Annotated in this window: 187 protein-coding genes, 10 tRNA genes, 3 rRNA genes, 2 pseudogenes and 1 riboswitch (2 of these 203 only partly in view); of the genes and pseudogenes, 70 read left to right on the top strand and 132 right to left on the bottom strand. The window is 73.1% G+C overall.

From position 1 onward, the window contains the following. On the bottom strand, window positions 1–853 hold the 5' portion of the coding sequence (gene lepA, locus EDD39_RS12965) for a translation elongation factor 4 (RefSeq protein ID WP_123555734.1). It extends 1,016 nt beyond the left edge of the window; 853 of the gene's 1,869 nt are visible here — the first part of the coding sequence; the start codon lies at window positions 851–853; the stop codon falls past the left edge of the window. A 104-nt stretch (window positions 854–957) separates the two neighbouring features. Between lepA and EDD39_RS12960 the strand changes: the two genes are divergently transcribed. After that, window positions 958–1,263: an antibiotic biosynthesis monooxygenase family protein gene (locus EDD39_RS12960; RefSeq protein ID WP_123555732.1), complete on the top strand. Its 306-nt coding sequence runs from the start codon at window positions 958–960 to the stop codon at window positions 1,261–1,263. Between the two features lie 247 nt (window positions 1,264–1,510). Next, a complete protein-coding gene (gene rpsT, locus EDD39_RS12955) occupies window positions 1,511–1,774 on the top strand; it encodes a 30S ribosomal protein S20 (protein ID WP_030458212.1) in 264 nt (87 codons plus the stop codon). A gap of 535 nt (window positions 1,775–2,309) precedes the next feature. Here the strand turns inward: rpsT and holA are convergent. Beyond that, the gene (gene holA / locus EDD39_RS12950) at window positions 2,310–3,305 is read right to left on the bottom strand and encodes a DNA polymerase III subunit delta (protein WP_123555730.1); all 996 of its coding nucleotides are present in this window, start codon (window positions 3,303–3,305) and stop codon (window positions 2,310–2,312) included. A gap of 178 nt (window positions 3,306–3,483) precedes the next feature. Between holA and EDD39_RS12945 the strand changes: the two genes are divergently transcribed. Then, window positions 3,484–3,747, top strand: a complete 264-nt coding sequence (locus tag EDD39_RS12945) for a hypothetical protein (RefSeq protein WP_123555728.1) — start codon at window positions 3,484–3,486, stop codon at window positions 3,745–3,747. A gap of 122 nt (window positions 3,748–3,869) precedes the next feature. On the opposite strand, the gene EDD39_RS12940 is transcribed toward EDD39_RS12945, so the two are convergent. The 15 genes from EDD39_RS12940 to EDD39_RS12875 form a co-directional block, all read right to left on the bottom strand. Beyond that, window positions 3,870–6,620, bottom strand: a complete 2,751-nt coding sequence (locus tag EDD39_RS12940; protein WP_123555726.1) for a ComEC/Rec2 family competence protein — start codon at window positions 6,618–6,620, stop codon at window positions 3,870–3,872. A gap of 449 nt (window positions 6,621–7,069) precedes the next feature. Next, on the bottom strand, window positions 7,070–8,320 hold the full coding sequence (locus EDD39_RS40320; RefSeq protein ID WP_208765492.1) for a ComEA family DNA-binding protein: 1,251 nt from the start codon (window positions 8,318–8,320) through the stop codon (window positions 7,070–7,072). Window positions 8,321–8,432: 112 nt separating this feature from the next. Continuing rightward, a complete protein-coding gene (locus tag EDD39_RS12930) occupies window positions 8,433–9,398 on the bottom strand; it encodes a DegV family protein (RefSeq protein ID WP_123555724.1) in 966 nt (321 codons plus the stop codon). 118 nt (window positions 9,399–9,516) lie between these two features. Further along, window positions 9,517–10,299: a hypothetical protein gene (locus tag EDD39_RS12925; protein ID WP_123555722.1), complete on the bottom strand. Its 783-nt coding sequence runs from the start codon at window positions 10,297–10,299 to the stop codon at window positions 9,517–9,519. Window positions 10,300–10,660: 361 nt separating this feature from the next. Continuing rightward, window positions 10,661–13,534, bottom strand: a complete 2,874-nt coding sequence (gene leuS / locus EDD39_RS12920) for a leucine--tRNA ligase (RefSeq protein WP_123555720.1) — start codon at window positions 13,532–13,534, stop codon at window positions 10,661–10,663. Window positions 13,535–13,816: 282 nt separating this feature from the next. Further along, complete coding sequence (locus tag EDD39_RS12915) at window positions 13,817–15,109, bottom strand: tetratricopeptide repeat protein (RefSeq protein ID WP_123555718.1); 1,293 nt, start codon at window positions 15,107–15,109, stop codon at window positions 13,817–13,819. A gap of 92 nt (window positions 15,110–15,201) precedes the next feature. Then, window positions 15,202–15,274 (bottom strand) — tRNA-Ala (locus tag EDD39_RS12910). Window positions 15,275–15,525: 251 nt separating this feature from the next. Then, window positions 15,526–15,598 (bottom strand) — tRNA-Ala (locus EDD39_RS12905). 38 nt (window positions 15,599–15,636) lie between these two features. Next, window positions 15,637–15,709, bottom strand: a tRNA-Ala gene (locus tag EDD39_RS12900). 108 nt (window positions 15,710–15,817) lie between these two features. Continuing rightward, window positions 15,818–16,465, bottom strand: a complete 648-nt coding sequence (locus EDD39_RS12895) for a histidine phosphatase family protein (protein WP_123560392.1) — start codon at window positions 16,463–16,465, stop codon at window positions 15,818–15,820. After that, window positions 16,462–16,899 (bottom strand): ribosome silencing factor, encoded by a 438-nt coding sequence (rsfS, locus tag EDD39_RS12890; protein ID WP_030458222.1) that lies wholly within the window; start codon window positions 16,897–16,899, stop codon window positions 16,462–16,464. Before rsfS ends, EDD39_RS12895 begins: the two co-directional genes overlap by 4 nt. Before the next feature lie 188 nt (window positions 16,900–17,087). Continuing rightward, window positions 17,088–19,343: a LytR C-terminal domain-containing protein gene (locus tag EDD39_RS12885; protein ID WP_123555716.1), complete on the bottom strand. Its 2,256-nt coding sequence runs from the start codon at window positions 19,341–19,343 to the stop codon at window positions 17,088–17,090. A 19-nt stretch (window positions 19,344–19,362) separates the two neighbouring features. Next, window positions 19,363–20,040 (bottom strand): nicotinate-nucleotide adenylyltransferase, encoded by a 678-nt coding sequence (gene nadD / locus EDD39_RS12880; RefSeq protein WP_030458224.1) that lies wholly within the window; start codon window positions 20,038–20,040, stop codon window positions 19,363–19,365. Window positions 20,041–20,164: 124 nt separating this feature from the next. Further along, window positions 20,165–20,314: a hypothetical protein gene (locus tag EDD39_RS39510; RefSeq protein ID WP_162870004.1), complete on the bottom strand. Its 150-nt coding sequence runs from the start codon at window positions 20,312–20,314 to the stop codon at window positions 20,165–20,167. Window positions 20,315–20,624: 310 nt separating this feature from the next. Beyond that, a complete protein-coding gene (locus EDD39_RS12875; protein WP_123555714.1) occupies window positions 20,625–20,855 on the bottom strand; it encodes a hypothetical protein in 231 nt (76 codons plus the stop codon). A gap of 237 nt (window positions 20,856–21,092) precedes the next feature. On the opposite strand from EDD39_RS12875, the gene EDD39_RS12870 reads away from it, so the two are divergent. Next, the gene (locus EDD39_RS12870) at window positions 21,093–22,172 is read left to right on the top strand and encodes a M48 family metallopeptidase (RefSeq protein WP_123555712.1); all 1,080 of its coding nucleotides are present in this window, start codon (window positions 21,093–21,095) and stop codon (window positions 22,170–22,172) included. A gap of 145 nt (window positions 22,173–22,317) precedes the next feature. Here the strand turns inward: EDD39_RS12870 and EDD39_RS12865 are convergent, their stop codons facing one another. The 11 genes from EDD39_RS12865 to EDD39_RS12815 all read right to left on the bottom strand — a co-directional run bounded on the left by EDD39_RS12865 (window position 22,318) and on the right by EDD39_RS12815 (window position 35,756). Beyond that, window positions 22,318–23,370, bottom strand: a complete 1,053-nt coding sequence (locus EDD39_RS12865; protein WP_123555710.1) for an SCO2583 family membrane protein — start codon at window positions 23,368–23,370, stop codon at window positions 22,318–22,320. 204 nt (window positions 23,371–23,574) lie between these two features. Beyond that, window positions 23,575–24,213 (bottom strand): SCO2584 family spore wall biosynthesis protein, encoded by a 639-nt coding sequence (locus EDD39_RS12860; RefSeq protein WP_123818418.1) that lies wholly within the window; start codon window positions 24,211–24,213, stop codon window positions 23,575–23,577. A gap of 216 nt (window positions 24,214–24,429) precedes the next feature. Then, the gene (locus EDD39_RS12855) at window positions 24,430–25,737 is read right to left on the bottom strand and encodes a glutamate-5-semialdehyde dehydrogenase (protein ID WP_123555706.1); all 1,308 of its coding nucleotides are present in this window, start codon (window positions 25,735–25,737) and stop codon (window positions 24,430–24,432) included. Between the two features lie 129 nt (window positions 25,738–25,866). After that, the gene (locus EDD39_RS12850) at window positions 25,867–26,337 is read right to left on the bottom strand and encodes a hypothetical protein (RefSeq protein ID WP_051816572.1); all 471 of its coding nucleotides are present in this window, start codon (window positions 26,335–26,337) and stop codon (window positions 25,867–25,869) included. An 80-nt stretch (window positions 26,338–26,417) separates the two neighbouring features. Then, complete coding sequence (gene proB, locus EDD39_RS12845; protein ID WP_030458231.1) at window positions 26,418–27,554, bottom strand: glutamate 5-kinase; 1,137 nt, start codon at window positions 27,552–27,554, stop codon at window positions 26,418–26,420. 293 nt (window positions 27,555–27,847) lie between these two features. After that, complete coding sequence (gene obgE / locus EDD39_RS12840) at window positions 27,848–29,308, bottom strand: GTPase ObgE (RefSeq protein WP_123555704.1); 1,461 nt, start codon at window positions 29,306–29,308, stop codon at window positions 27,848–27,850. Between the two features lie 102 nt (window positions 29,309–29,410). Further along, entirely contained in the window at window positions 29,411–29,668 is a 258-nt protein-coding gene (gene rpmA, locus EDD39_RS12835) for a 50S ribosomal protein L27 (RefSeq protein ID WP_014135732.1), read from the bottom strand. A 38-nt stretch (window positions 29,669–29,706) separates the two neighbouring features. Next, window positions 29,707–30,024, bottom strand: a complete 318-nt coding sequence (gene rplU / locus EDD39_RS12830) for a 50S ribosomal protein L21 (protein ID WP_014135733.1) — start codon at window positions 30,022–30,024, stop codon at window positions 29,707–29,709. 238 nt (window positions 30,025–30,262) lie between these two features. Beyond that, window positions 30,263–33,835 (bottom strand): Rne/Rng family ribonuclease, encoded by a 3,573-nt coding sequence (locus tag EDD39_RS12825; protein WP_208765491.1) that lies wholly within the window; start codon window positions 33,833–33,835, stop codon window positions 30,263–30,265. A gap of 363 nt (window positions 33,836–34,198) precedes the next feature. After that, complete coding sequence (locus tag EDD39_RS12820; protein ID WP_123555700.1) at window positions 34,199–34,972, bottom strand: TIGR03936 family radical SAM-associated protein; 774 nt, start codon at window positions 34,970–34,972, stop codon at window positions 34,199–34,201. A 133-nt stretch (window positions 34,973–35,105) separates the two neighbouring features. Then, window positions 35,106–35,756: a hypothetical protein gene (locus tag EDD39_RS12815; protein WP_208765490.1), complete on the bottom strand. Its 651-nt coding sequence runs from the start codon at window positions 35,754–35,756 to the stop codon at window positions 35,106–35,108. Window positions 35,757–35,904: 148 nt separating this feature from the next. Between EDD39_RS12815 and EDD39_RS12810 the strand changes: the two genes are divergently transcribed. Next, entirely contained in the window at window positions 35,905–37,425 is a 1,521-nt protein-coding gene (locus EDD39_RS12810) for a recombinase family protein (RefSeq protein ID WP_123560390.1), read from the top strand. Between the two features lie 52 nt (window positions 37,426–37,477). On the opposite strand, the gene EDD39_RS12805 is transcribed toward EDD39_RS12810, so the two are convergent. The 9 genes from EDD39_RS12805 to folC form a co-directional block, all read right to left on the bottom strand. Continuing rightward, window positions 37,478–39,406: a TIGR03960 family B12-binding radical SAM protein gene (locus EDD39_RS12805; protein ID WP_123555696.1), complete on the bottom strand. Its 1,929-nt coding sequence runs from the start codon at window positions 39,404–39,406 to the stop codon at window positions 37,478–37,480. Window positions 39,407–39,493: 87 nt separating this feature from the next. After that, the gene (gene rodA, locus EDD39_RS12800) at window positions 39,494–40,693 is read right to left on the bottom strand and encodes a rod shape-determining protein RodA (protein WP_123555693.1); all 1,200 of its coding nucleotides are present in this window, start codon (window positions 40,691–40,693) and stop codon (window positions 39,494–39,496) included. Beyond that, a complete protein-coding gene (gene mrdA, locus EDD39_RS12795; RefSeq protein ID WP_123555691.1) occupies window positions 40,690–42,924 on the bottom strand; it encodes a penicillin-binding protein 2 in 2,235 nt (744 codons plus the stop codon). Before mrdA ends, rodA begins: the two co-directional genes overlap by 4 nt. Window positions 42,925–42,945: 21 nt before the next feature. After that, on the bottom strand, window positions 42,946–43,590 hold the full coding sequence (gene mreD, locus EDD39_RS12790; RefSeq protein ID WP_030458239.1) for a rod shape-determining protein MreD: 645 nt from the start codon (window positions 43,588–43,590) through the stop codon (window positions 42,946–42,948). Then, window positions 43,590–44,525: a rod shape-determining protein MreC gene (gene mreC, locus EDD39_RS12785; protein ID WP_030458240.1), complete on the bottom strand. Its 936-nt coding sequence runs from the start codon at window positions 44,523–44,525 to the stop codon at window positions 43,590–43,592. Before mreC ends, mreD begins: the two co-directional genes overlap by 1 nt. 70 nt (window positions 44,526–44,595) lie before the next feature. Next, window positions 44,596–45,621: a rod shape-determining protein gene (locus EDD39_RS12780; RefSeq protein ID WP_030458241.1), complete on the bottom strand. Its 1,026-nt coding sequence runs from the start codon at window positions 45,619–45,621 to the stop codon at window positions 44,596–44,598. A gap of 364 nt (window positions 45,622–45,985) precedes the next feature. Beyond that, a complete protein-coding gene (gene ndk / locus EDD39_RS12775; RefSeq protein ID WP_030458242.1) occupies window positions 45,986–46,399 on the bottom strand; it encodes a nucleoside-diphosphate kinase in 414 nt (137 codons plus the stop codon). A gap of 87 nt (window positions 46,400–46,486) precedes the next feature. After that, window positions 46,487–46,870 (bottom strand): DUF4233 domain-containing protein, encoded by a 384-nt coding sequence (locus tag EDD39_RS12770; RefSeq protein ID WP_123555689.1) that lies wholly within the window; start codon window positions 46,868–46,870, stop codon window positions 46,487–46,489. Window positions 46,871–46,876: 6 nt separating this feature from the next. Further along, the gene (folC, locus tag EDD39_RS12765) at window positions 46,877–48,268 is read right to left on the bottom strand and encodes a bifunctional tetrahydrofolate synthase/dihydrofolate synthase (protein ID WP_123555687.1); all 1,392 of its coding nucleotides are present in this window, start codon (window positions 48,266–48,268) and stop codon (window positions 46,877–46,879) included. Window positions 48,269–48,427: 159 nt separating this feature from the next. Here folC and EDD39_RS12760 point away from each other — a divergent pair, with 159 nt between their 5' ends. Beyond that, window positions 48,428–49,978 (top strand): chitinase, encoded by a 1,551-nt coding sequence (locus EDD39_RS12760; RefSeq protein ID WP_123555685.1) that lies wholly within the window; start codon window positions 48,428–48,430, stop codon window positions 49,976–49,978. Window positions 49,979–50,042: 64 nt separating this feature from the next. Here EDD39_RS12760 and EDD39_RS12755 read toward each other — a convergent pair whose 3' ends face one another. Together EDD39_RS12755 and EDD39_RS12750 are read right to left on the bottom strand one after the other, a co-directional pair. Next, window positions 50,043–50,573: a hypothetical protein gene (locus EDD39_RS12755; protein WP_030906585.1), complete on the bottom strand. Its 531-nt coding sequence runs from the start codon at window positions 50,571–50,573 to the stop codon at window positions 50,043–50,045. Between the two features lie 273 nt (window positions 50,574–50,846). Continuing rightward, complete coding sequence (locus EDD39_RS12750) at window positions 50,847–53,486, bottom strand: valine--tRNA ligase (protein WP_123555683.1); 2,640 nt, start codon at window positions 53,484–53,486, stop codon at window positions 50,847–50,849. A gap of 158 nt (window positions 53,487–53,644) precedes the next feature. Between EDD39_RS12750 and EDD39_RS12745 the strand changes: the two genes are divergently transcribed. Both EDD39_RS12745 and EDD39_RS39505 read left to right on the top strand, forming a co-directional pair. After that, the gene (locus tag EDD39_RS12745; RefSeq protein ID WP_123555681.1) at window positions 53,645–54,574 is read left to right on the top strand and encodes a hypothetical protein; all 930 of its coding nucleotides are present in this window, start codon (window positions 53,645–53,647) and stop codon (window positions 54,572–54,574) included. A gap of 235 nt (window positions 54,575–54,809) precedes the next feature. Further along, window positions 54,810–55,619, top strand: coding sequence for a hypothetical protein (locus tag EDD39_RS39505; protein WP_162870003.1), 810 nt, complete (start codon window positions 54,810–54,812; stop codon window positions 55,617–55,619). Window positions 55,620–55,722: 103 nt separating this feature from the next. Here EDD39_RS39505 and clpX read toward each other — a convergent pair whose 3' ends face one another. The 5 genes from clpX to EDD39_RS12715 form a co-directional block, all read right to left on the bottom strand. Continuing rightward, a complete protein-coding gene (gene clpX, locus EDD39_RS12735) occupies window positions 55,723–57,009 on the bottom strand; it encodes an ATP-dependent Clp protease ATP-binding subunit ClpX (protein WP_014135752.1) in 1,287 nt (428 codons plus the stop codon). A 279-nt stretch (window positions 57,010–57,288) separates the two neighbouring features. Beyond that, on the bottom strand, window positions 57,289–57,951 hold the full coding sequence (locus EDD39_RS12730) for an ATP-dependent Clp protease proteolytic subunit (RefSeq protein ID WP_123555678.1): 663 nt from the start codon (window positions 57,949–57,951) through the stop codon (window positions 57,289–57,291). Between the two features lie 44 nt (window positions 57,952–57,995). After that, window positions 57,996–58,625: an ATP-dependent Clp protease proteolytic subunit gene (locus EDD39_RS12725; protein WP_051816579.1), complete on the bottom strand. Its 630-nt coding sequence runs from the start codon at window positions 58,623–58,625 to the stop codon at window positions 57,996–57,998. 235 nt (window positions 58,626–58,860) lie between these two features. Continuing rightward, entirely contained in the window at window positions 58,861–60,252 is a 1,392-nt protein-coding gene (gene tig / locus EDD39_RS12720; RefSeq protein ID WP_123555676.1) for a trigger factor, read from the bottom strand. A gap of 203 nt (window positions 60,253–60,455) precedes the next feature. Further along, window positions 60,456–60,529: transfer RNA gene (locus tag EDD39_RS12715), tRNA-Pro, on the bottom strand. A gap of 149 nt (window positions 60,530–60,678) precedes the next feature. Between EDD39_RS12715 and EDD39_RS12710 the strand changes: the two genes are divergently transcribed. After that, window positions 60,679–60,752, top strand: a tRNA-Gly gene (locus EDD39_RS12710). Window positions 60,753–60,896: 144 nt separating this feature from the next. Here the strand turns inward: EDD39_RS12710 and EDD39_RS12705 are convergent. From EDD39_RS12705 to EDD39_RS12695, 3 genes are all read right to left on the bottom strand, one after another. Continuing rightward, window positions 60,897–61,916, bottom strand: a complete 1,020-nt coding sequence (locus EDD39_RS12705) for a M23 family metallopeptidase (protein WP_123555674.1) — start codon at window positions 61,914–61,916, stop codon at window positions 60,897–60,899. Window positions 61,917–61,921: 5 nt separating this feature from the next. Further along, a riboswitch (cyclic di-AMP (ydaO/yuaA leader) is annotated at window positions 61,922–62,041 on the bottom strand. Window positions 62,042–62,446: 405 nt separating this feature from the next. Then, entirely contained in the window at window positions 62,447–62,641 is a 195-nt protein-coding gene (locus EDD39_RS12700) for a hypothetical protein (RefSeq protein WP_030458254.1), read from the bottom strand. Window positions 62,642–63,098: 457 nt separating this feature from the next. Further along, window positions 63,099–64,301 carry a PP2C family protein-serine/threonine phosphatase gene (locus EDD39_RS12695; RefSeq protein ID WP_425269682.1) on the bottom strand — a complete coding sequence of 401 codons (1,203 nt, stop codon included), beginning with the start codon at window positions 64,299–64,301 and terminating at the stop codon, window positions 63,099–63,101. A 162-nt stretch (window positions 64,302–64,463) separates the two neighbouring features. Between EDD39_RS12695 and EDD39_RS12690 the strand changes: the two genes are divergently transcribed. Further along, the gene (locus EDD39_RS12690) at window positions 64,464–65,717 is read left to right on the top strand and encodes a GNAT family N-acetyltransferase (protein WP_123555672.1); all 1,254 of its coding nucleotides are present in this window, start codon (window positions 64,464–64,466) and stop codon (window positions 65,715–65,717) included. A gap of 43 nt (window positions 65,718–65,760) precedes the next feature. Here EDD39_RS12690 and EDD39_RS12685 read toward each other — a convergent pair whose 3' ends face one another. Continuing rightward, a complete protein-coding gene (locus EDD39_RS12685) occupies window positions 65,761–66,246 on the bottom strand; it encodes a ribose-5-phosphate isomerase (protein WP_030458257.1) in 486 nt (161 codons plus the stop codon). A 71-nt stretch (window positions 66,247–66,317) separates the two neighbouring features. Beyond that, the gene (locus tag EDD39_RS12680; protein ID WP_123555670.1) at window positions 66,318–66,914 is read right to left on the bottom strand and encodes a biotin transporter BioY; all 597 of its coding nucleotides are present in this window, start codon (window positions 66,912–66,914) and stop codon (window positions 66,318–66,320) included. A 277-nt stretch (window positions 66,915–67,191) separates the two neighbouring features. Between EDD39_RS12680 and EDD39_RS12675 the strand changes: the two genes are divergently transcribed. Further along, window positions 67,192–68,601, top strand: a complete 1,410-nt coding sequence (locus EDD39_RS12675; protein WP_123555668.1) for an amino acid permease — start codon at window positions 67,192–67,194, stop codon at window positions 68,599–68,601. Between the two features lie 48 nt (window positions 68,602–68,649). Here the strand turns inward: EDD39_RS12675 and EDD39_RS12670 are convergent, their stop codons facing one another. Then, a complete protein-coding gene (locus EDD39_RS12670) occupies window positions 68,650–69,285 on the bottom strand; it encodes a mycothiol-dependent nitroreductase Rv2466c family protein (RefSeq protein ID WP_123555666.1) in 636 nt (211 codons plus the stop codon). 183 nt (window positions 69,286–69,468) lie between these two features. On the opposite strand from EDD39_RS12670, the gene pepN reads away from it, so the two are divergent. Continuing rightward, the gene (pepN, locus tag EDD39_RS12665) at window positions 69,469–72,054 is read left to right on the top strand and encodes an aminopeptidase N (RefSeq protein ID WP_123555664.1); all 2,586 of its coding nucleotides are present in this window, start codon (window positions 69,469–69,471) and stop codon (window positions 72,052–72,054) included. A 62-nt stretch (window positions 72,055–72,116) separates the two neighbouring features. Here pepN and EDD39_RS12660 read toward each other — a convergent pair whose 3' ends face one another. The 5 genes from EDD39_RS12660 to acnA all read right to left on the bottom strand — a co-directional run bounded on the left by EDD39_RS12660 (window position 72,117) and on the right by acnA (window position 80,067). Beyond that, entirely contained in the window at window positions 72,117–73,070 is a 954-nt protein-coding gene (locus EDD39_RS12660; protein ID WP_123555662.1) for a carbohydrate ABC transporter permease, read from the bottom strand. A 10-nt stretch (window positions 73,071–73,080) separates the two neighbouring features. After that, on the bottom strand, window positions 73,081–74,013 hold the full coding sequence (locus EDD39_RS12655) for a carbohydrate ABC transporter permease (RefSeq protein WP_123555660.1): 933 nt from the start codon (window positions 74,011–74,013) through the stop codon (window positions 73,081–73,083). Between the two features lie 127 nt (window positions 74,014–74,140). Beyond that, on the bottom strand, window positions 74,141–75,538 hold the full coding sequence (ngcE, locus tag EDD39_RS12650) for an N-acetylglucosamine/diacetylchitobiose ABC transporter substrate-binding protein (protein ID WP_123555658.1): 1,398 nt from the start codon (window positions 75,536–75,538) through the stop codon (window positions 74,141–74,143). A 368-nt stretch (window positions 75,539–75,906) separates the two neighbouring features. Continuing rightward, the gene (locus tag EDD39_RS12645; RefSeq protein ID WP_123555656.1) at window positions 75,907–77,238 is read right to left on the bottom strand and encodes a glycoside hydrolase family 18 protein; all 1,332 of its coding nucleotides are present in this window, start codon (window positions 77,236–77,238) and stop codon (window positions 75,907–75,909) included. A 168-nt stretch (window positions 77,239–77,406) separates the two neighbouring features. Then, a complete protein-coding gene (acnA, locus tag EDD39_RS12640; protein ID WP_123555654.1) occupies window positions 77,407–80,067 on the bottom strand; it encodes an aconitate hydratase AcnA in 2,661 nt (886 codons plus the stop codon). Between the two features lie 353 nt (window positions 80,068–80,420). Between acnA and EDD39_RS12635 the strand changes: the two genes are divergently transcribed. The 4 genes from EDD39_RS12635 to EDD39_RS12620 all read left to right on the top strand — a co-directional run bounded on the left by EDD39_RS12635 (window position 80,421) and on the right by EDD39_RS12620 (window position 83,238). Then, window positions 80,421–80,942 carry a SigE family RNA polymerase sigma factor gene (locus EDD39_RS12635; RefSeq protein ID WP_123555652.1) on the top strand — a complete coding sequence of 174 codons (522 nt, stop codon included), beginning with the start codon at window positions 80,421–80,423 and terminating at the stop codon, window positions 80,940–80,942. 100 nt (window positions 80,943–81,042) lie between these two features. Continuing rightward, entirely contained in the window at window positions 81,043–81,966 is a 924-nt protein-coding gene (locus EDD39_RS12630) for a hypothetical protein (RefSeq protein ID WP_123555650.1), read from the top strand. A 48-nt stretch (window positions 81,967–82,014) separates the two neighbouring features. After that, entirely contained in the window at window positions 82,015–82,419 is a 405-nt protein-coding gene (locus EDD39_RS12625) for a type II toxin-antitoxin system VapC family toxin (protein WP_123555648.1), read from the top strand. 243 nt (window positions 82,420–82,662) lie between these two features. After that, complete coding sequence (locus tag EDD39_RS12620; RefSeq protein ID WP_123555646.1) at window positions 82,663–83,238, top strand: superoxide dismutase family protein; 576 nt, start codon at window positions 82,663–82,665, stop codon at window positions 83,236–83,238. A 22-nt stretch (window positions 83,239–83,260) separates the two neighbouring features. Here the strand turns inward: EDD39_RS12620 and argF are convergent, their stop codons facing one another. The 3 genes from argF to EDD39_RS12605 all read right to left on the bottom strand — a co-directional run bounded on the left by argF (window position 83,261) and on the right by EDD39_RS12605 (window position 88,831). Next, window positions 83,261–84,262 carry an ornithine carbamoyltransferase gene (gene argF / locus EDD39_RS12615; protein ID WP_123555644.1) on the bottom strand — a complete coding sequence of 334 codons (1,002 nt, stop codon included), beginning with the start codon at window positions 84,260–84,262 and terminating at the stop codon, window positions 83,261–83,263. 178 nt (window positions 84,263–84,440) lie between these two features. Beyond that, window positions 84,441–87,044 (bottom strand): polynucleotide kinase-phosphatase, encoded by a 2,604-nt coding sequence (locus tag EDD39_RS12610; RefSeq protein WP_123555642.1) that lies wholly within the window; start codon window positions 87,042–87,044, stop codon window positions 84,441–84,443. Further along, window positions 87,041–88,831 carry a 3' terminal RNA ribose 2'-O-methyltransferase Hen1 gene (locus EDD39_RS12605; RefSeq protein WP_123555640.1) on the bottom strand — a complete coding sequence of 597 codons (1,791 nt, stop codon included), beginning with the start codon at window positions 88,829–88,831 and terminating at the stop codon, window positions 87,041–87,043. Before EDD39_RS12605 ends, EDD39_RS12610 begins: the two co-directional genes overlap by 4 nt. A gap of 101 nt (window positions 88,832–88,932) precedes the next feature. Between EDD39_RS12605 and dapD the strand changes: the two genes are divergently transcribed. After that, window positions 88,933–89,922: a 2,3,4,5-tetrahydropyridine-2,6-dicarboxylate N-succinyltransferase gene (gene dapD / locus EDD39_RS12600; protein WP_123555638.1), complete on the top strand. Its 990-nt coding sequence runs from the start codon at window positions 88,933–88,935 to the stop codon at window positions 89,920–89,922. Window positions 89,923–90,162: 240 nt separating this feature from the next. On the opposite strand, the gene EDD39_RS42525 is transcribed toward dapD, so the two are convergent. From EDD39_RS42525 to EDD39_RS12550, 9 genes are all read right to left on the bottom strand, one after another. After that, window positions 90,163–91,053, bottom strand: coding sequence for a DUF6099 family protein (locus EDD39_RS42525; protein ID WP_162870002.1), 891 nt, complete (start codon window positions 91,051–91,053; stop codon window positions 90,163–90,165). Window positions 91,054–91,236: 183 nt separating this feature from the next. Further along, window positions 91,237–91,569 (bottom strand): nucleotide pyrophosphohydrolase, encoded by a 333-nt coding sequence (locus EDD39_RS12590; RefSeq protein WP_244257176.1) that lies wholly within the window; start codon window positions 91,567–91,569, stop codon window positions 91,237–91,239. Between the two features lie 119 nt (window positions 91,570–91,688). Continuing rightward, window positions 91,689–93,017, bottom strand: coding sequence for an AAA family ATPase (locus EDD39_RS12585; RefSeq protein WP_123818391.1), 1,329 nt, complete (start codon window positions 93,015–93,017; stop codon window positions 91,689–91,691). Window positions 93,018–93,205: 188 nt separating this feature from the next. Further along, window positions 93,206–94,036, bottom strand: coding sequence for a putative RNA methyltransferase (locus tag EDD39_RS12575; RefSeq protein ID WP_123555627.1), 831 nt, complete (start codon window positions 94,034–94,036; stop codon window positions 93,206–93,208). A gap of 128 nt (window positions 94,037–94,164) precedes the next feature. Beyond that, window positions 94,165–94,578 carry a hypothetical protein gene (locus EDD39_RS12570; protein ID WP_030458279.1) on the bottom strand — a complete coding sequence of 138 codons (414 nt, stop codon included), beginning with the start codon at window positions 94,576–94,578 and terminating at the stop codon, window positions 94,165–94,167. Continuing rightward, entirely contained in the window at window positions 94,575–94,811 is a 237-nt protein-coding gene (locus EDD39_RS12565) for a toxin-antitoxin system HicB family antitoxin (RefSeq protein ID WP_030458280.1), read from the bottom strand. The genes EDD39_RS12570 and EDD39_RS12565 overlap by 4 nt, the downstream gene beginning before the upstream one ends. 180 nt (window positions 94,812–94,991) lie before the next feature. Then, window positions 94,992–96,890 carry a TerD family protein gene (locus EDD39_RS12560; RefSeq protein ID WP_123555625.1) on the bottom strand — a complete coding sequence of 633 codons (1,899 nt, stop codon included), beginning with the start codon at window positions 96,888–96,890 and terminating at the stop codon, window positions 94,992–94,994. Between the two features lie 130 nt (window positions 96,891–97,020). Further along, a complete protein-coding gene (locus tag EDD39_RS12555) occupies window positions 97,021–98,352 on the bottom strand; it encodes a class I SAM-dependent RNA methyltransferase (RefSeq protein WP_425269750.1) in 1,332 nt (443 codons plus the stop codon). Window positions 98,353–98,882: 530 nt separating this feature from the next. After that, on the bottom strand, window positions 98,883–100,964 hold the full coding sequence (locus EDD39_RS12550; RefSeq protein ID WP_123555623.1) for an APC family permease: 2,082 nt from the start codon (window positions 100,962–100,964) through the stop codon (window positions 98,883–98,885). 246 nt (window positions 100,965–101,210) lie between these two features. On the opposite strand from EDD39_RS12550, the gene EDD39_RS12545 reads away from it, so the two are divergent. Together EDD39_RS12545 and EDD39_RS12540 are read left to right on the top strand one after the other, a co-directional pair. Next, window positions 101,211–101,879, top strand: coding sequence for a potassium channel family protein (locus EDD39_RS12545; protein WP_123555621.1), 669 nt, complete (start codon window positions 101,211–101,213; stop codon window positions 101,877–101,879). Further along, the gene (locus tag EDD39_RS12540) at window positions 101,879–102,535 is read left to right on the top strand and encodes a potassium channel family protein (protein WP_030458285.1); all 657 of its coding nucleotides are present in this window, start codon (window positions 101,879–101,881) and stop codon (window positions 102,533–102,535) included. The genes EDD39_RS12545 and EDD39_RS12540 overlap by 1 nt, the downstream gene beginning before the upstream one ends. Window positions 102,536–102,604: 69 nt before the next feature. On the opposite strand, the gene EDD39_RS12535 is transcribed toward EDD39_RS12540, so the two are convergent. The 4 genes from EDD39_RS12535 to EDD39_RS12520 form a co-directional block, all read right to left on the bottom strand. Continuing rightward, window positions 102,605–103,333, bottom strand: coding sequence for a DUF3159 domain-containing protein (locus tag EDD39_RS12535; protein ID WP_244256698.1), 729 nt, complete (start codon window positions 103,331–103,333; stop codon window positions 102,605–102,607). Between the two features lie 17 nt (window positions 103,334–103,350). Continuing rightward, on the bottom strand, window positions 103,351–103,761 hold the full coding sequence (locus EDD39_RS12530; protein ID WP_033216968.1) for an OB-fold nucleic acid binding domain-containing protein: 411 nt from the start codon (window positions 103,759–103,761) through the stop codon (window positions 103,351–103,353). Between the two features lie 77 nt (window positions 103,762–103,838). After that, a complete protein-coding gene (locus EDD39_RS12525; protein ID WP_123555617.1) occupies window positions 103,839–104,519 on the bottom strand; it encodes a response regulator in 681 nt (226 codons plus the stop codon). After that, the gene (locus tag EDD39_RS12520) at window positions 104,516–107,074 is read right to left on the bottom strand and encodes a sensor histidine kinase (protein WP_123555615.1); all 2,559 of its coding nucleotides are present in this window, start codon (window positions 107,072–107,074) and stop codon (window positions 104,516–104,518) included. The genes EDD39_RS12525 and EDD39_RS12520 overlap by 4 nt, the downstream gene beginning before the upstream one ends. 138 nt (window positions 107,075–107,212) lie before the next feature. On the opposite strand from EDD39_RS12520, the gene EDD39_RS12515 reads away from it, so the two are divergent. After that, window positions 107,213–108,046, top strand: a complete 834-nt coding sequence (locus tag EDD39_RS12515; RefSeq protein ID WP_123555613.1) for a patatin-like phospholipase family protein — start codon at window positions 107,213–107,215, stop codon at window positions 108,044–108,046. A gap of 62 nt (window positions 108,047–108,108) precedes the next feature. Here the strand turns inward: EDD39_RS12515 and EDD39_RS12510 are convergent, their stop codons facing one another. The 10 genes from EDD39_RS12510 to trpS form a co-directional block, all read right to left on the bottom strand. Beyond that, window positions 108,109–108,777, bottom strand: a complete 669-nt coding sequence (locus EDD39_RS12510) for an ABC transporter ATP-binding protein (RefSeq protein ID WP_232794831.1) — start codon at window positions 108,775–108,777, stop codon at window positions 108,109–108,111. 11 nt (window positions 108,778–108,788) lie between these two features. After that, on the bottom strand, window positions 108,789–109,637 hold the full coding sequence (locus tag EDD39_RS12505) for an ABC transporter ATP-binding protein (RefSeq protein ID WP_244257175.1): 849 nt from the start codon (window positions 109,635–109,637) through the stop codon (window positions 108,789–108,791). 393 nt (window positions 109,638–110,030) lie between these two features. Beyond that, a complete protein-coding gene (locus tag EDD39_RS42035; protein WP_123555609.1) occupies window positions 110,031–111,164 on the bottom strand; it encodes a hypothetical protein in 1,134 nt (377 codons plus the stop codon). Continuing rightward, a complete protein-coding gene (locus EDD39_RS42030) occupies window positions 111,157–111,861 on the bottom strand; it encodes a SigE family RNA polymerase sigma factor (RefSeq protein WP_123555607.1) in 705 nt (234 codons plus the stop codon). The genes EDD39_RS42035 and EDD39_RS42030 overlap by 8 nt, the downstream gene beginning before the upstream one ends. Before the next feature lie 107 nt (window positions 111,862–111,968). Then, window positions 111,969–112,085 (bottom strand): 5S ribosomal RNA (gene rrf, locus EDD39_RS12490). An 82-nt stretch (window positions 112,086–112,167) separates the two neighbouring features. After that, a 23S ribosomal RNA gene (locus EDD39_RS12485) occupies window positions 112,168–115,273 on the bottom strand. A gap of 285 nt (window positions 115,274–115,558) precedes the next feature. Beyond that, window positions 115,559–117,075: ribosomal RNA gene (locus EDD39_RS12480) — 16S ribosomal RNA — on the bottom strand. Together the 16S, 23S and 5S rRNA genes form the textbook arrangement of a ribosomal RNA operon. 509 nt (window positions 117,076–117,584) lie before the next feature. Further along, complete coding sequence (locus tag EDD39_RS12475; protein ID WP_123555605.1) at window positions 117,585–118,301, bottom strand: nucleoside/nucleotide kinase family protein; 717 nt, start codon at window positions 118,299–118,301, stop codon at window positions 117,585–117,587. A gap of 10 nt (window positions 118,302–118,311) precedes the next feature. Next, window positions 118,312–119,241, bottom strand: coding sequence for a S66 peptidase family protein (locus EDD39_RS12470; RefSeq protein ID WP_123555604.1), 930 nt, complete (start codon window positions 119,239–119,241; stop codon window positions 118,312–118,314). A gap of 234 nt (window positions 119,242–119,475) precedes the next feature. After that, window positions 119,476–120,504: a tryptophan--tRNA ligase gene (gene trpS / locus EDD39_RS12465; protein ID WP_123555602.1), complete on the bottom strand. Its 1,029-nt coding sequence runs from the start codon at window positions 120,502–120,504 to the stop codon at window positions 119,476–119,478. A 310-nt stretch (window positions 120,505–120,814) separates the two neighbouring features. Between trpS and EDD39_RS38960 the strand changes: the two genes are divergently transcribed. Continuing rightward, complete coding sequence (locus EDD39_RS38960; protein ID WP_148089431.1) at window positions 120,815–121,591, top strand: hypothetical protein; 777 nt, start codon at window positions 120,815–120,817, stop codon at window positions 121,589–121,591. A gap of 23 nt (window positions 121,592–121,614) precedes the next feature. On the opposite strand, the gene EDD39_RS12455 is transcribed toward EDD39_RS38960, so the two are convergent. Both EDD39_RS12455 and EDD39_RS12450 read right to left on the bottom strand, forming a co-directional pair. After that, the gene (locus EDD39_RS12455; protein ID WP_123560381.1) at window positions 121,615–122,499 is read right to left on the bottom strand and encodes an IS5 family transposase; all 885 of its coding nucleotides are present in this window, start codon (window positions 122,497–122,499) and stop codon (window positions 121,615–121,617) included. Window positions 122,500–122,631: 132 nt separating this feature from the next. Next, complete coding sequence (locus EDD39_RS12450) at window positions 122,632–123,171, bottom strand: NUDIX hydrolase (RefSeq protein ID WP_123555597.1); 540 nt, start codon at window positions 123,169–123,171, stop codon at window positions 122,632–122,634. 116 nt (window positions 123,172–123,287) lie between these two features. Here EDD39_RS12450 and EDD39_RS12445 point away from each other — a divergent pair, with 116 nt between their 5' ends. Then, a complete protein-coding gene (locus EDD39_RS12445) occupies window positions 123,288–124,202 on the top strand; it encodes an ATP-grasp domain-containing protein (RefSeq protein WP_123555595.1) in 915 nt (304 codons plus the stop codon). On the opposite strand, the gene EDD39_RS12440 is transcribed toward EDD39_RS12445, so the two are convergent. The 3 genes from EDD39_RS12440 to EDD39_RS12430 form a co-directional block, all read right to left on the bottom strand. Further along, the gene (locus EDD39_RS12440) at window positions 124,136–125,578 is read right to left on the bottom strand and encodes an MFS transporter (RefSeq protein ID WP_208765489.1); all 1,443 of its coding nucleotides are present in this window, start codon (window positions 125,576–125,578) and stop codon (window positions 124,136–124,138) included. The two genes, EDD39_RS12445 and EDD39_RS12440, sit on opposite strands and share 67 nt — an antisense overlap. Window positions 125,579–125,896: 318 nt before the next feature. Continuing rightward, window positions 125,897–129,613: an ABC transporter ATP-binding protein gene (locus EDD39_RS12435; RefSeq protein WP_123555593.1), complete on the bottom strand. Its 3,717-nt coding sequence runs from the start codon at window positions 129,611–129,613 to the stop codon at window positions 125,897–125,899. A 273-nt stretch (window positions 129,614–129,886) separates the two neighbouring features. Then, on the bottom strand, window positions 129,887–130,567 hold the full coding sequence (locus EDD39_RS12430) for a TetR/AcrR family transcriptional regulator (protein WP_123560379.1): 681 nt from the start codon (window positions 130,565–130,567) through the stop codon (window positions 129,887–129,889). A 130-nt stretch (window positions 130,568–130,697) separates the two neighbouring features. On the opposite strand from EDD39_RS12430, the gene EDD39_RS12425 reads away from it, so the two are divergent. The 4 genes from EDD39_RS12425 (at window position 130,698) to EDD39_RS12410 (ending at window position 136,961) form a co-directional block, all read left to right on the top strand. Further along, on the top strand, window positions 130,698–132,404 hold the full coding sequence (locus EDD39_RS12425; protein WP_244256696.1) for a carboxyl transferase domain-containing protein: 1,707 nt from the start codon (window positions 130,698–130,700) through the stop codon (window positions 132,402–132,404). Window positions 132,405–132,496: 92 nt separating this feature from the next. Next, on the top strand, window positions 132,497–134,677 hold the full coding sequence (locus EDD39_RS12420) for an acetyl/propionyl/methylcrotonyl-CoA carboxylase subunit alpha (protein ID WP_123555591.1): 2,181 nt from the start codon (window positions 132,497–132,499) through the stop codon (window positions 134,675–134,677). Next, complete coding sequence (locus EDD39_RS12415) at window positions 134,674–135,702, top strand: hydroxymethylglutaryl-CoA lyase (RefSeq protein ID WP_123555589.1); 1,029 nt, start codon at window positions 134,674–134,676, stop codon at window positions 135,700–135,702. The genes EDD39_RS12420 and EDD39_RS12415 overlap by 4 nt, the downstream gene beginning before the upstream one ends. Before the next feature lie 68 nt (window positions 135,703–135,770). Further along, window positions 135,771–136,961: an acyl-CoA dehydrogenase family protein gene (locus tag EDD39_RS12410; RefSeq protein WP_030462097.1), complete on the top strand. Its 1,191-nt coding sequence runs from the start codon at window positions 135,771–135,773 to the stop codon at window positions 136,959–136,961. Window positions 136,962–136,971: 10 nt separating this feature from the next. Here EDD39_RS12410 and EDD39_RS12405 read toward each other — a convergent pair whose 3' ends face one another. The 3 genes from EDD39_RS12405 to EDD39_RS12395 all read right to left on the bottom strand — a co-directional run bounded on the left by EDD39_RS12405 (window position 136,972) and on the right by EDD39_RS12395 (window position 140,560). After that, entirely contained in the window at window positions 136,972–137,766 is a 795-nt protein-coding gene (locus tag EDD39_RS12405; RefSeq protein ID WP_123555587.1) for a bestrophin-like domain, read from the bottom strand. A gap of 139 nt (window positions 137,767–137,905) precedes the next feature. Then, the gene (locus tag EDD39_RS39495) at window positions 137,906–139,723 is read right to left on the bottom strand and encodes a hypothetical protein (protein ID WP_162870000.1); all 1,818 of its coding nucleotides are present in this window, start codon (window positions 139,721–139,723) and stop codon (window positions 137,906–137,908) included. A gap of 327 nt (window positions 139,724–140,050) precedes the next feature. Further along, on the bottom strand, window positions 140,051–140,560 hold the full coding sequence (locus tag EDD39_RS12395) for a universal stress protein (RefSeq protein ID WP_030462094.1): 510 nt from the start codon (window positions 140,558–140,560) through the stop codon (window positions 140,051–140,053). Between the two features lie 940 nt (window positions 140,561–141,500). On the opposite strand from EDD39_RS12395, the gene EDD39_RS12390 reads away from it, so the two are divergent. The 5 genes and pseudogenes from EDD39_RS12390 (at window position 141,501) to EDD39_RS12370 (ending at window position 146,803) form a co-directional block, all read left to right on the top strand. Beyond that, window positions 141,501–142,490: an HAD family hydrolase gene (locus tag EDD39_RS12390; RefSeq protein ID WP_244256695.1), complete on the top strand. Its 990-nt coding sequence runs from the start codon at window positions 141,501–141,503 to the stop codon at window positions 142,488–142,490. 1,127 nt (window positions 142,491–143,617) lie between these two features. Then, window positions 143,618–144,742, top strand: a pseudogene (locus EDD39_RS40850) (helix-turn-helix domain-containing protein); the annotation flags it as partial. 592 nt (window positions 144,743–145,334) lie between these two features. After that, window positions 145,335–145,937 carry an oligoribonuclease gene (orn, locus tag EDD39_RS12380; protein WP_081967116.1) on the top strand — a complete coding sequence of 201 codons (603 nt, stop codon included), beginning with the start codon at window positions 145,335–145,337 and terminating at the stop codon, window positions 145,935–145,937. 114 nt (window positions 145,938–146,051) lie between these two features. After that, window positions 146,052–146,127, top strand: a tRNA-His gene (locus EDD39_RS12375). A gap of 229 nt (window positions 146,128–146,356) precedes the next feature. Next, window positions 146,357–146,803, top strand: a complete 447-nt coding sequence (locus tag EDD39_RS12370) for a DUF4442 domain-containing protein (RefSeq protein WP_030462090.1) — start codon at window positions 146,357–146,359, stop codon at window positions 146,801–146,803. 256 nt (window positions 146,804–147,059) lie between these two features. Here EDD39_RS12370 and EDD39_RS12365 read toward each other — a convergent pair whose 3' ends face one another. Then, the gene (locus EDD39_RS12365) at window positions 147,060–148,124 is read right to left on the bottom strand and encodes a LacI family DNA-binding transcriptional regulator (RefSeq protein ID WP_123555582.1); all 1,065 of its coding nucleotides are present in this window, start codon (window positions 148,122–148,124) and stop codon (window positions 147,060–147,062) included. A gap of 441 nt (window positions 148,125–148,565) precedes the next feature. Between EDD39_RS12365 and EDD39_RS12360 the strand changes: the two genes are divergently transcribed. The 5 genes from EDD39_RS12360 (at window position 148,566) to EDD39_RS42025 (ending at window position 154,311) form a co-directional block, all read left to right on the top strand. Continuing rightward, the gene (locus EDD39_RS12360; RefSeq protein ID WP_123555580.1) at window positions 148,566–149,882 is read left to right on the top strand and encodes an ABC transporter substrate-binding protein; all 1,317 of its coding nucleotides are present in this window, start codon (window positions 148,566–148,568) and stop codon (window positions 149,880–149,882) included. A gap of 109 nt (window positions 149,883–149,991) precedes the next feature. Beyond that, window positions 149,992–150,951, top strand: a complete 960-nt coding sequence (locus EDD39_RS12355) for a carbohydrate ABC transporter permease (protein WP_051817309.1) — start codon at window positions 149,992–149,994, stop codon at window positions 150,949–150,951. A 1-nt stretch (window position 150,952) separates the two neighbouring features. Beyond that, complete coding sequence (locus EDD39_RS12350) at window positions 150,953–151,867, top strand: carbohydrate ABC transporter permease (protein WP_123555578.1); 915 nt, start codon at window positions 150,953–150,955, stop codon at window positions 151,865–151,867. Window positions 151,868–151,928: 61 nt separating this feature from the next. Continuing rightward, window positions 151,929–153,386: a glycoside hydrolase family 1 protein gene (locus EDD39_RS12345; RefSeq protein WP_425269681.1), complete on the top strand. Its 1,458-nt coding sequence runs from the start codon at window positions 151,929–151,931 to the stop codon at window positions 153,384–153,386. A gap of 166 nt (window positions 153,387–153,552) precedes the next feature. Beyond that, window positions 153,553–154,311, top strand: coding sequence for a hypothetical protein (locus EDD39_RS42025; protein WP_123555576.1), 759 nt, complete (start codon window positions 153,553–153,555; stop codon window positions 154,309–154,311). A 50-nt stretch (window positions 154,312–154,361) separates the two neighbouring features. Here the strand turns inward: EDD39_RS42025 and EDD39_RS12335 are convergent, their stop codons facing one another. From EDD39_RS12335 to EDD39_RS42020, 4 genes are all read right to left on the bottom strand, one after another. Next, the gene (locus EDD39_RS12335; protein WP_123555574.1) at window positions 154,362–155,240 is read right to left on the bottom strand and encodes a spermidine synthase; all 879 of its coding nucleotides are present in this window, start codon (window positions 155,238–155,240) and stop codon (window positions 154,362–154,364) included. Window positions 155,241–155,403: 163 nt separating this feature from the next. Continuing rightward, window positions 155,404–155,775, bottom strand: coding sequence for a hypothetical protein (locus EDD39_RS12330; protein ID WP_123555572.1), 372 nt, complete (start codon window positions 155,773–155,775; stop codon window positions 155,404–155,406). Further along, window positions 155,772–156,353: a DUF6232 family protein gene (locus tag EDD39_RS12325; RefSeq protein WP_123555570.1), complete on the bottom strand. Its 582-nt coding sequence runs from the start codon at window positions 156,351–156,353 to the stop codon at window positions 155,772–155,774. The genes EDD39_RS12330 and EDD39_RS12325 overlap by 4 nt, the downstream gene beginning before the upstream one ends. A gap of 299 nt (window positions 156,354–156,652) precedes the next feature. Then, a complete protein-coding gene (locus EDD39_RS42020; protein ID WP_279638382.1) occupies window positions 156,653–157,060 on the bottom strand; it encodes a hypothetical protein in 408 nt (135 codons plus the stop codon). A gap of 336 nt (window positions 157,061–157,396) precedes the next feature. Here EDD39_RS42020 and EDD39_RS12315 point away from each other — a divergent pair, with 336 nt between their 5' ends. Further along, on the top strand, window positions 157,397–158,776 hold the full coding sequence (locus EDD39_RS12315) for an NsdA family TPR-like regulatory protein (RefSeq protein WP_123555568.1): 1,380 nt from the start codon (window positions 157,397–157,399) through the stop codon (window positions 158,774–158,776). A gap of 95 nt (window positions 158,777–158,871) precedes the next feature. Here EDD39_RS12315 and EDD39_RS12310 read toward each other — a convergent pair whose 3' ends face one another. Beyond that, entirely contained in the window at window positions 158,872–159,522 is a 651-nt protein-coding gene (locus EDD39_RS12310) for a histidine phosphatase family protein (RefSeq protein ID WP_030459806.1), read from the bottom strand. Between the two features lie 240 nt (window positions 159,523–159,762). Between EDD39_RS12310 and EDD39_RS12305 the strand changes: the two genes are divergently transcribed. The 7 genes from EDD39_RS12305 to EDD39_RS12275 all read left to right on the top strand — a co-directional run bounded on the left by EDD39_RS12305 (window position 159,763) and on the right by EDD39_RS12275 (window position 165,859). Continuing rightward, complete coding sequence (locus EDD39_RS12305; RefSeq protein ID WP_123555566.1) at window positions 159,763–160,980, top strand: hypothetical protein; 1,218 nt, start codon at window positions 159,763–159,765, stop codon at window positions 160,978–160,980. Further along, window positions 160,977–162,575, top strand: coding sequence for a hypothetical protein (locus EDD39_RS12300; RefSeq protein WP_123555564.1), 1,599 nt, complete (start codon window positions 160,977–160,979; stop codon window positions 162,573–162,575). Before EDD39_RS12305 ends, EDD39_RS12300 begins: the two co-directional genes overlap by 4 nt. Window positions 162,576–162,582: 7 nt before the next feature. After that, complete coding sequence (locus EDD39_RS12295) at window positions 162,583–163,977, top strand: AAA family ATPase (RefSeq protein WP_425269680.1); 1,395 nt, start codon at window positions 162,583–162,585, stop codon at window positions 163,975–163,977. Between the two features lie 301 nt (window positions 163,978–164,278). Beyond that, window positions 164,279–164,677, top strand: a complete 399-nt coding sequence (locus EDD39_RS12290) for a hypothetical protein (protein WP_244256694.1) — start codon at window positions 164,279–164,281, stop codon at window positions 164,675–164,677. Window positions 164,678–164,823: 146 nt separating this feature from the next. After that, entirely contained in the window at window positions 164,824–165,366 is a 543-nt protein-coding gene (locus tag EDD39_RS12285; RefSeq protein ID WP_123555560.1) for a bifunctional DNA primase/polymerase, read from the top strand. A gap of 75 nt (window positions 165,367–165,441) precedes the next feature. Continuing rightward, window positions 165,442–165,515, top strand: a tRNA-Lys gene (locus EDD39_RS12280). A 101-nt stretch (window positions 165,516–165,616) separates the two neighbouring features. Then, the gene (locus EDD39_RS12275; protein WP_123555558.1) at window positions 165,617–165,859 is read left to right on the top strand and encodes a hypothetical protein; all 243 of its coding nucleotides are present in this window, start codon (window positions 165,617–165,619) and stop codon (window positions 165,857–165,859) included. A 46-nt stretch (window positions 165,860–165,905) separates the two neighbouring features. Here the strand turns inward: EDD39_RS12275 and EDD39_RS12270 are convergent, their stop codons facing one another. The 3 genes from EDD39_RS12270 to EDD39_RS12260 are packed head-to-tail and all read right to left on the bottom strand — an operon-like array spanning window position 165,906 to window position 168,744. Continuing rightward, window positions 165,906–166,544 carry a LutC/YkgG family protein gene (locus EDD39_RS12270; RefSeq protein ID WP_123555557.1) on the bottom strand — a complete coding sequence of 213 codons (639 nt, stop codon included), beginning with the start codon at window positions 166,542–166,544 and terminating at the stop codon, window positions 165,906–165,908. After that, window positions 166,541–167,959 carry a LutB/LldF family L-lactate oxidation iron-sulfur protein gene (locus EDD39_RS12265; protein WP_123555556.1) on the bottom strand — a complete coding sequence of 473 codons (1,419 nt, stop codon included), beginning with the start codon at window positions 167,957–167,959 and terminating at the stop codon, window positions 166,541–166,543. The genes EDD39_RS12270 and EDD39_RS12265 overlap by 4 nt, the downstream gene beginning before the upstream one ends. Next, window positions 167,956–168,744 carry a (Fe-S)-binding protein gene (locus EDD39_RS12260; RefSeq protein ID WP_123555555.1) on the bottom strand — a complete coding sequence of 263 codons (789 nt, stop codon included), beginning with the start codon at window positions 168,742–168,744 and terminating at the stop codon, window positions 167,956–167,958. Before EDD39_RS12260 ends, EDD39_RS12265 begins: the two co-directional genes overlap by 4 nt. Window positions 168,745–168,801: 57 nt before the next feature. On the opposite strand from EDD39_RS12260, the gene EDD39_RS12255 reads away from it, so the two are divergent. Further along, a complete protein-coding gene (locus EDD39_RS12255; protein WP_123555553.1) occupies window positions 168,802–169,419 on the top strand; it encodes a GntR family transcriptional regulator in 618 nt (205 codons plus the stop codon). Between the two features lie 174 nt (window positions 169,420–169,593). Here the strand turns inward: EDD39_RS12255 and pgi are convergent, their stop codons facing one another. Further along, a complete protein-coding gene (pgi, locus tag EDD39_RS12250; protein WP_123555550.1) occupies window positions 169,594–171,255 on the bottom strand; it encodes a glucose-6-phosphate isomerase in 1,662 nt (553 codons plus the stop codon). A 175-nt stretch (window positions 171,256–171,430) separates the two neighbouring features. Continuing rightward, window positions 171,431–173,011: a Na+/H+ antiporter gene (locus EDD39_RS12245; protein WP_123555548.1), complete on the bottom strand. Its 1,581-nt coding sequence runs from the start codon at window positions 173,009–173,011 to the stop codon at window positions 171,431–171,433. Window positions 173,012–173,124: 113 nt separating this feature from the next. Between EDD39_RS12245 and EDD39_RS12240 the strand changes: the two genes are divergently transcribed. After that, window positions 173,125–173,198 (top strand) — tRNA-Lys (locus EDD39_RS12240). 68 nt (window positions 173,199–173,266) lie between these two features. On the opposite strand, the gene EDD39_RS12235 is transcribed toward EDD39_RS12240, so the two are convergent. Further along, on the bottom strand, window positions 173,267–173,653 hold the full coding sequence (locus EDD39_RS12235) for a VOC family protein (protein ID WP_208765488.1): 387 nt from the start codon (window positions 173,651–173,653) through the stop codon (window positions 173,267–173,269). A gap of 126 nt (window positions 173,654–173,779) precedes the next feature. Continuing rightward, window positions 173,780–175,462, bottom strand: a complete 1,683-nt coding sequence (locus EDD39_RS12230; protein WP_123555546.1) for a chitinase — start codon at window positions 175,460–175,462, stop codon at window positions 173,780–173,782. A gap of 259 nt (window positions 175,463–175,721) precedes the next feature. On the opposite strand from EDD39_RS12230, the gene EDD39_RS12225 reads away from it, so the two are divergent. After that, window positions 175,722–178,940 carry a S41 family peptidase gene (locus EDD39_RS12225; RefSeq protein ID WP_162869999.1) on the top strand — a complete coding sequence of 1,073 codons (3,219 nt, stop codon included), beginning with the start codon at window positions 175,722–175,724 and terminating at the stop codon, window positions 178,938–178,940. A gap of 54 nt (window positions 178,941–178,994) precedes the next feature. On the opposite strand, the gene EDD39_RS12220 is transcribed toward EDD39_RS12225, so the two are convergent. From EDD39_RS12220 to EDD39_RS12195, 6 genes are all read right to left on the bottom strand, one after another. After that, the gene (locus EDD39_RS12220; protein ID WP_123555542.1) at window positions 178,995–179,855 is read right to left on the bottom strand and encodes an LAETG motif-containing sortase-dependent surface protein; all 861 of its coding nucleotides are present in this window, start codon (window positions 179,853–179,855) and stop codon (window positions 178,995–178,997) included. A gap of 207 nt (window positions 179,856–180,062) precedes the next feature. Beyond that, on the bottom strand, window positions 180,063–180,275 hold the full coding sequence (locus tag EDD39_RS12215) for a hypothetical protein (RefSeq protein WP_123555540.1): 213 nt from the start codon (window positions 180,273–180,275) through the stop codon (window positions 180,063–180,065). An 86-nt stretch (window positions 180,276–180,361) separates the two neighbouring features. Further along, the gene (locus EDD39_RS12210; protein WP_123555538.1) at window positions 180,362–180,547 is read right to left on the bottom strand and encodes a hypothetical protein; all 186 of its coding nucleotides are present in this window, start codon (window positions 180,545–180,547) and stop codon (window positions 180,362–180,364) included. A 109-nt stretch (window positions 180,548–180,656) separates the two neighbouring features. Then, a complete protein-coding gene (locus EDD39_RS12205; protein WP_123555536.1) occupies window positions 180,657–182,708 on the bottom strand; it encodes a phosphocholine-specific phospholipase C in 2,052 nt (683 codons plus the stop codon). Window positions 182,709–182,906: 198 nt separating this feature from the next. Then, window positions 182,907–183,542 carry a pentapeptide repeat-containing protein gene (locus EDD39_RS12200; RefSeq protein ID WP_244256693.1) on the bottom strand — a complete coding sequence of 212 codons (636 nt, stop codon included), beginning with the start codon at window positions 183,540–183,542 and terminating at the stop codon, window positions 182,907–182,909. Window positions 183,543–183,544: 2 nt separating this feature from the next. Continuing rightward, on the bottom strand, window positions 183,545–184,711 hold the full coding sequence (locus tag EDD39_RS12195; RefSeq protein ID WP_123555534.1) for a low temperature requirement protein A: 1,167 nt from the start codon (window positions 184,709–184,711) through the stop codon (window positions 183,545–183,547). Window positions 184,712–185,221: 510 nt separating this feature from the next. On the opposite strand from EDD39_RS12195, the gene EDD39_RS12190 reads away from it, so the two are divergent. The 5 genes from EDD39_RS12190 to EDD39_RS12170 all read left to right on the top strand — a co-directional run bounded on the left by EDD39_RS12190 (window position 185,222) and on the right by EDD39_RS12170 (window position 189,866). After that, window positions 185,222–185,980: a bestrophin-like domain gene (locus tag EDD39_RS12190; protein ID WP_244256692.1), complete on the top strand. Its 759-nt coding sequence runs from the start codon at window positions 185,222–185,224 to the stop codon at window positions 185,978–185,980. 72 nt (window positions 185,981–186,052) lie between these two features. Continuing rightward, window positions 186,053–186,126 (top strand) — tRNA-Lys (locus tag EDD39_RS12185). 120 nt (window positions 186,127–186,246) lie between these two features. Beyond that, window positions 186,247–186,320, top strand: a tRNA-Lys gene (locus tag EDD39_RS12180). Between the two features lie 248 nt (window positions 186,321–186,568). Next, window positions 186,569–188,833, top strand: a complete 2,265-nt coding sequence (locus tag EDD39_RS12175; protein WP_123555532.1) for a transglycosylase domain-containing protein — start codon at window positions 186,569–186,571, stop codon at window positions 188,831–188,833. Between the two features lie 40 nt (window positions 188,834–188,873). Continuing rightward, window positions 188,874–189,866 (top strand): EamA family transporter, encoded by a 993-nt coding sequence (locus EDD39_RS12170; RefSeq protein WP_123555530.1) that lies wholly within the window; start codon window positions 188,874–188,876, stop codon window positions 189,864–189,866. Window positions 189,867–189,873: 7 nt separating this feature from the next. Here EDD39_RS12170 and EDD39_RS12165 read toward each other — a convergent pair whose 3' ends face one another. The 4 genes and pseudogenes from EDD39_RS12165 to EDD39_RS12150 form a co-directional block, all read right to left on the bottom strand. Continuing rightward, window positions 189,874–190,173 (bottom strand): YciI family protein, encoded by a 300-nt coding sequence (locus tag EDD39_RS12165; RefSeq protein ID WP_030459831.1) that lies wholly within the window; start codon window positions 190,171–190,173, stop codon window positions 189,874–189,876. Window positions 190,174–190,177: 4 nt separating this feature from the next. Next, window positions 190,178–190,564 (bottom strand): annotated as a pseudogene (locus EDD39_RS12160) (response regulator transcription factor); the annotation flags it as partial. A gap of 222 nt (window positions 190,565–190,786) precedes the next feature. Continuing rightward, window positions 190,787–191,473, bottom strand: coding sequence for a signal peptidase I (lepB, locus tag EDD39_RS12155; protein ID WP_148089430.1), 687 nt, complete (start codon window positions 191,471–191,473; stop codon window positions 190,787–190,789). Window positions 191,474–191,572: 99 nt separating this feature from the next. Further along, a complete protein-coding gene (locus tag EDD39_RS12150; RefSeq protein WP_030914656.1) occupies window positions 191,573–191,899 on the bottom strand; it encodes a chorismate mutase in 327 nt (108 codons plus the stop codon). 262 nt (window positions 191,900–192,161) lie between these two features. On the opposite strand from EDD39_RS12150, the gene EDD39_RS12145 reads away from it, so the two are divergent. The 3 genes from EDD39_RS12145 (at window position 192,162) to EDD39_RS12135 (ending at window position 195,824) form a co-directional block, all read left to right on the top strand. After that, on the top strand, window positions 192,162–192,587 hold the full coding sequence (locus tag EDD39_RS12145; RefSeq protein ID WP_123555526.1) for an OsmC family protein: 426 nt from the start codon (window positions 192,162–192,164) through the stop codon (window positions 192,585–192,587). A gap of 546 nt (window positions 192,588–193,133) precedes the next feature. Continuing rightward, window positions 193,134–194,807, top strand: coding sequence for a putative bifunctional diguanylate cyclase/phosphodiesterase (locus EDD39_RS12140; RefSeq protein WP_244256690.1), 1,674 nt, complete (start codon window positions 193,134–193,136; stop codon window positions 194,805–194,807). 36 nt (window positions 194,808–194,843) lie between these two features. Next, the gene (locus tag EDD39_RS12135) at window positions 194,844–195,824 is read left to right on the top strand and encodes a phosphotransferase family protein (RefSeq protein ID WP_123555522.1); all 981 of its coding nucleotides are present in this window, start codon (window positions 194,844–194,846) and stop codon (window positions 195,822–195,824) included. On the opposite strand, the gene EDD39_RS12130 is transcribed toward EDD39_RS12135, so the two are convergent. Beyond that, window positions 195,805–196,911, bottom strand: coding sequence for an LLM class flavin-dependent oxidoreductase (locus EDD39_RS12130; RefSeq protein WP_123555520.1), 1,107 nt, complete (start codon window positions 196,909–196,911; stop codon window positions 195,805–195,807). The two genes, EDD39_RS12135 and EDD39_RS12130, sit on opposite strands and share 20 nt — an antisense overlap. A 445-nt stretch (window positions 196,912–197,356) precedes the next feature. Here EDD39_RS12130 and EDD39_RS12125 point away from each other — a divergent pair, with 445 nt between their 5' ends. After that, window positions 197,357–197,968, top strand: a complete 612-nt coding sequence (locus EDD39_RS12125) for a VTT domain-containing protein (RefSeq protein WP_162869998.1) — start codon at window positions 197,357–197,359, stop codon at window positions 197,966–197,968. A 243-nt stretch (window positions 197,969–198,211) separates the two neighbouring features. Beyond that, window positions 198,212–199,468 (top strand): polysaccharide deacetylase family protein, encoded by a 1,257-nt coding sequence (locus EDD39_RS12120; protein ID WP_123555517.1) that lies wholly within the window; start codon window positions 198,212–198,214, stop codon window positions 199,466–199,468. An 87-nt stretch (window positions 199,469–199,555) separates the two neighbouring features. Here EDD39_RS12120 and EDD39_RS12115 read toward each other — a convergent pair whose 3' ends face one another. The 6 genes from EDD39_RS12115 to EDD39_RS12090 are packed head-to-tail and all read right to left on the bottom strand — an operon-like array spanning window position 199,556 to window position 205,070. Continuing rightward, window positions 199,556–200,410, bottom strand: a complete 855-nt coding sequence (locus EDD39_RS12115; protein ID WP_123555515.1) for an alpha/beta hydrolase — start codon at window positions 200,408–200,410, stop codon at window positions 199,556–199,558. Further along, window positions 200,407–201,477: a branched-chain amino acid ABC transporter permease gene (locus EDD39_RS12110; RefSeq protein WP_123555513.1), complete on the bottom strand. Its 1,071-nt coding sequence runs from the start codon at window positions 201,475–201,477 to the stop codon at window positions 200,407–200,409. The genes EDD39_RS12115 and EDD39_RS12110 overlap by 4 nt, the downstream gene beginning before the upstream one ends. Further along, the gene (locus EDD39_RS12105; protein WP_123555511.1) at window positions 201,474–202,340 is read right to left on the bottom strand and encodes a branched-chain amino acid ABC transporter permease; all 867 of its coding nucleotides are present in this window, start codon (window positions 202,338–202,340) and stop codon (window positions 201,474–201,476) included. Before EDD39_RS12105 ends, EDD39_RS12110 begins: the two co-directional genes overlap by 4 nt. Further along, complete coding sequence (locus EDD39_RS12100; RefSeq protein ID WP_123555509.1) at window positions 202,337–203,068, bottom strand: ABC transporter ATP-binding protein; 732 nt, start codon at window positions 203,066–203,068, stop codon at window positions 202,337–202,339. Before EDD39_RS12100 ends, EDD39_RS12105 begins: the two co-directional genes overlap by 4 nt. Then, complete coding sequence (locus EDD39_RS12095) at window positions 203,065–203,823, bottom strand: ABC transporter ATP-binding protein (RefSeq protein ID WP_123555507.1); 759 nt, start codon at window positions 203,821–203,823, stop codon at window positions 203,065–203,067. The genes EDD39_RS12100 and EDD39_RS12095 overlap by 4 nt, the downstream gene beginning before the upstream one ends. A 5-nt stretch (window positions 203,824–203,828) precedes the next feature. Next, window positions 203,829–205,070, bottom strand: a complete 1,242-nt coding sequence (locus EDD39_RS12090; RefSeq protein WP_123555505.1) for a substrate-binding domain-containing protein — start codon at window positions 205,068–205,070, stop codon at window positions 203,829–203,831. A 262-nt stretch (window positions 205,071–205,332) separates the two neighbouring features. Here EDD39_RS12090 and EDD39_RS12085 point away from each other — a divergent pair, with 262 nt between their 5' ends. Continuing rightward, window positions 205,333–206,106, top strand: a complete 774-nt coding sequence (locus tag EDD39_RS12085; RefSeq protein WP_123555504.1) for a CoA transferase subunit A — start codon at window positions 205,333–205,335, stop codon at window positions 206,104–206,106. Next, window positions 206,103–206,741, top strand: a complete 639-nt coding sequence (locus EDD39_RS12080; protein ID WP_123555502.1) for a 3-oxoacid CoA-transferase subunit B — start codon at window positions 206,103–206,105, stop codon at window positions 206,739–206,741. The genes EDD39_RS12085 and EDD39_RS12080 overlap by 4 nt, the downstream gene beginning before the upstream one ends. A 76-nt stretch (window positions 206,742–206,817) precedes the next feature. Here EDD39_RS12080 and EDD39_RS12075 read toward each other — a convergent pair whose 3' ends face one another. Next, a complete protein-coding gene (locus EDD39_RS12075) occupies window positions 206,818–207,528 on the bottom strand; it encodes a uracil-DNA glycosylase (protein WP_244256689.1) in 711 nt (236 codons plus the stop codon). A 372-nt stretch (window positions 207,529–207,900) separates the two neighbouring features. On the opposite strand from EDD39_RS12075, the gene EDD39_RS12070 reads away from it, so the two are divergent. From EDD39_RS12070 to EDD39_RS12055, 4 genes are all read left to right on the top strand, one after another. Next, window positions 207,901–208,470 carry a hypothetical protein gene (locus EDD39_RS12070; RefSeq protein WP_123555500.1) on the top strand — a complete coding sequence of 190 codons (570 nt, stop codon included), beginning with the start codon at window positions 207,901–207,903 and terminating at the stop codon, window positions 208,468–208,470. 37 nt (window positions 208,471–208,507) lie between these two features. After that, window positions 208,508–210,190: a WXG100 family type VII secretion target gene (locus tag EDD39_RS12065; protein ID WP_123555498.1), complete on the top strand. Its 1,683-nt coding sequence runs from the start codon at window positions 208,508–208,510 to the stop codon at window positions 210,188–210,190. 106 nt (window positions 210,191–210,296) lie between these two features. Continuing rightward, a complete protein-coding gene (gene mycP / locus EDD39_RS12060) occupies window positions 210,297–211,820 on the top strand; it encodes a type VII secretion-associated serine protease mycosin (RefSeq protein WP_123555496.1) in 1,524 nt (507 codons plus the stop codon). Between the two features lie 277 nt (window positions 211,821–212,097). After that, window positions 212,098–212,877 carry an HAD-IIA family hydrolase gene (locus EDD39_RS12055; protein ID WP_123555494.1) on the top strand — a complete coding sequence of 260 codons (780 nt, stop codon included), beginning with the start codon at window positions 212,098–212,100 and terminating at the stop codon, window positions 212,875–212,877. Between the two features lie 67 nt (window positions 212,878–212,944). On the opposite strand, the gene EDD39_RS12050 is transcribed toward EDD39_RS12055, so the two are convergent. Next, window positions 212,945–213,886 carry a LysR family transcriptional regulator gene (locus EDD39_RS12050; RefSeq protein WP_123555493.1) on the bottom strand — a complete coding sequence of 314 codons (942 nt, stop codon included), beginning with the start codon at window positions 213,884–213,886 and terminating at the stop codon, window positions 212,945–212,947. A gap of 127 nt (window positions 213,887–214,013) precedes the next feature. Between EDD39_RS12050 and EDD39_RS12045 the strand changes: the two genes are divergently transcribed. The 6 genes from EDD39_RS12045 to yidC all read left to right on the top strand — a co-directional run bounded on the left by EDD39_RS12045 (window position 214,014) and on the right by yidC (window position 218,487). After that, window positions 214,014–214,925: a zinc-binding dehydrogenase gene (locus EDD39_RS12045; protein WP_123555491.1), complete on the top strand. Its 912-nt coding sequence runs from the start codon at window positions 214,014–214,016 to the stop codon at window positions 214,923–214,925. A 23-nt stretch (window positions 214,926–214,948) separates the two neighbouring features. Further along, window positions 214,949–215,362 carry a nuclear transport factor 2 family protein gene (locus EDD39_RS12040; RefSeq protein WP_030459858.1) on the top strand — a complete coding sequence of 138 codons (414 nt, stop codon included), beginning with the start codon at window positions 214,949–214,951 and terminating at the stop codon, window positions 215,360–215,362. A gap of 149 nt (window positions 215,363–215,511) precedes the next feature. Continuing rightward, a complete protein-coding gene (locus EDD39_RS40310) occupies window positions 215,512–215,862 on the top strand; it encodes a hypothetical protein (protein WP_208765487.1) in 351 nt (116 codons plus the stop codon). A 99-nt stretch (window positions 215,863–215,961) separates the two neighbouring features. After that, window positions 215,962–217,032, top strand: a complete 1,071-nt coding sequence (locus EDD39_RS12030) for a Gfo/Idh/MocA family protein (RefSeq protein WP_123555489.1) — start codon at window positions 215,962–215,964, stop codon at window positions 217,030–217,032. Window positions 217,033–217,279: 247 nt separating this feature from the next. Further along, a complete protein-coding gene (locus EDD39_RS12025) occupies window positions 217,280–217,561 on the top strand; it encodes a DUF6412 domain-containing protein (protein WP_244256687.1) in 282 nt (93 codons plus the stop codon). Window positions 217,562–217,800: 239 nt separating this feature from the next. Beyond that, on the top strand, window positions 217,801–218,487 hold the full coding sequence (yidC, locus tag EDD39_RS12020; protein WP_123555485.1) for a membrane protein insertase YidC: 687 nt from the start codon (window positions 217,801–217,803) through the stop codon (window positions 218,485–218,487). Here the strand turns inward: yidC and EDD39_RS12015 are convergent. The 10 genes from EDD39_RS12015 to EDD39_RS11970 all read right to left on the bottom strand — a co-directional run bounded on the left by EDD39_RS12015 (window position 218,460) and on the right by EDD39_RS11970 (window position 228,038). Beyond that, on the bottom strand, window positions 218,460–219,458 hold the full coding sequence (locus EDD39_RS12015; RefSeq protein WP_123560357.1) for an adenosine deaminase: 999 nt from the start codon (window positions 219,456–219,458) through the stop codon (window positions 218,460–218,462). The two genes, yidC and EDD39_RS12015, sit on opposite strands and share 28 nt — an antisense overlap. Window positions 219,459–219,618: 160 nt before the next feature. Next, a complete protein-coding gene (locus EDD39_RS12010) occupies window positions 219,619–220,416 on the bottom strand; it encodes a hypothetical protein (RefSeq protein WP_123555484.1) in 798 nt (265 codons plus the stop codon). A gap of 123 nt (window positions 220,417–220,539) precedes the next feature. After that, on the bottom strand, window positions 220,540–221,949 hold the full coding sequence (locus tag EDD39_RS12005) for a DUF445 domain-containing protein (protein WP_425269749.1): 1,410 nt from the start codon (window positions 221,947–221,949) through the stop codon (window positions 220,540–220,542). Next, entirely contained in the window at window positions 221,907–223,214 is a 1,308-nt protein-coding gene (locus tag EDD39_RS12000; RefSeq protein WP_123555480.1) for a nucleotide sugar dehydrogenase, read from the bottom strand. The genes EDD39_RS12005 and EDD39_RS12000 overlap by 43 nt, the downstream gene beginning before the upstream one ends. Next, window positions 223,211–224,431: a glycosyltransferase family 2 protein gene (locus tag EDD39_RS11995; RefSeq protein ID WP_123555478.1), complete on the bottom strand. Its 1,221-nt coding sequence runs from the start codon at window positions 224,429–224,431 to the stop codon at window positions 223,211–223,213. The genes EDD39_RS12000 and EDD39_RS11995 overlap by 4 nt, the downstream gene beginning before the upstream one ends. Window positions 224,432–224,493: 62 nt before the next feature. Further along, window positions 224,494–225,462, bottom strand: a complete 969-nt coding sequence (locus EDD39_RS11990) for an ABC transporter ATP-binding protein (protein ID WP_123555476.1) — start codon at window positions 225,460–225,462, stop codon at window positions 224,494–224,496. A 13-nt stretch (window positions 225,463–225,475) separates the two neighbouring features. Then, window positions 225,476–226,309 carry an ABC transporter permease gene (locus tag EDD39_RS11985; protein ID WP_244256685.1) on the bottom strand — a complete coding sequence of 278 codons (834 nt, stop codon included), beginning with the start codon at window positions 226,307–226,309 and terminating at the stop codon, window positions 225,476–225,478. Next, window positions 226,302–227,138 (bottom strand): ABC transporter permease, encoded by an 837-nt coding sequence (locus EDD39_RS11980; RefSeq protein WP_425269679.1) that lies wholly within the window; start codon window positions 227,136–227,138, stop codon window positions 226,302–226,304. Before EDD39_RS11980 ends, EDD39_RS11985 begins: the two co-directional genes overlap by 8 nt. 81 nt (window positions 227,139–227,219) lie before the next feature. After that, the gene (locus tag EDD39_RS11975) at window positions 227,220–227,522 is read right to left on the bottom strand and encodes a GroES family chaperonin (protein WP_051732111.1); all 303 of its coding nucleotides are present in this window, start codon (window positions 227,520–227,522) and stop codon (window positions 227,220–227,222) included. Between the two features lie 165 nt (window positions 227,523–227,687). Further along, entirely contained in the window at window positions 227,688–228,038 is a 351-nt protein-coding gene (locus EDD39_RS11970) for a DUF3618 domain-containing protein (protein ID WP_387851098.1), read from the bottom strand. 142 nt (window positions 228,039–228,180) lie between these two features. Between EDD39_RS11970 and bcp the strand changes: the two genes are divergently transcribed. Continuing rightward, the gene (gene bcp, locus EDD39_RS11965; protein ID WP_123555472.1) at window positions 228,181–228,654 is read left to right on the top strand and encodes a thioredoxin-dependent thiol peroxidase; all 474 of its coding nucleotides are present in this window, start codon (window positions 228,181–228,183) and stop codon (window positions 228,652–228,654) included. A gap of 84 nt (window positions 228,655–228,738) precedes the next feature. Here bcp and EDD39_RS11960 read toward each other — a convergent pair whose 3' ends face one another. Then, on the bottom strand, window positions 228,739–229,888 hold the final stretch of the coding sequence (locus EDD39_RS11960; protein ID WP_123560351.1) for a chitinase C-terminal domain-containing protein. 1,265 nt of this gene lie beyond the right edge of the window; the window shows 1,150 of its 2,415 coding nt (coding positions 1,266–2,415); the start codon falls outside the window, past its right edge — the gene reads right to left on this strand; it ends in the stop codon at window positions 228,739–228,741.

The following is a 229,888-nucleotide window of genomic DNA, read 5'->3' as shown; positions in this document are numbered from 1 at the left end:
GGACGTCCTTCACACCGGTGATGATGTAGCCGACCTCGCCCACGCCGAGGCCGTCGGCGACCTTCGGCTCCGGCGAGATGACGCCGATCTCCAGCAGCTCGTGGGTCGCGCCGGTGGACATCATGGCGATCCGCTCGCGCTTGGTGAGCTGGCCGTCCACCACTCGCACGTAGGTGACCACGCCGCGGTAGGCGTCGTACACCGAGTCGAAGATCATCGCGCGGGCCGGGGCGTCCTTGACGCCGACCGGGGCCGGGATCCGCTCGACCACGTGGTCGAGCAGGTCCTCGACGCCGAGGCCGGTCTTCGCGGAGACCTTCAGCACGTCCTCCGGGTCGCAGCCGATGATGTGCGCGATCTCGGCGGCGTACTTCTCCGGCTGGGCGGCCGGCAGGTCGATCTTGTTGAGCACCGGGATGATCGTGAGGTCGTTCTCCAGCGCCAGGTACAGGTTGGCGAGGGTCTGCGCCTCGATGCCCTGGGCGGCGTCGACCACCAGGATGGTGCCCTCGCAGGCCGCGAGGGAACGGGACACCTCGTACGTGAAGTCCACGTGGCCGGGGGTGTCGATCATGTTGAGGATGTGCGTCGTGCCCGCGCTCTCACCGGACCGGGGCGCCCAGGGGAGACGGACGGCCTGGGACTTGATGGTGATGCCGCGCTCGCGCTCGATGTCCATCCGGTCGAGGTACTGGGCGCGCATCTGCCGGGGGTCCACCACGCCGGTGATCTGCAGCATCCGGTCGGCGAGCGTCGACTTGCCGTGGTCGATGTGGGCGATGATGCAGAAGTTGCGGATCACCGCCGGGTCAGTACGGCTGGGCTCTGGCACGTTGCTGGGAGTCGCGGGCACCTTGGTCCGATTTCTGGTCCGATCAATAATGGTTCCGCCCATCCTCCCATGCCGAACGACCCCCGGGCCTTCCCGCCCGAGCGGGTGTGCGGGACGATCGCCGCATGATCTTGGAAAGCGCCCTGCTCGACGTCCGTCCCGGCCAGGAGCAGGACTTCCTCGCCGCCTTCGCCGAGGCCCGCCCGCTGATCGCCGCCCAGCGCGGCTTCCGCTCCCTCGAACTGCGCCGCTGCCTGGACGAGGGGCGCACCTCGCGCTTCCTGCTGCAGGTCGGCTGGGACGCCCTGGAGGACCACACCGAGGGCTTCCGCCGCTCCCCCGAGTACGCGCGCTGGCGCGAACTGCTGCACCGCTTCTACGACCCGTTCCCGGCCGTCGAGCACTACGGCGAGCCGCTGCTCACCGCCTGACGGCCCGTCGGCCGCCGGGCCGGCGACCGGGCTCGCCCCCCGGGCCCGCGGCAGGACTTGTCCCGGGACCGAGGCCGGGCTTGTCCCGGCCCCGGGGCAGGGCCCGGCGGTCCGGTTTGGGCGGGCCGGGACGCCCCTGGTAGCGTGGGCCGCTGCACTCCGCCCTCGGCATGCCCTCTCAGCTGCCCGAGCGGCAACCGGGGTGCGACCCGTCGTAGCAACGATTCACACAGACTGAGGCTCTTTCGTGGCGAACATCAAGTCCCAGATCAAGCGCAACAAGACCAACGAGAAGGCGCGCCTGCGCAACAAGGCCGTCAAGTCCTCGCTGAAGACCGCCCTGCGCAAGGCCCGCGAGGCCGCTGCCGCCGGTGAGTCCGAGAAGGCCACCGAGCTGGCCCGCGCCGCCTCCAAGGCCCTCGACAAGGCCGTGAGCAAGGGCGTCATCCACAAGAACCAGGCCGCCAACAAGAAGTCCGCGATCACCAAGCGCGTCAACGCCGCTGCCTGATCCGGCTTCCCCGGTACGGCCCGCCGTACCCCGGTGCCACCCCGCACCACCCCGGTCGACACGGACCTGCGGCCCTCTACCCGCCCCGCCGACCATCCGCTCCCGGCACCCCGGCCCTCTACCCGGAGTCCCGACAAGCCGCACGACCCGTACCGCACGCGGCCTGCGTTCGCCACGCGGGTGCGGTACACCCAGCTTCACAGTGCGAGCGCCCGTCCACGGGCCCGCACCCTTCCACTGCCCGCCCGGGCCTCCCGGGCGGGCAGTCGGCGTTCCAGCCCCCTCCTCCTCCGGCTCCCTCCTCCGGTTCCCGCTCCGAAGCCGGGTGAACGGGCGGCGGGCGTCAGCCCGGTACGGGCGCGGGCCCGGCCCGCCCGACGCACGAGAAGACCGCCCGCCCCCTCCCGAAACGGGCCCCCTTCCGGAACGGGAGGACCGCCCGCCTCCGCCCTCCGAGCAGATCCAGCGGCGCAGCTCCAGCGGCAGAGCCCCCGGGTGAGGCCCTGCTGCTCGCCCTGGCGCTAGTTGCTGGGTGCTAGTAGGGGCGGGACCCCGCCCGGGAGGCCCGGGCGACCGCGACGACGGCGCGTTCCAGCGCGTACGCGGGGTCGTCGGACCCGCCCTTCACCTCGGCGTCGGCCTGGGCGACCGCGGTCAGCGCGGCGGCCACGCCGTCGCCCGTCCAGCCGCGCATCTGCTGGCGCACCCGGTCGACCTTCCACGGCGGCATGCCCAGTTCGCGCGCCAGGTCGCCGGGCCGCAGGTTGCGGCCCGCGGAGGCGAGCCGGCCGATGCTGCGGACGCCGGAGGCGAGGGCGTAGGTGATGCCGGTCGGCGGCTGACCGACCGCCAGGGCCCAGCGCAGCCGCTCCAGGGCTTCGGCGGCCCGACCGGTCACCGCGAGGTCGGCCACCTCGAAGCCGGTCGCCTCGGCACGGCCGCTGTAGTACTTGGCAACCGCCGTCTCGTCGATCGGGCCCTCGATGTCGGCGGTCAACTGGCTGCACGCGGCCGACAGTTCCCGCAGGTCGCTGCCCAGGGAGTCCAGCAGCGCCTGGCAGGCCTCGGGGCTGGCCGCACGGCCCAGGGTGCGGAACTCGTTGCGGATGAAGGCCAGTTTCTCGCTCGCCTTGGTGAGCTTCGCGCAGGCGACCTCCCGGGCGCCCGACTTCTTCGCCGCGTCCAGCAGGCCCTTGCCCTTGGCACCGCCCGCGTGCACCAGCACCATGATCACTTCTTCGGCGGGCGACTCCAGGTAGGCCTTGACCTCCTTGACCGAGTCGGCCGAGAGGTCCTGCGCGGCCCTGACCACGATGACCTTCCGCTCCGCGAAGAGCGAGGGCGTGGTGAGCTCCGCCAACTGCCCCGGCTGCAACCCGCCCGGCGCGAGGTCCCGGACGTCCGTCTCCGGGTCCGCTGCCCGTGCCGCCGCCACCACCTCGGCCACCGCGCGGTCCAGCAGCAGCTCTTCCTGGCCGACCGCAACGGTCAGCGGGGCGAGCAGGTCGTCGGGTGCACTCTTCCTGGCCATCGCCTACCAGGATCGCATGCCGCGCCGACAGCCCCTCGCGCCACGCCCCCGTCCCGCACCTCGCCGGTCACCTCTCCTCCTTTCCGTCCCGCACCCTTTCCCTCAGCCCTTCGCGCACCGCCCACCGGGGAAGCCGGGGCGGTGCCGGGCGGGGTGCGGGGCCGAGGACAATGACGACGTGATCGAGAACAATGACCGTCAGTTGCTCGTCCTCCCCGACCGCGATGCGGCGGAGGAGATCGCTGAGGAGTTGAGCGCGCGCTGGCCCGAACTGGGCGACGTCGAGGTGGTCCGGGACTCCCTCGCCGGGGAGGACGACGCCGAGGACGCCCAGTGGCTGGTGGTGGTCGAGGCCCCCGAAGAGGACGGCTGGACCCCCCAACTGCTGACCGCACTCGACCGGCTCGTCACCGAACAGGACGGGTGGCGGGAGCAGGGCTGACCCTCCCCCGCCCCGCCCCGCCCAGCGAGCCTTCCCCCTCACTGCCGGCCCCGCCCGAACGAGGTTCCGGACCCGATCGGGCGGGCGTTTGCGTTCCCAGCCGCTTTCCGGCTGCGCACCGGTCAACCCCGGCTCTGGTGCAGGTGGGTCGCCACGGCCAGGGACCGCGTGTCGCCCAGCACCGCGATGTCCCCGGAACGGTCGGTCCTGACCACCGTCGCACCGAGCGCCTTCAGCCCCGCCACGGTCTGGGACGCCGGATGCCCGTACGAGTTGCCGGCGCCGCAGGAGATCAGCGCCAGCCGCGGACGGAGCGCGGCCATCAACGACCAGTCCTGGTTGGCCGATCCGTGGTGCGCCACCTTGAGGACGTCCACCCTCCCCACCCCCGGCGGCCCTGGACCGCTCCGCACCACACCCCGATCGGCACCCCCACCCGCCCTCGCAGACCCCACACCCCCACCGCCCTTCCCATCCCTGGAAGTTGACATCTCATCGCCGGATCCACGAACCGCCGACGAGGACGAGGGCGGTAGCCCGAGTGCCAGCACGGCGGCCTGGGCCGGGGGCTCCAGGTCTCCGAGCAGGGCGACGCGCAACGGGTCTGCTGGCGGGCCGAGTTCGGCGAGGACCGCGATGCTGGAGTTGTTCGGCCCCTCGGCCTCGGCGGGCAGCGGCGAAGTGGGCCACAGGACCTCCCAGGTGAGTTCGGCCCCGGCGGTGCGGCGTTCGCCCCGCTGCGCGTGCACCACCGGAATGCCGGCGGCAGCCGCCCAGCGGAACACCCGGGAGCGTTCGCCGTTCGACTCCTCCGAGGTGGTCACCTCGATCGCCCCGACCGACCGGCCGCGCAGCACGCCGGGGATGCCTTCCGCGTGGTCGGCGTGGAAGTGGGTGAGCAGCAGCAGCGGGACTCTGGTGACACCGAGCCCCCGCAGGCAGGCGTCGGCCGCCTTGGGATCGGGCCCGGCGTCCACCACCACGGCGGTGCCCGGCCCGACGGGCAGAACCGTCATGTCGCCCTGCCCGATGTCGCACATCGCCAACCGCCAGCCCGACGCGGGCCATCCGGTTGCCAGTCGGACGACGGAGGCCGGACGCAGCAGCACCACTGGCAGCAGCAGCGCGACCGCGAGCGCCACCAGCACCCTCGTCCGCCGGTGCCGGAACTGGCGGCCGGCCAGCAGCGGCGGCACCGCCCAGGCCAGCGAGACGATGACCACGATCAGCAGGATCGCGCCGAACGAACCGGCAGGCCAGGCGAGTTCGGCTCCCGGAAGTTCTGCCCCGCGCCGTGCGACCGCGGCCAGCCATCCGACTGGCAGCGCCGCGAGGTCCGCCAGGAACTCTGCGGCGCCCTTCGAGAGGGGTGCGACCACGAGGGCCCCGAACCCGAGCAGGGTGGCCGGGGCGACCGCGATCTCGGCCAGCAGGTTGCACGGCACCCCGACCAGGCTGATCCGGGGCGCGAGCAGCACGGTGACCGGCGAGCAGAACGCCTGCGCTGCGGCGGTGGCGCCGACCGCCGACGCCAGGTGGTGCGGCCAGTGGCGTGCCCGAAGTGCCGCCGTCCATCTCGGGCCGAGCAGCAGCAGCCCGGCGGTGGCCAACGTGGAGAGCAGGAAACCGTACGAGCGGGCCAGGTACGGGTCGAGCAGGATCAGGATCAGTACCGCTCCGGCCAGTGCGGGGACGCCTCTTCGCGGTCGGCCGGTGGCGAGTGCCAGCAGGCCGATCAACCCGGTGGCGGCGGCTCTGAGCACGCTCGGGTCGGGTCGGCAGACGGTGACGAACGCCAGCGTCAGCACGGTCCCCAGCAGCGCCGTGGTGCGGAACGAGAGGCCCAGCAGTCCGGCCAGACCGCCGCGGCCGGGGGTGTCGGGCTCACTGGAGGTACCGCCGACCAGGACGGCCAGGACGATCGCCAGGTTGGCGCCGCTCACCGCGACCAGGTGGCCGAGGTCGGTGGCTCGGAACGCGTCCGACAGGTCTTCGGGCAGCCGGGACACGTCGCCCACCACCAGTCCGGGGAGCAGCCCTCGGGTGTCCGGCGGCAGGTGGTCGCAGGCGTCCCGGAGCCCTTTGCGGAGGTGGGCCGCGAGCCGCTGCGGAAGGTTCGGCGGGGTGACGACGCGCGGCTGCCCCTGCGGGGCGAGCAGCGCCGCGCTGTCGATCCGGGACCGCCCTCCCGGCGCACCGGCCGCCGGTGGCCGCTCCGGCAGTACTTCTGCCCGCAGTTCCAACTCGGTGGAGGGGATCGACTGCTGCCATGGATAGTCCTCCTGGGAGCGGATCAGCAGGGTGACGGGTGTACGGGTGGCCACGGGCGTCGGCGGGGAGCCGTTGCCGGGGTAGGGGGAGGCACGGACTCGGGTGACGAGGGCGGGCACGGTGAGGGTCGGTCTGGACAGGGAACTGCCCTGGGTGTGCGAGCCGTGCTGTTTCGGGTCGCCCGTGACGATCAGCTCGACGGTGATCTCAGGGTTGGCGGGCTTCTCCTCCTTCGGTTGCACCGAACCGCTCCGTCCGTCGCCATCGGCCCGTTGTCCGGCCGCGACGGGCAGCGCGGCCGGGTGGGCCAGTGCGGGTAACGGACCACGGTGCAGGTCCGCGGTGTGCAGGACGGTGGTGGTGGCTGCCGTGGCGGCGGTCAGGAGGACTGCGGCGGTCAGGCGGTGGATCGAACGGCGGGGGCCTTTCGTAGTGAGCAGGACGAGGGAGGCAACTGCGGCTGCCAGAGCGGCCATGAGCAGCGAGGGGTGTCGCCCCGGGTCCAGGGCGAGAGCGGCGGAAGTCACTGCCCATGCGGTGCAGGCCGGGAGGAACAGTCGGTAGTCGGTGCGCTGGTGGGCGGCGGCAGGTGCGGCCGGCATCGAAGCTCCTCCCCTCGGCACTGCGGTAGTCGGCAACGGTTGGCGGGATGGTTCGCGAGGTGATGGCGACGTCTCTCCTGGTGCAATCTCCTTCACAAGAGCGGTGGTTGACGCCTGTCGGCGGACGGAGACGGTGCCGTCGGCCGCTGGGCGGCGAAGTGGTGTGCGACGGCCTCGCCCGCAGGGGGGCGGGCATGGACAGAGCGCGGGCGGGACGGGACGGGCCGCCCCACCTGCAGGGGGAGCAGAAGGCTGGCGTTACCTGGCGAATTGAGAACGGGGGCAGACCGGGCAGGGACGGCGATCCGGTTCTCACGCCTCGGCCGGGAGGCGCCGGGTTCCCCGGCCTGGCGGGCGGGCGGTTCGGTTCGGTGCAATGACGCGGCGGGTGTGCTGGGGCCTCCTTCGCGTGCTCGGGGCGGCGGCCTGGGCTTGGCGGAAGCAGCTGGTCAGAGGGTCAGGAGCGATTTGAGGTCTTCGTACTTCCGCGGGCCGATGCCGGGAACGTGGCGGAGCTGGTCGAGGGATTGGAAGGGGCCGTGGGCGAGGCGGTACTGGAGGATGCGCTGGGCCAGCGCGGGCCCCACGCCGGGGAGTGAGTCGAGCTGGTCCGCGTTGGCCCGGTTGAGGCTCACAGGACCTGCGGGGCCGGCGGTCGCCGCAACGCCGGGAGGGGGCTCGGCCCCTACGAGGATCTGCTCCCCGTCGGTCAGCGGCCGGGCGAGGTTGAGGAAGCTGGTGTCGGTGTCGGGGAGCGGTCCGCCGGCGGCGGCCAGGGCATCGGCGACCCGCGAACCCGCGGGGAGGGTTCGTAGGCCGGGGTGCTGGACTTTCCCGCCGATGTCGATGACCAGGGACGGTCCGGTCGGTTGGAGTGCTGGGGCTCCCTCCGCGGTTCGGTCGGAGACGGATTCGGCGATGGCGATGGCCGGGACGGCAACGGGGTGCGGTCGGCCGAGCCAGAAGTGCTGGACGGCGTAACCGGTGGCGAGAACGAGCAGGACGGTCAGACCGAGCACGGCCCGGCGGTCCAGGGCGAACGCGGCAGGGAGGCGGAACCGCAAGGGCAGTTTCGGCGGGGCCGGATGAGACACGGTGGCGGAGTTCGGGGTCGGTGGGGGTTCGGATGACGAAGGGACCGGGCCCGGTCGTGGGCCGGGCCCGCTGCCGCCGGGGAGGTCGGGCGCGGCCGGCTGCTCCGGCGAGGCGGCATCGTCCGGGGCGGCATGGTTCGAGGCCGACGCGCCGCCGGGCGGATCTCGTTCCGGCGGCGAACCAAGTCGACTGCCCCTCCTGGTCGGTGCGGTGTCGACGGCAAGGCCAAGGTCGACGGGTTCACGGGTGACGGCTGGTGCCGTCCGCCCGGGGTGCACGGGCGCGCCGTACAGCTCGAGGAGGCGCGGCGCCGACAGTGCCGGCGGCGGGTCGGGGTTCGACGGCACTGGCGCGTTCGCCCGTGCTGCGCCGGGTGGTTCAACAGCCCGGTCGGCGCCGTCCTCGCGCTCCGGCAGCCCGGCCGAAACGGTCTCCAGATCGTGCGCCGGTCCCGGCAGCCCGCCGTCCGCGTCGTCTGGAGGAAAGGCGAGTGCGAGAAGGCCGGGATCGGTGGACAGGTCCGCCGGGAGGATCCGGTCGAGGCGGGCTCGGGCGGTTGCGGTGGTCAGGCGACGGCGGGCTTGGGGTGTGGTGATGGTCCTCATGGCGAGGACAGTAGAACGGTGCTGACAGACCGTCGGAGAATTCGCCCACCCCTGTGGATAACTCCGGCCTGTGGATAACTCTTGTCACTCGAACGAGTGATTCAGGCCGGGTTCAGTGCGGCGACGCAACGACCGGGGACACCACGACGGCCAGCAGGCCGGGGCCGACGTGCGCGCCGATGACAGCACCGACCTCGCTGACGTAGAGCTCCCTCAGCCCGGGCACCCGCTCCCGCAGCCGTTCTGCCAGTGGCTCGGCCCGGTGCGCGGCGGCCAGGTGGTGAACGGTGATGTCCACCGGCTGTTGCGCCGCCCACTCGACCGCGATCTCCTCCAGCCGGGCGATCGCCCGGGAGGCCGTACGAACCTTCTCCAACGGCTCGATCCGCCCGCCGGAGAGGTGCAGCAGCGGTTTGACCGCCAGCGCGGAGCCGACCAGCGCCTGGGCGGTGCCGATCCGGCCCCCGCGCCGCAGGTGTTCCAAGGTGTCGACGTAGAAGAAACCGGCGGTACCGGCGGCCCGGGCCTCGGCGGAGGCGACCACCTGGTCGAGGTCCGCCACAGCAGTACCGGCGCCCACAGCCCCGTCACCGCCGCCGCCGTCCCCGCCCCCGCCCCCGTCCCCGTCCCCGTCCCCGGGCACCGAACCTGCGCGGGCCGCTTCCAGGGCCGCGACCGACTCGGCAGCGGCCAGCACGCAGCCGCCCAGGGCCATCCCGACGAGCCGGCTGTCGACCACTCGGACCGGGATCGGTGCTGCGGCAGCCGCCAGCTGGGCGGCTTCCACGGTGCCGGAGAGTTCGGCTGACAGGTGGATCGAGACGACGCCGCGCGCACCGGCTTCGGCGGCCGCCCGGTAGGCGGCCGCGAAGGTCTCGGGGCTGGGGCGGGACGTCGTCACCCGCTGCTTGGAGCGCAGGGCTTCGGCAACGTCCTTCGGGGAGATCTCGACACCTTCGGCGAAGACCTCGTCACCCACCGCGACGCTGAGCGGGACCACCTGGATTCGGTGACGGTCCACCGCCTGCTGGGGCAGATACGCGGTGGAATCCGTGACAAGTGCGAGGTGGCCGGGCATGTGCCGGAGGTTACCCGCCGCAAGGCCGCGAGGACAGCACTCGATATTCGGTGGTTTTCCCCCAAAGGCGGAGGGTAACTTCTCCGAGCACGGACAGCGACCATCCCGTGACGCGGGGTCAGGGGCGGTTGGGTCCTGCCGGGTTCGGCTTGCGGAGGCGGTCGGCGAGGCGGGAGAGCGGCTCGGCTGCCAGTCCGAGCAGTTCCTCGGCGCTGGTCGGGCGGCCGGCGCCCAGTCCCTTGCGGCGGTCGGCGGGCTCCTCCGCAGAAGCGGAGGCCGTGCCCGGGGAGCCCGTTGCGTGGGCGGCGGCCGAAGCGGATTCGGGGCCGTCGGCAGCGCCGGGGTCGGCCGGGGTCCAGTGCCGCAGGGCGCCGGCCTCGTCCTGGCACTCCTTGCCGAGGCGGGCGAGTTCGTCGTCGGCGAAGCGGCGCATCCGGTCCTGGGCGGCCCAGCGCAGGGAGTCCGCGGAGTGGGTGATCCGTTCGGTGCGCTCACGCAGTTCGGGGAGTTTGGCGGTGACCCGGCTGCTCATCGGCTCCCGCTCCAGCATGCGGAGTTCGGCGTCGAGCTCCGCGGCGTGCGAGTCGAGGCGGGCGAGGAGCTGGAGCGCGTCGCCGAGCTGGCCGTCCTGCGGCAGGCCGGATTCCAGGACCTGACGGGTGGAGTCCAGCCCGGTGCGCAGGGACAGCCGGAGCGCGGCGATCCGGCCCTGCTCACCCGGCCTGGTGAGGCTCTTCGCCTTCAGGGCCGCGTTCTCCACCGCCCGCTGGGCGTTGGTGCTGTGCCGGTCGACCTTGGCCGCCACCGCCTTCGCCGCCTTCACCGTTCCGACCACGGCCATCACCAGCAGCGTCACCCCGAACAGCGCGACCAGCGCCACCACCACACCGAGCGCTTCCATCGGGAGCCCACCTTCCGCCCGTGACCGACCCTGGACCGCCCGGTGCGGTCCGCTTGTCCGCCGGACTTCCACCGTAGCCCGGAGCGGCGTCCGACAGGAGGCCGTGGACGTTTCTCCGGCCCGAGATCAGGGACAGCTCAGGGATGTCCCCCAAGCGATCTCCCTGACTCCCCGGACGGTGCGCGCCCGCCGGTCCCCGGTCCGCGCCCGCCCACCGTGCCCACCCACGAAGAACGGAGCCGCCTTGTTCGCATTCCTCCGGCTGCCCGCCCGCCCGTACGCACGGACGACGAAGGGCCGGCCACCCCGTCACGGGGGCGACCGGCCCGGACCGGCTGACAGCACGCCAGCCCGGTTCCCGTCAGGCAGTGACGATGTTCACCAGCTTCGGCGCGCGGGCGATGACCTTGCGCACCTCCGCACCGCCGACGGCCGCGACCACGGCCGGGTCGGCCAGGGCCATCGCCTCCAGTTCGGCGTCCGAGATCGACGGCGGGACCTCCAGGCGGGCCTTGACCTTGCCCTTGATCTGCACGACGCAGGTCACGGTCTCGTCGACCACGTACGCCGGGTCCGCGACCGGGTAGTCCGCGAAGGCCAGCGACTCCTCGTGGCCCAGGCGGCGCCACAGCTCCTCGGCGATGTGCGGCGCCAGCGGGGCGACCAGCAGGACGATCTGCTCGGCCACCGAACGCGGCGTGGAGCCGCGCTTCACCAGGAAGTTGTTCAGCTCGATGGCCTTGGCCACCGCGGTGTTGAACCGCATGCCGGCCATGTCGCCGCGGATGCCGTCGATCGCCTTGTGCAGGGCGCGCAGCGTCGCCTCGTCCGGCTCCTCCTCGGTGACCACCAGCTCGCCGGTGACCTCCGAGACGACGTTGCGCCACAGCCGCTGCAGGAAGCGGTAGGAGCCGACCACGGCGCGGGTGTCCCAGGGGCGGGAGACGTCCAGCGGGCCCATCGCCATCTCGTACAGGCGCAGCGTGTCCGCGCCGTACTCGTCGGCGATCTCGTCGGGGGCGACCGCGTTCTTCAGCGACTTGCCCATCTTGCCCGCCTCGCGGCGGACCGGCTCGCCGTCCCAGTAGTACTGGCCGTCGCGCTCCTCGACCTCCGCCGCGGGCACCGGGAAGCCCCGGTCGTCGCGGTAGACGTCGGCGGTGATCATGCCCTGGTTAAACAGCTTGTGGAACGGCTCGACCGAGGAGACGTAGCCCAGGTCGTGCAGCACCTTGTGCCAGAAGCGGGCGTACAGCAGGTGCAGCACGGCGTGCTCGGCACCGCCGACGTACAGGTCGACGCCGCCGGCCGGCTTCTCGGCGGTCGGGCCCATCCAGTAGGACTCGTTGGCCGGGTCGACCACCGCGGAGGAGTTGACCGGGTCGACGTAGCGCAGCTCGTACCAGCACGAACCCGCCCAGTTGGGCATGGTGTTGGTCTCGCGGCGGTAGGTCTTGACGCCGTCGCCCAGGTCCAGCTCGACGTTGACCCAGTCCTCGTTGCGGGACAGCGGGGTCTTCGGCGAGGAGGCGGCGTCGTCGGGGTCGTAGGTGTGCGGCGAGTAGTCGTCCACCTCGGGAACCTCGACCGGCAGCATCGACTCGGGCAGCGCGTGCATCGCGCCGCTCTCGTCGTAGACGATCGGGAAGGGCTCGCCCCAGTACCGCTGGCGGCTGAACAGCCAGTCGCGCAGACGGTAGTTGACGGTGCCTTCGCCGATGCCCCGCTCGCTCAGCCAGGCGGTGACCCGGGCCTTGGCGTCGATCACGGACAGGCCGTTCAGCGACAGGCCGTCGCGCTCGGAGTTGACCAGCACCGAGTCGTAGGTGTCGAAGGCGCCGTCCCAGGTGTGCGGGTCCTCGCCGCGCCCGTCGGTCGGCTGCACCACGCAGCGCATCGGCAGGTTGAACGCCTGCGCGAAGGCGAAGTCGCGGCTGTCGTGCGCCGGGACGGCCATGATCGCGCCGGTGCCGTAGCCCATCAGCACGTAGTCGGCGATGAACACCGGGATCTGCTCGCCGCTGACCGGGTTGGCCGCGAAGGCGCCGGTGAACACACCGGTCTTGACCTTGGCGTCGGCCTGGCGCTCCACGTCGGACTTGGCGGCGGCCGCGGCCCGGTAGGCGGCGACGGCGGAGGCCGGGTCGGCGGCGCCGCCGGTCCACTCGTCGCGGGTGCCGGCCGGCCACTCGGCGGGGACGATCGTGTCGACCAGGGCGTGCTCGGGGGCCAGCACCATGTAGGTGGCGCCGAACAGGGTGTCGGGGCGGGTGGTGAAGACGGTGACGGTGTCGCCGCCGACCGGGAAGTCCACCCGGGCGCCTTCGGAGCGGCCGATCCAGTTGCGCTGCTGCAGCTTGATCGCCTCGGGCCAGTCCAGCAGGTCCAGGTCGCCGATCAGGCGGTCCGCGTAAGCGGTGATGCGCATCATCCACTGGCGCAGGTTCGACTTGAACACCGGGAAGTTGCCGCGCTCGGAGCGGCCGTCCGCGGTGACCTCCTCGTTGGCCAGCACGGTGCCCAGGCCGGGGCACCAGTTGACCGGCACCTCCTTGGAGTAGGCCAGCCGGTACTCGCCCAGCACCTCGTCGCGCTCGATGCCGGACAGCCCGGCCCAGTCGCGGCCGCCCGGCACCTCGCGCGCGCCGGACTCGAACTCGGCGATCAGCTCGGCGATCGGGCGGGCCTTGCCGGCGGCCTCGTCGTACCAGGAGTTGAAGATCTGCAGGAAGATCCACTGGGTCCAGCGGTAGTACTCGGGGTCGATCGTGGAGATCGAGCGGCGCGGGTCGTGGCCCAGGCCCAGCCGGCGCAGCTGGCGGCGCATGTTGGCGATGTTGTCCTCGGTGGACACCCGCGGGTGCACTCCGTGCTGCACCGCGTACTGCTCGGCGGGCAGGCCGAAGGCGTCGTAGCCCAGGGTGTGCAGGACGTTGTGGCCGTTCATCCGCTGGAAGCGGGCGTAGACGTCGGTGGCGATGTACCCCAGCGGGTGGCCGACGTGCAGGCCCGAACCCGACGGGTACGGGAACATGTCCATGATGAAGCTGTGGGGCTTCGTGGCGACGGGCGAGCCGTCGGCCAGCGGGCCGGTCGGGTTGGGGGCGTTGAACGTCCCCTCCTTCTCCCACAGGTCCTGCCAGCGGGACTCGATCTCGGCGGCCAGCGCGGCGCCGTAGCGGAAAGGCTCGGTGGCGGCTTCGGCCGCGCCGGAAGCGGGGGTCGTCTCGCTCATGGTCCTTCAGGCTCCATCGTCATCAGTCAGCGAACAGGCCGTAGAAAGCAGAAAACCCCTCCGCAGGAGGGGACGCCACGCCGACTCCGGCCTTCAAGCCGGTCCTGGTCAGCGCGGCCGGCTAAGAAGCAGGCGCACGGTTCGCATGGGCTCAGGGTACCGCACCCCCTCAACCCCCTTTCGCCCCGCTGCGTCAATCCCCCGCCCGCGTCCGGCCTGCCGGGCGGCCCTCGTGGGCCCCGTTCCCCGCAGCCACGGCCCGGTGCCCCGCGCGGCCTGCCGCTACGCCTCCGCGCGCATCGCGGTGTCGAAGTCCCGCAGGGCCCGGGCCACCCGCGCCGACTGCATGCCCGCCGCGAGCAGCCGGGCCCGGTCGGCGGTCCGCTCCGCCTCCGTGCGCTCGCCGGTGCGGCGGTAGGAGTCGGCGAGGCGCACCATCAGCAGCGCCTTGACCCGGGCCCGTTCCATCGAGAGCGAGTCGATCGCGGTCAGCAGCAGGCTGCGCGCCTGCTCGTGCTCGCCGAGCAGCAGGTACCCCTCGCCGATCATCCCCTCCAGGTCGGCCCGTTCCTGGGCGTGTTCCGGCACGTCCTCCAGCACCCGGAACGCCCGCTCGGCGACCGCCTCCGCGCTGATCTGCTCCCCCTTGCGGCCGTGCGCCCGGGCGATCCGCCCCAACTGCAGGGCCCGCTCGCACGGGGTCAGCACGTCGTCGGCGGCCCGCAGCGCGGTGGAGAGCATCGCCACCGGATCCAGTCCCCGCCCCCCGGAGTTGTACGTCGCCTGGACGGCGAGGCAGCCGACCACGCCGACGCCGAGCCGCGGGTCGCCGGAGACGTGCGCGGCCCGCAGCGCGGCGACGAAGGCCCGCTGCGCGGCGGCGTCGTTGCCCATGTCGTAGTTGGCCCAACCCACCAGCCGGGCCAGTCGGCTGGCCGCCCCGTACAGCTTGCGGCCGAGCGGCTCGTCGTAGCTGCCGAGCTCCAACAGCTTTCCCACCATGGCGAGTTCGGCCTTGGCGAGGTCGAGGATCAGGCCGCCGCCGTAGGTCCGCTCCAGCCGCTGCTTGGATTCGTAGGACAGCTGCAGGTCGGCCAGTTGCTCCGGGGCGATCCGCAGTGCGCCCTCCCCGCCGGTGACCTGCGGCGGCGGGGAGGCCCAGTGCCGGGCCGCCTGCTCCAGTTCGTCGCCGCGGAACAGGTCGGTCAGGCGGACCGGGGCGCCGTCGGCGCCCGCCTCGCGGAGCGCGGTCTGCGCGGTGTCGGCCGTCCACGGGTCGGTCAGCAGCCGGGGCGAGAGCATCTTGGCGCCCCGGTGGGAGCCCATCTGCCCCCAGAGCTGCTCGTAGGTGACCGCGATGCCGACGCTGCGGCCCAGCACCTCGCAGACGGTCTGGTCGTGCGGCGAGCGCGGCACCATGCCCCGGTCCCGCCACTTGTACGGGGCGGTGGAGCTGATCGCCATGCCGGCCGGGAGCACCGCGTTCACCTCACGGGCCAGCCGCTCCGGGCTCCAACCGAGCTGGTGGAGTATCCGGGCGAGCTCGTCGTTCCGTTTTCGCACCAGGTCGGCCATGGCACGACCGTAGCGGCCCCGCGCTCCGCCCGGCAGGGAAGTCCCGTGAACGGCCGAAGGCCGCCCCTTACGGGACGGCCTTCGAACTACTGTGGAGCTAAGGAGAATCGAACTCCTGACCTATTGCATGCCATGCAATCGCTCTACCAACTGAGCTATAGCCCCATGCTTTTGCTGCTGTCACCTGCGGTTTCCCTCGGCGACATCGCCAACTGTACACGGTCGGCGCCCCCGGCCCTAATCCGTTCCGACGCCCCGACAGCGGCCCCGACCTGCCCCGCACCCGCCACCCACCCCGGCCCCGGCGCGCCCGCGAACCCCGAGCCGACGCCCGCCCTCGACCGCCACTTCCGCACTCGCCCCGGAAACACCGAAGGCCGCCACCCTGATCGGGCAGCGGCCTCGCGGAACTGCTGTGGAGCTAAGGAGAATCGAACTCCTGACCTATTGCATGCCATGCAATCGCTCTACCAACTGAGCTATAGCCCCGCGACACTGACGACCACTCACGGACCACCGGTGCGGAGTGGAGCTAAGGAGAATCGAACTCCTGACCTATTGCATGCCATGCAATCGCTCTACCAACTGAGCTATAGCCCCGCAGTTCCGCGACTCCCGCCCCCGGTTTCCCGTCTGCGTTCCTCGCTGCGAACGAGGAAGACTCTAGCCGGTCGGAGCCGGAACTGTGAAATCCGAGCCGGTCGGGCCTCAGGTCTCGTCGCCGATGACCGGCTGCGGCAGGGTGCCGGCGTTGTGCTCCAGCAGCCGCCAGCCGCGCGAGTCCTCGCCGAGCACCGACCAGCAGCAGTTGGAGAGGCCGCCGAAGCGCTCCCACATCTGCGGATCCAGGCCCAGCATCCGGCCGATCATGGTGCGGATGGTGCCGCCGTGGCTGACCACCACCAGGGTGCCGCCCTCCGGCAGTTTGTCCACCGCGTCCAGCACCACCGGGACGGCCCGGTCGGCCACCTCGGTGGCCAGCTCGCCGCCGCCGCGGCGCACCTGCTCGCCGTTCGCCCACGCCTCGTACTGCTCCGGGTACCGGGCCCGGATCTCGGCGTTGGTGAGCCCCTGCCACTCCCCCGCGTAGGTCTCCCGCAGGCCCTCGTGGTGGTGCACCTCGAGGCCGGTGAGGTCGGCGAGCTCGGCGGCGGTGCGCCGGGCCCGCTGCAGGTCGGAGGAGATCAGCAGGTCGGGCCGGAGCCCGGCGAGCAGCCGGGCCGCCCGCTGGGCCTGGAAGATCCCCTGGTCGGTGAGCTCGATGTCCGTACTGCCCTGGAACCTCGATTCGAGGTTCCAGGAGGTCTGGCCGTGCCGCCAGAAGACGATGCGCGGCCAGGCCCCGGACCGGCTCAGAGGTCGCCCCCGGAGACGGCGTTGCCCGCGGCGTCGGTGACGGCGTTCTCCGGCCGGTTGCGGGTGGCCAGCGCGTCCTCGGGGAGCGGCAGCTCGGGGCAGTCCTTCCACAGGCGGTCGAGCGAGTAGAAGGAGCGCTCCTCGGAGTGCTGGACGTGCACCACGATGTCCAGGTAGTCGAGCAGGATCCAGCGGCCCTCGCGCTCGCCCTCCCGGCGCACCGGCTTCACGTCGAGCTTCTCGCGCAGCTGGTCCTCGATCTCCTCGGCAATCGCCCGCACCTGGCGGTCGTTGGCGGCGGAGGCGATCAGGAAGGCGTCGGTGATCGACAGCACCTCGCTGACGTCGAAGGCGATGATGTCGTGCGCCAGTTTGTCGGCCGCCGCCTGCGCGGCGACGGTGATCAGTTCCTGGCTTCGGTCGGTGACGGTCACGATGCTCTTCCGGATCGGCTGTGGGGATACCCTCCCAGGATCTCACGAACGCGACGGAGCCCCCGAGCGTTTTCCGCCCGGGGGCTCCGACCGCGCCTCAGCGGCGCCTTTCCGGCACCTCTCCGACCGATCCGCCCCACCGCCGAACCGGGGCCGCCCGACCGCCGGGCCGACCCGGCCACCGCCGGTTACTGCGTCTTCTGCGCCGGCGGCTGGTAGTCCTTGCCGATCACCAGCACCAGGTCCGCGTTCTGCGCCTCGGTGACCTTCTTCACCGCGCTGTCCGGCAGGCCCATGCTGGTGGCCAGGGTGAGGGCCGCAGGCTGCTTGGCGTCGTCGGTGTAGCGGATCTCGGAGCTCGCCTGGTCCGGTGCCTTGGCGCTGGAGGGCAGCGGGTCCATGCCCGAGTTGATCACCGCGACCTGCGCGGCGGCGGCCGAGGTCCCGTTTCCGGAGGCGTTCACGATGGTGACCCGGGTGGAGCCGCCGGTGCCCTTGGCGCTGCCGATGGTGCCGCCGAGGATCTCCTTCACCTGCTTGCCCGCCGTGGTGTCGTCCAGGGTGCCGTCGGCCTTGGTGGTGAGCACCGAGGTCGACAGGTGTCCGGCCTTCGCCTGCTTGGCCAGGTTGACCAGCACACCGGCCAGCGCGTTCTCGGGGAGCGACGGGTCGGCGACCATGTTCATCCGGCGCACGTCGTCGGTGGCCTCCGGCATGGTGGTCGGCATGGTGCTGATCACCGCGGCCATCACCTGCCCGAACCGGGCGAGTTGGGCGTCCGGCTTCTCGCCGGGGGCCTGCAGGGTCGCGTAGGCGACGGCGGCGTGCCCGTTCAGCAGGACGCCCTTGCCCGCCGGGGCGAGCACCTTGCCGTCCGCCTTGTTGTCCTCGCGCACCTCGGCGTTGGTGTCCACCCTGACGCCGCCGAGCTGGGAGACCAGCAGCAACAGGTAGGGGGTGTCCAGCCGCCAGGTGCCGGCCACCTTGGCACCGAGCACCGAGGAGAGGCCGTCGCGGGTCGCGGAGGCACCGAGCTCGGACGGGGCCTTGCCGATCGTCGTGGTGGCGGAGTCGCCGTTGCTGGGCAGCTGTAGGGTGTCCGGCAGCAGCAGCACGGTCGCCTTCCGGCCGCCCTCGTCGTCCACCAGCAGCGCGGTGGTGACCTTGCCCTGCGGATCGTGCAGGTGCACCACGTTGACGTACCGGCCGCCGGCCGCCGCGGCCGCGTCGTCACCGCCGCCGAGCTTCCCGGTCCACCACAGGTAGCCCACGCCGCCGGACGCCAGCACCGCCACCACCACCAGCAGCGAGACCAGCCGGTTGCGCAGCCGCCGCCGGCGCTCGGCCCGCACCTCGCTGCGCGACTCGGCGAACTTCAGCCAGTCGATCGCGTCCTCGGACTCCTCCGTCTGCTCGTCGACGAAGCTGAACTCGCCCGTGGTGTACGAGTCCCCGTTCTTGCCCTTCGCCCGGGCCGCCGCCGCTGCCGCAGCCCGCCCGCCGACCAGCTCGGACGGCTCCGCTCCCGGCGCGTCCGCCCCGCCCGCACCGCTCGCCCCACCCGGCGCGGACGCCGGAGCGCCAGGACGCGCCCGCGGCGGCACCACCCCGGCAGCGGCCGACGCCGCCCCCGGACTCGCCAGCGGCACCGACCGCCCGACCACCTGACCCAGCCCGGTCGCCGCCCCGGCCCCCGGCCCTGTCCCCTGCCCGGGCACCTGGCCGAGCACCTGCCCCGGAGCCTGCGTCCGGGTCTCGGCCGACTGCGGATGGAGCCCCTGCGCGGGCTGCTGCTGCTCGTGGTAGGGGTCGTAGGGCTGCTGCCCGTACGCGTCCCCGCCCGACTGCCCGCCGCCCTGCGGCCGACCGCCGAACTGCCCTTCGTAGCCGCGCTGTTCGAACCCCTGCGCCTCGTACCCGGGCTGCTCGTAACTCTGTCCCGGCTCGTAACCCTGTCCCGGCTCGTAGCCCGGTCCCTGCTCGTAGCCCTGCCCCTGCTGGTACCCGGACTGCTCGTACCCGCCCCGCCCGTACCCGGAGGACTCGTGCCCGGAGGGCTGGTAACCGGACGCCTCGTAGCCGGAGGAGTCGTACCCGCCCTGCCCGTAGCCCTGCGCCGGGTACCCGGGCGCGGCGGCCTGCTGCCCGCCGCCGCCGTAAGGATCCTGCGGGTACCCCCCGGACTGCTGGTACTGGGCGCCGTACTGGTCGTGCTGCCCGTACGCCGACTGCGGCGATGGCGACGACGACGGCTGCTGCCCGTGCCCCTCGTAGCCCTGCTGCTCGTACCCCTCGTACCCCTCGTGCCCCTGCTGCGCGTAGTACCCGGGCTGCGGCGGGGCGGTCGGCTGCGCCGGCGGCTGCTGGGGGTGGGGCTGCCGGGGCCGGGGCCGGGGCTGGGGCTGTTGGCCGAACCAGTTCTGGTCGTCGGGCGTTCCGGTCACGTCGTCCCTCCCGGGGGCATCAAGGCCGGGCCGACGCGTACAGCGCCCGCTTGTGGATGTATCGGACCACGCCGTCCGGCACCAGGTACCAGATGGGTTCGCCCTTGGCGACGCGCATCCGGCAGTCGGTGGAGGAGATGGCGAGGGCGGGCACCTCGACCAGCGAGACGCCGCCGACCGGCAGGCCGGTGTCGGAGAGAGTATGGCCCGGCCGGGTGCAGCCGATGAAGTGCGCGAGGTCGAAGAGTTCCTCGGAGGAGCGCCAGGAGATGATCTGGGCGAGGGCGTCGGCGCCGGTGATGAAGAAGAGTTCGGCGTCGGGGTGCAGGTCGCGCAGCTCGCGCAGGGTGTCGACGGTGTAGGTGGGGCCGTTGCGGTCGATGTCGATCCGGCTGACCGAGAACTGGGGGTTCTCGGCGGTGGCGATCACCGTCATCAGGTAGCGGTCCTCGGCCGGCGAGACCTGCCGGTCGGACTTCTGCCAGGGCTGCCCGGTGGGGACGAAGATCACCTCGTCCAGCTGGAAGGCGCTCGCCACCTCGCTCGCGGCGACCAGGTGCCCGTGGTGGATGGGGTCGAAGGTGCCACCCATCACACCCAGCCGTCGCCTGCGCGGACCACCGCTCGGTGCCGGGGTGCCCGGCGCGGAGGTGCCCGGCGCCACGTTCGTCCCGGAGGTCTCGACCTGCTCTCTCATGGCGCCACACCTTACGCGACCCGGGTGTCCCGGGGGTTCCGCCCGTGGACGGACCCCGGGCGCACCGGGCTCCGCCACCCCGGGGGCCGCGGACGCGCGGCGGGCGGGGCGGCGGCGCGGCCGGTCAGCGGTCGCGGTTGAAGCGCGTGGTGATGAAGAGCAGGAGCAGCAGGATGAACAGCGCCGCGCCGCCCGTCAGCAGGGGGTTGAGGCTGTCGTGGTTACCGCCCTCCTCGGCGAGGTGGACGATGGCGGGCAGGGCAGCAGGGCTCATGATCGGCGGGACCTTCTCGGCTCGGTGTGAGGACCAGGCGGTCACGGACCGTACGGCCCGCGCGCTCATCGTACGGGGGCCCGACACGCAACCGCGCGGCGGCCCACCGCGTCTGACCACCCGTGAACCGTCGCCCGGCCGGAGGCACGTCCACCGCGCCGGGAACCCGCACCCGGGAGCCCCGCCGACCGGGACCCGACCGGCCGGCTGACAGGCCGCCAGCAACCCGGACCGGAACCGGACCGAGCCGAAACCGGACCGGACCGGACCGACGGGCCAGAACGGAGACCGGGCCCGACAGCCCAGGTCGTCAGCCCAGGTCGTCGGCCGGGCGCCCGGCCGCCGCGCCGGTCCGCTCGGTCTCCCGGACGGCCTCGCGCTCCGCGTCGCGCTTCGCGCCGTCGCGGCTGGCCCGGGCCAGCGCCCACACCATCAGGCCGACTCCGACGAAGGAGGCGATCAGGATGAACCGCAGGAACAGACCGGGGCCGTTCTCGGTGGAGATCGGTCCGGCGAGCTGGACCAGGTCGGCAGGGGACATCACGGGCTCCTTGTTCGGTACGGCAGAGCCAGGGTAGTCCCGTTTACCGCCGCCCCGGCCCGGCACCCCCGGAGTGTCCGCGGGCTCGCCGGAAGGGGCGTCCCCGCTCTCCCCGGCCGTGGGCGGACGGCGTAGCGTGACCGCGGGGACGAGTACGGACACACCGACGTTGAAGTGGAAAGCAGCGGGGGCCGGCCACAGGTGCCGGTGCCGGCGTCGATCCAGGAGAGGTACTCAATGACCGACATGACCAAGGGTTCTGCGCCGAGCCGTCGCCGCCAGCGCTTCCCGGAGATCTCCACCCGGGCCTGGGAGCACCCGGCGGACCGCTCCGGGCTGGTGGCGCTGCGCAAGCTCACGGGTTTCGACGACGTCCTGAAGAAGCTGGCCGGCCTGGTGTCGGAGCGCAGCGTGCGCCTGATGTTCCTGGCCACGGCGGTGAAGGCGTCGGAGCGTCAGTTCCCGGAGCTGTACGACATGGTGCGGGACGCCGCGTACATCCTGGACCTGGAGAAGGTCCCGGACCTGTACGTCTCCCAGGACCCGAAGGTCAACGCGTACTGCATCGGCATGGAGACGCCGGTGATCGTGGTCACCACCGGCCTGGTCGAGCTGATGGACGAGGAGGAGCTGCGGGCGGTGATCGGCCACGAGGTCGGTCACGCGATGTCCGGGCACGCCGTCTACCGGACGATGCTGCTGATCCTCACCAACCTGGCGGCCCGGATCGCCTGGATACCGCTGGGCAACCTGGCGGTCATGGCGATGATCACCGCGCTCAAGGAGTGGTTCCGCAAGGCGGAGCTGTCCAGCGACCGGGCCGGCCTGCTGGCCGGGCAGGACCTGCAGGCGTCGATGCGCTCGCTGATGAAGCTGGCCGGCGGCGCGTCCCTGGCCGAGATGAACGTGGACGCGTTCCTGGAGCAGGCCGAGGAGTACGACAAGGCGGGCGACCTGCGCGACAGCGTGCTGAAGCTGCTCCAGGTGCTGCCGCAGTCGCACCCGTTCGCGGTGGTGCGGGTGGCCAAGCTGAAGAAGTGGGCGGAGAGCGAGGAGTACCGCTCGATCATGGCCGGGGCGTACCCGCGCCGCGGCGACGACCCGGAGGCCACGGTCAGCTCGCAGTGGAAGGCCGCCGCCGAGTCGTACTCGCAGTCGGTGAAGGACAGCAAGGACCCGCTGATGGGCCTGCTGCGCGACCTGGGCAACGGCGTCGGCACGGTCGGCGGCAAGCTCCGCGACACCTTCACGGGCGCCGGCCGCGGCAACGGCAGCAGCAACGGCGCCTCCAAGGACGGCGGCGACTCCCAGGACTGACCCCCCGAGGGCCCCCTGAGGGCCCCCTGAACGACCCGCCCGAACCCCGCCGGCCACGCCCGGCCGCGACTGGCCACGACCGACCCGACCGCGACCGACCCGACCACGAGGCCGCTCCGTCCCGCCCCGCCCCGGTCCCGCGGGCTCAGCCGGTGATCGGCCCGAGCACCCCGCAGGACTGCCAGGCCGGCCGGTCGTGGTCGGCCGGGTTCACGGCCGGCGGGGTGCTCGGGCGGACGCCCGCCGTGGTGGCCAGCATCGGCTGCAGGTAGTCGCTCTGCCCGGCCGAGCAGGAGCTGGGCCCGGCCTGCACGGCGGTGTCGACCACCCGCAGCCGGCCGGCGTCCAGGTCGGCCCGGTCGATGTCGAGGCGCACCGCCCGGCGCACCGCGTAGAGGGTGACCGCCGGGTCGCTGGTGGTGCCGGCCGGGCGCAGCGCATACACCAGGGTGTGGTCGGTGGTGACCTGCAGGGTGTTGCTGTCGAGCTCGCCGATGTGGACGCTGCCGGTGACCTTGACGGTGTCGGTGGCCAGCGCGATCTGCCCGGGGTCGAAGCGGACCATCCAGCCGGTGGCGTCATGGTGCTGGTCGTCCCGGGGCGAGTTGGTGCTCTCGTCGTACTGGACGAGTTCGCCGGCCGTGATCAGGACGCGGACCTGCCCGGTGCCGTTGGCGGTCAGGGTGGTCGGAGTCAGCGCGGAGGCCACCAGGTACTGCTGGGCGGTGTCCAGGGCCCGCTGCACCTGGGAGCCGGTGAAGTGGGCGGTGGCGGTGGCGGCGGGCAGTCCGAGTCCGGCCGAGCCGTCGGCGTACCCGCCGGGCAGCCCGGCGAACGGGTCGGTGCGGTCGGCGGCCGCGGTGACCGCCCCGGCCGGGGCGAGCGGGGTGAGGCTGACGGTCAGCTGGGTGCCGCTGGGCGGGGCGACCGACCCGCGCGGGGAGCTGATCCCGAAGTAGACGGCGGCGGCGAACGCCAGCGCGACCACCAGCAGCAGGACGACGGCCTGCCGGGGCAGCGAGAGCCAGCCGCGGGTCCGGGTGGCCCGGCCGAAGGCGCCCGACAGCCGCTCCTGCGCGGAGAGTTCCTGGATCCGGGCAGCCCGGACGAACGATTCGTCGAAGACGACGGACCGGAACTCGTCATCGTTGGAACCACCCTCGGGCGTGCCCCCAGGAGGCTCGCGCGGGTCACCCATACCACCAGGGTAGACTCGCGGGCCGCCCGCGACGAGGGTGCGCGGGTAACGAGCGCGCCACGGTGCGTCACGCCCGCCCGCAGCCCTGGCACCCGACCGCGCCGCCACCGGAGGCAGGCCCCAGCCACGCGCCGGAGACGCGCCCCGGAGACGAACCGCCGGAGCCGCCGGGTCTCAGCCCGCCGGGTCTCAGCCCACCGGGTCTCAGCCCACCGGGACGGCGGCCACCGCGGACGGCGGCCCGGGCACCGCGGACGCGGCACCCCCGGCGGGGGCCCCGCTCCCCTGGCTCCCGCCGCCGTCGCTCCGGCTGCTGTTGCCGCTGCTCGGTCGGGCCGGCGACTCCTGCGCGGCCCCGCCGACGCCCCGGTACACCGCGGCGACCGACAGCGCGACCAGGCCGACGCCCATCACCAGGGCCAGCACCCAGGCCACCGGCCGGTGCCAGCGCTGCTGGGCGACCGCCCCGCCGCGCAGCGGGTCGAAGGCGCGGACCCGGGAGCGGCGGGTGCGCCGTTCCTGCCGGTCGCAGCCGGACCACGGGTCGGGGTAGAAGCGGTCCTCGTCGAGTCCACCGGGCAGCGGGCGCAGTTCGAGCGGCAGCACCTCGTTCCCCCCGGTGAACTCGGTGGACTCGGTGAACTCGTGACTCCGGGCCGCTCCGGCCTGTTCCGGTTCGAGCCGGGCCTCGGCGGCGGCGAGTTGCCGCTCCAGGGCGCTCGGCTCGTGCACGGCGGCGGAGCGGACGAAGTTCTCGTCGAAGACCACGGTGGCGAACTCGTCGTTCGCATCACCGTGGTCGGCGCCGTCGGAGTACGGCGAGCCCCCCACATCCTCAGCCACGGATTCAATGTATTACCGGCCGGGGCGTTTGTCTGTGGGTCTCGCCGATCGGGTCCGGACGGGCTACCGCATTCGGCCGCGCGAGCCGGGGCGCACGCGATCGGGGCGCACTCCTCCGGAACCCGCGCGATCGGAACCCGCGCGACCGGGGCGCACGCGACCGCGGCCCGCGCGCCCCGGAAAGGGGACGGCCGCCCCGGGAAGGGGACGCCCGGGTCAGCCGCCGACGGTCTGCCGGGCCTCGCCGCGCACGTGCCCGTCGCCGGTGACGATGTACTTGGTGCTGGTCAGCTCCGGCAGGCCCATCGGGCCGCGGGCGTGCAGCTTCTGGGTGGAGATGCCGATCTCCGCGCCGAAGCCGAACTCGGCGCCGTCGGTGAACCGGGTGGAGGCGTTGACCGCCACCGTGGTGGAGTCGACGAGCTGGGTGAAGCGGCGGGCTGCGGGCTGCGAGCCGGTGACGATCGCCTCGGTGTGGCCCGAGGAGTAGCGGCGGATGTGCTCCACCGCGGCCTCCAGCGAGGGCACCACGGCGGCCGCCAGGTCGAGCGAGAGGTACTCGGTCTCCCAGTCCTCCTCGGTCGCCGGGACGGCCGTGACCCCGGTGCCCTCGGCGGCCTTGAGCACCGTCTCGTCGCCGTGCACGGTGACGCCGGCCTCGGCCAGCGCGGCCAGCGCGAGCGGCAGGAAGGCGTCCGCGACGTCCTGGTGGACCAGCAGCGTCTCGGCGGAGTTGCAGACGCTGACCCGCTGGGCCTTGGAGTTCAGCAGCACGCCGACGGCCATCGCCAGGTCGGCCTGCGCGTCCACGTACACGTGGCAGTTGCCGGTGCCGGTCTCGATCACCGGGACGGTCGAGCCCTCGACCACGGTGCGGATCAGCGAGGCGCCGCCGCGCGGGATCAGCACGTCGACCAGGCCGCGGGCGCGCATCAGTTCCTGCACCGACTCGCGGCTCTCGCCCGGCACCAACTGGATCACGTCGGCCGGCAGGCCCGCGCCGGCCACCGCCGCGCGCAGCACCTCGACCAGCGCGGTGTTGGAGCGGTACGCGGAGCCGGAGCCGCGCAGCAGCACCGCGTTGCCGGACTTCAGGCAGAGCGCGGCGGCGTCCACCGTGACGTTCGGCCGGGCCTCGTAGATGATGCCGACCACGCCCAGCGGGACGCGGACCTGGCGCACGTCCAGGCCGTTGGGCAGCGTGTAGCCGCGCACCACCTCGCCCACCGGGTCGGGCAGGCCGACCACGCTGCGGACGTCGGCGGCGATCGCGGCGATCCGCTCCGCGTTCAGCGTCAGCCGGTCGATCACCGACTCGGCGGTGCCGGCCGCGCGGGCCCGCTCGACGTCCTGCGCGTTGGCGGCGGTGACCTCGGCGGTCCGCTCGACCAGCGCGTCCGCGATCGCCAGCAGCGCGGCGTCCTTGACCGAGCGCGGCACTGGCGCCAGGGCGGCGGCCGCCTCCCGGGCACGGCGCGCGGCGGCGAGGACGGGGCTGTCGGCGGTGGCGGTGAGATCGCTCATGCCGCCAAGCCTAGCGAGCCGACACCGCCGCCCCGCCGCGCATTTCGCCCGCTGAGACGTCCGCGCCGATGCACTCGCGGAACCGGCGCGCCCACAGAACCGGCGCCCCGCGGAACCGGCGGGCGCACCTCAGTACGGGTGCACCCCGCCGAGCTGCGGCGGCGGATCGCCGAAGCCCTCGGCGACCCGCTTGTGGTACGTCGGGCGGTCCACCACCTCCAGGCCGACGATCTCCCAGGCCGGGAGCTTCGCGCTGGCCTTGTGCTCGCCCCACAGCCGCAGCGCGATCGCCGCCGCGTCGTGCAGGTCCCGCGCCTCCTCCCAGTAGCGGACCTCGGCGTGGTCCGCGGCGTAACGGGCCGTCAGGAAGAACGAGTGGTCGTGCGCCAGTTTCTCCAGTGCCGTCCGCAGCTCCGGCAGCGGTGTCGCCGCCCCGGCCACGCTCAGCACCACGTGCCACATCCGGGCCTGCTCGCGCGGGGCGCCCTGTCCCGGGTCCTCCTGCGCGGCCTCCTGCCCGACGCCCCGGCCGCCCTCGATGCTGGTGAGCCGCCGCTCGGGCCTCTGTCCCGGCAGCGCTTCCTCCCGCCTGCGAACCACCGGCGGCCTCCTGTTCAGCGTGTCGCGCGGGCCCCCCGGCCCGCTGCTCCCACCCCCCGTACCGGCCCCGCCGCTCGCGCTCAGCCGCGCAGCACGACCAGGTCGTCGCGGTGGACGACCTCGCGTTCGTACGCGGCGCCGAGCTCCTGAGCCAGCTCTCGGGTGGACCGGCCGAGCAGACGGGGCAACTCCCTCGCATCAAAGTTGACCAGTCCGCGGGCGACGATGTGACCGTTTTCGCCAAGAAGGTCAACCGGATCGCCCGCGGCGAACTCGCCCTCCACCCGGGTCACCCCGGCCGGCAGCAGCGACTTCCCGCCGTGCACGACGGCCGCCACCGCCCCGTCGTCCAGGGTCAGCGAGCCGCGCGGCGAGGAGGCGTGCTCCAGCCAGAGCAGCCGGTCGGCGGAGCGGCTGCCGGTGCGCCGGAACAGCGTGCCGGTGGGCCGGCCGGCCAGCGCGTCGGCGGCCTGGCTGGCCGCGGTCAGCACCACCGGGATGCCCGCGCCGGTGGCGATCCGGGCCGCCTCGACCTTGGTGACCATGCCGCCGGTGCCGACGCCCGCCTTGCCGGCGCTGCCGATCTCGACGCCCGCCAGGTCCTCCGGGCCGTTCACCACGGCGATCCGGCTGGTGCCGGGCTTGGCCGGGTCGCCGTCGTACAGGCCGTCCACGTCGGAGAGCAGCACCAGCAGGTCGGCCCGCACCAGGTGGGCGACCAGCGCGGCCAGCCGGTCGTTGTCGCCGAACTTGATCTCGGCGGTGGCCACCGTGTCGTTCTCGTTGACGACCGGCATCGCGCCCATCGTCAGCAGCTGCTCCAGCGTCCGGTACGCGTTGCGGTAGTGCGCCCGGCGGCTGGCGTCCTCGGCGGTCAGCAGCACCTGGCCGACCCGGACCCCGTAGCGGGCGAACGAGGCGGTGTACCGGGCCACCAGCAGCCCCTGGCCGACACTGGCCGCGGCCTGCTGCCGGGCCAGGTCCTTGGGGCGCTTCTCCAGCCCGAGCGGGGCCAGTCCGGCCGCGATCGCGCCGGAGGAGACCAGCACCACCTCGGGCGCGTCCGGCCGTCGGCGCAGCTTGGCCAGCGCGTCCACCAGGGCGTCCACCCGGTCCGCGTCCAGCCCGCCGGCGGCGGTGGTCAGCGAGGAGGAGCCGACCTTCACCACGACCCGCCGCGCCGAAACGACCTCCTCGCGGAGCAACTGATCCACCATCAGTCCGACCTTTCCGACGCAGCCTGTGTACGTCCGCAATCTAGCGAGCGGAATTGCAGGCACGAAATCCGAGCTGGACACTTGCGCCCGCGCGAACGGGCCCGCGGAACCGCACCCGGCCGGCGGGGCGCACAACGAGATCCGCCCGAGGCGGGGTCTCCCCACCTCGGGCGGATCGTCCGGTGCTTCCGCGGTCGCCCGCGCGGCTGTCCGCGCCCGGTACGCACCGGTCACCGTCCCGCCGGAGCCCGGAACCCGGGACCGGAAGCCCGGAACCGGAACCGGAGCCGGACCTACTGGTCGAGCTCCTCGCGGCCGGAGGAGAGCGCCTCGAAGTCCAGGTACTCCTGCTCCGCCGCGTCCCGGCCGCGCTGCCGCTCGCGGCGGCGGTCGACGGCGGGGCGCTGGGTCTCCATCCGGTGGTCCTCGCCGCGCCGGCCGAGCATCTCGGCGCCGGCTGCCATGGTGGGCTCCCAGTCGAAGACGACCGCGTTCTCGTCGGGGCCGATGATGACGGTGTCGCCCTCCTTGGCGCCGATCTTCCACAGCTCCTGCTCGACGCCGAGCCGGGCCAGCCGGTCGGCGAGGTAGCCGACCGCCTCGTCGTTGGCGAAGTCGGTCTGCCGGACCCAGCGTTCGGGCTTGCCGCCGCGGATCCGGTAGGCGCCGTCCTCCTCCTCGATGGTGAAGCCGGCGTCGTCGACCGCGGTGGGCCGCAGGACGATCCGGGTGTTCTCCTGGGCGGGCTTGGCGGCGCGCGCGGTGGCGACGATCTCGGCCAGCGCGTAGGAGAGTTCGCGCAGGCCCTTGTGGGCGAGCGCGGAGACCTCGAAGACCCGGTAGCCGCGCTCCTCGAGCGAGGCGCGGGTCAGGTCGGCGATGTCCTGGCCGTCCGGGACGTCGATCTTGTTGAGCGCGACCAGTCGCGGCCGGTCCTCCAGGCCGCCGTACTGGGCGAGTTCGTCCTCGATGGTCTCCAGGTCGGTGAGCGGGTCGCGGCCCGGCTCCAGGGTGGCGCAGTCCAGCACGTGCACCAGCACCTCGCAGCGCTCGACGTGCCGCAGGAACTCCAGGCCGAGGCCGCGGCCCTGGCTGGCGCCGGGGATCAGGCCGGGCACGTCGGCGATCGTGTAGACGGTCTCGCCGGCGGTGACCACGCCGAGGTTGGGGACGAGGGTGGTGAACGGGTAGTCGGCGATCTTCGGCTTCGCGGCGGAGAGCACCGAGATCAGCGAGGACTTGCCGGCGCTCGGGTAGCCGACCAGCGCGACGTCGGCGACGGACTTCAGTTCCATCACGATGTCGCGGGCCTCGCCGGGCTCGCCGAGCAGCGCGAAGCCGGGGGCCTTGCGGCGGGCCGAGGACAGTGCCGCGTTGCCCAGTCCGCCGCGGCCGCCCTGGGCGGCGACGAAGCTGGTGCCGTGGCCGACCAGGTCGGCCAGCACGTTGCCCTGGCGGTCGAGCACCACGGTGCCGTCCGGGACGGGCAGCACGATGTCCGGGCCGAGCGCGCCGGTGCGGTGGCCGCCCGCGCCGGGCTTGCCGTTGGTGGCCTTGCGCTTGGGCGAGTGGTGGTACTCGAGCAGGGTGGTGACCTGCGAGTCGACGACCAGGATCACCGAGCCGCCCTCGCCGCCGTTGCCCCCGTCGGGGCCTCCCAGCGGCTTGAACTTCTCCCGGTGCACGGAGGCGCAGCCGTGGCCCCCGTTACCCGCGGCGACGTGCAGTTCGACGCGGTCCACGAAGGTGGTCATGAGCGGTGCCTCCAGTGCGAAGAAACGAGGTTGTCCTGCGGTAAAGCGGAAGGGTGGGCCCGGATCATCCCGGCCCACCCTTCACAGCGAGTCTGTACGGACTCAGGCCTCGACGGCCACGATGTTGACGACCTTGCGGCCGCGACGGTTGCCGAACTGCACGGCACCGGCGGTCAGCGCGAACAGGGTGTCGTCGCCGCCACGGCCGACGTTCGCACCCGGGTGGAAGTGGGTGCCGCGCTGGCGGACGATGATCTCGCCGGCGGAGACGACCTGACCGCCGAAGCGCTTCACGCCGAGGCGCTGGGCGTTCGAGTCACGACCGTTGCGAGTGGAACTCGCACCCTTCTTGTGTGCCATCTGGCTATCCCCTTTCTAGGAAAGACCGCAGGAAGTTGTTACTTGCTGACCGAGTCGATGCTGGTGATGCGCACCGCGGTGTGCTTCTGGCGGTGGCCCTGACGACGGCGGTAGCCGGTCTTGTTCTTGTAGCGCAGGATGACGATCTTGTCGCCCTTGGTCTGGTCGACAACCTCGGCGTGGGCCTTCACGCCGCCGAGCACCCACGGGTCGGAGGTGATGGACTCACCGTCGACGACGAGGATGGTCGAGAGCTCCACCGAGTCACCCGGCTTGGCGTCGATACGGTCGATCTCCAGCACGTCGCCGACGGCGACCTTGTGCTGGCGGCCGCCGGCGCGAACGATCGCGTACATGCGGTACCTGCTTTCCTAACTCGGTCGGAACTCCGGATGCCAGCCGCCTGGGTATGGACACAAGCGGGCCTCCCCCGGAGAGCGCCGGAAGCGGCGTCCACCCGGGAGGTGAGGTGCTCTGGAGCGTGGCGTCAACACGCCGATGGTCAAGAATACGGACCAGTCCATCCGAAGACAAACCGGGACGTGCGAGGGGGCCGGGAGCGCCGCCGAAGCGGTGCTCCCGGCCCCCTCGGGCTCACTCCGCGGCGCCGTCGCCCTCGGCGGTCGCGGTCTTCTTGGCCGCCGCGCCGGTCCGCTTGGTGGCGGCCTTCTTGGCGGTGGTCTTCTTGGCGGCCGCGGCGGTGGTGGTCTTCTTCGCCGCGGTCTTCTTGGCCGCCGTGGTCTTCTTGGCGGCGGTCTTGGTCGCGGTCTTCCGGGCGGCCCGCTTCTTCGGCGCGGCCTCCTCGGCCGGGGCCCCGACGGCCTGCTCGGTGTCGACCTCGACGGCGACCTCGGCCCCGGGCTCCACCGCGGCGACGGCCTCGGCCGCCACCTCCGCGGCGGTCTCGGCGACCTCGACGGCCGACTGCTGCTCGGCGGCCGACTTCTCGGCGGCGCTCAGCGCGGCCTCCATCGCGGCCTCGGCGCGGGCCTGCAGGACCACGATCTCGGCCTCGCCGGACGCCCCGGCCGGGGCGGTGGCCTTGCGCACCGCGCGGCGCCGGGTGCGGCCACCGGCCGCGGGGGCGGCCGGCGGGATCTCCACCAGGCTGGGCTTCTCCTCGGCGACCGGCGCGGCGGCCGGCTCGACGACGACCTCGGCCTCGGCGGCCTCCGCCGGGGCGGTCTCCTCGACGACCTCGACGTCGGCGAGCTCCTCGATCGGCTCCAGCTCGTCGACCACGTCGAGGACGGCCTCGGCCGCGGCCTCGACGGCCTCGGTGCCGCTCTCGACCGCGTCCGCCTCGGCGTTCCCGGCCCCGCCGCGGCCCCGGCGGCGGCGCTTGCCGCCGCCCTCGCCCGCGGCGGCCGCGGGCGCGGTGTGCGAGCCGTGGTTGTGGCCGGGCTGGTCCATGTGGACGATCACGCCGCGGCCGTTGCAGTGCACGCAGGGCTCGGAGAAGGACTCCAGCAGGCCCTGGCCGACCCGCTTGCGGGTCATCTGGACCAGGCCGAGCGAGGTGACCTCGGCCACCTGGTGCTTGGTCCGGTCACGGCCCAGGCACTCCAGCAGGCGGCGCAGCACCAGGTCCCGGTTGGACTCCAGCACCATGTCGATGAAGTCGATCACGATGATGCCGCCGAGGTCGCGCAGCCGCAGCTGGCGGACGATCTCCTCGGCCGCCTCGATGTTGTTGCGGGTGACGGTCTCTTCCAGGTTGCCGCCCTGGCCGACGAACTTGCCGGTGTTGACGTCGACGACGATCATCGCCTCGGTCCGGTCGATCACCAGCGAGCCGCCGGAGGGCAGCCAGACCTTGCGGTCCAGCGCCTTCATCAGCTGCTCGTCGATCCGGTAGGTGGCGAACACGTCGACGTCCGAGGTCCACTTCTGCAGGCGCTCGGTGAGGTCGGGGGCGACGTTGGAGACGTAGTCGTGGATGGTGCTCCAGGCGTCGGCGCCACTGACGATGACCTTGGTGAAGTCCTCGTTGAAGATGTCGCGGACCACCCGGACCGTCATGTCGGGCTCGCCGTAGAGCAGCGCCGGGGCGTTGCCGGTGGCGGCCTTCTTCTGGATCTCCTCCCACTGCTGCTGGAGGCGCTGGACGTCGCGGGTGAGCTCCTCCTCGGAGGCGCCCTCGGCGGCGGTGCGGACGATCACGCCCGCGTCGTCCGGGACGATCTTCTTGAGGATCTGCTTGAGGCGGGCCCGCTCGTTCTCCGGCAGCTTGCGGGAGATGCCGGTCATCGAGCCCTCGGGCACGTACACCAGGTAGCGGCCGGGCAGCGAGATCTGGCTGGTCAGCCGGGCGCCCTTGTGGCCGATCGGGTCCTTGGAGACCTGCACCAGCACGGACTGGCCGGACTTCAGCACCGACTCGATCCGGCGCGAGCCGCCGTGGCCGCCGAGCGCGCCGAAGTTGACCTCGCCCGCGTACAGCACGGCGTTGCGGCCCTTGCCGATGTCGACGAACGCGGCCTCCATCGACGGCAGCACGTTCTGCACCTTGCCCAGGTACACGTTGCCGACGTACGAGGTGGCCTGCTCCTTGTTGACGTAGTGCTCGACCAGCACGCCGTCCTCGAGCACGCCGATCTGGGTGCGGGCGCCGTTCTGACGGACCACCATGACCCGCTCGACGGACTCGCGGCGGGCCAGGAACTCGGCCTCGGTGATGATCGGGACGCGGCGGCGGCCCAGCTCGCGGCCCTCGCGGCGGCGCTGCTTCTTGGCCTCCAGGCGGGTGGAGCCCTTGATCGACTGCACCTCGTCCGGGTCGAAGGCGGGCTCGGCCGAGCGGCGGCGCGGCTCGCGCACCTTCACCACGGTGCGCACGCCGTCCTCGGTGGTCTCGGCCTGCTCGGCACCGCCCTCGCCGCTGCGGCGGCGGCGGCGACGGCGGCGGCGCGAGGAGGACAGGCCGGCGGCCAGGTCGTCGTCCTGGTCGTCCTCGGCCTCGTCGTGCTCGTCGGCCTCCTCGTGGGAGGCGTCCTCGGTCTCGGCGGTCTCGGCCTCGACCGCCTCGGACGCGTCCTCGGCCTCACCGCGGCGGCGGCGACGGCCACCGCGACGGCGGCGGCGGGACGGGCGGTCGTCCTCCCACTCGGCGTCCTGCTCGGGGCCGGCGGCGGGCGCCTCGACCTCGGCGGGGGCCTCGACGGCGGGCGCGGCCGGGGCGGCGGCCTTGGCGGGCTGCGGGGCGGCCTTCGCGAGCTTGGCCGACTGCTGGACGCGCACCGCGGTGCGGACCCGGCGGCGGCCGACGCCGCTGTACTCGAACTCGTCCTCGCCGGCGGCCGGCTGCTCGGGCTCGACCGCGGCGGGGGCCGGCTCGGCGGCCTTGGCAGCCTTGGTGGCCTTGGCGGCGGCGGGCGCGGGGGCGGCGGACGCGGCGGGCGCGGTGTAGGCCGCGGGCTCCTGGAAGACCGGCGCCTGGAAGATCGCGGTGGACGGGCGGACCGCCCGGCGGCGGGCCCGCGGCGGCTCGGCCTCGACGACCGGCTCGGGCTCGGCGACGGGCTCGACCGGGGCCTCGGCCTCCGGCTCCTCCTCGACGGCCTCGGCGACCGGCTCGGGCTCGGCAGCGGGCTCCTCGGCCGCCACCGGCGACTGCACCGGCGCGGAGGCGCGCTTGCGGGTGCGGCGGGCCCGGACGGGCTTCTCCTCGGCGGCCGGCTCGGCGGCAGCGGGGGCCTCCGCGGCGGGCACGGGCTCGGCGACGGCCTCGGCCGGGGCCTCGACGGCCTCCGGCGCACCGGCGGGCGCCTCGACCCGCTTGCGGGTGCGGCGGGCCCGGACGGGCTTCTCGGCGACCGGCTCCGCCACCGGCTCGGCGGCGGCGGGCGCCTCGGGCGCGGCCTCGGCCGCAGCGGCCTCCGGCGCACCGGCCGGGGCCTCGACCCGCTTGCGGGTGCGGCGGGCCCGGACGGGCTTCTCGGCGACCGGCTCGGCGGCAGCGGGGGCCGGAGCCTCGGCGGCGGCCGGCGCGGCGGTCTCGGCCGCGACCACGGTCTCGGCGCCCTCGCTCGCGGCCCCCTGCGGGGAGCCGGCCGGGCGGGAGACCGCCCGGCGGCGGCGCCGCGGCGGGGCCGCGGAGGCGCCGTCGGCGCCGTTGTTGTCGTTGTGGTCGGCCGCAGCGGGCTGCGGTTCGGTGTTTTCGAGCATGCGGGTGTGTCTCCCGTCAGGCCCCCGGGCTCCGCATCCGGGCACGACGCTCCACCGCAATTCACCAGCCGGACGCCGCTTGGGGCGGTCCGGCTCCCACGGTGCCGTCGTGCGGACGCGAGGCCGCACAGGGGCTCGTAGTCTCGCTCGACCTCCCGCGGGGCGCGGGGGGCCGAAAAGTCTTCTGGTCTGACCAGTCTTCTCAGTTTTCAAGGGCCGGGCCGAGGGGGTGGCCGGGCCTGCGCGCGACGACGCTCGCTCCCCTGGGGAGCCGCGGGGGCCGGGGAGCCGCAGGCCCGGAGTTCTCTCCGTGCCTGCGCTCCCGCCCACTCGGCGGACGGCGGTTGCGCGCGGCGGGGCGGCCTACCGGCCGACCTCGGCCGCGGCGCGGTCGAGCGCCAGCGGGTCGGTCACCGTGCCGGTCTGCTCGTCGAGCGGCCCCTGCGCCAGCCTGGTCACCTCTGCGGGGACCGGCGGCGCGAGGTCGGCCGTCGAACGGAGACCGGACAATACGTCGTCGGGTCGTACGGCGGGTGTGGCGTGTCGTACTACCAGGCGCAGTATCGCACAGGGAGCACCCGGACGAACATCGTCCGCACCGTCCGTGGCCGTGTTGTCACCGATCCCGACCAGGGCGGAGCCCTCGGGGACGATTTCCATCGCGGCGACGGCGGAGCGCGCGTCGAAGGTGCGCAGGCCGTTCTTGGTCATCCGCTGGACCTCGACCGCCTCGGCGGCCAGGAACGCGGCGGCGGCCTTCTCGGCCTCGACCGGCTCCACGCCGGGCAGGCGCAGCAGCCACTCGGAGGCCTCCAGCCGCTCCACGAAGTTGCTCGTGGCGACCTCGACGGCGTCGGTGACGTCCAGGCCGGGCGGCAGCGACGCGTCCAGCTGGCGGCGCAGCGCCTCGGGGTCGCGGTGCTCGGCGAGGCCGATCTCCAGGTACTCGGCCTCGCTGGCGGTGCCGGTCGGGGCGGCGTTCGCGTAGGAGACCTTGGGGTGCGGGGTGAAGCCCGCGGAGTAGGCCATCGGGACGGCCGAGCGGCGGAGCGCGCGCTCGAACGCCCGCTGGAAGTCCCGGTGGCTGGTGAAGCGCAGACGGCCGCGCTTGGTGTAGCGGAGACGGATGCGCTGCACCGTCGGCGCGGGCGGCGGACCGTCGGGCGTGCGGCGTGCCAGGGGGCTCAGTCCTTCGTCAGTTGTCCCCGTCCGGCCTCGCACCGCGTGCGGCTCCGGCCGGACCTTGTCCTCACCTAGGGTACGCGGTGCGTCAGCCCAGCAGTGTCCGCCGTACCTCCCGGGCCACCCGGCGGATCTCCGCCTTGACGGGCCACCAGACGTCGCGGCGCACCCAGCGGCACGGGGCGACCACGGTGAAGCGCCAGATCCGGCCGCCGAGCCGCCAGGCCCAGAGGAACGCCAGCCCGAGCGCGCGCAGCACCGGGAAGAGCACCGGCCGCCACAGCCCGTGGTAGAACGCCTTGCCGAGCGGCACCAGCACCCACCGCCAGCAGGCTCGGAGCGGCACCGCGACCAGGTAGTACGCCAGCCGGGCGACCACCTTGCCGAACCCGACCGCGAGGTACGCCGCGCCGCGGCCGATCGGGGCCAGCACGTAGCGCCACAGCGCCTCCAGCGAGGGCAGCAGCACCCACTCCCACAGCCAGGTCAGCGGCACCACCACCAGCCAGTGCCACAGCCAACCGATCGGGACGACCACCAGCGGCCGCAGCACCCACCGCCAGAGCATCCGCAGCGGCCACAGCAGCACCTTGTCGACCAGCCAGCCGATCCCGCGGGCGATCAGCACCACGAGTTCCCACAGCAGCCGCAGCGGCACCACGACCGCCACCACCACCGGCCGCACTACCGCGACCAGGCATCCCCCGCCCTGTTGCGGCTGTCCCTGCTGCTGAGCCATCGCCACTCCCCGTAAACCGATCAGCCGATGGTAATACCCAGGCAAAGGGCCCCCGCCACGGGGTCGCGGCAGGGGCCCTGGGGTGATGGTGCGTCAGCTGTTGACGACCGTCAGGGGAAGCAGCTTCTTGCCGGTCGGACCGACCTGGATGTGGGTGTCCATCTGCAGAAAGAAAGAGACACGACCACATCCGAATGGCAGTCGTCTCGTTGACCTGGCAGTGAACACGGAACCGAAGCGGACCGCGCCCCGCGGGCACTGGCGCGAGAACGACCTCGCCCTCCTCGACGAACTGCTGGCGGACGAGCGGCGCCTCCTGCGGAACGCGCCCCGCGCGCTGCTCTCGGTGAGGCTCTCGTCCTTCACCGCGGATACCACATCGCCGGTGCGCCAGGAACTCGACCTCCGGCGGCTGGCGCGGGAGCGCGGCTTCCGCGTCGTCGGCGTGGCCGGCGACCTGAACGTCTCGGCCACCCGGGTCCCTCCGTGGAAGAGGCGACAACTGGGTCACTGGCTGGTCGACCGCGTGCCCGACTTCGACGTCCTGCTCTTCTGGAAACTGGACCGCTTCGTCCGTCGTCTGACCGATCTCAGCGTGATGATCGAGTGGTGCACGGACCACGGGAAGAACCTGGTCTCGCTGCACGAGGCCATCGACCTGTCCACGGCGGCGGGCAAGGAGTTCGCGAAGGTGATCGGGGGCGTGGCCGAAATCGAGGCCGGCGGCACCAGCACCCGCGTCACGAGTCTCTGGGCCTACGCGAAAACCCAGCCCGACTGGCTCGTGGGCAGACCCCCTTACGGATACGCGACGGACGCAGGGGGCAGGTTGGTCATCGAGCCCGGAGCCTGCCGCGTCCTGCGTTGGTGCCACGGCGCGGCGCTGCGCGGGGTCTCCGCCCGCCGGATGGTCGCCGTACTCGTCCGAGCCGGGATCTCCACCGGGGGTGGCGGTCGGTGGACCGCCACGACGCTTCTACGGCGGCTGCGGAACCCGGCGTTGTGCGGGTGGCGCGTCGAAGCGGAGACAGCGGCGGGCACTCGCCGGTCGAGGGTCGTGCTCGACCGGAAAGGCGCCCCCATCAGGGTGGCCGAGCCGATCTTCAGCGCGGAAGAATGGCAGTCGCTGCAATCGGCCCTCGGCCGCAGGGCCGTCGCCCAGCCCCGCCGGAGTCCCGACGGCGCCACCGAGTTCCTGGGAGTCCTGGTGTGCGCCGACTGCGGCACCAACATGACGGTGCAGCGGACCAGGACGGACCAGCGCGTCTACGTCTACCTCCGCTGCCGGACCTGTCCGAGCGGGGGCCTGGGAGCACCACGACCGAGCGCCGTGCACGGAAGGCTCTCCGGCGAGGTCCTGGCCGCACTCGGAGCGCTGCCGGTCCGCGTACGGGAGTACCGGGCGGGCGCGGTCGGCGCGAACGGCTCTTCGGAAGAGGCGGGTTGGACGCTGTCCGCGACCGGCGAGACCTTCGGCGACCGCTGGCAACGCGAGGGAACCGGATCGATGGCGGAGGACCTGCGGCGGGCACGGGTCACTTGCCGGGTCCGCCGGACGAAGGTCCCCGGCCGCCGGGCACCGGAGGTGGATCTGGAACTGGTGGTCCCACCCGACGTGGAGGAAGCCCTGGTCATCAAACCGGACGTGTTCGCGGTGCGGCTTCCCTGATGCCGTCGGCCCCGCACCAGGGCGGGGCCGACGACGCAGGCAGGCACTCGGGCTACTTGTTGACGACCGTCAGCGGCAGCAGCTTCTTGCCGGTCGGACCGACCTGGATGTCGAGACCCAGCTGCGGGCAGACGCCGCAGTCGAAGCACGGGGTCCAGCGGCAGTCCTCGACCTCGACCTCCTCCAGCGCGTCCTGCCAGTCCTCCCAGAGCCAGTCCTTGTCGAGGCCGCTGTCCAGGTGGTCCCAGGGCAGCACCTCCTCGTAGGAGCGCTCGCGGGTGGTGTACCAGTCGACGTCGACGCCGGTGCCGGACAGGCCCTTCTCGGCGGAGGCGATCCAGCGGTCGTAGGAGAAGTGCTCGCGCCAGCCGTCGAAGCGGCCGCCGTCCTCGTAGACGGCCCGGATGACGGCGCCGATCCGGCGGTCGCCGCGGGAGAGCAGGCCCTCGATGATGCCGGGCTTGCCGTCGTGGTAGCGGAAGCCGATGTTCTTGCCGAACTTGCGGTCGCCGCGGATCGAGTCGCGCAGCTTGGTCAGGCGCTCGTCGGTGGCCTCGGCGGACAGCTGCGGGGCCCACTGGAAGGGGGTGTGCGGCTTGGGCACGAAGCCGCCGATCGAGACGGTGCAGCGGATGTCGTTGGTGCCGGTGACCTCGCGGCCCTTGGCGATGACGTTCTTCGCCATCTCGCCGATCTGCAGCACGTCCTCGTCGGTCTCGGTGGGCAGGCCGCACATGAAGTACAGCTTCACCTGGCGCCAGCCGTTGCCGTACGCGGTGGCCACCGTGTTGATGAGGTCCTCCTCGGACACCATCTTGTTGATGACCTTGCGGATCCGCTCGGAGCCGCCCTCGGGGGCGAAGGTGAGGCCGGAGCGGCGGCCGTTGCGGGAGAGCTCGTTGGCCAGGTCGATGTTGAAGGCGTCGACCCGGGTGGAGGGCAGCGAGAGGCCGACCTTGTCCTCGGCGTAGCGGTCGGCCAGGCCCTTGGTGATGTCGGCGATCTCGGAGTGGTCGGCGGAGGAGAGCGAGAGCAGGCCGACCTCCTCGAAGCCGGTGGCCTTCAGGCCCTTCTCCACCATCTCGCCGATGCCGGTGATGCTTCGCTCCCGCACGGGGCGCGTGATCATGCCGGCCTGGCAGAAGCGGCAGCCGCGGGTGCAGCCGCGGAAGATCTCCACCGACATCCGCTCGTGCACGGTCTCGGCGAGCGGGACGAGCGGCTGCTTGGGGTAGGGCCACTCGTCGAGGTCCATCACGGTGTGCTTGGAGACCCGCCACGGCACGCCGGGACGGTTCGGGACCACGCGCGCGATCCGGCCGTCGGCCAGGTACTCGACGTCGTAGAACCGCGGGATGTACACCCCGCCGGTCTTGGCCAGGCGCAGCAGCAGCTCGTCGCGGCCGCCGGGGCGGCCCTCGGCCTTCCAGGCCCGGACGATCTCGGTGATGTCGAGCACGGCCTGCTCGCCGTCGCCGATCACGGCGGCGTCGATGAAGTCGGCGATCGGCTCGGGGTTGAACGCGGCGTGGCCGCCCGCGAGGACGACCGGGTCGTCCGTCGTGCGGTCGGCGGCGTTCAGCGGGATGCCGGCCAGGTCGAGCGCGGTCAGCATGTTGGTGTAGCCGAGCTCGGTGGAGAACGACAGGCCGAACACGTCGAACGCCTTGATCGGGCGGTGCGCGTCGACCGTGAACTGCGGGACGCCGTGCTCGCGCATCAGGGCCTCGAGGTCGGGCCAGACGCTGTAGCTGCGCTCGGCGAGGACGCCCTCGCGCTCGTTCAGCACCTCGTAGAGGATCATGGTGCCCTGGTTGGGCAGCCCGACCTCGTAGGCGTCGGGGTACATCAGCGCCCAGCGGACGTCGCAGGCGTCCCAGTCCTTGACGGTCGAGTTGAGCTCGCCACCGACGTACTGGATCGGCTTCTGGACGTGCGGGAGGAGGGCCTCCAGGCGTGGGAAGACCGATTCGACAGTCATGTGCGAGGACCTTTACGGCAGAAAAAGCAGTGACCCTTCAGGGTAGCCGAGCCCCGAGGGTCACTGTTTCCACGCCTGCGGTCGGCGCTAGATCCCTATCGGCCGCTGCGAGCGCACCGACTGCAGCAGGCCCACCGCGATCCAGACCGCGAACATCGAGGAGCCGCCGTAGGAGACGAACGGCAGCGGGATGCCCGCGACCGGCATGATGCCGAGGTTCATGCCGATGTTCTCGAACGCCTGGAAGGCGAACCAGGTGACCGCGCCGGCCGCCAGGATCGTCCCGTACAGGTCGCTGGCCTGGCGCGCTATCCGGCAGGCGCGCCACAGGATGACGCCGAGCAGGCCGATCATCACCAGGCCGCCGGCGAAGCCGAGTTCCTCGCCGGCCACGCTGAACACGAAGTCGGTCTGCTGCTCGGGGACGAACTGCCCTGTGGTCTGGGTGCCGTGGAACAGGCCCATGCCGGTCAGGCCGCCGGAGCCGATCGCGATCCGGGCCTGCGCGGTGTTGTAGCCGACGCCGGACGGGTCGAGCGCCGGGTTGGCGAAGGCCGCGAAGCGGTCGATCTGGTACTGGCTGAGGACGCCGAGCTTCCAGACCGCCAGCGCCCCGGCGGTGCCGCCGGCCAGCAGGCCGACCACCCAGCGGTTGGCGGCGCCGGAGGCCAGCAGCACGCCGAGCACGGTGACCACCATGACCATCACCGAGCCGAGGTCCGGCATCAGCATGACCACGGCCATCGGGAAGCCCGCCACCGCCAGCGCCTGCAGCACGCTGCGGGTGGGCGGGTTCTCCCGTTCTCCGGTGTCCACCCGGGAGGACAGCACCAGAGCCATCCCGAGCACGATCGCCAGCTTGGCGAACTCGGCGGGCTGGATGGAGAAGCCGCCGCCGAACTGGATCCAGGAGTGCGCGCCGTTGATGGTCGAGCCGAGCGGGCTGAGCACCGCGAACAGCATCAGGATCACGGCGAGGTAGATGAACGGCACCGCGGTGCGCAGCCGGCGGGTGCCGAGCACGATCACCGCCGTGCACAGGACCACGCCGATCAGCAGGTTGGTCAGGTGCCGGTACAGGAAGTACTGCGGGTCGCCGTGGGTCAGCGAGTCCCGGCCGCGGGTGGCCGACCAGACCAGCAGCGAGCCGATCAGGGAGAGCGCCAGCGCCGCCAGGATCATGATCCAGTCGAGCCGCCGCAGCGGGGAGTCCTTGGCCAGCGCCCGCCCCAGCAGGGACCTCGGCGGCCCGAAGCGGAAGGAGCCGTAGGAGTCGTACGGGGTCATGCCCGGCCCCTTCCGTACCCGCCGCCGCGGGTGGGTTCGACGGCGGCCAGCAGCACGCCGGCGGGCTGGGCGGCCCGGGTCGGCGGGGCCGGGTCCAGGAAGGTCGCGCCCGGCTCGTAGCCGAAGGCGGTGGGGACGATCGCGGTGCCGTCCGGGTTGAACTTGGGCAGTTCGGCCTGCGGCTTGGGCAGCAGGGCCTTGGAGTTGTCGATGTTGCCCTTGTCGTCGACGCCGTACAGCGCCTGGTAGATCCGGCGCACCGAGTCGCCGGAGCCGCCGGAGCCGGTGCCGCCCTGACTGATCGTCATGACCACCGCGTAGTCGTTGCTGTAGGTGGTCAGCCAGGAGGTGGTCTGCTTGCCGGCGACCTCGGCGGTGCCGGTCTTGGCGTGCAGCTCGATCTTGCCCTGCGGCCAGCCGGAGCCGGTGAACTTCCAGGCCGCGGTGCCGGAGGTGATGACGCCGGCGGTGGCCTGGTCGATGTACTGCAGCAGCTTGCCCTGGGCCGGGATCTTGCCGTCCTCGTGCGGGGCGATGTCGCGCACCAGGCTGCCGTCGGGGCTGACCACGGCTTTGCCGATGGTGGGCCGGTACAGCGTGCCGCCGTTGGCCAGCGCCGAGTAGATCCGGGCCATCTGCAGCGGGGTGACCAGGGTGTCTCCCTGGCCGATGGCGAAGTTGACCATGTCACCGGCGCGCATCTGGTTGCCGTCGGCGCAGTTCTCGCGGGCGATCTCGTCGGCGTACTCGTGGCCGCCCTTGGCCGCCTGGTCGCACCAGGAGGTCTTCATCGCGTCGTAGTACGACTGCTTCCACTGCCGGTCGGGGACCCGGCCGGCCACCTCGCCGGGCAGGTCGATGCCGGTCTTGGCGCCGAGGCCGAACTCGTGGGCGGTCTTGAAGAACCAGTCCTGGGCGTCCTTCTTGGGCTTGAGGCCGCCGTCCTTCATCCACTGGTCGTAGGCCAGGCCGTAGAAGACGGTGTCGCAGGAGACTTCGAGCGCCTTCTCCAGCGAGATGTCGCCGAACTGCTCGCTCTCGAAGTTCTTGAACTCGCGGCCGCCGATGGTCAGCGACTTCGGGCACGGGTAGTGCCCGTTGAGGTCGTAGCCGGCCTGCACGGCGGCGGTGGTGGAGATCACCTTGAAGGTGGAGCCGGGGGCGGACTGACCCTGTATGGCCCGGTTGATCAGCGGGTAGTTGGAGTCCTTGCTGTTCAGCGCCTCGTAGTCCTTGGCGGAGATGCCGCCGACCCACAGGTTGGGGTCGTAGGTGGGGGCGCTGGCCATCGCCACGATCCGGCCGGTGTGCACGTCCATCACGACGGCCGCGCCGGAGTCGGCGATGTAGTTGCGGCTGGTCTCCTTGTCGTACTGGGTGCGGGCCTCGACCATGGCCTGGTTCAGCTGGTCCTCGACCACCTTCTGCACCCGGGCGTCGATCGAGGTGACCAGGTTGTTGCCGGACTGCGCGGGGGTGGTGCCGGCGCTGCCGATCACCCGGCCGAGGTTGTCGACCTCCAGCCGGTCGACGCCGGTGGTGCCGCGCAGGTCGTCGTCGTACACCGACTCCAGGCCGGCCCGGCCGATCTGGTCGGAGGGCAGCCGGCGCTCCCGGCCGGTCTTGTCGGCGCTCTTGGTGACCTCGTCGTCGGTGACCGGCGAGAGGTAGCCGAGGATCTGGGCGGCGCTGGCGCCCTCCGCGTTGGTGTAGCGGCGCAGCGCGGTGGGCTGGGCGGTGACGCCGGGGAAGTCCTCGCGGCGCTCCATTATCTGCATCGCCTGCTGGGTGGTGGCCTGCTGGGTGACCGGGATCGGCTGGTACGGGGAGCCGTTCCAGCACGGCTGCGGCGTCTTGGCGTCGCACAGCCGGACCTTGTTCTTCACGTCGTCGGCCGGGACGCCCAGCACGTCGGCGAGCCGGGTCAGCACCGCCTTGCCGTGGTCCTTCTGCTGGAGCAGCGCGGTGCGGGAGACCGACACCACCAGCTTGGTCTCGTTGCCGGCCAGGATCCGGCCGGAGGCGTCCAGGATCTCGCCGCGGACGGCGGGTTCCACCACCTCGCGGATGTGGTTGCCCTGGGCCTTCTCGGTGAACTCCTTGCCGTTGCGGATCTGCAGGTACCACAGCCGCCCGCCGAGGGTGGCCAGCAGCGACAGGACCAGCACCTGCAGGACGACCAACCGGATCGTCACCCGGCGGGTCCGTCCGGTCTCGGGGATGTTGCTCACGTGCGCGGACTCCGTCCCGGCTCAGGGGCGCTTGGCGAGGCCGAGCGCGCGCTTCTTCTTGTAGGGGGTGGCGGAGGGCTCGCGGGTGGTCCGGTAGCGGGCCAGCGCGCCGAGGCCGGAGCCGCCGTCCGCGCCGCGCTCGGTCTCGTTGACCACCCGGTCGCCGTCGAAGCGGCGGGCCAGCAGCATCACCAGCGGCACCGTGAACGGGGCCAGCAGCACGTCGTACAGCAGGGCGCTGAACACCAGGCCGGTCAGGCCGACGTGCCGGGCCGCGGTGTCGCCGACCAGCGCGCCCACCGTCGCGTACAGCAGGGTGGAGAGCACCGCGGCGACCGCCACCACGCCCAGCGCGGACAGCGCCGAGCGCTGCCGGCCGCCCTCCGGCCTGAGCAGCCCGGCGCCGTAGCCGACCAGGCAGAGCACCAGCGCGTACCGGCCGACCGCGTGGTCGGACGGCGGGGCGAGGTCGGCCAGCAGGCCTGCGCAGAAGCCGACCAGGCAGCCGCCCGTCGGGCCGTAGACCAGGGCCAGGCCGACCACCACCAGCATCAGCAGGTCCGGGGTGGCGCCGGGCAGTTGGAGCCGGCCGAGGATGCTGACCTGGATCACCAGGGCCAGCACCAGCAGCACGGCGGACAGCAGGATCCGGTTCACACGCGGCATCAGTTCCCCCCGGTGGTCGGCGGTACGGCGGCGATCGGCGCCTGCGGGTTGCCCGCGGCGCCGGCGGACGCGGCGGGCACCGGCGGCAGCACCGCGTCCCGCGGGTCGGTGCGCGGCGGGACGACCACCACGCCGACCAGGTCGAGCCGGGTGAACTGCACGTACGGCTCGACCAGGATGGTCTTGGTGAGCTGCCCGGGGGTGGCCTGCACCTCCTTGACGGTGCCGACCGGCACGCCGGGCACGAACGGGCGGCCGCTCTGCGAGCCGAAGGTGACCAGCCGGTCGCCGGCCTTCACCTGGGCCCGGCCGTTGAGCAGTTCGATCCGCATCGGCGAGGCGCCCTGCCCGGCCGCGAAGCCGATCTCGCCGCTGCCCTCCAACCGGACGCCGGCGGTGAAGCCGGGGTCGGAGGCGAGCAGCACGGTGGCGGTGGTCGGGGCGACGGTGGTGATCCGGCCGACCAGGCCCTGGCCGTCGATGACGGTCATGTCGCGGGTCAGGCCGTCGTCGCTGCCGGCGTCGATGGTGATGGTCCAGGAGAAGCCCTGGGCCGCGCCGATCGCGATGACCTGGGCGGCCTTGACGGTGTAGCCGCCGGAGCCGGCCGTGCGCAGCATGTCGTCGAGCTGCTTGGTGCGGCCCGCCGCGGCGTCCGAGGAGGCCAGCTTCTGGCGCAGCTCGGTGTTCTCCCTGGTGATCTGGTCGAGCCGCTGCTGGTGGGTGCCGGCGTCGCGGATCGCCCGGATGTAGCCGGCGACCGGGTCGACCGCGCCGGCCGCGGCGTTCTCCACCGGGCCGAGCGCGGAGGCCGCGGCCCGGCGGGCGCCGCCGAGCGGTGAGTCCTGGCCGCCCTTGATGTCCACGGTGATCAGGGCGAAGGCCACCACCACCAGTAGGACCAGCAGTAGTCGACTCTCTCGGGTGTCCCTCACGGTGCCGCCGCCGCCCCTTCGTGCTGCCTGCCCATCGGCTCGGCTCGTTGTGTAGTTCGAATGGCCTTGCTCAACGACGCGGCTGGGCGTCCAGGACCTGCTGCAGCGCCTCGAACTCCTCGACGCACTTGCCCGCCCCCAGCGCCACCGAGTCCAGCGGGTTCTCCGCGATGTGCACCGGCATGCCGGTCTCCCGGCGCAGCCGCTCGTCCAGGCCGCGCAGCAGGGCGCCGCCGCCGGTGAGCACGATGCCGCGGTCCATCACGTCGCCCGCGAGCTCCGGCGGGCACTGGTCCAGCGTGGTCTTCACCGAGTCGATGATCGAGTTCACCGGCTCGTCGATGGCCTCGCGGACCTCGGCGGCCGAGATCACCACCGTCTTCGGCAGGCCGGAGACCAGGTCACGGCCGCGGATCTCGGCGTGCTCGTCCTTCTCACCCTCCAGGCCGAACGCGGAGCCGATCGACATCTTGATCTGCTCGGCGGAGCGCTCGCCCAGCAGCAGGCTGTACTCCTTCTTGATGTGCTGGACGATCGCGCTGTCCAGCTCGTCGCCCGCGACCCGCAGCGACTGCGCGGTGACGATCCCGCCGAGCGAGATCACCGCGACCTCGGTGGTGCCGCCGCCGATGTCGACCACCATGTTGCCGGTGGGCTCGTGCACGGGCAGGCCCGAGCCGATCGCCGCCGCCATCGGCTCCTCGATGATGTGCACCTGGCGGGCGCCGGCCTGCATGCTGGCCTCGACCACGGCGCGGCGCTCGACGCCGGTGATGCCGGAGGGGACGCAGACCACGACCCGCGGGCGGACCAGGTAGCGGCGGCGGTGGATCTTCATGATGAAGTACCGCAGCATCCGCTCGGTGATCTCGAAGTCGGCGATCACGCCGTCCTTGAGCGGACGGATGGCGACGATGTTGCCGGGGGTCCGGCCGATCATCTTCTTCGCCTCGGCGCCGACCGCCAGGATCCCGCCGGTGTTGGTGTTCACCGCCACCACCGAGGGCTCGTTCAGCACGATGCCCTTGCCCCGGACGTACACCAGCGTGTTCGCGGTGCCTAGGTCGATCGCCAGGTCCCGGCCGAGAAACGACAGGTTGTTCGCCATGGGATGTCGAGTGCCTTCCCGAGTTCGGATCAAGGGCGGGGAGCGGACCGACCGCGTGGGCCCGCGAGCGGGCTGACGTCGGCTGAGCAGCCGTTCCGTGCCCGTGAGTTGGGTCCATCGTAGTCACGCCGGTCAGCGCGGACGGCGGGTACGGCGTGCCGCCCATTCTCCGGGGGCGAATCGGCTTCTCCTGGCATTGGGACGCCGTGTCGGAGGGTAGGGTTCCGTGATTTGAGGATTAACGCTCGGAGGGAGCAACCGGAGCCGCCGTCCGGCCCCTGAACTGCGACTTCCCCCGGAACGGCGCCCCATGCCCGGTGCGGGCACGGGACACCGGACCGCTACCGGATCCTCACGCGTGCGCGGGGAAGAAGATCTTGATCTCGCGCTCGGCCGACTCCGCGGAGTCCGAGGCGTGGATCAGGTTCTCCCGGGTGATGGTCGCGTAGTCGCCGCGGATGGTGCCCGCGCCGGCCGCCAGCGGGTCGGTCGCGCCGGCCAGCGCGCGGATGCCGGGGATGACGTTCTCGCCCTCGACGACCAGCGCGATCGACGGGCCGGAGGTCATGAAGCCCAGCAGCGGCTCGTAGAAGTCGCGGCCGACGTGCTCGGCGTAGTGCTGCTCCAGGGTCGCGCGGTCGAAGGTGCGCAGTTCCATCGCAGCGAACCGCCAGCCGGCCTTGCGCTCGATCCGGCTGATGATCTCGCCGGCCAGGCCGCGCTGCACGGCGTCGGGCTTGAGCAGGACGAGAGTGCGCTGGGACACGGTACGGCTCCTGAGGTGTTGGGTCGTGCCTGACTGTGCCCCCGACACTACCCCGGCCGTGGCGGCGCCCCGACGCCCAGTCCCACGTCAGGCCGGTCGGACCGCGGCGGGCGCCGCTCCGGCGGCCGTCTCGGCGGCGGTCTCGGCGACGGCCCGCTGGGCCTTGAGCACGTCGATCTTGCGGCCGTAGTGCACCGAGCACCACCACAGGCCGCCGAAGACCACGCCGAAGGCGTACATGGTCGGCAGCACCAGTCCGCCGGCCAGCACGGCCAGTTGCAGCGCCCAGCCGACGTACACCGCGCCGGGGCGGGTGATCACGCCGCACAGCAGCACGCACAGCGCGATCGCCACCGCGCTGACCGCCCAGATGGTGCCGGTGCCGACGTCGGTGAGCTTCATCGCCACCAGGCCGGCGAACATGATCAGCAGGGCCTCGCCGATCAGGGTGGAGGAGCACAGGGTGCGCATCGGCGGTTACTTCCTTCCGAACAGCAGGCGCGCCTCGCCCACCGTGATGACGGAGCCGGTGACCAGGACGCCGGCGCCGCCGAGGTCCTCCTCCTCGGCCAGGGTGACGGCGGCGTCGATCGCGTCGTCCAGCCGCGGCTCGACCTGCACCCGGTCCTCGCCGAAGACCTCGACGGCGATCGCGGCCAGCCGGTCGACCGGCATCGCGCGGTGGGTGGAGTTCTGGGTGATCACGACCTCGGCGAGGATCGGCTCGAAGACCTCCAGCAGGCCGGTGACGTCCTTGTCGCCGCTGGTGGCGATCACGCCGACCAGCTTGGTGAAGCCGAACGCCTCGCCGATCGCGGCGGCGGCGGCCTGCGCGCCGTGCGGGTTGTGCGCGGCGTCCAGGATGACGGTGGGGCTGCGCCGGACCACCTCCAGCCGGCCCGGGGAGGAGACGCCGAACAGCGCCTGCCGGACCTTCTCCTCGTCCAGGTGCTCGGCGCCGCCCTGGCCGATGCCGAAGAACGCCTCGACGGCGGCCAGCGCCAGCGCGGCGTTCTGCGCCTGGTGGTCGCCGTGCAGCGGGAGGAACAGGTCCTGGTACTCGTGGCCGCCGAGGCCGCGCAGGGTGACCAGCTGGCCGCCGACCGCGACCTCGCGGCGCAGCACGCCGAACTCCATGCCCTCGCGGGCCACCGTGGCGTCCACCTCGACGGCGCGGCGCAGGATCTGCTCGGCCGCGTCCAGCTGCTGCTGGGCGACCACGGCGAGCGCGCCGGGCTTGACGATGCCGGACTTCTCGACCGCGATCTCCCCGGTGGTCTCCCCCAGCTTGTCGGTGTGGTCCAGGCCGATCGGGGTGATCACGGCGACCTGGGCGTCGATCACGTTGGTGGCGTCCCAGGAGCCGCCCATGCCGACCTCGACCACCGCGACGTCCACCGGGGCGTCGGCGAAGGCGGCGTACGCCATGCCGGTGAGCACCTCGAAGAAGGACATCGCCACCGGCTGGGCGGCGTCGACCATCCGCACGTAGGGCTCGATGTCCCGGTAGGTCTCGACGAACTTCTCGGGGGTGATCGGCGCGCCGTCCAGGCTGATCCGCTCGGTGACGGACTCCACGTGCGGGGAGGTGTAGCGGCCGGTGCGCAGTTCGAAGGCGCCCAGCAGCTGCTCGACCATCCGGGCGGTGGAGGTCTTGCCGTTGGTGCCGGTGATGTGGATCGAGGGGTAGGAGCGCTGCGGCTGGCCGAGGATGTCCATCAGCGCCTCGATCCGGTCGAGCGAGGGCTCCAGCTTGTTCTCCGGCCAGCGGGTGGCCAGTTCGGCCTCGACGGCGCGCAGTTCGGAGTCGGTGCCGCCGGCGTCGGCGGGACGGACGGTGTAGGGGTTGGGCTCGGCCTTGTCGCTCACCGGGCCAGTCTAAGGACTCCGCACGCCGGGGCCGGACGGCCACCCCGGCCCGCGGGCCCTCTTGACACCGGAATTGGTCTACTCCACCGTGTGAGTCGCTCCCACGCTCCCCGCTCCCCGCACCGCACCCCCATCGACACTCCCCCACATGGAGATGGCATGCGTGCACCACAGCCCCAACCACAGCCGGGCCGACGCACCGGACGGGCCCTGCTCGCCGGACTGGTCGCGGCCTCCACCGGCCTGGCCGGCCTGCTGATGGCCGGTTCCGGCACGGCCACCGCCGGCGTCGCGCCCAACGTGGACGTGATCGCCAACGGCGACTTCTCGGCCGGCAACCACATCGGCCCGTGGACCTGCGGCCCGACCGTCACCGCGGTGAACAACGCCGCCACCGGCTGGGACCTGCAGGGCTCCCCGGCCGGCAACGACTACGCCAACTGCAGCCAGACCGTCACCGTGCTGCCCAACTCGACGTACACCCTGAGCGCCGTGGTGCAGGGCGGCTACGTGTTCGCGGGGGTCACCGGCACCGGCGGCACCGACCCGTCCACCTGGAGCTCCAACTCCGGCTGGAACACCCTGACCTCGACCTTCACCACCGGCGCGGCCACCACCTCGGTGTCGGTCTGGTTCCACGGCTGGTACGGGCAGACGCCGTTCACCGTGGACAAGGTCTCGCTGGTCGGCCCGGGCACCGGCGCCAGCCCGTCGCCGTCCGCCACCAGCCCGTCGCCGACGGTCTCGGAGTCCAGCAGCCCGCCGGCCTCGCCGTCCCCGTCGCCGAGCACCACCACGACGACGCCTCCGCCGCCGCCCAGGAAGCACCTGCTGACCGGCTACTGGCAGGACTTCTACAACGGCGCGACGCCGCAGCGGATCAGTGACGTCCCGGCCGCCTACGACATCATCGCGGTGGCCTTCGCGGACGCCACCAGCACCCAGGGCGGGATCAGCTTCACCCTGGACCCGACGCTCTCCTCCAAGCTCGGCGGCTACACCGAGGCCGACTTCAAGGCCGACATCGCGGCCAAGCGGGCGGCCGGCAAGAAGGTGATCATCTCGGTCGGCGGGCAGAACGGCACCGTCTCGGTGGCCAACTCCACCGCGGCGGCCAACTTCGCCAACTCGGCCTACGGCCTGATCCAGCAGTACGGCTTCGACGGGATCGACATCGACCTGGAGAACGGCGTCAACTCCACCTACATGGCGCAGGCGCTGCACACCCTGGCAGCCAAGGTCGGGTCCGGGTTCGTGCTGACCATGGCGCCGGAGACCATCGGCATGCAGTCCACCGGCGGCGAGTACTTCAAGCTGGCGCTGGCCACCAAGGACATCCTGACCATCGTCAACATGCAGTACTACAACAGCGGGGCGATGCTCGGCTGCGACGGCGGCGTGTACTCGCAGGGCACCGAGAACTTCCTCACCGGCCTGGCCTGCATCCAGCTCCAGGGCGGCCTGCGGCCCGACCAGGTCGGCCTGGGCGTGCCGGCCTCCACCAGCGCGGCGGGCGGCGGCTTCACCAGCCCGTCGGTGGTCAACGCGGCGCTGGACTGCCTGGCCTCCGGCACCAACTGCGGCAGCTTCGTCCCGCCGGCCAAGTGGCCGACCATCGGCGGCGCGATGACCTGGTCCACCAACTGGGACGCCACCGCGGGCAACCAGATCGCCAACACGGTCGGCGCGCACCTGCACGCGATGCCGTGACCTGACCCGCCGGGCGCGGCCCGGGGCGGCGACCCGCCGTCCCGGGCCGCGCAGTGACGATCCGTCAGTACGTGGCGCGGGGCAGCGGCAGCCGCCCCGCGTGCCGGCGGCGCAGTTCGGCGGCGATCTCCTCGGCCTCGCCCTCCGGCAGCAGCGGCAGCATCATCGCCACCGCCTGCACCAGGCCGCCGAGCAGGTAGGTGGTGTCGGGCGTGCCGGCCACCAGGGCGCGCACCTGGGCGACGTCGCCCGCCGCGACCGCCTCCAGCAGCAGGGCGGCGCCGGCCGCCTCCTCGTCCACCGGCACCTGCGCGGTCTCGTGCGGGGCGCGCCGGGCCAGGCCGCGCAGCACCCGGTCGGCGACCTCGGGGGCGTACGCCTTGCGGACCGCCTCGGCGGCGATCCACACCAGCAGGGTGGCCACCTCGCGCTCGACGTGCTCGGCCAGCAGCCGGTCCAGCTCGGTGTCGAAGGCGATCTGGTTTCCGTGCCGGAATGCCAGCAGCAGCGTCGCCGCCCGGGCCTTTGCCGCCTCCACCTCTTCCGCCGGAAGTTCGTCCGGAAGTTCGTCGGCCAACTCCCCGGTCGCCATCATGTGCGTACCCTCCGTTCGCGCCCCGCCCGAATGGGAACTTCCGCCCACCGTACACATCCGGTGTGCAAAGGTCGCTGAACGCGCGGGGGTGGGCAACGCAATGCATTCCAAATGGCGCGGGCCGCCAATTGCCGCGTAATGACGCCGAATAGGGGGTGCTTCACCAGTACCGCGACGCGCGGGCAAGGGAATTGACAGACCGCCGGTAACAACTCGGGAAAATGCGGAGGGCCGCCGCCCCCGGGGGGAGCGACGGCCCTTCCTGACGCGCGGTCAGCCCTGCGGCAGCGCCGCGAGCTGGGCGGTGATCCGCTCGATGTCGGCCTCGGCGGCCGCCAGCCGGGTGCGGATCTTGGCGACCACCTCGTCCGGCGCCTTGGCCAGGAAGGCCTCGTTGCCGAGCTTGCCGGTGGTCTGCGCCTTCTCCTTCTCGGCGACGGCCAAGTCCTTCTGTAGGCGCTTGCGTTCGGCCGGGACGTCGATGGTGCCGGACAGGTCGAGCTCGACCGTCGTGCCGGCCACCGGCAGCGCGGCGGTGGCGTGGAAGCCCTCCTCCGGCTGCGTCAGGCGCAGCAGCGAGCGGATCGCGGCCTCGTGCGCCTCCAGCCGGTGGCCGGCCAACTCCAGCCGGGCCGGGACCTTCTGGGTGTCGCGCAGGTTCTGGTCGTTGCGGAAGCGGCGGATCTCGGTGACCACCTGCTGCAGCTGGGTGATCTCCGACTCGGCGTCGGCGTCCCGGTAGCCGGAGTCCTTCGGCCACTCGGCTACCACCACCGACTCGGCGCCGGTCAGCGCCGTCCAGAGCGCGTCGGTGACGAACGGGACGATCGGGTGCAGCAGGCGCAGCGTCACGTCCAGCACCTCGCCGAGGACCCGGCGGGCGTGGTCGGCCTGCGGGCCGCCCTTGCCCAGCGTGGTCTTGGAGAGCTCGACGTACCAGTCGAAGACCTCGTCCCAGGCGAAGTGGAACAGCGCGTCGGAGACCTTGGCGAACTCGAAGTCCTCGTACATCGCGTCGACTTCGGCGACCGTGGCGTTCAGCCGGGACAGGATCCAGCGGTCCGCGGCGGTGGTCTCCTCCGGCGCGGGCAGCGGGCCCTGGACGGTGGCGCCGTTCATCAGGGCGAACCGGGTGGCGTTCCAGATCTTGTTGCAGAAGTTGCGCGAGCCCTTGACCCAGTCCTCGCCGATCGGCACGTCCGCACCGGGGTTGGCGCCGCGGGCCAGGGTGAAGCGGACGGCGTCGGCGCCGTAGGCGTCCATCCAGTCCAGCGGGTCGACCGCGGTGCCGGAGGACTTCGACATCTTCTTGCCGAACTCGTCGCGGACCAGGCCGGTCAGCGCGACCGTCTTGAACGGGATCTCGCCGTCCATCGCGTACAGGCCGAACATCATCATCCGGGCGACCCAGAAGAAGATGATGTCGTGGCCGGTCAGCAGGACGTCGGTCGGGTAGAACTTCTCCAGGTCGGCCGTCCGCTCCGGCCAGCCGAGGGTGGAGAACGGCCACAGGCCGGAGGAGAACCAGGTGTCCAGGACGTCCGGGTCCTGGGTCCAGCCCTCGCCGGCGGGCGGCTGCTCGTCCGGTCCGACGCAGACGACCTCGCCGTCCGGGCCGTACCAGACCGGGATCCGGTGGCCCCACCAGAGCTGGCGCGAGATGCACCAGTCGTGCATGTTGTCGACCCAGTCGAAGTAGCGGCGCTCCAGCTCCTTCGGGTGGACCTGCACCCGGCCGTCCCGGACGGCGTCGCCGGCGGCCTTCGCCAGCGGCTCGACCTTGACCCACCACTGCAGCGACAGCCGCGGCTCGACCACGGTCTTGCAGCGCGAGCAGTGGCCGACGGCGTGGTCGTAGGGGCGCTTCTCGGCGACGATGCGCCCCTGCTCGCGCAGCGCGCCGACCACGGCGGCCCGCGCGTCGTGCCGGTCCAGGCCGAGGAACGGGCCGTGCACCGTGATGGCGCCGCGCTCGTCCATCACCGTCAGGTTCGGCAGGTTGTGGCGCTGGCCGATGGCGAAGTCGTTCGGGTCGTGCGCGGGCGTCACCTTGACGGCGCCGGTGCCGAACTCCGGGTCGACGTGCTCGTCGGCGACGACCGGGATCTCACGGTCCGTCAGCGGCAGCTTGACCGTCCGGCCGACCAGGTGCGCGTAGCGCTCGTCGGACGGGTGGACGGCGATCGCGGTGTCGCCCAGCAGGGTCTCGGCCCGGGTGGTGGCGACCACGATCGAGTCCTCGCCGTCCCCGTAGCGGATCGAGACCAGCTCGCCGGGGACGTCCTCGTGGTCGACCTCGACGTCGGAGAGCGCGGTCAGGCAGCGCGGGCACCAGTTGATGATGCGCTCGGCGCGGTAGATCAGGCCGTCGTCGAAGAGCTTCTTGAAGATGGTCTGGACGGCCTGCGAGAGGCCCTCGTCCATGGTGAAGCGCTCGCGCGACCAGTCGACGCCGTCGCCGAGGCGGCGCATCTGGCCGAGAATCCGGCCGCCGTAGTTCTCCTTCCACTCCCAGACCTTGTCGACGAAGGCCTCCCGGCCCAGGTCGTGCCGGGACAGGCCGGCCTCGGCGAGCTGCTGCTCCACCCTGTTCTGGGTGGCGATGCCCGCGTGGTCCATGCCCGGGAGCCAGAGCGCCTCGAAGCCGAGCATCCGCTTGCGGCGGGTCAGCGCGTCCATCAGCGTGTGCTGGAAGGCGTGGCCCAGGTGCAGCGCGCCGGTGACGTTCGGGGGCGGGATGACGATGGTGTACGCCGGCTTCTCGCTCTTCGCGTCGGCCGTGAAGTAACCGCGCTCCACCCAGCGCTCGTACAGCTCGCCCTCTACCTCGGCCGGGGCGTAGGTCGTCGGGAGGGTGGCTGCGTCGTCCCCGGCGTGGGAGCTCGCGGGGCGCTGGTTCGTCGTGTCGGTCACGACGAACAGTTTACGGAAGGCGGGACCGCGGTTACGAACCGATTGTGTCCGGACCACTCGGGCACGGTGGGGGGGCCGTACGATAGCGTGCCGCATACTCGAGCACTCAACAGACCACAGGGCCGCGCGACTCGTGAGCGGCGGGGGAGACGACGACGATGTACGGCCAGGGGCAGGGACCGCAGCAGTATCCGCAGGGGCAGCCGCAGCAGCCTTACGGCGCTCCCCCGCCGCAGCCCGGCTACGGCCAGCCGCCGGCCTACGGCGCCCCCCAGCCGCCCGCGTACGGTGCCCCGCAGCAGCAGCCCCCCGGCTACGGCTACCCGCAGCAGCCCCCGGCCCCGCAGCCCGGCTACGGCCAGCCGCCGCAGGCCCCCCAGCAGTGGGGCGCGCCCCAGCAGCCCGGCTACGGCGGCTACCCGCCGCCGCCCGCGCCGTCCAAGGGGAAGGGCGGGATCATCGCGCTGGTGGTCGTGCTGGGCGTGGTCGCGGTCGGCGGCGGTCTGTGGTGGGGGCTGAAGGGCGGCAGCGGCGGCGGTTCGGACACCGCCGGCAAGTACAAGCTCGCGGTGCAGGACAGCGTGGCCGGCTACACCAAGAAGTCGTCCAACGAGAAGGGCGAGCTGAAGGGCCTGGAGGCCATCGGCACCTTCGAGGGCTCGCTGAGCGTCACCTACCAGAAGAACACCACCGACCTGGCCAGCTTCGGCGGCAGTTGGGGCACCGTGAAGGACCCCGGCAAGGCGATGGACGCCCTGGTCGCCAAGATGGACGACGCGATGAACAGCTCGGACGAGTCCGGCGGCTCCGGCAGCGGCGGCAAGGCGGTCTGGAAGCAGAAGCTGACCGACGTCGACGCCAAGGACCCCAAGGACTCCGGCAGCCAGCTGCGCTGCGGCTCCCTCGGCGCCGAGGGCGGCAGCTCCTCCGCCGCCGCGCAGAGCGTGCCGGTGTGCGTGTTCGCCACGCACTCCACCATCGGCACCGTGACGACCAGCAGCCTCGACCCCAAGGGCAAGCAGCTCTCCGTCGACCAGGTGGCCGCGCTGGCCCGCCAGCTCCGGGACGCCTCCACCGTCGCCAAGTAGGACCGACCGGCGCACGGAGGGCGGGAGAAGGAGCGGGTCGAGGGCCGAGTCCGGGCGGTGCCGACGAGGGAGCCGTGGCGGAGCCACGGCGACCGAGGAGAAGCCGTCCGGGCGACAGCCACCGGCCCGCGACGCCGCCCTCCGTGCGCCGGTCGGTCCAAGACCGCCCTCCATCTGCCGGTCGGTCCAAGTCCCCCCACCAGCACCACCTTCACGCGTGAACGGAGCACCAGCCGTGTCCGACAACCAGTTCGGTCCGCCGCAGCCCGGTTTCGGGCCGCCGCAGACCCCCGGCGCCCCGATACCCCCGCAGGGCGCGCCCGCCCCGCAGGCCGGATACGGCTACCCCGGCCCGCAGCAGCAGCCGCAGCAGTCCTGGGGCGGCGCCGCGCTGCCGCAGCAGGGCTACCCGGCCGGTGCGCCCGGCGGCTTCCCGCCCGGGTACCCGGCTCCGCAGAAGAAGTCCCGCAAGGGCCTGTGGATCACGCTGTCCGTGGTCTCCGCGGTGATCCTGGCCGGCGCCGGCGTGGTCGGCTACTTCGCCTACGACACCGTCTCGAAGACCGGCAAGTACAAGGTCGTCATGCCCCCGACCTTCCAGGGCATGAGCAGCGAGGCCGGCGCGGACACCGCGCAGCAGATGGCCGAGCAGATGAAGCAGGACACCGCCGCCGACCCGGACTCGCTCCAGCCGGAGCAGACCGTCGCCGCGCTCTACGCCACGGAGGACGGCAGCCGGATGGTGATCGCGGCCGGCGCCTACGGCAAGGTCTCCCGGCCGTCCGCCCAGGTCGACCAGCAGTTCAAGGACATGGAGAAGGAGGGTGACACCGTCACCCAGAAGAAGTCGGTGGACGCCGGTCCGCTCGGCGGCTCGATGTCCTGCGCCATGGTCAAGAGCAGCGACACCCCGGACCTCGCGGTCTGCGTCTGGGCCGACTACTCCTCCGTGGTGCTGGTGATGGAGAAGTCCGACAGCGTCGACCTCGACAAGGCCGCCGCCGACACCCGCGAGCTGCGCCAGGCCGCCGAGGTGCTCAAGTAGCCTTCGCCGCAAGGCGGTCGGGCGGCCCGGAGGCCGCACGCGGAAGGGGCCCCGCACCGGTCGACCGGTGCGGGGCCCCTTTCCGTCCGGGCCGGGCGGCGCCTCAGGCGCTCTTCTCCCGGCGCTCGCGCTTGATCATGTCGCGCGGGACCAGGGTCGGGATGGCGTGCTTGGAGACGACGTCCCCGGTGACCACCACGCGGGCGACGTCCTGCCGGGACGGCACCTCGTACATCACGGACATCAGCACCTCCTCCATGATGGCCCGCAGACCGCGCGCGCCGGTGCCGCGCAGGATCGCCTGGTCGGCGATCGCCTCCAGTGCGTCCCGGGTGAACTCCAGCTCCACGCCGTCGAGTTCGAACAGCTTGCGGTACTGCTTCACCAGCGCGTTCTTCGGCTCGGTGAGGATCTGCAGCAGCGCCTCGCGGTCCAGGTTGTGCACGCTGGTGATGACGGGGAGGCGGCCGATGAACTCCGGGATCATCCCGAACTTCACCAGGTCCTCCGGCATCACCTGGCGGAAGTGGTCCGCCGAGTCCACCTCGCGCTTGGAGCGGATGGTGGCGCCGAAGCCGATGCCCTTGGCGCCGGCCCGGCCCTCGATGATCCGCTCCAGGCCCGCGAACGCACCGCCCACGATGAACAGCACGTTGGTGGTGTCGATCTGGATGAACTCCTGGTGCGGGTGCTTGCGGCCGCCCTGCGGCGGCACCGAGGCGGTGGTGCCCTCCAGGATCTTCAGCAGCGCCTGCTGCACGCCCTCGCCGGAGACGTCCCGGGTGATCGACGGGTTCTCGCTCTTGCGGGCGACCTTGTCGATCTCGTCGATGTAGATGATCCCGGTCTCGGCCTTCTTGACGTCGTAGTCGGCCGCCTGGATCAGCTTCAGCAGGATGTTCTCGACGTCCTCGCCGACGTAGCCGGCCTCGGTCAGCGCGGTGGCGTCCGCGATGGCGAACGGCACGTTCAGCATCCGGGCCAGGGTCTGCGCGAGCAGCGTCTTGCCGGAGCCGGTCGGGCCAAGCAGCAGGATGTTGGACTTGGCCAGCTCGATCGCGTCGTCCCGGCCGCTGCCGGAACGGCCGGCCTCGCCGGCCTGGACGCGCTTGTAGTGGTTGTAGACCGCGACCGACAGCGCCTTCTTGGCGAGGTCCTGGCCGACCACGTACTGGTCCAGGAACTCGTAGATCTCGCGGGGCTTCGGGAGTTCCTCGAAGCGCACCTCGGAGCTCTCGGCGAGCTCCTCCTCGATGATCTCGTTGCACAGGTCGATGCACTCGTCGCAGATGTACACGCCTGGCCCGGCGATCAGCTTCTTCACCTGCTTCTGCGACTTGCCGCAGAACGAGCACTTGAGCAGGTCGCCACCGTCTCCGATGCGTGCCACGAGGTGCTTCCCCTTCGCCAGGGGCCCCGCGGGGGTCGGGGCCTGGTGCTGTGAGACCGGCTTCGCCGTCGGCGGTCGGTCTGGTATCCGACGGTACTCTGCCGAGCCGCTGTTTCCGCCGACTTCGACCGCTCTGCCCTACGCCCTGGGCGAATTGATACCGAACAGATGCCGTCGCGGGCGCATGGACCCGACTGCCCATTGTGCGGGACGGAAGCCCGGACCGGAACGCCCCGGGGCGGGGCGTACGTCACGTACGCACCGCCCCGGGGCGGGGGTTCAGTCGGTGTAGGAGTTCTTCCGGGTCGAGACGATCTGGTCGATCAGCCCGTACTCCAGCGACTCCTCGGCGGTGAGGATCTTGTCGCGCTCGATGTCCTCGCGGACCTGGTCGACCGACTTGGTCGAGTGCTTGGCCAGCATGGTCTCCAGCTGCTCGCGCATCCGGAAGATCTCCTTGGCCTGGATCTCCAGGTCCGACACCTGGCCGCGGCCGGTCTCGGTGTACGGCTGGTGGATCAGGATGCGGGCGTTCGGCAGCGCGAGGCGCTTGCCGGGGGTGCCCGCGGCCAGGATCACCGCGGCGGCCGAGGCGGCCTGGCCCATGCAGACCGTCTGGATGTCCGGCTTCACGAACTGCATGGTGTCGTAGATCGCGGTCAGCGCGGTGAACGAGCCGCCGGGCGAGTTGATGTAGAGCGAGATGTCCCGGTCCGGGTCCATCGACTCGAGGCAGATCAGCTGCGCCATGATGTCGTTCGCCGAGACGTCGTCCACCTGCGAGCCGAGGAAGATGATGCGCTCCTCGAACAGCTTGGCGTACGGGTCGTACTCGCGGATGCCCTGCGAGGTGCGCTCGACGAAGCGCGGGACGATGTAGCGGCCCTCGGCGCGCATGTCCTCCAGGCGGGCCTGGGCACCGGACAGGCTGGGGATGTTCATGGTTTCTGGTCCTCCGAAGCGTGCGGTCAGGGTTGCGATGCCGGTCAGCCGGCCAGGCCCGCGCCGGTGCCGCCGCCACCGGGGACGTCCGCGGCGCTGTGCATGATCTCGTCGATCAGGCCGTACGCCTTGGCCTCCTCCGGGGTGAACCAGCGGTCGCGGTCGGAGTCCGCGGTGATCTGCTCGAAGGACTGGCCGCTGTGGTGCGCGATGAGCTCGGACATCCGCTTCTTGGTGCGCAGCAGCTGCTCGGCCTGGATCCGGATGTCGGTGGCGGAGCCGCCGAGGCCCGCGGAGGGCTGGTGCATCAGGATGTTGGCGTTCGGCAGCGAGAAGCGCTTGCCCTTGGCGCCCGCGGTCAGCAGGAACTGGCCCATCGACGCCGCCATGCCCATCGCGATGGTGACCACGTCGTTCTTGATGTACTGCATGGTGTCGTAGATCGCCATGCCGGCCGAGATGGATCCACCCGGGGAGTTGATGTAGAGGTAGATGTCCTTCTCGGGGTCCGCCGCGAGCAGCAGCAGCTGGGCGGTGATCTTGTTGGCGATGTCGTCGTCGACCTGCTGGCCGAGGAAGATGATGCGCTCGTTGAGCAGCCGGTTGTAGACCTGGTCGCCCAGGCCGCCACCCACGTCGCCGCCGGCGGCGTGCGGTGCCATCGGGCCAGGCATCTGCATCTGCGGGAACGTCACTTAGCCACCTGCTCAGTCGATCTGCGTGTGTGTCGCTGTCCACCGACCCTAACGCGCAGGCCCCGCCCCTGAATCCCCCACGCAGAACTGTTCGCTGTGAGCGCAGGGTGAGCGGGCCGGGGCCGTCCGGAGCGCGCGAACGGGCCCGGACACCGTGCGGTGTCCGGGCCCGTTCCCGGTCAGACGTCCCGTCGGTGGCCGACGGTCACGAGGCTCAGGCCTCGGCGGACTTCTCGGAGGTCTCCTCCGCGGCGGCCTCGGCAGCCTCGGTGGTCTCCTCCTCGTCGTCCTCGAAGGAGACGGTCTCGCCGTTGGTGTCGGTCACCTTGGCGGCCTCGACCACCAGGGCCAGCGCCTTGCCGCGGGCGACCTCGCCGACCAGCAGCTGCACCTGGCCGCCCTGGACGACCTGCTGGGCGAACTGGTCCGGGGTCAGGCCGGAGCCGGCGGCGCGGCGGATGAGGTGCTCGGTGAGCTCCTCCTGGTTGACGCCCAGCTCCTCGTTCTTGACGATCTGGTCCAGCACGAACTGGGTCTTGATGCCCTTCTTCGCCTGCTCCTCGGTCTCCTTCTCGTAGTCCTCGCGGGACTTGTCCTGGGAGGCGAGGTAGGTGTCGAGGGTCAGGCCCATCGGCTCCAGCTGGTGGTGCTCCAGGTTGTGCTTGCGGGTGCCGATCTCGTCCGCGAGCAGCTTCTCCGGGTAGTCCATCTCGACCCGCGCGAGCAGCTCGTCGAGGACCTTCTCCTGGGCCTGGGTGGCCTGGTCGAACTCCTTCATGCGCTCGAGGCGCTTGACGGAGTCGGCGCGGAGCTCCTCGAGGGTGTCGAACTCGCTCGCCAGCTGCGCGAACTCGTCGTCCAGCTCGGGGAGTTCCTTCTCCTGGACGGTGGTCACGGTGACGGTGACCTCGGAGTCCTTGCCGACCTGGGTGCCGCCCTTGAGGGTGGTGGTGAAGGTCTTGGACTCGCCGGCGGACAGGCCGACCACGGCCTCGTCGATGCCGTCCAGCAGGCGGCCGGAGCCGATCTCGTAGCTCACGCCGGTGGCGGTGCCGTCCTCCGGCACCTCGCCGTCGACCTTGGCCTCCAGGTCGATCACCACGATGTCGTTCTCGCCCGCGGCGCGCTCGACGTCCTTGACGGAGGCGAAGCGCTCGCGCAGCTGCTCGAGGGACTTCTCGACGTCCTCGTCGCCGACCACGACCGGGTCGACCACGACCGCGATCTCGGCGAACTCGGGGAGGGTGACCTCGGGGCGCACGTCGACCTCGGCGGTGAACTTGAGGTCCCCGCCGTCGGCCAGGTTCTCGACACCCTCGATGTCGGTGATGTCGGGCTGGCCCAGCACGTCGATCTGGCCCTCGTCGACGGCCTGCGTGTAGAAGCGCGGAAGCGCGTCGTTGACGGCCTCCTCCAGCACCGCGCCACGACCGAAGCGCTGGTCGATCACCTTGTTCGGGATCTTGCCCTTGCGGAAGCCCGGAACGGTGACCTGCTGGTTGATCTTCTTGTACGCCGCGTCGAGGCTGGGCTTGAGCTCCTCGAAGGGCACCTCGACGGTGAGTCGAACCCGGGTCGGGTTCAGAGTCTCGACGGCGCTCTTCACGGTTGGGTCTCCTAGGGGGCTTGCGGTCAGGGCGATAGGCGGTTGGGGCTGCAATGCTGTCCGTACTACCGCCAGCGGTCCATCCTACCGGTACCACGAAAGCGACTGTGCCCGGCACCTGGGTGCGGACGGGAGCGGGGACGGCGGCGCCGGGCCGCAACGACAACAGGGCCCCGCCACCGACGAGACCCTGCCGCACACGGTCGGGGTGACCGGATTCGAACCGACGGCCTTCCGCTCCCAAAGCGGACGCGCTACCAAACTGCGCCACACCCCGTGGTGCCGAGCAGAAGAGTACACGTCGACCCGCCCCCGACCGGGGCGATATCGGCGAGCCGACAACGGGGAAGGAGTGTGCAATCCACCGACCCGACCAGGTACGCTGGGGCCGTCCTCACCACCGCTGCGGTGGCGGGGCGCTTTCCTGCGGGTGTAGCTCAATGGTAGAGCCCCAGTCTTCCAAACTGGTCACGCGAGTTCGATTCTCGTCACCCGCTCCACGACAGGGCCCCGACCGCGACGCGGTCGGGGCCCTCGCCGTTCCCCGCCCCGCGGGCGGCCTCTCCCCTCCGTCCCGGACCCGGGAACAGCCCGAAGGCCCCGCGCAGCGGAGCGCGGGGCCTTCGGGGGTGTGGTGCCGGGGGTCAGACGTTGACGCCGTGGGCGGCCAGGTAGGCGACCGGGTCGATGTCGGAGCCGTAGTCCGGGGTGGTGCGGATCTCGAAGTGCAGGTGCGGGCCGGTGACGTTGCCGGTGGCGCCGGACAGGCCGATCTGCTGCCCCGCCGTCACGGACTGGCCGGCCGAGACGGAGATCGAGGAGAGGTGCGCGTACTGGGCGTACTTGCCGTCGGCGAGCTTGATGACGACCTGGTTGCCGTAGGCGCCGCCGTTGCCGGCCGAGACCACGGTGCCGTTGGCGACGGCCTTGAGGCTGGTGCCGGTGGAGACCGGGAAGTCGATGCCGGTGTGGTAGCCGCTGGACCAGCTGGAGCCCGCCACCTTGTAACCGGTGGTGACGCTGCCCGGTGCGGGGGCGACGTAGCCGGAGGAGGAGCTCGCGGCGGAGCTGCCGGAGGTGGTGGCGGTCGACGACTTCGCGGCGGACGAGGAGGAGGACGAGGACGTCGACTTCTGGGTCGGAGCCGGGGCCTGGGTCTGGGTCTGGGTCTGCGCCTTGGCCTTCGCGGTGCCGGTGCTGCTCGACTTGGTCGAGGTCTTCGGGGCGGCGGCGGGGGCCGCGGCGTCCGAGGAGGCGGCCGGGGCGGACGAAGTCGCCGCGGCGGCCTGGCCGTTGACGGTCAGCTGCTGGCCCGGGTAGATCAGGTTCGGGTTGCCGCCGATGACCGAGCGGTTGTCCTGGTAGAGCTTCTCCCAGCCGCCGTCCACGTTCTTCGCGGCGGCGATCTTGGAGAGGGTGTCGCCGGAGGCGACCTTGTAGGTCTCGGCCGCGGCCTGCTGGGCGGCGGAGCCGGTGGTGTCGGCGACGGGGGTGGCGTCGACCGAGACGTTGGCCCACTGGCGGCCGCCGTCGTGCTGGTCGGCGGTGTGCGCGGAGGCGGCGGTGACCGGGAGGCCGACCGCGGCGCCGGCGACGCCGGCGGCGATGGCGATGCGGACGACGGTGGCCAGGCGCGGCTTGCGGTGCTTGCCCTGAGCGGACATGAAGCTGTTCCTCTCCGACGCCTGCGAGGTGAGCTGTCGGGTTCGGGCGAGAGTTGCCCGGCCGCGGTCTCCGCGGCTTCACCCCGAGCCGTCCCCGTGCGTTCCGGGTCCGGCGTACTACCTGTGGTTCCCCCGCTCCTGCCGTGGCGTGGTCTCTGGTCGGCACCGGGCGGCGGCAGGACTAGGCGTTCCGCTCGGCGGCCAGCCCGGCCGATGTCCGGGCTGCGGAGGAAGCAAAACCCACGGTTCGCGGAGCTGGCAAGCGCCGGTAGGCCCCGGTCCCGGGCTCGGGAGGGGGCTGACGGTCCGCCAGGTCACGCTCCGCCGACGGCGGGCTGCGGTGCGCGTACGGGATCATGACGATGCGCCCACGAACCACATACGGTGGGCGACTTCGGCCACCGTATGCGCCCGGGCGCTGACCTGGCGTGACGGAGCGGGTGACCCTGGTCACCCGCGGGCGGGACTTTGGTCCGGAACGGGGGTGCCCCCGCCCCTCGGAACGCGCTCCCCCCGGTGCCGGCGGGGTGTCAGCCCGCGATGCCGGCGATGGCCTTGGAGACCGAGTTGAGGAACTGCTGGATCGGACCGGCCATGGTCGACTGGCTGAGCATGAAGCCGAACAGCGCGGCGACGATGGCGTGCCCGCCCTTCATCTGCTTGTTGCGGATGAAGATGGCGACGATGACGCCGAACAGGACAAGGGCGGAGACGGAGAAGGCCACCGGGACTCACTTCCTCGATTCGTGGCGGGGATTCAGGTCGGAACCGCCGACGGCTCCAGGCGGAAACCGGCCCCTGCCCCCCGTGTCCCCACCACTCCATCCGGACTCAGTGTGGTCGCTCGTGCGGACTGCGTAAAGGACTTGCCCCGTCGCCGGGGGCTCCAACCCGGGTGGTGGGACTGATTTCCGCCGACCGTGACGATAGCGGACGGGTTCTGACGGAGCGTCGGCGGGAGGCGGTCCGCGGCGGCCCGGGCGGCAAACCGGCAGGCAGGCCGGTCGGCGGCCCACCGGCCGGGCCGGGCACCGGAATTGGCCGAAGATCAACGCCCGGGTTTGACACTCCGTGGGCACTCCGTGCACACCGCTCCCCCGCACCCGGCAGCGCTTCCGGGCCACCGCACCGCCGTCGCACCGCCACCGCCCCGACGCCGCTCGACCGCGGCCCCGGCGGGGCTCAGCGGCGCCAGACCAGCAGCACCGCCCGGTCGTCGTTGACGTGTTTGGCCACGCTGTCGATCAGCCGGACCGCGGCCCCGGGGCGGCCGGCCGCCGGGATGGTGGCGACCAGCCGGTCGGCCTCGCCCATCAGCCGGTCCATGCCCTCGCCCAGGTCCCGGCCGGGGACCTCCACCATGCCGTCGGTGCACAGCATCAGCACGTCGCCGGGTCCCAAAGTACCGCGCACGCCTTCGAACTTGGCGCCGTCGTAGACGCCGAGCAGCGGGCCCTCGGCCTCCTTGACCTCCCAGTGGCCCGCCCCGGCCAGGCGGTGCATGCCGGGCAGGTGGCCGGCCGAGAGGAGTTCGTACTCGCCGGTGTCCAGGTCGACCACCAGGTGGACGGCGGTGGCGAAGCCCTCGGCCCAGTCCTGGCGCAGCAGGTAGCCGTTGGCGGCGGGCAGGAAGTCGTGGGCGGGCAGCGAGCCGAGCAGGCCGCCGAAGGCGCCGGAGAGCAGCAGGGCGCGGCTGCCGGCGTCCATGCCCTTGCCGGAGACGTCGGCGAGCACCACTTCGAGCACCGGGCCGGTGCGGGCGGCGACCATGAAGTCGCCGGAGAAGGACTGGCCGCCGGCCGGGCGGAGCGCGGTGTCGGTGTGCCAGCCGTCGGGCAGGTGCGGGACGCGGCCCTGCACCCGGATCCGTTCGCGCAGGTCGAAGAGCATGGTGGAGCCGCCGCGCCAGGGCACGCCGATCCGGCGGCGGAACTGGGCGACCAGCAGGCCGGCGACGCCGACCGCGCCGACCACCAGGGCGGCGCCGGGGGTGACGCCGTGGGTGTACGCCTCGGGGCGTTCGCTGGCCACCTGTTCGCCGGTGTGCACCAGCGACTCGGTGATCAGCCCGGCGGCGGCGACGGCGTACAGCAGCACCAGGGTGCCGGGGCGCAGCAGCAGCGCGCCGGCCAGCACCGGCAGCACCAGGGCGGTGGGCGGGGCCCAGTCCGGGACGAGGACGTTGAGCAGCACCAGCAGCGGGACGAGCAGGGCGAGCGCGGCGAACGCCCACCAGTCGGCGCCGTCGCCGCGGAAGTAGTCGACCCCGGTGCGGCGCAGCCTGCGCCGGGCCCGGTACAGCGCCGCGCGCAGCCGGGCCGTCACGGGTTCGCGGGACGGTCCGCCGTCCCGGCCCGTCGCACTGGGACGCGCGCTGCCGGCCATGGGGACCGACCTTATCCACCGCGGGTGCCCGCGTCGACGGGGCGGGTGGCACCGGGTGCAGCGGGCGGTGCCGGGCCCGGCGGGTTTCGGCCGCCGGGACACGTCGGCGGCGGGGCGGTTATTCGCTCGCCGGGGGTCGGGGGCGGTGATAGGGAGGGCGGCATGACGATTCGACACCCCGAGCTGACCGTACGTCCGTTGCGCGCCGAGGAGTGGGAGAGCTGGTACCGGACGATCGACGTGGCCTTCGGCGGTGTCGAGGAGGCGCCGGAGGCCCGGGCGCTGTGGCGGGAGTTGACCGAGGTGGGGCGCTCGCTGGCGGTCTGCGAGGGCGGGCGGACGGTGGGCGGGGCGGGGGCGTTCAGCTTCCGGCTGGCGGTGCCGGGCGGGGCGGTGGTGCCGGCCGCGGGGGTGACGATGGTGGGCGTGCTGCCGACCCATCGGCGGCGCGGCGCGCTGACCGCGCTGATGCGCCGGCAGTTGGACGACGTGCGGGCGGCCGGGGAGCCGGTGGCGGTGCTGACGGCGTCCGAGCCGGTGATCTACGGCCGGTTCGGGTACGGGCCGGGCAGCCGGAAGGCGGTGGTGTCGGTGCTGCGCGGCAAGGTCCGGGTGCACACCCCGGAGCGGCGCGGCGGCCTGGTGCTGCGGCTGGCCGACCCGGTGGCGGAGCTGGCGCGCTGCGAGGAGCTGTACGACCGGCTGGCCGCCGGGCGGCCGGGCACCCTGGTGCGGCGGCCGGGCTGGGAGAAGCTGCCGGTGCTGGACCCGCCGGCCGACCGGAACGGCTACTCGCCGCTGCAGTGCGTGCTGGCCGAGGACCCGGACGGCGGCGAACTGCTGGGCTACGCCCGGTACGCGGTGAAGCCGGAGTGGAACGAGCGCGGCGCGGCCGGGGTGGTGCGGGTGCGGGCGGTGCAGGCGGAGCAGCCCTGGGTGTACGCCCGGCTGTGGGAGTTCCTGCTGGACCTGGACCTGACCGAGCGGGTGGAGGCGTACAACCTGCCGGTGGACGACGCGCTGCTGCACCTGGTGTCGGACGTCCGGCACCTGGCGCCGCGGATCGTGGACGGCCTGTTCGTGCGGCTGGTGGACCTGCCGGCGGCGCTGGAGGCGCGCGGCTACCCGGTGGCGGTGGACGTGGTGCTGGAGGTGACCGACGCGTTCTGCCCGTGGAACGCGGGGCGGTGGCGGCTGACGGCCGTGCCGGGCGGTCCGGTCAGCTGCGTGCGGACCGGTGAGGCCGCCGAACTGGAGCTGGACGTCCGCGAGTTGGGCGCGGTGTACCTGGGTGGCGGTTCGCTGGCGGCGCTGGCCGCGGCAGGCCTGGTGCGGGAGCTGCGGCCGGGGGCGCTGGAGCCGGCCGCGGCGGCGTTCCGCTCGGGGCTGGAGCCCTGGCTGCCGCACGGGTTCTGACGGCGCCCCGGGCGGGGGGACGCGCGGGCGTCCCCCCGTCCGCTCAGCCCTGCGGGTGGTGGGCCGGGATCGGCGGGAGCTCGCCGGTGGTCTCGTACTCGGACAGCATCTCGATCCGGCGGGTGTGCCGCGGCTCGCCGCTGTACGGGGTGTTGAGGAAGATCTCGACGAACTTGGTGGCCTCGTCGACGGTGTGCATCCGGCCGCCGACCGAGATCACGTTGGCGTTGTTGTGCTCGCGGCCGAGGGCGGCGGTCTGCTCGCTCCAGGCGAGGGCGGCCCGGACGCCCTTGACCTTGTTGGCGGCGATCGCCTCGCCGTTGCCGGAGCCGCCGATCACCACGCCCAGCGCCTCGGGGTCGGCGGCGGTGCGCTCGGCCGCCCGGAGGCAGAACGGCGGGTAGTCGTCCTCGGCGTCGTAGATGTGCGGGCCGCAGTCGACCGGCTCGTGCCCGGCCCCCTTCAGCCACTCGACGAGGTGGTTCTTCAGTTCGTATCCGGCGTGGTCGGAGCCCAGGTAGACGCGCATGCCCACGAGTGTGACATGCCGCCGGGCCCGCTCCCCGACAGGGGCGCGGGCCCGGCGGTGGTGACGGTGCGTCAGCGGCGGCCGAGCAGCTTCCAGGTGAGCGGCAGGGCGCCCATGGCGAGCACCAGCTTGAGCGCGTCGCCGACCAGGTAGGGGTACAGGCCGAGGTGGGCGGCCTTCGCCAGCGGGACGTCCAGGGCGAGGGCCAGGTAGGGCACGCCGACGGCGTAGATGGTCAGGCTGCCGAGCGCCATCGCGCCGGCGGTGGCCAGCGGGCTGCGGTCGGCGCCGCGGCGGGCCAGCGCGCCGGTCAGCGCGGCGGCCAGCACGAAGCCGATCACGTAGCCGAAGGTGGCCAGGCCGGCGCCCGAGGTGCCCTCGGCGAACCAGGGCAGGCCGGCCGCGCCGGCCGCCAGGTAGAGGCCGAGCGCGGCGGCGCCGCGGCGGGCGCCGAGCGCGGTGCCGACCAGCAGGGCGGCGAAGGTCTGGCCGGTCACCGGCACCGGGGAGCCGGGGACGGGCACCGACAGCTGTGCGGCCAGGCCGGTCAGCGCGGCGCCGCCGGCCACCAGGGCCAGGTCGCGGGTGCGCGCACCGAGCCGGGTGGACGCCTGCGGCAGCAGGTCGGCGAGGACGGCGGTGGAGGGTGTCGGCGCGGCGATGGCCATGGCTGCTCCCGGGGGTCCGATGCGGGTGATCACCTGTGAACCTACGCGGGGACAGGTGCTTCCCGCCGCGTCGGCCGTGACAAAAGCCGACCGTCCCGGCTTGTCGGGTCCGGCCTGTGACCGAGCCCTCACCCGTACCGCGGGTGCGCGGCCCGTCGCGCTGCGTGTCCCGGCCGTCCGGATGGCGGTACCGCCCTGGGAGGCCGCGGACGGATGCCGAATAGTGGACAGATCCCCGCGAAAGCGCCCGGTAGTCGAACAGTCTGGATCCTTCCGCATGACCCGCACCCCCACTCCCGAGACGGCGGCCGCCCCGCGGCCGGACACCGAGGACGCGGGCCTGGCCCACGGGCTGAAGCAGCGCCACCTGTCGATGATCGCGCTCGGCGGGGTGATCGGCGCCGGGCTGTTCGTCGGCTCCGGCGCCGGGATCGCCGCCGCCGGGCCGGCCGTGGTGCTGGCCTTCGCCGCCTCCGGGCTGCTGGTGATGCTGGTGATGCGGATGCTCGGCGAGATGTCCGCGGCCCGCCCGGCCTCCGGTTCCTTCTCGGTGCACGCGGACCGGGAGATCGGGCCGTGGGCCGGGTTCACCGTGGGCTGGCTGTTCTGGGTGCTGCTGTGCGTGGGCGTCGCGGTGGAGGCGATCGGCGCGGCCGGGATCGTCTCCGGCTGGCTGCCCGGCGTGCCGTCCTGGGCCTGGGTGGCGGTCTTCATGGCGTTCTTCTGCCTGACCAACCTGGCGGCCGTGCGCAACTTCGGCGAGTTCGAGTTCTGGTTCGCCGCGGTCAAGGTGCTGGCCATCACCGCCTTCCTGGTGATCGGCGTGCTGGCGGTCTGCGGCCTGCTGCCCGGCACCCCCGCGCCCGGGCTGTCCGACCTGACCGGACACGGCGGTTTCCTGCCGGGCGGCGCGAGCGGCCTGATCACCGGCCTGCTCGCCTCGGTCTTCGCGTACGGCGGGCTGGAGACCGTCACCATCGCCGCCGCCGAGTCCGAGGACCCGCGGCGCAGCGTGGCGATCGCGGTGCGCACTGCGATGTGGCGGATCGCGCTGTTCTACGTCGGTTCGATGGCGGTGATCGTCACGCTGGTGCCGTGGGACGACCCGGCGGTGGTGCGGCCCGGCCCGTACGTCGCGGTGCTGGACGCGCTGGGCATCCCCGGGGCGGCGCAGCTGATGAACGTGGTGGTGCTGATCGCGCTGCTGTCCGCGATGAACGCCAACATCTACGGCTCCTCGCGGATGGCGCACTCGCTGATCGCCCGCGGCCACGGGCCGCGCCCGCTGGCCCGGCTCTCCGGCGGGGTGCCGCGCCGGGCGGTGCTGGCCTCCTGCGGGTTCGGCTTCCTCGCGGTGCTGCTCTCCTACTGGTGGCCGGAGACGGTCTTCTCCTGGCTGCTCAACATGGTGGGCGCGGCGGTGCTGGTGGTCTGGGCGTTCATCTGCGTCGCCCAGCTGCGGATGCGCCGCCGCTCCCCGGCGGCCGAACTGCCCGTCCGGATGTGGGCGTTCCCGTACCTGACGTACCTGGCGCTGGCCGCGATCCTGGCGGTGCTGGTGCTGATGACGCTGGACTCCGCCAACCGCGTGCAGCTGTACTTCACGGCCGGGCTGACGCTGGTGCTGGCCGTGGTGGGCGCGCTGCGCAGCAGGGGGGCCGGGACGGCGGGAACCCCGCGCCCCTGACGGGGTGCGGGGTTCCCTCCCCCTTTCGCGGGGGTGCTGCCCGGGGTGCTACTCGAAGGACGGGCCCGCGGTGCGGGTGCGCTTGATCTCGTAGAAGCCGGGGGTGGAGGCGACCAGGATGGTGCCGTCCCAGAGCCGGGCCGCGGCCTCGCCGCGCGGGGTGGGGGTGACGACCGGGCCGAAGAAGGCGACCCGGTCGCCGTCCGGGCCGTCGACGGCGATCACCGGGGTGCCGACGTCCTCGCCGACCAGGCCGATGCCCTCGGCGTGCGAGGCGCGCAGCGCGTCGTCGTACGCGTCGGTGTCGGCGGCGTCGGCGAGCTCCTCCGGGAGGTCGGCGGCGCGCAGCGCGGCGACGATGGTCTCCCGGTTGTTGGGCAGGCCCTGGTTGTGGAAGCGGGTGCCGAGCTCGGTGTAGAGCGGGCCGAGCACCTTGTCGCCGTGCGCCCGGGCGGCGGCGGTCAGCACCCGGACCGGGCCCCAGCCGGCGGCCAGCATCTCCCGGTAGAAGTCGGACAGGTCGTCCCGGCCCTCGTTGAGGACGGACAGGCTCATCACGTGCCAGCGGGTGTCCACCGGGCGGAGCTTCTCGACCTCGAGCATCCAGCGGGAGGTCATCCAGGCCCAGGGGCAGATCGGGTCGAACCAGAAGTCGGCGATCTTGCGGGAGTCTGCGGTCGTCACTGACGGCGTCCTTCGGGTCGGCGGGCGGGGGCGTTCGGGGGTCCCCCGGGGGTCCAACCGCGGGCCGCCCGCGATGATTCCGCCTCCAGTGCAATGGCACAGCTCGGGGGGCGTGAAAGGATGCCCACGACGGAGTGCCATGAGCGCTCCGAAACCGTGTGTTCCGTACAGAGGAGTGCCGACGTGCCGGGCAAGAACCTGAGCCGTGAGGAGGCCCGCGACCGGGCCGCGATCATCCGGGTGGAGAGCTACCGCGTCCACCTGGACGTCAGTGCGGCGGCCGACCCCGGCCGGCCCACCTTCCGTTCCACCACCCGGATCTCGTTCGACTGCGCGGAGCCGGGCGCCACCAGTTTCGCCGACCTGCTGGCCCCCGAGGTGGTCTCGGTCGAGCTGAACGGCCTCGCGCTGGACCCGGCGGAGGTGTTCGACGGCGCCCGGGTGGCGCTGCCGGTGCTGGCCGCGCACAACGAGCTGACCGTGGTCGCCGAGTGCGCGTACAGCCGCACCGGCGAGGGCCTGCACCGCTTCGTCGACCCGGCGGACGGCGAGACCTACCTGTACACCCACTACGAGCCGGCCGACGCCCGCCGGGTCTTCGTGAACTTCGAACAGCCGGACCTGAAGGCCCCGTTCAGCTTCACGGTGACCGCCCCGGCGGCCTGGGACGTGTACGCCAACGCGGTGCACGAGAGGGTCACCGACGAGGGCGCCGCCCGCACCTGGGAGTTCGCGCCGACCCGGCCGATCTCCACCTACCTGACCGCCGTGGTGGCCGGCCCGTACCACGTGGTGCGCGACCACTACACCCGCGAACTCCCGGACGGCACCCGGCTGGAGATCCCGCTGGCCGCCACCTGCCGGCGCTCGCTGGCCCCGCACTTCGACGCCGACGAGATCCTCACCGTCACCAAGCAGGGCCTGGACTTCTTCCACCAGGAGTTCGACTACCCGTACCCGTTCGGCAAGTACGACCAGTGCTTCGTCCCCGAGTACAACATCGGCGCGATGGAGAACCCCGGCTGCGTGACCTTCCGCGAGGAGTTCGTCTTCCGCTCGAAGGTCACCGAGGCCGCGTACGAGTCCCGGGCCAACGTGATCCTGCACGAGATGGCCCACATGTGGTTCGGCGACCTGGTCACCATGAAGTGGTGGGACGACCTGTGGCTGAAGGAGTCGTTCGCCGACTTCATGGGCTCCTACGCGCAGATCGGCGCCGGCACCCGGTACCGCTCCGCCTGGATCACCTTCGCCAACCGCCGCAAGGCGTGGGCCTACCGGCAGGACCAGTTCCCCACCACCCACCCGATCACCGCGGACATCCGCGACCTCGAGGACGCCAAGCTCAACTTCGACGGCATCACCTACGCCAAGGGCGCCTCCGTCCTCAAGCAGCTGGTCGCCTACGTCGGCCGGGACGCCTTCTTCGAGGGCGCCCGCGCCTACTTCAGGAAGCACGCCTTCGGCAACACCGTCCTGACCGACCTGCTGGACGCCCTGGAGGAGACCAGCGGCCGCGACCTGCGCGCCTGGTCCGCCGCCTGGCTGCAGACCTCCGGCGTCAACACCCTGACCCCCGAGCTGGTGCACGACGCCGAGGGCCGGATCACCGAGCTGGCGGTCCGCCAGGACGGCACGCCGCTGCGCCCGCACCGGATCGCGGTCGGCCTGTACGACCTGGACGCGGACGGCGCGCTGCTGCGCACCGACCGCTACGAGCTGGACGCGGCCGGGGAGCGCACCGTGGTCGCCGCGGCGGCCGGGCGCCCGGTGCCCGCGCTGGTGCTGGTCAACGACGACGACCTGACGTACTGCAAGGTCCGGTTCGACGAGCGCTCGCTGGAGACCCTGCGCACCGGGCTCGGCGGCCTCGCCGACGAGGCCGGCCCCGGCGCGCCGAGCCTGGCCCGGGCGCTGGCCTGGTCCGCGGTGTGGAACCTGACCCGGGACGGCCTGATGCCCACCCGGGACTACCTCGACCTGGTGCTGCGCTTCGCCGGCCGGGAGTCCGACGTCGGCGTGCTGCAGTCGCTGCACCAGCAGGCCGGCGGCGCGCTGGCGGTGTACGCCGACCCGGCCAGGCGTGCCGAGTACGGCACCGCGCTGGCCGAGTGCGCGCTGCGCGAGCTGTCGCAGGCCGCCCCCGGCAGCGACCACCAGCTGGCCTGGGCCCGCTTCCTGGCCGACACCGCCGAGCGGGCCGACCACCTGCAGCTGCTGCGCGGCCTGCTGGACGGCACCGGCCGGATCGACGGCCTGACGGTCGACCAGGAGCTGCGCTGGAGCTTCTGGCTGGCGCTGGCCGCGCACGGGGAGGCCACCGCCGAGGAGCTGGCCGCCGAGCTGGAGCGCGACAACACCGCCGGCGGCCGCCGCCAGCGGACCCAGTGCCTGGCCGCGCTGCCCACCCCGGAGGCCAAGGCCGCCGCCTGGGCCGCGGTGGTCGACTCCGACGAGCTGCCCAACGCCCTGGTCGAGGCCGAGATCGCGGGCTTCAACCGGCCCGGGCAGCGGGAGCTGACGGCGCCGTACGCCGCGCCGTACTTCGAGGCGCTGGAGACGGTCTGGGCGGAGCGCTCGATCGAGATCGCCATGCGGATCGTCGGCGGCTTCTTCCCGCGCTACCAGACCACCCCGGAGACCCTGGCGGCCACCGACGCCTGGCTGTCCACCCGCCCGGACGCCGCCCCGGCGCTGCGCCGGCTGGTGCTGGAGTGCCGGGACGACCTGGCCCGCGCGCTGCGCGCCCAGGAGTGCGACACCCAGTGACGCAGAGTGGGGCGACTCCCTCCTCTGGAGAGGGAGTCGCCCCACGTGCGAGGGTACTGCGGCTACTTCAGGGTGGCCGAGGTCAGGCCCGCCTGGACCTGGCGCTGGAAGGACAGGTACACCACCAGCACCGGCAGCATGGCGATCGTCATGCCGGCGAACAGGCCGGGGAAGTCGCTGGCGTAACCGGACTGCTGGGCCAGGTTCATCAGGCCCTGGGCCAGCATCGAGCGGTCCGGGTCACCGCTGCTCTGCTGCTGCATCAGGGTCAGCGGCAGCAGGTACTGGTTCCACTGGCCGAGCACGTTGAAGATGAACACGCTGATCAGGCCGGACTTCGCCATCGGCACCATGACCTGGAAGAACGCCCGGCTGTGCGAGCAGCCGTCGATCATCGCGGCCTCGTGGACGGCGCTGGGCAGCGACCGGAAGAACGAGTGCAGGAAGAACACGGTGAACGGCAGCGAGTAGGCCGTGTAGACCAGGATCAGGCCGGCGTACTGGTTCAGGCCGAGCCACGGGATGACGGTGCCGAGGTTCTTCATCATGAAGAACAGCGGGACGAGCGCCAGGTAGACCGGGAACATCGCGCCGGCCACGAAGAAGTAGTAGATGACCCGGTTGCCGCGGAACTCGTAGCGGGCCAGCACGTAGGCGGCCATCGAGCCGAGCAGCATGGTCAGCGTGAGCGAGCCCGCCAGCACGATCACGGTGCTGATGAAGAAGTCGCCGATGCCCTTGTCCCAGGCGCGGGTGAAGGCGTCGAAGCCCCAGTGCGAGGGCCAGCTCCAGGCGCTGTCGCCGATCTCGGTGTTGTTCTTGAACGAGCCGAGGACGATCCAGATCAGCGGGACGATGATCAGCACGGCCCACAGGGCCAGGAAGCCGTGCGAGAAGACGTTGAGGACTCCCCCGCCGTCGGCGAAGCGCTGGTTCTTGCCGGGCTTGCGCGGCTCGTCGTTCCCTCCGCTGCGCTGGGCCGGGACTCCGGTGGTCGCGTCGGTGTTGGTGCTCATGCCGGGAACCTCAGAACTCGATCTTCTCGCGCCGGGTGACCCGGAGCGAGACGACGGACAGGACCAGGGTGATGAAGAAGATCACCACACCCATGGCGCAGGCGTAGCCGGCCTTGCCGTAGGTGATGAAGTTGCGCATCAGCAAGGTCGCCATGATCTCGCTGTGGTGGTCCGGGCCACCGCCGTAGTACGCGCCGGGGGTCATGGTGGAGACCAGGGCGAAGGCGTCCATCGCGGCGATCGCCAGGTAGACCCAGGCGGTCTGGATGCTCTCCCAGAGCAGCGGCAGCGTGATCTTGAAGAAGGTGGTGCCGCGCTTGGCGCCGTCCAGCAGGGCGGCCTCGTAGATGTCCTTCGGGATGCTCTGCATGGCGGCCGAGAACAGCACCAGGTAGAAGCCGACGCCGGACCAGATGATCACGCCCATGACGCACCACAGGCCGAAGGTCGGGTTGGACGCGAAGTCCCAGGGGTGGTTCTCGTCGACGATGCCGACCGCGATCAGGACGCCGTTGAGCAGGCCGCCCTTGTCGGTCCGGTACACGCCCTGGAACAGCACCGACAGGATGGCGACCGACAGCACCTGCGGGAAGAAGAAGACGACCTTGTAGAAGGCCGAGCCGCGCACGCCCTGCACGCCGCCGGTGCCGCTCTTGCCGCCCACGTTGAGCATGAAGGCGAAGAACAGCGCCAGCAGGATGGTGGCCAGCGGCAGCACGATCAGCAGCAGCAGGTTGTGCTGCAGCGCGTCGAGGAAGGCGCTGTCCCGGAAGAGCTTGGTGTAGTTGTCCAGCCCGATGAAGTTCATGTCGGGCGAGGCCCCGGACCAGTCGGTCAGCGAGTAGCCGAAGGTCTGCAGGTAGGGCCAGATGACCAGGGCGATGTACAGCACGACGGGAACCACGAGGAACCCGAAGATGAAGGGTGTTTTACGGTGTCGCATGGGAGCTGCTCCTGTCCGCCGACAGCCTGTGGTCAGACAGGCCTGGAACTGCGGTATCGCGTGGAACGGCCGGGGCCCGCACGCGGGCCCCGGCCTTGCGGTGACAAGCCGTCGGCCTGCTGGGGTGTCAGACCTTCTTGGAGGTCGCGGCCTTGCCGCGGGAGACCCACTCCGCCGGGGAGATGCGCTTGTTGACCAGCTCGTTGGTGGCGTTCTCGACCTCGGCGTCGAACGCGGTCTGCAGGTCCTGGAAGCTGAAGTTGAAGGTGACGTCGCCGGCCGCCTTGACCGCCGCGGCCGAGGACTTGGTACCCGGCTTGAGCGGGACGTCCGCGTTGACGCCGTCCTTCAGGACGGTGAGCGAGTTCGCGGTGGCCACGAACTTCGAGGAACCGTCCTTGGTCAGCATCATGCGCAGGAACTCGAGGCCGCCGGCCTTGTTCTTGGCCTTGCTGGGGACCATGAACGGCTCGCCGGCGCCGGCCCAGAGGGCGGTGGCGGGCAGCTTGTCGTTCGGCAGCGACGGGATGGGCAGGAAGGCCATGTCGAAGTCGGCCGGGGTGGAGGCCAGCATCTCGTTCTCCAGCCAGGAGCCGGACGGGATGAAGGCGGCCTTGCCCTGGCACCAGGCGGTCTGCGACTCGGTGTGGGTCATGCCGTTGGTGCCGGGGAGGAGGAAGTCGCCCTCCATGATCTTGTTGAACGCGGTGACGCCGGCCAGCACCGCCGGGTCGTCCCAGGCCGTCGCGTCACAGGCGTTGATCTTCTTGACCAGGTCCAGGCCGCCCTGCTTGGCGATCAGGCTGAAGATGACGTAGTTCGCGTAGTAGGGGTACTTGCCCTGGTGCGCGAACGGGGCGATGCCCGCGGCCTTGATGGTGCCGCAGAGGGTGATGAACTCGTCCCAGGTCTTCGGCGGGGTCCAGCCCTTCTCCTTGAAGAGCTTGGCGGAGTACCACAGGCCGAACACGGTGTAGACGTAGTTCAGCGAGTACATCTTGCCGTTGATGGTGCCCTGCTCGACGGTGCCGGGCAGCAGGACGTCGCGGATCTTCTTGGTCGGGTCGTCCAGGTACGGGGCGTCCAGCAGGACCGTCAGGTCGGTCAGCTGGTCGGCGCTGACCAGGACGTCCGCCTTCATGGCCTGGGCGCCGGAGTTGTCGAAGACGTCCGGCGGGCTGCCGGCGTTGAAGCGCGGCTGCAGCTTGCCGCTGATCTCCTGGGTGCCCAGGTGGGAGACGTTCGCACCGGCGTACGCCTTCTTGTAGGCGTCCTCGAAGACCTTGGCGTAGTCGTCGCCGTAGCCGCCCTTGAAGATCACGACGTCCAGCGCGTCGCTGGCCTTGACCCCGAACGGGTTCTTGCTGTCGCTGCCGAGCGACGGCGCGGCGCTCGACTTGCTGTCACCGCTGCCGGAACCGCCGGCACAGGCCGCGAGCAGCGAGGTGCCGCCGGCCGCGAGGACGGTGATCGCAGCCGCGCGCTTGAACAGGTCGCGGCGGTTGTACTCGGTTGCAGAGCCCATGAGTGCCCTAACCCCTCAGTTCCAGAAGAAGTGGACCGGGGCTGACGTCACGTCAACTCCCGTGGCCCGAAAGGTGCCCAGCGGCGAAGGTGCCGGTCAGAGGCGGTGTGATGATGCTGCAAAGGTATAGTCCACTGTTCACTCAGCGGCAATAGTCAGCGGGTCTGATAACAAACCTGACAGTCGAACCGTTGTCCGCGATGCAGCATGTGCAATGTGCAGGGACCCTGCAGATTGCGTGTCCGCGCCAGGCATGCACCGGAATCTAGCGCGTTGATGCTCGCAAGAACATAGAAATGCGCAGCTTCGCGCAACACGGCGATCGAACCGTGATGTGCGAAGCTGCGCACGGAACCGCCCGACGGCGGTCAGTCCTCCTGGAGGCCCTTGTCCAGGGCGGCGACCAGGCTGCCCCGGGCGTCGTCGTTGTCCAGCGACCAGGCCATCACGCCGCCCAGGTCGTTCTGCTCGACGTAACGGGCCTTGCGAGTCAGCAGGTCCGGGGTGTCGTACGTCCAGAACTCGGTGCCGTCGTACTTCCAGGTCGCGCCGTGCGCGCGGTCGGTGAAGACCGTGCCCGGCAGGTCCTTGATCTGGTTGTAGGGCAGGTTGCCGCCCCGGGCCAGGCCGGTGGCGGACTGGTACAGGCCGTTGCCCTTCGGGCCGGCCGGCACGCCCGTCCAGCCGTAGCCGTAGAACGGGACGCCCACCACGGCCTTCTTCGCGGGCAGGCCGCGGTCCAGGTAGGTCCGCACCACCCGGTCGACGCCGAGCTGCTGCCCGGAGGCGTCGGCCCGGTCCGCGTACAGGTTGGCGTCGTGGTTGGTCGGCCCCTGGGCCTCCCACGGGCCGTGCAGGTCGTAGGTCATCAGGTTCAGCCAGTCCACCGACTTGGCGACCTTCTTCACCTCGAGCTGGTCGATCTTCGACTCGCCGGCCGGGACCGCCGCGGTGAGCAGGTAGTGCGGGCCCTTCCTGCCGGACAGCGCGTCCAGCTGGCGGCGGAACTCCTGCATCAGCAGGGTGTAGTTCCTCCCGTCCTCGGGCCGCACCACGTTGCCGCCGTCACCGCCGCCGCCCGGGTACTCCCAGTCGATGTCGATGCCGTCGAACACCCCGGCGCCCGCGCCCGCGCCGCCCTCGGCGGAGCCCAGCTGCGGCAGGTTCCCCTTGAGGTACAGGTCGATACAGGAGGAGACGAACTTCTTCCGGGAGGCGTCGGTGAGCGCCGCGTCCGAGAAGTACTTGGACCAGCTCCAGCCGCCCAGCGAGACCACCGCGCGCAGTTGCGGGTTCTCCGCCTTGAGCTTGCGGAGCTGGTTGAAGTTGCCCTTGAGCGGCTGGTCGGCGGTGTCGGCCACGCCGTCCACCGACTCCTCGGCGCCCACCGGGCGCTGGTAGTCGGCCCAGGCGTCGCCCACCCCGGCCCCGTTGGCCTCGAAGCAGGTGCCGTCCGCGGAGACGTTGCCGAAGGCGTAGTTGATCACGGTCAGCTTGCCGGCCTGGCCGCTGTCCTGGACCTTCTTGGCGGTGAAGCCGCTGTAGATGCCCCACTGGGTGAAGTAGCCGACCCGCTGGCCCTCCAGCCGGTGGTCCCTCCCGCGGTCGTCGTTCCCGTGGGCCTGGGCGGCGGCGGGCGAGACGAGCAGGGCGCCGAGCGTGGCCGCGACGAGGAGTGCGGCGGAGCTGCGTCTGGTCATTCCGTGAATCTCTCCGATTCAGCGTCAATTGGTATGGACCATGTGCTGTGGAGAGGTTTAGTCCACTCGGCGGTCCCCGCACAAGGGGAACGGCGAGATCCGCGCCGGGGAACGGCGAAGGCCGCACCGCCCCTCGCGGGACGGTACGGCCTCCTTGCTACGGCCGGATCAGCCGATCAGGCTGCGCAGCACGTACTGCAGGATGCCGCCGTTGCGGTAGTAGTCCGCCTCACCGGGGGTGTCGATGCGCACCACCGCGTCGAACTCGGTGCTCGCGCCCGCCGGGCCAACGGCCTTGACCTTGACGGTCTTCGGGGTGCGGCCCTCGTTCAGCTCGGTGACACCGGTGAACTCGAAGGTCTCCTCGCCGGTCAGGCCCAGCGAGTCGGCGTTCTCGCCGGCCGGGAACTGCAGCGGCAGGACGCCCATGCCGATCAGGTTCGAGCGGTGGATGCGCTCGTAGGACTCGGCGATGACGGCCTTGACGCCGAGCAGCGCGGTGCCCTTGGCCGCCCAGTCGCGGGACGAGCCGGAGCCGTACTCCTTGCCCGCCAGGACGACGAGCGGGGTGCCCGCGGCCTGGTAGTTCTGCGAGGCGTCGTAGATGAACGACACCGGGCCGTCGGCCTGGGTGAAGTCGCGGGTGTAGCCGCCCTCGGTGCCCGGCGCGATCTGGTTGCGCAGGCGGATGTTGGCGAAGGTGCCGCGGATCATCACCTCGTGGTTGCCGCGGCGCGAGCCGTACGAGTTGAAGTCGCGCTTCTCCACACCGTGCTCGGTGAGGTACTGCGCCGCCGGGGTGCCCGGCTTGATGTTGCCGGCCGGGGAGATGTGGTCGGTGGTGACCGAGTCGCCCAGCTTGGCCAGCACGCGGGCGCCGGAGATGTCGGTCACCGGGCTCGGGGTGGTGGCCATGCCCTCGAAGTACGGGGGCTTGCGGACGTAGGTCGACTCCGCGTCCCACTCGAAGGTGTTGCCGGTCGGGACCGGGAGCGACTGCCAGCGGTGGTCGCCGGCGAAGACGTCCTGGTAGCCCTTGTCGAACATCGCCTCGTCGATGGAGCCGGCGACGGTGTCGGCGACCTCCTGCTCGGACGGCCAGATGTCGGCGAGGAAGACGTCGTTGCCGTCGGCGTCCTGGCCCAGGGCGTCGCGGGTGATGTCGACGTTCATGTTGCCGGCCAGGGCGTAGGCGACCACCAGCGGCGGGGAGGCCAGGTAGTTCATCTTGACGTCCGGGTTGATCCGGCCCTCGAAGTTGCGGTTGCCGGAGAGCACCGAGACGACCGCGAGGTCGGACTCGTTCACCGCGGCGGAGACCTCCTCGGGCAGCGGGCCCGAGTTGCCGATGCAGGTGACGCAGCCGTAGCCGACCAGGTTGAAGCCCAGCTTCTCCATGTACGGGAGCAGGCCGGCCTTCTCGTAGTAGTCCATGACGACCTTGGAGCCGGGCGCCAGGGTGGTCTTGACCCAGGGCTTGACGCGCAGGCCCTTCTCCACGGCCTTCTTCGCCAGCAGGGCGGCGCCCAGCATGACGGAGGGGTTGGAGGTGTTGGTGCAGGAGGTGATCGAGGCGATCACGACCGCGCCGTTGTCGATCTCGTAGGTCGAGCCGTCGGGGGAGGTGACGGTGGTCGGCTTCGAGGCCTCGGCCGAGTAGGTCGGCAGCGCCTCGGCGAACTTGGTGGCGGCCTCGGCCAGGATCACCCGGTCCTGCGGGCGCTTCGGGCCGGAGATCGACGGGACGACGGTGGAGACGTCCAGCTCGAGGTACTCGGAGTAGACCGGCTCGACCGACGGGTCGTGCCAGAGGCCCTGCTCCTTGGCGTACGCCTCGACCAGGGCGAGCTGCTGCTCGTCGCGGCCGGTGAGCTTCAGGTAGTTGATGGTCTCGGCGTCGATCGGGAAGATCGCGCAGGTCGAGCCGAACTCCGGCGACATGTTGCCGATGGTGGCGCGGTTCGCCAGCGGGATCGCGGTGACGCCCTCGCCGTAGAACTCGACGAACTTGCCGACCACACCGTGCTTGCGCAGCATCTCGGTGATGGTGAGCACCAGGTCGGTGGCGGTGGTGCCGGCCGGGAGCTGGCCGTTCAGCTTGAAGCCGACCACGCGCGGGATCAGCATCGAGACCGGCTGGCCGAGCATCGCGGCCTCGGCCTCGATGCCGCCGACGCCCCAGCCCAGCACGCCCAGGCCGTTGACCATGGTGGTGTGCGAGTCGGTGCCGACGCAGGTGTCGGGGTACGCCTGGCCGTTGCGGACCATGACGGTGCGGGCCAGGTGCTCGATGTTGACCTGGTGGACGATGCCGGTGCCGGGCGGGACGACCTTGAACTCGTCGAACGCGGTCTGGCCCCAGCGCAGGAACTGGTAGCGCTCCTTGTTGCGGCCGTACTCGATCTCGACGTTCTGGACGAAGGCGTCCGGGGTGCCGAACTTGTCGGCGATGACGGAGTGGTCGATGACCAGCTCGGCCGGCGCCAGCGGGTTGATCTTGGACGGGTCGCCGCCCAGCTCCTTCACGGCCTCGCGCATGGTGGCCAGGTCGACCACGCAGGGCACGCCGGTGAAGTCCTGCATGATCACGCGCGCCGGGGTGAACTGGATCTCCTCGGACGGCTCGGCCGTCGGGTCCCAGCCGCCCAGGGCGCGGATGTGGTCGGCGGTGATGTTGGCGCCGTCCTCGGTGCGGAGCAGGTTCTCCAGCAGGACCTTGAGGCTGTACGGCAGCCGCTCGGCACCCTCGACGGCGGAGAGCTTGAAGATCTCGTACGACTCGTCGCCCACCTGCAGCGAGCTGCGGGCGTCGAAGCTGTTCGCGGACACGACTGACTCCTTCTTGGTCCACCCGGTGATAAGGTAAGCCTTAGCTAACCTGACTGCCGCCGCTTACCCGAGCCGAGGATGGGGGCCTGCGCCTCTCCTGGAGGCCCTGCGCCTCTCGGCAAGTATCTTGACGTCAAGATAAAGCGTAACGCGGAATGTATCTCGATGTCGAGATAAACCATAGTGCATGGGGTCCGCCTGCACTCCACCGGCTCGCCCCACCGCGGTTCCCCACCGCGGTTCCCCACCAGGGTGCACCTCCCCGCCCCCCGCGCACGACCGGGACGCAACGCAACCCGCCCCCTCGCGCGTCTCTTCCCCCGGGACGGCGGACGACGGACGGGAGCGCGCGGGTGGTGGTGGGACGACGCAGGGCCGCCGAGGAGCGGCGCGAGTTCGAGGAGTTCGCGCACACCCGGGGCGCCGCGCTGTTCCGCACCGCTCTGCTGCTGTGCGGCGACTGGCACCTCGCCGAGGACCTCACCCAGACCGCCCTCGCCCGGATCTACGCCTCCTGGCACCGGGTCAAGCACGCCGAGAGCCCCGCCGCGTACGCCCGCACCGTGCTGGTCCGCTGCTACCTCTCGCACCGGCGGCTGCGCCGCAGCGCCGAACTCCCCGTGCTCCACGACGTCCCCGAGCAGGCCGCACCCGACCACGACCCCGCGCTGCGGGTCGCCCTGCTCGCCGCGCTCGCCGAACTGCCACCCAAGGACCGGGCGGTGCTGGTGCTGCGCTACTGGGAGGACCGGAGCGTCGACGAGACCGCCGCCGAACTCCAACTCTCCCCCGGCACCGTCCGGGTCCGCGCCCTGCGCGCCCTGACCAGGCTGCGCCGCCAGCTCGCCCCGCACCTGGACAGCCTGGTGCCGTGACCGCACCGACCGCCGCACCGGCCGCACCGCCGTGCCGGCTGCGTTGACCGCACCGATCCGCACCGACCGCACCGGCCCTCAGAAAGCGAGAAACCTCCCGATGCCCGAGCAGGAGCTGAGCGACGTCTTCGTGCGGGCGGTCGGTGGCAGCGCGCCCGACCTCGGTCCGCTGGTCGCCGGGGCCACCGCCGAGGGGCGGGCCATCCGGGTGCGGCGGCGGCTCGCGCTGGCCGGGGCGGTCGCCGCCGTCGCCGCGCTCGCGGTGGGCGGCGGGCTGCTGCTGCGCCCCGGCGCGGGCCCCGGGCCGTCCGCGGTGGCGGCCGCCGGGCCCGGACCCGGACTTGGGCCCGGATCCGGTGGGCCGTCCGCCGTCCCCGCGCCCTCGGTCACCAAGGCCAGGCCCGTGGTGCTCGACCGGCTGCTGGTGTTCGTCCCGGACCTGGTCCTCGACGGCTGGAGCGAGGAGGGCTCGACCGCCGACGGCACGCGGACCGACACCGTCCGGGCCCGGTTCCGCACCGCCTCCGGCGCGGACGCCGGGACGGTCGAAGTGCGCGTGCAGCAGCCCGGCGGGGCGTCGCGGGACACCGGCGAGAGCTACGACTGCCGCGACCACCGGGACACCGAGGAGTGCGCCCCGGTCACCGGCAAGGACACCGACGGCGTGCTCCTCGCGCTCTCCGACCAGCAGCACCGGACCGCTTACCGGGCGGACCTGCTCGACCACCGCGGCGTCCGGACCGTCCTGACCGCCACCGGCCCGGAGGGCGGCGACCCGCCGTTGGACCGCGACCGGCTCGCCAAGGCCGCCGCCGGACTGACCGCGCTGCCCGGCACCGAGGAGGAGCGGGCCCGGGAGTCCGCCCGGGAGTCCGCCCGGCAGCGGGCCCTGACGGCCGACGCGAGCCCGCCCGCCGCCACCGGTCCCTCCGCCTTCCCGTCCGCCGCCCCTTCCGCCACCCGGCCGCCGAACGCGGCGGATGGCGGGGCGGGCGGCCCGGCGGGCCCGGTCCGCGGCGGATGAGCACCCCCGTGGCGGGGCGGCGGGGGCGAACGGACTAGCGTGAGCCGAATGATCGTGGTGGACGCTTCCGCAGTGGTGCTGTCGCTCGCCGACCGGGGCCCCCGGGGCGACGCCGCCCGGGCCGCGCTGGCCGCCGACCCCGAGTGGGTGGCGCCCGAGCACGTGGTGATCGAGGTGATGCAGTCGCTGCGCGGGCTGTACCTCGCCAAGGAACTGACGGCCGAAGAGGTCGCCGCCCTGACCCGCCGGCTGCCCGGACTCGCCATCCGCAAGGTGGAGGTCGCCCCGCTGCTCGGCCGGATCTGGGAGCTCAAGGACAACCTGACCCCGGACGACGCCGCCTACGTCGCGGTCGCCGAGCACCACCACGCCCCGCTGATCACCGCCGACCTGCGCCTGATGCGCGCCAGCGGCCCGCGCTGCGAGATCCGCGGCATCACGGCGACGGGCTGACCGCCCGGCGGCCGACCGGGCGGCGGCCGACCGGGCGGCGGAACGGCCCGGGTAGGGGTGGGTCGGGGTGGGGCGCGTCGAGTCGGCGGGGACGGGACGGCTGGCCGTAGCGGCGCTGTTCGAGTGCCGGTTCCCGTACGGGTGACTGCGGGTGGCGGTGCGGCACGGCGGCGTGCGCGGCGGGGCGGGGGCGGCCACCGTGTCGGGTGTTGTTCTCCCTGACGGCCCGTCGGAAGGTCCGCGATGCCCCTGTCCTCCGCTGCCGGTGCGCTGCTGGTGCCGCTCGCCCTGCTGCCGATCGGTCCGCCCGCCGCCCAGGGCCCGGCCGGCGTTCCCGGACCGGCCGGTGCCTCCGGGGCCTCCGGCGCTCCCGGGACCGACCGGGTGGTGGACACCCGGTTCGACCGGGCGGACGGCTTCGTCCCGGCCCGGGCGATCACCCACGCACCCGACCTGGTGCCGTACGGCTCGCAGGTGCGGGTCACGGTCGGCCGCGCGGCCGGGCACACCTCCGTCACGCTGGAACTCGCCGGGGTGGCCGGTGCGCACGAGTTCCCCGCGCACGTGCACACCGGGCGCTGCGGCTCCGACCCGGCGTCCTCCGGGCCGCACTACCAGCAGGTGGCCGGGTCGGACGGTGCCAACAATGAGGTGCGGATGACCGTGCGCACCGCCCCGGACGGGTCCGGCACCGCCTCGGCGGCCGTCCCCTGGGAGTTCCGGCCCGACGAGGCGCACTCGCTGGTGCTGCACGCGGGCACGCCCGCCGGTCCGCACGCCGCGGCCGACCGGGCGGCCTGCGTGGACGTCGACTTCTGAGGCCCTCAGGACCCGAGACCCTTCAGGACCCGAGGGTCGCCACCATCACGGCCTTGATGGTGTGCAGCCGGTTCTCGGCCTGGTCGAAGACCACGGAGTGCGCCGACTCGAACAGTTCGTCGGTGCACTCCAGCTCCGACATGCCGGTGAGCTCGTGCATCTGCCGGCCGACCTCGGTGCCGAGGTCGTGGAACGCGGGCAGGCAGTGCAGGAACTTGACCGCCGGGTTCCCGGTGGCGCGCACCGTGTCCATCGAGACCTGGTAGGGCTTCAGCAGCGCGATCCGCTCGGCCCAGACCTCCTTGGGCTCGCCCATCGACACCCAGACGTCGGTGTAGAGGAAGTCCGCCCCCGCGACGCCGGCCGCCACGTCCTCGGTGAGGGTGATCCGGGCTCCGCTGGCCCCGGCCAGCGACTCGGCCGCCTTGCGGACCTCCTCGGCGGGCCAGAGCGAGGCGGGCGCCACGATCCGGATGTCCATGCCCAGCAGCGCGCCGGTGACCAGGATCGAGTTGCCCATGTTGAAGCGGGCGTCGCCGAGGTAGACCAGGGTGGTCTCGTTCAGCGGCTTGCCGGAGTGCTCCTGGATGGTGAGCACGTCGGCCAGCATCTGGGTCGGGTGCCACTCATCGGTCAGGCCGTTCCAGACCGGGACGCCCGCGTGCGAGGCCAGCTCCTCGACGATCTCCTGCCCGTCGCCGCGGTACTCGATGCCGTCGAACATCCGGCCCAGCACCCGCGCGGTGTCCTTGATCGACTCCTTGTGCCCCATCTGCGACCCGGCCGGGTCCAGGTAGGTGGTGGAGGCGCCCTGGTCGTGGGCGGCCACCTCGAAGGCGCAGCGGGTGCGGGTGGAGGTCTTGGCGAAGATCAGCGCGATGTTCTTGCCGCGCAGCCGGGGCTGCTCGGTGCCCGCGTACTTAGCGGCCTTCAGCTGGGCCGCCAGGTCGACCAGGTGGCGGAACTCCTGGGGAGTGAAGTCGAGCTCCTTGAGGAAGTGCCTGTTCCGGAGGTTGAACGCCATACCGGTCTCCTGGGTCGATCAGCGGACTGAGACGGGAAGTGTATACGAGGATTCGAATATTCATGCAACGCTGTGATGGCCGACGCGTTGCCGGGACTCGGACGGCCCGCTCTGGGCCGGCCGAGCCGTCTGGGCCGTCCCGGGCCCCGAGTTGTCCGGGGCCCGGATCGCTGCGGGGTCAGAGCCGGGGGTCGACCGGTTCGGACTCCAGGGCCAGCACCGCGAACACCGCCTCGTGCACCCGCCACAGCGGCTCGCCGGCCGCCAGCCGGTCCAGCGACTCCAGGCCGAGCGCGTGCTCGCGCAGGGCGAGCGAGCGCTTGTGGCCGAGCGAGCGCTGGCGCAGCCGGTCCAAGTGCCGGGTGTAGTCCGGGCCGTAGATGATCCGCAGGTACTCGCGGCCGCGGACCTTCAGCCCGGGCTGGACCAGCCGCCCGGAGCCGTCCCGGTGCAGCGGGTCGACCGGCTTGACCACCATGCCCTCGCCGCCGGCCCCGGTCAGCTCCTCCCACCAGGCGACGGCGGCGGCGACCGAGGACTCGTCCCCGGTGTCGACCAGCAGCCGCCCGGTGCCGTGCAGCACCGGCTCCGCGGCCGCCCGGTCGGCGGCCAGCCGGTCGGCCTCCACCAGCCGGTCGATCAGGGCGAGGTGCTCGGTGTGCGGGCGCAGCGCCAGGTTGGCACCCTCGGCGGCGAGCAGCTGGAACGGGGCCAGCCGGATGCCTTCGAGGCCCTCGGTCGGCCAGCAGTAGCGCCGGTACGCCTCGGTGAAGGACCGGGCGTCCTCGGCCCGCTCCTGCTGGCGGACCGTCAGCTCCGCCACGTCCATCCCGCGGTCGGCGGCCCGGGCGAGGGCGTCGAGCGCGGCGGGCAGGGCGGCCCCGGCGGCCGCGCCGACGGCGGCGTACTGGCGGCGCAGCAGTTCGACCGCCTTGAGCGACCAGGGCAGCAGTTCGGCGTCCAGCAGCAGCCAGCCGGTGTCGAGTTCGTCGAACAGGCCGGCGTCCTCGGCGGCGGCCCGCAGCCGGTCGAGGATCGCCCCGGTGAGCTGCTGGTCGTTGAGGAAGGCGCGGCCGGTCCTGGTCCAGATCGCGCCGGGGCCGGGCAGGCCGAAGCGCTTCTCCAGGGCGGCCCCGTCCCGGGCGACCAGGACGACGGCCCGCGAGCCCATGTGCTTCTCCTCGCAGACCACCTGCTGCACCCCGTCGTGCCGGTAGGCGAAGAACGCCTCCTCGGGGTGCTCCAGCAGGCCCTCGCGCCGGGAGGTCGGCGAGGGGGCCATGGTGGGCGGCAGGTAGGCGAGCAGCCTCGGGTCGAGCGCGAAGCGGCTCATCACCTCCAGCGCGGCGGCGGCGTTCTCCTCCCGGACGGCGACGTTGCCGAACCGGGCGGTCTCCACCACCCGGCGGCCGGCCACGTCGGCCAGGTCGAGCGGACGGCCCTCGCGGCCGCCGGGCGCGTCGGTATGCATCGGGCGGACCGGCTCGTACCACTCCTGCTCGGCCGGGACGGCGACGATCTCCCGCTCCGGGTAGCGCAACGCGGTCAGGCTGCCGCCGAACACGCAGCCGGTGTCCAGGCAGATGGTGTTGTTGAGGAAGCTCGCCACCGGCACCGGGGTGTGGCCGTAGACCACCAGGGCGCGGCCGCGGTACTCCTCGGCCCACGGGTAGCGCACCGGCAGGCCGTACTCGTCGGTCTCGCCGGTGGTGTCGCCGTACAGCGCGTGCGAGCGGACCCGGCCGGAGGCGCGGCCGTGGTACTTCTCCGGCAGGCCGGCGTGGCAGACCACCAGCGCGCCGCCGTCCAGCAGGTAGTGGCTGACCAGGCCGCGCATGAACTCCCGCACCCGGGCCCGGAACTCGTCGCTCTCGGCGGACAGCTGGTCGATCGACTCCTGCAGGCCGTGCGAGACGGTGACCTTGCGGCCGCCCATCCAGCGGCCGAGCTTGTTCTCGTGGTTGCCGGGGACGCAGAGGGCGTGGCCGGTCTCGACCATGCCCATCACCAGGCGCAGCACGCCCGGGGTGTCCGGGCCGCGGTCGACCAGGTCGCCGACGAAGACCGCGGTGCGGCCCTCGGGGTGCGCGGCGTCCACGGCGCGGCCCTGCTCGTCGCGGGCGATCCGGTAGCCGAGCCGGCCGAGCAGGGTCTCCAGCTCGGAGCGGCAGCCGTGGATGTCGCCGACGATGTCGAACGGGCCGGTCAGGTGCCGCAGGTCGTTGTACCGCTTCTCCGGGACGATCTCGGCGCGCTCGACCTCCTCGACGCCGCGCAGCACGTGCACCTTGCGGAAGCCCTCGCGCTCCAGTCCGCGCAGCGAGCGGCGCAGCTCGCGCTGGTGACGGGGGATCACGTGCGCCGGCAGCTGCCGGTCCGGCCTGGCCCGGTTGCGCTCGGCGCACACCTCGGCCGGGACGTCCAGCACGATGGCGATCGGCAGCACGTCGTGCTCCCGGGCGATGGCGAGCAGCTGGCGGCGGCTCTCCTGCTGGACGTTGGTGGCGTCGACCACGGTGAGCCGGCCCGCCGCGAGCCGCTTGCCGACGATGTAGTGCAGCACGTCGAAGGCGTCGGCGGAGGCGGACTGGTCGTTCTCGTCGTCGGCGACCAGCCCCCGGCAGAAGTCGGAGGAGACCACCTCGGTGGGCTTGAAGTGCCTGCGGGCGAAGCTGGACTTGCCGGAGCCGGTGCTGCCGATCAGCACCACCAGCGAGACGTCGGTGACGGGCAGTCGGCGGCCGGCCCGGGCAGGGGTCGGCTCCGGGGTTTCGGTGGTCATCGGTGGGCGCTCCCTTCCGGGGCGTGGTCGTGCGACGGGGTGCCGGTGACAGCGGGTCCAGCGGCGTCGGGTCCGGTGGTGACGGGTTCGATGGTGGCAGTGGATTCGGTGGCAGCCGGTTCGGTGGTGGCAGTGGATTCGGTGGCAGTGGATTCGGTGGTGGCAGCGGGTTCGGTGGTGGCGGGTTCGGCGAGGCGGAAGTGCGCGAGCTGGGTGGGTGCGCCGACCTCGGGGTCGACCGGGCCGACCGGCTCCAGCTCGACGGTGTAGCCGTAGTCGGCCGCGACCTGCTCCGTCCAGGCCGCGAACTCGGCGCGGCCCCACTCGAAGCGGTGGTCGTCGTGCCGCTTGTGCCCGGCGGGCAGGGTCTCCCAGCGGACGTTGTACTCGGCGTTCGGGGTGGTGACCACGACCGAGCCGGGCCGGGCCGCGCCGAACACGGCGTACTCCAGCGCGGGCAGCCGGGGCAGGTCGAGGTGCTCGATGACCTCGCACAGCACCGCCGCGTCATAGCCCTTCAACCGGGCGTCGGTGTACGTCAGCGCACCCTGGACCAGCTTCACCCGGCGGGCCTGACGCTCCGGCAGCCGGTCCAACCGCAGTCGGCGGGCGGCGATCGTCAGCGCGAGGGAGGACACGTCCACCCCGAGCACCTCGGTCACCCGCGGTTCCTTGAGCAGCGCGCCCACCAACTCGCCCTGCCCGCAGCCCAGGTCGAGCACCCGGGCCGCGCCGGTGCGGGCCAGCGCCGCCAGGATCGCCGTCCGCCGCTGCGCGGCGAGCGACTCCCCGCGCTCCCGGCCGCCCTCCGCAGCACCGGCGGCCTCGGCCACCACCGCGATCGGTCCGGCCGACCCGGTCGGTCCGGTGGCGTTCACCTCCTCAGCGGTAGCCGTGGCAGTCGTGGCATCTGCGGTGTCCGCGGTCCCCGGAGCGTCCGCGGTCCCCGGAGCGTCCGAAACATCCGGGACGTCCGGCACCGCGTTGTCGATCTCCTCGGCCTCGCGGTCGTCGGCCTCGGCCAGCCGGGCCAGCGCCAGGCGCTCCGTGGCGAGCCTGGTCAGCGACCAGCGGCGGGAGAGGTAGCGGCGGATGATCAGGGCCCGTTCGGGGTGGTCGGCGAGCCAGCCCTGGCCGGCCGCGAGCAGCTTGTCGACCTCGTCGGGGGCGACCCAGTAGTGCTTGGACCCGTCGAGGACCGGCAGCAGCACGTAGAGGTGCTGCAGCGCGTCGGCGAGCCGCAGGGTGCCGGTCAGTTCGAGCCGCACGTACCGGGAGTCGCCCCACTCGGGGAAAGACTCGTCCAGCGGGACGGGCCGCGCGTCGACCTGCCAGCCCAGCGGGGCGAACAGCCGGTCCACCAGCCCGGGGCCCTCGCCGCCGGCCACCGGGACGGCGGGCAGCGCGATCCGCAGCGGCAGCGCCCGGCCGGGCAGTTCGGGCCGGTGCGCGCACTCGCCCTTCATCGCGGACCGGTAGACCGTGCGCAGCGCCACCGCGAGCAGCGAGGAGGCGGCGTACGGGCGGTCGTTGACGTACTGGGCGAGCGCGAGGTCGGGCGAGCCGGACCGGCCCTTGCCGCGGCCTTGGCGGAGCAGCGCGGTGGGGTCGATTTCCAGCAGCAGCGCGGCGGTGCACGCCTGCTCCCCGGCCTCGGGGTAGAAGACGTGTGCCGTGCCGTGCGCGGTGGCGAACCGCTGCACCTTGTCGGGGTGCTTGTGCAGCAGGAAGCCCAGGTCGGAGGCGGGGTTCTCGGCAGTGCCGGTGGTGGAGATCGATACGAACACCCGGCCGAGTATGGCCCGCGGGCCTGTTCGGGGGCACCAGGTTTTGTCCGTCCGGTGAGCGTGTTGGTCAGCCCTCGGCCCGATTGGTTACGGTGCGGGATGTGACTGCTGAAACCTCCTCCCCCGCAAGCGGCGCGGTGGCCGCCGGCCTGGCGACCATCGCGGCCGACGGCACCGTCCTCGACACCTGGTTCCCCGCGCCCGAGCTGGCCGCCGCTCCCGGCCCGTCCGGCACCGTCCGGCTGAGCGCCGAGGAGGCCGAGCTGGCGCTCGGCCCGGGCGCCGCCGAGGCGCTCCGCACCGACGCCCGGCGCGACGTCGAGGTGGTGGCGGTGCGCACCGTGATCTCCTCGCTGGACGAGAAGCCGTTGGACGCGCACGACGTCTACCTGCGGCTGCACCTGCTCTCCTCCCGTCTGGTGAAGCCGCACGGCCAGAGCCTGGACGGCATCTTCGGCCTGCTGGCGAACGTCGCCTGGACGTCGATCGGCCCGACCCCGGTCGCCAACGTGGAGCGGGCCCGGCTGGCGGTGCGCGCCGAAGGCGGGCAGCTGGCCCTGTACGGCATCGACAAGTTCCCCCGGATGACCGACTACGTGGCGCCGGCCGGCGTCCGGATCGCCCACGCCGACCGGGTGCGCCTGGGCGCGCACCTGGCCGAGGGCACCACGGTGATGCACGAGGGCTTCGTCAACTTCAACGCGGGCACCCTGGGCACCTCGATGGTCGAGGGCCGGATCAGCGCGGGCGTGGTGGTCGGCGACCACAGCGACGTCGGCGGCGGCTCCTCGATCATGGGCACCCTCTCCGGCGGCGGCAAGCAGGTCGTCTCGGTGGGCGAGCGCTGCCTGCTGGGCGCCAACGCGGGCATCGGCATCTCGCTCGGCAACGACTGCGTGGTCGAGGCCGGCCTGTACGTCACCGCCGGCACCCGGGTCACCACGCCGGACGGCTCGGTGGCCAAGGCCGTGGAGCTGTCCGGCCAGGACAACCTGCTGTTCCGCCGCAACTCGCAGTCGGGCGCGGTCGAGGTGATCGCCCGCTCCGGTTCGTGGGGCGGTCTGAACGCGGATCTGCACTCGCACAACTGACCTCCTGTCAGGTGGTGTTCGCCCGTCGGCCGGGTTCCTGCTCCCCAGCGGCCCGGCCGGCGGCGGGCCCGCCGGACCCGCCTCGCTCCCGCCCGGCGCCGTAGCCCAGCGGGGGCGGGCCCCGCAAACTCGGCTCACTCCTGCGGCTGACCTGGACCGCCGGTTGGACCTCAACGGGTGGTCCGGGGTGACCGCGCGCGGCGGGGGCTCGTTGGACCGGCGGCGCCGACCCCCGGCGCTTCACACCGCACCACCGAGCTGAAGGGGCCCCCTCATGTCCGAGCCCTGGACCGAGCCGCCCACTGCGGACACCGCCGACGGCGACGCGCCCGCCACCCCGAAGTCGCTGTTGGAGCAGATGCAGGAACTGCTCGCCTCGATCACCACCGACCTGGCCGGACTCGACTCCGATCTGCGCTCCGCCGCCGCCACCCGCGGCGAGCAGGACACCCCGGCGGACGGTTCGCCCCGCAGCTGAGCGCCGCACGCCGCCGGGACCGGCGGGCCCAGCGGGACCACGAGCCTCGGCTCCTCCCGCCGGGCCGCACCCGGCGCCCCCGCGCCGAACAGGTCCGTCCCGCCCTCCTCCCGTTCTTCCCGCTCCTCCCGTTCCCCCGGCCCGTCGTCCGGGGCCCGTGCACCCGCCGGACCCCGCTGCTCGCGCAGGAGTTCGGCCACCAGGTCGCGGCACTCGGAGCCGGCGTCCAGTCCGTCGATGCAGCTCCAGTACAGGCTCTCGGTCTCGGCCCCGCAGGCGAGCACCACCAGGCTCTCGTTCATCTGCTCCAGCAGCAGGGCGAGTTCGGTCAGCACCGGCTCCAGTTCGCCGAGCGCGCTGAACCGCTCGACCAGCGTCGGCCCGGACCACTCCGGGTACACGCCGACCGGGCCGCCGGGCAGGTCGTCCAGGCCCGGTTCGGGCGGCTGCCGCAGGCAGCTCGCGGTGTGCGCGCCGGCCTCGCAGAGCAACTGCCCGAGGGTGGCGAAGGACTCCCCCTCGTGGTCGGCGATCCGGGCTCCCACCGCTTCGGTGAGCAGCCCGGACTGCCAGGCCTCGTGCAGGATGTCGCCGGTCGTCCGGGCCTCGGTCAGGGCGTGCCGGACGGTCTTGATCAGCCGCAGCGCCTCCATGGTGCGCTCCCCTCCTCCACCGCCGCCGTCCTTCGGCGGTCGGTCACGGGGATCAGCGTGCCGCCGCCCGCGCGCCGCTCCCAGCGGGTTCGGCACACCTGTGGACAACCCGGCCCTGTGGACAACCCGGGTCCCCCGCACGAGGGAATTCCGGCTGATTTCCCGGCACTTCGGGAACCCTCCCTAGGGCACCGGGAACCTGCTCTCGTTGCGCTCGATCTTCTCCGCCAGCGCCCGCAGCGGGTCCACCTCCAGCACGGTGCACAGCTGGAACAGGTAGGCCAGCACGTCGGCCACCTCGTCGCGGACCCGGTGCGCCGCCCGCTCGTCCGACATCACGTCGGCGGCCTGTTCGGGCGTCAACCACTGGAAGATCTCCAGCAGTTCGCCGGCCTCGACGGTCAGTGCCGAGGCCAGGTTCTTCGGGGTGTGGTACTGCTGCCAGTCGCGGGCGGCCGCGAACTCGGCCAGCCGCCGCTGCAGCCCGGAGACCGTCGACTCCGGCCCCGGCGCCACCGACTCGGACCCCGGCACCGCCCCGGGCTCCGCCACCCTCGGTGCCGCTCCGAGCTCCGCCACTCCCGGTGCCGCCGCCCCGGGCTCCGCGTCCGGCACCGTCCGCTCTTCTTCGTCGCTCATTCCCCCAGGTCTACCACCGCGTCCTCGCCGCGCGCCGCGCCCTGCACCGGCACCCGGGCGGCGGGCTCGGTGCGGCGCAGCAGGCTGTGGCCGGTGGCCGGATCGCGTCGGCACTCGACCAGTTCGACGCCGTCCAGGCCGAGGGCCGCGCCGGGTTCCTGGAGGGTGGCCAGCAGCCGGATGTCGCCCTTGCCGGTGACCTCGCGGGCCAGCCGGAGCAGGGCGGCGGCCTGTTCGGCCGCCAGGCCCGCTCCGACGTCCTCGGCGAGCAGCACCAACTGCCGGTGCGCGTCCGGTACTTCGATGGCGGGATCGACGTCCAGCACGGCCGCGCCGGTGAGCAGGACGGCGGCGAAGGCGAGCAGCCGCAGCATGCCGTCGGAGGCCTGGTCGGCGCCGGTGCGGCCGAGCACGCCCTCGTCGAAGACGGCGATCAGCCGCTGTCGTTCGGCCTCGCCGCGGCGGGCGACGCCGAGGCCGAGCAGCGGGTGCGGGGCGGCGGCCTGGACGGCGCGCAGCAGGCGGGCCCAGCGGCGCGGGCACTCGTGCTCCAGCCGGTGGAGCACCGCGGAGATGTTGCCCGCGGTGCCGCGCAACCGGGCCTGCGGCTCGGGCCGGCCCCAGCCGCGCATCGCGGCCGGCACGGGGTGCAGCGCGAACATCTCGCGCAGCGCGGTGAGCACCTGCTCGGCGGCGGCCAGCACCTTGCGCTCGCCCTTGGAGGATCCGGCGACCCGCAGCGGGAGTTGGGCGGTGATCAGGCTGCCGCTGGGCAACGGGGCCCGGATGTCGCCCTGCCGGGAGTCGTTGTGCCAGGTGACGTTGACCCGGCCGCGGGCGAGGTCCTGTTCGCCGGTCTCCATCAGGGTCCGGCCGTCCAGGGTGAGCAGTTCGCGGGCGATCCGGACGCGTTCGTCGGTGCGCACCACCACTTCGAGCCGGATCGATCCGACGCAGGAGCGCACGGTGCAGCCCAGGATGATCGCGTTGCGCCCGTGCGGCACGCAGCCGATCAGCCCGCCGCGCACGGGGGCGGCGAGCGGGCCGCGCGGGCCGCCGACGCCGTCCAGCGAGGACTTGATCTCCTCCCCGAGGGCCAGCCGGGAGAGCACGCTCAACGCGTCCAGCGCGTTGGACTTGCCCGCCCCGGACGGCCCGTGCACCACCGTCAGCGGCGCCATCGGCAGCACGGCCCGCCGGTAGGACTTGAAGGAGGTCAGCCGCAGCTCCTCGATGATGGGGCGCTTCACCTCCGGCGCGGACGCGGTCGCGGGCGCGGGCGCCGTCACCGGTACGGCCGCCACCGCCACCGGTACGGATGCCATCGGTACGGACGCCACCGTCGGGACAGGCGGCTGCCGCGCCTCGCGGGGGGCGGCGGGCAGGGGTGGGGCCGAGGGAGCTTCGCTGGTCACCCGGAGCACTCTAGGTGCGCCCTGAGGTGCAGAAACGTCCCTCCTGACGCCCTTTCACCCCTTCGAGTCCCAACCGTCCCCGGCGCCGCCCGGCCCCGTCACTCGTACGCGGTGACCAGCACCGAACCGGTGACCTCCACCGGTTCGGGCAGCGCCGCCAGCGCGGCGGCCAGCGCGGCCGGTTCGGTGTGCCAGGCGCTCGGGCCCATGCCGACCACGGCGGCGGCGTCCGCCCGCGACAGCCGCAGCGCGAACTCCACCTCGGTGCGCTCCACCGGCGCGAACCAGGGGCCGAGCTTCTCGCCGATCCGCCGGTCCTTGTCCTCGTCCACCGACAGCAGGCCCAGCGCGCCCACCAGTTCCCGCAGGTGGCGGGAGGTGGGGGCGGCCACCAGCAGCCGACCGCCGGGGCGCAGCACCCGCCGCATCTCGGGGCCGTTGCGCGGCGCGAACACGTTCAGCAGCACGTCGGCGGCGCCGTCCCGCAGCGGCAGCGGCCGCCAGGCGTCGCAGACCACCGCGCCGATCCGCGGGTGCGCCTTCGCGGCGCGCCGCAGCGCGTACTTGGACAGGTCGAGCGCCGCGCCCGCCGCGCCCGGCCGGGCTTCCAGCACCCGGGCCAGGTAGTGGCCGGTGCCCGCGCCGAGGTCCGCGACCAGTCCGCTCTCCGCCGCGACCCCGGCGGCGGCCGCGGCCAGCGCCCGTTCCAGCGGGGCGTAGTGGCCGGCCGCCAGGAAGTCGCCGCGGGCCGCGACCATCTCGGCGGTGTCGGCGGTGCCCTGCTTGGCGTCCCCCGCCAGCAGGCTCACGTAGCCCTGCCGGGCCTGGTCGAAGCTGTGGCTGTCGGCGCAGCGCAGGGTGCGGCCGTCCAGTGCCAGCGGGCGGGCGCAGTGCGGGCAGACCAGGTAGGGCTCGATGTCCTGCAGCAACTCGCTCGCATCCTCGGCGCAGATCGTTCGGTGCCCGGGAACCGTCAGGGGCCGGGGGAACGTCGAGGGTATCCCGCCCGCGGGCGCCTCGTCGCTCTCCCGGCCCCTGACGCGGGCCCGACGGCGGCTCACTCCTCGCCGTCGTCGCCGACCTCTTCCTCCTCCGACTCGTCGACCACCCACATCGCCAGCCGCTCCGCCACGCCGGTGATGCCGAGCTTGCCCTCCCGGATCGCCCGGGCCAGGCTGCGCACCTCCCGCGCGGTGGTCGCCACCCGGCAGCCGCTGGCCACCAGGTACGCGTAGGCCACGGCGGTGGCGAACAGCTCGTTGTTGCGCTCCAGCGCGGGGACCCGGATCAGCTGGTGCATCAGCGCCGCCGCCCGGTCCTGCGGCTCGGGGTAGACCGCGATGTCGAAGACCTCGGCCTGGTGCCTGGTGATCGCCGCGAGCAGCGATCCGTAGTCGGTGACCTGCGGGTCACCGGGCGTGTACTGCTCGGCGGTCATGAGCAGCCACGAGAGGTCGACCTCAAGCTTCAACGGCGCACGTCCTGGAGTTCGCCGGGCGACCCGAACTCGGCCAGGAACACCGCCTCGTGCTCCTTCATGAACTGCGCCGCGGCGTCCACGAAGTTGCGCCCGGCCTCGCCCATGTCCTGCTGCACCAGCCGTTCGATGTACTGGTTCATGCTGATCCCCTGCTGCTCCGCCCGCTCGCGGGCCATCTCGGCGGTGGTCGCGTCCACCCTGACGTTCAGCTGCTTCTTGGCCATCCTTCAACGCTAGCGCCGAGGTGCTAGCACAACAAGGGCGCAAACCGGCCGCTCCCCCGCTCCCCCACCATGTCCGCCCGCACCCCCGCGAAAACCGGCCAACCGTCTCGATCCGCCAACACCGCTGCCCGGCAAGCGGATCACTCCGCAAGATCCGTCACCCCACCCGGCCCACCGGGGCTACTCCACCTCAACGCCGTACCCGCGCACCAGCGCTTCCAGGCCGTGGTCGTAGCCCTGGCCGACGGCGCGGAAGCGCCACCGCGGGCCCCTACGGTAGATCTCGGCCAGGAGCAGGGTGCGCTCGCTGGTGGCGGCGTCCAACGTGGCCTGGGCGACGGCCGGGGCGTCGACGCCCGGGGCGAGCACCACCTGGACCGCCCCGACGCTCCCGAAGGTCTCGGCCCCGTCGATGGCCGCGGCAACCGCGATCCGGTGGGCAGCGGGCGGCAGCGCCGCGAGGTCGACGGCGATGCTCTGTTCGGTGGGGCCGTCGCAGCGGAGCCGGACGGACCCGTCGGGGCTCTCGGGCGCACCGTAGAAGACGAAGTCCTCGTCGCAGGAGACCTGTTCGTCCTCGTCGAGCACGAAGGCGACGACGTCGATCTCGCAGTCCGCCAACTGCGCCCAGGAGGCGGCCACGTGCCACTGTCCCGCGGTCGGCAGGTCGATGACCCCACCGCGCGACAGGACCTCGGCCACCGCGCCGTTCCCGGCCGGGGCGTCCAACGGCTCCGCTGCGGGCGTTCCGAGCCAGTCCTGCGGGTGCACCGGGATCCCCAGGGCGGTGACGCGGGCCATCCGGCGGTCGAGCTCTCCGCCCGGGAGGAGGAGGACATCGGTGACGCCGGCCGAGAGGTTGATCGCTGCCGCCCCGCCCAGTTCGACGACCCGGGCCCGCACGACGGACGCCTCCTGATGGGTGCCGCCCAGGACCAGGACCCGCCGACGGCCGAACGGCCTGGCCGGGTACGGGGCGGCGGGCCGCTGCCGCGGGGGCGCCCCGGCCGGAGCGGGAACAGGAGCAGGCGCCTCGGCCGGGACGAAAGCAGGAGCAGGGGCCCCGGCCGGGACGGGAACGGGCGGTGCGGCCACCGGGCCCGGCGCGGCGGGGGCAGCGGGGCGCTCCGCCACCGACGCCCTCCCCCTCGTCGGCCCTTCGTACGGCGTCCCCGGTCTCACGTCCGCCAGCAGCTTGAGGAAGGTGTGCTCGTCGACGATCGTGACGCCCTCCGCGACCGCCCTCCGCGCCTTCTCCGAACCCGACGCCGAGTCGTTGGTGACCAAGACTCCGGTGTGCCGGCTGACCGACGACATGATGTTCAGACCGGCGTCGACGGCTCGCGCCACCAGCTCCGCCCGGGAGGTGGCGGTCTCACCCGTGACCGCGATCTTCATGCCCTGCACCAGCGGATCCCCCGGCGCCGGACGTCCTGGGTTCCGGTAGGCGCACGGGGTCTTCGGCGGCTTCGGCGCGAACTGCGCGTCCTGCCGGGGCGGACAGGCCACCAGCGGCAGCGGGACGCCCAGCCGTGCGGCCTCGGCCAGCGAAGAACGGAAGATCCCCGCGAGGACACGCGTGTCGTCCAGCGCGTCGTGCGCACTGGTCTGCGGCACGCCGTAGTACTCGGCGAGGGCCGCCAGGCCAAGGCCCGCGACGGGCGGTTCCACCCGCCGGTTCAGCGCCAGGGTGCACAGGCGCTGCGCGACGGGGAGGTAGAGCCGGGCCCGGGCGAACTCGTGGGCCAGGAAGTCGTAGTCGAACTGGGCGTTGTGGGCCACCATGACGCGGTCCTGGAGGAGCGCCCCGATCCGGCCCGCCACCTGTTCGAAGGTCGGGGCGCCACTCAGCCGCTCCGGCGTCAGGCCGTGGACGTGCACCGGCCCCGGGTCGCAGCCCGGGTTGAGCAGGGTCGCGTACTCGCCGGTCTGGACGCCGTCCGGCCCGAAGGTCAGCACCGCGATCGAGAGGACCCGGTCGCGCCGGGCGACCAGGCCCGACGTCTCGACGTCGACCAGGGCCCAGTCGTGCGCGTAGTCGGACAGGTATGACACATCTGGCGGGGAAGCGAGTGGCATGGCTGCAAGGATGGGCCGGGCCCGAGCAGCGCTTCAAGCCGAACGCCGATTTTCCTCCGGCCCGTCCCGGGAAACGCCGCACGGGCGCGGGAAGGGCTCCCGCGCCCGTGCGAAGTGCCCCCGCGCGCCGTTACCGGACCGGCTCCAGGATGGCGACGCACTCGAAGTGCTGGGTCATCGGGAACAGGTCGAAGGCCCGCAGCGAGACCGGGCGGTAGCCGCCCTCGCGGAAGAAGGCGAGGTCGCGGGCGAGGGCGGCCGGGTCGCAGGCGACGTAGGCGATCCGGCGGGCGGCCAGGGAGCTGAGGTGGGCGACGGTGTCGCGGCCGGCGCCGGCCCGCGGCGGGTCGAGGACGATCAGGTCGGTGGAGGTGATGCCGGTGCGGGGCAGCAGGGTCTCGACCTTGTCGCACTCGATCCGGACGTGTTCCAGCGCGGCCAGGTTGTGCCGGGCGTCGGCGACCGCCTGCTTGCCGGACTCGATGCCGAGCACCGCGCCCTCCTCGCCGACCCGCTCGGCGAGCGCGCCCGCGAACAGGCCGACGCCGCAGTACAGGTCGAGCGCGCTCTCGCCCCACTGCGGGTCGAGCCCGGCGAGGACGGCGTCGACCAGGGTGTCGGGGGCCTCGGGGTGGACCTGCCAGAAGCCGCCCTCGGAGACCCGCCAGGTGCGGTCGGTGGCGCGCTCGCGGACGAAGGTGCGGCCGTGGACGCGGTGGAACAGGTCCTGCTCGTCGATCCGGGCGATGGACGTCTCGCGGTCCAGCTCGACCAGCGGCAGCTGCTCGCCGGGCCGCGGCCGCAGGATCACCTGCCGGTCGGAGGAGCCCGCCGCGGCGATCGCCTCGACGGCGGCCACCCCGGTCCAGTCGCGGGACTCGATGCCGAGCTCGCTGACGCCGGGCGCGGCGATCAGGCAGCGGTCAATCGGCTGGACGTCGTGCGAGCGGTGCTTGCGCAGGCCGATCACGCCCTCCTCGTCGACCGCGTACTGCACCCGGGTGCGCCAGGCCGGGACCTCGCCCGCGGGGAGCTTGCCGCCGACCGGCTCGACCGAGCCGTCCCAGCGGGCCTCCTCGAGGGTGAGGCCGGCCAGCTTGGCGAGCTGCTCGGTGAGGACGGCGGCCTTGAGCTTGCGCTGCCCGCCGGGGGTGACGTGCTGCCAGTCGCAGCCGCCGCACTTGCCGGGGCCGGAGAACGGGCAGGGCGCCTCGATCCGGTCCTTGGAGGCCTCCAGCACCTCCACCGCGTCGGCCCGCAGGAAGCGCGAGGTGGTGGTGCCCTCGGTGACCTGAGCGACCACCCGCTCGCCGGGCAGCGCGTGCCGGACGAACAGCACCCGGCCCTCGTGCCGGGCCACGCAGTGCCCGCCGTGCGCGACCGGCCCGACCTCGACCTCGTAGCGCTCGCCGACCAGCGGGTCCCCGGAGGGCTGCCGCAGCACCGGCTGCGCGGGCCGCAGCGCCTTCGGCGGGCGCACCGCCCCGGGCTTGCGCCCCTGCCGGGCCGACTTCTTCGCGCCCTCGCCCTTCGGCGCGGCCTGCTTCGGGCCCTTCTCCTTGGCGGCGGCCTTGTCCTTGGCGCCGGCCCGGTCCTTGGGCGCGGCCTTCGCCGGAGCGGCCTTCACGGGCCGCTCCGGGCGCTCCGGGCGCTGCTCGCCGGGTACCGGCGGCAGGCTGCGGGCGGTGTTGCCCTCCCGGTCGGTGGCCTCCGGCCGGGCGGGCCGGCTGCTCCAGCGCGGGTGCGCGACCTGCCCCGGCTTGGCGCCGGACGTACGGCCGGGGCGGCCCTGGCGACCGGAGGAGCGGGGCGGGTTGTTGCGGGTCACGGGGGTCGCTTCCTTACGGGAGACAGCGGGAGGACGAGCGGGGTGGAGCGGGCGGAGCAGGTGGAGCGCGCCGTGCGGCAAACACGGCGGCCCGCGGCGGACCGGGAAGGATCCGCCACGGGCCTATTGAAGGCCATGCGGGGGTCGGACGGGCCGCGCGAGCCTCAGTCGCGCGGCGCGGTGTCCGTCCCGCCCCGGCCCTCGTCGGCCGGACCGGCCGAACCGGCCGAACTCGCCGAACCGGTCGGCGCCGGCCGCCGCCGCGGCTCACCGCGGCGCACCGCGCCGGGCGCGGACCACGCCTTGGGCGCCTTGCGCCGCTCCGAGGACTCCAACTGCCAGGGTACGGAGGTCACCATCACACCGGGCTTGAACAGCAGCCGCCCCTTGAGCCGCAGCGCGCTCTGGTTGTGCAGCAGGTGCTCGTACCAGTGGCCGACCACGTACTCGGGGATGTAGACCGCGACGACGTCGCGCGGGCTGGAGCGGCGCAGGTTCTTGACGTACTCCAGCACCGGCCCGGTGACCTCGCGGTACGGCGAGTCCAGGACCTTCAGCGGCACGTCCAGTCCGCGCTCGTCCCAGTCCTGCCGCAGCGCCGCGGTGTCCTCGGGGTCGACGTTGACGGTGACGGCCTCCAGGGTCTGGGCCCGGGCCAGGCGGGCGTACGCGAGGGCGCGCAGCGCGGGCTTGTGGATCTTGGAGACCAGCACGATGGCGTGCACCCGGGTCGGCGGGGCGGCGTCGTCGGGCTCCTCGGCGGCCTTGAGCTCGGCGTTGACCCGGTCGTAGTGGCGGCGGATCGCCTTCATCATGACGAACAGCACGACCATCAGGGCGATGGCGATCCAGGCGTGGCCGATCTTGGTGGCGAGCACCACGATCAGCACGGCCATGGTCATCACCAGGCCGAAGGTGTTGATCGCCCGGCTGCGCTGCATGTGGGCGCGCTTCTTCGGGTCGGTCTCGGTCTTCAGCAGCCTGGTCCAGTGCCGGATCATGCCGGACTGGCTCATGTTGAACGCCACGAAGACGCCGACGATGTACAGCTGGATCAGCCGGTTCGGGTCGGCGCCGAACGCCACGATGAACAGGATCGCCGCGCCGGCCAGCAGCACGATGCCGTTGGAGAAGGCGAGCCGGTCGCCGCGGGTGTGCAGCTGCCGGGGCAGGTAGCGGTCCTGGGCGAGGATCGAGCCGAGCACCGGGAAGCCGTTGAAGGCGGTGTTGGCGGCCAGCACCAGGATCAGGCCGGTGGTGGCGGCGACGAAGTAGAAGCCGGGCGTGAAGTTGGAGAACACCGCCTCGGAGATCTGCGCCAGCACGGTCTTCTGGTGGTAGTTCTCGGGCGCGCCGATCAGCTGCTCGGCCGGGTTCTCGGCCATCTGCGTGCCGGTCAGGTGGGCCAGGTAGATGATGCCCATGAACATCGTCACGGCGATGGAGGCCATCATCAGCAGCGTGGTCGCCGCGTTCTTGCTCTTCGGCTTGCGGAACGCCGGGACGCCGTTGGAGATCGCCTCCACACCGGTCAGCGCCGCACAGCCCGAGGAGAACGCCTTCAGCAGCAGGAACACCAGCGCGAACCCGGCCAGCGAGCTGTTCCCGGGCGTCGCCGCCAGGTGGTACGAGGAGCTCTCCGCGGGCAGCGCGGCCCCGAACCCGAAGTGCCTGATCAGGCCGTACACCACCATGCCCATGACGCCGACCATGAACGCGTACGTCGGGACGGCGAACGCCGAGCCGGACTCGCGCACGCCGCGCAGGTTCATCCCCATCAGCAGGATGACCAGGAACACCGACAGCGCCATCTCGTGCCCGCGCAGCGCGGGCACCGCCGAGACCACGTTGGCCACGCCGGAGGTGGTCGAGACCGCCACGGTGAGGATGTAGTCGACCATCAGCGCGCTCGCCACCACCAGGCCGGAGTTCGGCCCGTGGTTGACGGTGGCGACCTCGTAGTCGCCGCCGCCGCTCGGGTAGGCGTGCACGTTCTGCCGGTAGGAGGCGACCACCGCGAGCATGACGATGGCGACCACGACGCCGATCTGCCACGAGAAGTGGATGGCCGAGGCGCCGGCCAGCGACAGCGTCAGCAGGATCTCCTCGGGCGCGTACGCGACGGAGGAGAGCGCGTCCGAGGCGAACACCGGCAGCGCGATCCGCTTGGGGAGGAGCGTCTCCCCCAGCTTGTCGCTGCGCAGCGCACGCCCGATCAGGATGCGTTTCGGTAGGTCAGCAGGCATAGGCACAACAAGGGATCGTAAGGGCTCCGGGTGGCACCGGATGCCTCGCGGGGCCACCTTGCTCGCGACTGTGTTCGGCGGACCGGCTAGCGTGTCGGCAGAAGGGTTTGCGGGCAACACCGAGTTGCCCCCTCGCGTCGGATCACAGGCGCGGCCGACAAGTGGCCCCCGGAATCGGGTGCACGGAAGGACGATGAGCGGTGTTTACGCAGGTCATGACCCCAATGGATCGGGTGAGGTAGGCGCGTGCACATCGTCATCATGGGCTGCGGACGCGTGGGCTCCGCCCTGGCCAGAGCGCTCGAGAAACAAGGCCACTCGGTCGCGGTCATCGACCAGGACCCGACCGCTTTCCGACGGCTCGGCGCGGGCTTCAACGGCCGCCGGGTCACCGGCGTCGGCTTCGACCAGGACACCCTGAAGGAGGCCGGCATCGAGGAGGCGGGCGCCTTCGCCGCCGTCTCCAGCGGTGACAACTCGAACATCATCGCGGCCCGGGTGGCCCGGGAGAACTTCGGCGTCGAGCACGTCGCGGCCCGCATCTACGACCCGCGCCGCGCCGAGGTCTACCAGCGGCTGGGCATCCCGACCGTGGCCACCGTCCGCTGGACCGCCGACCAGATGCTGCGTCGGCTGCTGCCCAGCGGCGCCGAACCGGTCTGGCAGGACCCGTCGGGCTCGGTCCAGCTCGCCGAGGTCGCCTTCACCCCCGCCTGGGTCGGCCACCGGCTCTCCGAGCTGGAGGAGGCCGCCGGCGTCCGGGTGGCGTTCGTCACCCGGGTCGGCGAAGGCGTGCTGCCCACCCCGCAGATGGTGGTGCAGGAGGGCGACCTGGTGCACGTGATGCTGCGCCGCAACGAACTGACCGCGGTCGAGGCGGCGTTCGCCAAGGGCCCCGAGGAGGCTGGTCACTGATGCGCGTCGCCATTGCCGGAGCCGGAGCCGTCGGCCGTTCGATCGCCGGGGAACTGCTGGAGAACGGCCACGAGGTCCTGCTGATCGACAAGAACCCGAACTCCATCTCGGTGGAGCGGGTCCCGCTCGCCGAGTGGCTGCTCGCCGACGCCTGCGAGATCACCTCGCTGGACGAGGCCGCGCTGCAGCGCTGCCACGTGGTGATCGCCGCCACCGGCGACGACAAGGTCAACCTGGTGGTGTCGCTGCTCGCCAAGACCGAGTACGGCGTGCCGCGGGTGGTCGCCCGGGTGAACAACCCGAAGAACGAGTGGCTGTACAACGAGTCCTGGGGCGTGGACGTCGCGGTCTCCACCCCGCGCCTGATGTCGGCGCTGGTCGAGGAGGCGGTGAGCGTCGGCGACCTGGTCCGCCTGATGCGCTTCTCGCAGGGCAACGCCAACCTGGTCGAGCTGACCCTGGCCGCGGACACCGCCCTGGTCGGCACCCGGGTCGGCGACGTCGCCTGGCCGGTGGACACCGCGCTGGTGACCATCATCCGCGAGGGCCGGGTGCTGGTCCCCGGCGGCAGCGACACCCTGGAGGCCGGGGACGAGCTGCTGTTCGTCGCCGCCCAGGAGCGCGAGGAGGAGCTGGAGACGCTGCTGGCCGGCTGATCCCGCCCCGCTCCACGACGGAGGGCCCCGCGCACCGCGCGGGGCCCTCCGGTCACTCCTCCGGCTTCGTCACTTCCGCGGCTCCGCCTCGTCCTCGTCCAGCTCCGCCTTGATCGGCGGCGGCGCGGTCAGCAGGATCCGCCAGGTCACGTACATCGCCAGCAGCAGCGGCGGGATGCCGAGCGCGACCTTCAGCCAGCCCAGCAGGTTGATGTTGTGGGTGAAGTACAGCGGGAACAGGATCACCGGCTTCAGGCCCATGATCAGCACCCAGGCCCAGGTCGCCTTGGTGTAGGCGGCCAGCCGGCCGGGGTTCTGCTTGCGCCAGGTGAACATCTCGCCGGTGATCGGGCCGAGCATCAGGCCGATCATCGGCCAGCGCACCAGGGCGGAGACCGCCAGCGCCAGGCAGTAGCCGACGTTCCACAGCAGGCCCGGCAGGTAGAAGTCCTCGGCCTTGCCGGTCTTCATCGAGATCCAGGCGCCGATCGCCACGCCGAACACGCCGGAGAAGGCGTGCTGGATGGTCTCCCGGCGGGCCAGCCGGAGCACCACGAACACCGCGCACAGCGCCAGCGCCGACCAGGCGGCCACCGGCACCTTGTGGGTGATGTTGAACGCGACGATGTACACCAGGCCGGGCAGCGTCATGTCGATCATGCCGCGGACGCCGCCGAAGGCCTTGAGCACCGTCTCGGCCGCCTCCTTCGAGGCGTCCCGCTCCGGCTCGGCCGCGGGCTGCTCGTACACCCCGGGCTGCCCGTCGTCCTGCGGGCCGTTGGGACCGTGTGCGGTCACCCTGATCGCCTCGTTGCTCACGCGGACTCGCTCCCGTGTCCCACCGGACGCAGCTCGTAGCGGGGATTGAAGAGCACGCGGCGCCCGCGTGCGTGGCTGATCCGGCCGCTGGCGATGAGGCGGCGGCCCGGCTCTATGCCCACGATCGAGCGCCGGCCCAGCCACACCACGTCCAGCGCCTCGGTACCGTCGAACAGCTCGGCCTCCAGCGCGGGCACCCCCGCGCGCGGGCGGAGCGTGACGGTGCGCAGGGTGCCGGCGACGGTGACGATCTCGCGGTCGCCGCAGGCGGCGATCGGGGTGCAGCCCGCCTCCGCGGTGTCCTGCCGCAGCTCCTCGGCCTCCAACTCCTCGGAGGAGGAGGTCAACCGGCTCAGCATGCGGCGGAAACGGCCCTGCGGCTGGTCGCCGATGTTGTCACCACTCATGCCGGAAGGGTACCGGTTCGCCGGTGCCGGGCGGCAGGTCCGCGGGTGGGCCCGGTCACCCGTCCGCCCGTGCTCCGTCACGGCTCGAAGCGGTAGCCCATGCCCGGTTCGGTGATGAAGTGCCGGGGGTGCGAGGGGTCCGCCTCCAGCTTGCGGCGCAGCTGCGCCAGGTAGACCCGCAGGTAGTTGGTCTCCTTGCGGTACGCGGGGCCCCACACCTCCTGGAGCAGCTGGGTCTGGCTGACCAGCCGCCCGGAGTTGCGCACCAGCACCTCCAGCAGGTGCCACTCGGTCGGGGTGAGCCGGACGTCCGCGCCCCGGCGGTTGACCTTCTTCGCGGCCAGGTCGACGGTGAACCCCTCGGTGGTGATCACCGACTCGCCCTCGGCGGTGACCGGTTCGGCCCGGCGGACGGCGGCCCGCATCCGGGCCAGCAGCTCGTCCATGCCGAACGGCTTGGTGACGTAGTCGTCGGCGCCGGCGTCCAGCGCCTCGACCTTCTCGTCGGAGGCGTGCCGGGCGGACAGCACGATGATCGGAACCCTGGTCCAGCCGCGCAGGCCGCGGATCACCTCGACGCCGTCCATGTCGGGCAGGCCCAGGTCGAGGACCACCACGTCGGGGTGCCGGGCGGCGGCCAGTTCCAGGGCGCTCGCGCCGTCGTGCGCGGAGTCCACCTCGTACTTGCGGGCCTTGAGGTTGATCACCAGGGCGCGGACGATCTGCGGTTCGTCGTCCACCACGAGGACCCGGGTCATGCGGGACCGGCCTTTCGTTTGTCGGGGAGTGCCAGCTCGACGGCGGGGAGCGAGACCACCATGGTCAGCCCGCCGCCGGGGGTGTCCTCGGCGGTGACGGTGCCGCCCATCGCCTCGGCGAAGCCGCGCGCCACCGCCAGGCCGAGGCCCACCCCGGCGCCGCGCGGGGCGTCGCCGAGGCGCTGGAACGGGGCGAAGATCCGCTCCCGGGCCTCCTCGGGGACGCCCGGTCCGCGGTCGACCACCCGCAGTTCGACCCGGCCGTCCCGCTCCAGCAGATCCGCCTTCACCAGGACGGGTGAGTTCGGCGGCCCGTACTTGACGGCGTTCTCCACCAGGTTGGCCAGCACCCGCTCCAGCAGCCCGGCGTCGGCCCGCACCATCGGCAGCGACTCCGCCACGTCGAGGCGCACGCTGCCCGGCGGCACGCCGCCCAGCGCGAACGGCACCACCTCGTCCAGGTCGGTGGGCTGCAGCAGCGGGGTGACGGTGCCGGTCTGCAGGCGGCTCATGTCCAGCAGGTTGTTGATCAGGTGGTCGAGCCGGTCCGCGCCGGACTCGATCCCGGCCAGCAGCTCGGCCTCGTCCTCCGGGTCCCACTCGACGTCCTCGGCGCGCAGCGAGGAGACCGCCGCCTTGATCCCGGCCAGCGGGGTGCGCAGGTCGTGCGAGACGGCGGCCAGCAGCGCGGTGCGGATCCGGTTGCCCTCCGCCTCCCGGCGGGCCGCGGCCGCCTCCCCGGCCAGCCGGCGGCGCTCCAGCAGGACGGCCGCCTGGTTGGCGAACGCGCCGAGCATCCGCCGGTCCTCGGCGGGCAGCACCCGGCCGCGCAGCACCAGCGCGAGCCGCTCGCCGACCGGGACGTCCACGTCGGCCCGCTCCGGCCCGGTCGGCGGGCGCGGCCCCACCGCGGCGGCGGCCTGCCACGGCCCGTGCGGCTCGGCCCGCTCCAGCAGCGCCACCGCCTCCTGCTGGAAGGTCTCCCGGACCTGCTCCAGCAGCGCCGTCAGCACCCCCTCGCCGGTGGGCGCGCCGCGCAGCACCGTGCCGGCCAGCGCGGACAGCGTCTGCGCCTCGGCCTGGGCCCGGGCCGCGACGTGGCTGCGCCGGGCCGCCAGGTCGACCACGGTGGCGACCGCGATGCCGACCGCGGCGAAGATCGCCACCGCGACGATGTTCTCCGGCTGGGCGATGGTGAAGGTGTGGATGGGGGGCGCGAAGTAGTAGTTGAGCGCCGAGGAGGACACCAGCGCGGAGGCGATCGCCGGGAACAGCCCGCCCACCAGCGCCGCGCACACCGTCAGCGACAGGAACAGCAGCATGTCGGTGGAGAGCCCCGGACCGTGCAGCTGCGTGAGCGCCAGCGCCAGCAGCGGCGGCCCGGCCACCCCGATCGCCCAGCCCGCGACCGTCCTGGTCCGGCCCAGGTCGGTGACCTTGCGGATCGGGATCCGGCCCCGGCCGCGCGCCGCGTGCTCGTGGTTGACCATGTGGACGTCGATGTCGCCGGAGTCCCTGGTCACCGTGTAGCCGACGCCCGGTCCGTACACGTACTGCCAGACCCTGCGGCGGCTCGTGCCGATCACGATCTGGGTGGCGTTGACGCCGCGGGCGAAGTCCAGCAGCCCGGCCGCCGGGTCGTCGCCGAGCACCGAGTGGAAGCTGCCGCCCAGGCTCTCCACCAGCGCCCGCTGCTCGATCAGCGCCCGCGGGGAGGAGCCGGACAGCCCGTCGGAGCGCGAGATGTGCACCGCCAGCAGCTCGCCCGCGCTGTGCCGGGCCGCGATCCGGGCCGCCCGGCGCACCAGCGTGGCGCCCTCCGGGCCGCCGGTCAGGCCGACCACGATCCGCTCCCGGGCCTGCCAGGTGCCCTGGATGCCCTGCTCGGCCCGGTAGCGCTGCAGGTACTCGTCGACCCGGTCGGCCGTCCACAGCAGCGCCAGCTCGCGCAGCGCCGTCAGGTTGCCGGGCCGGAAGTAGTGCGCGAGCGCCGCGTCCACCTTGTCCGGCGCGTACACGTTGCCGTGCGCGAGGCGGCGGCGCAGCGCCTGCGGGGACATGTCGACCAGCTCGATCTGGTCCGCCCGGCGCACCACCTCGTCCGGGACGGTCTCCCGCTGCCGGACGCCGGTGATGCCCTCGACCACGTCCCCCAGCGACTCCAGGTGCTGGACGTTGACGGTGGAGACCACGTCGATCCCGGCCGCCAGCAGCTCCTCCACGTCCTGCCAGCGCTTGGCGTGGCGCGAGCCCGGGACGTTGGTGTGGGCGAGCTCGTCGACCAGCGCGACCGCCGGGTCGCGGGCCAGCACCGCGTCCAGGTCCAGCTCGGTGAACTCGGCGCCCCGGTGAGTGACCGTCCGGCGCGGGACGGTCTCCAGGCCGTCCAGCAACTCGGCGGTGCGGGCCCGGCCGTGGGTCTCCACGAAGCCGACCACCACGTCCGCGCCGCGTTCGATCCGCCGGTGCGCCTCGGACAGCATGGCGTGGGTCTTGCCGACGCCGGGGGCCGCCCCGAGGTAGATCCGCAGCCTGCCGCGGGCCGTGTGCACCATGCGTCAGAGACTACGGCCCAAAATCGCAATATCCGCTGATCAGACGGGCCGGGGCCGAGAATTGTCAACTTCTTGACGCCCCCGGCCGCCGATTGGGCCAGAATTCCGGGGATCCGACAATTCGAGGGGGAACCACCCATGCGCGGACTCGTACTCGGCGGCGGCGGACTCGCCGGCATCTCCTGGGAGACCGGCCTGCTGCACGGCCTCGCCGAAACCGGACTCGACCTCCCCGGCACCGCCGACCACGTCCTCGGCACCTCCGCCGGCGCCACCGTCGCCGGCCAGCTCGCCTCCGGCCTCCCGCTCGCCGAGCTCTACCGCCGGCAGACCGACCCGACCGCCCAGAACCACGAGATCGTCCCGCCCGCCGAAGCCGTCGCCGCCCTCTTCGAAACCTTCCACGGCCTGCTCACCGAGATCACCGACCCCGACGAACTGCGCCGCCGCGTCGGCGCGTTCGCCCTCGCCGCCGACACCGTCCCGGCCGCCGACCGGCTCGCCGTCATCGCCGGCCGCCTCCCCGGCCGCGACTGGCCCGCCTGGCCGCTCACCCTCACCGCCGTCGACGCCGACACCGGCCGCCCCCGCACCTTCGACCGGCACAGCGGCGTCCCCCTGGTCGACGCCGTCGCCGCCAGCTGCGCCGTCCCCGGCATCTGGCCCACCGTCGAGATCGACGGCCACCGCTACATGGACGGCGGCATCCGCAGCTCCAACAACGCCGACCTGATGACCGGCCAGCCCGTCGTCCTGGTCCTCGCCCCGATGGCCGACCCGTTCCTCGCCCCCGAACTGGCCCTGCTCGAAGCCGCCGGACAGTACGTCCTCGCCGTCACCCCCGACGAGGACTCCCTCGCCGCCGCCGGCCCCAACCCGCTCGACACCACCGTCCGCACCCCCTCCGCCGAAGCCGGCCGGGCCCAGGGCCACCGGATCGCCGACCAGGTCCGCGAACTCTGGACGCCCTGACGCCCGTTCGGGGCGGGCACGGCCCGCCGCACGGCAGCCGCCCCCGCCCCGCCCCCTTCGGCCTACGACTCGACGATCCTGCCGTCCCGCAGCTCCAGCACCCGGTCCGCCAGCTCCATCAACTGCGGGTCGTGCGTCGCCACCAGCGCCGTCACCCCCTCGCTGCGCACCACCGCGCGCAGCAACTGCATGATCGCCAACCCGGTGTCCGAGTCCAGCTGGCCGGTCGGCTCGTCCGCGATCAGCAGCGCCGGCTCGTTCGCCAACGCCCGCGCCACCGCCACCCGCTGCTGCTGACCGCCCGACATCTCGGTCGGCCGCTGCTCCGCGTGCTCCGCCAGACCCACCATCGCCAGCAGCGTCCGGACCCGCTCCTCGCGCTCCTTCACCGCCACCTTGCGCAGCCGCATCGGCACCCCGACGTTCTCCGCCGCCGTCAGCACCGAGATCAGGCCGAACGACTGGAACACGAAACCGATCCGGTCCCGCCGCAGCTCCAACCGGCCCGCCTCGTCCAGCCCCGCCAGGTCCGTCCCGGCGATGCTGATCTTCCCCGCGGACGGCGTGTCCAGCCCGCCCACCAGGTTCAGCAGCGTCGTCTTGCCCGAACCCGACCGGCCCCGCAGCGCCGTCAACTCCCCGGCCTTTGCCGTGAACGACACCCCGCGCACCGCGTGCACCGCCCGGTCGCCCTCCCCGAACGTCCGGTGCACGTCCTCCACGACCACCATCGCACCGCTGCTCACCCGCGCACCTCTTCCTCGGCCGGCCACACCCCGATGTGGTCCTCTTCCAACGCCAACCGCACCCGACGGCTGAGCTGCAACGCCTCCGTGAAGTCCGACGGCAACTGCAGCCGGCCCACCCGGTCCAGGACCGCGTACTCCACCCCCGGCTCGCCCCGCTCGGGACGCAGCACCTCCGTCGAGGTCCGCCCGTTGCGGATCCGCACGGTCCGGCGCACTTCCTGCGCCACCATAAGGTCATGGGTGACGATCAGCACCGTCACCCCCAACTCCTCGTTCACCGAACGCAGCGCCGCGAAGATCTCCTCGCTGGTCGCACTGTCCAACTCGCCCGTCGGCTCGTCCGCCAGCAGCAGCGCCGGGGAGTTCGCGTTCCCCACCGCGATCGCCACCCGCTGCTGCTCACCGCCCGACAACTCGGCCGGCCGCCGACCCGCCAGGTGCCCGATCCCGAGCAGCTCCAGCAACTCCCCCGCCAACCGCCGCCGGTCCCGCCGCGGCACGCCCGCGTACCCCATCGGCAGCATCACGTTCTCCGCCGCCGTCAGGTACGGCAGCAGGTTGCGCGCCGTCTGCTGCCACACGAACCCGACCTTCCGGCGCCGGAAGTCCAGCCGCTCGCGCCTGCCCATCGCCAACAGGTCGTGCCCCGCCACCCGGGCACTGCCCGCCGTCGGCACGTCCAACCCCGCGAGGATCCCCAGCAGCGTCGACTTCCCCGAACCCGAGGCCCCGACCACCGCGATCAACTCGCCGTCCGCCACCACCAGGTCCAGCCCCTGCAGGGCCTGCACCTCCACCCCCTCGGAACGGTGGATGCGCACCAGGTTCTCGCACACCACCATGCCCTCCTCGGGCGGCGGCCCGTCCGCGGCCGCCCTCCTGCGCAGCTCCGCAAGATCCGGCACCGCCTCCACGGCCTCGACCCCCACGCCCACCCCCTCCGACCGGAGCTCGACGGCTCACCACGGCCTCGTCCCACCAGGCCCTGCCAGGAGGACACCGGGCCGGACGGCGGGGGCAGTCCCCTGTTCTGCCCCCGCCGTCCGGCCCCGCGCTTCCCCCTCGACCGACGCCCACACAGCGACGGTCCCAACACTCCAACGCCGTCCGAAGCGGGCGGGTTGCACGGGATTCCGAACTTTTTTCGAAACCCCCGCACACTGCCCTCCCGCTCCTTGCCCTTGCGCTTGGGCTTGCCCTGGTCCTGGTTCTGGTTCTGGTTCTGGTTCTGGTCCTCAGCCGACCGGCACGATCAACTGCTCCGGCGCCCCCAGCGCCAGGAACTCCGCCGCCGAAGCCCGGAACGGGTCCGACGCCCCCGTCTCCGGCGCCACCCCGCGCCCGCCCCGGTGCACCATCAGCACCGCCACCTTCGACCCGCGGAGGTGCACCGCGACCTCCTCCGCCGCCGCCACCGAGGAGGGCTGCCGCAACCCCAGCGCCACCACCCCGACCGCCCGCCCCTCCACCGTCCAACCCGCACCGGATTCGACGCACGCCCCGCCCCCCAGCAACCGGGCCCGCGCGATCTCCGCGTCCGCCACCGTCCCGAAGCTCAGCACGTACTGACGCGCCGTCGCCCCGCCCGTCCCACCGTCCGCGTACGTCTCCCCCCACACCCGCTCCGCCCCCACCGACGTCACCAGCCACGGCAGGCACTCCTCCGCGAACAGCGAACCCGGGCCCGCGGACGGCGACACCGAAGCCGAGGCCGGTGCCGACGCCGGTGCCGATGCCGTCCCGGAGGACGTGGCCGTGGCCGTGCCGGTAGCGGCGGCGCTAGCGGTAGCGGTAGCGGAGGACGGGGGGCCGGCGCTCGCCGACGCGCTCGCCTGCGACGGCGCCACCGCCCACGGGCCGTACCCGCCCAGCACCCGCGGCAGTCGCGCCACCCCCAACGCCAACGCCCGCACCTCCGGCTCCGCCGACTCCAACGGCAGCACCTCCCCGGCCGGAACCGCGGTCGACCGCATGCCCGTACCCGTCGTCGACCTCGGAACCGGATTCGGCGTCAGGGTCGGCGGGAGCGAAGGGAGTTGCGGCAGCGCCAGCGTCACCGACTCCCCCGGCCGCGGCAACGCCGACTGCTGCACCGGCACCCCCGCCACCCCGTGCTCGCCTCCCACCGGCACCACCGACACCGTCGTCCACAGCGCCGCGACACCCAGCACCCCCGCCCCGGCCACCGCACCCGCCAGACGCCGACGCCTGCGCCGCGACCCGCGCCGCACCACCTCCGCGCTCGCCGGCGCCGGCACCCGCAGCACCACCTCACGCCGCAGCCCGTCGAACATCGCCTCCAACCGGGCAGCCCCGATCGCCGGACGGTCCTCCGCCTCATCCACCTCCGGTAGCTCGGACCTAGACATGCGAACCGCAGTCCTCCGCCACCCGCACCTGCTCCCCCGTCAACACCACCGCCACCGGCCCCCCTTCACCGCTGTCGTCCCCCGCCGTCCGCTGCTCCGCCACGCCCCGCCCCTCACCCGCGGCAGCCGCCCGAACCGGCCGCAGCGGCGCGCCCACCGGCTCCTCGACGACCACCGCCGGCTCTTCCCCCAACAACACCGCCAACGCCTGCCGCCCCCGGTGCAATCGCGCTTTCACCGTCCCCACCGGCACCCCCTCGTCCGCGGCGATCTCCGCCACCGAACGACCCCCCATGTGGTGCCACACCAACGCCGACCGCTGCGCCTCCGGCAACCGCCGCAACGCCTCCACCAACGCCACCGTCTCCGGCCCCGGCCCCGGAACCGGCGACTGCCCGTCCCCGTGCCGGATCCAGCTCTGCAACGCCGTCCGGGCCCGCCGCCACCGGCTGATGGCGATCCGCTGCCCCGTCAACCGCACCCACGCCACCGGATTCTCGTGCGACACCAACCGCCCCCAGTGGTTCCAGGCCCGCACGAACGCCTCCTGGGCAGCGTCCTGCGCCTCACCCAGATCCCCCGTCAGCGCGTACAGATGCGCCACCAGTTGCCCGTACGCCGCCTCGTAGAACGCCCGAAAGTCGTCTTCGCCCCGCCCGGCTCTGCCGCCGGCCCCCTCGCCCTGCTGCACGACCATGACGCCACAGTGTGCCGTGCACCGCCCCGCCCGGCAATACTCCCGGCCCTGCCCGGAAATGCAGAAAGGGCCCCAGCCTGACGGCTGGAGCCCTTTCTTGAATGATTGTTCGGCGGCGTCCTACTCTCCCACAGGGTCCCCCCTGCAGTACCATCGGCGCTGTGAGGCTTAGCTTCCGGGTTCGGAATGTAACCGGGCGTTTCCCTCACGCTATGACCACCGAAACACTATGAAACTGTCGCCGCCCGGCCGGATCCCTCCGGCGGGGGTCGTTGTTTCAGAACAACACAGTGGACGCGAGCAACTGAGGACAAGCCCTCGGCCTATTAGTACCGGTCAACTCCACCCCTCACAGGGCTTCCATATCCGGCCTATCAACCCAGTCGTCTACTGGGAGCCTTACCCTCTCAAGGAGGTGGGAGTGCTCATCTCGAAGCAGGCTTCCCGCTTAGATGCTTTCAGCGGTTATCCCTCCCGAACGTAGCCAACCAGCCATGCCCTTGGCAGGACAACTGGCACACCAGAGGTTCGTCCGTCCCGGTCCTCTCGTACTAGGGACAGCCCTTCTCAACACTCCTACGCGCACAGCGGATAGGGACCGAACTGTCTCACGACGTTCTAAACCCAGCTCGCGTACCGCTTTAATGGGCGAACAGCCCAACCCTTGGGACCTACTCCAGCCCCAGGATGCGACGAGCCGACATCGAGGTGCCAAACCATCCCGTCGATATGGACTCTTGGGGAAGATCAGCCTGTTATCCCCGGGGTACCTTTTATCCGTTGAGCGACGGCGCTTCCACAAGCCACCGCCGGATCACTAGTCCCTACTTTCGTACCTGCTCGACCCGTCAGTCTCACAGTCAAGCTCCCTTGTGCACTTACACTCAACACCTGATTGCCAACCAGGCTGAGGGAACCTTTGGGCGCCTCCGTTACCCTTTAGGAGGCAACCGCCCCAGTTAAACTACCCACCAGACACTGTCCCTGATCCGGATCACGGACCCAGGTTAGACATCCAGCACGACCAGAGTGGTATTTCAACGGCGACTCCACAACAACTGGCGTTGCTGCTTCACAGTCTCCCACCTATCCTACACAAGCCGAACCGAACACCAATATCAAGCTATAGTAAAGGTCCCGGGGTCTTTCCGTCCTGCTGCGCGAAACGAGCATCTTTACTCGTAATGCAATTTCACCGGGCCTGTGGTTGAGACAGTCGAGAAGTCGTTACGCCATTCGTGCAGGTCGGAACTTACCCGACAAGGAATTTCGCTACCTTAGGATGGTTATAGTTACCACCGCCGTTTACTGGCGCTTAAGTTCTCAGCTTCGCCCGACCGAAATCGGACTAACCGGTCCCCTTAACGTTCCAGCACCGGGCAGGCGTCAGTCCGTATACATCGCCTTACGGCTTCGCACGGACCTGTGTTTTTAGTAAACAGTCGCTTCTCGCTGGTCTCTGCGGCCACCACCAGCTCGGGGAGCAAGTCCCGTCACCAGCAATGGCCCCCCTTCTCCCGAAGTTACGGGGGCATTTTGCCGAGTTCCTTAACCACAGTTCACCCGAACGCCTCGGTATTCTCTACCTGACCACCTGAGTCGGTTTGGGGTACGGGCCGCCATGAAACTCGCTAGAGGCTTTTCTCGACAGCATAGGATCATCCACTTCACCACAATCGGCTCGGCATCAGGTCTCAGCCTTAATGAACGGCGGATTTGCCTACCGTCCGGCCTACACCCTTACCCCGGGACTACCACCGCCCGGGCTGGACTACCTTCCTGCGTCACCCCATCGCTCACCTACTACCCCGTTGGGTCACCGGCTCCACCACGTCCCTTTGTCCGAAGACTCCGGGCCGGCTTCACGGGCTTAGCATCAAGAGGTTCGACGTTGGCGCTTCAAAGCGGGTACGGGAATATCAACCCGTTGTCCATCGACTACGCCTGTCGGCCTCGCCTTAGGTCCCGACTTACCCTGGGCAGATCAGCTTGACCCAGGAACCCTTGGTCAATCGGCGCAAGAGTTTCCCACTCTTGTATCGCTACTCATGCCTGCATTCTCACTCGTGAACCGTCCACAACTCGATTCCTCGGCTGCTTCACCCGGCACACGACGCTCCCCTACCCATCACAGCCCCCGTTGGGGGTATTGCTGCAATGACACGACTTCGGTGGTGTGCTTGAGCCCCGCTACATTGTCGGCGCGGAATCACTTGACCAGTGAGCTATTACGCACTCTTTCAAGGGTGGCTGCTTCTAAGCCAACCTCCTGGTTGTCTCTGCGACTCCACATCCTTTCCCACTTAGCACACGCTTAGGGACCTTAGTCGGTGTTCTGGGCTGTTTCCCTCTCGACCATGGAGCTTATCCCCCACAGTCTCACTGCCGCGCTCTCACTTACCGGCATTCGGAGTTTGGCTAAGGTCAGTAACCCGGTAAGGCCCATCGCCTATCCAGTGCTCTACCTCCGGCAAGAAACACGCGACGCTGCACCTAAATGCATTTCGGGGAGAACCAGCTATCACGGAGTTTGATTGGCCTTTCACCCCTAACCACAGGTCATCCCCCAGGTTTTCAACCCTGGTGGGTTCGGTCCTCCACACGGTCTTACCCGCGCTTCAACCTGCCCATGGCTAGATCACTCCGCTTCGGGTCTTGGGCATGCAACTCGATCGCCCTATTCGGACTCGCTTTCGCTACGGCTACCCCACACGGGTTAACCTCGCTACACACCGCAAACTCGCAGGCTCATTCTTCAAAAGGCACGCAGTCACAGCCCGAAGGCTGCCCCCACGGCTTGTAGGCACACGGTTTCAGGTACTATTTCACTCCGCTCCCGCGGTACTTTTCACCATTCCCTCACGGTACTATCCGCTATCGGTCACCAGGGAATATTTAGGCTTAGCGGGTGGTCCCGCCAGATTCACACGGGATTTCTCGGGCCCCGTGCTACTTGGGAGAAGCTCAAGCGAGCCGTACAGATTTCGTCTACGGGGGTCTTACCCTCTACGCCGGACCTTTCGCATGTCCTTCGACTACCCATACGGTTTCTGACTCGCCCAGCCGCCGGCAGACGACTGAAGAACTTTCCCACAACCCCGTCGTGGCAACCCCTGCCGGGTCTCACACCACAACGGTTTGGCCTCATCCGGTTTCGCTCGCCACTACTCCCGGAATCACGGTTGTTTTCTCTTCCTGCGGGTACTGAGATGTTTCACTTCCCCGCGTTCCCTCCACGCACCCTATGTGTTCAGGTACGGGTGACAGCCCATGACGACTGCCGGGTTTCCCCATTCGGACACCCCCGGATCAAAGCTCGGTTGACAGCTCCCCGGGGCCTATCGCGGCCTCCCACGTCCTTCATCGGTTCCTGGTGCCAAGGCATCCACCGTGCGCCCTTAAAAACTTGGCCACAGATGCTCGCGTCCACTGTGCAGTTCTCAAACAACGACCAGACACCCAAACCCGACACCCCTGACAGGAGCGCCCGGCATGAGGCCGGCATCCATGAGAAAACGATCACTCGTTCCCTCAGGACCCAACAACGTGCCCGGCACAGTCACTCCCAGAGAACCGCTTTCCACGCCCCGAGGGGGCAGTACTGGCGACCTGTTCGCTTCCTGTGCCGAATAGTCAACGTTCCACCCATGAGCTAGCACTCCGGGACATTCGCCCGAAGCTGCCGTGTGCTCCTTAGAAAGGAGGTGATCCAGCCGCACCTTCCGGTACGGCTACCTTGTTACGACTTCGTCCCAATCGCTGGTCCCACCTTCGACGGCTCCTCCCCTTACGGGTTAGGCCACCGGCTTCGGGTGTTACCGACTTTCGTGACGTGACGGGCGGTGTGTACAAGGCCCGGGAACGTATTCACCGCAGCATGCTGATCTGCGATTACTAGCAACTCCAACTTCATGGGGTCGAGTTGCAGACCCCAATCCGAACTGAGACCGGCTTTTTGGGATTCGCTCCGCCTCGCGGCATCGCAGCCCTTTGTACCGGCCATTGTAGCACGTGTGCAGCCCAAGACATAAGGGGCATGATGATTTGACGTCGTCCCCACCTTCCTCCGAGTTGACCCCGGCAGTCTCCTGTGAGTCCCCGACATTACTCGCTGGCAACACAGAACAAGGGTTGCGCTCGTTGCGGGACTTAACCCAACATCTCACGACACGAGCTGACGACAACCATGCACCACCTGTACACCGACCACAAGGGGGCCGATATCTCTACCAGTTTCCGGTGTATGTCAAGCCTTGGTAAGGTTCTTCGCGTTGCGTCGAATTAAGCCACATGCTCCGCTGCTTGTGCGGGCCCCCGTCAATTCCTTTGAGTTTTAGCCTTGCGGCCGTACTCCCCAGGCGGGGAACTTAATGCGTTAGCTGCGGCACCGACGACGTGGAATGTCGCCAACACCTAGTTCCCAACGTTTACGGCGTGGACTACCAGGGTATCTAATCCTGTTCGCTCCCCACGCTTTCGCTCCTCAGCGTCAGTAATGGCCCAGAGATCCGCCTTCGCCACCGGTGTTCCTCCTGATATCTGCGCATTTCACCGCTACACCAGGAATTCCGATCTCCCCTACCACACTCCAGCCTGCCCGTATCGAATGCAGACCCGGGGTTGAGCCCCGGGCTTTCACATCCGACGCGACAGGCCGCCTACGAGCTCTTTACGCCCAATAATTCCGGACAACGCTCGCACCCTACGTATTACCGCGGCTGCTGGCACGTAGTTAGCCGGTGCTTCTTCTGCAGGTACCGTCACTTGCGCTTCTTCCCTGCTGAAAGAGGTTTACAACCCGAAGGCCGTCATCCCTCACGCGGCGTCGCTGCATCAGGCTTTCGCCCATTGTGCAATATTCCCCACTGCTGCCTCCCGTAGGAGTCTGGGCCGTGTCTCAGTCCCAGTGTGGCCGGTCGCCCTCTCAGGCCGGCTACCCGTCGTCGCCTTGGTGGGCCGTTACCCCACCAACAAGCTGATAGGCCGCGGGATCATCCTGAACCGCCGGAGCTTTCCACCGGCCCCCATGCGGGAGACGGTCGTATCCGGTATTAGACCTCGTTTCCAAGGCTTGTCCCAGAGTTCAGGGCAGATTCCCCACGTGTTACTCACCCGTTCGCCACTGATCCACCCCGAAGGGCTTCACCGTTCGACTTGCATGTGTTAAGCACGCCGCCAGCGTTCGTCCTGAGCCAGGATCAAACTCTCCGTGAATGCTTTTCACGAAAGAGCGGCACAGCAGCCACCGGAATAAGGCGGCCCCGTGCACTGCGTCCTCGCTAGTGTTTTACTTCAAAAGGAATCTCCAACCCCGACGAGACGTCGAGGCCGGGGATGTCAACATATCTGGCGTTGACTTTTGGCACGCTGTTGAGTTCTCAAGGAACGGACACTTCCTTCGACCGGCCTTCCGACCGTATCTCCGGGCGCTTCGTTCTTTCGTGTTCCCAGCTTATCAGATCCGAGCTTGTGCTCTTTCCCGACTCGCTTTCGTCTTCTGCGGCTTGACGCCCCGTCCGACGTTTCAAACTCTAGCCGATCCCCGCTCCTGAAAGCGAATCGGCCGCAATCTCCGGAAAAGCACACGCCGAAAATACGAACGGGGACGCGAAAGAGACGCGACCCGTCACGGATCATCGAACTGGTTTCTCAAGGGATTGGCCGCCCCGGGACCGTCCACACAGATGCGTGTCCAGTGCTCCCTGCCGAGCGACTAGTGAACACTACGCCGATTGGCGGGCAGGTGCAAACTCGCCCGGGTGGACCACCCAGTCGCAGGCCGCGCGGGTGGTCGCCACGTAGGCGGTGTTGGGGCGGTCGTTGCTGTCGATGCGCCGGCGGGCGGTCGTCGGGTCCTGGCCGCCGGTGGTGTGGCGGGCGAGCAGGCGGGTGTCGCGGGTGGTCTCGTCCGCGTCGACGTACCAGAGTTCGCGCAGCAGGGCGCGGGCGTCCGTCCAGGGGGTGGTGGGGGCGGCGAGGTAGTTGCCCTCGGTGATGACGAGGCGGGTGTGGGGGCGGATGAGGTGGCGGGCGGCGACGGGTTCGTCCAGGGCGCGGTCGAAGTCGGGGGCGTAGACCTCGTGGAAGCGGTCGGTGGCGACGCGCTGCAGGAGTGCCAGGTAGCCGTGGGCGTCGAAGGTCTCGGGGGCGCCCTTGCGGGGGCGCAGGTCGAGGCGGTCGAGCTGGGCGTTGGAGAGGTGGAAGCCGTCGAGGGGGAGGTAGGCGGCGGTGTCGGGGCCCTCGTGGCGGTTGATCTCGTCGATCAGGAGGTGCGCGAGGGTGGACTTTCCGGCGGCGGGCGGTCCGGTCAGGCCGAGGACGGTCCGGCCGGTGCCGCTGCCGGGGCCGCGGAGCAGACCGAGGGCTCGGGCCACTGCCTGCTCCGCGGTGGCGGGCTGCTCGGTGGCGGGGGCGGTGCTGGGGGTGCCTTCGACGTGCATGGATCGCACCCTACGCGCCGGTAGGGGCGCTGAGAACGGGTGCGTCGAGGGTGAGGGTGCCGGCGTCGGCGTCGAGGGTGGCGGGGACACCGAGCGGGACGGTGATCGAGGACGGGCAGTGGCCGAAGCCGAGCTCCCACAGGACGGGGACGCCGAGGTCGCCGAAGTGGTCGAGCATCACGGCGCGGACGCCGTCGAGCGGGCCGCAGCCGTCCCAGGAGCCGAGGACCACGCCGGCCAGTCCGTCGAGGGCGCCGCTGCGGCGGAGCTGGGTGAGGATCCGGTCGAGCTGGTAGGGCTGCTCGTTGATGTCCTCCAGGATGAGCAGGCCGCCGGCGAAGGACGGGCGGGCGCCGGGGGTGCCGCGGTCGGCGGCGAGCAGGGAGGCGCAGCCGCCCATCAGGACGCCGTGGGCCCGTCCGGGGACGAGGGGGATGGCGTCGGGGCCGGTGAGGATGGTGGTGGTGGCGGGTTCGAAGAGGGTGCGGCGCAGGTGTTCGGCGGTGGCGGGGTCGGTGCTGAAGACGGTGGTGCCGGGCATCGGGCCGTAGAGGGTGGGGGCGCCGAGCCGCTGGGCGACGGCTTCGTGCAGGACGGTGATGTCGCTGAAGCCGACCAGGGGCTTCGGCGGCGCGGCCCGCATCGCGTCCCAGTCGAGGAGGTCGACCATCCGGTGCGCGCCGAAGCCGCCGCGGACGCAGAGGACGGCGGCGACGTCGGGGTCGAGCCAGGCGGACTGCAGGTCGGCGGCGCGGTGGGCGTCGGCTCCGGCCAGGTGCGGCAGGGTGGGGTGGGTGTCGCGGAGGTGCGGGAGGACCACCGGGTCCAGGCCCCAGGAGCGGACGATGTCGATGCCGAGGTCGAGTCGGGCGGGGTCGATCGCGCCGCTGGGGGCGGCGAGGGCGACCCGGTCGCCGGGGCGGAGCGGGCGCAGGGACATCCGGTACTCCTTCGGGGAGCGCGAACGGGGACGGGTGAGGGTGGAGGGGAACGGCTGGGGACGGACGGCGGCGGGCTCGGCGGAGCGGCCGGCCGTTGTTCCGCCTGCTGACGGTATCCCCCGTCCGGGAACGGCCCATCCCGGTGCTGCCGCTGTCGCCCCGTCAGGCTGCCGACGGCCCCGGAGGCGGGGTACCGGGGGGCGTCGGCAGCCCGGGGTGCGGTGGGGCGGGGGTCAGAAGGTGTCCATGGCGGTGCGCACTTCGGCGAGGGTGCGGTCGGCGACGGCGTTGGCGCGGGCGTTTCCGGCGTGCAGGACTTCGCGCAGGACGGTGCGGTCGGCGGCGAGTTCGGCGCGGCGGTCCCGCAGCGGGCGGAAGTACTCGTTGACCGCTTCGGTGGTGGTGCGCTTGAGCAGGGCGGCGCCGCCGTTGCCGATCTCCTCGGCGACGGTGTGCGGGTCGCGGTCCTGGCAGAGGGCGGTGAGCAGCAGGAGGTTGGAGACGCCGGGGCGGTTCTCGGGGTCGTAGGTGATGTGGCGGTCGGGGTCGGTGACGGCGCCGCGGAGCAGCCGGGCGGTCTCGTCCTCGTCGGCGCCGAGCGCGATGGCGTTGCCCCGGCTCTTGCTCATCTTGCCGGCGTCGGTGCCGAGGAGCAGGGGTGCGCGGGAGAGCAGGGCCTGCGGTTCGGGGAACAGTGGGGCGTAGCGGTCGTTGAAGCGGCGGGCGACGGTGCGGGTGACTTCGAGGTGCGGTAGTTGGTCCTGGCCGACCGGGACGAGGTCGGCCTTGCAGAACAGGATGTCGGCGGCCTGGTGGACGGGGTAGGTGAACATCAGCCCGCTGACGGCGGCCTGTCGGGAGTGGGTGATCTCGTCCTTGACGGTGGGGTTGCGGGAGAGTTCGGCGACGCTGACCAGGCTGAGGAAGGGCAGCATCAGTTGGTTGAGCGCGGGGACGGCGCTGTGGGTGAAGATCGTGGCGCGCTCCGGGTCGACGCCGGCGGCCAGGTAGTCGAGCACGAGGTTCTCCGCGTGTTCGGAGAGGCGGTCGGCGCGGTCCCGGTCGGTGATCACCTGGTAGTCGGGGATCACGATCATCAACTCGAGCCCTCGTGACTGGAGTTCGACCCGGTTCCGGAGCGTCCCGAAGTAGTGGCCGAGGTGCAGCGGCCCGGTGGGGCGGTCGCCGGTCAGGATCCGGTGGTGTCCTGCGGCGGTGGCTGCGACCAGTGGGTTCGCGGTGTCGGGGGTGGTGGTGGTCATGGCGGGGTGGGCTCCTCGGTTGCGGCTGGTGGCCGCCCGCCGGGGTGGGCCCTGGTCCGTCCGAGGTGCTCGTGCCGGGGCCGTCCTTGCGGACGGCCCTGGGGTCATGCGTGGGGGACGGCCGTCCTAGGACGGCCACCAGCGCAGGCATGACGTGAGAGACATGCCTCCCACCATAGCCCGGCGCTTCGGGCCCGCAACGGGTTTGGCCCTGCGGACGGGAACCATCGGGTGTGCACGTACGTCCCTTGGCCCGACGCGCGCCGGTGGTGCAGGATCGGGCGAGCTCAGAATCCGGAGGGGCCCAGCCATGACCTCGCGCGAACAGAACGCGTCGGACCGGCCGCACGCTGACGCCAACCGCCTTGCGGTGCAGGCGGGTTCGGCTGGCCGCGGCGCCGGGTACGACTGGGTGCCGCCCGGGTCGGCGACGCCGGGCGGACCGGTGGTGGGCGAACCGGTGACGGACGGCGAGGGCTCGGACACGGGGGCGCGGGCAAGTACGGGTGCAGGTGCGGGTGCGGCTGTGCGCTCGGGTGCGGCGGCTCCAGGGGTGGTCGAGTGGTCGCCGGGGGCCTGGGGCGTCGGCGGCCCGGCGGGGCCGGCGCGTCCGCAGCGGCGGCCCGCGCCTTCGCGGCGGTTGAGTCAGGTGCGGGCGGTGCCGGCGGTGCCGGACGGGTTCCGCGTGGCGGCGGTGGAGGAGGCTGCGGCCGGGGCCGGTGGCGTGCCGGTGGATCTGGTCGGGGTGCCGATGGGGGTGCTGATCGGTGGATCGCCCGGGTCGGGCGAGAGCAGTGGTCAGGGGGGGCGGGCTCCGGACCGCCGGGTGTCGGCGGAGTTGCTGCGGTTCGGTTCCGGCACCTGCCAGGTGGTGCTGCCGGAGTGGCGGCCGGCCATCGCGGTGTCGGTTCCCACCGAGCAGTTGCAGCGTTCGACCGGGCTGGGCCCGGAGGAGCTCCGTTCGGCGCGGCTGTCGGTGGTGATCAACCCGGAGGCGGTGCACGACCGGGAGCTCGGGCTGCGCGATTGGCGGGCCGAGATACCGGCGGCTCGTGGGCGTCGGCGGGGTCGGCGCCAGCTCCGCTGAGAAAGTGTGGGGTAATTAGCTGATTACTGATTGTTGAGGTCGTCGGCGAGGCGACGTGCTGCTTCGGTCTCGATGGGGCCGCGCGGTTCGATCTCCTCGCCGGCGAGGCGGGCGGCCATGAGGCGGATCATGGCGACCTTGATCATCGCCTCGGCGTGCGCGGTCTTGCGCTCGTAGTCCCTCGCCAACCGTCTGCACCGTCCCAGCCAGGAGAATGTCCGCTCCACCACCCACCTGCGGGGCAGCACCCGGAAGCCTTTCACATCCGCGTTGCGCGGCACCGCCACGATCTCCAGCCTCTCGCGGTCCGCCGCCCAGCCCACCAGGCCCGCGTCCACGGAGTTGACGTAGCCACCGTCGACCCAGACCAGTCCGAGCTGCGGAAACAGCTCCCTGACACCGGCGAGGACCAGCTTCGCGCCCGCCCGGTCCTGGACCGAGGCCGAGTGCACCACCGCCCGCAGCACGAGTCCGCAGGTGTCCACCAGCAGGTGCCGCTTGCGGCCCCGCACCCGCTTGCCCGCGTCGTAGCCGACAGCCTGCCCGCCCTGGTGGCTGCGGGCCGACTGCGAGTCCAGCACCGCGGCCGACGGCTGCGGATCCCGACCATCCGCCACCCGGACCCGCTCGCGCAGCGCGCCGTGGACCCGGTCCCACGTCCCGTCCGCCGTCCAGACGCGAAACCAGCGGTAGGCGGCGTCCCACGGCGCCAGATCATGCGGCACCAGCCGCCACGCGCAACCGCTGACCAGCACGTACAGCACGGTGTCCACGATCAGCCGGCGCGGGAACTTCAGCGGCCGGCCCGCCCGGCGCGGATCCCGCCGCGGCAGCAGCGGCTCAATCACCGCCCACTGAGCATCCGTCAACGACGAGTCATACGACGGCTTACAGACACAGCCGCACATGGCGGTGATCTTCGCGGACACCCGACCGCGAAGATCACCGCCAGTGGATCACGCCACGCAGTTGCTCAATTACCCCACACTTTCTGAGTCGGTCCGCGCACGTGGCGCGGCCGTTGGACGGTTGAGTGCTCGTCAGTTTCCTCTGCTGCGGCTGGGGTTGGGGACGTGGCCGAGGTGGACGGGTTCGATCGGGTCGGGTGCCGCGGCCCGGATGGCGGCGAGCAGGCCGGACAGGTTCGGCGGCCAGAGCGGGTCGGCGTCCGGCGCGGCGAGTTCGGCCGGTGTCCACCAGCGCCAGCCGAGGATGCCGTCGACCCGGTGGACCGCCGCCACGTCTCCCGGCTCACGCCGCGGGCCGTGGGTCAGGAAGATGTGCTCGTGCTGGCGGACCGGGGTGCCGTGCCAGGTGAAGTCGTGTTCCCAGGTGCAGACGAGTGCGCCGGGCCGGAGGTCGGTCCAGCCGGTCTCCTCGTGCAGTTCCCGGAGGGCCCCCTCGACCGGGGTCTCACCCGGTTCCAGGCCGCCGCCCGGGGCGTTCCAGTGCACCCCGACTTCGGAGTTGTCCGACCGGAACAGGAACACCTCACCCTCCGGTGAGAGCACCACCGTCCGCGCCGCTTGCCGGGGGCGCCGCTCACCCGTGCGTCTCCGACGTGCTGTGATCCATCCCATGCGGTCACCCTGGCAGAGGTCGGAACGGGGTGTCGATCGGGTTTTCGGGCTGATCTCCCGGCGAGGCCAAGGGATTTCCGGCCCCTCCACCGATCGGTGGACCTAATCTGAGCCGCATGGTCGAGCCCGCCGTCATCCTTCCGTCCGACCCGCTCCTCCCCCGCCGGGTGGACCCGCACTTCGCCTGGGAGGCCCAGGCCGTCCGGGCGGTGGGCGGCGGCCACGTCCTGCTCGACCACGACGCGCTGCTCGCCGGGGACGTCGGGGCTGCCGTCCGCCGCGTCCCGGCCGGTCCGGGGCCGCTGTGGTACCGGGGCTGGATGATCCCGACCGCCCGGTACGCCGAACTCGCCGCGGCCCTAACCGCCCTCGGCCGCCCGCTGCTGACCGGACCGGCCGCCTACGCGACCGCCCATGAACTGCCCGGCTGGTACCGGACGTTCGAACCGCTGACGCCCGCCAGCAGCTGGCTGCCCGGCACCGGCTGGGACCGGCGCGCGCTGGCCGGGGCCGCCGCGGCCCTGGGCGGGCGGGGGCCCGCGGTGGTCAAGGACTACGTGAAGTCCCGCAAGCACGAGTGGGCCGAGGCCTGTTACGTGCCCGAGCTGGCCGACCTCGACGCGCTGGAGCGCGTGGCGGCGCGCTTCGCGGAGCTGCAGGGCGAGTTCCTGGCGGGCGGGCTGGTGGTGCGCCGCTTCGAGCGGTTCGTGCGGGCCGCGGACGGGCGGGCGGAGGAGGCCCGGGTCTGGTGGCTGGACGGCGAGCCGGTGCTGGTCGGGCCGCACCCCGACAGCCCCGCGCACCGGGTCGAACCCGACCTGTCCGCCGTCCGCCCGCTGGTCCGCCTGCTGGGCTGCCGGTTCGTCACCACCGACCTGGCCCTCCGCGCCGGGGCCGGACCGGCGGACGCCGGGGAGCCGACGGCCGGGGCCGACCGGTGGCGGGTGGTGGAGGTCGGGGACGGTCAGGTCAGCGAACTGCCGTCCGGGGTGGACCTCGAGGCGCTGTTCCGGGCACTGCTGGAGGCGTAGCCGGAGCGGGCGGTGCGGCTGCTGTCCGGGTGTCCGTCCGGGTGGGCGGTCGGCGCCGGCCGGCGCTGCTCCGGGATCCGGACGACGGGGCGGGCTGCAACGGGGCGCACGTCGGTGGGGCGCGCCGGGGCGGGGTGGGCGACGGTTCGGCGGACGGCGGGCCCGGTCCCGGCGGGGCGTCGGCCGGTGGTCCGGCGGCGGGGCGGCCGTCCGGACGCGGGCCCGGGGACGAGGGAGCGGCGGGGCCCGCGCGGGAGGGCGGCCAGGGTAAGCGGTCCGGCGCCGACCGCCAGCAGGGCCGCGAGCAGCGCGCCCGTGCCGGGGTAGCCGACGCCGCTCGCCAACGCGGTGCCGACCAGGGGGCCGCAGGCGACGCCGAGGGCGGAGGCGGCGGCGGTCTGGACGGCGCGGCGACCGCTCGGGTCGAGGGCGGCGGCGAGGCCGAGCAGGTGGCTGAGCACCAGCGGGTGGAGCAGGTTCCAGAGCAACTCGCCGGTGGTGAACGCGACCGGGCCGCGGGCCGTGCCGGTCAGCAGGGCGCACCCGGCGATCACCAGGGTGCCGAGTCCGATCGGGAGCGCGCGGCCGATCCTGCTGCCGAGCGCGCCCGCTGCGGTCACGCCCAGCAGGCCGCCGAACAGGGCCAGCGCGAACACCAGGCCGAGGGAGCCCTCCCCCAATCCGGCCTGGCGGTGCCCCAGCTGGCCGCTGATGCCCCAGAGCGCGTTCTGCGCCATCGACCAGAACGGGACGGTCAGGATCAGCGCGACGGCGGCTCCGGTCCGCGTTCCGGCACCCCGCTTCACCGGGTTGCCGCACCGCAGCGCCCGGGCCGGTCCGGACCGGCGGTCGGGGCGTCCGCCGGTCGGGACGGCGGCGGCCAGGGCGGTCAGGGCGAGGGCGGTGAAGGGCGCGGCCGGTCCGGTGCCGAGGTGCGGGAGCAGCAGGTAGAGGCCGGCTGCGGTGCCCGAAGTGGCGAGCAGGGCGCGGACGGTGGTGCGGTGCGGGTCGGGCGCCCCGGCGAGGGCCGTGGTGGCGACGGCGATGGCGGTGCCCGCGCCGAGACCGGCCGTGGCCAGGGCCGCGGCGAGCAGTGGCAGGTGCGGTCCGGTGGCGGCGAGGGCGCAGCCGAGCCCGAGCAGGCCGAGGCCGGTTCGGGCGGTCCGGCCCGGGCCGAGGGCGGTGACCCGCCCGGCGAGCAGGAGTGCGGCGGTGGCGGACGCGAGCAGCAGGGTGCTGCCGAGGGCGCCGGCCTGGGTGGAGGTCAGGCCGAGCCCGCCGGTGAGGCGGCCCACCAGGGTGGGCAGCAGGTAGGCGGGCAGTTGGCCGGCCGCGTAGAGGGCGACCGTGGGCGGCGCGGACGCGCGTGGGCGCATGGGCGTGGCCTCTCGACCGGGTGACGGGGTGGTGCTCCCGTCCCCTCGATCGGTCGCCCGTTCTGTGTACCAGGCGTGCCGCCGGTGGTGGTGGCCGGTGGCCGAGTCGCAACCGCCGAGCGACCCGGTTGCGTCCGGCCCGAGACAGATCCGTGATCGAACGGCCCTTTCACGCCAAGGCCGATGACCCTCGCGCCCACCGTCCCGTACCTGCCGTTCCGCGCCCGCCGGTTCACGGGGGCGGGCGCGGGAGCCGTCGGCCGCGACGGCTCAGCGGATCGACGGATCGACGGATCGACGGATCGACGGATCGACGGCTCAGCCGAGGGCGGGTGTCGGGTGGCCCTCCGCGATGAAGGCGCTCCACAGCTTGGCGTAGGCGCCGTCGCGGTCGAGCAGTTCGGTGTGGGTGCCGTCCTCGACTATTCGGCCGTGGTCGAGGACGACGACCCGGTCGGCTCGTTCGGCGGTGGTGAGCCGGTGGGCGATGACCAGGGTGGTGCGTCCGCCGCTGAGCCGGTCGGCGGCGTGGTTGACGGCGGCTTCGGTGGCGAGGTCGAGTGCGGCGGTGGCCTCGTCGAGGAGCAGGATGTCGGGGTCGACCAGTTCGGCGCGGGCGAGGGCGATGAGCTGGCGCTGGCCCGCGGAGAGGTTGCGGCCCCGGGGGGCGACCTGGTGGCGGTAGCCGCCGGTCAGTCGGGTGATCATGTCGTGGGCGCCGACCGCCTCGGCTGCCGCTTCGACCTCGGCGTCGCTCGCCTCGGGACGGCCGTAGGCGATGGCGTCGCGGACCGTCCCGGCGAAGAGGTAGGCCTCCTGCGGGACGACGCCGAGCCGGTGCCGGTACCCGTCCAGGTCGTAGTCGGTGAGGTCGGTGCCGTCCACCCGGAGGATGCCGCCGGTGGCGTCGTAGAACCGGGCGACCAGTTTGACCAAGGTGGACTTGCCCGCGCCGGTCTCGCCGACCAGGGCGACGGTCTGGCCGGGCGGGATGTGCAGGTCGATGCCGGAGAGCACCTCGGGGTTGCCCTCGCCGCCGCCGTTGTAGGCGAAGCTGACGTTCCGGAAGTCGATCTCGCCGCGCAGCGGGCCGACCGGGACGGGGTGTTCGGCCTGGGGGGTGCTGGTGGGGGTGCGCATCAGGTCGCGGATCCGGCCGAGGCCGACGGCGGCCTGCTGGTAGCCGTCGAAGATCTGCGAGAGCTGGTTGACGGGTGCGAAGAACAGGTCGATGTAGAGCAGGTAGGCGACCAGGGCGCCGATGGTGAGGGTGCCGTCGTCGACCCGGGAGGCTCCGGCGATCAGCACCAGGGCGGAGGCGACGCTGGAGAGGAACTGCACGAACGGGAAGTACAGCGAGATGTAGAGCTGGGCCCTGGCCCGGGCGTGGCGGTAGGCGAGGCCCCGCTCGACGAACCGCTCGGTGTTGGTGTCCTGCCGACGGAAGGCCTGCACGATCCGCATGCCGGCGACGTTCTCCTGCAGGTCCGCGTTGACGGTGCTGATCAGGTCCCGGGAGACCTGGTACTGCTGGGCGGACTTCTTGCGGAACACCAGCGTGGCGATGACCAGCGGCGGGAGCACCGCGAAGACCACCAGGGCGAGGCCGGGGTCGATCACGATCAGTGCGGCGAAGATGCCGAAGAAGGTGAAGACGCTGACCACCGCGGTGACCACGCCGGTCTGCAGGAAGGAGGAGATGGAGTCGACGTCGGTGGTCATCCGCGTCATGATCCGGCCGGTCAGTTCCCGCTCGTAGTAGTCGAGGCCGAGCCTGTTGAGGTGCGCGAAGATCTTCAGCCGCAGCGTGTAGAGGACGCGTTCGCCGGTGCGGCCGGAGACCTGGCTCTCGGTGGCCTGCACCAGCCAGTCGAGCAGGACCACGACGAGGGCCAGCAGGGAGGCGACCGCGACGCCGCCGATCGCGGCCTTGCTGACGCCGTCGTCGATGCCGTGCCGGATCAGGACGGGCAGGGTGAGCCCGGCGGCGGTGTCCAGCGCGACCAGGAGCAGGGCGAGCAGCAGGGGGCGGCGGAAGGGGGCGAGCAGCCGGGCCAGGCCGAACCCGGGGTCGGCGGCCTCGGCCTGTTCGACCGGGATGTCGGGGGTGTCAGTCGCGGGTGCCAGGGCGGCGACCTTGGCGAGCAGTTCGGCGTCCGCGCCGGACTTCTCGTCGACCGGTGCGGCGGTCTCGGCCGCGGCGGCCGGTGCCGTGGTCTCCGCTTCGGCCACCGGGGCGGGGGCGGCCAGCGCCTCCGGGTCGGTGATCAGCGACCGGTAGCGCGGACATCGGGCGGTGAGTTCCTCGTGCGTGCCGAGGTCGATCAGCCGGCCGGCGTCCAGGACGGCGATCCGGTCGGCGAGCTGGAGGGTGGAGCGGCGGTGGGCGATCAGCAGGGTGGTGCGGCCGGCCATCACGCTGTGCAGCGCGTCGTGGATCTCCGCCTCGATCTGCGGGTCGACCGCGGAGGTGGCGTCGTCGAGCAGCAGGATGCTCGGGTCGGTGAGGACGGCCCGGGCGAGCGCGATGCGCTGGCGCTGGCCGCCGGAGAGGGTCAGCCCCTGTTCGCCGACCTTGGTGTCGTAGCCCTCGGGGAGCTCCCGGATGAAGCCGTCGGCCTGGGCGATCCGGGCGGCGGCCTCGATCTGCTCCTCGGTGGCGTCGGGGTGCCCGTAGGCGATGTTCGTCCGGACGCTCTCGGAGAACAGGAAGCTCTCCTCGGGGACGATGCCGATGGCGGCGCGCACCGAGTCGAGGGTGGCCTCGCGGACGTCCTGCCCGAACAGCCGGACCGTGCCGGAGGTGGGGTCGTAGAAGCGCGGCACCAGCTGGGCGACGGTGGACTTGCCGGAGCCGGACGCGCCGACCAGCGCCAGCGTCTCCCCCTGGGCGAGCCGCAGGCTGAGGCCCTCCAGCACCGGGACGCCCTCGGGGACGCTGCCCGGCTCGGGGTGCTCCTCGGCGCGGTAGTGGAAGTCGACCCGGTCGAGTTCGAGCGCGGGGGTGCCGGACGGGGCGGCGGCCGGGTCGAGCGGGCGGGCGTCGGGGGCGTCGGAGACCAGCGGGCGCTGGTCGATCAGCTGCAGGACGCGCTCCACTCCGGCGCGGGCCTGCTGGCCGACGGTGATCACCATGGCGAGCATCCGCACCGGGCCGGTCATCTGCGCCAGGTAGGTGGAGAAGGCGACGAAGGTGCCGAGCGTGACGTCTCCCCGGACGGCCAGCCAGCCGCCGGCGGCGAGCACCGCGACCTGCCCGAGCGCGGGGACGGCCTGCATGGCCGGGGTGTAGCGGGCGTTCAGCCTGATCGACCGGAGCCGGGCGGCGAACAGCTCGCGCGAGACGCGCTCCAGCTTGCCGCGCTCCTGGGCCTCCTGGCCGAAGCCCTTGACCACCCGGACGCCGCCGATCGCGGCGTCCACCACGCCCGCGACCTCGGCGGCCTGCTGCTGGGCGGCCCAGGTGGCGGGGAACAGGCGCTTGCGGCTGAGGGTGGCCAGCCACCACAGGGCCGGGCCCATCACCAGGGCGATCAGGGTGAGCGGCAGGGACAGCCAGAGCATGACCACCAGCGACATGCCGAACATCAGGGCGTAGCCCGTCATCATCGGCAGCATCGACAGCAGGCCGTTGACCAGTTGCAGGTCGGAGGTGGCCCGGCCGACCACCTGTCCGGTGTCCAGCCGGTCCTGCCGGTGGCCGTCGAGCCTGGTCAGCGAGCGGAACAGGTCGGCCCGCATGTCGTGCTGGACGTCCAGCGCGAGCTGGCCGCCGTAGTAGCGCCGGATCTGGGTGCAGAGGAACACCACCGCTGCCGCGACCAGCAGCAGCACCGCCCACGGGGTGAGCGGACGGCTGTGCGTGGTGATCACGTCATCGATGATCAGCTTGGTGATGAGCGGGACGATCGCGGTGACCGCCATGCCCACCAGCGACGCTCCGAAGGAGAGCAGCAGGTTGCGACGGTAGCGCCAGCAGTAGCCGCCGAGTCGGCGGAGCCAACTTCGCTCTGGGAAACCATGAGTCTCGGGCATATTTAGTGATGCTAACCATTCGGCCGGTTGAGCGTCCATCGGATTCGAGGGGCGCATGGGAAGCTGAACGACCTCGGGCCGAGCTTCCTTCCCGTCTCCAGGTTGCCCGTGCTGCGCGGGGGTGCGCCTCGGGCGATCGGCTAGACCTGGATCAGCCGATCGTCCTAGGCGGAGGGTGTAGCCAGCCTCACCCCGGCCGCCCGCGAGGGGGGCCGGCACCCGCCCGCGGGGAGTCGGCCCCCGCCTGCGGGGCGCCGTCGTCCGGCCGGTGGATCAGGCGCCCGGCCGGGCCTGTCCGACCTCTGCGGCGGCCGCCGCGAACGCCCCCTGGGCGAGTGCGCGCAGCAGGGCCGCCATGCTGTCGCGGGCCAGCCCGGAGCGCTCGGGGCCGGAGTCGGCCTGGGCCCCCTGCGCGTTCTGGGCCGGCTGCGGCGCGGCACTGTGCGGGGTGGAGTTGAGCAGGCCGAAGACCGCGTGCACGGCGGCGCGGGCGACCGGCCCCGCCTCCGGCGCGGCCAGCGGCGGGAACGCCTCGCGCACCACGGCGACCCAGAGTTCGACGTAGCCGCGCTGGAGCCGGCGGACCCGGCGGCGGTCGTCCTCCTTGAGGTGGAGCAGTTCGCGGTCGTGGAGGGTGATCAGGTCCCGGTCGTCCAGGGCGAAGTCGATGTGCCCGTCGATCAGGGAGTCCAGCGCGGCGCGCGGCCCGGCGGCCTCGCCCTCGCGGCGGCGCCCCTCGTCGAGCAGGCGCTCGCTGATGCCGACCAGGAGGTCGGCGAGCATCGCGTCCTTGCCCGCGAAGTGCCGGTACAGCCCGGGGCCGCTGATGCCGACCGCCTTGCCGATCTCGTCGACGCCGACCCCGAGGAAGCCGCGCGCGGCGAACAGCCTGGCTGCCTCTTTCCGGATCTGGTCACGGCGTGGGAGCGCGGGGGCGGTGGAGCGGTTGGGCATGCTGCCCATCGTAGACAGTCGGGTTATCGATGGTTAACCTGGCCACAGAGTTAACGCTCATTAACACGGGCTGGCCGACTCGCCCTTCGGCCTGCCCCGATCCGAATCCGAGGGCAAGGGAGCTCTTGGGATGGTCCTCTCTTCGGCACAGACCCCTCCGTGGTCCTCCGCCCCTTCGCGGAGCACCGCGCCGGTCGTCCCGCCGTTCAGCGCCGCCGACGCCCCGGCCCCCCGGCTGGAGGGCACGGTCGACCCGTCCTCCCCCGCCGGGCTGGCCAACGCGCAGGCCCACCGCCAACTGGTCGCCGAACTGCGCGGCAAGCTCGCCGCGGCGGCGCTCGGCGGCGGCGAGAAGGCGCGCGCCAAGCACACCGCCCGCGGCAAACTGCTGCCCCGGGAGCGGGTGGACACCCTGCTCGACCCCGGCTCGCCGTTCCTCGAGCTGGCGCCGCTCGCCGCCGACGGGCTGTACGGCGGAGCCGCCCCGGCGGCCGGGGTGATCGCCGGGATCGGCCGGGTCGCCGGACGCGAGGTCCTGATGGTGGCGAACGACGCCACGGTCAAGGGCGGCACCTACTACCCGATGACGGTGAAGAAGCACCTGCGCGCGCAGGAGGTGGCCCTGGAGAACCGGCTGCCCTGCGTCTACCTGGTGGACTCCGGCGGGGCGTTCCTGCCGATGCAGGACGAGGTGTTCCCCGACCGCGACCACTTCGGGCGGATCTTCTACAACCAGGCGCGCCTGTCCGCCGCCGGGATCCCGCAGATCGCGGCGGTGCTGGGCTCCTGCACCGCGGGCGGCGCGTACGTCCCGGCGATGAGCGACGAGGCCGTGATCGTCCGCAACCAGGGCACCATCTTCCTGGGCGGGCCGCCGCTGGTGAAGGCCGCCACCGGCGAGGTGGTGACCGCCGAGGAGCTCGGCGGCGGCGACCTCCACTCCCGCACCTCGGGCGTGACCGACCACCTGGCGGAGGACGACGCGCACGCGCTCTCCATCGTCCGCACCATCGTGGCCGGGCTGGGCCCGCGCGCCGCCAAGCCGTGGCCGCTCGCCCCGGTCGAGCCGCCCGCGGTCGACCCGGCCGGGTTGTACGGCGTGGTGCCGGTCGACCCGCGCACCCCCTACGACGTGCGCGAGGTGATCGCCCGGCTGGTGGACGGCAGCCGGTTCGCCGAGTTCAAGGCCGAGTACGGCACCACCCTGGTGACCGGGTTCGCCCGGATCCACGGCCACCCGGTCGGCATCGTCGCCAACAACGGCGTCCTGTTCGCCGAGTCCGCGCTCAAGGGCGCGCACTTCATCGAGTTGTGCGACCAGCGCGGCATCCCCCTCCTCTTCCTGCAGAACATCACCGGTTTCATGGTGGGCCGCCAGTACGAGGCCGGCGGCATCGCCAAGCACGGCGCCAAGATGGTCACCGCGGTGGCCTGCACCCGGGTGCCCAAGCTGACGGTGGTGATCGGCGGCTCGTACGGGGCGGGCAACTACTCGATGTGCGGCCGGGCCTACTCACCCCGCTTCCTGTGGATGTGGCCGAACGCGAAGATCTCCGTGATGGGCGGCGAGCAGGCGGCGTCGGTGCTGGCCACGGTGCGCCGCGACCAGTTGGAGGCCCGCGGCGAGCACTGGTCCGCCGAGGACGAGGACGAGTTCAAGCGCCCCGTCCGCGAGCAGTACGAGCAGCAGGGCAACGCGTACTACGCCACCGCCCGACTGTGGGACGACGGTGTGATCGACCCGCTGCAGACCCGGACCGCGCTCGGCCTGGCGCTCACCGCCTGCGCCAACGCCCCGCTCGCCGAACCGCGCCCGTTCGGGGTCTTCCGGATGTGACGCTCCGCCGGACCGGCGCGACCGCCGGATCACCACTCATGACGCATCGTCAACCCGCTCACCGTTCCCTTCGTGACGGAGGAACACCTCTCATGTTCGACACCGTGCTCGTCGCCAACCGCGGCGAGATCGCGCTGCGGGTGATCCGCACTCTCCGGCGGCTGGGCGTGCGGTCGGTCGCCGTGCACAGCGACGCGGACGCCGACGCCCCGCACGTCCGGGCCGCCGACCTCGCGGTCCGGCTCGGGCCCGCCGACCGCAGCGACAGCTCGGCCGCCGAGACGTACCTGCGCGCCGACCTGATCCTGGACGCCGCCCGCCGGACCGGCGCGCAGGCCGTCCACCCCGGCTACGGGTTCCTCGCCGAGAACTCCGCGTTCGCCGAGGCCTGCACGCAGGCCGGGCTGGTCTTCATCGGTCCGCCGCCGGCCGCGGTGGAACTGATGGGCGACAAGATCAACGCCAAGGAGGCCGTCCGGGCCGCCGGGGTGCCCGTCGTCCCCGGCAGCGAGGACGGCTCGCCCAGCGACGAGCAGCTGATCGAGGCGGCGACCCGGATCGGCTACCCGGTGCTGCTCAAGCCCTCGGCCGGCGGCGGCGGCAAGGGCATGCGGCTGGTCCGCGACCCGGCCGAGCTGCCCGCCGAGCTCGCCGCGGCCCGCCGGGTGGCCCGCACCGCGTTCGGCGACGACACCCTGCTGCTGGAGCGCTGGGTCGACCAGCCCCGGCACATCGAGGTGCAGGTCCTGGCCGACACCCACGGCCGGACCGTCCACCTCGGCGAGCGCGAGTGCAGTCTGCAGCGCCGCCATCAGAAGCTCATCGAAGAGGCCCCTTCCGTCCTGTTGAACCCGAGTACCCGCGCCGCGATGGGCGCGGCCGCGGTGCGCGCCGCCGAAGCCTGCGGCTACACCGGCGCCGGCACGGTCGAGTTCATCGTCCCCGGCGGCGATCCCGCGGGACCGGGCGCGGACGACGTCCTCGACTTCTTCTTCATGGAGATGAACACCCGCCTCCAGGTGGAACACCCCGTCACCGAACTCGCCGTCGCCGTGGCCGGGCCCGACGGCCCGCAACGGCTCGACCTGGTCGAGTGGCAGCTGCGCGTCGCCGCGGGCGAGGCGCTGCCGTTCGCTCAGTCGGACGTCTCCTTCCTGGGCCACGCGATCGAGGCCCGGATCTGCGCCGAGGACCCGGAACGGGACTTCCTGCCCACCGGCGGCGAGGTACTGCTGCTGGACGAGCCCTCCGGGGAGGGCGTCCGGATGGACTCCGGAATCGCACCCGGTGACCGGATCGGCAGCCTGTACGACCCGATGCTCGCCAAGGTGATCGCGTACGGGCCCGACCGCCCGACCGCGATCCGTCGGCTGCGGGCCGCACTCGCCGAGACCCGCATCCTGGGCGTCACCACCAACACCGGCTACCTGCGCCGGCTGCTGGCGCAGCCCGAGGTGGCGGCAGGGCGGCTCGACACCGGCCTGGTGGAACGCAGCGCGCAGCAGGACGCCTCCCTGCTGAGCTCCCCGTACACCCGTCCCGGATCGGTCGACCTGCTCCACTTCGCCGCCGCACTGCTGCGGCAGCTCGAACTCGGCCGCGCCAACGCCTCCGACGGCTGGACCGACCCCTTCTCCCTCCCCTCGGGCTGGCGGCTCGGTGGCGAGGCCGCGTGGACCACGCACCGGCTCCGGCTTCCCGGCCGCGAACCGGTCACCGTGAGCTGCCGAATGACTACCAGTGGTGAAATCGAGAGCGCTATCGGTTTTTCCGCGGCGGCCTCCCCCGACTGGGAGGTGCGGCTGGACGGCGGACCCGTCCGGCGGGCCCGCGCGACCCTCGACGGAGACCTGCTGCGCCTTGCGGTTGACGGGCTGCAGGCCACTTTCACGGTCGCTTCGGAGCGCACCGCGGACGGCGTCGTCCACTGGCTCGGCATCGACGGGGACGCCTGGCCCGTTCACCCGTTCGATGCAATCGCCGAGCGCGCCGCGGCCGGCACCGCCCACCACGGCACCCTCACCGCGCCGATGCCCGGCACCGTCACCGTGGTCAAGGTCGAGCCCGGCGAGCAGGTCCGCCGGGGCCAGGCCCTGCTGGTGCTGGAGGCCATGAAGATGGAGCACGTCATCTCCGCGCCGCACGACGGCACCGTCGACGACCTCCGGGTGGCGGCCGGCGCGACCGTCGCCATGGACGCGCCCCTGGTGACCGTCACGGCCGCCGAGGACCCGTCCGTCCCCGCCGAGCCCCTCCCGGAGGCGGTCCGATGAACGCCACCCCGTCCGAACCGGCCACGGCCCGCGCGACGGCAGGAGCGGCCGGGACGGCCGAACCGACCGTGCTGGAACTCGGCCTGCCGCAGCCGGTGCGCGACCCCGGGCTGCCCGCGCGGGTCCGGATCCACGAGGTCGGCGCGCGCGACGGGCTGCAGAACGAGTCCGCCCTCGTGCCCGTCGAGGTGAAGGCCGAGTTCATCGCCCGGCTGGCCGCCGCCGGGCTGCGCACCGTCGAGGCCACCAGCTTCGTCCACCCCAAGTGGGTGCCGCAGTTGGCGGACGCCGAGGAGCTGATGCCCCGGCTGGCCGACCTGCCCGCGCGCCACCCGGGCCTGCGGCTGCCCGTGCTGGTGCCCAACGAGCGCGGGCTGGACCGGGCGCTGGCGCACCACGCCGGCGAGGTCGCGGTGTTCGCCAGCGCCACCGAGACCTTCGCCAGGCGCAACCTCAACCGCTCGGCGGACGAGGCGATGGCGATGTTCCGCCCGGTGGTCGAGCGCGCCACGGGGGCCGGGATCCCGGTGCGCGGCTACCTGTCGATGTGCTTCGGCGACCCCTGGGAGGGCCCCGTCCCGGTCGACCAGGTGGTCCGCCACGGCCTGGCGCTGCTGGAGATGGGCTGCGCCGAGCTGAGCCTCGGCGACACCATCGGCGTCGCCACCCCCGGCCACGTCAACGCACTGATCGACGCGTTCACCCGTTCCGGCGTGCCGGTCGGACAACTGGCCGTGCACTTCCACGACACCTACGGGCAGGCGCTCGCCAACACCCTGGCGGCGCTGCGCTCCGGCGTGACCGTGGTGGACGCGTCGGCCGGCGGCCTCGGCGGCTGCCCGTACGCCAAGAGCGCGACCGGCAACCTGGCCACCGAGGACCTCGTCTGGATGCTGCACGGCCTGGGCATCGAGACCGGCGTGGACCTCGCGGCACTCGCCGCGACCAGCGGCTGGATGGCCCGTCACCTCGGTCGCCCCAGCCCGTCGAGGACCGTCCGCGCCCTGCTCGGGCCGACGGCCTGATCCCCGACACCCTCCGAACTCCCCACCTCCACCAGGCCCACCAGGCCGCGATCCCGGGAGGATCAGCCGTGCTCGACCACCGCCTGAGCAGTGAGTACGAGGAACTCCGCAGCACCGTCGCGGAGTTCGCCAACGATGTGATCGCGCCGAAGATCGGCGAATACTACGAGCAGAATGAATTCCCGTACGAAATCATCCGGGAAATGGGGCGGATGGGCCTGTTCGGGCTGCCCTTCCCGGAGGAGTACGGCGGCATGGGCGGCGACTACTTCGCGCTCTGCCTGGTCCTGGAGGAGCTGGCCCGGGTCGACTCCTCGGTGGCGATCACCCTGGAGGCGGCGGTCTCGCTCGGCGCGATGCCGATCCACCTCTTCGGCACCGAGGAGCAGAAGCGCGAGTGGCTGCCGAAGCTGACCTCCGGCGAGGTCCTCGGCGCCTTCGGCCTGACCGAGCCCGAGGGCGGCACGGACGCCGGGGCGACCCGGACCACGGCGCGCTACGACGAGGCCACCGACGAGTGGGTGATCAACGGCAGCAAGTGCTTCATCACCAACTCCGGCACCGACATCACCGGCCTGGTCACCGTCACCGCACTGACCGAACCGATCACACATTCGAGTGACGGATCGTCAAATCACTCGCCCACCAGGGAAATCTCCTCCATCATCGTTCCCACTGGGACTCCCGGGTTCCAGGTGTCGAAGAAGTATTCGAAGGTCGGGTGGAACGCCTCCGACACCCGCGAACTGTCCTTCACCGAATGTCGAGTACCCGCGGCCAACCTGCTGGGACGCCGAGGCCGCGGCTACGCCCAGTTCCTGCGCATCCTCGACGAGGGCCGCATCGCCATCGCGGCCCTGGCCACCGGCCTGGCCCAGGGGTGCGTGGACCAGTCCCTCTCGTACGCCGGCACCCGCCGCGCCTTCGGCCGGGCGATCGGCGCCAACCAGGTCATCCAGTTCAAGCTCGCCGACATGGAGACGCGCGCGCACATCTCCCGCCTGGCCTGGCGGGACGCCGCCTCCCGGCTGCTGCACTCCGAGCCCTTCAAGAAGGAGGCAGCCATCGCCAAGCTGTACGCGTCCGAAGCCGCGGTCGACAACGCCCGCGAGGCGACCCAGATCCACGGCGGCTACGGCTTCATGAACGAGTACCCGGTCGCCCGCATGTGGCGCGACTGCAAGATCCTGGAAATCGGCGAAGGCACTTCGGAGGTCCAGCGGATGCTCATCGCACGTGAACTCGGCATGACGTCCTGAACCACACCGTTCAGGGCAGGAACGGGGGCAGGGCCGACGCCCCGGCGTCCTTGTCGATCTGGTCGTAGCGCTCCAACGCCAGTTGGAACGCCGTCGGTTGGATCCGCACCGCGCCGGAGAACGGCCCGCTCATCACCGCCACCATGCTCACCCCGAACGCCACGGAGGCGCCCACGAAGCACATCAGCACCAGGTTCCGCGGGTTGGAGGTCAGCCCGATCACCGAGGGGGTCGCCAGGACGAACACCGCCCCCACCAGCAGGCCGCCGATCGCCAGGACGGGCACCGACGCACGGAGATCACCCAGCCGCGCGTTCCGCTTGGCGTTGACCTCGGACAGGCTCCGCAGCACATCGGTCCGAGCACTCGCCTCGACCTGGCTGTGCACCGCGGCCCGGTCGACCGCGGCCCGCACCTGGTCGACCGCCCGCCAGGCGGCCTGACTCCCGGTGCCGTGCTGCATGGCGGCCCACTCGTCGTCGATCACCACCCTGGTGTAGGACCGCAGCCTGTCCCGCACCACGGGCCGATCGACGTCGGGCAGACCGCCGGCGGTCCAGTACGCCTCCGTGAGGGCCCGCGACTCCTCGTAGGTGTGCTGGCGCGCCGAGTTCAGCTGCTGCCAGGTGCCGGCGATGCTGAACCCCAGGAAGAGTGCGAAGAAGCCGAGGATCGCCGCCCCGGCGAAAGACATCGCCTGCGGTGTCGTCGCCCCTTCCCGCGCCCGCTTGGTCCGCCCCAGCAGCAGGCCGATGACCAGCGCCAGCACCGCGCCCGACACGGCGGCGACGGCAACGGTCAGCATCTCGGCCCGGCCGCGCTCGTGGCCACGCTCTGGCTGCTGCCTGCGTTCATGTCCGTGGCTGCGGGTGTGGGTGTGGGTGTGGCTGTGCCCGGCTTCGTTTCCGTCTCCGTATCCGGCTTCGCAGTTCCGTTCGCCGTCATCACCACCGTCCCCGCCGTCCCCGGGTCCGTACGGTGAACGCCGCTGCCAGGACGCACAGCACCGGGAGGACGATCGCCAGCAGCAGCATCATCACCTCGGTTCCGTCCCAGGTGTCGTCCTCCTCCCCCGGGGGCCAGTCCTCCTGCGCGAACTGGCTCTCCGCCTGCCCGCCCGCGGTCCGGCCCACGGCGGGCGCCGACTGCGGCCGGCCCGCGGCGGCACCGGACTCCTGGCCGGCCGGCCGGCTCGGGCCGGATGCAGTGGCGGCTGTGGCTGCGGCGGCTGCTGCTGCGGTCTGGTTGCCCGTCGTGTTCGTTGTCGCCGGGTTTCCGGAGAGGAGGTTTGCCGTGCCGGACGGTCCCGGTGCGGCGAAGGGTGAGGCGGGCCTGGCGAAGGCGGTTCCGCCCGGCAGCAGGGCCGGGGCCTGCCCGGGGAGGAACGGCGCGAGTAGCTGCCCCGCCAGGGCCTGGGCTCCCGCCGCGGGTTGCGCCTGCGCTGCGGCGGGCTGCTGTCCGACCCCGGCAGCCGCCGGGCGGGTGCCGGGCGGGACGGAGACCGGGAACAGCCCCGGTGGGACGGCGTCACTCGACAGGCTCGGGGGTGTGCCCGAGCCTGTGGTGCCGCCGGTCCCTGTCGTGCCCGGCCCCGAGTTCGACCCCGGGCCGGTTGCAGGGCCGGAGCCGGACACGGTGCCGGTTCCGATTCCGGTGCCGGTGCCGGTGCCGGTGCCGGTGCCGGTGGTCGAGCCAGGTCCGATGCCGGTGCTGGCGCCAGGGCTGGAGCCAGCACCAGTGGCCGGGCCGGCCGGTTCCGGGGTGGGCGGGGTCGGTCGTAGGCCGTCGTAGGCGCCGTCCGCCTCGGCGGAGACCTGGCGGGGTGCTTGGCGGGTGCCGTCCGGGCCGACGGTCGCGTCGTCCGCCAGGCCGTCGGCCCGGGCCCTGCCGGTCTGGCGTCCCGGACGGGCGGTGCCGGCCGCGCGACAGTCGACGGCCTGTCCGGGAGCGAGGGTGCGCCCGCCGTCGGGGCCCGCGCAGTTCACCGCGCCCAGGCCGGGCAGCCCCTCGGTGATCGAGGCTCCGGTGATCGGGACATCGCCGAACGCCTCCAGGCGGTACTGGAGTTCGATGGTTCCGCCGACGTCGGACACCAGGCCGGGCGCGGCTCCGGGCAGCGCCCGGGTCGATGCACCGGGCCGGGTCGCTGCGGCCCCGGAGGCAGGCCCGGCCGCGGGTTCGGTGGTGCCGGGCGGGGACGTCCGGGGTGCGGACCGGTGGGATAGGCCCGTGCCCGAGGGGGTGCCCACCCGGGTGAGGCGGAGGCCCGCGGTGATGCCCAGGTAGCCGGCGGATGCGTCGGCGTGCGCCTGCGGCAGGTGGTCGGGGGCGTCCGCGACCGCCGCGACCTGGGCGGCCTGCGGACCGGCCGCGGCGGTGAAGGTGGCGGTGCAGTCGAGGGCACCACCGGGCGGGATGCTCCGGTCGGCCCCGCAGGCGAGTCGTCCGCCGGGGAGCTGGGGGTCACTCAGCAGCACGCCGCCGAGCGGGTACTCGGCGTGGTTGCTCAGGTGGTAGGTGCGGGTGGCGGGCTCCCCGGCCCGGAGCCGCACGCCGGGGTCGGTGCTGGCGTTGGTGCTGACGCTCAGCCTCAGCTCGTCGTGCACCTCGCCGCCGCGGGTGGTGCCCGGTTCCGACGTCCAGGTGCCGAGAAGGGCGGGGGCCAGCAGCGCGATCCCGAGCACGGCAGGCACGGGGCGGCGGAGCGCGGCTGCGGGGGCCCGCCATCCGGCGGTCAGTACGTCGATATGACGATTGGTCACTTCGGCATGATCGATCAGGGAATCGGCCGGTCACCGGTACGGCGCACCGGGGCGGGCGGGAACGACTCGATCGGCCGATACCGCCGGATTGTCCTCCGGTCACCCCCAGTCGCTGCCGGGAGCCAGCAAGGACGGCCGGAAATGGCCCCGCCCGGCACGGCGGCGCGCCACCCAGCAGCCCGGCAGCGGGCGAGGGCGGGAAGGGGATCCAGGGCGGCCGACCGGGCCTGCCCGCGCCCGGCACGACACGACACGACACGGCAGGGCGCGGACCGGCCTCGGCGGGGCGGGCAGACAGGCAGACAGGCAGACAGGCAGACAAGCCGGTCAGGGGATGACGATCACCGGGCGGTTGGCGCGGCGGGCGAGTCGGCCGGAGACCGAGCCGAAGATCTTGCCGAGCAGGCCGTGGGTGCTGCCGACCACGATGGCGTCCGCGGCGTACTCGCGGCCGACTTCCTCGATCTCGTGGCAGATGTCCCCGCCGCGTTCGACCAGGATCCAGGGGACGCCGGAGAGGAAGTCGGCGCAGGCGAGTTCGAGGCCGAGGATCTCGGTGCGCTGGTCCGGGAGGTCCACGAAGACGGGCGGCTCGCAGCCGGCCCAGACGGTGGTGGGGAGCCGGTTGGCGACGTGCACGATCACCAGGCCGCAGCGGGAGCGGCGGGCCATGCCGACGGCGTACGCCAGGGCGCGCTCGCTGGAGAGCGAGCCGTCGAAGCCGACCACCACGCCGTGCTGGAACTGCGGGTCGCAGGCGCGCGAGCCGTGTTCCTGGAGCTGCGGTTCGCCCTCGCCGTCGCGGCGGCCCACGGTGGGACGGGATCGGTCGGTCATCGCGTCCTCCGCAGTACCGGGTCGAGGTCCGACGACGGCGTCCGCCGCCGTTCCGGGGCGGTCGCTCCCGGAGGTGTCACGTCGTTCAGGGGTGCCGGGCACCGGCCCGCCGGAACCGGGGCCGGGGTCGGCAGGCCGGGTGTCCGGGGGGCGTGGGTGATCGGCGGGCGGCGGGGCACCCGGCTTCCCGACAGCGGACCTGCTGTCGGGCGGGCTGCCGTGGGCAGAAGCGGAAGGCTCTTCACCGGCCATGGCTCAAAACTCTTCAACTGGAACGGACCTACGCAGGGGGAGGCGACGGCGGACCGCCCGGTCCCGGTGGCAGGAACGGCAGCGGTGGCGATGCGTCCGCGAACGACTACCACCGTTGGCGACCTGTGCCTTTCAGAGTACGGCTCGGAACGGGCCCCGCCCAGTGACGGCGCCCTCGTGCGATCAGGTTCCCGCGTGTGGGGGAAAGACGCGCTCCGTCGTGCGCCCCCTCGCGGCGGGTTCCCAGGAGCTTGACCGACGACACGCGATGTGCGCAACAGTGCGCCGACACAACGTGACCCGACTGTCATCGCCCCTGCCCGTGGGCGGTGCACGGCAGTTGTCGTCTCGACCGCACCCGGCCCGCTCCCGGTTCGCACCCGGCCCGCACCCGGCCCGCTCCCGGTTCGCGCCCGGTTCGCGCCCGGCCCGCATCCGGCCCGCACCCGGCCCGCACCCGGTTCGTACTCGGCCGTCGCCAGGCGTCACCAGGCAGGCGCCCGGGTCCTGCCCGGTTCGCGCCGTGCGGCACGGCGGCGGTGCCGGTCCGGCGATACGGCGAGCGGGGCCGGGGTTCCGCGTCGCGGGCGGGGCCTTTTGGGATCATGGTCCGGGTTGGGTGCGTAGCGGCCGGATTCGGCCAATTCGCGGAATTTCCCTCCACCTTTGGCAATTGCCAGGTGCATACGTGGCGGCCGCTGGCAGCATGCTCGGCATGCCGCTGCTCCTGCTCGACCTCGACAACACCCTGCTGCCCAGGGACGCCGCGTTCCGGGCCTGGGCAGGGGACTTCCTCACCGAGAACGGCCTGCCCGCCGGGGACCTCGACTGGCTGGTCATGCTCGACGGCAGCGGCTACGTACCGCGCAGCACGGTACTGGGTGCGGCGAGGCGTCGCTACGGCATCGACCGGTCGGTGGAGTCGATGCTCGCGCACTACCGGGACGGCATCAACTCGCACATCCAGTGCCCGGATTCGCACGTCGCGGCGCTCCGGGAGGCGCGCGAGGCGGGCTGGACGCTGGGGATCGTCAGCAACGGCGGGACGCTGCCCCAGTTGGAGAAGATCCGGCTGACCGGGCTCGCCCCCCTGGTGGACGGCTGGGTCATCTCGGAGGAGGCCCGCTGCCTGAAACCGGATCCGTTGATCTTCGAGATCGCGGCGCGGCGGTGCGACTTCCGGCCGGCCGGGGACTGGAAGGCGCAGACCTGGATGGTCGGCGACTACGGCCCGGCCGACATCGCGGGGGCGGCCGCGACGGGGCTGCGCAGCGCGTGGCTGCACCACGGCCGGCCGTGGGCGGAACGGGCCTACCGGCCGACGGTCAGCGCGCCGAGCCTGCCGGAGGCGGTGCGGGTGATCCTCGCCGCGGGCGAACACCCGGCTGCCGGACGGGGATTCGCCGCAGCTGCGACGGGACGGCCACAGCGGTCGCGCGGCCAACTCGCCATCCCCGCCTCCCGGCTGGCTCCGCTGCCCGTCAAGGCCGCCAAGGCCGGCCAGTCCACTCAGGCCCCCCAGACGGTCCAGTCAGTCCAGTCGGTCCAATCGACTCCGGCCGCCAAGGCCGCTAGCACGCCGCTCGCCCAACAGGTCCCGCTGGTGAAGGCCCGGCCGCTTGCCCCGATCGAGTCCGCCCAGGCCCGCTGGGGCGACGCCGCGGCCGCCGCGGGCTGACCCCGGCCGCCCGATCGCCCTGCCGCAGCCCCGGAGTTCCGCCGCCGGGGCAGCCGTCACCGCTCCGCACGGGGGCGCTCGAAGCAGCCATCCGTCAAGCAGAACAAGGCAGTTGACGCTACGTCATTCGGCTGAGTCCGCGCCGCACGGCAACCCCGGAGCGCTCCCCCGCCGTCTCCGTACCGGGTCCGGTCGGGCGGTGTCGGCGCGCGGCACCCGGCGGTGGGGGCCGGAGCGGGTGCGGGCCGGGCGGGCGCTCCGCGAGGAGGGGCCGGATTCGGACGAATGTGCGGCGGTGGCGCCGGCGGGGCGGGGCGTCCGGGGCGGGGGTGGAGCGGCGCGGCGGCCGGGGCGGGTGGGGGCAGTGATGCTGGTGGGTCAGAACCGGAACTGCGGGGCCGAAGTGACTGAGCGTGAGGTGGGAGGCGTTCAGGAGTGGCCGGTTCAGGCCGGGCCGGGGGGCTGACGGGGCGCGGGGATCATGGCTCAGGTGTGCGCTGTGGCGCGTGGAAGGCGGTTTCACGCCCCCGATTCGAACCGTAGGTTTTCGGCCAACTTGCGTCGCTCCCCTGCCGTTCGGGCAAATCCGCAGCACACAGCGGGCGGTGGGCGCACCGTCGGCGGGTGAATCACCGGCAGGTCGTGCGACAACCGGCCACGGTTGTCCGCGCCCCCTTCACAGCGGGGTCGACGGGTGCCACGCTTCGTGATCGAATGCTTCACGCCAAATTGCCATGTCGACATAGCGTCGGATGGTGAACTTGTCACAACGGCAACGGTCCACCAAGTAGATTCGATCTTGGCTCGCAGAGCGGCAGCCGAGACCACCACACCACCGAGGGGGCTGGAGCGCCTTGAGCAGGGTGAGCAGGAGCGACGCGGGTCCTGAGAACGGTCGCCAGCAGTCGTCCTATCCCGGTGGTGCGGCGAGACTCGGCAAGTTCGGTGGCGCGTCGGCCGGTTCGCCGGTCGGTGGGCCGGGTGGCGGCCAGCTCCAGGGTGCTCCAGGAGCGATGACGCCGGGTCAGCACTCCGCGGTTCCGTCCCTCTCGGCAGCATCCTCCGCGCACGGCGCCGCGGGCGCGGGCACCAGCGCGGGCACGGGTACGGGTACGACGACGGACGTGATCGCGGCCGGTCCCGGTGCGCTCTCCTCCCCGCGCAAGCTGGCCGGTCGGCGGCGGCGCGAGACGGTCGCGGTGCTGCTGTTCAGCGGGGCGCCGATCTTCGAGAGTTCGATCCCGCTGTCGGTGTTCGGCGTGGACCGGCAGGACGCCGGCGTCCCCCGCTACCGGCTGCTGGTGTGCGCCGGTGAGGAGGGCCCGCTGACCACCACCGGCGGCCTGACGCTGACCGCCCCGTACGGGCTGGAGGCGCTGTCCCGGGCGGGCACCATCGTGGTCCCGGCCTGGCGGTCGATCTCGCAGCCGCCGCCGGTCGAGGCGATCGCCGCGCTGCGCAAGGCCCACCACGAGGGGGCCCGGATCATCGGCCTGTGCACCGGCGCCTTCGTGCTGGCCGCCGCCGGGCTGCTGGACGGGCGTCCGGCGACCACCCACTGGATGTACGCGCCGACGCTGGCGAAGCGCTACCCGCGGGTGCACGTCGACCCGCGCGAGCTGTTCGTGGACGACGGCGACGTGCTCACCTCCGCGGGCACCGCGGCCGGCATCGACCTGTGCCTGCACGTGGTCCGCAGCGACCACGGTGCCGAGGCCGCCAACGCGCTGGCCCGCCGGCTGGTGGTGCCGAACCGCCGCGGCGGCGGAGGTCAGGCCCAGTACATCGACCAGTCTTTACCGGAGGAGATCGGCAACGACCCGCTGGCCGAGGTGGTCACCTGGGCGTTGGAGAACCTCAACCAGCAGTTCGACGTCGAGGTGCTGGCGGCCCGCGCCTACATGTCGCGGCGCACCTTCGACCGCCGCTTCCGCACCCTGACCGGCAGCGCGCCGCTGCAGTGGCTGATCACCCAGCGGGTGCTGCAGGCGCAGCGGCTGCTGGAGACCTCGGACCTGTCGGTGGACGACGTCGCCCGGCGCTGCGGCTTCCGTTCGCCGGTGGCGCTGCGCGGGCACTTCCGGCGGCAGCTCGGGGTCTCCCCCGCCGCGTACCGGACCACCTTCCGGGCCCGTCGGCCGGCCGTCGGCGGTCCGGTGGCGGCGCAGGCGCCGGGCGGCGCCCCGGCCGAGCGCGGCGCGGACCGGGCCGGGCACGTCCCGGCGCCCCACGGTCCCAACGCGCACGGCCCGGTGACGAACGGTCAGCAGGTGCCGGGCGGGGGCGGTCCGGTCGGCGGGGTGCCGGTCGGGGCGGGCGGGGGTGCGGCGGGACGGCAGCGTCCGCGTCCGCTGGTGCCGCCGCAGGCCGGTCCGCCGCCGAGCGCCTTCGGCGGGCGGGTGCCGGAGCGTCCGGGCGACCCCCGGTACGCGGGCCGCGCCACCGGCCCGGCCGCGTACGGCGGTCAGCCCGGCCAGTCGGGCCACGGCGGGCACGGCGGTCAGTCCGGCCACGGCGGGCAGCCCGGCAGCAGCGGGCAGCCGGGGGCCCTGCAGGGGCCGCCGCCCGCGCACGCGCACGCGCAGCCCTCGCCAGGGCAGCCGGTGCGGCCGAGCGCGGCGTACCCGGGCGGGCGCGGGTCGGGTCCGGCGGAGCGTCCGGACCGTCCGATGGAGCACGCCATCGCGGAGGACCCGGCCGGCGAGCAGCCGAGCGCCCGGGGCCGGCAGGCGGCGCACCGCCCGGAGGTCGAGCCGGAGCGCGGGGCGCGCGGCACGGCGGACTTCGGTCCGGACGGGGCGCGTGCGGTGTCGGGGGCGCGTGATCGCGCCGTAGGGTGAAGGCGTGAATGACCGTCTGGTATGGATCGACTGTGAGATGACCGGCCTCGACCTCGATCGGGACGCCCTGATCGAGGTCGCCGCCCTGGTGACCGACTCCGAGCTGAACGTGCTCGGCGAAGGCGTGGATGTGATCATCCGCCCGCCCGCCGAGGCGCTGGAGACCATGCCCGAGGTGGTGCGGCAGATGCACACCTCCTCGGGCCTGCTCGACGAGCTCGCGGACGGCCTGACCATGGCCGAGGCGCAGGAGCGGGTGCTGGCGTACGTCCGCGAGCACGTGCCGGAGGCCGGCAGGACGCCGCTGTGCGGGAACTCGGTGGCCACCGACCGCGGCTTCCTGTCCCGGGACATGCCGGAGCTGGAGGGGCACCTGCACTACCGGATCGTGGACGTCTCCTCGATCAAGGAGCTGGCCCGCCGCTGGTACCCGCGCGCCTACTACAACAGCCCGCAGAAGGGCGGCAGCCACCGCGCGCTGGCCGACATCCGCGAGTCGATCGCCGAACTGCGCTACTACCGCGAGGCGGTGTTCGTCCCGCAGCCGGGCCCGGACACCGACACCGCGCGGGAGATCGCCGCCCGGCACCAGTTGCCCACCGGCTGACCAGGGATCCGGCCCGGGCGGTCACGGAAACCCTGGCGCGAGCACCCCTCCGCATCCTGTAGAGTTCTTCCTGTCGGAGCGGGAACGCGGAAGCGGGAAAGCACCTGACAGATGGTGGGTGTAGCTCAGTTGGTAGAGCACCTGGTTGTGGTCCAGGTGGCCGCGGGTTCGAGTCCCGTCACTCACCCCAGTAAGCGAAGGCCCCGGTCGAGGAATCGACCGGGGCCTTCGTCGTTCTCCGGCTCGGGGCACCGGAGCACCGGACGCCCCGAGCCGGAGCACCGGACGCACCGCGGCGGCGAGTTGGGGCCCGCGCGGGCACGGCGGCTGCGGGACGGCTGCGCGGCGGCGGGACGGGGACGGCGGGACGGGGACGGCAGGGCATGGACGGCCAAGCTACCCGCTAGTAACATCGCGGCATGACCACTACTGCGATCGGCGAGCTGCTCACCTCCACCGTCCCGATGGTGAAGACCCTGCAGCTGGAGTACCTGGAGACCACCCCGGAGCGGGCCGTGCTGCGGCTGCCCGACCTGCCGGAGTACCGCAACCACGTGGGCGGGCCGCACGCGGGGGCGATGTTCACGCTGGCCGAGTCCGCCAGCGGGGCGATCGTGCTGGCGGCGTTCGGCGACCAGTTGGGCCGCGCGGTGCCGCTGCCGACGGTCGGCGAGATCTCGTTCAAGAAGCTCGCCCGCGGCGTGGTGACCGCCACCGCGACGCTCGGCCGGCCGGTGGCCGAGGTGATCGCCGAACTGGACGAGGGCAAGCGCCCCGAGTTCCCGATCACGGTGGAGATCACCCGCGAGGACGGCGCCGTCACCGGCGTGCTGGAGATCGTCTGGACGCTGCGCCCCAACTCCTGAGCACCCGGCGGCCATCCGGAGCCGGGCCGACCGCACGCCGACCGCACGCCGGGCCCCGCCCGGCCCCGGACGGCCCCGCCCGGCCCCGGACGGCCCCGCCCGGCCCCGGACAGCCCCGCACGCGAACGCACGGACACCCGCCGCACCGCACCCCGGCGCCCGGCCCAGCCACCCGGCCCGGCCACCCCGCCGGGCCACCCCGCCGGGCCCCCGCGCCCGGCCCCTCGGCAGCAAGCCGCGAGCGGCGGGCGCCCCGTCAGGCGGAGTCGCGGACGATCAGCTCGGTCGCCAGCACCACCTGCCGCCGGGCCCGGCCGCGTTCGTGGATCTCGTCGAGCAGCAGCCGGGCCATGGTGCGGCCCATCTCCTCGATCGGCTGGCGGACGCTGGTCATCGGCGGGTCGGTGTGCCGGGCCACGATCGAGTCGTCGAAGCCGATCACCGCGACGTCGTCGGGGATCCGGCGCCCGGCCGCCCGGAGCACCTGCATGGCGCCGGCCGCCATCACGTCGGAGGCGCAGAAGACGCCGTCCAACTCGGGCCTGCGGGCGAGGAGTTCGCGCATGGCGACCCGGCCGCCCTCCTCGGTGAAGTCGGCCAGGCCGACGAGTTCCTCGTCGTAGGCGTGGCCGGCCTCCTCCAGGGCCCGGCGGTAGCCGCCGAGGCGGGCCTGGGCGACCTCCATGTCGAGCGGGCCGGTGAGGGTGGCCACCTGGGCGCAGCCGCGCCGGAGCAGGTGGCGCACGGCCATCCGGGCGCCGCCGGCGTTGTCGGCGTGGACGTAGCTGAGCGGTTCGAGGTCGCTGCGCCGGCCGGCCAGCACGGAGGGGATCTCCAGGCTCTCCAGCAGTCCGGGCAGCGGGTCGTCGCGGTGCACCGAGACGACCAGGACGCCGTCGACGCGCTGGGCGGTCAGGTAGGCCGAGAGCCGGTCCCGTTCGCGCTGGTTGCGGACCAGGATCAGCAGCAGCTGCATGTCGGTCTCGGCGAGTTCGGCCGAGACGCCGCTGATGATGTCGGAGAAGTACGGCTCGGAGAACAGCCTGGTCTCGGCCTCGGGGACGACCAGCGCGATCGAGTCGGTGCGCGAGGTGACCAGGGTGCGGGCGGCCCGGTTGGGGACGTAGCCGAGTTCGGCGATGGCGTTCTGGACGGCTTCGCGGGCTTTGGCGCTGACCCGCGGGGAGCCGTTGATCACCCGGGAGACGGTGCCGCGGCCGACGCCTGCCAGCGCGGCCACCTCCTCCAGGGTGGGGCGCGCGGTGGCTCTGCCGCCGGCGCCCGGATGGAGCGCGTCGGGGCGCTGTGCGGTCGGGCTCATCGCTACACCTCTCGGTCTCTGGGACGGATGGGACGGATCCGCCGGGACCCGCCCCGGGCCCGTGCGGACTGTTCATTGTGGCCGGTCCTGCCGCGTTTCCGACCATCCGGGGCGGCCCGGAGCGGTCCGGGACCGGCCCGGGGGGAGCACGAGGGCAGCCCGAGGGCAGCAACGGCGGTGGTAACGAAGGCGGAAACGCTCCGGCAACGTTTATGTCACCACGTCTTGACACTCACCCCCGCGACACAGCAACCTTCCGGCATGCCAGCTGTGGGAGCGCTCCCACACTGTAGCCAAGATTCAGCGCACCAAGAACACCCACGAAGCTCTCGTTTCCCGCCCGGCAAGACCCACGGAAGACACCCGGCAGGCACCCGGAAGACCACCGGGAGACACCGGGACCGACCCGGACCAACCACCCGGACAAAGGAGTTCGCCCCCATGCGCACCACCTCCCGCCCCCGCAGAGCCGCTGTCGCCGCCGTCGCGGTCCTCGCCGCCTCCACCCTGCTGCTCACGGCCTGCTCCTCGAGCTCCGACAAGGGCGGCTCCGGCGACGCCAACGCGAAGATCACCCTGAACGTCGGCGACTTCGGCACCTTCGGCTACGTGGAGGCCGGCCTGTACGACGAGTACATGGCCGCGCACCCGAACATCACCATCAAGTACCAGACCACCCAGGACGGCCAGAAGTACTGGGACGCGCTGACCACCCACCTGGGCTCGGGCAGCGGCCTGGCCGACATCCAGGCGGTCGAGGTCGGCTACATCGCGCAGGCCACCAACACCCTGGGCGACAAGTTCGTGGACCTCGGCAAGACCGACGGCATCAACGCGTCCAACTGGCTGCCCTGGAAGTCGAAGCAGGCCACCACCCCGTCCGGCTCGATGATCGGCCTGGGCACCGACATCGGCCCGATGGCGATCTGCTACCGCACCGACCTGTTCCAGCAGGCCGGCCTGCCGACCGACCGCGAGCAGGTCGGCAAGCTGTGGGCGGGCGACTGGGCGAAGTTCGTCGAGACCGGCCAGCAGTACCAGAAGAACGCCCCGGCCGGCACCTTCTTCACCGACTCGGCCTCCGGCCTGTTCAACGCCGTGCTGTCGGCCCAGCCGGAGCAGTACTCGGACGCCTCCGGCAAGCTCGTCTACAAGACCAGCGCCGGTGTGAAGAAGGCCTGGGACCTCGCGGTCTCCGCCTCGCAGGCGAAGATCAGCGCCGGCCTGCGCCAGTTCCAGGACCCGTGGAACGCGGCCGTCGCCAACGCCAAGTTCGCCGCGGTGGTCTGCCCGTCCTGGATGACCTCCTCGCTGAGCAAGTACGGCGGCGAGGCCGGCAAGGGCAAGTGGGACGTCGCGGCCGCGCCGGTCGCCTCCAACTGGGGCGGCGCCTTCCTGACCGTCCCGAAGGCCGGCAAGCACATCAAGGAGGCCGCGGCGCTCGCCGCCTGGCTGACCGCGCCGGAGCAGCAGGCCAAGGTCTTCACCAAGGTCGGCAACCTGCCCTCCACCGTGGGCGGCCTGCAGCAGCCCGCCGTCCAGGGCGCCAAGCTGGAGTACTTCAACAACGCCCCGACCGGTCAGATCTTCGCCGCGTCCGCCACCTCCATCCAGCCGGTCCCGATCGGCGAGCAGGACGGCAACGTCAAGACGATCATCACCGACAACGGCATCCTCGACATCGAGGAGCACGGCACGGACCCGGCCAAGGCCTGGGACAACGTGACCAAGCTGGTCGACGACAAGACCGGTCACTGATCCGGGCCGGCCTCGCGCCGGTAACCGGTCCCAACTGCCCGGCCGGGTCCGCCCACCCGGCCGGGCGCCGTTCCGCCGCCCCTCGCCACCTCCGGGAAGGAAACCCCAAGTGGCCACCCACGTCCGCGCCGAGGCCCCGCCCGCCGCGCGCTCCTCCTGGCGCTCCCGCCTGTACCGGTTCGACCTGAAGGCCTCCCCGTACGCCTTCATCGCGCCGTTCTTCCTCTGCTTCGCCGCCTTCGGCCTCTTCCCGCTGATCTGGACGGGCTGGCTGTCGCTGCACTACGTCGACCTGCTCAAGCCGGACGTGATGGAGTGGCGGGGCTTCGGCAACTACACCCGCCTGTGGTCCAACGACCAGTTCTGGACGGCGCTGCGCAACACCTTCACCATCGGGGTGATCTCGACCGTCCCGCAGCTGCTGATGGCGCTCGGGCTGGCCCACCTGCTCAACTACCGGATGCGGGCCCGGGGCTTCCTCCGGGTGGCGATCCTCGCCCCGTACGCCACCTCGATCGCCGCGGCGACCCTGGTGTTCGTCCAGCTGTTCAACCCGGACTACGGCTTCATCAACTGGATGCTGGACCTGGTCGGCCTGCACCCCAACTGGTACTCCGACACCTGGCCCTCGCAGATCGCCATCGCCACCATCGTGACCTGGCGCTGGACCGGCTACAACGCGCTGATCTACCTGGCCGCGATGCAGGCGGTGCCGAAGGACCTGTACGAGGCGGCCAGCCTGGACGGGGCCAACCGGTGGCAGCAGTTCACCCGGATCACCATCCCGTCGATCCGCCCGACCATCATGTTCACCATCATCGTCTCCACCATCGGCGCCACCCAGCTGTTCGGCGAGCCGATGCTGTTCGGAGGCGGTGTCGGCGTGTCCGGCGGCTCCGCGCACCAGTTCCAGACGCTCAGCCTCTACATGTACGAACTGGGCTGGCCGTCGCGCCAGTTGGGCCGCGCCTCGGCGGTGGCCTGGACGATGCTGCTGATCCTGCTGCTGATCGGCCTGGTGCAGTTCCTGATCACCCGTTACCGCAAGCGCCACGAGCTGGGAGGCTGACATGGCCGCCACCCTGTCCACCCCCTCCCCCCGCGAGGCGAAGAGCGCCGACCCGGCCCGCCCGCGCGGCCTGTTCCGGCGCAAGGCGGGCGACCACGACAAGGCCGGCCCGGTCACCTACGTGCTGCTCGGCATCGCCGCGCTGGTCTCGCTGTTCCCGCTGTACTGGACCTTCGTCGCGGCCTCCAACACCGGTGAGCGGGTGGCCCTGTCACCGCCGCCGATGGTGCCCGGCGGCGAGCTGTGGAACAACATCTCCACCGCCTGGGACCAGGCCGACATGGGCCTCGCGCTGCTGAACTCCACCATCGTGGCGGGCTGCGTGGCGCTGTCCACGGTGCTGTTCTCCACGCTGGCCGGCTTCGCCTTCGCCAAGCTGCGCTTCCGCGGCCGCAACGCGCTGCTGACCCTGGTGGTCGCCACCATGACCATCCCGCCGCAGCTCAGCGTCATCCCGCTGTACCGGATCGTCACCAAGCTGGAGTGGAGCGGTCACCTGCAGTCGGTGATCCTGCCCTCGCTGGTGGCCGCGTTCGGCGTGTTCTTCATGCGCCAGTTCCTGTCCGAGGCGCTGCCGTTCGAGCTGGTCGAGGCGGCCCGGGTGGACGGCGCGAACAGCCTGCGGATCATCTGGCACGTGGTGTTCCCGATCGCCCGGCCCGCCATGGCGGTGCTCGGCATGCTGGTGTTCGTGCAGTCCTGGAACGACTTCTTCTGGCCGTTCGTGGCGCTCAACGCGCAGAACCCCACCGTCCAGGTCGCGCTCTCCGGCCTCGGCGGCGGCTCCGGCCACGACATCAACCAGGCCGTGATCATGACCGGTGCGCTCGTCGGCACCCTGCCGCTGCTGCTGATCTTCGCCGTTCTGGGGAAGCACATTGTCGGCGGGATCACGTCCGGCGCCGTCAAGAGCTGACCCTCTGGAAGACCCCGGCACACCCGCCCTGTCCACTCCTCAGCCATGGGAGCGCTCCCGTATGACCATGACCGATCCGACCACAGCCGCCCACTCCTCCGTGGCGGTGCCCCGGGTGGCCTTCCCGCCCGGCTTCTCCTGGGGCGCGGCCACCGCCGCCTACCAGATCGAGGGCGCCGCCGCCGAGGGCGGGCGCACCCCGTCCATCTGGGACGCCTTCGCCAAGACCCCCGGCAAGGTGCTGAACGGCGACACCGGCGACGTCGCGGTGGACCACTACCACCGCTTCCGCGAGGACGTCCGCCTGATGGCCGACCTCGGCCTCACCTCGTACCGCTTCTCGCTGTCCTGGCCGCGGATCCAGCCGACCGGCCGCGGCCCGGCCGTCGAGCGCGGCCTCGACTTCTACCGCGCCCTGGTCGACACCCTGCTCGAACACGGCATCTCCCCCGTCGCCACCCTCTACCACTGGGACCTCCCGCAGGACCTGGAGGAGGCCGGCGGCTGGCCGATCCGGGAGACCGCCTACCGCTTCGCCGAGTACGCGGCCCTCGCGGCCGGCGCGCTCGGCGACCGCGTGCCGGTCTGGACCACCCTCAACGAGCCCTGGTGCAGCGCCTTCCTCGGCTACGGCTCCGGCGTGCACGCCCCCGGCCGCACCAACCCGGCCGACGCGCTCAAGGCCGCCCACCACCTCAACCTCGGCCACGGCCTGGCCGTCGGCGCGCTGCGCGAGGTGCTGCCCGCCTCGGCGAAGATCGCCGTCTCGCTCAACCTGCACCTGGTCCGCCCGCTCACCGACACCCCCGAGGACCGCGAGGCGGCCCGCCGGATCGAGGCGGTCGGCAACCGGGTCTGGACCGGCCCGATGTTCAAGGGCGGCTACGACGAGGACCTCAAGGCCGACACCGCCCACCTCGTCGACTGGGACGAGCTGGTGCGCCCCGGCGACGAGGCGGAGATCGGCCGGCCGATCGACCTGCTCGGCCTGAACTACTACAACCCGACCGTCGTGTCGGCCCCGGGCGAGGCCGCCGCCGAGTCCGCCGAAGCCGCCCGCAACGACGGCCACGGCGACAGCGAGTTCAGCTGCTGGCCCGGCTCCGAGGACGTGGTCTTCCACCTCGCCAACGACGACGTCACCGCGATGGGCTGGCCGATCGACGCCTCCGGCCTGGTCGACTCGCTGGTCGGCATGCACCGCGACTTCGGCCTGCCGCTGCTGGTCACCGAGAACGGCGCCGCCTTCGAGGACGTGGTCGGCCCCGACGGCGAGGTCGACGACCCCGAGCGGGTCCGCTACGTCGACCTGCACCTGCAGGCCGTGGCCGACGCGATCGCCGCGGGGGCGGACGTGCGGGGCTACTACCTCTGGTCGCTGCTGGACAACTTCGAGTGGGCGTACGGCTACAGCAAGCGCTTCGGCATCGTCCACGTCGACTACGACACCCAGAAGCGCACCCCCAAGACCAGCGCCCGCTGGTACGCGGAGGTGATCCGGCGCGGGGGGCTCGCCTGAACTCCCGCACCCCCGCACAGTGTGACGGAGTGTGAGCGACGGGCGTGACCGCGGGGCGTCCCGCTCGTTCTCCCCTGGTGTGCGAACCAACCACGCGAAGCGACCGCGACGTTCGGACACCCCCCGCCTCCGATGGGGGCGACCCCGGGCACTGGCGGCGGGCGGCATGCTCGCCGCCCAGGTGCTCGGCCTCGGCCTCGGAGCGGCGGACGCCCGCGCCGCCGACACCGGCCACCCCCCGCACCACCCCGGCCGCGCCCTCGGCACCGTCGTCCGCCCCGGCTCCGGCGACGGCGACCTGCTCGACGGCGCGGCCGACGCGCTCGACCCGGCCGACCCCGTCGGCTCCGTCGGCTCCGCCGGTTCCGCCGGTTCCGCCGGTTCCGCCGTCACCGGCAGCCGGCCGGTCGAGGACCTCGGCAGCCTCCTCGACCACCACCTCGGCACCGGCGAACTCCCGCTGCCCGGCCACCACGCCGACCGCCCCGACGCCTTCTCCCTCGCCAACGGGCTGCTCTCCGCCGTCCCCCCGCAGCCCCGCGCCGAGGACGCCGCCCGCGCCTCCCGCTCCGGCCCCGCCGCAGGCCGCGAACCCGACGAGAACCCCGTCCCCGCCGTCCCGGCTCAGCGCACCCCCGCCGACCGCGGCCCGGTCACCTCCCCCGCACCCGCCGCGGCCCCGGCCGCCGCAGCGACCGCCACCACCGGCCGCACCCCGGCCCCCCGCCCCGGCCCGGCCCCCGGCGCCCCCTCCCCCGCGCCCCGCCCGGCCCCCGCCACCCCCGACCGCCTCGCCCTCACCGCCGCCCCCACCCGCCCCGCCGGCGAGAGCGCCGTCGCCGTCCTCCTCCCCATCGCCGCCGGCCTGCTGCTCACCGCCGCCGCCATGTACAAGCACCGCGGCCTCCCGGGCGGGAGCCACTGAACCCGCCGTGGCGGGGTCCGCCCGGCGCTCCGGCGCCGGAGCGCCGGGCGTCAGGCGAAGGCCCTCGGGGGCGGGGCCGGGGACGGGACGGCGGTGGTGTCGGTGGTCGCGGGGGTGCCGGCGGTGAAGTCGGTGAGGTCGCGGCCGTGCAGGAGGCGGGCCTGGGCGGGGTCGGTGGCGAGGCGTCGGGTGAGGTCGGGGAGCGGGAGGGGGGTGTGCGCGGCGAGCAGGACGAGGTTGCCGAAGCGTTTGCCGCGCAGGACGGCGGGGTCGGCGATCAGGCAGAGCTCGGGGAAGACGGCGGCCAGGGTGGCGGTCTGGGCGCGGGCGAAGGCGAGCGGGCCGCCGTCGGTGATGTTGGCGGCGTAGTGGCCGCCGGCCGCGAGGGCGCGGGCGGCGTGCCGGGCGAACTCGACGGTGGCGCAGTGCGCGGGGACCCGGGCGCCGGCGAAGACGTCGGCGACGACCAGGTCGGTGGAGTCGTCGGGGGTGCGTTCGAGGACGGCGCGGGCGTCGCCGCCACGGACCTTGAGCTGCCAGCTCCGGTCGAGCGGCAGTTCGGTGCGGACGAGTTCGGTGAGCGCGGTGTCGATCTCGGCGACCTGCTGCCGGGAGCGGGGCCGGGTGGCGGCCGTGTAGCGGGCCAGGGTGAGGGCGCCGCCGCCGAGGTGCAGGGCGGTGAGGGGCTGCCGGGCGGGGGCGGCGAGGTCGATCAGGTGGCCGATCCGGCGCTGGTAGGCGAAGCCGAGGTGGGTGGGGTCGGCGAGGTCGACCAGGGACTGCGGTGCGCCGTCGAGGAGCAGTTCCCAGGCGTGCGGCCGGTCGCGGTCGGGGCGGAGCTCGGCGGTGCCGGAGGCGACGGCGGCGGTGAGCGGGCCCTGGCTGTGCGTGCGGCCGGGGGCGGCGGGGGTGGTACGTGGACGGCCCATGACCCCATTATCCGATGATCTCCCCGGAGTCCTCGCCCTCGCCGGACCCCGCCGCCCCTCGCCGCACCCGGCCCCCGGGCAGCCCTCGCCGCACCCGGCCCCCGCTCCCCTGGCCGCCCCGCCCGCCGCCCGCCGGGCGCCGAGCGCGGGGCGCCGCCGGCCCTCAGCGTCCCGAGACCATCCCCATGACCCGCTCGACCAGCGCGATCACCCCGGGCCCGACCGCCCCCGCCGTCTCGGCGACCCGCCGGGCGGTCTCCAGCGCCCGCCCCAGTCGGGCGCCGCGCTGGGCCTCGGTCTCCTGCGGCGCGGCCGCCGGGTCGAGTTCGAGGAGCGTCCGGTCCAGCCGCTGGGCCTGGTCCGCCGGGAGGTGTCCGCGCAGGCCGGCCAGGGCGGCCCGGAGCTGGGCGAGTTGCTGGGCGATCTGCTCCGGGGTGGGCGGGAGGGCGCCCCCGCCGAAGCTGATCGACCCGATGTTGCCGGTGCCGTTCACGTTGGTGACGTTGCCCAGGTAGAAGTTCTGCTCGCCGCTCACCCGCTGATCCTTCCGATGTTGCCGGTGCCGTGGACGTTGACGGTGTCGCCGAAGTAGTAGTGGGCCGGATTGACCGACAGGGTGTCGACGTGCAGGAGCAGGCCGGCCTCGGGGCGGTCGATGGCGGCGGCGAGGTACTGGGTGATGGCCCGGCGGCCCGCCTCGTCGGGGGCGGTGATCAGGGCGACCGAGGAGCCGTTGGTCTCGACGGCGACCACGTGCCGGACCTTCTGCAGGACGACCCTGAGCAGGTCGACCACGTAGAGGACCAGCAGGACGACGCCGACGGTCACCACGAACTGGGAGAACGAGGTCCGGTTCTGGTCCCGTTCGTCGCGGTAGGAGGAGGACGCGCTGATCGACATCAATCCGACCGAGAGCACCACGATCAGGACGGCCAGGGTGCCGGCGAACCGGCGGCCGAACCGACCGAACGCCTCGGCGCTCCGGGGGTGGAGGACCACCTGGTAGACCCGGGCGATGTTGCGCAGCGGATAGGCGGCCCCGGCGATCCACAGGGTCCGCCCGTCGATCCTGACTTCGACCTGCCCGGGCCGGAAGGCGGGCCGCGGCGGCACCGCCGGCCCCGGTGGGCCCTGGGGTCCCGGTGGACCCGGAACGGAGACGTGCTCGGACACCTGTCGGCCCCCCAACTCCCGTGTGGTGCCGACTATATGGCCGCACCGGGGGCGGGCACAGGCGTTCGACGGGAAACCTCCGGCCACGAAGGGGTCCGCGCACCCGGCGGCCGCGACGGTGGGTGACGGGAGCTGCCCGCTGCGGGGTCGGACGTTCCGCCGACTGAGACGACGGTTGCATGCCAACTCATGCTTCGGGCAAGTTCTCTGATGCACCGTCAGGCGTCGTCCGGACGCGCTCAGAGCGGGCCCAGGCCGCCCGCGGTGAGGGTGGTGGCGGCTTCGCAGAGGGCGGAGCGCAACACCCAGGCGTCGGTGGGGCGCGGGCAGGGCTGGGAGCCGGAGGGCGGGATGATCCAGCGCGGGTCGGTGGGCGGGAGCAGGTCGGCCCCGGGGGTGCAGGCGGAGCCGGTGAGGTGCCAGCGCAGGGCGGTGCCGGCCGGGACCAGGAAGGCGATGGCGGTGCCGGCGGCGGTCTGCTGGACGGCGCCGCAGGCGCGCCGCAGGCGGAGGATGTCGACCGCCTCCAGGCCGTGCCGGACCTGGACGGTGACGGTGTCGTACTGGACGACGCGGGCGGCCGAGCTGACGGGCGGCGGCGTGGCGGGGACGGCCTGCCGTCGGTACTGGGGAACTCCGGTGGCCATGGGGGACCTCCTGTCGCCTCGGGTCGCGCGGAAACCGGATGGTGCTCCGTCACCCGGTCGTGCGACGGGAGGCCGGTCCGGGAGGGGGCCCGTACCGCCGGTGTCCATGTATCAGGACAACGCGGGACCCGACGTCCAGGCCACGGCCTCCGATACAGCAAGCCATGGCATTTCATGGCACAACGCGGCAACTGCGTCCGGATTGTCCGCAATTGACCCACCCGCTCCCGACAACCCGCCGTGTTCGCACGGTGACTGCCGGTACTGTCGTGGCGACGCGGCGGCCCTCCCCCCAGGGGTCGGCGCGACCACCCCGGCACGACCTCGGAGTGCAGCATGGCAGCCACGCGAACCGGCGGGCCCCGTCCGGCGCCCGTCCCCAACCAGGCGATGCGCGAGCTGCGCGGCGCCCTCTCGCCGGGGGAGTTCGCCACCCTGGTCCGCCGGGCCGCCCGGGAGATCGGCGAGCACGTGTCCTGCGACGCGCGCTACGTCGGACGGGTCGAGTCCGGCGAGATCCGCTGCCCCAACTACGCGTACGAGCGGGTGTTCCGGCACCTGTGGCCGGAGAAGTCACTGGCGGAGCTCGGGTTCGCACCGCGCTCGGCGGCCCGCCGCCGGGCGCCGGCCGCCGAACCGCCCGTCCCGGCCCACCCGCCGGACGCCCCGCTCCGGTCTGACGAGGAGAACGACGACGTGCTTCGCCGTACGTTCCTGAACGGCGGTCCCACCGCCCTGGCGGCCGTGCTCGGCCTGGACCAGGCCCCGCCCGCCGCCGCCCCGCTGCCCGCGGCCCCGCCCCGGCCGGAGCGCCGCCGGGTCGGCGCGGCCGAGGTGCAGGGCGTGGAGCAGGCGGTCCGCGACATCCGGCTGCTGGACGACGCGCACGGCGCGGACGCCCTGTTCGAGCTGGCCGGGCAGTCGCTGCGCAGCGCCTACGTGCTGCTCAACGACGGCGAGTACAACGCCGCGACCGAGCGCCGGCTGCAGTGCGGGGCGGGCGAACTCGCCATCTCGGTCGGCTGGTTGGCGCACGACTCGAACCGGCTGACGGACGCCAGGTCGTTCTACTCGGAGGCGCTGGCCACCGCCCGGATGGCCCGCGACCCGCACCTGGAGGCGCACGTGTTCAGCAACAGCGCCTTCCTGGCCCGGGACGCCGGCCGCCCCCGCGAGGCGCTGCGGGCCGCCCAGGCCGGGCAGGCCGCGGCGGACGGGTTGGGCTCGGACCGGCTGCTGTCGCTGCTGGTGCTGCGCGAGGCGGGCGGCTGGGCGCTGCTCGGCGACCGGTCGGCCTGCGAGCGGGCGCTGGCCCGGGCGTACGAGCTGTTCGACCGGGGCGAGCGGCCGGACGACCCGGAGTGGATGTCGTTCTACGGCGAGGCGGAGCTGGCCGGGCAGGAGGCGCAGTGCTGGTCGGCGCTCGGCGAGTGGGACCGGGCCACCGCCCGGGCCGAGCGGGCGGTGGGGCTGCAGGAGCCGCACTTCGTCCGCAACCGGGTGCTGTACACCGCCGAGTTGGCGCACGACCGGCTGGGCCGGGGCGACCTGGCGGGCGCGGCCGAGCACGGTGCGGCGGCGGTGGCACTGCTCGGCCAGGTCCGCTCGGCGCGGATCCGCGGCATGCTGGCGCACACCGCGGACCGGCTGCGCCCGCACGCCGCCGTGCCGGAGGTCCGGGACTTCCTGGACGGCTACGACGCGGTGGCGGCCTGAGCCACCGTCGACCGGCCGTCCGTCGACCGGCCGCCCGCCACCGGGCGCCCGCCACCGGGCGCCCGCCGAGCGACCTCCCGCCGGCTGCCGGGCCGTCAGTGCCCGAGCCGCTCCAGGTGGCTGTGGTCGTTCCAGATCTCGATCGCGGGCAGCCCGTACTCCCAGGAGAGCACGCAGAGCGCGGCGGTGCCGAGCTTGAGGCGCTGGGCGTACTCGGGGGGCAGGCCGAGCCAGCGGGCGGTGAGGATCCGCAGCAGGTGGCCGTGGGCGAACAGGACGACGTCGCGGTCCGCGCAGTGCATGGTGGTGGTGTCGGGGTCGGGGGTGCCGTGCTCCTCGTTGAGTTCGGCGAGGAAGGCGTCGACCCGGTCGGACACCTGGGCCAGCGTCTCGCCGCCGGGCACGCCGTCGCGCCAGATCAGCCAGCCGGGCTGGTCGGTCTCCCGGATGTCGGTGCCGGTGCGGCCCTCGTACTGCCCGTAGTCCCACTCGAGGAGTTCGGGGCGGTCGGTGGCGCGGTCGCCGAAGCCGGCCAGTTCGGCGGTCTCCCGGGCCCGGGAGAGCGGGCTGGTGTACACGGTCGCCCCGGGCAGGCCGTTCCAGGGGGCGCGGGCCAGGCGCTCGCCGAGGGCGCGGGCCATCTGCCGGCCCTCGTCGGTGAGCGGGACGTCGGTGCGGCCGGTGTGCCGGCCGGTGGCCGACCAGGAGGTCTCGCCGTGGCGGACCAGCACGATGCGGGCGGGCATGCGGTGTACCTCGTTCGATGGGGGCGGTTCACTGGCCCCGGCGTCGGGGCCAACGTCCCATGATCCCGCACCGCCGCCCCGCGGTCCCGCACCGGGTGCGCCGACGTCCCGCGCCGACGTCCCGCGGCGGCGTCCCGCGCCGACGTCCCGCACCGATCGCCCGCGCCGACCCGCCCGGTGCGCCCGGTTCGAGTGCCGGGCTCCGCTCTGTCGGCTCAGGATGCGAGACTGGGCCGCACCATGAACGTCTCGCACCTGGGGCAGGCCTCCCCGCCGCTGCGGCGGCTCTCCGAGTTGCGCGGCCCGGCGCCGCAGCGCAGCCTCGACGCCCGTGCCCTCGCCGCGCTCGCCGCCAATCCGGGTTGCCGCCGCCGCGCCCTGCTGGACGCCGCGGGCGTCGACAAGACCGCGCTCGCCCAGCAGTTGGGCCGTCCGGCGCCGTTCGGCCAGTCGCCGTTCGCGATCCGCCGCGGCCTGCAGTTCGAGTCCCGCTTGAAGCGGGACGGCTACGCGGTGCTGCTGGAGCCGCTGCGCCGCCGGCTGGGCGTCCCGGCGGACGAGGTGTCCTCGCTCGCCGTACCGGACTTGCTGCCTTCGGCGGCCCCGGCGGTCCGCGCGGAGCGGACGCTGGCGGTGCTCGCCGAGGCGGCGGCCGACCCGGTGGCCTGGACGCTGCTGGACCACCCGATGCTGCGGCTGGACGTGGCGGGCAGCCCGGCCTACCTGGAGCCGGACGCGCTGGTGGTGCACGCCGGCCGGTGCACCGTGGTGGAGATCAAGTCCTTCCCGGTGCTGGACGGTTCGGCCGATCCGGCGAACGTCGGGGCGGCCGCCCGGCAGGCCGCGGTGTACGTGCTGGCGCTGCAGGAGGCGGCGGCCCGGCTGGCCGGCCGGTCGCTGTCCGCGGATCCGTACGCGGTACAGGAGCTGCCGGGCGCACCGGAGTTGACGGTGCTGCTGGTCTGCCCGAAGGACTTCTCCTCCCACCCGGTCGCCGTCCCGGTCGACGGGCGGCGCGAACTGGCGGTCACCCGGCGGCAGTTGTCCCGGATGACGCGGATCGACCAGCTGCTCGCGGCGCTGCCCGACGGGGTGACGTTCGACCTCGCCCGGGACGAGACCGGCACGCCGACCCGGCCGGCCGGGGAGCTGGCCGAGGCGGTTGCCGCGGTGCCCGCCGCGTACGCCCCGGACTGCATCTCGGCCTGCGAGCTGGGCTTCCACTGCCGTTCGCAGGCGCGCTGCGCGGGCGAGGTGGAGCAGTTGGGCCGCGGGGTGCGCGGCGAGCTGGGGTCGCTGCGCACCGTCGAGGAGGCGCTGGCGGCGGCGGAGTCGGGCGGCGCGGCGGGCCTGGAGCCGGAGTTGGCGGGCGGGTTGGGCCTGGACGAGGCGTCCGAGCGGCTGGCGTACGCGGCCCGGCTGCGGGCCGAGGCGCTGGCGGTCGGGGGCGTGCGGTGAGCCTGCTGTCCACGCTGGCCCGGTTGGAGGCGGTGCGGGCGCAGCGGGCGCAGCCGGTGGCGACGGTGCGGCACCGGCACCTGTCGGGGCGTCCGATGGTGCTGGTGCCGTTGGCGGCGGCGGGTGAGGCGGGGGCCCCGCTGGCGGTGCTGCTGGGTACCGACCGCGCGGAGCCCCGGCTGCACTTCGTGCCGCAGCCGCTGAACCGCACCCAGCGTTCGGAGTTCCTGGCCGCGACGGCCCGGGACGTGGTGCCGTACCTGGAGTCGTTCGGGGACGAGGTGGAGCTGCTGGAGGGCTCCGAGAAGGATCCGGTGAGCGGGGAGAAGGTGCCGGTGGTGCGGGAGCTGTGCGCGGACGCGCCGCAGCTGATCGTGCCGAACGCGGGGGGCGTGGCGCACCTGGCGCTGCTGGGCCGTTCGACCAGGTTCCGCCGCACGGTGGAGGACCCGGAGCCGGGCGAGTACCCGGCGCCGACCGAAGTCCCGTTGCTGGGTCGCTGGTTGACGCACCTGACGGACCGTGCGCAGGTGCCGGGTTCCTCGTTGCTGCTGTCGATGACCGGCCTGCTGGCCCGGCACTGGGCGACGGGGCAGAGCCACCTGGAGGACCAGCACCTGGCGGCCCGGCTGGCCTGGCACCGGTCGCCGGCCGGGTTCGAGCCGGCCGGCACGGGCGCGTCGGCGGCGGAGTGGGTGGAGTCGGCGCGGGACGGCGAGGGCCTGCTGCTGCACCCGCCGGCCGGTCCGGCCACCGATCCGAAGTTCGACGAGCGGGTGCTGGCCCCGGCGATCCTGCGGCACGACGCCGCGGTGGCGGTGCGCGAGCGGGCCGAGGCGGCCCGGGACGGCGCGGAGGTCCGCCGGGCGGCGGGTCTGGTCGAGCAGGCGCACGCCGAGCTGGCCCGGCTGCTGCTCGCGGCGGCGCTGCCGACCTGGCACGACGTCTGGCACGGCGTGGACCTGCTGCGGGAGCTGCCCGCGGCCGGGCACCTGGCGGACCGCTGGGAGGGCGACCGCTGGTCGTTCACCATGCACCGGGACCGGGTGGCGGCGGGCGAGCCGCCGCAGCCGCGGCTGGACGACGCGGTGACGGCGGCCCGGAAGCTGGCCCAGCGGGAGCGGGAGCAGGCGAAGCTGGAGATCCAGGAGGCGCTGGACGACCCGCTGGCGATGGCGGAGCGCCGGCTGTCCGGCGAGGCGTTCGCCGGCGAGGTGGTGGACGTGGTCCCGGAGTGGTCCGCGGGCCGTTCGCCCAGGCCGCGCCCGCTGCTGGTGGTGCGCACCGAGGACCGTCCGCACGCCGATCCGGGCCGGGAGGTGCACCGGGCGCACGCGGAGCCGGCCCAGCGGGCCGAGATCGTCTCGTCCGGGCCGGGCGAGGTGGTGGTGCGGCTGCTGTCCGGCATGGGGCGGCGCAAGGACCCGGAGCCGGGCAGCGTCCCGGAGCCGGGGGCGGCCGTGGTGTTCACCCTGTTCGAGCTGGCGCCCCGGCAGTCCGCCCCGCTGCCGGACCCGGCGGACACGCCGTGGACGCACGGCGGCCCTCCGGTGGCCGTCGAGGATGCACCGGCCGGTGCGGACGAGTGGGAATGATCAGCGAATGAACCTTTCCGGAGATCCGGTGACGGGCCGTCAGGATGCTTTTCCCGTTGGCGAGTTGGCCCCGGGCGAGGCCGCCGACCGGGCCGTCGCGGGGATCCTCGACGCGGTGGTGCGCCCGGCGCCGGGCGCGCCGCGCGGGGTGGTGGTCGACTCCCCGCCGGGTGCGGGCAAGTCGACGCTGGTGGTGCGGGCGGCCCGCGAACTGGTCGGCGCGGGCGAGCGCCTGATGATCGTGGCCCAGACCAACAGCCAGGTCGACGACCTGGTCGACCGGTTGGCGTCGAAGGCCCCGGAGATGGGCATCGGCCGGCTGCACGCGAGCGACTCCAGGCCCGCGCCGGAGGCCCTGCGGCACCCCAACGTCACGGCGAAGGACAAGGTCGCCGACCTGCTGGAGCAGGACGTGGTGATCTCCACCGCGGCGAAGTGGCAGTGGGTGAAGACCGAGCAGCCCTGGCGGCAGGCAATCGTAGACGAGGCGTACCAGATGCGTTCGGACGCGCTGCTGGCGGTGGCCCGGCTGTTCGAGCGGGCGCTGTTCGTGGGCGACCCGGGCCAGCTGGACCCGTTCACCGTGGTGGGCACCGACCAGTGGGCGGGCCTGTCCTACGACCCGTCCTCCTCCGCGGTGGTGACGCTGCTCGCGCACAACCCGGCGATCCGCCCGCACCGCCTGCCGGTGTCCTGGCGGCTGCCCGCGTCGGCGGCGCCGCTGGTCTCGGCCGCGTTCTACCCGTACACCCCGTTCCGGTCCGGCACCGGCCCGGACGACCGGACGCTGGAGCCGGGCGTGCGCGGCGACGGTTCGGCGGTGGACGCGGCGATCGACGAGGCGGCGGCCGGCGGCTGGGCGCTGCTGGAGCTGCCCGCCCGGCACACCGTCCGCACCGACGCGCAGGCGGTGGCCGCGGTCGCGGCCACCGTGCGCCGGCTGCTGGAGCGCGGGCTGACCGCCCGCTCCGAGCAGGGGGCCGCCCTGCTCACCGCGGGCCGGGTCGCGGTCGGCACCGCGCACCGGGACCAGGCCGCCGCGGTGCGCGCCGAGCTGGCCCGGCTGGGCGTGCCGGTCGACCCGGCGGCGGGCGAGGCCGTCACGGTGGACACCGCGAACCGGCTGCAGGGCCGCGAGTACGACGTCACGGTCGTGCTGCACCCGCTCTCCGGCCGCCCGGACGCGACCGCCTTCCACCTGGAGACCGGCCGGCTGTGCGTGCTGGCCTCCCGGCACCGGCACGCCTGCATCGTGGTGGCCCGCGCGGGCATCCCCGAGCTGCTCGACAACCACCCGGCCACCGATCCGGTCCAGCTCGGCGTGGCCGCCAAGTTCCCCGACGGCTGGGAGGCCAACCACGCGGTGCTGGCCCACCTCTCGGAACACCGCGTCCGCCTGTGAGCAGACGGGGGAGTGAAATCAGGGGCTCGGGGAACGGCGAGCCCGTGCTGCTGCGTGCGGTGACAAGAACCGGAAGCCGATGCGCGCTCTGGCAGTGAACCTCTCGCAGACCCGGGCCCGCCGTTCCCCGAGCCCCTGATTTCGCTCCCCGTCGCCCGCCCGAAGCCGGAGGCGTGCGGCGCGGGCCTCACGCCCCCGGCGGGGAATAGCGCTCGTGGGCGCACCGTTCCGGTTCTGGCGGTTCGCGCGCGACAATGGACGGCGGCCGTCTTTCCCCTGTCACCCCCGGAGGTGCCCCGTCATGCCCGACTCGCATCCGCAGGCGTCCGACCAGGGCGGTTCGCCGACTCCGGCGGTCGTTCCGTCGGTGCCGGGCCCGGCCCGGCGGATCCGGCCGGTTGAGTTGATCTTCGAGCCGGCGGGGACGGAGCCGGAGCCGGAGCGGTTCTTCGACCTGGAGTCGATCGACGACCCGTCCGAACTGCTGTCGCGTTCCACCGAGTTGGCCCTGGCGTTCCGGGCCGCGGCGGAGCGGGCGACGGACTTCCAGGCGCTGGCCGCCGCCCAGCTCGCGGACCCGCGCCGGTTCGACGCGCTCTCCGCGGAGCAGATCGCCGAGCGGGCGGACTGGACGCCGGACTACGCGGTGAGGATGGTCGAGTACGGCCGCTCGCTGCAGCGCCGCGGCCCCGAGGAGTAGGCCCGAGCAGACTCGGGCGAGCCCCGGAGCGGCCCCGCCAGGCCACTGGCATATGCGGCGGGCGATGGTACGCCCCCTCCCCCGCCGCTGTCCGGCGAACGCCGTTTTCGGCGCGCCCCGCCGGGCCGCCGGTCCACCCTTTCCGGGTGGACATCTGGACCTATCAATCCGTGGAGTACGTCAGCGTCGCCGGGGAGGCGTGGCTCGCCTCCGCCAGCGAGTACCCGAGCAGCATGCGCGCGCTGTGGGAGGCCCGCCCGTGGGCGCCCGCGGTCCTCCCGTGCGGCCGGGTCTTCGACGTGATCAGCCTGCCGGCGGTGTTCGGCCGCCGGGTGCTGGACGAGTTGTGGACCTCGGGCCCGGGCTGCGGCCCGGTGGCGACCTACCGGGGCCGGACGCTGCTGTTCGTGCAGCCGGGGACGGCGGCCCGGCTGCGGACGCTGCTGGCCTGGGAGGAGTGGGCCCGGGACGTGCCGCCGCTGCTGTGCCACGGCCCGGGGGACGCGATCACGGTGCCGCCGGTGCAGCGGGCGGTCGACCAGCCGGAGTCCTCGTCCAGCCGGTGGGTCGTCGCGCCGGACACCGCCGAGCCGTGGCTGCCGGGGGCGTCGGTGGTGCTGTGGGCGTGCGTCCGGGCGGCCCGCGGCCGCACCCGGGAGGCGGGCGACCCGGTGCCGAACGCGCGCTGAACGGGGGGTGCCGCTCCGGTGGGAACGGATTTGGGCCCGGGCGCCGGGCGCTGCTAGAGTCTTCCACGTCAGCAGGCGCCGCTAGCTCAGTTGGTTAGAGCAGCTGACTCTTAATCAGCGGGTCCGGGGTTCGAGTCCCTGGCGGCGCACAGACAGCGAGAGGCCCCCCTTCACCGGGGGGCCTTTCGCGTTGCGCCGTCCGGGCCGCGTTCCCCCGGACGGTGTGTAAAGGGCTGCTAATGTCCGGGTCATGGCGTCCGACGATCTTCACTCCGACTGGGCCGCCTGGCTCGACGCGGAGCTCGCCGAGGCCGAGGCGGCCGCCCTGCGCGGGCACCGGCAGGAGCGGCGCAGGCGGCGCCTGTGCCGCGCGCTGGCCTGGGCGGGCGCGGTGACGCTGGCGGCCGGCCTGGGCTTCGGCCTGGTGTACACGGCCCAGCACGGCCCGTCCCCGCGCCCGGCGGTCTCCGCCTCCCCCACCCCGGCCGGTTAGCCGGACCGGGCCCTCGGCCGGTCAGCCGGCCCGGGCCATCGGCCGGTCAGCCGCTCGGGGCCTCCAGCAGCACGACCACCAGCCGGCGCGGCCCGTGCACGCCCTTGACCCGGATCATCTCGATGTCGGCGGTGGCGGACGGCCCGCTGACGAAGGTCAGCGGCCGGGCCGGGTCGAGGACGGCGAGCGCACCGGACAGCGCGGAGTGCACCTGTTCGGCCCGCACCACGCACACGTGCAGGTCGGGCAGCAGGGTGACGGCGCGGCGTCCCTGGGCGGGTCCGCCGTCGAGGACCAGGGTGCCGGAGTCGGCGACGGCGGCCGCACAGGACGTCAGGACGGCGTCGGTGGCGTCGAGTTCGGCCTTGCCGAGCGGCGGCCGGTCGGCGCGCACCTCGCCGTCCCAGTCGGCGGTCCAGTCGGCGGGCAGCCCGTCCGGGACGACCAGGCTGCGGGCGCCCTCCTCGTGCAGGGCCCGGGCGACGGCGGGGCCGGGGTCGGTGGCGCGCAGCACCCGGGCGCCGTACTCGGCCAGCCGTTCGGCGAACAGCGCGAGCGTGCCGGGCCGGTCGTCCGGGTCGGTGCCGGGGGCGTGCCGCAGGTAGTGGCGGGGCGGTTCGGGGGCGGGCGGGACGGCGGCGGCGCGGATCCGGCGGAGGATCTCCTCGCGGGCGGCGGCGGTCATGCGCGTTCTCCTTCGTTCCGCTTCCACCAGGTGCGGAAGGACTCCCCGGGGACGTCGGGCAGGGCCCGGTTGTCGGTCCAGCCGGGGACGGGGGTGCGGGCGGGCAGCAGCGGTCCGAGCAGCCCGGCGCCCTTCACGGCGGCCTTCCACAGCAGCGGGCGCTGCATCGCGGCGCCGACGGTGTTCAGCGCGACCCGCTCGACCGGGTGCCTGCCGCCGTCGGCGACCTGGGCGCGCAGGTCGAGCAGCACGTCGGTGAACCGGATCCGGACCGGGCAGACCTCGTTGCAGGCGCCGCACAGCGTGGAGGCGTACGGGAGCGAGGCGGTCTGCGGGTCGTCGAGGCCGCGCAGCAGCGGGTTGAGGATCGCGCCGATCGGCCCGGGGTAGACCGAGCCGTAGGCGTGGCCGCCGGTGCGCTCGTAGACGGGGCAGGTGTTCATGCAGGCGCCGCAGCGGATGCAGCGCAGGGCCTGCCGGCCGACCGGGTCGGCGAGGGCGCGGGTGCGGCCGTTGTCGACCAGGACGAGGTGGAAGTCGCGCGGGCCGTCGCCGTCGACCGTGCCGGTCCAGGTGCTGGTGTAGGGGGCCATCCGTTCGCCGGTGGCGTTGCGGGCCAGCAGTTGCAGGAGGACTTCGAGGTCCTGCCAGCGGGGGACGGTCTTCTCGATGCCGACGACGGAGATCAGGGTGTCGGCGAGGGTGAGGCACATCCGGCCGTTGCCCTCGGACTCGACGACGACCAGGGTGCCGGTCTCGGCGACCACGAAGTTGGCGCCGGAGACGGCGACCTTGGCGCCGAGGAACTTCTCCCGCAGGTGCAGCCGGGCCGCTTCGGCGAGTTCGGCGGGGTCGTCGGTGAGCCCTTCGGGGGCGGGGCGGCCGTGCCGGCCCATCTCGCGGGCGAAGATGTCGCGGATCTCGCTGCGGTTGCGGTGCAGGGCGGGGACGACCACGTGCGAGGGCAGGTCGTCGCCGAGTTGGACGATGGTGGCGGCGAGGTCGGTCTCGCGGGCGTTGATCCCGGCGGCTTCGAGGGCGGCGTCGAGGCCGATCTCCTCGGTGAGCATCGACTTGACCTTGACGATCTCGCGTTCGCCGGTGGCCCGGACCAGGTCGGTGACGATCCGGTTGGCCTCGGCGGCGTCCCGGGCCCAGTGGACGGTGCCGCCGGCCGCGGTGACCTTCTCCTCGACCTGGAGCAGGTAGCCCTCCAGGCCGGCGAGCACCCGGTCCTTGATCGCGGCGGCGCTGTCGCGCAGCTGCTCCCAGTCGGGGCGTTCGGCGGCCAGCACGGCCCGCTTGCCGCGGATGGTGTGGGTGGCGCGGCGGACGTTCTCGCGCAGCTGCCGGTTGCCGACCTCGCGGGCGGCGGCCTCGGGGAACGCGGGCCAGCCCAGGAAGGACCTGCTCATCGGGCGGCCTCCACCACGGGGAGGCCGGGCAGCGGCCCGTCCTGGGCGGTGCGGGCCAGGATCTCCACCAGGTGCAGGGTGCGCACCGGGTGGCCGTCCTTCGTCAGCCGGCCGCCGATGTTCATCAGGCAGGAGTTGTCGACGGCGGCCAGCACGGACGCCCCGGTCTCCAGGACGTGCCGGGCCTTGTCGCCGTTCATGGCGCCGGAGACGGCCGGGTTCTTGACCGAGAAGGTGCCGCCGAAGCCGCAGCACTCCTCGGCGGCGGGCAGCTCGACGTAGTCGATCCCGTCGACGGCGCGCAGCAGCCGGTGCGGCCGGTCGCCGAGCCGGGTGGCGCGCAGGCTGTGGCAGGTCGGGTGGTAGGTGACCCGGTGCGGGAAGTGCGCGCCGACGTCCTCGACGCCCAGCCGGTCGGTCAGGTACTCGGTCAACTCGTAGGTGCGGGGCGCGAGTTCGGCGACCTCCCGGGCCAGTCCGGGGTCGCCGACGGCGGCCAGGGGGTAGGACTCGGCGGGCATGCCGGCGCAGGAGGCGGAGGGGACGACGATCTCCTCGTAGCCGCCGAAGGTGTCGACGAAGTGCCGGGCGAGCCGGGCGGTCTCCCTGCGGTAGCCGGTGTTGAAGTGCATCTGGCCGCAGCAGCTCTGGCCGGGCGGGAAGTCGACCTCGACGCCGAGGCGGCGCAGCAGGGTGACGGCGGCGCGGCCGGTGCCGGGGAAGAGGGTGTCGTTGAGGCAGGTCACGAACAGGGCGGTGCGGGAGCGCGGGGCGTTCGGGGGCATGCCCGCATCATAGATGCAAGCTTAGATGCAAGAAAGGACCCGTGGCAGAATGACGGCGTGAACGACGCTTCCCTCCCCACCGCCGACCGGGCCTACCGGCACGTCCGCACCCGTCTGCTGGACGGCAGTTGGCCCGGTGGCACGCTGCTCTCCGAGGGCGTCGTCGCCACCGAGCTGGGCCTGTCCCGCACGCCCGTCCGGGAGGCGTTCCTGCGCCTGCAGTCGGAGGGCTTCCTGCACCTGTACCCCAAGCGCGGCGCCCAGGTCGTCCCGGTCGCCCCGGGCGAGGCCCGCGACGTGCTGGCCGCCCGGGTCCTGTTCGAGCACGCCGCCGTCGACACCCTGGCCGCCCGCGGCCCGGCCGCGCTGACGGCCGCCGCCGCGGACCTGCTGGCCGCCTGCGAGCACCGCGACCCGCACCCCGTCGAGGCCGGCCGGCACTTCCACCTCACCCTGCTGCGGGCGGCCGGCAACCCCGTCCTGACCTCGCTCTACCAGACCCTCTGGGACCGCCAGATACGCGTCTCGGCCGCCGCCACCGCGACCGCCGACCACGCCGAGCGGGACCACGCCGAACACCTGGCGCTGGCCCGCGCCCTCGCCGTCCCCGACCCGGTCCTGGCCCGCGAGCTGGTCACCGCGCACGCCGAGTCCCTGCTGGCGCGCACCGCCTGAGAGACCAGGGGCCCGGGGAACGGCGGGGCCGAGTCCGCCGGCGGTTCGCTGCCGGAGCGCGCACCGGCTTCCGGTTCCGCTGCCGCGCGCAGCAGCGCGGCCCTCCGACGGGCTCCGACCGTCGGCAGCACCGACCCGCCGTTCCCCGGGCCCCTGGATGCGGGCCCGCCGTTCCTACCGGCCGCGCAGCTCCCGGTAGCGGTGCACCAGGTTGGCGGTGGAGGCGTCCAGCGCCCCGGCGCCCTCGCCGGTGAGCAGCACCGGCTCGACCTTCTTGGCCAGCACCTTGCCGAGCTCGACGCCCCACTGGTCGAAGGAGTCGATGTTCCAGACCGCGCCCTGGACGAACACCTTGTGCTCGTAGAGCGCGATCAGCTGGCCCAGCACGTGCGGGGTCAGCTCGTCGGCCAGGACGGTCGTGGTCGGGTGGTTGCCGCGGAAGGTCTTGTGCGGGACGAGCTCGGCGGGCACGCCCTCGGCCGCGACCTCCTCGGCGGTCTTGCCGAAGGCCAGTGCCTGGGTCTGGGCGAAGAAGTTGGCCATCAGCAGGTCGTGCTGGGCGACCAGGCCGGGCTGCAGGTCGGCGACCGGCTTCGCGAAGCCGAGGAAGTCGGCGGGGATGATCTTGGTGCCCTGGTGCAGCAGCTGGTAGTACGCGTGCTGCCCGTTGGTGCCGGGGGTGCCCCAGACCACCGGGCCGGTCTGCCAGTCGACGGGGTTGCCCTGGCGGTCGACGGACTTGCCGTTGGACTCCATGTCGAGCTGCTGCAGGTACGCGGTGAACTTCGACAGGTAGTGCGAGTACGGGAGCACGGCGTGCGCCTGGGCGTCGAAGAACGCGCCGTACCAGACGCCGAGCAGGCCGAGCAGCAGCGGCACGTTCTGCTCGGCGGGGGCGGTGCGGAAGTGCTCGTCGACCAGGTGGAAGCCGGCCAGCATCTCCTGGAACCGCTCGGCGCCGATGGCGATCATCAGCGAGAGGCCGATCGCCGAGTCGTAGGAGTAGCGGCCGCCCACCCAGTCCCAGAACTCGAACATGTTGGCGGTGTCGATGCCGAAGTCGGCGACGCCCTGCGCGTTGGTGGACAGCGCCACGAAGTGCCTGGCGACGGCCTCCTCGCCGGCGCCGAGCTGCTCGAGCAGCCAACTGCGGGCGGCCACCGCGTTGGTGATGGTCTCGATGGTGGTGAAGGTCTTGGAGGCGACGATGAACAGCGTCTCGGCGGCGTCCAGGTCGCGGACGGCCTCGTGCAGGTCGGCGCCGTCCACGTTGGAGACGAAACGGACCGTCAGGTCGCGGTCGGTGTAGGAGCGCAGCACCTCGTAGGCCATCGCGGGGCCGAGGTCGGAGCCGCCGATGCCGATGTTGACGACGTTGCGGATCCGCCGGCCGGTGTGGCCGGTCCAGGCGCCGGAGCGCACCCGTCCGGAGAAGTCGGCCATCTTGTCGAGGACGGCGTGCACGGCGGGCACCACGTTCTCGCCGTCGACCTCGACCACGGCGCCGCGCGGGGCGCGCAGCGCGGTGTGCAGGACGGCGCGGTCCTCGGTGGTGTTGATCTTCTCGCCGCGGAACATCGCGTCGCGCAGCTCGGCGACGCCGGTCGCGGCGGCGAGTTCGCGCAGCAGGTCGAGGGTGCGGTCGGTGACCAGGTGCTTCGAGTAGTCGACGAAGAGGTCGCCGACCTGCAGGGTGTAGCGCGTGCCGCGGTCGGGGTCGGCGGCGAACAGCTCGCGCAGGTGCTGGTCGCCCAGTTCCGCCCGGTGCTTCCCCAGCGCGGCCCACTGCGGGGTGCGGTCCAACGGGGTCCGGCCGTTGGCAGGGGTGTCCGACATCGGTTGCTCCTAGCGTCGTACGGGTTGCGTCTACCGGCTGGTTCCGGCGGGAGGGTCGCGCTGGTCCGGGCGGGTACGCGTGCGTGTGCCGGCTCCGTCGACGGCCTTGCCCGCCCCCAACCCTATGCCCTGCGGGCGCGCCCGCCGGGGCGCGCCGCGAGAGGTCGACGGGACGTCACTTCCGGGCCGACTGGAGGTCGAGCGCGCGCAGCACGCGGTCCGCCACCTCGGGGTCGGCGCCGGCCTCGCCGCGGGCCACCAGCACCTCCCGGCGGGAGGCGGCGATCATCTCCTGCTCGACGGCGAAGGCCTGCCGCCACTGCTTGCCGCGGCGCTTGGCCTCCAGCGCCTCCTCCTCCTCGTACTTCTCCGGGCAGAGCCGGGCGAGGCGGTCGTGCTGGCGCTCGCGCAGCCGCTCGGTGATCTCCGGCGGGAGCTGGTCCTCCTCCTCCAGTTCGGCGAGCCGGTGCAGCCCGGCCTTGGCGGCGCGCCACCACAGTTCCCGGACGGCCCGCTCGTGCTCGTCGTGGGCGTCGTCCAGGCCGAGCAGCTTGACCACGTAGGGCAGCGTCAGGCCCTGGAACACCAGGGTGAACAGCACCACGCTGAACGCGATGAAGACGATCTCGCTGCGGGCCGGGAACGACAGCCCGTCGTGCAGCGCGAGCGGGATGCCGAGCGCCAGCGCGACGGTGGCCACCCCGCGCATGCCGGACCACCACAGCACGACGGTCTCCCGCCAGCTGATCGGGGTGTCCTCCTCGCCGTGGGTGACCCGCCGGGAGATCCAGGCGGCGGGCAGCAGCCACAGCAGGCGCAGCAGCACGACCACGCCGATCACGATCGCGGTGTCGCCGATCATGGTGTGCCAGGTGTCCTTGACGTCCTGCAGGACGGTGGACAGCTCCAGGCCGATCAGGCCGAACGCGACGCCGGTGATCAGGGTCTCGACGATCTCCCAGAACGCGTTGCCGACCAGCCGGTAGGAGACCTCGTCGGCGTCGGAGGCCCGGTCGGCGAGGTAGAGCGCGCAGACCACCACGGCCAGCACGCCGGAGCCGTGCGCCTCCTCGGCCAGCGTGTAGGCGGCGAACGGGACCAGCAGGTTGAGCGCGACCTGCTGGGTCGGGTCGTCCAGGAACCCGGCGATCTTCGCGTTCAGCCAGCCGAGCCCGATGCCGACGGCGACCGCGACGACGGCGGAGAGCAGGAAGCGCTCGACCGCCCGGCCCACCGACAGGTCGCCGTCGACCACGGCCTCGACGGCCAGCGAGTAGATGACGATCGCGGTGACGTCGTTGAACAGGCCCTCGCTCTCCAGCACCGCGGTCAGCCGGCGCGGCAGCCCGACCTCGCCGGCCACCGCGACGGCGGCGACCGGGTCCGGCGGGGAGACCAGCGCGCCCAGCGCGACCGCGGCGGCCAGCGGCGCGGCGGGCACCAGCCAGCTGAACACCCCGGCCACCGCGGTGGTGGTGACCACCACCAGGGCGACGGCCAGCAGCAGGATGGAGCGGATGTTGGCCTTGAAGTACCGCACCGAGGAGCGCCGGGCCACTGCGAAGATCAGCGGCGGCAGCACCAGCGGCAGGATGAACTCCGGATTGACCTGCACGTTGGGGATCTGCGGGACGACCGCGAAGACCAGGCCCACCATGGTCATCAGCACCGGCTGCGGGATCCTGCTCCGGCGGGCCAGCGGCATCGTGACCACCGAGGCGAGCAGCACCAGGAAGAGCAGGGTCAGCTGGCCCACGGTGGTTCCTCTCGGCAGGTGCGGGGTGCGCCGGCTTCAGCATACGTCCGGGTCCGGGCCTGGCCGATTGTGTGTTTCGGGCGCTGACCAGGTAATGTTCTCCCCGTCAGCAGGCGCCGCTAGCTCAGTTGGTTAGAGCAGCTGACTCTTAATCAGCGGGTCCGGGGTTCGAGTCCCTGGCGGCGCACAGACAGCACGAAGGCCTCCCTCCGGGGAGGCCTTCTGCGTTCGCCGGTCCGCTGTTCGCCGGTCCGCTCACGCCTGGTGCAGTTCGTTGACGCACAGCACGTTGCCGTCGGGGTCCTTGAACCAGGCGGCCCGCATGCCGTCGGCCTCGGCGACCCCGTCGAGGGTCTTCAGTCCGGGCTGGTCGTACTCCTCGAACACCACGCCGCGGCCGCGCAGTTCGGCCATCTCGGTGTCCAGGTCGGCGACCTTCCAGCTGGCCAGGGTGTGGCCGGCCTGCCCGCCGTACGGGGTCTCGTACATCCCGAACTCGGTGCTGCCGCAACGGAAGACCACCTCTTCGGCGCCTTCCCGGGCGAGCGTGAGCCCGAGCGTGTCGTGGTAGTAGCGCTTGGCCCGTCCGAGGTCGGTCACGGGGATCACCGCGAACAGGGGCGCGTCTGCCAGCATCGCCATCACCTCCTTCCTCCCCAGGCTAGGCGCGCCCTGCGCCCCGGTCGACCAGCGGCGGTCCGGCCGGAGAACGGCCGGAGCCGGTCGCCCCCGCGGGGGCGACCGGCTCCGTCAGTGCCGTACCGGGCCTCAGCCGAAGTAGCTGTGGAAGTTCTTCGAGAACTCGTTGCCGTTGTAGCTGTCCCAGTTGATCGACCAGGTCATCAGGCCGCGCAGGTTCGGCTGCTTGCCGGCCCGCGGGGTGTAGGAGCCGCAGCCGGTGCCCTTGGTGAGGCAGTCCAGCGCCTGGTTGACCGCGGCCGGGGCGACGTAGCCGTTGCCGGCGTAGGTGTTGGCGGGCATGCCGATGGCGACCTGCGAGGGCTTGAGCGCCGGGAACACGTTGCCGGTGTTGCCGGCCACCGGGAAGCCGCTGAGCAGCATGTCGGTCATGGCGATGTGGAAGTCCGCGCCGCCCATGTTGTGGTACTGGTTGTCGAGGCCCATGATCGAGCCCGAGTTGTAGTCCTGGACGTGCAGCAGCGTCAGGTCGTCGCGCAGGGCGTAGATGACCGGCAGGAAGGCGCCGGCCCGCGGGTCCTGGCCGCCCCAGGGGCCCGAGCCGTAGTACTGGTAGCCGAGCTGGACGAAGAAGGTCTCCGGCGCCATGGTGAGCTGGAACTTCGCGCCGTACTTGGCCTTGAGGGTCTTGACCGCGGAGACCAGGTTGGTGATCACCGGGGTGGTGGGGTTCTTGAAGTCGTTGTCGCCGGTGTTGAGCGACAGCGAGTGGCCCTCGAAGTCGATGTCGAGGCCGTCCAGGCCCCACTTGTCGATGATCGCGGAGACCGAGTTGACGAAGTTGTCGCGGGCGGCGGTGGTGGTGAGCTGCACCTCGCCGTTCTGGCCGCCGATCGACAGCAGGACCTTCTTGCCCTTGGCCTGCTTGGCGGCGATGGCCGCCTTGAAGTCGGCGTCGGACTCGACGCCCGGGCACTCGGTGACCGGGCAGCGGTTGAAGTGGATGTTGCCGGAGGTGATGGAGTCCGGCTCGCCGAAGGCCAGGTCGATGATGTCCCAGCTGTCGGGGACGTCGGACATCTTCAGGTACCCGGCGCCGTTGGCGAAGCTGGCGTGCAGGTAGCCGACCAGGGCGTGGCTGCCCGCGGGCGGCGGGCTGGTGGGCGGCACCGAGGTGGACGGGCTGCTCGACGGGCCGGCCGAGGTCGACGGCGAGGCGCTGGTCGACGGGCTGCTGCTGGCCGAGGCGGACGGGCTGGGGCTGGCCGGCGTGGAGGGGCTGGCGCTGGCGGAGGGCGAGGCGGGGGCGCCGGGGCCGTCCAGCGAGACGTCGTCCGCGTAGTAGGTGCCCTGGCCGTACCAGCCGTGGGTGAACACGGTGGCGGAGGTCTGGGTGGCGGAGGTGGTGAAGCTGACCGAGAGCTTCTGGTAGCCGCCGCCGGTGCCCGGCGTCCAGGTCGAGGTGCCGCCGTTGACGCCGAGGTAGACGTAGGCGCCGTTGACGTACGCGCTGAGCGTGTACGTGGTGCTGGGGGCGACCGCGACGGTCTGGGCGCACTGCGCGGTGTCGGACGCGGACGCGGCGCCGGCCAGCGCGTAGGTGCCGCCGTGGGCGTGGCCGGTGACCACCGAGCCGGTCGAGCCGCTACAGGTCCAGGGGCTCAGTGCATTGGTCTCGAAACCGCCGTTGACCAGGAATTCTCCGGCCGAGGCCGACCCGGCCAGGCCGAAGCTGAGCGCGACGGCGCCGGTGGCCGCCACCGCCCAGGCCGTTCCGGCGGCGAGCAGCCGCTTCCTGCGGGGAGTGTGCATGTGGGGATGCTCCTGCCTCTGTGTGGGGGACGCCCTCCTCCGTCCGCCGGGCTGTGGGGTTCCCGGCCGGGGCGTGCCGCCGCACCGGCACCCACCCAGGGAGTTGGACTAGACCACTGAAGCGGCTGCGGCCGTCCCCTGTCAATGGACCGGCGAACCCGGTTCACTGACCCCGCGTCAGCCGCCCCGGCGGCCCCCCGGCCGCCCGCCCGGACCGGCCGCGTTTGCGGGCCCCGGCCGCCGATCGAACCATGGAGGGGTGTCCGGATACCTGCGGTACCCCCATGTGCGCGGTGGGCTGCTCGCCTTCACCGCGGAGGACGACGTCTGGGTCGCGCCGCTGGCGGCGGACGGGGCGGTGGGCCGGGCCTGGCGGGTGAGCGCGGACCGGACCAGGGTCAGCCACCCCCGGCTGTCGCCGGACGGCGCGGTGCTGGCCTGGACGAGCTGGTCGGCGCTGGTGCCGGAGGTGTTCACCGCGCCGGTGGACGGCGGGGCGGCGGTGCGGCTGACGTACTGGGGCAGCCAGGACACCCGGGTGCGCGGCTGGCTGCCGAACGGCGAGGTGCTGGCGGTGACCTCGTACCACGAGCCGTTCGCGCACTACGCCTGGGCGTGGGAGCTGCCGCCGGACGGCGCGCCGGGGCGGCGGATGCCGTGGGGGCCGGTCGCGGACGCCCAGGTCGGCGAGGGGCACACGGTGCTGCTGACCGACGCGGCGCCGCACGAGCCCGCGTTCTGGAAGCGCTACCGGGGCGGCGCGACCGGCCGGCTCTGGGTCGACCACGACCTGCTGCTGCCCGGCCTGCCCGGGCACCTGGCCTCGCCGATGCCGGTGGCCGCCGCCGACGGCACCCGGATCGCGTTCCTCTCCGACCACGAGGGCGTCGGCAACCTGTACTCGGTCCGCCCGGACGGCACCGGCCTGCGCCGGCACACCGACCACGCCTCGTACTACGCCCGGGAGGCCGCCACCGACGGCGTCCGGGTGGTCTACCAGCACGCCGGGGACGTCTGGCTGCTCGACTCGCTGGACGCCCCCGCCCCGCGCCGGCTGGAGGTGCCGCTGGGCGGGGCGCGGGCCGGGCGGCGGCCGTACCAGGTCAGCGCCGCCAACAACGTCAAGGACCTGGCCTGCGACGCCACCGGCCGGGCCGGGGTGATCAACGTCCGCGGCTCGCTGTACTGGCTGACCCACCGCGACGGCCCGGCCCGGGTGCTGGCCGACACCCCGGGTGTGCGCTGCCGGCTGCCGCTGGTGCTCGGCTACGGCAACCAGGCGGCCTGGGTGACCGACGCGGACGGCGAGGACGCGATCGAGCTGGCGGCGCTGCCGGGCAAGGACGCCGCCGACGAGCACCCCCCGCACCGGCGGATCGCCGGCGGCCGGATCGGCCGGGTCCAGGAGCTGGCCGCCGCCCCCGACGGCGGGCGCCTCGCGGTGGCCTGCTCGGACGGGCGGCTGCTGCTGGTGGACACCGCGGACGGCGCGGTCACCGAGGTCTCCGCGTCCCGGTTCGGGCCGGTCTCCAGCCCGTCGTTCTCCCCCGACTCGCAGTGGCTGGCCTGGTCGGAGCCGGTCGCGGGCCGCTCGCTGCGGGCGATCCGGCTGGCCCGCACCGACCGGCCCGAGCACAAGGTCGCCGTCACCGGCGGCCGGTTCGAGGACGAGCACCCGGTGTTCACCCGGGACGGCCGCTTCCTGGTGTTCCTGTCCTGGCGGGGCTTCGACCCCGTCCACGACGTGCACACCGGCGACCTGTCCTTCCCGCTCGGCTGCCGCCCCTACCTGGTGCCGCTGGCCGCCGGCACCCCGTCCCCGTTCGCCTCGCCCGCCGAGGGCCGCCCGCCGGTCGGCCTGGACCCGGAGGAGGCCACCGGCGACGGCACCGTGCGGGTCGACGAGGAGGGGCTGGGCAAGCGGCTCGTGCCGTTCCCGGTGATCGCCTCCAAGTACTCGGCGACGGCGGCGGTCCGCGGCGGCGTGGTGTGGCTGCGCTGGCCGATCTCCGGCGCGCTCGGCCAGACCTTCGCCAACCCCGAGGACACCTCCGGCCGCCCCGCCCTGGAGCACTTCGACCTGGCCCGGGGCCGCCGCACCACCCTGGTCGAGCAGTTGGACGGCTTCGCGGTCTCCGCGGACGGCTCGGCCGTCTCGGTGTTCTCGGCCGGCGCGCTCAAGCTGTACCCGCTGGCCGCGCCCACCGCCCCCGTCCCGGTCGACCTGCGCCGGATCACCCACACCGTGCACCCGGCCGCCGAGTGGCGGCAGTCCTACGCCGAGGCGGCCCGGATCGTCGCCGACCAGTTCTGGGACGCGGGGATGTGCGGCCTCGACTGGCCCGCGCTCACCGACCAGTACGCCCCGCTGCTGGAACGGATCGCCTCCCCCGACGACTTCGCCGACCTGCTGCGCGAACTCCTCGGCGAACTGGGCACCTCGCACGCCTACGTCACCCCGTCCCGGCGCGGCGAGGGCCCGGCCATCGCCCAGCAGCCGCTCGGCCTGCTCGGCGCCAACGCGCACCGCGACGTCGACGGCCGCTGGCTGGTCGACCGGATCCTGCCCGGCGAGTCCTCCGATCCCAAGGCCCGTGCCCCGCTGGCCGGTTACGGCCTGCACGACGGCGACGAACTGCTCGCGGTGGACGGCCGCCCGCCCGACCCGGTGCGCGGCCCGACCCCGCTGCTGGCCGGGACGGGCGGCAGCACCGTCGAACTGACCGTCCGCCACGACGGGCGGACCCGGCGGATCGCGGTCACCCCGCTCACCGACGAACGGCCGATCCGCTACCAGGACTGGGTGGCCAGACGGCGGCACCTGGTCCGGGAGTTCAGCGACGGCCTGTGCGGCTACCTGCACATCCCGGACCTCGGCGGCTCCGGCTGGGCCCAGTTCAACCGCGACCTGCGCTCCGAGCTCGCCCGCCCCGCCCTGGTCCTGGACGTCCGCGGCAACGCCGGCGGCAACGTCTCCGAACTCGTCCTGGAGAAACTCCACCGCCGGGTTCTGGCCTGGGACTTCACCCGCGGCCGGCAGCCCGTCCGCTGGCCCCGGGACGCCCCGCGCGGCCCGGTCGTCGCCCTCGCCGACCACGCCACCAGCTCCGACGGCGACGTCATCATCACCGCCATCAAGGCACTCGCCCTCGGCCCGGTGGTCGGCACCCGCACCTGGGGCGGCGTGGTCGGCATGACCGGGCGGCACGCGCTCGGCGACGGCACCCAGATCTCCGTGCCGAAGAACGCCAGCTGGTTCACCGGCGGCATCGGCTTCTCGGTCGAGAACCGGGGCGTCGACCCCGACGTCGAGGTCGTCCGCACCCCCCACGACTGGGCCCGCGGCGAGCACACCGACCTCGCCGCCGCCGTCGACCTCGCCCTCACCCTGCTCAGCGCGACCCCCGCCGCCGCACCCCCGCCCGCCGACACCCCCCGCCCCGACCTGCGCCGCCCCCCGCTGCCGCCGCGGCCCTGAACGCCGTCCGGCCGGCCCCTCGGGAGGGGCCGGCCGGACGGGGGTGGCGGGAGGTCAGCGGGCGCGCCGGCGGAGGGTGTACAGGACGGCGCCGCCCGCGGCGATCAGCAGGGCCGCGGCGGCGGCCAGCAGGCCGGTGCTGCTGCCGCCGCCGGTGGAGGCGAGTTCGGCGGAGGCGGCGACGGGGGCCGGGGTGGCGGCGGCCGGGGTCGGGGTCGCCGAGGCGGTGGCCGCCTTCGTCGGGGTCGCGGTGGGCGTCGGGGTGGCCGCCTTCGTCGGGGTCGCGGTGGGCGCCTTGGTGGGCTCGGCGGCCCGGGGCACGCCCGGCAGCTGGAGGAAGGAGTCCGCCGTGACCGACGAGCCGTCCGCCCAGGCGCTCGCCCCGACCCTGATCTCCTCGACCTTCTCCGCCACCGAGGTGGAGGTGGTGATCCGCAGGTCGAAGGAGGCCGACTGCCCGTTCGCCAGCGGCACGTCCAGCGCGGCGGAGTCGACCCAGGCCGACGGGTCGCAGCCGGGCCGGGTGGGCAGGGCGACGCTGCTGCCCCCGTGCTCCCAGAACACCTCGGCGTTGTCGCCGTTCATCACGCCGAGCCGGGTGAAGAAGATCGGCAGCAGCGTCACGTGCCGGTAGTCGGCGCCGGTCCGGTTGGTCTCGGTGACCCGCACCCGGTACGTCGTCACGTCGCCCCGGACGGTCGGCTTCGCGTCGCCGGTGACCTCGAGCGCCACCGTGCCGCTGTGCGCGGGACCGCCCTGGACCGGGGTCTCGCCCGGCAGCACGGCCGTCCCGTGGGCGCACGGGGGGAGGGTCGCTGTGCCGTCCGCCCACGCGGTGCCGCCGGCCACGGCGGTGGCGGCGAGAACCAGCACCGCAGTGGCGGCGGCGGACGACACGGACCGGCGGGTGTTCATGGGTTTCCCCCAAGGGATGCGGGTGCTGCGACTGGTGTGGGTTGCGCGCTCCGCGGGCCGGTTTCCCTCTCGGCCCGCTCCCCCGCGCAGAAGGAATACTTCCAGCCCGACATCCGTGTGTCGTGTGCCTACTGTCACCGCCGTGTCACAGCGCGCGGAGCGCCGGCGCCCGGTGACGGGGCCGGCGCTCCGGGTGCGTCGCGCGGGTCAGCTCCAGGGATCGCCCTCGGCGGTCATGTTCTCGGCGGCCTCGCGGTCCTCGCGCTCCTGCCGGATCCGGCGTTCGGCGTCGTCGCGGGCCCGTTCGACCCGGTCCCCGAAGGCGTCGGCGGCCTCGTCGTGGGCGAGGGCGGCGCGTTCGGGCGAGTCGGCGGGGGGCTGGGCCGCCGCCTTGGGGCGGAACCTGTCGAAGATGCCCATGTCTCCTCCTCGGGTGGGCGGTCCCCCCTTGCCACGGTACGCCGGTGGGACGGACCCGGTCGGGCCCGTCCCACGCGGTCGGCAGGTCAGGAGGACTCGCCCTCCTGCTGCTGGTCGTCCGCGGACTCCTGGCCGCCGGGCATCATGCCCTCGGCCTGCTCGCGGGCCTTCTGCTCGGCTTCCTCGGTCTTGGAACCCTGGTCGCCGAGCGCCGACTTGGCCTGGTCGGTGAGGTCCTTCGCCTTGTCCTTGAACTGGTCGCTCAGACCCATGTCTCCTCCTCGGGGTTTCGCGGACATCGGGCTCCGTCCACCCTCGCACCGGCCCCGGGGGGCCGCACCCGGACCGGGGCGTCCGGGTGCGGCCCCCCGCGCCCGGGCGTCAGCCGGAGATCGAGGGGGCGCCGGTCTCCAGGTGGCCGGTGAAGCGCTGCGACCAGCTCGCGTCGCCGCTGACCGTCACGGTGAAGTCGTACCAGCCGTTGGTGTAGGCGACGGCGTTGAAGTAGTCGCGGGTGCTCGCCCCGGCCGCGACCTGGTACGTCCACGGGCCGTCGGAGCGGTAGGCGTTGGAGGTGACGGTGAAGGTCACCGCCGTGCTGCCGGCGTTGGCGAGTTCGAACCAGAGGGCGAGCTTGCCGGTGTCCGGGGCGGGGGCGTACGTGGCGGTGGCGGCGGCGTTCTTGCCGGCGGCGGTGGCGTCGCCGGTGAAGCGGCGCAGGAAGCGGTTGGGGCCGACCACCGTCAGGTCGTACTTGCCCGCGCCGTACCCGGTGCCGCAGTTGAAGAAGTCGCTGGTCGAGCCGGCCGGGTCGACGGTGTACGGCCACGGACCGCCGGAGCGGTAGGCGTTGGCGTACGCGGCGAAGTGGCTGCTCGCGCTGCCCTGGTTGGACATCGCCATCCAGACCTTGATCACGCCGCCGGAGCCGAACTCCAGGCGGTCCAGGTTGGCCACCGGCTGGTAGGGCAGCGCGCGGGCCGGGCGGGTGCCCGGTTCCTGCACCGGCAGTTGGTTGTTCACCGGGGCCGGGTTGGGCAGCGGGCCGCAGGCGGCCAGGCCGATGGTCTGCGAGGTGTCCGGCAGCGCGGGCATCCCGTACACCGGGTGGGCGAAGTCGAACATGCCGGTCAGGTCGCCGGTGACCCTGCGCCGCCAGGCCGAGATGTTCGGGCAGGTGGCGGGCTTGCCGAGGGCGGCGGTCCACTTCTCCAGGAAGCGCAGCACCGAGGTGTGGTCGGAGGTCTCCGAGGAGACCCAGCCGCCGCGGCTCCACGGCGAGACGGCGATCATCGGGACGCGGAAGCCGAGGCCGATGTTGGTGCCGTTGTAGAACTCGCCCGCCGTGCCGGACGGGGCGACCGGCGGCGGGACGTGGTCGAAGAAGCCGTCGTTCTCGTCGTAGTTGAGGAACAGGATCGTGGAGTCGAACACGGCCGGGTCGGCGTTCAGCGCGTCCAGCACGTTGTGCACGAAGTGCGCGCCGTCGGCCGGGGTGGCGTACGGGTGCTCCGAGGACGCCTGGTCCGGCACGATCCAGGACACCTGGGGCAGCGTCCCGCCCAGCACGTCCGCCCTGATCGCGGCGACGATGTCGTCCGGGGTCTTCCCGGTGGCCCTGGGCACCGAGCCCATGCCCTTGGTGGCGAGCGCGCTGCCGGCGGGGGCGGAGGAGAAGGCGGTGAAGTACGCCAGCGCGTTGTCGCCGTAGTTGTCGGAGGCGTTCTGGTAGACCTTCCAGCTGACCCCGGCCGCCTCCAGGGCCTCCGCGTACGTCTGCCACTTCAGGCCCGACTCGTCGCCGCCGTCGTACGCGGGGCCGCCGGCCGCGCCGGCCGGGTCGATCTGGCCGGACCAGTGGTAGGTGCGGTTGGGGCCGGTCGCGGAGAGCACCGAGCAGTGGTAGGCGTCGTTGACCGTCCAGTTGTCGGCCAGCGCGTAGTGGAACGGGATGTCGGCCCGGGTCAGGTAGCCGAGGGTGCGCACGTTGCCCTTGGCGGACACCCAGGAGTCCAGCTTCCCGCCGTTCCACGCCTTGTGCTGGTCGCTCCAGCCGTGCGCGAGGTCCCCGTTGCACTGGGCCAGGCGCTCCGGGTCGGCGCCGCCGGCCGGCTTGGTCGCGGAGAACTGCCACGGGTACTGGCGGCCGAGCAGGTTCGGCTGGTTGAAGACGCCGTAGCCGCCGGACAGTTGGATGGTCGCCCGGTCGGCGAAGCCGCGCACGCCCTTCAGCATGCCGAAGTAGTGGTCGAAACTGCGGTTCTCCTGCATCAGGACCACGATGTGCCGGGCGTCCGCGAGGGTGCCGGTGGCCCCCGTCGCGGCCGCCGCCGCGGGTGCCGCCCCGGCCCCCGCCGCGGTGCCGGCGACCGCCGCCCCGGCCGCCGCACTCGCCGACAACGCGATGAACTTCCTACGACTCAGCTCTGCCACTTCGACCCGCCCGTCCCCTCGGCTGCTGGTGTTGTCCAGACACCTTCGTGTCGAACGCCGAGCATCCTCACGCAGGACGGGCCGCCGGGTCACCGGCCGGGACGAAGGTTTGGCGGACTGTTCACCGACGGCCGCAACGGCGGACAGGAGGTGAACAGCCGGGGGAAATCCTCGACGGACGGCTCGCGGCGACCGGGTTCAGTCCTGCACCGCGATGCCCAGGGCGTGGGCGAACTGGGGGGCGAGGTCGAGCAGTTGGGTGGTCGAGATGACGGCGCCGCGCAGGCCGAGGTGGCCGTCGGGCAGGCCGAGGCGGGCGGCGGTGCGCAGGTCGGTGTTCTTCAGGGTCGCGCCGCGCAGGCGGACCTCGTCCAGGGTGCTGCCGGGGAAGGAGACGTCGGTGAGCCTGGCCTCGGCGAGGTCGACGTCCCGCAGCAGGCAGTCCTCGAAGACCACGTCGCGCAGCACCGCGCCGCGCAGGTTGACCGCCTCCAGCTTGCACTGGCGGAACACCGTGCGGCGGACGGCCGAGCCGTACCCGGAGATGCCCGCCAGCACGGTGGAGTCGACCTCGGCGTCCTGCCACTCGCTCTCCGCCAGGTCGACCCCGACCAGCCGGCCGCCCTGCACCCACACCTCGTTGAACCCGGCCCGGCGCAGCTTCGCCTCCTCGATCCGCACCCCGGTGAACGCGCACTCCAGGAAGTGCGCGCCGCCGAACTGCCCGGTCAGCGCGAGGCCGTCGAAGTGCACCGTGTCGTACCGGGCGTCGGGGCGCAGCGGCCCGGTGTGGCGCTGCAGCAGGTGGGCGTACGGGAGGTCTTCGAGGCGCACGGTCAGCTCCGTTTCGCGGACAGGATCAGGCCGGTGGCGACGGCCAGCGCCACCAGGAGCCCGGCGATCAGCACTGCGGACTCCCCCGCCAGCGTCGCAGCCAGCACCGACAGCGCGGCCAGCGGCAGGACCGCCTGGGCGGCGCCGCGCTTGTGGTGGCGGGAGTGCAGGGCCCAGACGGTGACCAGGAACAGCGCGGTGGGGATGGTCACGGCGGCGCTCGCGGCCCGGGCCGAGAGGTGCGCGGTGCCCACCGCGTGCTCGGCGGCGACCTCCAGGCCGGCGCCGACCGCGGCGGCCGAGGCGAAGACCAGGTAGTGGCCGTAGCCCCAGGGCAGCGCCTGCCGGTTGTCGCGCAGGTGGTCGTGGCTGTCGTCTGCGAAGTAGATCCACCAGGCACCGAAGCAGATCAGCAGGCCGCCGGCCGCGATCGGCAGCAGTTCGGCGACCGCCCGGTGCTCGTCCAGCGCGGCCTGGACCGCGACGGTGGCGGCGGCGACCGTCTCGCCCAGCACGATGATGGTGAACAGGCCGTAGCGCTCCACGATGTGGTGCCGGTGCCAGGGCGTCTGGTTGTCCTTCTCGGCCCAGACCGGGACGGCGAGTTCGACCAGCACGCCGAGCGGGAACAGCGGGCCCTGGGTGCCGTGCGGGAGGAACAGCAGCACCACCCAGAACACCTGGACGACCGAGATCCCCACCGCGTAGCGCAGCGCGCAGGTGCGGGCCGGGCCGCTCTCGCCGCGGGCGGCGCGCAGCCACTGGGTGACCATGGCCAGGCGCATCAGCACGTAGCCGGCCACGCCGAGCACCAGGTCCCGGTCCTCGAAGATCCGCGGGACGCCCGCCGCGAGCACCAGCACGCCGGTGATCTGCACCAGGGTGGTGAGCCGGTAGGGCACGTCGTCGACGTCGTACGCGGAGGCGAACCAGGTGAAGTTCATCCAGGCCCACCACACCGCGAAGAAGGCCGTCGCGTAGCCGGTGAGGGCGGCGGCGTAGTGGCCCTCGGCCAGGGCGTGGGCGAGTTCCCGGCCGGCCTGGGCGATGGCGACCACGAAGCACAGGTCGAAGAACAGCTCGAGCGGGGTGGAGACCCGGTGCGACTCGCGCCGGTCGCGGGCCCGCATCCGGCGGACCGGCCGGTAGGGGTCGGGGGCGGTGCTCATGGTTCTGCCTTCGCAGCGGGCCGCGCGGGCAGGGGGCGGGCGCGGCAGGGGAGTTGGACACCGGAGATCCTGGCAGCCCGGCGTGCGCCGCGCACGCACCGGGCGCGGCACGCCGGTTGACCGATTTCCACCCGATCTGACTACTCGTCACGCGGAGTTGACGCCCCAGTGCGCGATCCGAGTGACAGCGCGGTCCATTTCGGCGCGTGTTGCGCCGATTGTCCTGTCTGTCCGAATTCGACCGATAGATTCCTCTGCGGATGGACGGCCGACGAGGGCGCTTCGCGGGCAACGCGGAAGGTCAAGGACGAGGGTGGAACACGGGGCCGGCCCCCGCGCTCCGCAGGACCCGAACTCCTCGTGATCACCGCGCTGCCCGACAGCGCCGCCCGCCGTCCGGCAGGGGTGCGCCCGGCGGCCGGTCGGGCTAGTTCGGGTCGCTGGGGGCGGGGGCGGACGGTGTGATGGCCGTATGCGCACAATCGGGCACCGAGGGGATGTGGGGGCGGCGTGAACTGGGTCGATGTGATGATCATGGTGGGCACGCTGGCGGGGACCGCGGCGGGGATGCTGCTGGTGCAGAAGTACGCGTCGGTGCCGGCGCGGGAGAACTGCAACGACGTGGCGGGGTTCATCTTCGCGGCGGTGGGGGCGTTCTACGCGGTGCTGGTGGCGTTCGTGGTGATCGTGGTGTGGGAGAACTCGTCGACGGCGAAGGCGACCACCTTCGCCGAGGCGGACGAGCTGGCGGGGGTGTACTGGATGTCCCGGCAGATGCCGCTGCCCGCGGGGGCCGAGCTGGAGGGGCTGACGCTCAGCTACGCGCACGCGGTGGTGGACACCGAGTGGCGGCAGATGGGCGACCACCACAGCGATCCGGCGGCGACGGCGCTGATGTACAGGATCCGGGAGTCCGCGCTCTCCTTCGACCCGCAGGGGGACCAGCAGTCGGCGATCTACCAGAACGTGATCCAGCACGTGGACGGGCTGGCCAGCAAGCGCCGGGCCCGGCTGAACCTGATCGCGGACTGCGTGCCGCCGCTGCTGTGGGCGGCGCTGATCGCCGGCGCGGTGGTCACCATCGCCTTCACCTTCCTGTTCGGCCTCTCCAACACCTGGGCGCACCTGGCGATGGTGCTCAGCCTGGCCGGGCTGATCGCGCTGTCGCTGATCGCCGTCAAGGAGATGAACTACCCGTTCGACGGGGCGAACGCGGTGAAGCCGACCGCGTTCGAGGTGTTCCTGAGCCGGCTGCCGCCGCCGCGCTGAGCACGTTCGGTGAGCGGGGTGTCACGATTTCGGCGGGCGGCCCGGGGCGTGTAGTGTTCTCCGGGTCAGCAGGCGCCGCTAGCTCAGTTGGTTAGAGCAGCTGACTCTTAATCAGCGGGTCCGGGGTTCGAGTCCCTGGCGGCGCACAGACAGCACGAGAGCCTCCCTCCGGGGAGGCTCTCGGCGTTTCCGGGCCCGGACGGGCCCGCCCGGGAACCGGGTTTCACCGCAGGTCGGAGAGCGTGTAGTGTTCTCCACGTCAGCACGCGCCGCTAGCTCAGTTGGTTAGAGCAGCTGACTCTTAATCAGCGGGTCCGGGGTTCGAGTCCCTGGCGGCGCACAGACAGCACGAAGGCCCCTCGCTCTCAGCGAGGGGCCTTCGGCGTTTTCCGGCCGCTCCCGCCATGTCCCTTGCGCGGCGCGCTCGTTGAGAAGGGGGAGGATGTGAAGCTAAGGGGGATTTAAAGATCGTCTTAGGAGAAATGGGACATAGGTCCCTAACATCTGACAAGTCGATCAGTCAGGCTGGCGAGGTTCACGCCGTCGCCCGAGCGAGCAGCCCGTCCGGGGCCTGCGGGAAGGTCTCCGTTGCCTCGAAAGCCCCGTGAGCGCAAGAAGCGGACCGGCTGGCGCCGGCTGATACCCACCTGGCGGATCACCCTGCTGGGCCTGGCGGCGTCGGTGCTGCTGGGGGTCGGACTGTTCGCCCTGGGCATCGCCCTGGTGAAGGTGCCGGACGCGCACGCGGCCGCCACCGCCCAGTCCAACACCTGGCTGTACGCGGACGGCTCGGTGCTGGCCCGCACCGGCCAGACCAACCGGCAGAACGTCTCCCTGGACAAGGTCTCCCCCGAGGCGCAGCACGCCGCGCTGGCCGCCGAGGACCGCAACTTCTACTCGGAGGGCGCGGTCAACCTCAAGGGCATGGCCCGGGCCGCGTTCAACACCGCGTCCGGCGGCTCCACCCAGGGCGGTTCGACGATCACCCAGCAGTACGTGAAGAACGCGTACCTGAACCAGAAGCAGACCGTCAGCCGCAAGGTGAAGGAGGTGTTCATCGCCATCAAGGTGGACGCCACCCAGAGCAAGGACGAGATCCTCTCCTCCTACCTGAACACCTCGTACTACGGGCGCGGCGCGTACGGCATCCAGGCCGCCGCGCAGGCGTACTTCGGGGTGGACGCGAGCCGGCTGACCGCCGCCCAGGGCGCCTACCTGGCGACGCTGCTGAACGCGCCGAGCGCCTTCGACGTCTCCTCGGCCAGCGAGGCCGGCAAGCAGAAGGCGACGGCGCGCTGGAACTACGTGCTGGACGGCATGGTGGCGAAGAAGTGGCTGGGCGCCGAGGAGCGGCAGCACACCGCGTTCCCGGAGGTGCTGGCCCCGAAGTCGGCGCCGGGCCTGTCCGGGCAGGCGGGCTACCTGGTGGCCGCGGCCACCTCGTACCTGACCGACCACGGCATCGTCTCGGACGCGCAGCTCGCCCAGGGCGGGTACACCGTCACGCTGACCGTCGACCCGAAGAAGCAGCAGCAGCTGCAGGACGCGGTGCAGACCCAGCTGACCGACAACCTCAAGCCGGACAGCCGGAAGGCCGACGCGGCGGCCCAGGCCGGCGCGGTCTCGGTGGACCCGAAGAGCGGGCAGGTGCTGGCGCTGTACGGCGGCGCGGACGCCACCAAGCACTGGATCGACAACGCCACCCGCACCGACTACCAGGCGGGCTCCACCTTCAAGGCGATCGCGCTGGCGGCCGCCCTGGACTCCGGGGCGCGCACCCAGTCCGGCGAGCGGATCACCGCCGACACCGTGTACGACGGCACCAACCGGCGGGCGGTGCGCGGCGCGAAGGGCACCCCGTACGCGCCGCCGAACGAGGGCGAGCACTCGTACGGGCAGATCTCGCTGCAGCAGGCCACCGACTGGTCGGTGAACTCGGTGTTCGCGCAGCTCGCGCAGGACACCGGGCTGGAGAGGGTCCGCGCCACCGCGGTGGCGCTCGGCCTGCCCGCCGACACGCCGGGCCTCAGCGCCGTCCCGTCGATCCCGCTGGGCGCGGCCACCCCGAGCGCCCTGGAGCTGGCGGGGGTGTACGCCACCCTGGACAACGACGGGCAGCAGATCACCCCGTGGCTGGTGAAGGGCCTGGAGGCGGGCGGCGAGCAGGTCGCGCTGCCCGAGCACAAGGCCGTCCAGGCGGTCTCCAAGGACGCGGCCCGGGCCACCACCTCGATCCTCCAGGGCGTCGTCGACGACCAGGGCGGCACCGGCTACCGGGCCGCCGCGCTGAACCGCCCGGTGGCCGGCAAGACCGGCACCACCGACGACTCCAGGTCGGTCTGGTTCGCCGGGTACACCCCCGAGCTGGTCACCGTGGTCGGCCTGTTCGGGCAGGAGCCGGGCACCGGCAAGCAGGTCAGCCTGGACGGCGTGGGCGGCACCGGCAGCGCGGCGGGCGGCAAGTACCCGGCGCAGATCTGGACGGCGTACATGAAGTCCGCGCTGGCCGGGCAGCCGGTCACCGACTTCGCCGGGCCGACCCGGGCCCCGGCCGCGAGCACGCCCTCCGGCACGCCGAGCGGCTCCGCCTCGCCGAGCCAGAGCCCGTCCGCGGCGGACAGCCCGAGCAGCACGCCCTCGCCGTCCGCCGGTGACGACCGGCCCTCGTCCTCGCCGTCGGCCCGTCCCAGCGGCGGGGCGAGTTCGGACGGCGGCGAGAACGGCACGCGGCCGAGCCGTTCGCCCTCGGCCCGGCCGAGCGGCGGGGCCGGTCGCAGCCCGTCCGCCAGCACCGCGCCGGGGCTGGGCGGGGCCGGCGGGCTGCTCGGCGATCAGTACCAACCGGCGGAGTAACACCTTACGGCGGAGGGGTCCGGGCTGGCAGAATGCGGCGATGCACAGCAGCTCGGACCCCTCCGCCGTTCCCGTCGACGCCCCTCCCCCGCCCGCCCCGGCCACGGCTGCGGCCCCGCGTCCGGGCCCGGCCCGGCGGGCGGCCCCGCTCGGGCTGGGGCTGGCGCTGGTGTCGGCGGTCGCGTTCGGCGGGTCGGGGACGGCGGCCAAGCCGCTGATCGAGGCCGGGCTGTCCTCCGCGCACACCGTGTGGCTGCGGGTGACCGGGGCGGCGCTGGTGCTGCTGCCGGTGGCGTGGCGGCACCGGGACGCGGTGCTGCGGCGGCCCGGGGTGCTGCTCGGCTTCGGCCTGCTGGCCGTCGCGGGCGTGCAGGCCTGCTACTTCGCGGCGATCTCGCGGATCCCGGTGGGCGTCGCGCTGCTGATCGAGTACCTGGGCCCGCCGCTGCTGATCGCCTACGTCCGGCTGGTGCAGCGGCGGCCGGTCTCCCGGCGGGCGACGGCCGGGGCGGGCGTCGCGGTGGCGGGGCTGGCCTGCGTGGTCGAGGTCTGGAACGGGTTGTCCTTCGACGCGCTGGGGGTGCTGTTCGCGCTCGGCGCGGCCTGCTGCCAGGTCGGCTACTTCGTGCTCGCCGACGCCGGCCGGCAGGGCGGGCGCCCGGTCGACCCGCTGGCGGTCTCCGCGTACGGCCTGCTGATCGGCGCCGTGCTGCTGACCGCGTTCACCCGGCCCTGGGACGCCGACTGGTCGCTGCTGGGGCGCTCGGTGGCGATGAACGGCCACCAGGTGCCGGCGCTGCTGCCGGCGCTGTGGATGGTGCTGGTGGCCACCGTGCTGGCCTACCTGACCGGGGTGGCCTCGGTGCAGCACCTCTCCCCGCCGGTCGCGGGCGTGGTCGCCAACCTGGAGGCGGTGGTGGCCACCGTGCTCGCCTGGGTCCTGCTCGGCGAGCACCTCGGCACCCCGCAGCTGGCGGGCGGCGCACTCGTCCTGGCGGGCGCGTTCGCCGCCCAGTCGGCGGCCCGGAGCTGAGGCGTCCTCAGACCGGCAGGGTCTCGCGGTGGGCGGCGAGGGCGGGGGCGGTGGTGGTGGCGACGAACTCGGTGATCCGGTAGGCGGCGATCCCGGCCGGGACGAACGGGTCGGTGGCGGCGAGGGCCTCGACGGCGGGGCGGTCGGGGGCGACGGCCAGGATGATGCCGCCGTCGCGCGGGACCTTGCGGCCGGAGGCCAGGAAGGTCCCGTTCGCGTAGTGCTGCTCCAGCCAGGAGAGGTGGGCGGGCAGCAGGGCGTCGACGCGCTCCAGCGGGGCGGTGTAGGTCAGCTCGAGGATGAACACCCGGTCATCGTACGCCGGGCCGGACCAGGCCCGACTCGTAGGCCGCGACGACCAGTTGGGCCCGGTCGCGGGCGGCGGGCTGCTGCGGCGGCCGGCCGATGCGGGTCTTCGCGGTGGACGGGCTGACGTGCAGCTCGGCGGCGATCTCCTCGTCGGAGAAGCCCGGCCCGACCAGCGCCGGCACCTCCCGCTCCCGCTCGGTCGCCCCCGCCGGAGCGGCCGGGGCGGCCGGGGCGGCCGGGGCGGGCAGCGCGGACGGCTCCGGGCGGCGGGTGGGCTCCTCGATCAGCCGGCGGGTCACCCGGGGCGCGGGCAGTGCCTCCCCCGCGGCCACCGCCCGGACCGCGCCCAGCAGTTCGGCCGGGCGGGCGTCCTTGAGCGGGAAGCCGGCGTCGGTGGGCGGGGACAGGCTGCTCACCGCCCTGTTCCGGCCGGGGCTGCTGCTGGTGCTGCCGCGGGGGTGCCGCTGGTGGCGCGCGACCTGGAGTCGGGGGCGTCGCTGCTGTCGGGTGCGGTGGCGGCGGGCTGCGCGGTGCGGCTGCGGCGCGGCGTCACCGGCGGCTGATCCGGCGGGGGCCGGTCAGCGGCCGGTCAGCGGCCGGTCAGCGGCCGGTCAGCGGCCGGTCCAGCCGAACCAGGTGAAGTGGTTGAGCGGCCAGACGACGGCGGTGGTGGGGCCGACCAGGTCGGCGACGGGGACCGCGCCGCCGTCCGGGCCGTCGCGGTGGTAGCGGGAGTCGGCGGAGTCGCTGCGGTGGTCACCCTCGACCCAGACGTGGCCGGCCGGGACGGTGAGCGGGCCGAAGTCGATGCCGGAGCAGGAGTCGTCGCCGGGGTGCAGGTAGGGCTCGGCGACGGGCTGCCCGTCGACGGTGAGGGTGGTGCCGTGGCAGGCGACGCTCTGGCCGCCGGTGGCGATGACCCGCTTGACCAGGTAGTCGTCGCCGGGCGGGAGCAGGCCGACGGCGCTGAGGCCGGAGTGCACGGTGCGGGTGAAGGCGTTGCCGCTCTGCGGGGCGGGCGGCAGCCAGCCGCCGGGGTCCTTGAACACCACGGGTTCGCCGGGCTCCGGCTTCCAGCCGGTGAGGGTGGCGAACTTGTTGACCGCGACCCGGTCGCCGACCTGGAGGGTGTTCTCCATCGAGCCGGACGGGATGGAGAACATCTGGAACAGGCAGGTCTTGATCAGCACGGCGACGACCAGGCCGATCACGATCATCACGGGCAGTTCCACGTACCAGGGCCGCCGCTTGCGCGGACGCCGTTCCTGGGTGGGCCCCTCGGTCACCGCCACCGACACCGACACCGCCTCCTTGGCAAGGACTGCACGCTAACCCGTGCCCGGGGCAGGGCGAAATCCGGCCCTTACCCGGAGCAGACAACCGCCGCGCGGGGCGGCTCAGGTCTCGTTGGCGATGGCCTCGTGGTGGCGGATCACCTCGGCGATGATGAAGTTGAGGAACTTCTCGGCGAACACCGGGTCGAGGTTGGCGCTGAGGGCGAGTTCGCGCAGGCGCTTGATCTGGCGGCGCTCGCGGGCCGGGTCGGCGGGGGGCAGCTGGTGCTCGGCCTTGAGCCGGCCGACCTGCTGGGTGGCCTTGAAGCGTTCGGCGAGCATGTGGACGACGGCGGCGTCGATGTTGTCGATGGACTCGCGCAGGCGGGTCAGCTCGGCCCGCACGGCGTCGTCGATCCCCGCCGGGGAGGGAGTGGGCTGGTCCGTCATGTGGGGTGGCTCCGATGCGGGATTTCGGGTGGGCGCTCGGGCGCGGCGGACGGCCAATCTAACAGGGCGGACCGGGCCCGTCCGCCCTGATCACCCGCCCGTTCCGGCATGTGGGACGGCGTTCGGGACGGTCGGCCGCTCCGCGCGGCGTTCGGCCTCCGGAGCGCGGTGCGGGCCGTAGGCTGGGCGGGCCGCGGCCGGAAGTCCGGCCGCGGGCACAGCAGTTCGACAGCTGTCCGCTTCTCATGGGAGGTACCTGATCGTGGCGACGACCCGCACCGCGCACACCGAGTGGGAGGGCAACCTGCTCGACGGCAAGGGCCTGGTGACCCTCGACTCCTCCGGCGTCGGCGAGTTCCCGGTGTCCTGGCCGTCTCGGGCCGAGGCGGCGAACGGCAAGACCAGCCCGGAGGAGCTGATCGCGGCCGCCCACTCGTCCTGCTTCTCGATGGCGCTCTCGCACGGCCTGACCGGCGCCGGCACCCCGCCCACCAAGCTGGAGACCAAGGCGGACGTGACCTTCCAGCCGGGCACCGGCATCACCGGCATCCACCTGACCGTGGTCGGCACCGTCCCGGGCCTGGACGAGGCGGGCTTCGTGAAGGCCGCCGAGGACGCGAAGGCCAACTGCCCGGTGAGCCAGGCGCTGTCCGGCACCACCATCACGCTCTCCGCCGGCCTGGCCTGACCGCCCGGCACCCGCGCCCGCCCGCCCGTCCGCGCCGTCACGGCCGGTGCGCGCGGGCGCACTCCCCGGCCCCCGCCCGCGCGGCGGCGGCCGGCCCGCCGGCGCGTTCCGGCGGCGATCCGCGCGCCTCGCACAGAACGTAACGGGCAGCTCGGGACAAGCCTCGCCAATCACCCTGGCGGCGGTCGCGGACAGTTACACCGGCGGCCTATGATCGGCGGGCGTGGCCCGAGGCCGCCGACCGCTCCCCGCCCACCGGGCCGGGGACCGCGGGCGGGCGCGGGCCGCCTGGCCGGTCGCCGTCCGTGAGGAGCGTCCGGCACGACCAGTGGCAGCAGCGGACGGGAGCGTGCCGTGCCGGGCCGGAACGTCGGGGCCGACGCACACCATCGGGGTGGGCGGCCCGAAGCGCCGCGCCCGGGTACCGGAGCCGGGGCGTGCAGCGCCTGCGGGGCCCCTCCGGACACCGAGGCCGAGCGGCTGGCCGCCGCCCTGCGGGCCAGCGAGTCGCGGTTCCGGGCCGCGTTCTCGGACGCCGGGATCGGCATGGCGCTGATCGACTCCGACGACCTGCTGATCGAGGGCAACCCGGTGTTCGCGGCGATGCTGGGCCGCGAGGTGGCCGAGCTCCCCGGCATGCACATCCACCAGGTCATCGAGCCGGAGGAGCCGTCCCGCAGCCGCTACCGCGAGCTGGTGCGCGGCGAGCGCGACCGGATGCGCGCCGAGAAGCGGCTCAAGCACCGCGGCGGGCGGGAGGTCTGGGGCCGGGTCACCGTCTCGCTGATCCGCGACGGCGCGGGCGACCCGTACTACACGATGGTGATGGTCGAGGACGTCACCGAGCGCCGCCAGCTCGGCGACCGGCTCGCCTACCAGGCGCTGCACGACCCGCTGACCAGGCTGCCGAACCGGACGCTGTTCTACGAGCGGCTGGAGGGCGCGTTCAAGCCGGACGGCCGGGACGGGCCGGGTGCGGACGGCGAGCGGCGGATCGGGCTGTGCCACGTCGACCTGGACGGCTTCGCCGCCGTCAACGAGACCCTCGGCCACCACGTCGGCGACCAGCTGCTGGTGGCGGTCGCCGCCCGGCTGGAGCACGGGTTCGCCCGGGACGGGCAGCAGTTGGTGGCCCGGCTGGGCGGCGACGAGTTCGCCGTGCTGGTCATCGGCAGCGCCGGCCACCAGCAGCTGACCCGGCTGGCCGCCGACCTGATGGAGGTCCTGGAGCGGCCCTTCGAGGTGGCCGGGCACCGGCTGACCGTCACCGCGTCGATCGGCGTGGTGGAGCGCCCCGTGCACGGCTCCACGCCCACCGACCTGGTCCGGGACGCCGACTCCACGCTGTCCTGGTCGAAGTCCGACGGCCGCGCCCGCTGGACGCTGTACGACCGCGACCGGGGCGCCGACCAGCTCGCCCGGCACCTGCTGGCGACCGAGCTGCGCCCGGCCGTGGAGCGCGGCGAGTTCACCGTCGAGTACCAGCCGCTGGTGGGCCTGGCCGACGGCGCGGTGCGCGGCGCGGAGGCGCTGGTGCGCTGGAACCACCCCCGGTACGGGCTGCTGCCGCCGGACCGGTTCATCCCGCTCGCCGAGGAGTCCGGGGCGATCGTGGCGCTGGGCAAGTGGGTGCTGGAGGAGTCCTGCCGGCAGGCCCGGCAGTGGCTGGACGGGTTCCCCGGGCAGCCGGTGCTGGTCAGCGTCAACCTGGCGCCCCGCCAGATCTGGGACTCCGACGTGGTCGCGGACGTCGCCGAGGTGCTGGAGCGCACCGGGCTGCCCGCCGCGCTGCTCCAGCTGGAGATCACCGAGAGCGCGCTGCTCGGCCCCGGCGGCCGCCCGCTGCAGTCCCTGCAGGCGCTGGCCGACATGGGCGTGCGGATCGCCATCGACGACTTCGGCACCGGCTACTCCAACCTCGCCTACCTGTCCCGGCTGCCGGTGCACGCGCTCAAGCTGGACGCCACCTTCATCGAGGCGTTCCGCGAGTCCGCGCCCGGCGCCGACGGCCGGCGGCGGGCCGCCGACGAGCAGATCGTCGGCGCCATGGTGCAGCTCGCGCACGCCCTGGGCCTGACCGTCACCGCCGAGGGCATCGAGCACGCCGCCCAGGCCGAGCGGCTGCGCCAGACCGGCTGCGACACCGCGCAGGGCTGGTACTACGCCCGGCCTGGCGGTCCCGAGGCGATCGCGGCGATACTCCGTGACCGGTCGCGGTGACGGCCGCGGTCTTCCGGTGCGGAGGGGAGCAGGACGATGGGACGCGTGGACGCGGTGCTGGGCGGGGTGGCGGTGGTCGCCGAGACCCCGCTGACGGGCGGGCTGTACAACGCCGCCCGGCTGCTCGAACTGGCCGACGGGCGGCGGCTGGTGCTCAAGTGCGCCCCGCCGCCCGGCACCCCCGGGCTGGCGCACGAGCGCGGCCTGCTGGGCACCGAGCGGCTGTTCCACGCGCTGGCCGCGGACGCCGGGCTGACCGTCCCGCGGGTGCTGCACCACGACCCGGACGGGGACGCCGGCAGCCGCGAGTGGCTGCTGCTCGGCTACGTCGAGGGCCGCACCTGGGACAGCCTGCGCGAGCGGCTCTCCGCCGCCGACCGGGCCGGGCTGCGCCGCACCCTGGGCGCCTGGGCCGCCAAGGTGGCCCGGGCCACCGGGGAGCGCTACGGCTACCCGCAGCCCGAGGCCGGGCTGTCGGCCGGTGACTGGCCGGCCGCGTTCGCCGCGATGCTCGGCGCACTGCTCGCCGACGCCGACCGCTACGGCGTCGAACTGCCCGTCCCCGCCGAGGAGTTGCGCGCCCTGCCGGAGCGGTTCGGGGCCGCGCTGGCCGAGGTCCGCCGCCCCGCCCTGGTGCATTTCGACGCCTGGGAGGGCAACCTGCTGCTCACCCCCGGCGCGGACGGCGGCTGGGAGCTGACCGGCGTGATCGACGGCGAGCGGGCCTTCTTCGGCGACCCGCTGGCCGAACTGGTCGGCCTGGACCCGCTCGGCGCCGCAGAGCGGGACGAGGACTTCACGGCCGGCTACCGCTCGGTCGACCCGGCCTTCGCGGTGGACGACGCGGGGCGGGCCCGGCTCGCGCTGTACCGGATCTACCTGGCGCTGGTCATGCGGACCGAGGCCGCGCCCCGGGCCTACACCGGCGACTTCGCCGACTGGGTGCGGACCTGGTCCGCGGAGCGGATCGCCGAGCAGCTGGCCGTGCTGGACGGACTCAGCCCGCGCGGCCGGTGAGGCCGTACGCCTCGGCGATCATCCCGTAGGACTCCAGCCGGTTCCGGTGCCCGTGGATGTGCGAGGTGACCATCAGCTCGTCCGCCCCGGTGCGCCGCCGCAGTGCCTCCAGGCCCTCGGCGACCTCGGCCGGGGTGCCGAGCACCACGTTCGCCAGCCAGGAGTCGAGGAAGTCCTCCTCGGCGAGGGTGTAGGGGTGCGCGGCGGCCTCCTCCGGCGTCGGGATCGGGCCCGGCCGGCCCTGGCGCAGCCGCAGCATGCCCAGCCCGGCCGAGCGGGCCAGCCACAGCGCCCGCTCCCGGCTCTCCGCGGCCACCGCGCTGACCCCGATCAGCGCGTACGGCTTCTCCAGCACGTCGGACGGGGTGAAGCCGTCCCGGTACAGGTCGAGCGCCGGGACGGTGTTGGCGGCGCTGAAGTGGTGCGCGAACGCGAACGGGTACCCGAGCCGGGCGGCCAGCTGGGCGCTGAAGCCGGACGAGCCGAGCAGCCACACCGGCGGGCGGGAGGCCGAGCGCGGCACCGCCTCCAGCCGGGCGTACGGGTGGCCGGGCGGGAAGTCGCCGTCCAGGAAGTGGGTGAGTTCGGCGAGCTGGCGCGGGAAGTCGTCGGCGCCGTCGGCCAGGCCGCGGCGCAGGGCCCGGGCGGTGGCCTGGTCGGTGCCGGGGGCGCGGCCCAGGCCGAGGTCGATCCGGCCCGGGTGCAGGGCCTCCAGCAGGCCGAACTGTTCGGCGATCGCCAGCGGGGCGTGGTTGGGCAGCATCACGCCGCCGGAGCCCAGCCGCAGCGTCGTGGTGCGGGCGCCGAGGTGGGCGAGCAGCACGGCGGGCACCGAGGAGGCGACGCCGGGCATGCCGTGGTGCTCGGCCACCCAGAACCGGTGGTAGCCCCAGCCCTCGGCGGCCCGGGCCAGCTCGGTGGTGGCGGCGAGCGCCTCGCCCGCGGTGTGGCCGGAGCCGACGGTGGCGAGGTCCAGGATGGAGAGCGGGGCGGGGGCGCGGCCGGCGGTCCGGCCGCGGACCGGGTCCACGGCGGCGGCGGGCTCGGGTGCGGTCTCGGGGGCGGTCGGCTCCGGTGCGGTGCTCATGCGGTGCGTCCTCCTGGTGCCCCGGCCGGGTGCCCGGGCGTTCGTCGGAGCACAACCCGTCCGGCGGCCGGGCTGTTCCCGCCCCGGCGGGCCCGCCGGGGCGCGGCGGCTGACGGCCCGCCAGCAGGCCACGCTGCGTGGCGACTTCACGCCACAGCGAGAAGTCGCCAGGTCCGGCGGCCCGTTCGGGGGTGCGGATGGGGCAGTCTGGAGACCGGCGCGGAACACGTACCGGTTCCGCGCGCCAGCGACAGATCGGCGGGCTCGACCAGCGTCGTTCGATCCCACGAGCCCCCGGAGCGGCACCCCGCCCGGGGGCTCTCGCCGTGCCCGGGGCCGTGTGCGGTATGCCACACGGGGGTGCTTCATGCCATGAAATTTGCCCGCGCTAGCGTTGATCCCCGTTGCAGCTGCTCCCCCCGGGCGTGCTGGAGGGAGAGACACCGTGGATCTGGATGCCGTCATCGGCCCCGCCTGGTACTGCGCGCTGGCACTGGCGGCGGTCCTCGGCGACGCCTTCCTGCCGTTCCTGCCCAGCGGGACGCTGGTGATCCTCGCCGTGCTGAAGACCGCGCACGTGGACGGCTCGCCGCTGCTGCTGGGCGCGGGCGTGGCGGTCGCCTCCTTCCTGGGCGACCTGCTGCTGCTCCAGCTGGCCCGGCGCGGCGCGCCCGCGGTGCACCGCCGGCTGGCCCGGCGGCCGCGGCTGGCGGCGAGCGTCGAGCGGGTGCAGCGGGCGCTGACCGGCCGCACCACCAGCCGGGCGGCGGCGGCCATCGTGATCATCGCGCGCTTCGTGCCGGCCGGGCGGACCGTCCTGGACCTGGCGGTCGGGCACTCCGCGTACCGGCCCTGGACGTTCCTGCGCTGGTCGGCGGTGGCCGCCGTGGTGTGGGCGGCGTACATCGTCAGCCTCGGCTGGTTGAACCTGCACTGGTTCGACACCGCCTGGCTGAGCTTCGTGATCTCCTGCGCGGCGGCCACCGCGATCAGCTCGGTGGTGGTGCAACTCGTCCGGCGGCGGCGCCGGTTGGCGGCCCTGGTAGAGGGCGAGTAGCGGCCTCGACCTCGGGGTTGTCTGTCTCAGGACGGCAACAAGGCGGGCCGTCCGGGAGCCGGGCGGGCCCGGTCGGCGTGATGACCGGGTGAGGGTGGGCGGCGTTGGACCGGCCACCCCGGACATGCCATCCTTGGGTGGCGATACCGTCAAATTGTCCGATTTTGCCAGAAGTTGACCTCCGGAGCCGCGTGTCGGCGTCCGGACCTTCTTTTGGCCGGGCCCACCGTGGCAGGGGAGACCATGAGCAGCATCTCGCGCAGGACAGTGCTGACCGCCACAGCGGCCACGGCGGCCCTCGGCGCCGTCGCGGCCTGTTCCAGCGGGGGCGGCGCGGCGAACCGCCCCGGCTCCGACGCGAAGACCGGGGGCGCCACCGGCGCCGGCAGCGGCAGCCCGTCCGCCGTCAAGGGCACCCCGATCGGCGACGGCTCCACCGCCGACACCGGCACCCAGCCCCACCAGCCCGCCCCCGAGAAGCTCAAGCCGGGCGAGACCCCGCCGCAGTTCGTGGTCTTCTCCTGGGACGGCGCCGGCGCCACCGACGACGGGCAGTTCACCCGCTTCCTCAAGCTCGCCGAGGAGCACAAGGCGACGATGACCTTCTTCCTCTCCGGCATCTACACGCTGCCGAAGGAGAAGTCCTCGCTCTACCACCCGCCGCAGCACCCGGTCGGCGCCTCGGACATCCCGTTCCTGTCCGACAACGCCGTCCGCAACACCATCAAGCTGATCAGCCAGGCGTGGCTGGCCGGCCACGAGATCGGCACCCACTTCAACGGGCACTTCTGCTCCACCCGCTCGGACCACAACGGCGTCAACAAGTGGACGCCGGAGGACTGGGAGAGCGAGATCCAGCAGGCCGTCTCCTTCGTCACCAACTGGAGGACCAACACCGGCTTCACCGACGTCGACCCGCTGCCCTTCGACTACAAGAAGGAGCTGATCGGCGGCCGCACCCCCTGCCTGGAGGGCCAGAAGGCGCTGCTGCCGACCGCCGCCAAGCTGGGCTGGAAGTACGACGCCAGCTCCCCCGGCGGCCTGCAGATCTGGCCGCAGAAGGTCCAGGACGGCAAGATCTGGGACTTCCCGCTGCAGGGCATCCCGTTCCCCGGCCACAGCTTCCAGGTGCTGTCCATGGACTACAACATCCTGGCCAACCAGTCCGGCGGCTCCACCAAGGGCGACCCGTCCAAGTACGGGCAGTGGCGCGACCAGGCCCGCGACTCCTACCTGGCGGGCTTCAACCGGGCCTACACCACCAACCGCGCCCCGCTGTTCGTCGGCAACCACTTCGAGCAGTGGAACGGCGGCATCTACATGGACGCCGTCGAGGAGACCCTCAAGCAGATCGCCGACAAGCCCGACGTCCGGCTGGTCTCGTTCCGGCAGCTGGTCGACTGGCTGGAGGTCCAGGACCAGTCCACCCTCCGCAAGCTGCGCACCCTCAACGTGGGCCAGGCCCCGGCGGGCGGCTGGCAGGCCTTCCTGGGCGGGTAGCGCGCCCGACGCGACGGGGCCGCTCCCGACGCGCAGGGGCCCGGGAAGCAGCACGCTTCCCGGGCCCCTGCGCGTCGGTGCGGCCGGTCAGGGCGCGAGCAGCAGTTCCACCAGCCGGTCGGACCAGATGATCGAGTAGTGGTTGGTGTCCGCGACCGGCTCGGTCGGCACGGTGACCTCCGCGGCCGCCAGCCGGGCCGGGTCGTAGAGGCCCTGGGGCTCGTCCAGCAGGCCGCGCTCGGCGTAGAGCAGCCGGGTCGGGACGCGCTGGCGGTGGACCGCGCCGGCCGCCTCCCCGTCGAGCAGGACCTGGGTGCCGTCGGTGGTGACCGCCTCGTGCACGCAGGAGGAGACCAGGTCGGGGGCCTCGCCGACCAGGTCGCGCTGGGTGTAGGCGTCGAGCTCGTCGGTCCACGGGGCGAACGCGGGGTGGGCCTGCCAGAACTCGCGGTACGCGGCGCGGCTGGCGAAGGTCATCGAGAGCCGGGCCAGTGCGGGGCCGAGGACCGCCGCGAGGGCGTCCTGCTCGCGGACGCCGTCCGGCAGCGGGAAGGTCACCGCGCCGTCCACCAGGGTGAGTTCGGCGACCAGGTGGGGGTGCCGGACGGCGGCCAGCGAGCAGACCCAGGCGCCCATCGAGTGGCCGACCAGCCGGACCGGGCCCGCGTCCAGCGCGGTGACCAGCGCGGCGACGTCCTCGGCGTGCCGGGCCAGGCCCCACGGGCCGGGCAGGTCGCGGCTGGCGGCGCGCCCGCGCAGGTCGGGGGCGTACAGCGCGACCCGGCCGTCGAGCAGCCTGGCCAGCGCGCCCCAGGCCAGCGCGTTGGCCGTGATGCCGTGGACGGCGACCACCACGGGCGCGCCGGGCACGGTCGCGGGCCAGTGCAGGACGGCGAGTTCGCCGCCGTCGACGGGAACGGTTAGCGGCTGGGGGGCGGTCATGCGGCGCCTTCCGGTACGGCGGTGACGGGGACGGCGGTCTTGGCGGCGCGGCCGCCGCGCAGCCGGGCGGGGAGCTTGGCGAGGCCGCCGGGCAGCAGGTAGACCACGGCGACGAAGAGCGTACCGAGCAGGAACAGCGGCTGGGAGAGCGGAACCCGCAGCACCGCGGGCAGCTGGGCGATCGAGTCGGAGTTGGCGAGGTCGCCGAGCCGGTGCGCGGCCCAGGTGTACAGGACGCCGCCGAGCAGCGGGCCCCAGCGGGTGCCGGAGCCGCCGAGCACCACCATCACCAGCAGCGCCAGCGTCGCGTCCGAGCCGGCCGCCTGCGGGGTGGCCCCGCCGGTGAGCAGCAGGTAGACCACGCCGCCCGCGCCGGCCAGCGCGCCGGAGACGGTGAACGCGACCAGCTTGAAGCCGTACGGGCGCAGGCCCAGCACCTCGACGCGGCGCTCGTTCTCCCGGATGCCGGCCCAGATCCGGCCGGTGGGCGAGGAGACCGTCCAGTGCACCACGGCGAGGGTGACCACCAGGTAGGCCAGCGCGATCCAGTACAGGTTGGCGGTGTTCTGGATGCCGATCAGCGCGTCGGGCAGGTGCTCGGCGGGGGCGGAGCGGCCCTCCTCGCCGCCGGTCAGGCCGCCGGGGTTGCGCTGCACCAGGATCGAGCCGGCCTGGGCGAAGGCCAGCGTGACCATCGAGAAGCCGATGCCGGTGACCCGCAGCGACACCGAGCCGAGCAGCAGGGCCAGCGCGACGGTGCAGGCGACGCCGAACAGTGCGGCGGGCACGAAGCCGAGGCCGAACTCGAGCATCGCCAGGTCGGTGGCGTACAGGCCGGTGGCGAAGTACAGCGCGTGCCCGAAGGAGAGCAGCCCGGTGCGTCCCAGCAGCAGGTCGTAGCCGGTGGCGAGGCCGCCGTAGAGCAGGCACAGCGCGATCAGTTGCAGGCTGCCGGGGCTGCCGAGCGGGCCGTCCAGCAGGCCGGGCACCGGCAGGGCGCTGTAGGGCGCGGCGAACAGGACGAGCAGCAGGGCCAGCGGCCACCAGCGCTTGAGGTGGGCGGTCATGCGAGTCTCCCGGTGAGTCCGCGCGGCTTGACGAGCAGCAGGACGGCGAGCAGCACGACCACCGAGAGGTCGCCGAGGCCCGCGGCGGTGTAGTAGTTGGCGAACTGCTGGACCAGGCCGACGCCGACCGAGGCGACGGCGGCGCCGGTGACCGAGCCCATGCCGCCCATCACCACGACGACGAAGGCGAAGATCAGCAGTCCGGTGCCCTGCGAGGGGTTGACCGAGCCGAAGTAGAGGCCGGCCAGCGCCCCGCCGAGCGAGGCGGCGGCGCCGCCGATGGCGAAGACCAGGGTGAACGCCTTGCGGACGTCGATGCCCAGCGCGGTGACCATGGCCCGGTCCTCCACCCCGGCCCGGACGATCAGGCCGTAGCGGGTCCTGGCCAGGAACAGCCGCAGCAGGACCAGCACGACCAGGGCGGCGGCCATCAGCACGAAGCGGTTGACCGGGACGGTGGCGCCGAGCAGGTCGACGGTGCCGGCCAGCGCGGCGGGCTGCGGGAAGGGGCGGGCGTCGGAGCCCCAGATGCCCATCAGCAGGGCGGGCAGGGCGAGGCCGACGCCGACGGTGGCCAGGATCTGGTCCCGGGGGCGGGCGTACAGCGGGCGGATCAGGGCGAGTTCGAGCAGCACGGAGGCGGCGGTGCCGACCAGGGTGCCGAACGGGACGGCCAGCCAGAAGCCCATGCCGCCGTCGGTGGCGGCCCACCAGGCGGCGTAGGCGCCGATCGAGAGCAGCGCGCCGTGGGCGAAGTTGAGCACGTCCATCAGGCCGAAGATCAGCGAGAGGCCGGAGGCGACCAGGAAGTACAGCGCGCCGAGCCCGAGGCCGGTGCAGGCGAGCAGGACGACGGTGTTCATCGGGGCGTCCCCCCAGGGGTGTCGGGCCGGTGGCTGCCGACGCCGAGCAGGCGGCGGGCGGCGTCCTCGTCGGCGAGCAGGGCGCGGGCGTCGCCCTGGTGGGCGGTGCGGCCGTCGGCGAGGACGGCGCAGTGGCCGGCCACCCGGCGGACCAGGGCGAGGTTCTGCTCGACCAGCAGGACGGGGACGGTCTCGGCGGCCCGGGCGAGCACGTCGGCGACCTCGGTGACGATCTTCGGGGCGAGGCCCTTGGTGGGTTCGTCGGCGATGATCAGCCGGTTGCCGTTGAGCAGGGTGCGGGCGATGGCGACCATCTGCTGCTGTCCGCCGGAGAGGGTCCCGGCGGGCTGCCTGTGGCGCTGCTTGAGCTCGGGGAACAGCTCGTGGACCAGGTCGTAGGCGGGGTCGCCGTCGCGTTCGGCCAGCCGCAGGTTCTCCGCGACGCTCAGGCCCGCGAAGATGCCGCGGTCCTCGGGGGCGTAGCCGATGCCGCGGCGCACCACCAGGTGGGTGGGCAGCCCGGCGATGTCCGCGCCGTCGAAGGTGACCGCCCCGGTGCGCGGGACGAGTCCCATGACGGCCTTGACGGTGGTGGTCTTGCCGGCGCCGTTGCGGCCGAGCAGGGCGGTGACGCCGGTGGCGGCGACGTCCAGGTCGACGCCGTGCAGGATGTGCAGGCCGTCGATGACGACCCGCAACTCCCGTACCTGGAGCAGGGGTTCGGTCACAGCGCCTCCCCGAGGTAGGCCCCCTGGACGGTGGCGTCGGCCATCACGGCGTCGGGGGCGTCGAGTGCGAGCAGGGTGCCGTGGTGCATCACGGCGAGCCGGTCGGCCAGGCCGAGCAGCACGTCCATGTGGTGCTCGACCATCAGCACGGTGCGGCCCTGCTCCTGGTGGACGGAGCGGATCAGCTCGACCAGCGCGGGCACCTCCTCGGCGCTGACGCCGGCCATCGGCTCGTCCAGCAGGATCAGCCGGGGCTCGCCGACCAGCAGCACGGCGAGCTCCAGCTTCCGCTTGCCGCCGTGCGAGAGGGACCCGGCGAGGTGGTCGGCGCGGTCGGCGAGGCCGGTGCGCTCCAGGGTCTGCTCGACCTGCTGCCGGTAGTGCCCGGCCCGGCGCCAGATCCGGTAGGAGGCGGCGGGTCCGGCGGCGGCCTGGGCGGCGAGCCGGACGTGCTCGGCGACGGTCAGGCCGGGCCAGAGCGAGGAGGTCTGGAAGGTCCGGCCCAGGCCCCGCCGGGCCCGGGCGGGCACCGGCAGGGCGGTGATGTCGGCGCCGTCGAGGTGGAGGGTGCCGTGGGTGGCGGGGTAGATGCCGGAGACCAGGTTGAACAGGGAGGTCTTGCCCGCCCCGTTCGGGCCGATGAAGGCGACGAACTCGCCCTCGGCGACGTCCAGGCTGACGTCCTGCACGATCGGGACGCCGCGCACGGACCAGCCGAGGCCGTCCAGCCGCAGGACCGGGGCGGGGGTGCTCATCCGGCTCAGCCCGCCGTCTTGGCGACCGGCGGGGCGACCTGGTCGGCGGGCAGGGTCCTGACCGCGGTGGGCTTGGCGTCGGCGCCGGAGCCGGTCAGCTTGACCTGGAACATCGGCTGGAGCAGCGCGTGGTCCTCGGCCCGGACGGTGAGCTTCCCCTTGACGCCGTCGAAGCTCCAGCCCTCCAGGGCCTTCACCAGGGCGTCGGTGTCGGCGTCGGAGCCCTGGTTGGCCTCCAGCGCGTGCACCACCATCTGGGCGGCGGTGAAGCCGTCGGGGGTGAACAGGTCGGGCTTGGAGCCGGCCTTGGCGACCGCGTCGGTCATCGCCTTCTCGGCCTCGGTGCCGGCGGCGCCGCCGAAGTAGTGGTTCAGGAAGTCGATCTTCTCGGCGGCCGGGCCGAACAGCGGGTAGGAGGCGGCCACGTCGAGGCCGGTGACCACCTTGGTCGCGGAGAACACGTCCTGCTGGTTGAGCGAGGTCCACAGCGCGGACGCGGTGTCGCCGGCCCAGGCGACGTACAGCAGGTCGGGCTTGGCGTCCTTGGCCTGGGTGGCGAACGGCGTCAGGTCGGTGGCGGACGGCGGGGCCAGCACGGCGTCCACGGTGGCGCCCTCGCCGCCCAGCACGTCCTTGACTGCGGCCACGTTGGCCTGGCCGAAGGCGTTGTCCTGGGCCAGCACGGTGACCTTCTTGCCCTTGGCGTCGCCGATGAACGAGGCCGCCGCCCTGGTGTCCTGGTAGGACTGGCGGCCGGAGCGGAAGGTGTACTTGTTCAGGCCGGTGACCTTGTCGGCGGCGGCCGGGCCGGAGATGAACAGCACCTTGTTCTGCGCGGCGATCGGGCCGACCTGCAGCGCCACGCCGGACGCCGTCGAACCGGCCAGGATCTTGTAGTTCTTGCCGATCAGGTCCTTGGCCGCGGAGACCGCCTTCGCCGGGTCGCCCGCGTCGTCCTGCTCGGCGACCTCCACCGGGTGGCCGTCCACCGCGCCGGTGCCCTTGGTGGCGTACGCCAGGCCCGCCTTGAAGCCCTCCAGGTACTGCTTGCCGTAGGCGGCCAGCGGGCCGGTCTTCGAGTACACCAGGCCGACCTTGACCGGGCTCTTGTCGCCCCCGCCGCTCCCGGCCCCGGTCGAGGTGCCCGCGGTGCCGGCCTTCGCGCAGCCCGCGGCGAGCAGCACGCAGGCGGCCAGTGCGGCGAACTTCCGGACGGGGCGTCTGCGGGTGGCGTCCGTGAGTGGCATGGTGGGGGGCTCCTGACGTGCCGGTGCTGGTGGGATGCCGGAACCGTAGGGGTGCGCTCCCCCGGACGACATGTGACGAGCCCACACATCGGCCGCCCGCACTGCGTGGCCCGCCGCCATGTCGCGGCGGCCGGCGGCCGGGAGTGTGCGGGGCTCACATGGTGCGCGTCCGCACCATGGCGCCGTCCGCCATGGAAAGCCCCGGGGCCTGCGGGGAGGGTGGTGCGCCAGTCAGCCCCTCCCCCTGGTTAAGGCGGCCCCCTTGGACAAGGTCCTGGACTCCCCGGCCCGCGCGGTCGAGGACATTCCCGACGGCGCACTGCTCGCGGTCGGCGGCTTCGGCCTGTGCGGCATCCCGTCCACCCTGATCGGCGCCCTGGTCGACGCCGGCACCACCGGCCTGCGGGTGGTCTCCAACAACTGCGGGGTCGACGACTGGGGCCTGGGCCTGCTGCTGCGGGCCGGCCGGATCGCCCGGATGACCTCCAGCTACGTCGGGGAGAACAAGGAGTTCGCCCGGCAGTACCTGAACGGCGAACTCGAGGTCGAACTCACCCCGCAGGGCACCCTGGCCGAGCGGCTGCGGGCCGGCGGCGCCGGCATCCCGGCCTTCTACACCCCCGCCGGGGCCGGGACCCAGGTCGAGGAGGGCGGCCTGCCCTGGCGCTACGCCCCCGGCGGCGGCGCGGTCGCGGTGGCCTCCCCGCCCAAGGAGGTCCGGGAGTTCGGCGGCCGCCGCCACCTGCTGGAGGAGGCGATCCGCGCCGACTTCGCACTGGTGCGCGCCGAGGTCGCCGACCGGCACGGCAACTGCGTCTTCCACGCCGCCGCCCGCAACTTCAACCCGCTGTGCGCCACCGCCGGCCGGACCACGGTGGTCGAGGCCGACCGGATCGTCGAGGCGGGCGAGCTCCCGCCGGACGCCGTCCACCTGCCCGGCGTCTACGTCGACCGGATCGTCGCCGCCGACCCGGCCGACCGCCGGATCGAACGGCGCACCGTCAGCAGCCCCGCCGCCCCCGAGGAGTCCCGATGACCGCCGCCCTCGACCCCCGCGACGCGCTCGCCGCCCGGGCCGCCCGCGAACTGCGCGACGGCCAGTACGTCAACCTCGGCATCGGCCTGCCCACCCTGGTCCCCGGCCACCTGCCGCCCGGCGTGCACGTCGTCCTGCACTCCGAGAACGGCATCCTCGGCACCGGCCCCTACCCGGCGGACGCCGACGTCCACCCCGACCTGATCAACGCCGGCAAGGAGACCGTCACCGTCAACCCCGGTGCGGCGTACTTCGATTCGGCGTTCTCCTTCGGCATGGTGCGCTCCGGGCGGATCGACGTCTCGGTGCTCGGTGCGATGCAGGTCTCCGCCCGCGGCGACCTCGCCAACTGGATGATCCCCGGCAAGATGGTCAAGGGCATGGGCGGCGCGATGGACCTGGTCCACGGCGCCCGCCGGCTGATCGTCGTCATGGAGCACACCGCGAAGGACGGCAGCCCGAAGATCGTCGACGAGCTGAGCCTGCCCGCCACCGGCCGCGCCGTCGTCCACCGCGTCGTCACCGACCTCGCCACCCTCGACGTCACCCCCGAGGGCCTGCGCCTGGTCTCCCTCGCGGACGGCGTCACCCTCGCCGACGTGCGCGCCGCGACCGAGCCGCCGGTGCTGGCCTGAGCCCGCGACGGAGGGGGCCCGCCGTTCCCGGCGGGCCCCCTCCGTCCTGCGGTCGGCCCTTGGTTCCGTCCTGCGGTCAGCCCTTGGTGTTCGGGATCTGCCAGTCGATCGCCTTCTGGCCGAAGCCCTCCAGGGCCTCGTTGATCTGCGAGAACGGCTTGCTGCCGAGGAACAGCTTCGCGGACAGCGGCGACGGGTGCGCGCCCTGGACCACCACGTGGCGCTCGGTGTCGATCAGCGGGAGCTTCTTCTTCGCGTAGCCGCCCCAGAGCACGAACACGCAGGGCTCCTCGCGGGCGCTGACCGCCTTGATCACCGCGTCGGTGAACTTCTCCCAGCCCTTGTTCTTGTGCGAGTTGGCCTCGTGCGCCCGCACCGTGAGCACCGCGTTGAGCAGCAGCACGCCCTGCTCGGCCCACGGCATCAGGTACCCGTTGTCCGGCACGGTCAGGCCGAGGTCGGTGCCGAGCTCCTTGTAGATGTTGCGCAGCGACGGCGGGGTCCTGACGCCGGGCAGCACCGAGAAGCTCATGCCGTGCGCCTGGCCGTTGTCGTGGTAAGGGTCCTGGCCGAGGATCAGCACCTTGACGTCCTGGTAGGGCACCGCCTCCAGCGCCGCGAACTCCTGCCCGGCCGGCGGGAACACCTCGTGCTCGGCGCGCTCGGCGGCCAGGAACTCCGCCAGCTGCGCGAAGTAGGGCTTGCCGGTCTCCTCGGCGAGCACTCCCCGCCAGGACTCGGGCAGCTCCGGCACGCCGCCCGCGGACGTCTCGGCCAGCTCCGTCACGTTGTACCTCCCACCGGCCGCGCCGCACGGCGGCCGCTCTTGACTCGTGCGTTCCGCGGGCCCGTCCCGGACCCACCGCGGTGAACGCTACACAGTCGCGCCGACAGCCCGCGCCGCCCGCCGCAACTCCCCCGCACCGCAAGCCCCTTGGCGTACGACCGCGACGCCCGCCCGCCCGGCCCGGCCGTCGCCGCCCGGCTCCGGACGCCCGTGCGAGGTCCCTGCCGGAGCGTCCGCACGGAGCGCTATCTTTGCGGTGGCGACCCGTGCCCCGCCGTGGGGGCGGGACGGGGACGGGCCCGGGGAGCGGGGCCCGGCAGTGGAAGCAGTGACGGGCGCGGCCGGCCGTGCCACGGGGGAAGGAAAACCGCGATGAACGAACCCTCCAACGACAGCGGTGCGTCCGGCGCCGCGGTGGGCGGCGCCATCGGCGCGGTGGTCGGCGGCGTGGCGGCGGCCGCGCTGGTCGCCCAGACCCAGGCCCTGATCGGCCAGGTCGGCGCCGCCGCGGTCAAGGTCGAGGTGGAGAACCTGCAGACCTTCAAGAAGCGGGTCGACGACCTGCTCAGCACGCTGGACAGCTCGGCCGCGGGCCAGGGCACGATCTCCCGGCAGCAGCTGGCGCCCGGCCAGCTCGGCCAGGACTTCGGCCAGGCCGGCGACCTGATGAGCTCCTACACCACGGTGCACGCCAACCTGGACCAGCTCTCCAGGACGCTGTCCATGCAGATCGAGGCGATGAGCGCCAGCATCGACATGGCGGCCCGGGGCTACCAGAACGCGGACGCCGCGCAGCAGGAGAAGTTCCAGTCGCTGCTGAACCGGACGGGCGCCCAGTCGCAGCTCCCGCCGGCCGGCGGAGCGCAGGCCCGGGCCGGGCAGCAGCAGCCCGGCCACCCGGCCGCGGCGCCCGGCAGCAGCGTCCAGCAGGGCTCGTACTGACCGCCCGGTCCGACCACAGCACAGGGGGAGAGAACCGATGGAACTCGAAGAGTCGAGACTGGTCCGGATCCAGCCGGGCGAGATAGGCCGCGCCAGCCACGAACAGCTGGTCGCCATGATCGAGAACGCCAACCCGTTCGCGGTGTCCGGCGTCGGGCAGCAACTGATCGACGCCGCCCAGCAGATGGACCAGATCAGCGAGGAGCTGCACACCCACATCAGCAGCCTCGACTGGGAGGGCCGGGCCGCCGACAGCTTCAAGGACTGGGGCACCCAGGTCTCCCGTTCCACCATGGACCTGGCCACCTACTCGCGGAACGCCGGCACCCACATGACCTCGGCCGGCGACACCCTCAGCACCGTCAAGTACGGCCTGCCCCCGGTGCCGTACGACGACATGGAGACCGTGCGCCGCTACGAGGCGCAGGACAACACGGCCGCGACCATCGGCGGCGCCGTCATCGGCGGCGTGGTCATGCCGGGCATCGGCGCCGCCGCGGGCGGCTACCTCGGCGGCAAGATGGCCGGGATGCTCGACCCGAACTGGGTCACCGAGGAACAGGCCCGCGCCGCGTCCGACCGGGTCTTCCAGGCGCACCAGGAGGCCATCACGCAGATGGAGCGCCTGAGCCAATCGTACGAGTACGCGAGCACCCGGCTCAACTCGGCCGCGGTGCCCTCCTTCCCGGCCCCGCCGGGATCGCAGCGGTCCGACCGTCTGCAAGAGGTGCCGATCGACGGCGGCAACGGCCGCGGCGGTGGCGGTGGCGGCGGCACCACGCCGCCCCAGCCGCCGACCTGGACGCCGCCCGGCGGGGGCGGGGGCGGCACGACCACGCCTCCTCCGACGGTGGTGCCGCCCCCGCCGAGCCCGCCGCACCTGATCCGGCACCCCGGCCCGGTGCCGACCCCGCACCCCTACCCGACGCCGGTCCCGCCGCCCCCGGTCACGCCGCCGGGCGGTCCCACCCCGGTGACCCCGGACCCGCCGCCGCTGAAGATCGACCACCTGCCGCCGACCCCGACGGTCCCCGGCCCGGGCGGCGGCGGTGACGGTGGTGGTGGCCTGATCGGCGGTGGCGGCGGTGGCGGCGGCCTGATCGGCGGTGGCGGCGGTGGCGGCGGCCTGATCGGCGGTGGCGGCGGTGGCGGCGGTCTCAGCGGGGGCGGAGGCGGCGGTGGTTACACCGGCGGCCTGGTCCCGGGCCTGGGCGGCGGCGGTGCGCTCGGCGGCAGCGGCGCGGGCGGCGGCCGGGCCACCGGCGGCGGCACGGCCGGGACGACCGGCGCGGGTGCCCGGGCCGGCACCGGCACCGGCGCCTCGTCGGGCACCGCGGGCGCGACCGGCCAGACCGGCCGGGCGGGTGCCGCGGGCGCGGGCGGCATGGGCGGCGTGCACGGCAGTGGCGGCGCGGGCGGCGCCCGTGGCGGGGCCGGCGGTTCGCGCGGCAGCGGGTTGGTGAACCGCGCGGGCGGCACCGTCGGCGCGAGCCGCGGCGCGGGCGGGCGCGGCGAGTTCACCCCGGGCGGGACCGGCCTGCGCGGCCGGGCCGAGCGGGGCGCGGACGGCCGGGCCGGCGGCTCCTTCGGCGGCGGGCACGGCGGCGGCAGCGCCAACCGCAAGGGCAAGGCCCAGGGCAACCGTCCGGACTACCTGACCGAGGACGAGAACACCTGGACGTCCGGGATGGGCCCGGTCAATCCGAACGTGATCGAGTAGTGACCGGTTCGACGGCCCGGTCGCGGGGGCTGCGGCTCCCGCGGCCGGGCCGAACTGTGCGCCGGGGCCGCCCCGGTGGACGTGGCGAGGGACGAGGGAGCGTGTGATGCGGGGAACGGGCAGGGCAGGACGGGGGCGGCGGTTCGCCGCCGCGGCGGCGGTCGGCGCCGTCCTGTGGGGGTGGACGGCCGGACCCGCGTCGGCCGCAGACTCGATCCGCGCGCAGGAGTGGCACCTGGACGCCATGCACGCCGACGAGATGTGGCGGACCAGCACCGGCAAGGGCATCACGGTCGCGGTGGTCGACACCGGCGTGCAGGCCGACGCCCCCGATTTGGCCGGCCAGCTCGTGCCGGGCACCGACCTCAGCGGCCTGCCGGAAGGGGCGCTCGCCGATCCGGCCGGCCACGGGACCCACATGGCCAGCGACATCGCCGGTACCGGGAAGAACCTGAACGGCCAGGGCGCGTACGGTCTCGCGCCCGGAGCGAAGATCCTCCCCGTCAAGATCAACGACTCCGGCGGCGGCAGCACCGAGAACGACGACCGGTACGTGGACCAGCTCTCCCGGGGCATCACCTACGCGGCCGACCACGGCGCCAAGGTCGTCAACGTCTCCCAGGGCATCGGCGGGCTCAGCCCCGCCAACCGCAACAAGCTCCAGGCCGCCGTCGACCACGCCCGCGACCGGGGTGCGCTGGTGATCGCCGCGGCCGGCAACAGCGGCGACAGCGGCAACGGCGTCCAGTTCCCCGCCGCGCTGCCCGGCGTGGTCGGCGTGGCCGGCACCGACCGGGACGCGAAGGCCTGGTCGAAGTCGCAGCACGGCCCGCAGGTGGTGCTGGCCGCCCCGGCGGTGGAGATCTACGGCGCCTGCACCAGCGGGTCCGGCTACTGCAAGGGCGACGGCACCTCCGACTCCACCGCCCTGACCTCGGCCTCCGCCGCGCTGATCTGGTCGGTGCACCCGGACTGGACGGCCAACCAGGTGCTGCGGGTGATGATCAACACCGCGAGCAACCCGGAGGAGCGCAGCGACTACCTGGGCTACGGCGTCATCCGGCCCCGGATCGCCCTGACCAGCCCGGGCGACCCCGGCCCGGCGGACGTCAGCCCGCTGCCCGGCGCAGGCGCAGGTGCCGCGGCCTCGCCCGGGGCCGGGAAGTCGGGCGCGGCGGACCAGCCGGGCGGGGCGGCGAGCGACGCCGCGAGTGCCGCGCCGGAGGGGTCCGCGCCCGCGGAGTCCTCGGCGCCCGAGGCGACCGGGCAGCAGTCCTCCGGATCGGGCAGCCTCCCGCTGGTCGTCGGCGGCGCGGTGGCGGGCGTCCTGGTGCTGGTGCTCGTGGCGGTGCTGGTCGTCCGGCGCAACCGCTCCACCGGCCCGGGCCCGGTGCCGCCGGGCGCCCCGTACGGCGTGCCGCCGCAGCAGCAGCCGTACGCCCCGCAGCCGCCCGCGCCGCAGCCCTACGGCCAGCAGCCCGCCGCGCCGCCCGCCGCCCCGCCCGGGTACGGCCAGCAGCCGCCGTACGGCCGACCCGCCGCGCCGCCCGCCGCGCCCCCCGGGTACGGCCAGCAGCCGCCGTACGGGCAGCAGCCGCCGCCCTCGGGCGGGAACCCGTACGCGAACTGACGCCGCAGCGGCCCGGACGGCGGGCGGCCCGGAGTGCCCGGGCCGCCCGCCGTCGGCGTTCACCGGCTTCCCGCTCCCCGTCCCGGGCCCCGCGGGTCCTGGTCCGCGGGGGTGTCCGCGCAGGTGTCCGCGGGCGCGGACGCCCCTGTGTCCGGCCGGTCGGGACGACTAGGCTGATCGGCGTTGGGGCAGCCTGTGGCGCCCGACCGGCCAGTGGTGTCCGGTCGGAGCGATCACGAAGATCGTTCGACCTGTGCAAGACCAAGGAGACACCCACGTGGCAGACCGCAAGCCCATCGAGACCTGGCTGACCGACATGGACGGAGTCCTCATCCACGAGGGCGTGCCGATCCCCGGGGCCGATGCCTTCATCAAGCGGCTGCGTGAGTCCGGGAAGCCCTTCCTGGTGCTCACCAACAACTCGATCTACACCCAGCGCGACCTGCACGCCCGCCTGGCCCGGATGGGCCTGGACGTGCCCGCCGAGCACATCTGGACCTCCGCCCTGGCCACCGCGAAGTTCCTGGACGACCAGCGTCCGGGCGGCACCGCGTACGTGATCGGCGAGGCCGGCCTGACCACCGCGCTGCACGACGTCGGCTACGTGCTGACCGACACCGCACCGGACTTCGTGGTGCTGGGCGAGACCCGGACGTACTCCTTCGAGGCGATGACCAAGGCCGTCCGCCTGATCAACGACGGTGCCCGGTTCATCGCCACCAACCCGGACGAGACCGGCCCGTCCGCCGAGGGCGCGCTGCCCGCGACCGGCGCGGTGGCCGCGCTGATCACCAAGGCGACCGGCGTGGAGCCGTACTTCGTGGGCAAGCCGAACCCGCTGATGATGCGGGCCGGCCTGAACGCGATCGGCGCGCACTCCGAGCACAGCGCGATGATCGGCGACCGGATGGACACCGACATCGTCTCCGGCATGGAGGCCGGCATGTCGACCTTCCTGGTGCTGACCGGTCTGACCCAGGCCGCCGACGTCGACCGCTTCCCGTACCGGCCGACCCAGGTGGTCAACTCGATCGCCGACCTGGTCGAACTGGTCTGACCCGCCCCCGCAGGGCCCCGGCGAACGCCTCGCCGGGGCCCTCCGCCGTGCCGCCGCCGTGCCGACGTCAGGCCAGGTCGCGGGCGTCGGCGCCGGGCAGCCAGTCGCGGTCGGGGCGGTACTCCAGCCAGCGGCGTTCGCGGCCGCGTTCGGCGAAGGCGCGCAGCAGGGCGGGGACGGCGGGGTGCGGGCGTTCGCGGTGCCAGACCAGGGACCAGGCGTACAGCGGGACGGGGTCCACCAGCGGGCGGACGGCCAGGCCGGGCGGGACGGCGAGCGGGAGTTCGGCGGGCAGCAGGGTGCAGCCGTCGGGGACGGTGCGGACCCGGTCGAGCAGGTGGGCGAGGCCGAGGTTGGCCTCGCCGGGCAGCAGCGGGACGCCGAAGTGCGCGCCGAACCGGGCCAGGAAGTCCAGCCGGGCCGGGTCGGCGGGCAGCACCAGCCGCAGCGCGGCCAGGTCGGCGGGGCGCAGCCGGTCGGCGCGGGCCAGCGGGTGGTCGGCGGGCAGCACCGCGTCGACGGGTTCCAGCCGGACCAGCCGGTGCGCCAACTCCCCTCCGGCGCCCGGCTGGTGGCGGCCGAACCCGGCGGCGCTCTCGCCCCGGACCAGGGCGGCGGCGACCGCGTCGAGGTCCCGGGCGGGGCCGACCTCGACGGTCAGTCCGGGGGCGGCGGCGAGCGCGTCGCGCACGGTGCGCAGCGGCTCGAACAGGTGGCCCCAGACGTCCAGCCGGGCGGGTGCGGCCCGCTGCCGGACGGCGGCGAGGGCGGCCTGCCCGGCGGCCAGTGCGGCCCGCGCGGGGTCGAGCAACCGCCGTCCGGCGTCGGTGAGTTGCACGGCGGTGGGGCCGCGGTCGAGCAGCTGGACGCCCAACTCCCGTTCCAGGGCGGCGATCCGCTTGGAGGCGGCCTGCTGGGTGATCGCCAACTGCTCGGCGGCGCGCCCGAAGTGGCGCTGCTCGGCGACTGCGACGAAGGCCCGCAGCTGCCGGAGGTCGGGGTCGTCCATCGGGCCATCATCGCCGACAACCGGCGGTTGTCACAGGGCCGTTCCGGTTGTTGGACCCTCCCGGGGCCCGGGCCGTTGACTGGGTGCAGCACCGAGCGAGTCGGTCCCCACGAGAGGAAGTGCCCTGATGAAGGCCCTGGTTCCGGCGCACGGCACGGTCGAGTTCGCCGAGGTCCCGCAGCCCGAGCCACGCCCCGGCGAGGTGCTGGTGAAGGTCGACGCGTTCTCGGTGAACCGCGGCGAGACCTTCCTGCTGGAGGATCCCCCGCCGCACTGGCGGCCCGGCAAGGACGTCGCCGGGCTGGTCGTGCAGGCCGCCGCGGACGGCACCGGCCCGGCGGTCGGGCAGCGGGTGGTGGCGCACCCGCCGGGCGCGGGCTGGGCGGAGTACGCGGCGGTGCGCACGGACGCGCTGGCGGTGCTGCCCGAGCGGCTGGCCGCCCCGACCGCCGCCGCCCTGCCGCTGGCCGGCCTGACCGCGCTGCGGCTGCTGCGCGCGGCGGGCCCGGTGACCGGGCGGCGGCTGCTGCTGACCGGCGCGTCCGGCGGCGTCGGCCACTACGTCACCGAGTTGGCGGCGGCGGCCGGGGCGCAGCTGACGGTCGTCACCGCGAACGCCGAACGCGGTTCCCGGCTGCGGGAGTTGGGCGCGGCCGAGGTGGTGCACGAGGTGGCCGGGGCGCGCGGCCCGTACGACCTGGTGCTGGAGTCGACCGGCGGCGCGGAGCTGCCCCGGGCGCTGGCGCTGCTCGCCCCGCGCGGCCGGCTGCTGTGGTTCGGGCAGGCGTCCCGCGAGCCGGTCCGGCTGGACTTCTTCGCCCTGCTGAACGGCCCGGTCTCGGCCACCGTCCGGCACTTCAGCTACGCGGACGTCGACCACCCGGACGGGGACGACCTGCGCACCCTGGTCCGGCTGACCGAGCAGGGCCGGCTGCACCCCGAACTCGGCCTGGTCGACGACTGGCGGCACACCGCGGAGGCGATCGCCGCCCTGCGCGGCCGGCGCGTGCGCGGCAACACCGTCCTCACCCTCAACTGACCTTCCACACAAGGAGATCCGTCATGAACACCGACCCCCGTACCGTCGTCACCGACTACGTGGCCGCGGTGGCCCGCGGCGACGCGGACGCCATCCGGGACGCCTTCACCGAGGACGTGGTCTGGAGCTACCCGGGCGACCTGCCGCTGAGCGGCGAGTGGCGCGGCCGGACGGCCGTCGTCGAGGACTTCCTCGGCTCGGTCGGCGGCGTCTTCGAACCCGGCACGGCCGTCGAGGTCGCCCTGGTCGGCACGCCGATCGCCGAGGGCGACCGGGTGGTCGCCGAGTGGACCTCGCGCGGCACCACCGTGCACGGCCGCCGCTACGACAACCGCTGCCTGGGCGTCTTCACCGTCCGGGACGGCCGGATCGCCGCCGTCCGCGAGTACACCGACACCCGGCACGTCGCCGAGACCCTGTTCCCGAACGGCGGGTGACCGCCCGGCCCCGGACCGTCGCACCCGGTCCGGGGCACCTCAACGCCGCCTTAAGCCGCCCGTAACTACCCTGACGTACCGTCAACTTCCTTGCCCGGACTGGTTAGCGTCCCGAACACACCCTCTCCGCACCACGCAAGGGAGCCCCGATGGCCTCCGTCCGCCGCACCACCTCCCCCGTCCGTCCCCGCGCCGTCCGCGCCGCCGCGCGCACCGCCGCCGTCCTGCTGCTGGCCGTCGCCGCGCTGTCGGCCGGCCCGGCCGCCCGGCCCGCCGTCGCCGCCGCTCCCGGCGCCGTCCCGGCCTCCGTCCCCGCCGCTGCCGCTGCCGCCGCCCCCGCCGTCCCCGTCACCGCGCCGCTGGCCCGGTCCGGCGACGGCAGCGGGGACGGCGGGGACGCGGTCCGCAACGGCATGCTGCTGTCGCTGGGCTCGGTGCTGCTGCTGACCGGTGCGGCGTGCGCCGTGCTGTACCGGCGCCGTCCGCCCTCCGACCGCTGAGCACACCGCCGGAGCCGGGGCCCGGGCCCGCGCCGACCGGGCCCGGCGAACCGGTCGGCCTCCGCCGTTCGGCGGGGCCGGGGTGGTTGAGTTGAGGGCATGAGCACGCCCTCCGCCCCGTTCCGCGTCGGCCTGATCGGCTACGGCCTGGCCGGTTCCGCCTTCCACGCCCCGCTGATCGCCACCACGCCCGGACTGCAGCTGGACGCGGTGGTCACCGCCAACCCCGACCGCCGGGCCCAGTTGCACCGCGACCACCCGGGCGCCCGCGCCCTCGACACCCCCGAGCAGCTGTTCGGGGACGCCGACCGGTTCGACCTGGTGGTGATCGCCTCCCCCAACCGCACCCACGTCCCGCTCGCCCGCACCGCCCTGCTGGCCGGCCTGGCCACCGTGGTCGACAAGCCGCTGGCCGCGACCAGCGCCGAGGCCCGCGACCTGTGCGAGTTCGCCGAGAAGTCCGGCCTGCTGCTGTCGGTGTTCCAGAACCGCCGCTGGGACGGCGACTTCCTGACCGCCCGCCGCCTGGTCGAGGAGGGCCGGCTCGGCCGGGTGCACCGCTTCGAGTCCCGGTTCGAGCGCTTCCGTCCCAAGCCCAAGCCGGGCTGGCGCGAGCTCGCCGACCCGGCCGAGGTCGGCGGCACCCTGTACGACCTGGGCAGCCACCTGGTCGACCAGGCGCTGACCCTGTTCGGGCCGGTCGAGACGGTGTACGCGGAGATCGACGTGCGCCGCGACGGCGCGGTGGTCGACGACGACGCCTTCCTCGCCCTGACCCACACCGGCGGCGTCCGCTCCCAGCTGTGGACCAGCGCGCTGGCCCCGCTCGCCGGGCCCCGGCTGCGCGTCCTCGGCGACAGCGCCGGGTACGTCAAGTTCGGCCTGGACCCGCAGGAGGCCGCCCTGCGCTCCGGCCGCCGCCCCGGCGGGCCGGCGGACCACTGGGGCGACGACGACCCGGCCGCGTACGGCCTGCTCGGCAGCGACGGCGACGCCGAACCGGTCACCACCGACCCGGGCGACTACCCGGCGTACTACGCGGGGATCGCCGCCTCGCTCGCCGACCGCACCCCGCCGCCGGTCGACCCGCGCGACGCGGTCGCCACCCTCGCCGTCCTGGAGGCCGCCCGCGCCTCCGCCGCGACCGCCTCGGTGGTCCGGCTGCCCTGAAACCCCGCGCCGACGGCGGGGCGGAGCCCGGGACCAGGAGCCCAGAAACCGGAGCCAGGAGCCCAGAACCCCGAGCCCCGAGCGCGGAGCCCGGAACCCGGAACCCGGAACTCCGGCGCCCGCCCCGCCGTTGACCGCTCCGGAACTGCGCCGCACGGCCCGGCCGTTGACGCAGCGTCCGCACCCGACCCGCCCGGCGGAACCCCGCCCGGACGGCTCCCGCCCCGGCCCGAGGAGGTTGCGCGCCGTGCTCGTCACCCCGCTCCTGCTCGTCCTGTTCCGGGTCCTCACCGGTGACCTGCTCACCGGCCCGGGTGCGCTGACCGCGGCCGCGCTGCTGCTGCTCGCCGTCGCCGTCACCGCCACCCTCACCACCACCCGCCTCCCCGGCGCCCGCACCCCGGCGGCCGTGCACGCGGCGGCGCTGCGCCGCCGCGCCTACCGCACCGCCTACCTGCCGCCGCGCGACCCGGACGCCGCGGGCCGCGCCCGCCCCCGAGCCCCGGGACAGCGGCCCGCGGCCGCCTGAGGGGCCCGCTCCTCCCCGCAGTCCCCGAACTCCCGCTGCCCCGCCGGGGCCGGGAGCCCACCGCTCCCGCGCGCCCCGCCGGGGGCCGGGGGGAACTGCGCGGGAAACCACCCGCACACGCACCACCCGGTTCCCGTCACGCCCGCGCGCGGCGCGGCCGGGCCGGGCCTGCGTCCCCTCCTCGCGTCCGCCCTCCGAGCACCGTCGTCACGACCCGCCGACTCCCGGAGAGCCCGACCATGTCCGTCCTGAGCGTCCTCGACCCCGCCGTCCACCTCGCCCACGCCGCCGTCGCGGCCCTCGCCGCCGTCGTCCCCACCGCGGCCGCGATCGTCCTGTTCACCCTGGCCGTCCGGGCCGCCCTGCACCCGTTGGCCCGGTCCGCGGCCCGGGCCGAGCGGGCCCGCGCCCGGCTCGCGCCGAAGGTCGCGCGGCTGCGCGAGCGGCACGCCCGGAACCCCGAGCGGCTGAACCGCGAACTGCTCGCCCTGCACCGCGCCGAGGGCACCGGCCCGTTCGCGGGGCTGCTCCCGGTGCTGCTGCAGGCCCCGTTCTTCTCGGTGATGTACCGCCTGTTCACCACCGCCCCGGGCCACCTGCTCGACGCGACCCTCGCGGGCGTCCCGCTGGCCGTCCGCCCCGCGGCCGCCCACACGCCGGCGCAGTTCGCGGTGTTCGCCGTCCTGGAGGCGGCCCTGCTGGCCCTGGCCTGGGCCGGCGTCCGCCGTGCGAAGCACGCCCCCGCCCCCGTCGGCCCGGTCCGCTGGCTGGCCTTCGGCACCCCGCTGTTCGCCCTGCTGCTGCCGCTCGCGGGCCAGCTCTACCTGCTGACCAGCACGGCCTGGACGGCGGCCGAGCGGTGGTACCTGCACCGCCCGGCCGCCGGCCTCGCCACCGGTCAGGCGGTGCGCCACCCCGCCAGGTAGGCGTCGATCTCGCCGGCCAGCCGGCGCTTGCCCGCCCCGTCGAGGAAGGACGCCTCGACGGCGCCCAGGGCGAGCGCCGCGACCCCGGCCTCGTCCAGGCCGAGCAGCTTCGCGGCGACCGCGTACTCGGTGTTCAGGTCGGTGCCGAACATCGGCGGGTCGTCGCTGTTGATGGTGACCAGCAGCCCGGCGTCGACCATCTGCCGGACGGGGTGGTCCTCGATCCGTTCGACCACCCGGGTCGCCAGGTTGGAGGTCGGGCAGACCTCCAGCGGGATCCGGTGCTCGCCCAGGTAGTCGACCAGGGCCGGGTCCTTGACCGACTGGGTGCCGTGGCCGATCCGCTCGGCGCCGAGCACCCGGATCGCGTCCCAGACCGTCTCGGGGCCGGTCGACTCGCCGGCGTGCGGCACGCTGTGCAGGCCGGCCGCCCGGGCCCGGTCGAAGTACGGCTTGAACTGCGGGCGCGGCACGCCGATCTCGGGGCCGCCGAGTCCGAACGAGACCAGCCCGTCGGGGGCCAGGTCGAGGGCGAGGCGGGCGGTCTCCTCGGCGGAGGCCAGCCCGGCCTCGCCGGGGATGTCGAAGCACCAGCGCAGCACGATGCCGAGGTCCTTCTCGGCGGACAGCCGGGCGTCCTCGATCGCCTCCATGAAGGCGACGTCGGGGATGCCGCGGCTGACCGACGAGTAGGGGGTGACGGTCAGTTCGGCGTAGCGGATGTTCTGCCGGGCCATGTCCTGGGCGACGCCGTAGGTCAGCGCCCGGACGTCCTCGGCGTCCCGGATCAGGTCGACGACGCTCAGGTACACCTCGATGAAGTGCGCGAAGTCGGTGAAGGTGAAGTACTCGGCGAGCGCCTGCGGGTCCACCGGCACCTTGCTGCGCCCGGCGTGCCGGGCCGCGAGTTCGGCCACCACCCGCGGCGAGGCCGAGCCCACGTGGTGCACGTGCAGCTCCGCCTTCGGCATTCCGGCGATGAACGCCTCGATCCCCTGGACACCCTCGGCCACGGCACGCTCCCGTCTGCTCTCACCCGGATCCGGACCGCCCGGACGCGGGTCGCCCGGGTCCGGACCACCCGGACCCGAACGGACCTCGCATGCTAACCCGCGGCGGCCCGCCGGCCGGTCACCACTTGGCGGCCAGCTTGGCGATCGCGGCGCGCGCATCGTCCTTGCTGGTGGCGGCGTTGAAGTTCGGGTCGACGTCCAGGAACACCTTGACCACGACGGTGCCCTTGCGGGCCAGGATGAAGACGAAGTCCCGCGGGTCGGTCCGGCCGCCGTCGGTGGTGGGGTAGGTGGCCTTGCCCTCCTCGACGTACACCTCCTCGGCGCCGGGCACCGTGGGCGCCTTGCCCGCGTGGACGCCGGTGTACTTGTCGTCGCCGTCGGTGTGGTTCGGGCAGCGCTGGTCGTTCTCCCGGAAGGACTGGAGCTCCTGGCGCGCGTCGGCGACCGAGGCGAACTGGTCGGCCTCGGTGCTGGCGAAGGTGGTGTCGCTCTCGTGGTCCTGCTTGACGAAGCGCGCCACGGTCGCGGTCAGCCCCTTGACCGCGGTGCCGTCCGGCACGAAGGCGCAGGACTTGTCCATCACGTAGTTGGCCGTGCCGGTGTCGTCGTCGCCGTCGGCCGCGTAGGTCTCCCACTCGGCGGCGGTCAGCGCGAGCTTGCCCATCTTCGCCTGGGCCGCCTTGTCGGTGCCCGTCGCGGTGCCGCCGCTCGGCCTGGTGCTGGGCTTGCCGCCGTTGGCCGGCTCCTTGGCCTTGCCCTTGCCGGTGGGGCTCGCGCCCGCGGTCGGCGAGCCGGCCGCCGAGGACGCGGCCGGGCCGGCGTCCGTCAGGTCGTCGTTGCAGGCCGTCAGCACCAGTCCGGCGGCCGCCAGTGCCGCAACCCGCAGCCCGAGCTTTCGTGTACGTACCGTCATGTCCGTCAACTCCCCCGTGGAGAACAGGCGTCCGACCCCCCTGGCCGCGCCGATCGGTCGCTCACCCTACCCAAGGGTCCGGACACCCGCCGACCGGTCGGCGGGGGCCGGCCGGACGGTCCGTCAGCCGCCCAGCGCGGTGCTGACGGTGTGGATCAGCAGGCCGGCCAGCGCGCCGACCACGGTGCCGTTGATCCGGATGAACTGCAGGTCACGGCCGACGTTGGCCTCGATCTTGCGGGAGGCGTCGGCGGCGTCCCAGCCGGCCACGGTGTCGGAGATCAGCGAGGTGATCTCCTCCCGGTAGGTGGAGACCACGTACTCGGCGGCGTCCAGCAGCCAACCGTCAGTTTTTGCCTGAAGTTTGCCGTCGGTGGCGAGCCGTCGGCCGAGGCTCCGCAGCCCGTCGGTGAGGCGGCGGCGCAGTTCGCTGTCCTCGTCCTCGGCGGCGTTCAGCACCAGGGTGCGGACGGCCGACCAGGAGGAGGCGATCAGGTCCTGCACCTCGGGGCGGGCCAGCAGTTCGGACTTGGCGCGCTCGACCCGGTCGATGGTCGCGGGGTCGTGCTGGAGCTCCTGCGCGAAGTCGGCGAGGAAGTTGTCGAGGGCGCCGCGCGCGGGGTGCACCGGGTCGTCGCGGACGTCGCCGACGAAGCGCAGCAGTTCCTTGTAGACCCGTTCGCCGACCTGCTGGTCGAGGAACTTGGGCGTCCAGCCGGGGGTCTTGGCGGTGACCCGGGCGACCACCTCGCCGTGGTGCTCGACCAGCCAGTCGTGGGCCCGCACCGCGACCAGGTCGACCAGGCCCCGGTGCCCGCCGTCGGCGACGACCTTGCCCAGCAGCCGGCCGGCGGGTTCGGCGACCGAGGTGGCGGCGGCCCGCCGGGTGACCGCCTCGGCGACCACGGCCTGCACGTCGTCGTCGCGGAGCACCGCGAGCAGGCCGCGCAGCGCGGCGGCGGCCTCCCGGGTGACGCGTTCGGCGCTGCCGGGCGCGGAGAGCCACTCGCCGAGCCGCCGGGCCACGCCGATCCGGCCGAGCCGGGCCCGGACCACCGGCGCGGACAGGAAGTTGTCGCCGACGAAGTCGCCGAGCGAGCGTCCGAAGGCGTCCTTCTTGGTCGGGATGATCGCGGTGTGCGGGATCGGCAGGCCGAACGGGCGGCGGAACAGCGCGGTGACGGCGAACCAGTCGGCGAGCGCGCCGACCATGCCGGCCTCGGCGGCGGCGGCCACGTACCCGGCCCAGGCGCCCGCCCCGGCCGCCTTGGCCCAGGTGGCGAGGGCGAAGACCAGGGTGGCCAGGCCGAGCAGGCCGGTGGCGATGGTCTTCATCCGTCGGACACCGCGCCGTTTCTCCTCGTCGGCGGCGGTGAAGCTGACTCCGGGGGCAGTCTGGTCCGCGCTCACCCCGCCAGCCTGGCACACCGGCCCGGCGAAACGGCCCCCGCCCCGCGAATCCGCCGCCCGCCCGGGCCCGGGCCGCCCGCTCAGCCGCCCCCGCCGAGCACGATCCGCCGCACGCCCTCCCAGCGGGCCGGGTCGGTGACCCGGCGGCCGTCGAGCAGCACCCGCACGCCCGGGAAGTCGACCGCGCCGAGGTCCCGGTACTCGGGGTGGTCGGCCTGGACGACCAGCGCGGTGGCGGGTTTGCCCTGGTCGGGCGGCAGGCCGAGGGCGGCCAGTTCCTCCGGGAGGTACAGCGGGTCGCTGACGCCGATCTCGGCCCCGGCCGCCCGCAGCGCCTCGACCAGCGGGAACACTCCGGAGTACGCGGTCTCCTTGACCCCGCCCCGGTAGGACGCGCCGAGCACCGTCACCGCGACGCCCGTCAGCGGGCCGAGCGCGCCCTCCAGCAGCCCGACCGCGTACGCCGGGACCTGCTCGTTGGCCTCGCGGGCGGCCCGCACCACGGTGGCGCCGGGGTCGTTCCACAGGTACAGCCGCGGGTAGACCGGGATGCAGTGGCCGCCGACCGCGATGCCGGGCCGGTGCAGGTGGCTGTAGGGCTGGGAGTTGCAGGCGTCGACGATCTCGGCGAGGTCGACGCCGACCCGGTCCGCGTACCGGGCGAACTGGTTGACCAGCGCGATGTTGACGTCCCGGTAGGTGGTCTCGGCGAGCTTGGCGAACTCGGCGGCCTCCGCCGTGGACAGCGCCCACACGCCGTTGCCGCGCGGCAGGTCGGGGCGCGGGTCGAAGTCGAGCACCGCCTGGTAGAAGTCGACGCCGCGCCGGGTGGACTCCTCGTCGATGCCGCCGACCAGCTTGGGGTAGCGCCGCAGGTCGGCGAAGACCCGTCCGGTGCGTACCCGTTCGGGGCTGAACACCAGCGCGAAGTCCCGCCCGGCGGCCAGCTGGGAGCCGGCCTCCAGCCGCCGGGCGAAGCGGCCGCGGACGGTGCCGACCGGCAGCGTGGTCTCGTAGCTGACCAGGGTGCCGGGGCGCAGCCCGGCGGCGACGGCGTCGGTGGCGGTGTCCAGCAGGGAGAAGTCGGGGCTGCCGTCGGGGCCGGTGACCAGCGGGACGACGATCACCACGGCGTCGGCCCCGGCGGTGGCGGCGGCGGTGTCGGTGGTGGCGCGCAGCCGGCCGGACGCGACGGCCTCGGCGAGCCGCTCGTCGAGGTGGGCCTCGCGCGGGAAGGGGGGCCGGCCGGCGTTGACGGCGGTGACCACCTCGGGGGCGATGTCGGCGCCGGTCACCAGGTGGCCCTTGCCGGCGTACTGGACGGCCAGCGGCAGGCCGATCTTGCCGAGGCCGACGACGCAGACGTCCCGGGCGGGTGCGGCGCTCATCGGGCGGCTCCGCGCAGCGCGGCGGCCAGGCCGTGCCGCCGGGTGCGGCGCAGCAGGCGTTTGGCGGCCCACCGGGCGCGGCGCAGCGGGGCGGGGACGAGGCGGCGCCAGCCGGCCGGTCCGGGGGCGCGGCCGAGTTCGAACAGGGCGTCGGGCAGGCCGAGGTGCCGGTCGCGGAAGACCGGGTAGCCGGCGTAGAGCCGGGAGCCGCGGCGGACGGCGGGGGCCTCGCCGTGGTCCCGTTCCCAGGTGATCAGGTCGCACAGGGCGAGCAGTTCGCCGCGCCGGGCGAGGGCGAGGCGCAGCCGGGCGGGGACGGGCAGGGTGCGGAACACGGCGGGCGAGCAGTGCCGTTCGGTGAACCGGCCGATCTCCTGGACGATCCGGCGCTGCATGGCGGGTGGTTCGGCGAGGAACGGGGCCTGCAGCAACTGCGGGACGTCCCAGCTGAAGTAGCGGGCCCGGACGGCGTCCCGGGCGGGGCCGGGCAGGGTGCCGCGGTCGAGCACCTCGTGGGCGGCGGTGAAGCCGCGCAGTCGGTCCAGCGGCCCGGCCCGGTGGGTGACGTTGGAGCGGTCCCGGCGGAGCACCAGGTGGTAGTAGTCGTAGTCGGCGAGGACGGAGACCTTGCGGGCGTGCAGCAGCGCGCCGAGGGTGAAGGGCTGGTCGGAGTGGATGACCAGGTCCTCGCGGCGGCGCAGGCCGTGGCTGGTGACCAGGTCGCGGCGGAACAGCTTGGTGTCGCCGAGGGCCCAGGCGAGCGCGGAGTCGGTGAAGCCGACCTGTTCGGCGGTGCGGTCGAAGATGCCCTGCGGGACGACCCGGCCGTGCTCGCCGACCTGCTTGGGGATCAGCACGTCGGACTGCCAGCGGTCGGCGGCGGCGACCATCCGCTCCAGGGCCTCGGGGCCGAGCCAGTCGTCGGAGCCGAGGTAGAGCAGGTAGCGGCCGCGGGCGAGGTCGGTGCCGCGGTTGGTGGGACTGGCGGGACCGCCGGAGGCGGGCTGCCGGGCGGTGCGGAACAGCCCCGGGTGGGCGGCCGCGTAGCGGGCGAGTTCCTCGCTGCTGCCGTCGCTGGAGCCGTCGTCGACGGCGACGACTTCCATCCGCTGCCGCTCGATGCTCTGGCCCACCAGCGAGTCGAGGCAGGCGGTCAAGTAGGGCATGGTGTCGTGGACGGCGATCACCACGCTGACGTCCGGTCCTTGCTCGGTCACGAGGTGTCAACTCCCGTACCGGCCGTCTGGTCACCTTCCTCACCCGAACGAGTGAGGGAGGGTCAGTGCGCCGGTGCGGGGGTGCTCCCGGCGTAGATCCGGGCGATCACGTCCTCGATGGCGGGTTCCCGCACCGACAGGTCGACCAGCGGGTAGCGCTCGGCGACGGCGGCGACCACGGGGGCGGCGCTCTGCCGGGCGGGGAAGGCCAGCCACTGCCGCGGGCCCTCGGTGCGCACCACCCGGACGCCGGGCAGCTCGATCGGCGGGTGCGCCTCGGCGAGGTCGACCACCAGGGTGCGTTCGCTGCCGCCGATCTCGTGCAGCCGTTCCAGCGGGCCGTCCAGGACGAGCCGGCCGTGGTCGATCACCATCACCCGGTCGCACAGCTGCTCGATGTCGGTGAGGTCGTGGGTGGTGAGCAGCACGGTGGTGCGCCGTTCCCGGTTGGTCTCGCGCAGGAACGCCCGGACCTTGGCCTTGCTGACCACGTCGAGCCCGATGGTGGGTTCGTCGAGGTAGAGCACGCCGGGGTCGTGCAGCAGGGCGGCGGCGAGGTCGCCGCGCATCCGCTGGCCGAGCGAGAGCTGCCGGACGGGGGTGTCCAGCAGGTCGCCGAGGTCGAGGAGTTCGACGCACCGGTCGAGGTTGGTCCGGTACGCGGCGGCGGGGATCCGGTAGATCCGGCGGGCCAGTTCGTAGCTGTCGCGCAGCGGCAGGTCCCACCACAGGGTGGTGCGCTGGCCGAACACCACGCCGATCCGGCGGGCGAGTTCGGCCCGGCGGGCGGCCGGGTCGACGCCGGCCACCCGCAGCCGGCCGCCGCTGGGCACCAGGATGCCGGTGAGCATCTTGACGGTGGTGGACTTCCCGGCGCCGTTGGGCCCGATGTAGCCGACGCACTCGCCCTCCTCGACGGCGAAGGTCAGCCCGTCGACGGCCCGCACCTCGCGCCTGGTCCGCCGCCAGCGCCCGTCCCGGACCCGGACGGTGAAGCTCCGCCGGACGTCCTCGACCTCGATCATCGCCATGCTGGTCCTTCCGTCAGCTTCCGGTGGAGCGGTAGGCGCGCAGCCCGGTCCGCCAGGCCAGGCCGGCCGCCAGCAGGCAGAGCGCGGCGGCCAGCGGCGAGGCGAACCGGAACGCGGCGGGCAGCCCGAGCGGGTCGGGCCGGCCGAGGACGTGCAGGGCGGGCAGCCAGTTGACGAAGGCCAGCGGCACGCCGAACACGGTGCCCGCGACGAGTTCCCGGGCGAAGACGGTGGGCGGGTACTGGAGCAGGGTGGCGCCGCCGTAGGTGAGCGAGTTCTGCAGTTCGGCGGCCTCGCCCCACCAGAACTGCACGCAGGAGCAGCCGATGAACAGCGCGCAGAAGATCAGCGTCCCGCACAGCAGCAGCACGGGCACCATCAGCACCCGGTCCCAGGTCCAGTGCACGTCCAGCGCGGTGAGCGACCAGCCGAGCACCGCGAGGGCCTGCAGCAGCCGGCCCAGGCGGCGCAGCGAGAAGCGCTCGGCGGCGAGTTGGGCCAGTGCGGGGGCGGGCCGGATCAGCATGGTGTCCAGGCTCCCGGAGCGGACCCGCTCGCCGAGTCCGCCGACCGATCCGACCAGGACGTTGGCCGCGCCGAGGGCCGCCGAGGAGGTGCCGTACAGGAAGCCGGTCTCGGCCAGCGTCCACCCGGCCAGTTGCCGGGTGTGGGCGAACATCAGCAGCAGCACCGCGAAGTCCAGGAAGGTGACCAGGGTGTTGGCGGCCAGGCTGAGCGCGAACGAGGCCCGGTAGGCCATGGTGGAGCGGATCCACATCCCGGCGATCAGCCACCACGAGCGCACCGCCCAGCCCGCCCGGGCCGCCGGGCCGTCCGGTTCAACCACCCTGCACCACCACCCGGCGCACGGCGAGCGCCTGTCCGGCCCGGCCGAGGGCCAGCAGGGCGGCGGCCCAGCCGAGTTGGAAGCCGTACAGGGCGAGCAGGCCGGTGCCGGTGCGCCGGCGCAGCAGCACGTCGGCGGGCAGTTGCACCATCGCCGAGAACGGCAGCGCCCGGGCCAGTTCGCCGAGCAGGCCGGGGAAGAGCGCGAGCGGCAGCAGCATGCCGGAGAAGAACATCGACACCACGGTCATCACGGCCCGCACCCCTTCGGACTCGTGCAGCCAGAAGCCGGTCAGCGAGGCCAGGAAGCGCAGTCCGAAGCTGACCACCACGGCCAGCACGACCGCGAGCAGGAACTCGGCCCACACCAGCGGGCTGCCGGGCAGCGCCAGGTCGAACAGCGCCGCGCCGACCAGGACCGGCAGCGCGCCCCGGGTGACCAGTTGGAACGCGGCCCGCCCCAGGTCGGCGGCCAGCCACCAGCCCTGGAAGTCGACCGGCCGGTACAGGTCGACCGCGATGTCCCCGCTGCGGAAGCGCGCCTGCAGGTCGTCCTGGAAGCCGCCGCCCCACACCGCGACGGTGGCCAGCAGCGCCTGGCTGATCCAGGTGTACGTCACCGCCTGGGCGGCGTCGTACCCGCCCAGGCCGGGCCGGGCCCGCCACAGCGCGAGCATGGTGGACGCCAGGATGACGCCGAAGACGCTGTTGGTGACCGTCCCGGCGACGGTGGCCGCCCGGTACGTCGAGTACCGCCGGAACGCCCCGCGGGCCACCGACAGGTAGACGCCGCCCACCACCGTGTTCCCCCCGTCGACAGGGCTCCGCACCGGAGCGACCCATCAGGCTAGGCCCGCCGCCCCGTGCCCCGCACCCCTATTTCCGGCTGACCTGCCGCCGGGGCCGCGCCGCTAGAGGTACAGCCCGGTCGAGCCCTCCAGGTCGCCGAACCGCCCGGCCGCGACCGCGTGCAGGTCGCGTTCGCGCAGCAGCACGTAGGTGGCGCCGCGCACCTCGACCTCCAGCTTGTCCTCCGGGTCGTACAGCACCCGGTCCCCGGGTTCGACGGACCGGACGCTCTGGCCGACGGCCACCGCCTCGGCCCACGCGCAGCGCCGGGACAGCTCGGCGGTGGCCGGGATCAGGATGCCGCCGGTGGAGCGGCGCTCGCCCTCGCCGGTCTCGGTCCGCACCAGCACCCGGTCGTGCAGCATCCGGATCGGCAGCTTCTCCCCGAGCCGGTCGTGCCGCCCGTGCGGGGCGTCCTCACCGGGCGCGGCCGTGTTCTGGGTGTCGTTCTCACTCACGCCCCGACCGTACCGGACCGCGGAAACGGCGGGGCCCCGGGCACCTGCCCGGGGCCCCGCCGCGACGCGCGGTCAGCCCTTGCGCCGCCGCCGCACCGAGGCGATCAGCAGCACCACGCCGACGCCGACCAGCGCGGCCGGCACCACCCGCTCGGTCCGCAGCCGCCCGTCCTCGTCGACGAACTTCGACTTGGCCTGCTCCAGGGCCCCGCTCGCGGCGACGTACGCCTGCCCGGCCTTCTGCTCGACCGAGGCGCGGACCTTGGCCTTGGCCTGGGCGGCGACGGTGGCCGGGTGGACGCGCATGGCGAGCTCGTCGAGGGTCACGGCGAGCCGGTCCCTGGTCCCGGCGATGTCCGCCTCGATCTGGGCCGTCGTACGCGGTGCCGACGTGTCCTTGCCGCTCGCTGCCACTGGGGCCACCCCATCTCTGTTACCGCTAGGTACTTCTTCTCCACCGACAGTCTGTCAGCTCGCTGCCGCGCACGCGCAGCGCCACCCACCAACGGGAGTAGGTTGGCGGGCAGTACCGACCCCGTCCAGCTCCAGAGGAGATCCAAGCACCGTGAGCGAGCGCCTGCAGGCGGGCGACACCGCCCCCGCCTTCACCCTGCCCGACGCCGACGGCGAGGAGGTGTCGCTGGCCGACCACCTGGGCCGCAAGGTGATCGTCTACTTCTACCCGAAGGCACTCACCCCGGGCTGCACCAAGCAGGCCTGCGACTTCACCGACAACCTGGAGGTGTTCGCGGGCGCCGGCTACGACGTGATCGGCATCTCGCCGGACGCGCCGGAGAGGCTCGGCAAGTTCCGCGAGACCGAGCAGCTGAAGGTGACCCTGCTGTCCGACCCGGAGCACCGGGTGCTGGAGGCGTACGGCGCCTACGGCGAGAAGGTGAACTACGGCCGCACCTACCGGGGCGTGATCCGCTCGACGGTCGTGGTCGACGAGCAGGGCCGGGTGGAGCGGGCGCTGTACAACGTCCGGGCCACCGGCCACGTCGCCAAGCTGCTGAAGGACCTGAAGGTCGGCGAGTAGCCCGCGCGGCAACGGAGGCAGCGGTGGCGGCCGACCCCCCGACCGGGTCGACCGCCACCGCCGTTCATGGGCTCGGGATCAGGCTCAGCAGGCCCCGAGGTCCGTCCAGACGCCCCAGGCGCCGCTCAGCGAGGGGTCCTCGCCCGCGGTCCACCACTTGTTCTGGTAGTAGTGGCCCTTCCACGACACCTTGGTGACGGTGGCGTAGGTGGTGCCCGCGCTCCAGCTCGGCGCGCCCGAGCAGGTCCCGGCGGTGACCGACGCGGAGGCGCTGGCCGACGGCGAGGCGGACTGCGAGGCCGAGGCCGACGGGGACGCCGACTGCGAGGCGGAGGCGCTGGCCGACGCGGACGGCGAGGCCGACTGCGAGGCGGAGGCCGACGGGGACGGCGAGGAGGTGCCCGCGGTGGCGCCGCGGGTGAAGTCGCCGTTGATGCCGTACAGGGTGCCGCCGACGTTCACGGTCCAGTTGGCGGGGGTGGAGACCGGCAGGTAGTAGACGAAGGCGACGTCCACCGAGGCGCCGGGCGCCAGGGTCTGCCAGGTCGGCAGCTTCAGCGAGACCCGGTTGTAGGTGCCCTTGAGGCCGCCGACGTTGCTGCCGGTGTGGTCGGCCCGGATCACCTTGGAGCCGAAGCCGGACTGGTCGGCGGCGTTGCCGGGCGCGGAGACCGAGTAGTCGAACTGGAACTCGGTGCCGCCCGGCAGGGTGGTGGTCGAGTTGTTGACGATGTGGATCTTCGGGTTGATCGGGTAGTTGTTGTCGCCCAGCGCGAAGTCGGTGAAGGACACGTCGATCGGCAGGGTCTGCTGCGGCAGCGCGATGGTCGAGCGGGTCGCGCCGTACGCCGAGGCCGACTTGAACTTGTCGTACAGCAGCGAGGTCATGGTGTTGCCCTGGACGTACTCGCCCTTGCCGCCGTTGGCGGTGGCGTCCCACTTGTAGTCGCCGGCCAGCTCCCAGATCATCGCGCCGCCGACGCCCTGGTTGACCACGTAGTCGGCCTTGGCGCCGATCGACTGGTCGTCCTCGGTCGACAGGAAGACCTTCTTGTCCGCGTTCCACAGCCACGGCGCGACCAGCGACGAGCTGTAGTTGCGGGCGTAGGTGCCCTTGAGCGCGGTGTCGCTCACGCCGTACTTGGACAGGTAGTCCGGCAGGACGCCCGCTTCCAGGTTCTTGGCGTGCCACATCGGGTTGGAGCCGGCGGGCGACTCCTTGCCGTTGTCGTCC

It is taken from the genome of Kitasatospora cineracea, assembly GCF_003751605.1.
In the GTDB taxonomy this organism is placed as follows: domain Bacteria; phylum Actinomycetota; class Actinomycetes; order Streptomycetales; family Streptomycetaceae; genus Kitasatospora; species Kitasatospora cineracea.
Note: the sequence above shows the minus strand (reverse complement) of the source record. Positions and strands in the feature narration are given on the sequence as shown.

Excerpts from the sequence above, each read along its gene's own strand:
- EDD39_RS12725 (WP_051816579.1), bottom strand. The coding sequence starts at position 58,625 with ATGCCTGGCCCGATGGCACCGCACGCCGCCGGCGGCGACGTGGGTGGC.
- EDD39_RS12660 (WP_123555662.1), bottom strand. The coding sequence starts at position 73,070 with ATGAGCACCAACACCGACGCGACCACCGGAGTCCCGGCCCAGCGCAGC.
- EDD39_RS12870 (WP_123555712.1), top strand. The coding sequence starts at position 21,093 with ATGACCGACATGACCAAGGGTTCTGCGCCGAGCCGTCGCCGCCAGCGC.
- EDD39_RS39510 (WP_162870004.1), bottom strand. The coding sequence starts at position 20,314 with ATGAGCCCTGCTGCCCTGCCCGCCATCGTCCACCTCGCCGAGGAGGGC.
- EDD39_RS12295 (WP_425269680.1), top strand. The coding sequence starts at position 162,583 with ATGAACCTTTCCGGAGATCCGGTGACGGGCCGTCAGGATGCTTTTCCC.
- EDD39_RS12915 (WP_123555718.1), bottom strand. The coding sequence starts at position 15,109 with ATGGCCGACCTGGTGCGAAAACGGAACGACGAGCTCGCCCGGATACTC.
- EDD39_RS12770 (WP_123555689.1), bottom strand. The coding sequence starts at position 46,870 with ATGCGCACCCTGTGCTCCTCCACCCTGATCGGCGAGGCCCTGCTGATC.
- EDD39_RS12065 (WP_123555498.1), top strand. The coding sequence starts at position 208,508 with ATGGAACTCGAAGAGTCGAGACTGGTCCGGATCCAGCCGGGCGAGATA.
- EDD39_RS12405 (WP_123555587.1), bottom strand. The coding sequence starts at position 137,766 with ATGCTGACCGTTGCCGTCGCCGCCGTGTCGGGCGCGGTGCTGGCGCTG.
- EDD39_RS12360 (WP_123555580.1), top strand. The coding sequence starts at position 148,566 with ATGCGCACCACCTCCCGCCCCCGCAGAGCCGCTGTCGCCGCCGTCGCG.
- EDD39_RS12090 (WP_123555505.1), bottom strand. The coding sequence starts at position 205,070 with ATGCCACTCACGGACGCCACCCGCAGACGCCCCGTCCGGAAGTTCGCC.
- EDD39_RS12755 (WP_030906585.1), bottom strand. The coding sequence starts at position 50,573 with ATGATGGCGACCGGGGAGTTGGCCGACGAACTTCCGGACGAACTTCCG.
- EDD39_RS42525 (WP_162870002.1), bottom strand. The coding sequence starts at position 91,053 with ATGGAGGCGCTGCGGCTGATCAAGACCGTCCGGCACGCCCTGACCGAG.
- EDD39_RS12940 (WP_123555726.1), bottom strand. The coding sequence starts at position 6,620 with ATGCCGGCCGCACCTGCCGCCGCCCACCAGCGCACCGACTACCGACTG.
- EDD39_RS12960 (WP_123555732.1), top strand. The coding sequence starts at position 958 with ATGATCTTGGAAAGCGCCCTGCTCGACGTCCGTCCCGGCCAGGAGCAG.
- EDD39_RS12695 (WP_425269682.1), bottom strand. The coding sequence starts at position 64,301 with ATGGCCGGCAGCGCGCGTCCCAGTGCGACGGGCCGGGACGGCGGACCG.
- EDD39_RS12585 (WP_123818391.1), bottom strand. The coding sequence starts at position 93,017 with ATGGCATCCGTACCGGTGGCGGTGGCGGCCGTACCGGTGACGGCGCCC.
- EDD39_RS42020 (WP_279638382.1), bottom strand. The coding sequence starts at position 157,060 with ATGGCCACCGGAGTTCCCCAGTACCGACGGCAGGCCGTCCCCGCCACG.
- EDD39_RS12690 (WP_123555672.1), top strand. The coding sequence starts at position 64,464 with ATGACGATTCGACACCCCGAGCTGACCGTACGTCCGTTGCGCGCCGAG.
- rodA (WP_123555693.1), bottom strand. The coding sequence starts at position 40,693 with ATGACCCCGTACGACTCCTACGGCTCCTTCCGCTTCGGGCCGCCGAGG.
- EDD39_RS12290 (WP_244256694.1), top strand. The coding sequence starts at position 164,279 with ATGCCCGACTCGCATCCGCAGGCGTCCGACCAGGGCGGTTCGCCGACT.
- EDD39_RS12525 (WP_123555617.1), bottom strand. The coding sequence starts at position 104,519 with ATGACCCGGGTCCTCGTGGTGGACGACGAACCGCAGATCGTCCGCGCC.
- EDD39_RS12630 (WP_123555650.1), top strand. The coding sequence starts at position 81,043 with ATGCCCGAGCAGGAGCTGAGCGACGTCTTCGTGCGGGCGGTCGGTGGC.
- EDD39_RS12275 (WP_123555558.1), top strand. The coding sequence starts at position 165,617 with ATGGCGTCCGACGATCTTCACTCCGACTGGGCCGCCTGGCTCGACGCG.
- EDD39_RS12510 (WP_232794831.1), bottom strand. The coding sequence starts at position 108,777 with ATGGTGGTCGTGGAGGACGTGCACCGGACGTTCGGGGAGGGCGACCGG.
- EDD39_RS12130 (WP_123555520.1), bottom strand. The coding sequence starts at position 196,911 with ATGAGCACCGCACCGGAGCCGACCGCCCCCGAGACCGCACCCGAGCCC.
- EDD39_RS42025 (WP_123555576.1), top strand. The coding sequence starts at position 153,553 with ATGCTCGCCGCCCAGGTGCTCGGCCTCGGCCTCGGAGCGGCGGACGCC.
- EDD39_RS12450 (WP_123555597.1), bottom strand. The coding sequence starts at position 123,171 with ATGGGATGGATCACAGCACGTCGGAGACGCACGGGTGAGCGGCGCCCC.
- EDD39_RS12370 (WP_030462090.1), top strand. The coding sequence starts at position 146,357 with ATGACCACTACTGCGATCGGCGAGCTGCTCACCTCCACCGTCCCGATG.
- EDD39_RS12865 (WP_123555710.1), bottom strand. The coding sequence starts at position 23,370 with ATGGGTGACCCGCGCGAGCCTCCTGGGGGCACGCCCGAGGGTGGTTCC.
- EDD39_RS12115 (WP_123555515.1), bottom strand. The coding sequence starts at position 200,410 with ATGACCGCCCCCCAGCCGCTAACCGTTCCCGTCGACGGCGGCGAACTC.
- EDD39_RS12470 (WP_123555604.1), bottom strand. The coding sequence starts at position 119,241 with ATGTCCCTGCGCCCGCTCCGCCCCGGCGACCGGGTCGCCCTCGCCGCC.
- EDD39_RS12030 (WP_123555489.1), top strand. The coding sequence starts at position 215,962 with ATGAGCACGCCCTCCGCCCCGTTCCGCGTCGGCCTGATCGGCTACGGC.
- EDD39_RS12540 (WP_030458285.1), top strand. The coding sequence starts at position 101,879 with ATGCGCGTCGCCATTGCCGGAGCCGGAGCCGTCGGCCGTTCGATCGCC.
- EDD39_RS12235 (WP_208765488.1), bottom strand. The coding sequence starts at position 173,653 with ATGGCGATGCTGGCAGACGCGCCCCTGTTCGCGGTGATCCCCGTGACC.
- leuS (WP_123555720.1), bottom strand. The coding sequence starts at position 13,534 with ATGAGCGAGACGACCCCCGCTTCCGGCGCGGCCGAAGCCGCCACCGAG.
- EDD39_RS12685 (WP_030458257.1), bottom strand. The coding sequence starts at position 66,246 with ATGCGCGTCTACCTGGGCTCCGACCACGCCGGATACGAACTGAAGAAC.
- EDD39_RS12675 (WP_123555668.1), top strand. The coding sequence starts at position 67,192 with ATGACCCGCACCCCCACTCCCGAGACGGCGGCCGCCCCGCGGCCGGAC.
- EDD39_RS40310 (WP_208765487.1), top strand. The coding sequence starts at position 215,512 with ATGGCCTCCGTCCGCCGCACCACCTCCCCCGTCCGTCCCCGCGCCGTC.
- EDD39_RS12625 (WP_123555648.1), top strand. The coding sequence starts at position 82,015 with ATGATCGTGGTGGACGCTTCCGCAGTGGTGCTGTCGCTCGCCGACCGG.
- EDD39_RS12265 (WP_123555556.1), bottom strand. The coding sequence starts at position 167,959 with ATGAGCAGGTCCTTCCTGGGCTGGCCCGCGTTCCCCGAGGCCGCCGCC.
- EDD39_RS42035 (WP_123555609.1), bottom strand. The coding sequence starts at position 111,164 with ATGTCTAGGTCCGAGCTACCGGAGGTGGATGAGGCGGAGGACCGTCCG.
- rpmA (WP_014135732.1), bottom strand. The coding sequence starts at position 29,668 with ATGGCACACAAGAAGGGTGCGAGTTCCACTCGCAACGGTCGTGACTCG.
- EDD39_RS12825 (WP_208765491.1), bottom strand. The coding sequence starts at position 33,835 with ATGCTCGAAAACACCGAACCGCAGCCCGCTGCGGCCGACCACAACGAC.
- EDD39_RS12425 (WP_244256696.1), top strand. The coding sequence starts at position 130,698 with ATGGTCCTCTCTTCGGCACAGACCCCTCCGTGGTCCTCCGCCCCTTCG.
- EDD39_RS12150 (WP_030914656.1), bottom strand. The coding sequence starts at position 191,899 with ATGACGGACCAGCCCACTCCCTCCCCGGCGGGGATCGACGACGCCGTG.
- EDD39_RS12565 (WP_030458280.1), bottom strand. The coding sequence starts at position 94,811 with ATGGCCAAGAAGCAGCTGAACGTCAGGGTGGACGCGACCACCGCCGAG.
- EDD39_RS40320 (WP_208765492.1), bottom strand. The coding sequence starts at position 8,320 with ATGAGGACCATCACCACACCCCAAGCCCGCCGTCGCCTGACCACCGCA.
- EDD39_RS12395 (WP_030462094.1), bottom strand. The coding sequence starts at position 140,560 with ATGACCGACCGATCCCGTCCCACCGTGGGCCGCCGCGACGGCGAGGGC.
- EDD39_RS12215 (WP_123555540.1), bottom strand. The coding sequence starts at position 180,275 with ATGGGCATCTTCGACAGGTTCCGCCCCAAGGCGGCGGCCCAGCCCCCC.
- EDD39_RS12080 (WP_123555502.1), top strand. The coding sequence starts at position 206,103 with ATGACCGCCGCCCTCGACCCCCGCGACGCGCTCGCCGCCCGGGCCGCC.
- EDD39_RS12645 (WP_123555656.1), bottom strand. The coding sequence starts at position 77,238 with ATGACCAGACGCAGCTCCGCCGCACTCCTCGTCGCGGCCACGCTCGGC.
- EDD39_RS12455 (WP_123560381.1), bottom strand. The coding sequence starts at position 122,499 with ATGTGCGGCTGTGTCTGTAAGCCGTCGTATGACTCGTCGTTGACGGAT.
- rplU (WP_014135733.1), bottom strand. The coding sequence starts at position 30,024 with ATGTACGCGATCGTTCGCGCCGGCGGCCGCCAGCACAAGGTCGCCGTC.
- EDD39_RS12550 (WP_123555623.1), bottom strand. The coding sequence starts at position 100,964 with ATGCCTGCTGACCTACCGAAACGCATCCTGATCGGGCGTGCGCTGCGC.
- mreD (WP_030458239.1), bottom strand. The coding sequence starts at position 43,590 with ATGCCGCGTGTGAACCGGATCCTGCTGTCCGCCGTGCTGCTGGTGCTG.
- EDD39_RS12805 (WP_123555696.1), bottom strand. The coding sequence starts at position 39,406 with ATGACTGTCGAATCGGTCTTCCCACGCCTGGAGGCCCTCCTCCCGCAC.
- EDD39_RS12310 (WP_030459806.1), bottom strand. The coding sequence starts at position 159,522 with ATGCCCGCCCGCATCGTGCTGGTCCGCCACGGCGAGACCTCCTGGTCG.
- EDD39_RS12140 (WP_244256690.1), top strand. The coding sequence starts at position 193,134 with ATGGCGCTGATCGACTCCGACGACCTGCTGATCGAGGGCAACCCGGTG.
- EDD39_RS12350 (WP_123555578.1), top strand. The coding sequence starts at position 150,953 with ATGGCCGCCACCCTGTCCACCCCCTCCCCCCGCGAGGCGAAGAGCGCC.
- EDD39_RS12475 (WP_123555605.1), bottom strand. The coding sequence starts at position 118,301 with ATGCACGTCGAAGGCACCCCCAGCACCGCCCCCGCCACCGAGCAGCCC.
- EDD39_RS12925 (WP_123555722.1), bottom strand. The coding sequence starts at position 10,299 with ATGGAAGCGCTCGGTGTGGTGGTGGCGCTGGTCGCGCTGTTCGGGGTG.
- trpS (WP_123555602.1), bottom strand. The coding sequence starts at position 120,504 with ATGACCACCACCACCCCCGACACCGCGAACCCACTGGTCGCAGCCACC.
- EDD39_RS12620 (WP_123555646.1), top strand. The coding sequence starts at position 82,663 with ATGCCCCTGTCCTCCGCTGCCGGTGCGCTGCTGGTGCCGCTCGCCCTG.
- EDD39_RS12560 (WP_123555625.1), bottom strand. The coding sequence starts at position 96,890 with ATGCCACTCGCTTCCCCGCCAGATGTGTCATACCTGTCCGACTACGCG.
- proB (WP_030458231.1), bottom strand. The coding sequence starts at position 27,554 with ATGGTGGATCAGTTGCTCCGCGAGGAGGTCGTTTCGGCGCGGCGGGTC.
- EDD39_RS12730 (WP_123555678.1), bottom strand. The coding sequence starts at position 57,951 with ATGAACATCCCCAGCCTGTCCGGTGCCCAGGCCCGCCTGGAGGACATG.
- yidC (WP_123555485.1), top strand. The coding sequence starts at position 217,801 with ATGTCCGTCCTGAGCGTCCTCGACCCCGCCGTCCACCTCGCCCACGCC.
- EDD39_RS12120 (WP_123555517.1), top strand. The coding sequence starts at position 198,212 with ATGAGCAGCATCTCGCGCAGGACAGTGCTGACCGCCACAGCGGCCACG.
- EDD39_RS12520 (WP_123555615.1), bottom strand. The coding sequence starts at position 107,074 with ATGGTGCACACGGCCCGCGGCAGGCTGCGGATCTACCTCGGGGCGGCC.
- EDD39_RS12135 (WP_123555522.1), top strand. The coding sequence starts at position 194,844 with ATGGGACGCGTGGACGCGGTGCTGGGCGGGGTGGCGGTGGTCGCCGAG.
- EDD39_RS12610 (WP_123555642.1), bottom strand. The coding sequence starts at position 87,044 with ATGACCACCGAAACCCCGGAGCCGACCCCTGCCCGGGCCGGCCGCCGA.
- EDD39_RS12420 (WP_123555591.1), top strand. The coding sequence starts at position 132,497 with ATGTTCGACACCGTGCTCGTCGCCAACCGCGGCGAGATCGCGCTGCGG.
- EDD39_RS12000 (WP_123555480.1), bottom strand. The coding sequence starts at position 223,214 with ATGAGCGCCGCACCCGCCCGGGACGTCTGCGTCGTCGGCCTCGGCAAG.
- EDD39_RS12210 (WP_123555538.1), bottom strand. The coding sequence starts at position 180,547 with ATGGGTCTGAGCGACCAGTTCAAGGACAAGGCGAAGGACCTCACCGAC.
- EDD39_RS12815 (WP_208765490.1), bottom strand. The coding sequence starts at position 35,756 with ATGGCTCAGCAGCAGGGACAGCCGCAACAGGGCGGGGGATGCCTGGTC.
- EDD39_RS12365 (WP_123555582.1), bottom strand. The coding sequence starts at position 148,124 with ATGAGCCCGACCGCACAGCGCCCCGACGCGCTCCATCCGGGCGCCGGC.
- EDD39_RS12220 (WP_123555542.1), bottom strand. The coding sequence starts at position 179,855 with ATGAACACCCGCCGGTCCGTGTCGTCCGCCGCCGCCACTGCGGTGCTG.
- ngcE (WP_123555658.1), bottom strand. The coding sequence starts at position 75,538 with ATGGGCTCTGCAACCGAGTACAACCGCCGCGACCTGTTCAAGCGCGCG.
- EDD39_RS12095 (WP_123555507.1), bottom strand. The coding sequence starts at position 203,823 with ATGAGCACCCCCGCCCCGGTCCTGCGGCTGGACGGCCTCGGCTGGTCC.
- EDD39_RS12050 (WP_123555493.1), bottom strand. The coding sequence starts at position 213,886 with ATGGACGACCCCGACCTCCGGCAGCTGCGGGCCTTCGTCGCAGTCGCC.
- EDD39_RS12110 (WP_123555513.1), bottom strand. The coding sequence starts at position 201,477 with ATGACCGCCCACCTCAAGCGCTGGTGGCCGCTGGCCCTGCTGCTCGTC.
- EDD39_RS12040 (WP_030459858.1), top strand. The coding sequence starts at position 214,949 with ATGAACACCGACCCCCGTACCGTCGTCACCGACTACGTGGCCGCGGTG.
- EDD39_RS12930 (WP_123555724.1), bottom strand. The coding sequence starts at position 9,398 with ATGCCCGGCCACCTCGCACTTGTCACGGATTCCACCGCGTATCTGCCC.
- EDD39_RS12745 (WP_123555681.1), top strand. The coding sequence starts at position 53,645 with ATGTACGGCCAGGGGCAGGGACCGCAGCAGTATCCGCAGGGGCAGCCG.
- EDD39_RS12015 (WP_123560357.1), bottom strand. The coding sequence starts at position 219,458 with ATGCCGAAGGCGGAGCTGCACGTGCACCACGTGGGCTCGGCCTCGCCG.
- EDD39_RS12195 (WP_123555534.1), bottom strand. The coding sequence starts at position 184,711 with ATGAGCACCGCCCCCGACCCCTACCGGCCGGTCCGCCGGATGCGGGCC.
- EDD39_RS12045 (WP_123555491.1), top strand. The coding sequence starts at position 214,014 with ATGAAGGCCCTGGTTCCGGCGCACGGCACGGTCGAGTTCGCCGAGGTC.
- EDD39_RS12875 (WP_123555714.1), bottom strand. The coding sequence starts at position 20,855 with ATGTCCCCTGCCGACCTGGTCCAGCTCGCCGGACCGATCTCCACCGAG.
- EDD39_RS12515 (WP_123555613.1), top strand. The coding sequence starts at position 107,213 with ATGCGCGGACTCGTACTCGGCGGCGGCGGACTCGCCGGCATCTCCTGG.
- EDD39_RS12230 (WP_123555546.1), bottom strand. The coding sequence starts at position 175,462 with ATGCACACTCCCCGCAGGAAGCGGCTGCTCGCCGCCGGAACGGCCTGG.
- EDD39_RS12105 (WP_123555511.1), bottom strand. The coding sequence starts at position 202,340 with ATGAACACCGTCGTCCTGCTCGCCTGCACCGGCCTCGGGCTCGGCGCG.
- EDD39_RS12305 (WP_123555566.1), top strand. The coding sequence starts at position 159,763 with ATGAACGTCTCGCACCTGGGGCAGGCCTCCCCGCCGCTGCGGCGGCTC.
- EDD39_RS12345 (WP_425269681.1), top strand. The coding sequence starts at position 151,929 with ATGACCATGACCGATCCGACCACAGCCGCCCACTCCTCCGTGGCGGTG.
- EDD39_RS11990 (WP_123555476.1), bottom strand. The coding sequence starts at position 225,462 with ATGGCGATGATCGAGGTCGAGGACGTCCGGCGGAGCTTCACCGTCCGG.
- argF (WP_123555644.1), bottom strand. The coding sequence starts at position 84,262 with ATGGCGTTCAACCTCCGGAACAGGCACTTCCTCAAGGAGCTCGACTTC.
- EDD39_RS12680 (WP_123555670.1), bottom strand. The coding sequence starts at position 66,914 with ATGGCCATCGCCGCGCCGACACCCTCCACCGCCGTCCTCGCCGACCTG.
- EDD39_RS12760 (WP_123555685.1), top strand. The coding sequence starts at position 48,428 with ATGCGTGCACCACAGCCCCAACCACAGCCGGGCCGACGCACCGGACGG.
- EDD39_RS12335 (WP_123555574.1), bottom strand. The coding sequence starts at position 155,240 with ATGGGCCGTCCACGTACCACCCCCGCCGCCCCCGGCCGCACGCACAGC.
- mycP (WP_123555496.1), top strand. The coding sequence starts at position 210,297 with ATGCGGGGAACGGGCAGGGCAGGACGGGGGCGGCGGTTCGCCGCCGCG.
- EDD39_RS11975 (WP_051732111.1), bottom strand. The coding sequence starts at position 227,522 with ATGCTGCACGACCGGGTGCTGGTGCGGACCGAGACCGGCGAGGGCGAG.
- obgE (WP_123555704.1), bottom strand. The coding sequence starts at position 29,308 with ATGACCACCTTCGTGGACCGCGTCGAACTGCACGTCGCCGCGGGTAAC.
- EDD39_RS42030 (WP_123555607.1), bottom strand. The coding sequence starts at position 111,861 with ATGGTCGTGCAGCAGGGCGAGGGGGCCGGCGGCAGAGCCGGGCGGGGC.
- EDD39_RS12530 (WP_033216968.1), bottom strand. The coding sequence starts at position 103,761 with ATGAGTGGTGACAACATCGGCGACCAGCCGCAGGGCCGTTTCCGCCGC.
- EDD39_RS12705 (WP_123555674.1), bottom strand. The coding sequence starts at position 61,916 with ATGTCCGCTCAGGGCAAGCACCGCAAGCCGCGCCTGGCCACCGTCGTC.
- EDD39_RS12440 (WP_208765489.1), bottom strand. The coding sequence starts at position 125,578 with ATGCGCCCACGCGCGTCCGCGCCGCCCACGGTCGCCCTCTACGCGGCC.
- EDD39_RS12655 (WP_123555660.1), bottom strand. The coding sequence starts at position 74,013 with ATGCGACACCGTAAAACACCCTTCATCTTCGGGTTCCTCGTGGTTCCC.
- EDD39_RS12315 (WP_123555568.1), top strand. The coding sequence starts at position 157,397 with ATGGCAGCCACGCGAACCGGCGGGCCCCGTCCGGCGCCCGTCCCCAAC.
- EDD39_RS12810 (WP_123560390.1), top strand. The coding sequence starts at position 35,905 with ATGTGGGTGTCCATCTGCAGAAAGAAAGAGACACGACCACATCCGAAT.
- holA (WP_123555730.1), bottom strand. The coding sequence starts at position 3,305 with ATGGCCAGGAAGAGTGCACCCGACGACCTGCTCGCCCCGCTGACCGTT.
- pgi (WP_123555550.1), bottom strand. The coding sequence starts at position 171,255 with ATGTCGGACACCCCTGCCAACGGCCGGACCCCGTTGGACCGCACCCCG.
- EDD39_RS12505 (WP_244257175.1), bottom strand. The coding sequence starts at position 109,637 with ATGGTGGTGTGCGAGAACCTGGTGCGCATCCACCGTTCCGAGGGGGTG.
- nadD (WP_030458224.1), bottom strand. The coding sequence starts at position 20,040 with ATGAGAGAGCAGGTCGAGACCTCCGGGACGAACGTGGCGCCGGGCACC.
- EDD39_RS12435 (WP_123555593.1), bottom strand. The coding sequence starts at position 129,613 with ATGCCCGAGACTCATGGTTTCCCAGAGCGAAGTTGGCTCCGCCGACTC.
- EDD39_RS12430 (WP_123560379.1), bottom strand. The coding sequence starts at position 130,567 with ATGCCCAACCGCTCCACCGCCCCCGCGCTCCCACGCCGTGACCAGATC.
- EDD39_RS12170 (WP_123555530.1), top strand. The coding sequence starts at position 188,874 with ATGCACAGCAGCTCGGACCCCTCCGCCGTTCCCGTCGACGCCCCTCCC.
- EDD39_RS12415 (WP_123555589.1), top strand. The coding sequence starts at position 134,674 with ATGAACGCCACCCCGTCCGAACCGGCCACGGCCCGCGCGACGGCAGGA.
- EDD39_RS12855 (WP_123555706.1), bottom strand. The coding sequence starts at position 25,737 with ATGAGCGATCTCACCGCCACCGCCGACAGCCCCGTCCTCGCCGCCGCG.
- EDD39_RS12010 (WP_123555484.1), bottom strand. The coding sequence starts at position 220,416 with ATGACGGTACGTACACGAAAGCTCGGGCTGCGGGTTGCGGCACTGGCG.
- EDD39_RS12260 (WP_123555555.1), bottom strand. The coding sequence starts at position 168,744 with ATGCCCCCGAACGCCCCGCGCTCCCGCACCGCCCTGTTCGTGACCTGC.
- EDD39_RS38960 (WP_148089431.1), top strand. The coding sequence starts at position 120,815 with ATGACCTCGCGCGAACAGAACGCGTCGGACCGGCCGCACGCTGACGCC.
- EDD39_RS12270 (WP_123555557.1), bottom strand. The coding sequence starts at position 166,544 with ATGACCGCCGCCGCCCGCGAGGAGATCCTCCGCCGGATCCGCGCCGCC.
- EDD39_RS12070 (WP_123555500.1), top strand. The coding sequence starts at position 207,901 with ATGAACGAACCCTCCAACGACAGCGGTGCGTCCGGCGCCGCGGTGGGC.
- EDD39_RS12445 (WP_123555595.1), top strand. The coding sequence starts at position 123,288 with ATGGTCGAGCCCGCCGTCATCCTTCCGTCCGACCCGCTCCTCCCCCGC.